The sequence below is a fragment of the Elizabethkingia bruuniana genome (assembly GCF_002024805.1).
Classification (GTDB): domain Bacteria; phylum Bacteroidota; class Bacteroidia; order Flavobacteriales; family Weeksellaceae; genus Elizabethkingia; species Elizabethkingia bruuniana.
This window is the reverse complement of sequence record NZ_CP014337.1, coordinates 173,014-403,699: the sequence shown is the minus strand read 5'-3', so window position 1 is coordinate 403,699 and position 230,686 is coordinate 173,014. Positions and strand designations below refer to the sequence as shown.

At 34.9% G+C, this 230,686-nt stretch carries 215 protein-coding genes and 3 tRNA genes (2 of these 218 running past the window's edge); 85 read left to right on the top strand and 133 right to left on the bottom strand.

The genetic code is table 11. The features are described from left to right. Both AYC65_RS01865 and AYC65_RS01860 read left to right on the top strand, forming a co-directional pair. On the top strand, positions 1 to 968 hold the 3' portion of the coding sequence (locus AYC65_RS01865) for a PepSY-associated TM helix domain-containing protein (protein ID WP_034871491.1). 241 nt of this gene lie to the left of the window's left edge; 968 of the gene's 1,209 nt are visible here — the last part of the coding sequence; its start codon lies off the left edge, out of view; the stop codon is at positions 966 to 968. 10 nt (positions 969 to 978) lie between these two features. After that, positions 979 to 3,105, top strand: coding sequence for a TonB-dependent receptor domain-containing protein (locus AYC65_RS01860; RefSeq protein WP_034871492.1), 2,127 nt, complete (start codon positions 979 to 981; stop codon positions 3,103 to 3,105). A 268-nt stretch (positions 3,106 to 3,373) separates the two neighbouring features. On the opposite strand, the gene AYC65_RS01855 is transcribed toward AYC65_RS01860, so the two are convergent. Together AYC65_RS01855 and AYC65_RS01850 are read right to left on the bottom strand one after the other, a co-directional pair. Further along, positions 3,374 to 4,576, bottom strand: coding sequence for a YncE family protein (locus AYC65_RS01855; RefSeq protein ID WP_034871493.1), 1,203 nt, complete (start codon positions 4,574 to 4,576; stop codon positions 3,374 to 3,376). 6 nt (positions 4,577 to 4,582) lie between these two features. Continuing rightward, on the bottom strand, positions 4,583 to 6,943 hold the full coding sequence (locus AYC65_RS01850) for a TonB-dependent receptor (protein ID WP_034871494.1): 2,361 nt from the start codon (positions 6,941 to 6,943) through the stop codon (positions 4,583 to 4,585). 371 nt (positions 6,944 to 7,314) lie between these two features. On the opposite strand from AYC65_RS01850, the gene AYC65_RS01845 reads away from it, so the two are divergent. From AYC65_RS01845 to AYC65_RS01820, 6 genes are all read left to right on the top strand, one after another. Next, positions 7,315 to 8,766 carry a S41 family peptidase gene (locus tag AYC65_RS01845; RefSeq protein ID WP_034871495.1) on the top strand — a complete coding sequence of 484 codons (1,452 nt, stop codon included), beginning with the start codon at positions 7,315 to 7,317 and terminating at the stop codon, positions 8,764 to 8,766. A 42-nt stretch (positions 8,767 to 8,808) separates the two neighbouring features. Next, on the top strand, positions 8,809 to 9,258 hold the full coding sequence (locus AYC65_RS01840; RefSeq protein WP_034871496.1) for a hypothetical protein: 450 nt from the start codon (positions 8,809 to 8,811) through the stop codon (positions 9,256 to 9,258). A 108-nt stretch (positions 9,259 to 9,366) separates the two neighbouring features. Beyond that, on the top strand, positions 9,367 to 9,804 hold the full coding sequence (locus AYC65_RS01835; protein ID WP_059333781.1) for a DUF5958 family protein: 438 nt from the start codon (positions 9,367 to 9,369) through the stop codon (positions 9,802 to 9,804). A 68-nt stretch (positions 9,805 to 9,872) separates the two neighbouring features. Next, the gene (locus tag AYC65_RS01830; protein WP_059333780.1) at positions 9,873 to 10,487 is read left to right on the top strand and encodes a hypothetical protein; all 615 of its coding nucleotides are present in this window, start codon (positions 9,873 to 9,875) and stop codon (positions 10,485 to 10,487) included. Between the two features lie 24 nt (positions 10,488 to 10,511). Continuing rightward, positions 10,512 to 10,802: a hypothetical protein gene (locus AYC65_RS01825; RefSeq protein ID WP_034871499.1), complete on the top strand. Its 291-nt coding sequence runs from the start codon at positions 10,512 to 10,514 to the stop codon at positions 10,800 to 10,802. 14 nt (positions 10,803 to 10,816) lie between these two features. Next, the gene (locus tag AYC65_RS01820; RefSeq protein WP_034871500.1) at positions 10,817 to 11,071 is read left to right on the top strand and encodes a hypothetical protein; all 255 of its coding nucleotides are present in this window, start codon (positions 10,817 to 10,819) and stop codon (positions 11,069 to 11,071) included. Between the two features lie 152 nt (positions 11,072 to 11,223). On the opposite strand, the gene AYC65_RS01815 is transcribed toward AYC65_RS01820, so the two are convergent. Further along, complete coding sequence (locus AYC65_RS01815; protein WP_034871501.1) at positions 11,224 to 12,135, bottom strand: NAD(P)/FAD-dependent oxidoreductase; 912 nt, start codon at positions 12,133 to 12,135, stop codon at positions 11,224 to 11,226. A 793-nt stretch (positions 12,136 to 12,928) separates the two neighbouring features. Here AYC65_RS01815 and AYC65_RS20875 point away from each other — a divergent pair. Continuing rightward, positions 12,929 to 13,207 carry a hypothetical protein gene (locus AYC65_RS20875; protein WP_131828176.1) on the top strand — a complete coding sequence of 93 codons (279 nt, stop codon included), beginning with the start codon at positions 12,929 to 12,931 and terminating at the stop codon, positions 13,205 to 13,207. 75 nt (positions 13,208 to 13,282) lie between these two features. Here AYC65_RS20875 and sph read toward each other — a convergent pair whose 3' ends face one another. The 4 genes from sph to AYC65_RS01790 all read right to left on the bottom strand — a co-directional run bounded on the left by sph (position 13,283) and on the right by AYC65_RS01790 (position 20,317). Continuing rightward, positions 13,283 to 14,869, bottom strand: coding sequence for a sphingomyelin phosphodiesterase (gene sph / locus AYC65_RS01805; protein WP_078674620.1), 1,587 nt, complete (start codon positions 14,867 to 14,869; stop codon positions 13,283 to 13,285). Between the two features lie 217 nt (positions 14,870 to 15,086). Then, a complete protein-coding gene (locus tag AYC65_RS01800; protein WP_034871503.1) occupies positions 15,087 to 16,268 on the bottom strand; it encodes a phosphatidylinositol-specific phospholipase C domain-containing protein in 1,182 nt (393 codons plus the stop codon). A gap of 20 nt (positions 16,269 to 16,288) precedes the next feature. Further along, a complete protein-coding gene (locus AYC65_RS01795) occupies positions 16,289 to 19,129 on the bottom strand; it encodes a TonB-dependent receptor (protein ID WP_034871504.1) in 2,841 nt (946 codons plus the stop codon). Positions 19,130 to 19,255: 126 nt separating this feature from the next. Next, a complete protein-coding gene (locus tag AYC65_RS01790) occupies positions 19,256 to 20,317 on the bottom strand; it encodes an AraC family transcriptional regulator (RefSeq protein WP_034871505.1) in 1,062 nt (353 codons plus the stop codon). A gap of 415 nt (positions 20,318 to 20,732) precedes the next feature. On the opposite strand from AYC65_RS01790, the gene AYC65_RS01785 reads away from it, so the two are divergent. From AYC65_RS01785 to AYC65_RS01685, 20 genes are all read left to right on the top strand, one after another. Then, positions 20,733 to 21,752 carry a DUF3450 domain-containing protein gene (locus AYC65_RS01785; protein WP_034871506.1) on the top strand — a complete coding sequence of 340 codons (1,020 nt, stop codon included), beginning with the start codon at positions 20,733 to 20,735 and terminating at the stop codon, positions 21,750 to 21,752. A 6-nt stretch (positions 21,753 to 21,758) separates the two neighbouring features. Further along, entirely contained in the window at positions 21,759 to 22,721 is a 963-nt protein-coding gene (locus tag AYC65_RS01780; RefSeq protein WP_034871507.1) for a hypothetical protein, read from the top strand. A gap of 4 nt (positions 22,722 to 22,725) precedes the next feature. Continuing rightward, the gene (locus AYC65_RS21005) at positions 22,726 to 24,078 is read left to right on the top strand and encodes a hypothetical protein (protein ID WP_234300218.1); all 1,353 of its coding nucleotides are present in this window, start codon (positions 22,726 to 22,728) and stop codon (positions 24,076 to 24,078) included. A 205-nt stretch (positions 24,079 to 24,283) separates the two neighbouring features. Continuing rightward, complete coding sequence (locus AYC65_RS01770; protein WP_034871508.1) at positions 24,284 to 27,604, top strand: hypothetical protein; 3,321 nt, start codon at positions 24,284 to 24,286, stop codon at positions 27,602 to 27,604. A 441-nt stretch (positions 27,605 to 28,045) separates the two neighbouring features. Continuing rightward, positions 28,046 to 31,498, top strand: coding sequence for a DUF6443 domain-containing protein (locus AYC65_RS01765; RefSeq protein ID WP_234300217.1), 3,453 nt, complete (start codon positions 28,046 to 28,048; stop codon positions 31,496 to 31,498). Beyond that, positions 31,495 to 32,061: an immunity 53 family protein gene (locus tag AYC65_RS01760; protein ID WP_052114689.1), complete on the top strand. Its 567-nt coding sequence runs from the start codon at positions 31,495 to 31,497 to the stop codon at positions 32,059 to 32,061. The genes AYC65_RS01765 and AYC65_RS01760 overlap by 4 nt, the downstream gene beginning before the upstream one ends. A gap of 151 nt (positions 32,062 to 32,212) precedes the next feature. Then, a complete protein-coding gene (locus AYC65_RS01755; protein WP_034869888.1) occupies positions 32,213 to 32,569 on the top strand; it encodes a hypothetical protein in 357 nt (118 codons plus the stop codon). A 281-nt stretch (positions 32,570 to 32,850) separates the two neighbouring features. Then, entirely contained in the window at positions 32,851 to 33,303 is a 453-nt protein-coding gene (locus AYC65_RS01750; RefSeq protein ID WP_131828193.1) for a hypothetical protein, read from the top strand. Positions 33,304 to 33,955: 652 nt separating this feature from the next. Continuing rightward, the gene (locus tag AYC65_RS01740) at positions 33,956 to 34,339 is read left to right on the top strand and encodes a hypothetical protein (RefSeq protein ID WP_034869886.1); all 384 of its coding nucleotides are present in this window, start codon (positions 33,956 to 33,958) and stop codon (positions 34,337 to 34,339) included. Between the two features lie 184 nt (positions 34,340 to 34,523). Then, entirely contained in the window at positions 34,524 to 35,066 is a 543-nt protein-coding gene (locus AYC65_RS01735) for a hypothetical protein (RefSeq protein WP_131828194.1), read from the top strand. Positions 35,067 to 35,304: 238 nt separating this feature from the next. After that, positions 35,305 to 35,781: a hypothetical protein gene (locus AYC65_RS01730; protein WP_131828803.1), complete on the top strand. Its 477-nt coding sequence runs from the start codon at positions 35,305 to 35,307 to the stop codon at positions 35,779 to 35,781. After that, a complete protein-coding gene (locus AYC65_RS01725; protein ID WP_034869880.1) occupies positions 35,781 to 36,392 on the top strand; it encodes a hypothetical protein in 612 nt (203 codons plus the stop codon). Before AYC65_RS01730 ends, AYC65_RS01725 begins: the two co-directional genes overlap by 1 nt. A gap of 237 nt (positions 36,393 to 36,629) precedes the next feature. Further along, positions 36,630 to 37,202, top strand: coding sequence for a hypothetical protein (locus tag AYC65_RS01720; RefSeq protein ID WP_059333907.1), 573 nt, complete (start codon positions 36,630 to 36,632; stop codon positions 37,200 to 37,202). Between the two features lie 137 nt (positions 37,203 to 37,339). Next, a complete protein-coding gene (locus AYC65_RS01715) occupies positions 37,340 to 37,789 on the top strand; it encodes a hypothetical protein (protein WP_131828196.1) in 450 nt (149 codons plus the stop codon). A gap of 284 nt (positions 37,790 to 38,073) precedes the next feature. Further along, complete coding sequence (locus tag AYC65_RS01710) at positions 38,074 to 38,517, top strand: hypothetical protein (protein WP_034869876.1); 444 nt, start codon at positions 38,074 to 38,076, stop codon at positions 38,515 to 38,517. 218 nt (positions 38,518 to 38,735) lie between these two features. Then, entirely contained in the window at positions 38,736 to 39,125 is a 390-nt protein-coding gene (locus AYC65_RS01705; RefSeq protein ID WP_034870996.1) for a hypothetical protein, read from the top strand. A 357-nt stretch (positions 39,126 to 39,482) separates the two neighbouring features. Then, complete coding sequence (locus tag AYC65_RS01700; protein WP_059333908.1) at positions 39,483 to 39,935, top strand: DUF2947 family protein; 453 nt, start codon at positions 39,483 to 39,485, stop codon at positions 39,933 to 39,935. A 154-nt stretch (positions 39,936 to 40,089) separates the two neighbouring features. After that, the gene (locus AYC65_RS01695) at positions 40,090 to 40,608 is read left to right on the top strand and encodes a hypothetical protein (protein WP_059333909.1); all 519 of its coding nucleotides are present in this window, start codon (positions 40,090 to 40,092) and stop codon (positions 40,606 to 40,608) included. 290 nt (positions 40,609 to 40,898) lie between these two features. Next, complete coding sequence (locus AYC65_RS01690) at positions 40,899 to 41,342, top strand: hypothetical protein (RefSeq protein ID WP_131828197.1); 444 nt, start codon at positions 40,899 to 40,901, stop codon at positions 41,340 to 41,342. Positions 41,343 to 41,560: 218 nt separating this feature from the next. After that, entirely contained in the window at positions 41,561 to 41,842 is a 282-nt protein-coding gene (locus AYC65_RS01685) for a hypothetical protein (RefSeq protein ID WP_034869340.1), read from the top strand. A 121-nt stretch (positions 41,843 to 41,963) separates the two neighbouring features. On the opposite strand, the gene AYC65_RS01680 is transcribed toward AYC65_RS01685, so the two are convergent. The 8 genes from AYC65_RS01680 to AYC65_RS01645 all read right to left on the bottom strand — a co-directional run bounded on the left by AYC65_RS01680 (position 41,964) and on the right by AYC65_RS01645 (position 48,666). Further along, complete coding sequence (locus AYC65_RS01680; protein ID WP_034869342.1) at positions 41,964 to 42,395, bottom strand: hypothetical protein; 432 nt, start codon at positions 42,393 to 42,395, stop codon at positions 41,964 to 41,966. Positions 42,396 to 42,510: 115 nt separating this feature from the next. Further along, positions 42,511 to 44,181: an FISUMP domain-containing protein gene (locus AYC65_RS01675; protein ID WP_034869344.1), complete on the bottom strand. Its 1,671-nt coding sequence runs from the start codon at positions 44,179 to 44,181 to the stop codon at positions 42,511 to 42,513. Positions 44,182 to 44,495: 314 nt separating this feature from the next. Further along, on the bottom strand, positions 44,496 to 45,212 hold the full coding sequence (locus AYC65_RS01670) for a hypothetical protein (RefSeq protein ID WP_034869347.1): 717 nt from the start codon (positions 45,210 to 45,212) through the stop codon (positions 44,496 to 44,498). Positions 45,213 to 45,378: 166 nt separating this feature from the next. After that, positions 45,379 to 46,140 (bottom strand): SDR family NAD(P)-dependent oxidoreductase, encoded by a 762-nt coding sequence (locus AYC65_RS01665; RefSeq protein ID WP_034869349.1) that lies wholly within the window; start codon positions 46,138 to 46,140, stop codon positions 45,379 to 45,381. A gap of 66 nt (positions 46,141 to 46,206) precedes the next feature. Next, positions 46,207 to 46,575, bottom strand: coding sequence for a helix-turn-helix domain-containing protein (locus AYC65_RS01660; protein ID WP_034869352.1), 369 nt, complete (start codon positions 46,573 to 46,575; stop codon positions 46,207 to 46,209). 134 nt (positions 46,576 to 46,709) lie between these two features. After that, positions 46,710 to 47,591, bottom strand: coding sequence for a cupin-like domain-containing protein (locus AYC65_RS01655; RefSeq protein ID WP_034869354.1), 882 nt, complete (start codon positions 47,589 to 47,591; stop codon positions 46,710 to 46,712). A gap of 184 nt (positions 47,592 to 47,775) precedes the next feature. After that, a tRNA-Phe gene (locus tag AYC65_RS01650) sits at positions 47,776 to 47,848 on the bottom strand. Positions 47,849 to 48,243: 395 nt separating this feature from the next. After that, the gene (locus tag AYC65_RS01645) at positions 48,244 to 48,666 is read right to left on the bottom strand and encodes a darcynin family protein (RefSeq protein ID WP_052114667.1); all 423 of its coding nucleotides are present in this window, start codon (positions 48,664 to 48,666) and stop codon (positions 48,244 to 48,246) included. Positions 48,667 to 48,758: 92 nt separating this feature from the next. Between AYC65_RS01645 and AYC65_RS21240 the strand changes: the two genes are divergently transcribed. Beyond that, positions 48,759 to 49,004 carry a helix-turn-helix domain-containing protein gene (locus AYC65_RS21240; protein WP_108721291.1) on the top strand — a complete coding sequence of 82 codons (246 nt, stop codon included), beginning with the start codon at positions 48,759 to 48,761 and terminating at the stop codon, positions 49,002 to 49,004. A 262-nt stretch (positions 49,005 to 49,266) separates the two neighbouring features. On the opposite strand, the gene AYC65_RS01640 is transcribed toward AYC65_RS21240, so the two are convergent. The 3 genes from AYC65_RS01640 to AYC65_RS01630 all read right to left on the bottom strand — a co-directional run bounded on the left by AYC65_RS01640 (position 49,267) and on the right by AYC65_RS01630 (position 52,539). Then, positions 49,267 to 49,339: transfer RNA gene (locus tag AYC65_RS01640), tRNA-Phe, on the bottom strand. 110 nt (positions 49,340 to 49,449) lie between these two features. Next, the gene (locus AYC65_RS01635; protein WP_034869357.1) at positions 49,450 to 51,294 is read right to left on the bottom strand and encodes a lysophospholipid acyltransferase family protein; all 1,845 of its coding nucleotides are present in this window, start codon (positions 51,292 to 51,294) and stop codon (positions 49,450 to 49,452) included. Positions 51,295 to 51,300: 6 nt separating this feature from the next. Further along, positions 51,301 to 52,539, bottom strand: a complete 1,239-nt coding sequence (locus AYC65_RS01630) for an aspartate kinase (protein ID WP_034869358.1) — start codon at positions 52,537 to 52,539, stop codon at positions 51,301 to 51,303. A gap of 151 nt (positions 52,540 to 52,690) precedes the next feature. Here AYC65_RS01630 and fbp point away from each other — a divergent pair, with 151 nt between their 5' ends. After that, on the top strand, positions 52,691 to 53,713 hold the full coding sequence (fbp, locus tag AYC65_RS01625; RefSeq protein ID WP_034869362.1) for a class 1 fructose-bisphosphatase: 1,023 nt from the start codon (positions 52,691 to 52,693) through the stop codon (positions 53,711 to 53,713). 85 nt (positions 53,714 to 53,798) lie between these two features. Beyond that, positions 53,799 to 54,803: an o-succinylbenzoate synthase gene (locus tag AYC65_RS01620; protein WP_034869364.1), complete on the top strand. Its 1,005-nt coding sequence runs from the start codon at positions 53,799 to 53,801 to the stop codon at positions 54,801 to 54,803. 48 nt (positions 54,804 to 54,851) lie between these two features. Here AYC65_RS01620 and AYC65_RS20905 read toward each other — a convergent pair whose 3' ends face one another. From AYC65_RS20905 to AYC65_RS01615, 4 genes are all read right to left on the bottom strand, one after another. Beyond that, entirely contained in the window at positions 54,852 to 55,001 is a 150-nt protein-coding gene (locus AYC65_RS20905; RefSeq protein ID WP_165689196.1) for a hypothetical protein, read from the bottom strand. 21 nt (positions 55,002 to 55,022) lie between these two features. Further along, complete coding sequence (locus AYC65_RS20655; RefSeq protein ID WP_155604361.1) at positions 55,023 to 55,187, bottom strand: hypothetical protein; 165 nt, start codon at positions 55,185 to 55,187, stop codon at positions 55,023 to 55,025. A gap of 10 nt (positions 55,188 to 55,197) precedes the next feature. After that, entirely contained in the window at positions 55,198 to 55,356 is a 159-nt protein-coding gene (locus AYC65_RS20650) for a hypothetical protein (RefSeq protein ID WP_155604362.1), read from the bottom strand. An 84-nt stretch (positions 55,357 to 55,440) separates the two neighbouring features. Next, the gene (locus AYC65_RS01615; RefSeq protein ID WP_034869367.1) at positions 55,441 to 57,582 is read right to left on the bottom strand and encodes an outer membrane beta-barrel family protein; all 2,142 of its coding nucleotides are present in this window, start codon (positions 57,580 to 57,582) and stop codon (positions 55,441 to 55,443) included. A gap of 309 nt (positions 57,583 to 57,891) precedes the next feature. On the opposite strand from AYC65_RS01615, the gene AYC65_RS01610 reads away from it, so the two are divergent. The 3 genes from AYC65_RS01610 to AYC65_RS01600 all read left to right on the top strand — a co-directional run bounded on the left by AYC65_RS01610 (position 57,892) and on the right by AYC65_RS01600 (position 61,473). Beyond that, complete coding sequence (locus AYC65_RS01610) at positions 57,892 to 59,562, top strand: glutamine--tRNA ligase/YqeY domain fusion protein (RefSeq protein WP_034869369.1); 1,671 nt, start codon at positions 57,892 to 57,894, stop codon at positions 59,560 to 59,562. Between the two features lie 143 nt (positions 59,563 to 59,705). Then, complete coding sequence (locus AYC65_RS01605) at positions 59,706 to 60,281, top strand: Crp/Fnr family transcriptional regulator (protein WP_034869372.1); 576 nt, start codon at positions 59,706 to 59,708, stop codon at positions 60,279 to 60,281. Positions 60,282 to 60,342: 61 nt separating this feature from the next. Beyond that, positions 60,343 to 61,473 (top strand): FAD-dependent monooxygenase, encoded by a 1,131-nt coding sequence (locus AYC65_RS01600; RefSeq protein WP_034869375.1) that lies wholly within the window; start codon positions 60,343 to 60,345, stop codon positions 61,471 to 61,473. Positions 61,474 to 61,555: 82 nt separating this feature from the next. On the opposite strand, the gene AYC65_RS01595 is transcribed toward AYC65_RS01600, so the two are convergent. From AYC65_RS01595 to AYC65_RS01585, 3 genes are all read right to left on the bottom strand, one after another. Continuing rightward, positions 61,556 to 62,533 (bottom strand): YpdA family putative bacillithiol disulfide reductase, encoded by a 978-nt coding sequence (locus tag AYC65_RS01595; RefSeq protein ID WP_034869377.1) that lies wholly within the window; start codon positions 62,531 to 62,533, stop codon positions 61,556 to 61,558. 201 nt (positions 62,534 to 62,734) lie between these two features. After that, positions 62,735 to 63,043, bottom strand: coding sequence for a chaperone modulator CbpM (locus tag AYC65_RS01590; protein WP_034869379.1), 309 nt, complete (start codon positions 63,041 to 63,043; stop codon positions 62,735 to 62,737). A gap of 3 nt (positions 63,044 to 63,046) precedes the next feature. Next, positions 63,047 to 63,967, bottom strand: a complete 921-nt coding sequence (locus AYC65_RS01585; RefSeq protein WP_034869382.1) for a DnaJ C-terminal domain-containing protein — start codon at positions 63,965 to 63,967, stop codon at positions 63,047 to 63,049. A 107-nt stretch (positions 63,968 to 64,074) separates the two neighbouring features. Here AYC65_RS01585 and AYC65_RS01580 point away from each other — a divergent pair, with 107 nt between their 5' ends. Continuing rightward, positions 64,075 to 65,319: a dicarboxylate/amino acid:cation symporter gene (locus tag AYC65_RS01580; protein WP_034869385.1), complete on the top strand. Its 1,245-nt coding sequence runs from the start codon at positions 64,075 to 64,077 to the stop codon at positions 65,317 to 65,319. Here the strand turns inward: AYC65_RS01580 and AYC65_RS01575 are convergent. Beyond that, entirely contained in the window at positions 65,306 to 65,830 is a 525-nt protein-coding gene (locus AYC65_RS01575; protein WP_034869388.1) for a GNAT family N-acetyltransferase, read from the bottom strand. The genes AYC65_RS01580 and AYC65_RS01575 overlap by 14 nt on opposite strands. Before the next feature lie 157 nt (positions 65,831 to 65,987). On the opposite strand from AYC65_RS01575, the gene AYC65_RS01570 reads away from it, so the two are divergent. Next, on the top strand, positions 65,988 to 67,532 hold the full coding sequence (locus AYC65_RS01570) for a M28 family peptidase (protein ID WP_174561925.1): 1,545 nt from the start codon (positions 65,988 to 65,990) through the stop codon (positions 67,530 to 67,532). 42 nt (positions 67,533 to 67,574) lie between these two features. Here AYC65_RS01570 and AYC65_RS01565 read toward each other — a convergent pair whose 3' ends face one another. The 3 genes from AYC65_RS01565 to AYC65_RS01555 form a co-directional block, all read right to left on the bottom strand. Then, complete coding sequence (locus tag AYC65_RS01565; RefSeq protein ID WP_034866129.1) at positions 67,575 to 67,952, bottom strand: DUF779 domain-containing protein; 378 nt, start codon at positions 67,950 to 67,952, stop codon at positions 67,575 to 67,577. A gap of 41 nt (positions 67,953 to 67,993) precedes the next feature. Then, positions 67,994 to 69,031, bottom strand: coding sequence for an alcohol dehydrogenase AdhP (gene adhP / locus AYC65_RS01560; protein ID WP_034866132.1), 1,038 nt, complete (start codon positions 69,029 to 69,031; stop codon positions 67,994 to 67,996). A 201-nt stretch (positions 69,032 to 69,232) separates the two neighbouring features. Then, the gene (locus AYC65_RS01555; protein ID WP_034866136.1) at positions 69,233 to 70,765 is read right to left on the bottom strand and encodes an aldehyde dehydrogenase family protein; all 1,533 of its coding nucleotides are present in this window, start codon (positions 70,763 to 70,765) and stop codon (positions 69,233 to 69,235) included. A gap of 186 nt (positions 70,766 to 70,951) precedes the next feature. On the opposite strand from AYC65_RS01555, the gene AYC65_RS01550 reads away from it, so the two are divergent. Beyond that, on the top strand, positions 70,952 to 71,875 hold the full coding sequence (locus AYC65_RS01550; RefSeq protein ID WP_034866138.1) for an AraC family transcriptional regulator: 924 nt from the start codon (positions 70,952 to 70,954) through the stop codon (positions 71,873 to 71,875). Positions 71,876 to 72,090: 215 nt separating this feature from the next. Here the strand turns inward: AYC65_RS01550 and AYC65_RS01545 are convergent, their stop codons facing one another. From AYC65_RS01545 to AYC65_RS01515, 7 genes are all read right to left on the bottom strand, one after another. After that, positions 72,091 to 72,387 (bottom strand): type II toxin-antitoxin system RelE/ParE family toxin, encoded by a 297-nt coding sequence (locus tag AYC65_RS01545; protein ID WP_034866141.1) that lies wholly within the window; start codon positions 72,385 to 72,387, stop codon positions 72,091 to 72,093. Then, entirely contained in the window at positions 72,369 to 72,593 is a 225-nt protein-coding gene (locus tag AYC65_RS01540) for a hypothetical protein (RefSeq protein ID WP_234300216.1), read from the bottom strand. The genes AYC65_RS01545 and AYC65_RS01540 overlap by 19 nt, the downstream gene beginning before the upstream one ends. Positions 72,594 to 72,660: 67 nt before the next feature. Next, entirely contained in the window at positions 72,661 to 73,863 is a 1,203-nt protein-coding gene (locus AYC65_RS01535; RefSeq protein WP_034866146.1) for an acyltransferase family protein, read from the bottom strand. A 112-nt stretch (positions 73,864 to 73,975) separates the two neighbouring features. Beyond that, a complete protein-coding gene (locus AYC65_RS01530; RefSeq protein ID WP_034866149.1) occupies positions 73,976 to 75,304 on the bottom strand; it encodes a hydroxymethylglutaryl-CoA synthase family protein in 1,329 nt (442 codons plus the stop codon). A gap of 115 nt (positions 75,305 to 75,419) precedes the next feature. After that, a complete protein-coding gene (locus tag AYC65_RS01525; protein ID WP_034866152.1) occupies positions 75,420 to 75,788 on the bottom strand; it encodes a DUF4377 domain-containing protein in 369 nt (122 codons plus the stop codon). 83 nt (positions 75,789 to 75,871) lie between these two features. Continuing rightward, positions 75,872 to 76,375 (bottom strand): 5-(carboxyamino)imidazole ribonucleotide mutase, encoded by a 504-nt coding sequence (gene purE, locus AYC65_RS01520; protein WP_034866155.1) that lies wholly within the window; start codon positions 76,373 to 76,375, stop codon positions 75,872 to 75,874. A 48-nt stretch (positions 76,376 to 76,423) separates the two neighbouring features. Next, on the bottom strand, positions 76,424 to 77,554 hold the full coding sequence (locus AYC65_RS01515; RefSeq protein ID WP_034866158.1) for a DUF6630 family protein: 1,131 nt from the start codon (positions 77,552 to 77,554) through the stop codon (positions 76,424 to 76,426). Between the two features lie 93 nt (positions 77,555 to 77,647). Between AYC65_RS01515 and AYC65_RS01510 the strand changes: the two genes are divergently transcribed. Next, complete coding sequence (locus tag AYC65_RS01510; protein ID WP_034866161.1) at positions 77,648 to 78,547, top strand: DMT family transporter; 900 nt, start codon at positions 77,648 to 77,650, stop codon at positions 78,545 to 78,547. A 158-nt stretch (positions 78,548 to 78,705) separates the two neighbouring features. Here the strand turns inward: AYC65_RS01510 and rluF are convergent, their stop codons facing one another. From rluF to gloA2, 5 genes are read right to left on the bottom strand one after another with little or no spacing between them, the layout of a single operon-like run. Further along, positions 78,706 to 79,428 carry a 23S rRNA pseudouridine(2604) synthase RluF gene (gene rluF, locus AYC65_RS01505; RefSeq protein WP_034866299.1) on the bottom strand — a complete coding sequence of 241 codons (723 nt, stop codon included), beginning with the start codon at positions 79,426 to 79,428 and terminating at the stop codon, positions 78,706 to 78,708. 16 nt (positions 79,429 to 79,444) lie between these two features. Then, positions 79,445 to 80,554: a 5-(carboxyamino)imidazole ribonucleotide synthase gene (locus tag AYC65_RS01500; protein WP_034866163.1), complete on the bottom strand. Its 1,110-nt coding sequence runs from the start codon at positions 80,552 to 80,554 to the stop codon at positions 79,445 to 79,447. Positions 80,555 to 80,611: 57 nt separating this feature from the next. Next, positions 80,612 to 81,079: a nuclear transport factor 2 family protein gene (locus tag AYC65_RS01495; protein ID WP_034866165.1), complete on the bottom strand. Its 468-nt coding sequence runs from the start codon at positions 81,077 to 81,079 to the stop codon at positions 80,612 to 80,614. Between the two features lie 4 nt (positions 81,080 to 81,083). Further along, on the bottom strand, positions 81,084 to 81,620 hold the full coding sequence (locus AYC65_RS01490) for a DUF1543 domain-containing protein (protein WP_034866168.1): 537 nt from the start codon (positions 81,618 to 81,620) through the stop codon (positions 81,084 to 81,086). A 46-nt stretch (positions 81,621 to 81,666) separates the two neighbouring features. Then, the gene (gene gloA2 / locus AYC65_RS01485) at positions 81,667 to 82,044 is read right to left on the bottom strand and encodes an SMU1112c/YaeR family gloxylase I-like metalloprotein (protein ID WP_034866170.1); all 378 of its coding nucleotides are present in this window, start codon (positions 82,042 to 82,044) and stop codon (positions 81,667 to 81,669) included. Positions 82,045 to 82,283: 239 nt separating this feature from the next. Between gloA2 and endOF1 the strand changes: the two genes are divergently transcribed. Beyond that, on the top strand, positions 82,284 to 83,303 hold the full coding sequence (gene endOF1 / locus AYC65_RS01480; RefSeq protein WP_034866176.1) for an endo-beta-N-acetylglucosaminidase F1: 1,020 nt from the start codon (positions 82,284 to 82,286) through the stop codon (positions 83,301 to 83,303). Between the two features lie 102 nt (positions 83,304 to 83,405). Here the strand turns inward: endOF1 and AYC65_RS01475 are convergent, their stop codons facing one another. The 9 genes from AYC65_RS01475 to AYC65_RS01435 all read right to left on the bottom strand — a co-directional run bounded on the left by AYC65_RS01475 (position 83,406) and on the right by AYC65_RS01435 (position 92,040). Further along, entirely contained in the window at positions 83,406 to 83,858 is a 453-nt protein-coding gene (locus tag AYC65_RS01475) for an ABC transporter (RefSeq protein ID WP_234300215.1), read from the bottom strand. Positions 83,859 to 83,958: 100 nt separating this feature from the next. After that, positions 83,959 to 84,456 carry a DUF2867 domain-containing protein gene (locus tag AYC65_RS01470; RefSeq protein ID WP_034866179.1) on the bottom strand — a complete coding sequence of 166 codons (498 nt, stop codon included), beginning with the start codon at positions 84,454 to 84,456 and terminating at the stop codon, positions 83,959 to 83,961. A gap of 1 nt (position 84,457) precedes the next feature. Further along, positions 84,458 to 85,330 (bottom strand): subclass B3 metallo-beta-lactamase GOB-7, encoded by an 873-nt coding sequence (locus tag AYC65_RS01465; RefSeq protein WP_034866180.1) that lies wholly within the window; start codon positions 85,328 to 85,330, stop codon positions 84,458 to 84,460. A gap of 11 nt (positions 85,331 to 85,341) precedes the next feature. Next, entirely contained in the window at positions 85,342 to 86,397 is a 1,056-nt protein-coding gene (locus AYC65_RS01460) for a diphosphomevalonate decarboxylase (protein ID WP_034866182.1), read from the bottom strand. Positions 86,398 to 86,409: 12 nt separating this feature from the next. Continuing rightward, positions 86,410 to 88,173, bottom strand: a complete 1,764-nt coding sequence (locus AYC65_RS01455) for an AMP-dependent synthetase/ligase (RefSeq protein WP_034866183.1) — start codon at positions 88,171 to 88,173, stop codon at positions 86,410 to 86,412. Positions 88,174 to 88,176: 3 nt separating this feature from the next. Further along, positions 88,177 to 89,187 (bottom strand): NAD-dependent epimerase/dehydratase family protein, encoded by a 1,011-nt coding sequence (locus tag AYC65_RS01450; protein ID WP_034866184.1) that lies wholly within the window; start codon positions 89,185 to 89,187, stop codon positions 88,177 to 88,179. A 1-nt stretch (position 89,188) separates the two neighbouring features. After that, positions 89,189 to 89,965 carry an alpha/beta fold hydrolase gene (locus AYC65_RS01445; protein WP_034866185.1) on the bottom strand — a complete coding sequence of 259 codons (777 nt, stop codon included), beginning with the start codon at positions 89,963 to 89,965 and terminating at the stop codon, positions 89,189 to 89,191. A gap of 64 nt (positions 89,966 to 90,029) precedes the next feature. Next, positions 90,030 to 90,749: a pyridoxine 5'-phosphate synthase gene (locus tag AYC65_RS01440; RefSeq protein ID WP_034866186.1), complete on the bottom strand. Its 720-nt coding sequence runs from the start codon at positions 90,747 to 90,749 to the stop codon at positions 90,030 to 90,032. A gap of 28 nt (positions 90,750 to 90,777) precedes the next feature. Further along, the gene (locus tag AYC65_RS01435; protein WP_034866188.1) at positions 90,778 to 92,040 is read right to left on the bottom strand and encodes a mechanosensitive ion channel family protein; all 1,263 of its coding nucleotides are present in this window, start codon (positions 92,038 to 92,040) and stop codon (positions 90,778 to 90,780) included. A gap of 93 nt (positions 92,041 to 92,133) precedes the next feature. On the opposite strand from AYC65_RS01435, the gene AYC65_RS01430 reads away from it, so the two are divergent. The 7 genes from AYC65_RS01430 (at position 92,134) to AYC65_RS20900 (ending at position 97,176) form a co-directional block, all read left to right on the top strand. After that, positions 92,134 to 92,619 carry a DUF456 domain-containing protein gene (locus AYC65_RS01430; protein ID WP_034866190.1) on the top strand — a complete coding sequence of 162 codons (486 nt, stop codon included), beginning with the start codon at positions 92,134 to 92,136 and terminating at the stop codon, positions 92,617 to 92,619. Positions 92,620 to 92,638: 19 nt separating this feature from the next. Continuing rightward, complete coding sequence (locus AYC65_RS01425) at positions 92,639 to 93,058, top strand: hypothetical protein (protein ID WP_034866191.1); 420 nt, start codon at positions 92,639 to 92,641, stop codon at positions 93,056 to 93,058. Between the two features lie 8 nt (positions 93,059 to 93,066). Beyond that, positions 93,067 to 93,603 carry a Crp/Fnr family transcriptional regulator gene (locus AYC65_RS01420; RefSeq protein ID WP_034866193.1) on the top strand — a complete coding sequence of 179 codons (537 nt, stop codon included), beginning with the start codon at positions 93,067 to 93,069 and terminating at the stop codon, positions 93,601 to 93,603. Positions 93,604 to 93,819: 216 nt separating this feature from the next. After that, positions 93,820 to 94,374, top strand: coding sequence for a DinB family protein (locus AYC65_RS01415; protein ID WP_034866195.1), 555 nt, complete (start codon positions 93,820 to 93,822; stop codon positions 94,372 to 94,374). Between the two features lie 92 nt (positions 94,375 to 94,466). Further along, positions 94,467 to 96,341 (top strand): heparinase II/III domain-containing protein, encoded by a 1,875-nt coding sequence (locus AYC65_RS01410; RefSeq protein ID WP_034866197.1) that lies wholly within the window; start codon positions 94,467 to 94,469, stop codon positions 96,339 to 96,341. Between the two features lie 117 nt (positions 96,342 to 96,458). Further along, positions 96,459 to 97,046 (top strand): zeta toxin family protein, encoded by a 588-nt coding sequence (locus tag AYC65_RS01405; RefSeq protein ID WP_034866200.1) that lies wholly within the window; start codon positions 96,459 to 96,461, stop codon positions 97,044 to 97,046. Beyond that, positions 97,030 to 97,176, top strand: coding sequence for a hypothetical protein (locus tag AYC65_RS20900; RefSeq protein WP_009089526.1), 147 nt, complete (start codon positions 97,030 to 97,032; stop codon positions 97,174 to 97,176). The genes AYC65_RS01405 and AYC65_RS20900 overlap by 17 nt, the downstream gene beginning before the upstream one ends. A 279-nt stretch (positions 97,177 to 97,455) precedes the next feature. Here AYC65_RS20900 and AYC65_RS01400 read toward each other — a convergent pair whose 3' ends face one another. The 3 genes from AYC65_RS01400 to AYC65_RS01390 are packed head-to-tail and all read right to left on the bottom strand — an operon-like array spanning position 97,456 to position 102,295. Further along, on the bottom strand, positions 97,456 to 98,100 hold the full coding sequence (locus AYC65_RS01400; RefSeq protein WP_034866201.1) for a uracil-DNA glycosylase: 645 nt from the start codon (positions 98,098 to 98,100) through the stop codon (positions 97,456 to 97,458). A 4-nt stretch (positions 98,101 to 98,104) separates the two neighbouring features. Further along, positions 98,105 to 100,189, bottom strand: a complete 2,085-nt coding sequence (locus tag AYC65_RS01395; protein ID WP_034866203.1) for a polysaccharide lyase family 8 super-sandwich domain-containing protein — start codon at positions 100,187 to 100,189, stop codon at positions 98,105 to 98,107. Positions 100,190 to 100,201: 12 nt separating this feature from the next. Further along, positions 100,202 to 102,295: a polysaccharide lyase family 8 super-sandwich domain-containing protein gene (locus AYC65_RS01390; RefSeq protein WP_034866205.1), complete on the bottom strand. Its 2,094-nt coding sequence runs from the start codon at positions 102,293 to 102,295 to the stop codon at positions 100,202 to 100,204. A gap of 71 nt (positions 102,296 to 102,366) precedes the next feature. Here AYC65_RS01390 and AYC65_RS01385 point away from each other — a divergent pair, with 71 nt between their 5' ends. The 4 genes from AYC65_RS01385 (at position 102,367) to AYC65_RS01375 (ending at position 106,785) form a co-directional block, all read left to right on the top strand. Continuing rightward, the gene (locus AYC65_RS01385) at positions 102,367 to 104,514 is read left to right on the top strand and encodes an endonuclease MutS2 (protein ID WP_034866207.1); all 2,148 of its coding nucleotides are present in this window, start codon (positions 102,367 to 102,369) and stop codon (positions 104,512 to 104,514) included. Positions 104,515 to 104,620: 106 nt separating this feature from the next. Beyond that, on the top strand, positions 104,621 to 105,256 hold the full coding sequence (locus AYC65_RS01380) for a hypothetical protein (protein WP_034866210.1): 636 nt from the start codon (positions 104,621 to 104,623) through the stop codon (positions 105,254 to 105,256). Between the two features lie 109 nt (positions 105,257 to 105,365). After that, on the top strand, positions 105,366 to 105,542 hold the full coding sequence (locus tag AYC65_RS20895) for a bacteriocin-like protein (RefSeq protein ID WP_165689197.1): 177 nt from the start codon (positions 105,366 to 105,368) through the stop codon (positions 105,540 to 105,542). 130 nt (positions 105,543 to 105,672) lie between these two features. Beyond that, the gene (locus AYC65_RS01375) at positions 105,673 to 106,785 is read left to right on the top strand and encodes a hypothetical protein (RefSeq protein ID WP_034866212.1); all 1,113 of its coding nucleotides are present in this window, start codon (positions 105,673 to 105,675) and stop codon (positions 106,783 to 106,785) included. A gap of 46 nt (positions 106,786 to 106,831) precedes the next feature. On the opposite strand, the gene AYC65_RS01370 is transcribed toward AYC65_RS01375, so the two are convergent. The 4 genes from AYC65_RS01370 to AYC65_RS01355 form a co-directional block, all read right to left on the bottom strand. Then, positions 106,832 to 107,644, bottom strand: a complete 813-nt coding sequence (locus AYC65_RS01370) for an alpha/beta hydrolase (RefSeq protein ID WP_034866214.1) — start codon at positions 107,642 to 107,644, stop codon at positions 106,832 to 106,834. A 73-nt stretch (positions 107,645 to 107,717) separates the two neighbouring features. Then, positions 107,718 to 108,290 (bottom strand): Crp/Fnr family transcriptional regulator, encoded by a 573-nt coding sequence (locus tag AYC65_RS01365; RefSeq protein ID WP_034866216.1) that lies wholly within the window; start codon positions 108,288 to 108,290, stop codon positions 107,718 to 107,720. A 17-nt stretch (positions 108,291 to 108,307) separates the two neighbouring features. Then, positions 108,308 to 108,898 (bottom strand): HD domain-containing protein, encoded by a 591-nt coding sequence (locus tag AYC65_RS01360; protein ID WP_034866219.1) that lies wholly within the window; start codon positions 108,896 to 108,898, stop codon positions 108,308 to 108,310. A gap of 71 nt (positions 108,899 to 108,969) precedes the next feature. After that, the gene (locus tag AYC65_RS01355; RefSeq protein ID WP_034866221.1) at positions 108,970 to 109,449 is read right to left on the bottom strand and encodes a hypothetical protein; all 480 of its coding nucleotides are present in this window, start codon (positions 109,447 to 109,449) and stop codon (positions 108,970 to 108,972) included. A 342-nt stretch (positions 109,450 to 109,791) separates the two neighbouring features. On the opposite strand from AYC65_RS01355, the gene AYC65_RS01350 reads away from it, so the two are divergent. The 5 genes from AYC65_RS01350 (at position 109,792) to AYC65_RS01330 (ending at position 114,116) form a co-directional block, all read left to right on the top strand. After that, positions 109,792 to 110,130, top strand: coding sequence for a PadR family transcriptional regulator (locus AYC65_RS01350; protein WP_021348241.1), 339 nt, complete (start codon positions 109,792 to 109,794; stop codon positions 110,128 to 110,130). Next, positions 110,123 to 111,778: a PspC domain-containing protein gene (locus tag AYC65_RS01345; RefSeq protein ID WP_034866223.1), complete on the top strand. Its 1,656-nt coding sequence runs from the start codon at positions 110,123 to 110,125 to the stop codon at positions 111,776 to 111,778. Before AYC65_RS01350 ends, AYC65_RS01345 begins: the two co-directional genes overlap by 8 nt. A 246-nt stretch (positions 111,779 to 112,024) precedes the next feature. Continuing rightward, positions 112,025 to 112,591, top strand: coding sequence for a 1-acyl-sn-glycerol-3-phosphate acyltransferase (locus AYC65_RS01340; protein WP_034866225.1), 567 nt, complete (start codon positions 112,025 to 112,027; stop codon positions 112,589 to 112,591). A 1-nt stretch (position 112,592) separates the two neighbouring features. Further along, positions 112,593 to 113,009, top strand: coding sequence for a PaaI family thioesterase (locus AYC65_RS01335; RefSeq protein ID WP_009089496.1), 417 nt, complete (start codon positions 112,593 to 112,595; stop codon positions 113,007 to 113,009). Between the two features lie 126 nt (positions 113,010 to 113,135). After that, entirely contained in the window at positions 113,136 to 114,116 is a 981-nt protein-coding gene (locus AYC65_RS01330) for a chorismate-binding protein (protein WP_034866227.1), read from the top strand. On the opposite strand, the gene AYC65_RS01325 is transcribed toward AYC65_RS01330, so the two are convergent. From AYC65_RS01325 to AYC65_RS01280, 10 genes are read right to left on the bottom strand one after another with little or no spacing between them, the layout of a single operon-like run. Continuing rightward, on the bottom strand, positions 114,096 to 114,293 hold the full coding sequence (locus AYC65_RS01325) for a hypothetical protein (RefSeq protein WP_034866229.1): 198 nt from the start codon (positions 114,291 to 114,293) through the stop codon (positions 114,096 to 114,098). The two genes, AYC65_RS01330 and AYC65_RS01325, sit on opposite strands and share 21 nt — an antisense overlap. Before the next feature lie 11 nt (positions 114,294 to 114,304). Further along, complete coding sequence (locus AYC65_RS01320) at positions 114,305 to 114,901, bottom strand: MarC family protein (protein WP_034866300.1); 597 nt, start codon at positions 114,899 to 114,901, stop codon at positions 114,305 to 114,307. 40 nt (positions 114,902 to 114,941) lie between these two features. Then, entirely contained in the window at positions 114,942 to 116,699 is a 1,758-nt protein-coding gene (locus AYC65_RS01315) for a BatD family protein (RefSeq protein ID WP_034866231.1), read from the bottom strand. Next, a complete protein-coding gene (locus AYC65_RS01310) occupies positions 116,699 to 117,427 on the bottom strand; it encodes a tetratricopeptide repeat protein (RefSeq protein ID WP_034866232.1) in 729 nt (242 codons plus the stop codon). The genes AYC65_RS01315 and AYC65_RS01310 overlap by 1 nt, the downstream gene beginning before the upstream one ends. Before the next feature lie 25 nt (positions 117,428 to 117,452). Beyond that, complete coding sequence (locus AYC65_RS01305; protein WP_034866234.1) at positions 117,453 to 118,460, bottom strand: VWA domain-containing protein; 1,008 nt, start codon at positions 118,458 to 118,460, stop codon at positions 117,453 to 117,455. Further along, positions 118,460 to 119,479: a VWA domain-containing protein gene (locus AYC65_RS01300; RefSeq protein ID WP_034866236.1), complete on the bottom strand. Its 1,020-nt coding sequence runs from the start codon at positions 119,477 to 119,479 to the stop codon at positions 118,460 to 118,462. The genes AYC65_RS01305 and AYC65_RS01300 overlap by 1 nt, the downstream gene beginning before the upstream one ends. After that, positions 119,472 to 120,371 carry a BatD family protein gene (locus AYC65_RS01295; protein WP_078674678.1) on the bottom strand — a complete coding sequence of 300 codons (900 nt, stop codon included), beginning with the start codon at positions 120,369 to 120,371 and terminating at the stop codon, positions 119,472 to 119,474. The genes AYC65_RS01300 and AYC65_RS01295 overlap by 8 nt, the downstream gene beginning before the upstream one ends. Before the next feature lie 5 nt (positions 120,372 to 120,376). Then, positions 120,377 to 121,240 carry a DUF58 domain-containing protein gene (locus AYC65_RS01290; RefSeq protein WP_034866237.1) on the bottom strand — a complete coding sequence of 288 codons (864 nt, stop codon included), beginning with the start codon at positions 121,238 to 121,240 and terminating at the stop codon, positions 120,377 to 120,379. Between the two features lie 2 nt (positions 121,241 to 121,242). Further along, the gene (dapB, locus tag AYC65_RS01285; protein ID WP_034866240.1) at positions 121,243 to 122,049 is read right to left on the bottom strand and encodes a 4-hydroxy-tetrahydrodipicolinate reductase; all 807 of its coding nucleotides are present in this window, start codon (positions 122,047 to 122,049) and stop codon (positions 121,243 to 121,245) included. A gap of 12 nt (positions 122,050 to 122,061) precedes the next feature. Next, positions 122,062 to 123,066: an AAA family ATPase gene (locus AYC65_RS01280; RefSeq protein ID WP_034866242.1), complete on the bottom strand. Its 1,005-nt coding sequence runs from the start codon at positions 123,064 to 123,066 to the stop codon at positions 122,062 to 122,064. A gap of 162 nt (positions 123,067 to 123,228) precedes the next feature. Here AYC65_RS01280 and AYC65_RS01275 point away from each other — a divergent pair, with 162 nt between their 5' ends. From AYC65_RS01275 to AYC65_RS01240, 8 genes are all read left to right on the top strand, one after another. After that, positions 123,229 to 123,699 carry a DinB family protein gene (locus tag AYC65_RS01275; RefSeq protein WP_021348233.1) on the top strand — a complete coding sequence of 157 codons (471 nt, stop codon included), beginning with the start codon at positions 123,229 to 123,231 and terminating at the stop codon, positions 123,697 to 123,699. A gap of 80 nt (positions 123,700 to 123,779) precedes the next feature. Continuing rightward, positions 123,780 to 124,538, top strand: coding sequence for a 23S rRNA (guanosine(2251)-2'-O)-methyltransferase RlmB (rlmB, locus tag AYC65_RS01270; protein WP_034866245.1), 759 nt, complete (start codon positions 123,780 to 123,782; stop codon positions 124,536 to 124,538). A 13-nt stretch (positions 124,539 to 124,551) separates the two neighbouring features. Further along, the gene (locus tag AYC65_RS01265; RefSeq protein ID WP_034866247.1) at positions 124,552 to 125,583 is read left to right on the top strand and encodes a DUF6263 family protein; all 1,032 of its coding nucleotides are present in this window, start codon (positions 124,552 to 124,554) and stop codon (positions 125,581 to 125,583) included. Between the two features lie 10 nt (positions 125,584 to 125,593). Further along, on the top strand, positions 125,594 to 125,824 hold the full coding sequence (locus tag AYC65_RS01260; RefSeq protein WP_034866250.1) for a hypothetical protein: 231 nt from the start codon (positions 125,594 to 125,596) through the stop codon (positions 125,822 to 125,824). A gap of 73 nt (positions 125,825 to 125,897) precedes the next feature. Then, the gene (locus AYC65_RS01255) at positions 125,898 to 128,429 is read left to right on the top strand and encodes a YfhO family protein (protein WP_034866251.1); all 2,532 of its coding nucleotides are present in this window, start codon (positions 125,898 to 125,900) and stop codon (positions 128,427 to 128,429) included. Between the two features lie 222 nt (positions 128,430 to 128,651). Further along, positions 128,652 to 129,944, top strand: a complete 1,293-nt coding sequence (locus AYC65_RS01250; RefSeq protein WP_034866252.1) for a glycosyltransferase family protein — start codon at positions 128,652 to 128,654, stop codon at positions 129,942 to 129,944. Positions 129,945 to 130,045: 101 nt separating this feature from the next. Further along, positions 130,046 to 130,570 carry a TetR/AcrR family transcriptional regulator gene (locus AYC65_RS01245; RefSeq protein WP_034866255.1) on the top strand — a complete coding sequence of 175 codons (525 nt, stop codon included), beginning with the start codon at positions 130,046 to 130,048 and terminating at the stop codon, positions 130,568 to 130,570. Positions 130,571 to 130,580: 10 nt separating this feature from the next. Then, positions 130,581 to 130,991, top strand: coding sequence for a nuclear transport factor 2 family protein (locus AYC65_RS01240; protein ID WP_034866257.1), 411 nt, complete (start codon positions 130,581 to 130,583; stop codon positions 130,989 to 130,991). A 119-nt stretch (positions 130,992 to 131,110) separates the two neighbouring features. On the opposite strand, the gene AYC65_RS01235 is transcribed toward AYC65_RS01240, so the two are convergent. Further along, entirely contained in the window at positions 131,111 to 132,175 is a 1,065-nt protein-coding gene (locus tag AYC65_RS01235; protein WP_034866261.1) for a peptide-N(4)-(N-acetyl-beta-D-glucosaminyl)asparagine amidase F, read from the bottom strand. 172 nt (positions 132,176 to 132,347) lie between these two features. Here AYC65_RS01235 and AYC65_RS01230 point away from each other — a divergent pair, with 172 nt between their 5' ends. Genes AYC65_RS01230 through AYC65_RS01220 form a run of 3 tightly spaced genes read left to right on the top strand, consistent with a single transcriptional unit; the run spans position 132,348 to position 134,845 of the window. Further along, a complete protein-coding gene (locus tag AYC65_RS01230; RefSeq protein WP_034866262.1) occupies positions 132,348 to 132,971 on the top strand; it encodes a hypothetical protein in 624 nt (207 codons plus the stop codon). Between the two features lie 57 nt (positions 132,972 to 133,028). Beyond that, positions 133,029 to 133,880, top strand: a complete 852-nt coding sequence (locus AYC65_RS01225; RefSeq protein ID WP_034866264.1) for a transketolase — start codon at positions 133,029 to 133,031, stop codon at positions 133,878 to 133,880. A gap of 17 nt (positions 133,881 to 133,897) precedes the next feature. Further along, complete coding sequence (locus tag AYC65_RS01220) at positions 133,898 to 134,845, top strand: transketolase family protein (protein ID WP_034866266.1); 948 nt, start codon at positions 133,898 to 133,900, stop codon at positions 134,843 to 134,845. A gap of 160 nt (positions 134,846 to 135,005) precedes the next feature. On the opposite strand, the gene AYC65_RS01215 is transcribed toward AYC65_RS01220, so the two are convergent. The 7 genes from AYC65_RS01215 to AYC65_RS01190 form a co-directional block, all read right to left on the bottom strand. Continuing rightward, a complete protein-coding gene (locus AYC65_RS01215) occupies positions 135,006 to 137,417 on the bottom strand; it encodes a glycoside hydrolase family 3 N-terminal domain-containing protein (protein ID WP_234300214.1) in 2,412 nt (803 codons plus the stop codon). Between the two features lie 61 nt (positions 137,418 to 137,478). Then, positions 137,479 to 137,991: a hypothetical protein gene (locus AYC65_RS01210; RefSeq protein ID WP_234300213.1), complete on the bottom strand. Its 513-nt coding sequence runs from the start codon at positions 137,989 to 137,991 to the stop codon at positions 137,479 to 137,481. A gap of 5 nt (positions 137,992 to 137,996) precedes the next feature. Further along, positions 137,997 to 138,383 carry a hypothetical protein gene (locus AYC65_RS01205; RefSeq protein WP_236628016.1) on the bottom strand — a complete coding sequence of 129 codons (387 nt, stop codon included), beginning with the start codon at positions 138,381 to 138,383 and terminating at the stop codon, positions 137,997 to 137,999. Positions 138,384 to 138,556: 173 nt separating this feature from the next. Continuing rightward, the gene (locus AYC65_RS20645; RefSeq protein WP_157757810.1) at positions 138,557 to 138,730 is read right to left on the bottom strand and encodes a hypothetical protein; all 174 of its coding nucleotides are present in this window, start codon (positions 138,728 to 138,730) and stop codon (positions 138,557 to 138,559) included. Between the two features lie 25 nt (positions 138,731 to 138,755). Then, on the bottom strand, positions 138,756 to 139,703 hold the full coding sequence (locus AYC65_RS01200) for a YiiG family protein (protein ID WP_034866272.1): 948 nt from the start codon (positions 139,701 to 139,703) through the stop codon (positions 138,756 to 138,758). Between the two features lie 3 nt (positions 139,704 to 139,706). Then, positions 139,707 to 140,168: a hypothetical protein gene (locus AYC65_RS01195; protein WP_034866274.1), complete on the bottom strand. Its 462-nt coding sequence runs from the start codon at positions 140,166 to 140,168 to the stop codon at positions 139,707 to 139,709. 37 nt (positions 140,169 to 140,205) lie between these two features. Further along, positions 140,206 to 140,526 carry a magnetosome magnetite crystal formation protein family gene (locus tag AYC65_RS01190; protein WP_078674679.1) on the bottom strand — a complete coding sequence of 107 codons (321 nt, stop codon included), beginning with the start codon at positions 140,524 to 140,526 and terminating at the stop codon, positions 140,206 to 140,208. Positions 140,527 to 140,843: 317 nt separating this feature from the next. On the opposite strand from AYC65_RS01190, the gene AYC65_RS01185 reads away from it, so the two are divergent. Next, entirely contained in the window at positions 140,844 to 142,676 is a 1,833-nt protein-coding gene (locus tag AYC65_RS01185) for a helix-turn-helix transcriptional regulator (RefSeq protein WP_034866278.1), read from the top strand. 208 nt (positions 142,677 to 142,884) lie between these two features. Here the strand turns inward: AYC65_RS01185 and AYC65_RS01180 are convergent, their stop codons facing one another. The 8 genes from AYC65_RS01180 to AYC65_RS01145 all read right to left on the bottom strand — a co-directional run bounded on the left by AYC65_RS01180 (position 142,885) and on the right by AYC65_RS01145 (position 154,742). Continuing rightward, the gene (locus AYC65_RS01180) at positions 142,885 to 144,600 is read right to left on the bottom strand and encodes an FISUMP domain-containing protein (RefSeq protein ID WP_034866280.1); all 1,716 of its coding nucleotides are present in this window, start codon (positions 144,598 to 144,600) and stop codon (positions 142,885 to 142,887) included. A 17-nt stretch (positions 144,601 to 144,617) separates the two neighbouring features. Next, positions 144,618 to 144,812, bottom strand: coding sequence for a hypothetical protein (locus AYC65_RS01175; RefSeq protein ID WP_034866283.1), 195 nt, complete (start codon positions 144,810 to 144,812; stop codon positions 144,618 to 144,620). Positions 144,813 to 145,778: 966 nt separating this feature from the next. Then, positions 145,779 to 147,242 (bottom strand): hypothetical protein, encoded by a 1,464-nt coding sequence (locus AYC65_RS01170; protein WP_034866285.1) that lies wholly within the window; start codon positions 147,240 to 147,242, stop codon positions 145,779 to 145,781. 64 nt (positions 147,243 to 147,306) lie between these two features. Further along, positions 147,307 to 147,504 carry a hypothetical protein gene (locus tag AYC65_RS01165; RefSeq protein WP_034866287.1) on the bottom strand — a complete coding sequence of 66 codons (198 nt, stop codon included), beginning with the start codon at positions 147,502 to 147,504 and terminating at the stop codon, positions 147,307 to 147,309. Positions 147,505 to 148,525: 1,021 nt separating this feature from the next. Continuing rightward, on the bottom strand, positions 148,526 to 148,870 hold the full coding sequence (locus AYC65_RS01160; RefSeq protein ID WP_034866289.1) for a hypothetical protein: 345 nt from the start codon (positions 148,868 to 148,870) through the stop codon (positions 148,526 to 148,528). A gap of 55 nt (positions 148,871 to 148,925) precedes the next feature. Then, positions 148,926 to 149,309, bottom strand: a complete 384-nt coding sequence (locus tag AYC65_RS01155; RefSeq protein WP_034866291.1) for a hypothetical protein — start codon at positions 149,307 to 149,309, stop codon at positions 148,926 to 148,928. A 69-nt stretch (positions 149,310 to 149,378) separates the two neighbouring features. Further along, positions 149,379 to 149,846: an Lrp/AsnC family transcriptional regulator gene (locus tag AYC65_RS01150; RefSeq protein WP_009089420.1), complete on the bottom strand. Its 468-nt coding sequence runs from the start codon at positions 149,844 to 149,846 to the stop codon at positions 149,379 to 149,381. 147 nt (positions 149,847 to 149,993) lie between these two features. Continuing rightward, positions 149,994 to 154,742 (bottom strand): translocation/assembly module TamB domain-containing protein, encoded by a 4,749-nt coding sequence (locus tag AYC65_RS01145; protein WP_034866292.1) that lies wholly within the window; start codon positions 154,740 to 154,742, stop codon positions 149,994 to 149,996. A gap of 2 nt (positions 154,743 to 154,744) precedes the next feature. On the opposite strand from AYC65_RS01145, the gene tsaD reads away from it, so the two are divergent. Genes tsaD through AYC65_RS01130 form a run of 3 tightly spaced genes read left to right on the top strand, consistent with a single transcriptional unit; the run spans position 154,745 to position 156,884 of the window. Next, on the top strand, positions 154,745 to 155,761 hold the full coding sequence (gene tsaD / locus AYC65_RS01140) for a tRNA (adenosine(37)-N6)-threonylcarbamoyltransferase complex transferase subunit TsaD (RefSeq protein ID WP_034866293.1): 1,017 nt from the start codon (positions 154,745 to 154,747) through the stop codon (positions 155,759 to 155,761). 38 nt (positions 155,762 to 155,799) lie between these two features. Continuing rightward, complete coding sequence (locus AYC65_RS01135; protein ID WP_034866294.1) at positions 155,800 to 156,159, top strand: four helix bundle protein; 360 nt, start codon at positions 155,800 to 155,802, stop codon at positions 156,157 to 156,159. A gap of 29 nt (positions 156,160 to 156,188) precedes the next feature. Next, a complete protein-coding gene (locus AYC65_RS01130; protein WP_034866295.1) occupies positions 156,189 to 156,884 on the top strand; it encodes an RsmE family RNA methyltransferase in 696 nt (231 codons plus the stop codon). A gap of 76 nt (positions 156,885 to 156,960) precedes the next feature. Here the strand turns inward: AYC65_RS01130 and AYC65_RS01125 are convergent, their stop codons facing one another. Together AYC65_RS01125 and AYC65_RS01120 are read right to left on the bottom strand one after the other, a co-directional pair. Beyond that, positions 156,961 to 157,644 (bottom strand): TrmH family RNA methyltransferase, encoded by a 684-nt coding sequence (locus tag AYC65_RS01125; RefSeq protein ID WP_034866296.1) that lies wholly within the window; start codon positions 157,642 to 157,644, stop codon positions 156,961 to 156,963. Positions 157,645 to 157,653: 9 nt separating this feature from the next. After that, positions 157,654 to 158,817 carry a hypothetical protein gene (locus tag AYC65_RS01120; RefSeq protein WP_234300212.1) on the bottom strand — a complete coding sequence of 388 codons (1,164 nt, stop codon included), beginning with the start codon at positions 158,815 to 158,817 and terminating at the stop codon, positions 157,654 to 157,656. Between the two features lie 91 nt (positions 158,818 to 158,908). Between AYC65_RS01120 and AYC65_RS01115 the strand changes: the two genes are divergently transcribed. Continuing rightward, positions 158,909 to 159,934, top strand: a complete 1,026-nt coding sequence (locus AYC65_RS01115; RefSeq protein WP_034866297.1) for an asparaginase — start codon at positions 158,909 to 158,911, stop codon at positions 159,932 to 159,934. A 43-nt stretch (positions 159,935 to 159,977) separates the two neighbouring features. Next, positions 159,978 to 160,065, top strand: a tRNA-Ser gene (locus tag AYC65_RS01110). Between the two features lie 518 nt (positions 160,066 to 160,583). Here AYC65_RS01110 and AYC65_RS01105 read toward each other — a convergent pair. Continuing rightward, positions 160,584 to 162,179 carry a hypothetical protein gene (locus AYC65_RS01105; RefSeq protein ID WP_034866298.1) on the bottom strand — a complete coding sequence of 532 codons (1,596 nt, stop codon included), beginning with the start codon at positions 162,177 to 162,179 and terminating at the stop codon, positions 160,584 to 160,586. A gap of 52 nt (positions 162,180 to 162,231) precedes the next feature. Next, positions 162,232 to 162,408: a hypothetical protein gene (locus tag AYC65_RS20890; RefSeq protein WP_165689198.1), complete on the bottom strand. Its 177-nt coding sequence runs from the start codon at positions 162,406 to 162,408 to the stop codon at positions 162,232 to 162,234. 369 nt (positions 162,409 to 162,777) lie between these two features. Here AYC65_RS20890 and AYC65_RS01100 point away from each other — a divergent pair, with 369 nt between their 5' ends. Further along, positions 162,778 to 164,373 carry a helix-turn-helix transcriptional regulator gene (locus tag AYC65_RS01100; protein ID WP_078674680.1) on the top strand — a complete coding sequence of 532 codons (1,596 nt, stop codon included), beginning with the start codon at positions 162,778 to 162,780 and terminating at the stop codon, positions 164,371 to 164,373. A 324-nt stretch (positions 164,374 to 164,697) separates the two neighbouring features. Here the strand turns inward: AYC65_RS01100 and AYC65_RS01095 are convergent, their stop codons facing one another. Together AYC65_RS01095 and AYC65_RS01090 are read right to left on the bottom strand one after the other, a co-directional pair. After that, complete coding sequence (locus tag AYC65_RS01095; RefSeq protein ID WP_034870974.1) at positions 164,698 to 166,440, bottom strand: FISUMP domain-containing protein; 1,743 nt, start codon at positions 166,438 to 166,440, stop codon at positions 164,698 to 164,700. 133 nt (positions 166,441 to 166,573) lie between these two features. Beyond that, positions 166,574 to 167,107 carry a TetR/AcrR family transcriptional regulator gene (locus tag AYC65_RS01090; protein ID WP_034870975.1) on the bottom strand — a complete coding sequence of 178 codons (534 nt, stop codon included), beginning with the start codon at positions 167,105 to 167,107 and terminating at the stop codon, positions 166,574 to 166,576. A gap of 435 nt (positions 167,108 to 167,542) precedes the next feature. Between AYC65_RS01090 and AYC65_RS01085 the strand changes: the two genes are divergently transcribed. From AYC65_RS01085 to AYC65_RS01070, 4 genes are all read left to right on the top strand, one after another. Next, on the top strand, positions 167,543 to 168,049 hold the full coding sequence (locus AYC65_RS01085; protein WP_034870976.1) for a tetratricopeptide repeat protein: 507 nt from the start codon (positions 167,543 to 167,545) through the stop codon (positions 168,047 to 168,049). 148 nt (positions 168,050 to 168,197) lie between these two features. Then, positions 168,198 to 170,054 (top strand): M61 family metallopeptidase, encoded by a 1,857-nt coding sequence (locus AYC65_RS01080; protein ID WP_034870977.1) that lies wholly within the window; start codon positions 168,198 to 168,200, stop codon positions 170,052 to 170,054. A 359-nt stretch (positions 170,055 to 170,413) separates the two neighbouring features. After that, positions 170,414 to 172,168, top strand: coding sequence for a sensor histidine kinase (locus AYC65_RS01075; RefSeq protein WP_234300211.1), 1,755 nt, complete (start codon positions 170,414 to 170,416; stop codon positions 172,166 to 172,168). Beyond that, complete coding sequence (locus AYC65_RS01070; protein WP_034870980.1) at positions 172,158 to 172,799, top strand: response regulator transcription factor; 642 nt, start codon at positions 172,158 to 172,160, stop codon at positions 172,797 to 172,799. The genes AYC65_RS01075 and AYC65_RS01070 overlap by 11 nt, the downstream gene beginning before the upstream one ends. A 995-nt stretch (positions 172,800 to 173,794) precedes the next feature. Here AYC65_RS01070 and AYC65_RS01065 read toward each other — a convergent pair. From AYC65_RS01065 to AYC65_RS00955, 23 genes are all read right to left on the bottom strand, one after another. Next, positions 173,795 to 173,989, bottom strand: a complete 195-nt coding sequence (locus AYC65_RS01065; protein ID WP_034870987.1) for a hypothetical protein — start codon at positions 173,987 to 173,989, stop codon at positions 173,795 to 173,797. Between the two features lie 208 nt (positions 173,990 to 174,197). Continuing rightward, on the bottom strand, positions 174,198 to 174,827 hold the full coding sequence (locus AYC65_RS01060) for a helix-turn-helix transcriptional regulator (RefSeq protein WP_234300210.1): 630 nt from the start codon (positions 174,825 to 174,827) through the stop codon (positions 174,198 to 174,200). Between the two features lie 716 nt (positions 174,828 to 175,543). Beyond that, positions 175,544 to 177,334 (bottom strand): hypothetical protein, encoded by a 1,791-nt coding sequence (locus AYC65_RS01055; RefSeq protein ID WP_034870981.1) that lies wholly within the window; start codon positions 177,332 to 177,334, stop codon positions 175,544 to 175,546. Between the two features lie 28 nt (positions 177,335 to 177,362). Beyond that, entirely contained in the window at positions 177,363 to 177,578 is a 216-nt protein-coding gene (locus AYC65_RS01050; RefSeq protein WP_052114768.1) for a hypothetical protein, read from the bottom strand. A 293-nt stretch (positions 177,579 to 177,871) separates the two neighbouring features. Then, positions 177,872 to 178,816 carry a helix-turn-helix transcriptional regulator gene (locus AYC65_RS01045; RefSeq protein WP_034870982.1) on the bottom strand — a complete coding sequence of 315 codons (945 nt, stop codon included), beginning with the start codon at positions 178,814 to 178,816 and terminating at the stop codon, positions 177,872 to 177,874. Positions 178,817 to 179,205: 389 nt separating this feature from the next. Further along, the gene (locus AYC65_RS01040) at positions 179,206 to 180,966 is read right to left on the bottom strand and encodes a hypothetical protein (RefSeq protein WP_034870983.1); all 1,761 of its coding nucleotides are present in this window, start codon (positions 180,964 to 180,966) and stop codon (positions 179,206 to 179,208) included. 25 nt (positions 180,967 to 180,991) lie between these two features. Continuing rightward, complete coding sequence (locus AYC65_RS01035; protein WP_034870984.1) at positions 180,992 to 181,294, bottom strand: hypothetical protein; 303 nt, start codon at positions 181,292 to 181,294, stop codon at positions 180,992 to 180,994. Between the two features lie 145 nt (positions 181,295 to 181,439). Beyond that, positions 181,440 to 182,384, bottom strand: a complete 945-nt coding sequence (locus AYC65_RS01030) for a helix-turn-helix transcriptional regulator (protein WP_034870985.1) — start codon at positions 182,382 to 182,384, stop codon at positions 181,440 to 181,442. 1,425 nt (positions 182,385 to 183,809) lie between these two features. Next, positions 183,810 to 185,321: a TSUP family transporter gene (locus tag AYC65_RS01025; protein WP_034868519.1), complete on the bottom strand. Its 1,512-nt coding sequence runs from the start codon at positions 185,319 to 185,321 to the stop codon at positions 183,810 to 183,812. A 1-nt stretch (position 185,322) separates the two neighbouring features. Next, positions 185,323 to 188,211 carry a TonB-dependent receptor gene (locus AYC65_RS01020; RefSeq protein WP_078674681.1) on the bottom strand — a complete coding sequence of 963 codons (2,889 nt, stop codon included), beginning with the start codon at positions 188,209 to 188,211 and terminating at the stop codon, positions 185,323 to 185,325. A 478-nt stretch (positions 188,212 to 188,689) separates the two neighbouring features. Beyond that, positions 188,690 to 190,381: an NADPH-dependent assimilatory sulfite reductase hemoprotein subunit gene (locus tag AYC65_RS01015; RefSeq protein ID WP_257788235.1), complete on the bottom strand. Its 1,692-nt coding sequence runs from the start codon at positions 190,379 to 190,381 to the stop codon at positions 188,690 to 188,692. Positions 190,382 to 190,570: 189 nt separating this feature from the next. After that, the gene (locus AYC65_RS01010; protein WP_034868525.1) at positions 190,571 to 192,277 is read right to left on the bottom strand and encodes a diflavin oxidoreductase; all 1,707 of its coding nucleotides are present in this window, start codon (positions 192,275 to 192,277) and stop codon (positions 190,571 to 190,573) included. Then, positions 192,267 to 193,112: a uroporphyrinogen-III C-methyltransferase gene (gene cobA, locus AYC65_RS01005; protein ID WP_034868528.1), complete on the bottom strand. Its 846-nt coding sequence runs from the start codon at positions 193,110 to 193,112 to the stop codon at positions 192,267 to 192,269. The genes AYC65_RS01010 and cobA overlap by 11 nt, the downstream gene beginning before the upstream one ends. Before the next feature lie 189 nt (positions 193,113 to 193,301). Beyond that, positions 193,302 to 194,213 (bottom strand): cysteine synthase A, encoded by a 912-nt coding sequence (cysK, locus tag AYC65_RS01000; protein WP_034868530.1) that lies wholly within the window; start codon positions 194,211 to 194,213, stop codon positions 193,302 to 193,304. Between the two features lie 45 nt (positions 194,214 to 194,258). After that, entirely contained in the window at positions 194,259 to 195,092 is an 834-nt protein-coding gene (epsC, locus tag AYC65_RS00995) for a serine O-acetyltransferase EpsC (RefSeq protein ID WP_034868531.1), read from the bottom strand. A 2-nt stretch (positions 195,093 to 195,094) separates the two neighbouring features. Then, the gene (locus tag AYC65_RS00990; RefSeq protein ID WP_034868533.1) at positions 195,095 to 196,387 is read right to left on the bottom strand and encodes a sulfate adenylyltransferase subunit 1; all 1,293 of its coding nucleotides are present in this window, start codon (positions 196,385 to 196,387) and stop codon (positions 195,095 to 195,097) included. Between the two features lie 75 nt (positions 196,388 to 196,462). Further along, entirely contained in the window at positions 196,463 to 197,374 is a 912-nt protein-coding gene (gene cysD / locus AYC65_RS00985; RefSeq protein ID WP_034868536.1) for a sulfate adenylyltransferase subunit CysD, read from the bottom strand. A 12-nt stretch (positions 197,375 to 197,386) separates the two neighbouring features. Next, complete coding sequence (locus AYC65_RS00980; protein WP_034868537.1) at positions 197,387 to 198,100, bottom strand: phosphoadenylyl-sulfate reductase; 714 nt, start codon at positions 198,098 to 198,100, stop codon at positions 197,387 to 197,389. 81 nt (positions 198,101 to 198,181) lie between these two features. Then, a complete protein-coding gene (locus tag AYC65_RS00975) occupies positions 198,182 to 198,598 on the bottom strand; it encodes an RrF2 family transcriptional regulator (RefSeq protein WP_078674682.1) in 417 nt (138 codons plus the stop codon). 12 nt (positions 198,599 to 198,610) lie between these two features. Then, positions 198,611 to 199,660 carry an NAD(P)/FAD-dependent oxidoreductase gene (locus AYC65_RS00970; RefSeq protein WP_034868539.1) on the bottom strand — a complete coding sequence of 350 codons (1,050 nt, stop codon included), beginning with the start codon at positions 199,658 to 199,660 and terminating at the stop codon, positions 198,611 to 198,613. A 54-nt stretch (positions 199,661 to 199,714) separates the two neighbouring features. Then, positions 199,715 to 201,565, bottom strand: a complete 1,851-nt coding sequence (gene glmS, locus AYC65_RS00965) for a glutamine--fructose-6-phosphate transaminase (isomerizing) (RefSeq protein WP_034868542.1) — start codon at positions 201,563 to 201,565, stop codon at positions 199,715 to 199,717. A gap of 12 nt (positions 201,566 to 201,577) precedes the next feature. Next, positions 201,578 to 203,101 carry a DUF4270 domain-containing protein gene (locus AYC65_RS00960; RefSeq protein ID WP_052114649.1) on the bottom strand — a complete coding sequence of 508 codons (1,524 nt, stop codon included), beginning with the start codon at positions 203,099 to 203,101 and terminating at the stop codon, positions 201,578 to 201,580. Between the two features lie 28 nt (positions 203,102 to 203,129). Then, positions 203,130 to 203,900, bottom strand: a complete 771-nt coding sequence (locus tag AYC65_RS00955) for a glycogen/starch synthase (RefSeq protein WP_009093112.1) — start codon at positions 203,898 to 203,900, stop codon at positions 203,130 to 203,132. Between the two features lie 111 nt (positions 203,901 to 204,011). On the opposite strand from AYC65_RS00955, the gene panC reads away from it, so the two are divergent. Both panC and AYC65_RS00945 read left to right on the top strand, forming a co-directional pair. Beyond that, complete coding sequence (panC, locus tag AYC65_RS00950) at positions 204,012 to 204,857, top strand: pantoate--beta-alanine ligase (protein ID WP_034868545.1); 846 nt, start codon at positions 204,012 to 204,014, stop codon at positions 204,855 to 204,857. Between the two features lie 2 nt (positions 204,858 to 204,859). Then, the gene (locus tag AYC65_RS00945; protein WP_034868548.1) at positions 204,860 to 205,300 is read left to right on the top strand and encodes a GNAT family N-acetyltransferase; all 441 of its coding nucleotides are present in this window, start codon (positions 204,860 to 204,862) and stop codon (positions 205,298 to 205,300) included. A gap of 95 nt (positions 205,301 to 205,395) precedes the next feature. Here AYC65_RS00945 and AYC65_RS00940 read toward each other — a convergent pair whose 3' ends face one another. The 4 genes from AYC65_RS00940 to speB all read right to left on the bottom strand — a co-directional run bounded on the left by AYC65_RS00940 (position 205,396) and on the right by speB (position 210,125). Next, positions 205,396 to 208,158: a TonB-dependent receptor gene (locus AYC65_RS00940; protein WP_034868549.1), complete on the bottom strand. Its 2,763-nt coding sequence runs from the start codon at positions 208,156 to 208,158 to the stop codon at positions 205,396 to 205,398. A 103-nt stretch (positions 208,159 to 208,261) separates the two neighbouring features. Beyond that, on the bottom strand, positions 208,262 to 208,681 hold the full coding sequence (locus tag AYC65_RS00935) for an SH3 domain-containing protein (protein ID WP_034868550.1): 420 nt from the start codon (positions 208,679 to 208,681) through the stop codon (positions 208,262 to 208,264). 6 nt (positions 208,682 to 208,687) lie between these two features. Next, complete coding sequence (locus AYC65_RS00930) at positions 208,688 to 209,167, bottom strand: BON domain-containing protein (RefSeq protein ID WP_034868552.1); 480 nt, start codon at positions 209,165 to 209,167, stop codon at positions 208,688 to 208,690. Positions 209,168 to 209,270: 103 nt separating this feature from the next. Next, positions 209,271 to 210,125: an agmatinase gene (gene speB, locus AYC65_RS00925; protein ID WP_034868554.1), complete on the bottom strand. Its 855-nt coding sequence runs from the start codon at positions 210,123 to 210,125 to the stop codon at positions 209,271 to 209,273. Positions 210,126 to 210,272: 147 nt separating this feature from the next. Here speB and AYC65_RS00920 point away from each other — a divergent pair, with 147 nt between their 5' ends. From AYC65_RS00920 to AYC65_RS00900, 5 genes are all read left to right on the top strand, one after another. Further along, entirely contained in the window at positions 210,273 to 210,548 is a 276-nt protein-coding gene (locus AYC65_RS00920; RefSeq protein WP_034868555.1) for a DUF2089 family protein, read from the top strand. A gap of 73 nt (positions 210,549 to 210,621) precedes the next feature. Further along, on the top strand, positions 210,622 to 211,020 hold the full coding sequence (locus tag AYC65_RS00915) for a PH domain-containing protein (RefSeq protein WP_034868557.1): 399 nt from the start codon (positions 210,622 to 210,624) through the stop codon (positions 211,018 to 211,020). 3 nt (positions 211,021 to 211,023) lie between these two features. After that, positions 211,024 to 211,602 (top strand): YIP1 family protein, encoded by a 579-nt coding sequence (locus tag AYC65_RS00910; protein ID WP_221407295.1) that lies wholly within the window; start codon positions 211,024 to 211,026, stop codon positions 211,600 to 211,602. Positions 211,603 to 211,608: 6 nt separating this feature from the next. Beyond that, positions 211,609 to 213,003 (top strand): alpha/beta hydrolase, encoded by a 1,395-nt coding sequence (locus AYC65_RS00905; RefSeq protein ID WP_034868558.1) that lies wholly within the window; start codon positions 211,609 to 211,611, stop codon positions 213,001 to 213,003. A 95-nt stretch (positions 213,004 to 213,098) separates the two neighbouring features. Further along, positions 213,099 to 213,761 carry an HAD family hydrolase gene (locus AYC65_RS00900; protein ID WP_034868561.1) on the top strand — a complete coding sequence of 221 codons (663 nt, stop codon included), beginning with the start codon at positions 213,099 to 213,101 and terminating at the stop codon, positions 213,759 to 213,761. A 31-nt stretch (positions 213,762 to 213,792) separates the two neighbouring features. Here the strand turns inward: AYC65_RS00900 and AYC65_RS00895 are convergent, their stop codons facing one another. From AYC65_RS00895 to AYC65_RS00815, 17 genes are all read right to left on the bottom strand, one after another. Further along, positions 213,793 to 215,184, bottom strand: coding sequence for a type III PLP-dependent enzyme domain-containing protein (locus tag AYC65_RS00895; protein WP_034866478.1), 1,392 nt, complete (start codon positions 215,182 to 215,184; stop codon positions 213,793 to 213,795). A gap of 186 nt (positions 215,185 to 215,370) precedes the next feature. Further along, entirely contained in the window at positions 215,371 to 215,982 is a 612-nt protein-coding gene (locus AYC65_RS00890) for a thiamine diphosphokinase (RefSeq protein ID WP_034866481.1), read from the bottom strand. 48 nt (positions 215,983 to 216,030) lie between these two features. Beyond that, on the bottom strand, positions 216,031 to 216,606 hold the full coding sequence (locus AYC65_RS00885; protein ID WP_034866483.1) for a cob(I)yrinic acid a,c-diamide adenosyltransferase: 576 nt from the start codon (positions 216,604 to 216,606) through the stop codon (positions 216,031 to 216,033). A 66-nt stretch (positions 216,607 to 216,672) separates the two neighbouring features. Then, the gene (locus AYC65_RS00880) at positions 216,673 to 218,397 is read right to left on the bottom strand and encodes an ABC transporter ATP-binding protein (protein WP_052114592.1); all 1,725 of its coding nucleotides are present in this window, start codon (positions 218,395 to 218,397) and stop codon (positions 216,673 to 216,675) included. A 111-nt stretch (positions 218,398 to 218,508) separates the two neighbouring features. After that, entirely contained in the window at positions 218,509 to 219,237 is a 729-nt protein-coding gene (lptB, locus tag AYC65_RS00875) for an LPS export ABC transporter ATP-binding protein (protein ID WP_009087046.1), read from the bottom strand. Between the two features lie 148 nt (positions 219,238 to 219,385). Beyond that, positions 219,386 to 220,252, bottom strand: a complete 867-nt coding sequence (gene rfbA, locus AYC65_RS00870; protein ID WP_034866487.1) for a glucose-1-phosphate thymidylyltransferase RfbA — start codon at positions 220,250 to 220,252, stop codon at positions 219,386 to 219,388. A 37-nt stretch (positions 220,253 to 220,289) separates the two neighbouring features. Continuing rightward, positions 220,290 to 221,369 (bottom strand): dTDP-glucose 4,6-dehydratase, encoded by a 1,080-nt coding sequence (gene rfbB / locus AYC65_RS00865; protein ID WP_034866496.1) that lies wholly within the window; start codon positions 221,367 to 221,369, stop codon positions 220,290 to 220,292. Positions 221,370 to 221,376: 7 nt separating this feature from the next. Next, positions 221,377 to 221,922 (bottom strand): dTDP-4-dehydrorhamnose 3,5-epimerase, encoded by a 546-nt coding sequence (gene rfbC / locus AYC65_RS00860; RefSeq protein WP_034866489.1) that lies wholly within the window; start codon positions 221,920 to 221,922, stop codon positions 221,377 to 221,379. 3 nt (positions 221,923 to 221,925) lie between these two features. Further along, positions 221,926 to 222,369 carry an adenylyltransferase/cytidyltransferase family protein gene (locus AYC65_RS00855; protein WP_024567683.1) on the bottom strand — a complete coding sequence of 148 codons (444 nt, stop codon included), beginning with the start codon at positions 222,367 to 222,369 and terminating at the stop codon, positions 221,926 to 221,928. Positions 222,370 to 222,774: 405 nt separating this feature from the next. Then, positions 222,775 to 223,365, bottom strand: coding sequence for a sugar transferase (locus AYC65_RS00850; RefSeq protein WP_034866491.1), 591 nt, complete (start codon positions 223,363 to 223,365; stop codon positions 222,775 to 222,777). Then, positions 223,365 to 224,582 carry a DegT/DnrJ/EryC1/StrS family aminotransferase gene (locus AYC65_RS00845; RefSeq protein ID WP_034866494.1) on the bottom strand — a complete coding sequence of 406 codons (1,218 nt, stop codon included), beginning with the start codon at positions 224,580 to 224,582 and terminating at the stop codon, positions 223,365 to 223,367. The genes AYC65_RS00850 and AYC65_RS00845 overlap by 1 nt, the downstream gene beginning before the upstream one ends. 2 nt (positions 224,583 to 224,584) lie before the next feature. Continuing rightward, positions 224,585 to 225,169 (bottom strand): GNAT family N-acetyltransferase, encoded by a 585-nt coding sequence (locus AYC65_RS00840; RefSeq protein WP_059333911.1) that lies wholly within the window; start codon positions 225,167 to 225,169, stop codon positions 224,585 to 224,587. A gap of 259 nt (positions 225,170 to 225,428) precedes the next feature. After that, positions 225,429 to 226,688, bottom strand: coding sequence for a glycosyltransferase family 4 protein (locus AYC65_RS00835; protein WP_034866495.1), 1,260 nt, complete (start codon positions 226,686 to 226,688; stop codon positions 225,429 to 225,431). A 174-nt stretch (positions 226,689 to 226,862) separates the two neighbouring features. Continuing rightward, positions 226,863 to 228,083 carry an O-antigen polymerase gene (locus AYC65_RS00830; RefSeq protein ID WP_059333912.1) on the bottom strand — a complete coding sequence of 407 codons (1,221 nt, stop codon included), beginning with the start codon at positions 228,081 to 228,083 and terminating at the stop codon, positions 226,863 to 226,865. Continuing rightward, on the bottom strand, positions 228,083 to 229,147 hold the full coding sequence (locus AYC65_RS00825; RefSeq protein ID WP_059333913.1) for a hypothetical protein: 1,065 nt from the start codon (positions 229,145 to 229,147) through the stop codon (positions 228,083 to 228,085). Before AYC65_RS00825 ends, AYC65_RS00830 begins: the two co-directional genes overlap by 1 nt. 5 nt (positions 229,148 to 229,152) lie before the next feature. Beyond that, the gene (locus AYC65_RS00820; RefSeq protein ID WP_059333914.1) at positions 229,153 to 229,887 is read right to left on the bottom strand and encodes a hypothetical protein; all 735 of its coding nucleotides are present in this window, start codon (positions 229,885 to 229,887) and stop codon (positions 229,153 to 229,155) included. Between the two features lie 12 nt (positions 229,888 to 229,899). Then, positions 229,900 to 230,686: the 3' portion of an O-fucosyltransferase family protein gene (locus AYC65_RS00815; protein ID WP_034870777.1), read on the bottom strand. The gene runs 5 nt beyond the window's last position; only the last 787 of its 792 coding nucleotides appear in the window; its start codon lies off the right edge, out of view — the gene reads right to left on this strand; its stop codon occupies positions 229,900 to 229,902.

The following is a 230,686-nucleotide window of genomic DNA, read 5'->3' as shown; positions in this document are numbered from 1 at the left end:
CTCAACTGAAAAACGAAATCGTAAAAGCAGAAGAGGTTACCATTCCTATAGATCCTGCCCGTTCCTACGAATTTGGTTTGATTAAAGGGAACCCCGATGGCTGGAACTACTTCAACAACATTCTTATTTATAAAAACGTTTATGTAAACCAATATACCGGCAAGGTACTGGCGGTATATGATATAAAGAAGAATCCTTTCTATTTTTGCATGGAATTACATCGTTCCTTGCTGTTGAGCAATAAAATCGGTGGTACTATTGTAGGTACTTCTACAATTATATTTGTGATAATGCTGATTACAGGGATTATCTTGTGGTGGCCGAAGAATAAAAAAATGCGCAAACAACGCCTTTGGTTCCGCTGGGAGAAAGTAAAAGGCTGGCGACGCAAGAACTACGACGTACACAACATTCTTGGTTTCTATGCGTCTTTTCTCGCTGTTATTGTAGCTATTACCGGTATTATGTATTCCTTCAGGGTTACCCAGATGTGGTTATATGTCTTACTGAATGGTTTTTCCTCGGCTACACCCGATTACAGTCAGTACAAAACAACTGCACCGGAATCTGTAGAGACAATAACGACTATAGACCGTATTATAGAGCAGGTCAAAACTCATTATCCAAAAGCCTACTCGTTTGGGCTCGACCTGGAAGATCACGCGGAAGCAGATCACAAACACGATAATCTGAGTGTCCGCATCAAGGAAAAAGAATTCACTTACGGAGAATCCTCTTTGATGATTTTTGATGAACATTCAGGAAAACTTCTGTTCAACCGTCCACACAAGGATAAGTTAATGGCTCAGAGAGCTACCGATGCTACTTATGATCTGCACGTCGGTGCTTTCTTCGGCTTTCCCGGAAAAATTCTGGCATTTATCATGAGTCTTTTCTGCGCCTCACTACCAATAACAGGATTTATAATCTGGTGGGGCCGGAGAAATAAAAAGAAACCAACAACCTAAATTCACTATTATGAAGAAGCACTATATATGGTTACCTTTAATGGCAAGCCTGAATGCCTATGGACAGACAGAAAGCCAAAACGATTCGCTGCAAACGGAGAAGACAGCAGAAATTAGCGGTGTCGTAGTTAAAGGTAGCAGCAAAGCAGTTTTTCAGCAGAAAGCTGATAAAATGATTTTTAATGTAGAAAACAGTGTATTATCCGACGGAACTACGGTATTGGAACTATTAGGAAAAACACCTGGTGTAGTAGTTTCGCAGGAAGGTGAACTCTCCTTAAGGGGCAAAAAAGGGGTAAGCGTAATGATAAATGGTAAACTCAGCTCTTTGTCAACAAAAGAACTTGCCAATCTGCTGCGCTCCACTAACTCCACACTGGTAAAGAATATAGAGATTATTGCCAACCCATCGTCCAAATATGATGCTGCCGGAAATGCAGGCATCATTAACATCGTCATGAAAAAAAGCTCGCTGGAGGGACTTAGTGGCAACTATTATCTGAACGGCGGCAGAGGCCGTAAAAACAGAATCAATACAGGGCTAAGTCTGAATTATACTCACAAAAAGCTATCCCTGCATGGGGATTACAGCTATACTTTCCGCGGGGAAGAAGAACGGAAGAATTTTAATCAGGTTTTTTTTGTTGAAAAAAATCCACAGACAGTTACCAGAAAAACGAACCAAAGTTCAGTAACCAACGAACCTTTAACCTCTAACAACTTTAAGTTCGGTATGGATTATGCTTTTAGCGATAAGACTACTATCGGCGCCTTATTTGATGCTAAAATAGGAAGGTATGAAGACTTTTCCAGAGGTGAAAACAGAATATTTCAGCCTGTGGACAATCTGTTTGCCCACATACTCTCTAATAATAAAAGCAAAGAAAACTGGTATGATTATACATACAACCTAAAAGGTACACACATCTTTAACGATAAAAATTACAAAGTAGATGTAGATTTGGAATACGAAACCTCGCGTTTTACTTCCCGGCAAAATCAGATTTCGGATGTACTGGTCAACCAGGGAACAGAGCCATTCAGCAATAGAATGGGGAATATCGCTTCACGACTAAAAGTTTTTAATGCCAAAGCAGACTTCAGTCTTCCATTCAGCGAAATGCACAATCTGGAAACCGGGCTGAAATCTACCATTAAATCTAACAATAATCCGTCTCAGTATTTTATACAACAGGGACAGGACTGGATAAATGATGATAAAGCAAGCAATGAATATGCTTATAAGGAACAAATCCATGCGCTTTATGCTGATTATAAATTAAGTTTGACGAAATGGACATTTCAGGCAGGACTAAGAATGGAAACAACCCATACAGATATCAACCAGAAGACATCGCAGGAACGCCGCAAGAGGGATTATACCAATCTTTTCCCTAGTGCATCGGTAAGATATCAGCTTAGTGATAAACACGAGTTTTATGCTTCTTATAGTAAAAGAATCAACAGGCCTAGCCATTTTGATCTGAATCCATTCCGGTTTTACGATGACCCTTTCAATTACTGGCAGGGAAATCCAAACCTGAACCCGGAGTTTACACATGCCACAGAGCTAGGTTATACCTGGGGTAAATACATTATAGCATCGGCCTACTTTAGTGTAACAAACGATGTAATGACGGAAGTGTATAACTACCAGCAAGACACAGGAATCCTGGTAAAAACCCAGGAAAACCTCAACAAATCTTATGTATATGGCACAAATATAACAGCTACAACAAAGCTTTATAACTGGTGGTCGCTTACCTCCATGCTGAATGTATTCAACAATGAGTATAAAGGCAATTATCAGAACACAACGATCAATAGTTCTCAGCTGGCTTTTACATTGAATGCACAAAACAGCTTTACAATTGTTAAAGGCTTAAAGGCTGAAGCTAATGCTCAGTATTTTTCGAAATCGAATATAGGCTTATATATCCGGGATGCTTATTTCGATCTGACACTGGGTGTCTCCAAGACACTTCTAAAGGATAAAGCAACGCTAAAACTGGCGGTAACGGATTTACTAAAGACCAACAATTACCGTGTAACAGGAGATAATTTCAGTTCTGTTATCCGGCAGAAATATAATCTGGACAGCCGTGTGATAACGCTATCCTTCAATTACAAGCTTTAAAATACCAAATCATAAAAAGCTATCTGACAGCTGTAAATGACCGGAAGAATTCTTTCGGTCATTTTTAATTCAATGATTAACCAAACCATACTTGTCACTCTGAGCTTAGCCAGTAATGGGCCTGATAACGAATTATCGAAGAGTTTACTGTTCTCGTAGAAATAAAAAACTGCTCTCAAAATTATTGAGAACAGTTTTTAAAAATGAGAGAAAATTCTAATTATATAGATTATATTCTATATCCGTTTTTATAAGCTTCTATATTCGATTAGTCATAGAACTTATCGAATCGGGCAAATCCGGAGATACGATCCGGAAGCTTCATACCTTTGGTAATCTTGTCTGTCTGCGGATCATAAATCCATACATAATTACCACCTTTGCTGGCATTTACAGCGATATACAACTTTTTATCCTGAACAAAAAATCCCTGTTCATAAGGTTCATCACCCGGTAATTCATCCAATACACGAATTAATTGTCTGGTCTCAATATCTACAATAGCATAGCGGCCATTGTAGCTATTACCCAATGCCGGATCACGGTAAAGAATTACTATTTTGTTATTACCAATATAATCTATTGCAGTTTCCAAAGATTTCCCACCAACAAGTTCCGTAAGATTAATCTCATAGCCTGCATCTGGTGCAGTTGCGCCTTTAAGTGCTCTTAGAAGAGAGATTTTGCCTGTTCCGGCTCCCGTACGCGGAAAACAGGTATAATAAAAAGCTTCATTATCTTTTGTAAATGAGGTTTTGAAATACGGAGATCCATTAGATACCCCAACACTACGGTTATCACTTACAGAATTCTTTACTTTAAAGGTTTTGTAGTCTATTACTGCAAGGTTATAATATTGTGGGGTTAACCATTTACCATCACGGAAGCTATACTGCAAATAGATTTGTCCATCTATATAGGTAACAGCACCCAGTGTAAAGAAATTGTATCCATTCGGGAATGGCTGAAATCCTTCAATTTCTCCCTGACGTATAATACTAAGATCGGATGCTCTAAAAATAGTGTAACGTATATGCTTGCCATCGCCTGTTTCACCAGTCAATAATAAAGTATCTGCATCGATCCAGGTATAACCGGAAATATCACTGATATAGGTATATGGAACTTCTTTTATAGTGGTAAGCCTGTCCTGAGTGAATTTAAACTTTTTAAATACTCCCTGATCTGTTTTGTAATTGTATATAAACCCATTCTTCACAATATAAGAGTAGGTTCCTTTAGAATTGATTTCGTCCCCCTCCTTGGTAATATCCATTTCGCCTTTTGTAACATCATTGGTAGCCGTCATATAATGCACGGTATTTGGCCAGCTTCCCAAAGCTGAAAGCAGGAAATATTTATAGTCTTTTTCAACACTTCCTGTACTTCCGGAACCGGGTTCGCGCTCACAACTGATAATGATTAAAGATGCAAGTATTAAAAATATGCTGTTTCTGAAATATTGTATCATGTTTATTTACTTAAGAAGGTATCTGAATTTTACATAGAAAGCACGTCCCTGTTTCTGGAGCTTAAAATTGTCATAGGCCATTGCATCACCAATGTTGGTAACATCGAATGCCAGGTTGTATCTCCCGTTTTTCATGGAATAGCTGATGCCTATATTATGAAGCGTTTGGCGCGGAATAACCGGAATATTGCGCGGATTACCATAGGACTGCCAGTTCTTGTAGAACCATTCAGTCATCTGTAATCCATAATAAAGCTCTACCCTGCTGTCTTTCTGTAACCAGTCGTCTTTGCCCAAACTTATATTTACATTACCAAATAACCATGGCTGGTTCGGCACGTCTTTTTTATAAGTTGCAGAGATTACCTCTTCATTGTTATTGGCAAACTTTGTATTATCATAAGCTTTGTTATAGCTAATATTCATCAATATATTCAGCAACCTTTTGTATTGGTAGCTTAGTTCACCTTCCAGTCCTTTAGTAAAAATATTAGAAAGGTTTTCGTATTTGAAGGTACTGTTAAAAAGGTTTGGAACGGTATAGATAAAATCTTTTGTATCGCGTATATATCCGGCACCTTCTACTCTGAAAGCATGTGCTCCCCACTGATGGCTGTAATACAGACCAACATTTACATTATTACTGGTCTCAGGTTTCAGATTCATATTGCTGGTTACAGCAACACCGTCTCCGAAAATCTCTTGCGGCTCTACCAGACGATAAGAACGTTCAAAAGATCCCTTTGCACCCAATCCCTTTACAATTTTTACAGTTGTCGCAAAACCATAACCCCAGCTGCTGAAATTGTCTTTCACAGGATTATCGGTTCTGGTAGCCGGATCAAAAACCATTTTCTGAAGTCCCACGCGGTAATATTTACCAAAGAAAACATTGGTCCAATGCTTGTTGAAGAAATCCTGCTGATAGGCCATAGAGAAAATCTGCTTTGTCATCTTAGCCGGAGGAACATCCTCTTTCTTTTCGTCGAGAGAATTAAATGTAGTATTCTTAATATAATCGAGAACGTAATTGAAAATAAGCTTATGATGATCTGCCAGCCTGTAAGTAGTGCCCAACTGTGAGTAAACACGGTCTTCATACTGCATCATGATACTTTTGCCTCCTTTCTCACTCGAAGCTGAAGGTTCGAATGTACCATCCCAACTGTATTTACGCATAAGAGTATCAGTAGCTTTCTGGACACTTTTGGAAAAACCTGCATAAACATTAAGATCTAACCGGTCGTTAAAAAGATTGGCTTTTTTATATTTCATAAAATAATTGTGAGCCTGCCCGTTCTGCTTAACACCACCATAAACAACTTCCTGATTGGATCCTGTCTGTACCTGTTTGTCGAAAACAGACTGTGACATTCCTACAAAAAAATAATCCGCCCATTTTTTATTTTCTACTCCGGCTTCTGCCATCCCAAAAACAGACTGATAACGGTCGTTAAAACGTTTTACATTTCTCAATTCATATTCGTTTCTTCCTGCATTCCATATCTTCATATCCTTCATGGTATAGTTGTTATCGGAATGGTTATAAAAACTATTGATACGCAGGATAATCCCGGTTTTATCATCTTTGATCTGTCCGTTCAGATTAATACGCTGTGTATTAAAAGATCCGACACTGATCCCGGCATCCAGATAGTTTTTACTGGCAGAAGGACTTATAATATTTACAGCTCCCCCCATAGCATCTGTACTAAGATGAACGGGAACCACACCTTTATAAATTTCTACTCTATCTGCCATATTCACAGGCAGCGTACTAAGATCTACACCTTTCCCCAACATTTCCAAAGGAACTCCGTCTATAAAGAATTTTACGGCTTTACCGGACATACCGTTAATAGAAAAATTGTAATCGGAACCTACTCCACCCTGCTGACGAACTTTAATTCCTGTTGTTCTGTTCAGTACCTGATTAAGATCTGCCGTAGTATTAGCTAGCTTGGCAATGTCTATAGCATTAACAGTGAAAGCACCGTCCTGCAGTGCTTTTACTTTTCCTTTACCATGTACTGTAACTTCTTTTACAACCGATTGATCGTCGGCCAGCTGTATCGTTACAGCAGAAGCTTCACTATTGAAATTAACTTTCTTTCTGGATTTTTTGTAACCATCCAGACTGAAGGCCAATGTAGCTTCTCCTTTCTTATAACTAATTCTGAAATTCCCATTTTGATCGGTTTGTGTTTTAATCTTTGTGTTTTCAACAAAAATGTTTACTCCGTTTAATCCTCGTTTTGTATGATCCTGTACAACTCCCTGAATCCAAAAACCTGAATCTTGTGCTCTGATAAGGGAAGTCGACACTACCATCATAAAAAAGATAAAAATACGCTGATATGACTTCATTATTTATAATTATTATAAATAACAAAATTAAACCTTAGTCCTCTATCCGTAAAGGAAACCGCTTATTTATTTTTATTTAATCTAATTAGTGTTAAAATTTATTAATGTGAAAAATTAAACAGACCTCATAACATACTGTAATACAGTATTAAATATTAAAACACCTGTTCATAATTTTTTGTTAATATGAAAAAAGTCATTCTAAAACCGCCTATAATTTTTATAGATTTGCCCCGATTCTCACGGGATTCTGATAAAAACACAGCTAAATTCTATTCTGTTATCACCCTGAAATATCCTTTTACGTGTCTTTGACGTCGGAAGGGCAATTTTATTTTTTTGAGATATAATATTAATACTAAATATAATTTATGACGAAGAAAGTACTTATTTTACCTATGTTGTTGATCAGTATAGTAGGTTTTTCGCAGTACTCTATATCGGAAATAAGCAAGGATGCTTATCTTAAAGATTTCGATATTGCAGTGGATATTATTAAAAAGCAGCACCCTAATCCTTACCGGTTTCACAGCAAGGAAGTATTGGATAAAAAGTTAGATTCTCTAAGAAAAGAAGTAGAGAAAAATCCTACTTATATCAATTTTCATCTGAATACACCAACGAAAGTACTGGGTGACGGACATAGCTCAATGGGCATGGAATCTAATTATATGGAGGATTATGTAAGCAAAACTTCCTTTTTTCCTTTGGCAACCTATGTTCAAAACGGCAATACGTATATCAACAGCAATAACAAATACGGTGTAGAAGCCGGAAGCCGCATACTGGAAGTCAATAATAAAAAAATCGGTGATATCTTCAAGCAGACATCAAAACAAGCAGATGGCAGCATAAGAGTTGAAGATCTGGATATGTCATCCACTATTTCCTATACTAATGCAAAGAGCTATCAGATAAAATATGAGACACCTTCCGGTGAACAGAAGACTATTGAGCTGAAAGGGATTAGCTATCCTGAATTCAACTACGAATCCAGGCATGCAATACTGCCTATCGATGTAACTTCCGGAAGTGGTATCTACGGCTATCAACTAAATCCGGATACTTATTATCTGGCCGTAAAGTCATTTTCGTTCAACGAAAGCTACTTCTACGAAAGGCTGAAGAAGTATTTTCAGGATATGAAAAACCTGAAGACTAAAAATCTGATACTTGACATTCGGGATAATTCCGGTGGTTCCATCAGTAATGTCCCTTTACTTTACTCTTTCCTTTCTAAAGATAAGCTGTTCAACAATTCCTATAAATACGGTACAAAAGTAGTGGACATCAATTACACGGATTATCTGATAGATCCACAGACGGATCGATATTTTTCTGATAGTGATATCCGTAATGAAAACAACTTTATGCACCAAAGATTTGACAAGTCCGATAAAGGTGACTACTATTTCGGGAATACGAGATTAGACGATACTTATATTAAAAGTTATCCGCGTGATGGTTTATTCTTTGATGGAAAAGTAATTTTAATGATTAATAACCGGACATTTTCTGCTGCAACTTATTTCGCCTCTCTCTTTAAAAGTGAGAAAAGAGGAAATATAGTAGGAAAAGAAACGGGATCTTGCAGTAACTTTACAACTGCAGCGTGGTTTCTTACTTATAAACTGCCTAATACAAAAAGTACACTTTCAATTCCGAGAACAGAGATTTTCTTTAACAGCAGCGAGGGTGATAATATTACCAAATGTACAGGCGTAATTCCCGATTACACATTGAAAACAGACTATTTCCTGAATGCCATGAAGGAGCAAAAAGATCCGGAACTGGAATATTCTAAAACTTTGCTTTCTAAATAATCGGAACTACAACTAAGAATACACAATAAAATATCACATTATATGAACACAGCTCTTTTATATATAAACACAAAATTCGCAAAACTATTTCTGCTATTATCATTAATTATACTTTCCTTAAGCAGCTGCGAAAACAGGGATACTCCGGTTTCTTTCAATCCGCCGGGATGGATAAAAGGTGAATGGAATGCCAATGGTACTATTAAATATAATTTTTCCGATCATGACTTTGTAGTGACGGCAGATGGTACCAGATTCAGCTATGGCTCACTGATTAACGGAAATAAATCTTTTATCAATGTTATTAAAAATACTTCATCCGAATATATTTTTGAGATTGTAAATTATGACATGACAGATGTATTTAATGTTCCCGGAATTAACAGAAATAGCTACAGGCAAAATGTGCCCACAAGAAGCCTTTATTTCGAATTTAAAAGAAAATCCGATAATATAATGACAGACCGTACTCATATCTTACGCAGATACTAACTGATAAGTAAACGGAATATATATTACAAAGCTGCCTTAAAAGGCAGCTTTTTTTGATTAAAAGATCTATATTTAAATCATATTTATGAGTCATACAAAACAGAAAAAATGATATTAGAATATGAAATACTATTTAACAAATATGGTCAGGGTATTATATTACCTGAGGTATTAGTCAGTAATTTTCTGGAGGCTAATAAAGATGAGCAAAAAGTTTTTTTTGACTATTTATTATTTCTTATTAGCCAATCAAAACCTCAACATCAGGATATTGAAGAAGCTATAGAAAGCAGCAGTCTGAGACCAACCTATACCCCTTGTGTTCTTTTAAAAAAAGGTATAGACCTCAATAATTTAACAAGAATATCTAAACTTCCTGATAATGAAAAACTAAAAAGTTTCAGATTACTTTTAGAGCTTTTCAAAATAGCATATAGAAGAAGATTTGAGTCCGAGAAAAACAATATAAATAAATGGTGGTACTGGGATTTATCTGATCCCTTAATAGAAAAGAAAGTTTATCAAATGTATTTTAAAACAGAATAGTACTTTTTTCTAATACAAATATATTCTTCCAAAAAATATATTACTAAACTAATAAAAAACAATTATCAATGGCGCTGTTAACAGATAGCAAAAAATTTAGCATGTACAAAAAAAGAGTATCTGAGCTATTTTTTCCTGAAAATAAAATTGAGGATAACATTTTCAGGGAAGATTTTAAATACTTTATGGCTTTTGACTTTGATTATATATATGAAGAAATATTTTTTGATGGAATAAAGCATTTTTTAAAAGATATCAATGAATCTGTGATATACTTTTATACCTTATCCCCTTCACAGGAAGAGTATTATTATAAACGATTCGGAAAGTACAGCACATTTGATATAAATACAAATCAGACATACGAAGATCTTTATGATAATCTTTATGAAGATCCAGGAGAAAATACTGGAAATTATGCGGGTGTTGTATCAAATGATGTTGTTTGGTTTTCTGATTCTAACGATTGGGCAATTGCCTGCTCCCGTGATTTAGAAATTGCTATTTGCGGTTTTACTACACTGAAAATGAAAAAACAATTTAAGGATTCTTTTAATAAAAATTCCGGCATATTTTCAACTATTGAGGAACATATAAATAACTTAAACGATATGCTGTCTTTTAATGATGGACAATGGGTATATTATAATCAAATAATACATAATCATATCGACAAACACTAAATAATAACTATTTCTTATTAAAAAATGGAAAATAAAAATTCAGCAGTAAATACACTGATAAAAAAATTGAGAAATGAAAATAACATCAATTATACTATTGTTGATTTTTGGGACGCAGATATTACTGCTATAGGACTTAAATTTGAGAACGTTTTATTTTACATTTCTACTTTTAATTATAATAACATTAATCAATACAATCTCATTTTGGAAGACTGTGATACAGGTGAAATAATCGAAACAGAAAAAATTGTTTCGTATGAAAATCTAATAAAAAAAATGAAGGACTATAATGATAAATCTGATGCTTATTAAAGAAACCAAAATTTATGAAAGATTATATCTGCAGAATCTGTGGTTTTAATAATTATCCTGATAAATATTGGGAGAATGATTTACCTTCTTATATAATTTGTCCATGCTGTGGTTGTGAAGCCGGAAATGAAGATTATACTATAGGATCAGCAAAGGAACATAGAGCAATCTGGTTTGAGAAAAAAGAGCTATGGTTTAATCTATCACTAAAGCCAAATAATTGGGATTTTTCTGAACAATTAAGAAACATACCAGAGAAGTACAAGTAATTTTGATTGATCAGAAAACATATTACAAAGCTGCCTTAAAAGGCAGCTTTTTTTTGATTTCTTATACATTAAAAGTGACAGATCTAAAACTATACTCTCCCTTTTGTTTCTTTTGTGATTCAATAAACTGAGTTGGTTCTTTTTTCAGTAAACTATGCAAATATCTCACTCACTAATTCCATATTTAACATCGCTCCGGCTAAATTGCCGGAACCAACAGCAAGAGCTACAGAGCGCATCATCGAAGTACTATCTCCACAGGCAAATACTCCGGGGATGTTTGTTTTTTGCATACTGTCGACCTGAATATATCCCTGTTCGGTTAATTCACATCCCAGTTGCTCAGCGATATCAGAATTCTGTATAAATGGTATAGCAGCATATACGGCTTTAAAGTTCATTTTTGCTCCGTCCTCAAAAACAATATTATCAACATGACCGTTCTGATGTTCAATTTCTGTAATCTTCTTCTCTATCACAGGGATGTTATGTCTTTCCAATTTCGCTCTTTGTTCCGTATCAAAATCTGCAAGGCCAGATGTTAATATTGTAAGGTCTTTCGTCAGGTTATTGATTAGAGAAGCCATGTGAACAGCCCTGTCACTGTTGGCTATAATTCCTGTTTTTTCATTACGGTATTCGTATCCGTGACAATAAGGACAATGGATTACAGAAATACCCCATGATTCGGAAAATCCTTTTATATCCGGTATTATATCTTTTATTCCTGCTGCTAGAATAAGCTTTCGGCTGCTGAACTCTTCTCCGGTATTAGTCGTTATGATAAATCCGGCATCTGTTTTTTTTCCTTTCACAACTTCGCCTTCATAAAACTGTACAGTCGGATATTGTTTTACCTGCTCTTTCGCCATCTGAGATATTTCCTGGGGAGTTTTACCATCATGCGTCAGAAAGTTATGTGAATGTGGTGTCTGGCGGTTGCAAGGCTTTCCGCCATCTATTATTAATACATTTCGCAGAGAGCGCCCCAGGCTCATCGCAGATGATAATCCTGCATAACTACCGCCGATGATAATAACGTCGAATACTATATCTGTTTTCATGCTTTTCTTTATTTAATTGTTTTGTTATTGCAAAAGTAATTAACATCATCATTAACGCAACTATGTATCATTAATGAAATATTAATTTCTATTATTGATAATATATATATTCATACTTGAATTATAAACTTAATCTAAGTTTAAATACAACTATTTATTACTCAACGTAAGTCTATTACATAGGACGACAATATTTTAAATAAAATTTTATAATACTTTCCACTAATCAAGTAAATTTACTACGACAATAAAAGACAAAAAAATAATACAAAGTTGTATTAGTAAAACAATTATGAAAGATTATATCTGTAAAGTTTATGGTTTCAATAATTATTCTTGTAGATTTTGGAAACATACTATGCCAGAATATATCATTTGTTCATGCTGTTGCTGTGAGGCGGGAAATGGAGATTATACTGTAGAATCTATAAAAGAATATAAAAAAAGTGGTTTAATGGATCATTAAAATCAAACACCTGGAATTTCCTTGAATAATTGGGGAATATTCCTGAAAATATAAGTAACTCCAACTAGACTACTCATTTTAATCACCAATAAAAAATAATAACCTCCAATGAAAATATCATTGTTAATGCAATACAGCAACAAAACCAGGATTATATTCTCATTTCTGTTACTGATATTAATAATTCAATGTAAAAGAAAAGAAATAACAACGAATACCTCAAAAATTAAAAAAATACAATATGTAGGCTTCCATACAGGAAGGAGGCTAGGAAAGGAAAATCAGCAAAAAGTCTTTGGTAAATGGAAATTTTCACATATCCATTTTATGAATGACACAAAGAATACAGAAAAGAGAATCAGCATCAATGAAAATATTGTTATTAATGAACTTGGCATTTTCAATGCTAAAGGCCAAAGTATAGCCTGGACACATATGACTATCGGAACATATAAATTTATAACTCTTGATTCTCTGAATACATCTTATTACGTACGCACATTTAATGATAAAAAGATGGTTATGCAAAATTCATTACTAAGAGCAGTGAATCATAAAATTACAAAAGAACGAGCTAGTGCTTACCTTGTATTTATAAGAGAATAAACTACCCTATAATAAAACCAGCAACCTCTGGAGATTGCTGGCTGATTTCTTATTTCTCACACTGTTTCGAGTGCCTTACCAGCTAACCGGATTAGTGTTATTGAACTTAATTTCAAATTGCTCTGAATTTCCCGCAGAAGTACCATTCAGGTAAAGCCAGTCTGTTCCACTTTTATTATATGCCTGAAGATAATAAGCATTTCCTGCTGATGTATAATCTCTGAAAGCCACAATATCGCCGTCTTCAATACTAGCTGAAGTATTTCCGTTTTTCTTTTTAATCAGTACCAGTTCCAGATTTTTAAGCGATTTCCCAAACTTTGGAAAATAGTAATAGGCACCGCCGTTCAGAAGTTCCCAATACCAGAAATTATTAATACGCTCACTGGTTTCTACGCGTACTTTTCCTGCCTTCAGATCAAAATAATTACCACCATCAGTATTCACCAGATTAAACCAGGTATTCTCATCCGGTACAGTTGCCGAAACCTTTAACCAATCATCTGTTTTTGATAAGTTTGTTGAGATATATTTACCGGTTTTCACAGACTTTAGCGATACCTTATCATACTTCCTGAACTTTAGGCTGCTTTTAGGAGTTACCTCATCCGAATAAATATTTCCTTCCACCGGATAGTGATCGGAATAATCTGTCCAGTAGTATTTGTCCTGAGTAAGATTGGTATAACTCATAAGATTAGAGCTTACAGGATCAAAAACAACATTTTGCCATACAGGCGGAAGTAAATGATCATTAGATACAAAAATATAATCGAGATATTCCTGCTTATTCGCCGGATATGGATAATGGTAAGCTGCCATAGTATTGGTCTTTGTATCCCAGGTAGATGGAAGTCCTTTATAAACTGGCGCAGAGACATTCAACAGGCTCAACATTTTCGGGTATTCAGATGTATCCTTGATAATATTAAAATCCCCACCATAGATTAACATCTCATCCTTTGGAATTTTTAGATTATCCACATAGGTTTTTATGGCTTTTAGCTGATTTTCCCGGATTTGTACTTCGCTTCCTTTACATCCCGGCTGTGTAGACTGCAGGTGGGTCGCAATAAAATGTACAGGCTTATTATCTTTCAGTATACGGACATATACAAAACCTTTCAGCGCCAATCCATCAGCGTCACATCCTTTAGGGAAGATATACTGATCCAAATATTCAATAGGGTATTTGCTGGCAATCATAACCCCTCCGTTTTCAAATCCGCCGGATATAATCTCGCGCCAGTCACCAAGCGTATTATTCCATCCTTGTTTAGTCTGTCCTAAAACCGGTGTAAGATAAGGGTAGCTGTTTGACAGCTTTTTACGCAGACTTGTACAGGCTGTATTGTCAAAACACTCCTGCAATAGCAGGACATCATAGTTTTTAATAAAGTCAGCATCACCGAGTTTTTCGGCTCTTGCATTCTGTGACCATTGAGTTGTAGAGGCGACTGCAATATCTCTTAATAAAAAGGTATTATAGCTGAGTACTTTAATCTGACTTCCTCCAAGTCGGGAAAATTCATTGAATTTCTGAGTGTTTTTAGCTTCAGCATCATGATCCCTGAGCAAAGTTTGTTCCTGTCTGCAGGAAACAAAAAACAGAACAGTTAGTAATAACAAAAACCAATAAGGTTTGCGATTGAGATAATTCATATTATAATATTAATTGTGATTGGTGTATAAGTTTTTTCAAAAAACTTTGCCGCAAAAATAATTAGAATACTGATCTGCAATAGTTTACCACTACATATTTAATTATTTCTTCATACAGGCTTAACATTAGCATAGCATTACCCAAAGTCACATAGATCCATATTATAAAACCAGCAGCTATATAAAGCTGCTGGTTTGGGAAATCTGAATCAATAATCTATCTGCATGAAGAATTAATCGGATTGTTAATATACCCTGCTCCTTTTGGCGGCTGTACAAAATAGGAGGTTCCATATGTATTTCCTGGATGGAAAAAATCGGTAGATATAACCTGTGCACCGCTGCTAAAAGCAGCTTTGGAACGTGTAAAATCATTCATTTTGGCTTCATAGGTTTCTATATCAGATCTTGTTCTTACCATAAAACCTTTTTTAACCATTTCCTGAATTTCTTTTTGTCTTACAATAGCATTATCCAGCAGTATGAAAGCCGCAAAATCATCATCCGGTTCACTATTCAGGAACATAATGCGATTCTGAAGAGTTCCGTTTATCAGGTATGGATTATTCTTAGACGAAAGTGTCCCTGCACTTCCGGGCAACAACATAAAAATAAACTTACCCTTGCTGTCACTTAGTTTTGGCCAGTTGTTGTGGGTTACAGCTTCTTTCAGGCTTGCATATTTACCCTGAACACTTGCAGGGGTAATAATCTTCTCTTTGCCCAGATACTGCAGGATTTCTTTATCCAGATCGTCATAGGCTTTCTTATCGAAAGGCAAAACCTTGGTACTGTTAGGAAAAATTGGGAATCCTGAATCCTTGGCTTCTACCATAATAAAAACAGGTGTATGCCCGGAATGAGCATCGGACCAGCTGCGCAGTGCTACAAGTGCATCTTTCAGGGTCGGATAATGTGATCTGAAGTCGATATCAGCCATATGCAAAACTTTGAATCCTGGCTGATCCAATCCTTTTGTATTATGAGGCGCCAAATTAGTAATGCCTTTTTCTTTTAATATCTGATAAGTAGCCGGAGTACTGAATCTGCCACCATCCGGATCATAGTATACATCAAGCTCCAAACCTCGCAGATTAGCATTCAGCTGCTCTGTAAAATCCGGATGGTTATAATTAAGTCCTTCTTTTATATTGAAATCATATGGATGGTATTCTTTGAACTTCGCTTTTTGTTCTTCAGACATACTGCTGCCAAACTTCTGCATCAGTCCACTAATAATTGGTGATGCCATATCCAATACTTTAGGATCTGCTGGTTGCGCATACGAATTATGCGTCCCGACAACCTGTATCTGATTAATCTTAAGGTTTTGGCATTTGTCCTGTGCCTGCATTAGCGCTGCCATACAAAATGCAGCGGTATATATATACTTTTTCATATAAATAAAATTGTTTCTGACTAAAAATTGAAATTGATCCCCATCTGTCCTCTGATTCCTGAGTAAGAGATGTTTTCAACACGGCTCTTTACTCCCATATAATAGCGGTTGGGTTCGTTGAAGATATTATTAAGCTCTACAAACAGGCGAATATTTTTATTAATGCTGTACGAGGCAGAAGCATCTACAGTAAAGTTTTTATCAAAATATTGGTAATGATCCGGGCCAGCTGCAGCTCTTACTTCGCTCACGTAGTTTCCTTTATAATTTCCCGCGAGGCGAAGCATGAATTTGCTGGTTTCGTAAAATAATATTGCATTGAATATATGCTTTGCCTGATTAGGAATAGTGGCTGTCACAGTGCCCGTCTGTTTTCCGTTTTCATATACAGGCATCTTCATTTTGGATGTGATATAGGTATAATTTCCTTCAAAGCCGAGGTTCTTTAAAAATCCGGGAAGGCCTTCAAAGCGTTTGGATATTCCTGCTTCAAATCCAAAAAGACTGGCTCCTTCCAGGTTTTTGGGAGAAGTAAATGTATATGGTCTCCCGCCGATATCCACAATAGACTGATCTTTGTAAATAAGATTGGTAATATCTTTATAAAAAACACCTGCTGTAACAAGATCCAGTTTGCCAAAGTAGTTTTCAAACATCAAATCAAAATTGTTTGAAAATGTAGGCTCCAGTTTGGTGTTTCCCTGATTGACTGTATTGGTGATATCATTAATAATAGTTCCCGGATTAAGATCATTGAAGTCCGGTCTTGCAAACGAACGGGTATAAGCTGCCCGGAGAATGCGATCTTTGCTAAGATTCCATTTTACATTGACCATCGGAAGGACTACATTATAAGTTTTACTATCTTTTATATCCTCCGCTTTATCTGCAACGACTTTCTTTCCCCAGAATGTAATATCATTATATTCATTTCTAATTCCTCCCAACAACTGAAAATTGTCAGTAATTTTCCAGGTTCCCATAATATAAGTGCCCCATACATTTTCTGTACCACGGTAAGAACTTGTCAAATTGGAGTTGCTGTCTTTTTTGCTCACCTGCATCAGCCCCAAGCGGTTTTGTGTTGCAGCATCGTACATACTATCGATTTGTCCATTGGTAATCTGATCGATAATAACGGCGTTATACGGATTTCCCAGAGGATTCATAAAACCTCCTTTGTATGGAAATCCTTCGCGCTCCAATTGATTCATATAAGTAACAGGGCTACCCGGAATTCCTAATGAAGATTTGGGCATCCATACCAATACACTGGCATCTACTACTTTTTCTTTATTTGCATATTTTGTTCCGAACTTTAATTCAAAATTATCCGATACCTTATACTTTACATCTGCCTGTCCTCTTAAATCTGTTTCACTGTTATGATTCTGACTAAGAATTACCTGATTTAACCTCAACTGATCTGCAGCAATTGGCTTTTGCTGATGTGGCAATGTATAATCACCTGTATCTCCAATGCCGTCCGGAGCATCCATTGCCATATATTTCCTGCCATCTGCAGATAGATTTCCGTACGTCATTGGCTGAATAAAATTAACAATAGGATATCCCCGCTCCGATTTCTCGAGATTCTTCGGCGAGTCGAACCTGAACTCTGAGCGTGCTTTTGATAACGACCAGGTAATTTCCATACGCTGACCAGCCTGATGACTCCCGCCTAATTCCATAGAATACAGATCCGTAAGGTAATCTGCATGTCTGGCCTGAAGTGTTACATTTTTATTATCAAAATTGAAATAAGTTTCCCGTACAGACTGCCCGTCTTTATACTGGCTATACAAGCCTCTTACATACAATTTATTCCGGCTGTTGATCTCATAGTCCATTCCCATATTAAAACCTAGTGTTCTTCTGTTGGCCAGATAATCCCGAAGTTGTAACTGATTAACAGAATAAGAAGCGGTTTTATCAGCAAGTCCGTAATTGAAGATATTCCGCATTTGGTCTATAGCAGTGGAGCGTTCCCAGATTACAGCAGAAGTAATAAATTTCAGTTTATTGGTAATCTTATTTCCATAGACCACAGAGGCATTATAAGTCGGGGATTTAGCCATATTAACATATCCACTGGCAGCACTTACTGCTAAAACTTCTTTATTAGGTGATGTTTTGGTAATAAAATCTACATGTCCTCCGATAGCATCACCATCAAGATCTGGCGTAAGTGCTTTGGACAAACGTACATTCTGAATTAGCTCCGATGGGAAAATATCCATTTGTATTCCACGATTAGCATTGTCACCACTGGCACTTGGCATTCTGTTTCCATTGAGTGTAGAAGCTGTCCATTGTATAGGTGTTCCTCTTACAGCAACAAAACGTCCCTCTCCCATATCCCGTTCAATAGATACACCCTGCATCCGTTGTACAGCATCTGCAGCATTACGGTCCGGCAATTTTCCAATAGCATCTGCAGAAAGAACTTCTGTGATTGTATTGGAGTTCTTTTTCATGGTAATAGCTCTGGCCTGAGAAGCTTTGTATACGCTTGTAACAACAACTCCTTGGATATTATTCTCTTTAACTTTTGTACCGCCTAACTTAATCAGTCCTAAACTTACCGGAGTGGTTCCCGAAATTGTAAAAGGAACGGAAAGATTGTCATAGCCTTTATATTCTATAATCAGTTTGTAAGATCCGTCCGGAATATTATTCAGAATAAAGGAACCATCTATATTAGAGGTTATACGCTCCTGCCTGTTTTCTATATATACCAAAGCATTGGGAAGGTTACCTTCATTATCTGTTACAGTTCCGCTGACGGAGGTCTGAGCAAAAGCAAAGGAACCTAAAAAGAAAAATGCAGCTTTCGTTATCAAAAGTCTTTTTCGTGTCATCTTCGTAAAATTTTGCACAAAGATGTCTGTCCCCAAAAAAGTTTTAGTTCATTAAAATTTTATACAACTAAAATTCAGAAACCTTAAAATAAACCTATTGAATATCAGCTAATTACAAATATTAAATTATTGTAAACTAGGCAGATACTCTGAAGGAAGGCAGTTAAATTCTCTCTTAAAATATTTGTAAAAAGTGGATTTAGATTTGAAACCACACTGAAAAGCAAGATCGGTAACATTGGCTGAAGGATCCTGTGTCAGGATCTGTTTAAAATGCATAATGCGGTTTCTGTTGGTATACTCATGAAAGTTAGAATTCAGATACTTATTAAAAGTTATACTAAGATCTGATTTACTAATTTCGAGATGATCTGCCAGCTGACTCAGCGTAAATTCTTCATCAAGATAAACGTTAGTTTCTTTATAAAAATACTCTATGGCTTTCTGTAATGAATCGAAATCTATTTTTGAAAGGTCTTTATACTGGTACGTCTCCTTAGACTCTAAAGATTGCTGAATAATTTCGCGTTCTTCTTTCAGCCTGAACTTGTACGTTAAAATATAAACGTACAATATCCACCCGAACTGAATAAGAAACATTAGGATATAAACCTTCTGATATTGTATTCTGTCGGATGAAGAATAAGAGATGGCATATAAAATGAGAATGCTGGCAAGGATATAGCACAAAAGATATCTGAAGTTGTTGGCTATAGCATGACTAACAGTTTTCCGATGTTTTATTAAAAGAAAAATAGACAAAGCAAGACATAGAATCCAGTAATAAGTATAGTAAATAAAATAGGCTTTGTAAGAGGCTATTGCAGCATCTGCCCACGAAAGACCGAGTAATTTTGCCGATACCACTACTGTATGGTGCACCACAACCAAAGACAAGGGCGGTATAAGATATTTCAGTTTGTCCCGCCAGCGGGCGTTAATAAGGTATGCTGTGGCATAAAGAAAAATCAGCCCTTTAAAAACGCGCAGGCTACCCGGAATTTCATACATCACCCATTCGTACCCGAACCTCTGAATAATAAAATATTCGTATCCCATATCCAGCACTACTACCAGAATATAGAGCAACAGCATATTGAGCAGAGATTTTCTGTTTTTTATTAAACACATTAATAATGCAAGCGTGATCAGTGCCTGAAGCATTACTACCATTATAATATATAACATGGCTGGCTAACGTTTGGTCAAAGTTATATATTTTCATTGTAGCTCTTTTTAACTGTTTATTAAATCTACAAGAAATAAATCTCGGGGACTATACAGCACCCAAAAACAGTAAAAAAACTATCATTCCATTAAAAAAATCCAAACTAAAATATAATGCGTCAAGTTTTGACGCCACGAGCCAGGATATTTGCCTTGTCGGTTATCTGATCATGGTTGATGGTTGATGGTTGATGGTTGATGGTTGATTGCTGGCAACAGACAACTGATAGCCAGTAGCACATCATCTTCCCTATTTAACCTTAAAACCTGTCAACCTTATAAACTTAAAGCCTATGAAACACTACATCACAAAACCACTGTAAGACACGATGAAAACAAATGAAACAATTATTAACCTTTTAAAAATTAAAATATTATGAAAAACACATTTTTATTACTCACACTATTTACTTCTATTGGGCTGTCTGCCCAAAGCTTAACCCAAACATCATTTATAAAAGATCCTGGATCAGTCAACAATTTTGGTAACGGATATACTTTTGCCTATGAATCGTCCGGCACTCCATTTAGCGGTGCATTAATAAGTTTCGGAGGTCTTTCAAATCGTTATGATGCACAAATCAATGCTGATTATGCACCTCATGGAGGTAATCGTATTTCTTTCAGAACAAGAAACGGTGACGCTGGTGTCTGGAATAACTGGCAGGAACTCGCCACGAAAGGCAGCAATGAATTTTCAGGAGATCAAAATATACTGGGAAATGTGGGGATTGGAACTTCTTCTCCACAAGCAAAGCTCAATATTTATGGAGGACATGGAGATACAACGTTACTATTGCACTCAGCCGGCAATGGTACTGATGCACCAGCTTATTTAAACTTATGGGCATCTGAACCTGGTCTTACCTTCAATGGTGTAGGGATTGGAAATAATATTAAACACTGGAATAGTGTTACTCCTTTTTCCAGATTCAATAATACAAGAGGTGCTTCTTATATAAGACTACTGGAGAATCAAATTTTATTTACCACTGTAGATGCTTCCGGTAAATCCGTACAAGCACTAAATATTGCAGCAGATGGCAATGTTGCTGTTACCAACAAACTCGAAGCCAAAGAAATTAAAGTGACCACTACTCCAACAGCAGATTTTGTTTTTGAAGATTCTTATCAACTCCCCGATCTAGCCAGCGTAGAAAAACACATTAAGGAAAAGAAGCACTTACCGGAGATTGCCTCGGCTGCTGAAATGCAAAAAGAGGGTGTAAACATTGGTGATTTCCAGATTAAGCTTTTACAAAAAATTGAAGAGCTGACACTTTATTCTATTGAGCAAAATAAACAAAACAAAGAATTATTCCACCTAGTAGAAAAGCAGCAAGAACAGATTAAAAATCTGGAAAAAAATATTCAACAATCAACCAACACAAAATAAAATATCATGAGAAAGCTAAGTATATTATTATTAACACTGCCAACATTATATTTTGCCCAATTAACAACACCTTTAGGGCAAATACAATCAACTACTAATCCGGAAACCAAAAATATAGGGATTGGAACATCAACTCCAGAATCAATATTAGATATTCGTGCTAATGAAAACATTCCTATTATAAGAGGGAACGGAGGCTATATTCCTACGGGATTACGTTTCATTGATGATGCCTACACACAACCCGGACAGGTAAAGGAATGGGCAATATGGAAGGGAAACACTTTCACAAAAGGCCTTAGCTTCCATCGTTATGATGCTGTAAACCGTTGTGGCGGGGGCATCTGTGATGTTGTATTACAACTCAATGATAATGGAAATGTAGGAATTGGAAATGCCAGCCCAAGAGCCAAGCTAGACATTGGTAATGGTGCAGAAGGAATCATTATGGACTATTGGGGGCCTGCTAACGGGGTAAGCATTACGACTGCCAATACTCTATGGGCAAGATCATATGGATTTATTACTCAAAGCTTACAAAAAAGAGTCGCAGGATTTGGAGCAGTTGGAGATGGTGGAGATATTAACAGATTATACATTGGAAATAATTATGATGATTATATAGTACAGTTTGATTTAGCTAACAAGACAGCTGAATTCACAAACAATGTATCTGTTACCAACAAGCTCGAAGCCAAAGAAATCAAGGTTACTACTACTCCAACAGCCGATTTTGTTTTTGAAGATTCGTATCAGCTCCCCGATCTGGAAAATGTAGAAAAGCATATTAAAGAAAAGAAACACCTGCCGGAGATTGCCTCAGCTGCTGAAATGCAAAAAGAAGGGGTAAACATTGGAAATTTCCAAATCAAGCTTCTGCAGAAAATCGAAGAGTTAACACTTTACTCCATTGAGCAGAATAAGAGAATCCTGCAACTCGAAAATGAAATAAAATCCCTAAAAAAATAAAACTATGAAAACACTTAAATACCTCATTGTTCTATGTATACTCATTCTTTCTTCAGAACTTATAAAAGCTCAGAATTACAACCCTATTATCAATTACAGTTTTAATGATACTCCGGTGCATGGGGTAAAAATAAAAACCAATATCCCGTTTATTAACCAACAGGGAATGCCTACCATTATTATTGAAGGTTATAATTATTTTGATGGAAAACCTATTGGGCTAATATTCAACTGGTACATATACGAAAATGAATTTATTAACAATAGTATTTCTTCTTTTGGTGCCTATACTCCGGAAGTAAAACTTTCCAATGAGAATGGTAAAGTTGTCATCTTCATCAATGAAAAAAAATATTTCAATCGATTTACGGTAAGAGGTTTTGCCCATGGTTTGAGTGAAGATATATCATGGTTTTCCAACTGGAGTATTGCTGACGAGCCTCTTTCAGGTACTAAAACGGTTACTATTCCATATAAAAATACTGTAGGCGAATTAAACTTTCCCGCAGGTATCATTACCAATAATGGTAATGTAGGGATTGGAACAACTACTCCTGAAAATACAGAAAGCTGGAATAAAGTACTAGAAGTAAAAGGAACAGCTAATTCTAAGCTAATTACCACTACCTCTGATATTACAACCGGAATGTGGTCTCATAATACTGACATCTTTTTTGCTCCTGCCGGAGGTTTAGCCGGAACCCACACCAATCATCCTTATAGTTTGATTACCAACAAAACATCTAGAATGACTATTGCTGCCGATGGTAATATCGGGATTGGAACAACTACTCCTTCAGAAAAACTTGAAGTTAATGGTTCTGTATATTCAAATACTGATAATTCTTATATCGGAGCAGATGCCCAGGGAGAATCAAGATTAGGTCTTGTTAAAAAGGGAGGATTGGGCCCTGTCATTTCTTCAGGCTCTAACCATCCAATTATTTTAGGTTCATGGAACACTCCTGATATAAGGAACAATATTTCAAGTGGCAATTTTAAAGAGCATTTAAGAATTAATACTAATGGAAATGCTTCTCTTCAAGGCAAACTCGAAGCCAAAGAAATTAAGGTTACCACTACTCCAACAGCAGATTTTGTTTTTGAAGATTCGTATCAGCTCCCCGACTTAGCCAACGTAGAAAAACATATTAAAGAAAAGAAACACCTACCGGAAATTGCCTCAGCTGCTGAAATGCAAAAAGAAGGAGTAAACATTGGGGATTTCCAGATTAAACTTTTACAAAAAATCGAGGAGCTGACACTTTATTCTATTGAGCAGAATAAACAGAACAAAGAACAACAGGAAAGAATCCAAAAACTTGAAGAGCAGGTTAAAGCCTTACTCCACAAATAAACTTCTCAATGCTACAGTAAAAAAAACGGAAAGTCTTTTTTAATGCGTCAAGTTCTGTCGCCACGCGTGTGGATCTTTGTTGGAGAAAGGAAAACACTAAAAATAAAATATTATGAAACCACTAAAAAATCTCACAAGCAGATCGCCTTAGAAAGGCGTTGCTAAATCTCAAATTAAAAATTAAAACAAAAAAATATTGAATACAATGAAAACCTATTTCACATTATTTTCTTTTGCGTGTGCCACTATACTAAGCGCACAAAAAAAGGAATTAATCTCATTCCCTACCAGCGCAGAAGCATACAGTCTTTCAAAAGTTGAAAAAATGCCAATGGATTATTTTAGGGGAAAAGCAAACATAAATATTCCCATATACACTATAACTGTTGATGGTGTTTCAATCCCCATTAGCTTATCTTATAATACAGGTGGAATAAAACTAAATGAAGTCTCCAGTATAGTAGGATTAGGCTGGTCGTTGAATATTCCCGGAAACATACAACATGAAATAAAAGGAGCAAGTGATTTCTCGGCTAATCCTCTTTCCAAAAATATTAATGATTATGACAAATATCGTGGAGTTACCCGTACAACGTGGATTGATCAGGAAACCCATAAAAAAGTAGAAGATCTCGAAGCAATTATGAATGGCATCTATGATACAAAGCCCGATATCTTCAATTATAGTTTACCAACCATCTCCGGTGCATTTATTTTACAAAATAATAATGTAGGTTCATCTATCATAAAATATGATGGGCTAAAGGGATTTACTATTCCTAATGAAGATATATCCATCGTCAGAAGCCAGGATAAATTTAATTTTAAAGATCCTCAGGGAGCTGAATACTGGATGTCTACCAAGAATCTGGTCGAAAGCTTTTATGATTATAAAACAACACTGGATCCAACATTATACAATATCGATAGCCTTAAGATTAATAACAAGCTAGTAAAGTTTAGTTATAATAAGCTTAACATATATAAGGAACAAAACTTTGTAGAAATTGCCCATCATAAACTTACAACAGATCCTCCCGGATCTTATTACAATCTACCTCCACTTCTTAAATATGAAAAAAAATTATCCTATACTGTATCCAGAGAAAATCTAATTAATAAAATAGTATTTGATAATGGTGAGATCAATTTTTTCTATTCTGACGACCCTGGTATGGCTCTTTCAGATGGCACTGTATACAGAAAAGATTTGGAAGGAGGTAAAGGGCTTGCCTTAAGAAAGATACAGGTGAAAAATAAATCCGGCGTTATCATAAAAGACATAGCCCTGAATCAAAACTATTTTGAAACTAAAAACACGAACAAAACACATGAAGATTATAGATTGAAATTAGTGAGTATTCATGATAATCTACAAAACAATGAATACAAGTTTACCTATGATGAGGAATTTAGCTTTCCAAGGAGAAATTCTAATACAGATGATTATTGGGGATATATTAACAATTTATACGATGGGTCGACAGGATTACCTGAAAAATATACCGGCGGAAGTAACACTCCCCCTTCTTCTAGTATTGATGGAATTCCAAGAAGAAGCAGAGAACCAAATATTAAATATACCAAAATTGGAAGTCTAAAATCTATACAGTACCCAACAGGTGCAAAGAAAAATTTTTATTATGAACAACCATATCGCTATACTAAGCTTGATAGTGAAAGAAATATTGCATACTATAGTAAAGAAAGAATAGAGGTCGCAAGAATTGACGGAGGTCTTACTCCTGCAACTTTGCACAAAGATTTTGTACTAGACAATGATTTTTATGATAAAATATATGCAATTAATAAAGAAGCTAGGATTAAAGACACAGTAATGGCTATTTTTAATAACTCCTGTGAAAACGAATCTTTACCAGATGGACAGGTAGCACCTATAGAACAAACACGATGTCTTGGCTCTATTAGTTTTGGCAATAATAACCTTTCCGGATCTAAATCTCAGGTAGTAATATGGCCAAACAATGCAAATTCCGGATCTCTATCAATATGGAAGGGAGGTGATTGTAATTGTAATGCTTCTTTTTATCTAGATTATGAATACCCAGTGTATGTCCAAGGTCCGGAAGGCTATACCATTCGTTACTCTGGCTTACGAATTTCTAAAATAGAAGATATTGATCAAAATAATGTATCCAATGTTTATACCTATTTATATGGAAAATATGACGGAAGTAATAACTTCAATCCAATCACAACACTAAATCAACCTGTTAATTTCTCAACATTTACAAGAAGACATATTCAAGGTGTTCCTATAGGCAGCTATGATGTTCCGCCTGGTTTCATCGAACAATATTTGACTATTCAAAGTTCAAGCCAAAACAGTAATACCTACGGAAGCTCAGATGTTGCAACATATCCTTATGTTATAGAAAAAAGTGAAAAAGGCAGTGTCTTAATGGAATTTAGTGAGGGAGACCTTCCACAGCTAGGCTATAACAGATGGAAGGCAGGAAGATTAAAAAAAGAAACTTATCTAAATGCTGCAAATGAAGTTATTAAAACAGTAGATTATGTTGAAAAATTAAGTCCAATTAAAAATAGTCTTTCCGGTTATACTGTTAATTCTAATATACCATATATGGCTGCTTTTTATACCAATTTTGATGTTTTGCCAATTGAGCAAGCATATGATACTGACTTACAAATAGACGCTATAGAGTCAGCCAAAATAGAAAACATTAAAACTATAACGAAGGAATTTTTAGATGGTAAGGTTATAGAAACAGTTGTTACCAATAATTATTCTGACACTAATATTAACAATCCGATAAACATCCAAAACACAATAACCAAAATTTCTGATGGCTCGTCCTCCGAAACCACTTACCAATATGCCCACGAAAAAGGCAACCAGTATCTTATTGATAAAAATATGATTGGGATTCCACTTCAGACAAGCGTTACTCAGAAACAAAATGATAATGATCCGGGAAAAACAATTTCCAAATCAGAGATTTTGTACCCAACCAGTCAGGCTGATGCCAATGCTAAAACAGCAGGATTAGCATTACCTGTTTCGGTATTAGGTTTTGATCTCCAAAATCCGGAGGATGCCGCTAAAGCTCAAACTGAGTTAACTTATGATCTGTATGACAATAAAGGAAATATTGTTCAGTACTCGGTAAAAGGAAAACCTGTAACCGTTATCTGGGGTTATGGTCAAACACAACCTATTGCGAAAATAGAAGGTGCTGCCTACAACCAGGTTTCTGCTTATGTACAAGCTATTATTGCTGCATCGGATGCAGATAACACACAGGGAACTGACCAGTCGGAACAGGCTTTAATCGGGGCATTGGATGCCTTAAGGAATAATTCTGCACTTACAGGTTATCAGATTACCACTTATACTTATAATCCACTGATTGGAGTAACAAGTATTACCCCGCCTTCAGGAATACGTGAAATCTATAAGTATGATTCAGCTAACAGATTAGAATCCGTAAAAGATGTGAATGGAAATCTGTTGAAAGAATACCAATACCGATATAAGAATTAAGTACGAAATCGGAAATTAGAAGTACGAGGTACAAAATATTGAAATTAAGAGAGAAAAAAGCAGGTTGGTGCTTTCATCACCTGCCCTCTCTTTAATTAGAAATTAGAGGTTAGAAGTTAGCCTTTATAGCCTTACAATTGAACCTTTGGTAGTTCATATTACTACCCTTTCAAAAAAACACAAAAAAGCTAAAACTCTTTTTTAATACGTCAAGTTTTGGCGTCACCAATCAGGACATTTGCTTCAACAAAAGAAGTTAGAGGTTATCTGAATAGGTTGATGGTTGATGGTTGATGGTTGATGGTTGATGGTTGATGGTTGATAACTGATAACTGATAACCGACAAATCATATAACTTAAATCCTTACAACTAAATCGCTGAAAAATAAAAACACAAAAAATCGCAAAAAGTAATTATTAATCTTTAAAATCCAAATCGTTATGTTTAAGTTCAAACATTTTTATACCATGGGAATTCTCATGGCAGGGACACTCTCATCCCATGCCCAGATTATTCTCACCAATCCGGTAACAGAACAAAACAAGTCTGTTACCGATCCTTACAGCATCAGGCTCCTGCCAGGATTCAATGCCGCCTCACCTGCCGTCAACAGCTTCAGGGCTTCTCTGGGAGCTTCGTCTAATCCTAACCCTACGCCTAATAATTATGCTCCTAATCCGACAGCTTCAATATCGGTGAATGAGAATTACATCTACTCGCGTACTTACCTGGCACCACGCTCTTCCTCAGATCCTGCTGCCCCTCAGCAGCAGAGTATCTCCTATTTCGACGGACTCGGCAGACCCAAACAGGAGCTTTCTATTAAGTCTACACCCAATGGTCAGGATTTAGTATCCGATATTCCGTATGACAGCTTCGGCCGTCAGGTACAGTCATGGCTTCCGGTTCCAATGAACTCTCTAAACGGAAATATCCAGTCCGGAGTTCAGACCGCTGCTTCTGGTTATTACAAGAAAGCTGACGGATCTGCAGATCCATTGGCTTATGGAGAAAAAACACTTGAAAACTCGCCTCTGGACAGAGTTCTCGCTCAGGCTGCTCCGGGTTCTGACTGGGATGGTAAAAAAGTTCAATATCAATATCAAGCCAATGCTGATGGTGAGGTCTATCGTTATACCACCAGTACTTCCTGGAGTAATAATGCAACAGTTTCTGTTCTGGGTTTAAGTGGTACCTATGGAGCCAATAGTTTGTACAAAAATGTCATTACCGATGAAGATGGAAATTCAACAATAGAATTTAAAAACGGACAGGGACAAACGGTTCTGGTACGTAAAAAAAATGGTTCAGAAAATCTGGATACTTACTATGTGTATAATGAGTACAATCAGCTTGCTTTTGTTATTCCACCTCTCGCTATTGACAAAGGCGTTGATGCTACACTCCTTAATGAACTGGCTTATCAGTACCGTTATGACGGCCAAAACAGACTGGTGGAAAAGAAGCTTCCGGGAAAAGACTGGGAGTATATGGTTTATGATAAGCAGGACAGACTGGTATTAACTCAGGATGGAAAACTCCGCCAGCAGAATAAATGGCTCTTCACCAAGTATGATAAATTCGGAAGAGTGGCTTATACAGGATTACTGGACAGTGAGCCGGGAAGAGATGCTCAACAAAGCAATATGGTTAATTTTGGTATTAATAACGAAGAAAGAAGTGCTTCCGGTTTTGTACAAAACGGGACTACCATTTATTATAGCAGTTCCGCCTACCCTGTTGGTAACTTTACTTTGTTAACCGTTAATTATTATGATGAGTATCCACCGGGAAGTCCGGCAGTGTTTAATGGTGCTTCGGTTCTGGGTTCTAATCCTGTGAACGGAAGAAGTACCAAAGGATTACCTGTAGCTTCTATGGTCAAGAATATTGAGGATAATGGATGGACAAAATCTTATATCTGGTATGATGATAAAGCAAGGCCTGTAGCCACAGAATCTCAGAATCATCTTGGCGGTTATACCAGAACAAGTTCGGTATTAGCTTTCTCCGGAGTACCCACCAGTACTACAACCTATCATAAAAGGGATGCTTCATCCGGGGAAATGGTCATGAAAGAAGATTTTTCTTACGACCATCAGAACCGTCTGGTAAAGCATACCCATCAGGTAAATGGTGGCCCGGTGGAAGTTTTAACAGAGAATATCTACAATGAACTTGGACAATTAGAATCCCAAAATATTGGAAATGGTATTCAGTCGATAAAAAACGAATACAATATTCGTGGTGCTTTAACCAAAATGAATGATCCAAAGAATTTGCTAAATAAGCTTTTCGGATTTGAACTGAAGTATATTAATCCAGCAGGAACTTCTAAAAAATACAATGGCAATATTGCCGAAACTGACTGGGCTACACAAAGTGACGGAACATTAAGACGTTATAGCTATCAATATGATGGAGTAAACCGATTAAAAGAAGGCAGTTATTGGGATAATGCCGGAGCTGTCAGTGGTTCTTATGCGGAGAAGTTGAGTTATGACTTGAACGGAAATATCACCGGATTGCAAAGAACAGGTCAGGGTGCCGGATTAATAGATCAGCTGAATTATACCTACGATCAATCTGGAAACAGTAATAAACTGATTAGAGTGAATGATGCTTCTGGAAATGCAGCAGGTTATCCGGTAGGTGGAAATACAATTGCTTATGACATTAACGGCAATATGGTGAATCATCTGGATAAAGGGATCTCGAATATTGCTTACAATTATCTGAACCTACCAAGCAGTATTACAGCTTCCATAGGGAATACAGATTATATATACCGCGCAGATGGTTCTAAAGTCAGAAAGGTATTTGGAGGTAAAACAACGGATTACTTAGATGGATTCCAGTATGAAAATGGTGTATTACAATTTATACCGACTTCAGAAGGTTATTATGATCTTACCAAAAATAAGTATATTTACAATTATACAGATCACCTTGGAAATGTAAGGTTAAGCTACACCAAAGGTGCTTCTGGAGGAGCAGAGATCATTGAAGAAAACAATTATTACCCGTTTGGATTAAAACATCAGGGATACAATTCAAACTCTTTAGCTAATAGTGCTTATCAGTATAAATATCAAGGACAAGAATTGCAGGAGAATGGATGGTATAGTTTTAAGTGGAGAAACTATATACCAGAGCTAGGTAGATTCTTTAATATCGATCAACTTGGCGAGAAATATGAATATCAATCTCCATATAACTTCTCCGAAAACCAAGTTACCGCTTTTGTAGAACTTGAGGGACTTGAAAAAGGACTACCTTGGTATCTTAATGAAAATAAATATGGAGGAAAACCCGTTTTAACATTAGGAGCACACAATATTAAACTACCATATGCTCAAAGAGACAAATATAGTGGGAATATTATAGACAAAACAGGAACGTTTCTAAGTAATACTCTGGGCTCCATATATAATGGTGTCGCATCTACATGGAATGATGCCATGGAAGGGAAAGATGGTACTTCCGCAGTGTTTGAAGGAGATCGAGAAATGGAATCCACAGTACGACATGTTGCCAGAGGAAATGTTAATATAGAAGAAGTTGAAGGACTAGCAGCTGCAGCAATTATCCATAAAACAGTAAGGAGCTCAAACAAACTTAAACCAAATAAAGAAGCTGTCGGAGATCATTCATCGTTTGATAGAGATGTTAATGGAAATATTTATAAGTATGAAACATATGAAAAAACAAATAAAGGTTATTTTAATCCTACTAAGAGATTTGATGGAGGAAAAAAAGATGGATCTCCAGGCGCAGCACATGTAGATAGAAAGACTAAAAAGTCCGTTACAACACCTCATGTGCAAACTAAAGAGGAAACAAGAAAGCCAACCCCCGAAGAGCTACCTAAAAATGCAAGATTTATAAGATGAAAAATATAAGAATAATACAAGAATGGTTCAAACTCCAGTGTAATGGTGACTGGGAAAGTGAATATGGGATAAATATTCATACTATTAATAACCCGGGTTGGAACATAAATATAGATTTATTTGACACTGTTCTCAGTGGATTCACAATTGATGAAAATATAGATAATGGACCTGATGATTGGTTTTTCATTCAATGTAATGGAGAAGTTTTCTCAGGAGCAGGGGATCCTAATAAATTAAATACAATCTTAGATAAATTTATTGAATTCGCAATGAATAATATTAGTAAATCAAATTGTTTGTATACTGCGTATGCAAGAGTCAATAAGTTTTCCAATTTAAAGGTTTTCACGCCTATAGAATTAAAAATGATTGATTTATGTAATTTTGAAATTATATCTATTCCAAATATTGATTCTAAAGATTTAAAAGTAATAGATATTGATGATTTTGAAAAAATAGATTTTAATAAATTAGATATAGATATTGATTTCAGTATAGGAGATAAAGTAAAATGTGAACTAATTCATTTTTATGATAATCCTAGTTTAGTTATATTATAAATTTCCTGTCGCCAGTGCGGACCTCAGGCTCATTACTAGCATGAAATACTTAATAAGCTGCCTTTTAGCAGCTTGTTTTTTAATATAGTATATTTACATTGATACGAGCGAGATGCTCACACCAGCAGGTAAATAATCAAGATTAAATAAAATGGACACATGGTATAATTTTTTAAAAGAAAGTGTTGGTCAGCAAGAGTTACACAATTTTACAGACATATTTTATTTGGGAAGTTGTCCTTACTCTACATGTTGTCAATTTACCAACCTTTCAAATAATTTAAATATTTATGACTTATTAAAAGATTGTGTAGTTGATAACGCCAAAGATAGTTTAGAATTCTTTCTATTTGTAAATAAGATAAATTCTATAAAAAAAGTTATCATTATTTATAATCCTTTTGAATTATTTGACTCGTCTTATGTTTATAAGGTAATAGATTTTTTAGACAATAAAAAAATTCAACATTTACCAAACTATAAAAAGATATTTTCCAGATGTGTATAATGAAAATAAAACAATCTGCAAAAGTATCTATTAACCCTGAACTATAGCTCGTGACTAACAAAATACATAACAAAGCAGCCTTTTCTGGCAGCTTGTTTTATAATATGTTTACATTGATAATAGTAACACAAGCTTAAAGTTACCATTTTAGTTCAACAGATTGGATAATGCATTGGATATTGAAGTTATCACAAATGATACAAGCGAGATGCTCGCACCAGCGGGGGAATTTATGAATGTGCTTCTTAATAAAAATAGCCCAGAAGCAAAAAAACATTGGAATGATGCAAGAAAAAACGCAACAACTATCGGACACTACAATAATCAATAAAATGATCATATCTCAAATAAAGGATTTTAAAGTAAAGAACATATATTTCTATGATGATAAAAATGAAATATATAATTTGAAATTACTAGTTGAGTTTATTGAAAATAAATATCTTTATTTTGATTCAGCTAGTTTTAACGTAACTGATAATGCAGATATTTTAAATCAATATAATTGGAAAAAAATTGAAATTCCAGAAGAAAACACTAATATAATAAGCATTAAAGAAGATGAATTAACTTCATATTTCATACTGTTTTCTAATAATGATATTTTATATATTTTTCAAAGACTAATAAGCTCTAATAAATGGGAGCAAAACTTTGAAATTGTAAAAAAAATATCTGAAGACTATAAAGAGGTTGAGAACTACATGAATAAAGATTGGATTGATGTTTTATAATATTAAATCCTCCCGCTAGCGCGAGCCTCTGGCTCGTGACAAATACAAAAATAGTTATCAAGCTGCCTTTTCAGGCAGCTTTGTTTTTTAATATATTTACATTGATACGAGCGAAACGCTCGCACCAGCGGGGAGATATAATTATAATTGACTACAATGGAAAAAGAGATAAAAATAAATAATATTGCATATATTTCCTTAGCAATATTTATGATAAACTTTCTAATTTATCTATTAATAGATAAATTAGAAGTAATAAGCACCTACAGTGGATTAGCTAAGAATATTTATATTTTTATTTCATTTCCACTAAATATAATAGGCACAATTATATTTTTATATTTTTCAATTAAATTCTTAACAAATTATAAAAGAAATTATTGGAATCTTATACTGTGTATTCCTTTGCTAATATTTTTATTTTATTCCTTTGCTTTGATTTAATAATATGATTATTTTGTAAATTTCCCCGCTAGCGCGAGCCTCTAGCTCGTGACTAACAAAATACTTATCAAGCCGCCTTTTCATGCAGCTTGTTTTTTAAATATAGTATATTTACATTGATACGAGCGAAACGCGCGCACCAGCAGATATTATTATTCTCGAGCCTGGAACTATAACTTTTGAAATAATAAGATAAAAATAATTAGAAATGAAAACATTACAAACTAATTGGATAAATATATTAGGAGTATTTGTAGTATTATTTTTATATACTTTTTTAAATTCTTGGATAAATTATCCTGCAACTTTTATTCAAGCTTTATTTGGGGCATTTGTGTTAGTTTGCCTTTACGGCATAATGTTTTGGGTAGGTTTTATAATAATGTTAATAATATTAGATTCTGCATTGATTATTCCTAATCCAAAAAACTTAAAAATAAAATTACTTATTGAATGGATTGTAATAAGTTCCCCTTTTGTTTATTGGGCAATAAAATATCCCGAACAAAGAACATTATATGTAATTGCAATAATTACTTTTTTGATTACACAGCTATTAAGAGATAAATTAATAAACAAAGACCCCCGCTAGTGCGAGCCTCCGGCTCGTGACTAAAAAAATACTTATCAAACATAGTATATTTATATTGATACGAGCGAGACGCGCGCACCAGCGGGAGAATAAGGCTTACAAAAAAGAATGGAAGAGAAATTAATGCTGGGGGTGAAAGAAAAATCGGACCAATTAAATCGTTAAACCTTAAAACTTTAGGATATTGAAAGCATTAATTTATTTTGGAACTATATTGCTCTTATTTAGCTGTGCTGCTAGATCAGCAATTATGAACACAGGAATTTTTGAAAGCAATAATATGAATAAACTTATTAACGAAGCTACTCTTGAGTTGTATGAAAGCAAAAATATTGATAGTTCTTTTTATATTCTTCAAAATAGAGATAGCTTAATAATTTTAGTGGCATCTCCTATAAATATCAATAAAGCTTTATTATATATTGAAAAAACAGGATGTATAAAATTTGCTCAAAAGAATTTTATAGTTTCAAAGCCATATCAGGCAAAGTATAATATACTTAAAACAAGAATAGACATTAAGCCATGTGATATCTTAACGGTGCCCTATAATGATAACTTCGAAGCTATGGCAATTAAAGGAATTATTTACAAAATAACTCCTTCAAAAACAGATTATAATTTTTCAAAATCATTTAAAGGGGATGTATCATTTTTATTTAAGAATAAAGAAAAATACAATTATAAAATAATTAGAGACAATTCAACGGAGCCTGGGTATAAATAAATAGCCCGATAGTGCGAATTTATAACAGTACTTTTTTATTATAATTACATGAAATTAAAAAACATAAAATTTCAACAAAATATAAAGTTACTATTTTAGTTCAGCCAGAAATTATCCAGATTTAGATAGTGCATTGGATATTGAAGTTATCTTTATGGGATAGAATGAAGGCACGGATTACAAATCTGCGACATCGGGAGTTTCAAAATTAACACCTGGAATATTAGGAAAAACAGGCATGAATATAAATAACTTTGAACGATTGGGAAAAGATAACATGTTTGGGGGAAAAGTATCATATGGATTAAGTAAAAATATACTTGATAGTAAAACTCCTGTTTTAATTGAACAATCCGAAGACTTTATGCATAAACAAGGTTATGAAAGTGCAGAAAGAGTCAAAATTAAGGAAAGTGCTATTGAAAGTAGTGGGCCCATGGGAGAAGAAAGAATTTCATTAAAAGACTTTTCAATTGAGCAAATTGGCAAAAGTCAATATACATACGTCAAAAAAGAAGAATTAAATAAAAAAGATATAACTTATTCAGACAAATGGAGTTCAGTTAGAAATATAACTTATACATTGACAAAACCTAAAGGTCAGTCAAATAATGATACAGCTGAATTAAAAAATCTTAGAACTAGTGACAAATTAAAAACAGGAGCTGCAATTATAAAAGATATTGTTGACTTTTTAAGTAATATTTTAAAGTAATGAAATTAAACAGTTTTATACAATTATTTATATTTATTATTACAATTTCATGCGTTAAAAATGATTTTAATAGCAAAAACACTGAAATTCTAAAACAACATAAAGAAAATTTTCTTACTAGTTTAACTTCTCATTTTCCTAATAAAATAGGAAACAATGTAATTATTGCTTATAATGAAGATATTAAAAACAATAATATTCATCTATATTTATTAGAAAATAACGTTAAGATAGGAGTTATAGATTCTTTAAAAAAGAATTTTACAAAAAATCGTGTTAAACCAAAAAAGGTTAATAGAAATGAAATTTACATAATTAATAAAAATGAGAAAGTCATAGATGGATTTAGTGAATTTACTAATAACATTATTACTATAAATAAAGAGTCTAAATATCCTATACCAAATTTTTTAGATCTTAATAATAAGATACTATATGACCTTTCTTATGATTATTACATAATAGATTACAATAATGATATTCAAAAATTTAAAAATCTTGATTTAAAGAAAGATACATATATGCCACTAAATAAACAAAATGGTATGTCTAAAGGGATTGCAATAAGTGAATTGCATAAAACTATTATCTTTTGGATAGCATTATGGTAGAAGTAATTCATCCCCAATAGCACGAGCCTCCGGCTCTGAACTAATCAAAAATATCTTAATAAGCTGCCTTATCAGGCAGCTTGTTTTTTAAATATAGTATATTTACATTGATACGAGCGAAACGCTCGCACCAGAGGAGGGGGGAAATCCAACGAAATTCCTTTAAGGAAATATTATGGTGGCAAAATTGATGAGAAAAGATTAAACAAACCTCCTAATAATATAAATCCTTAGATTATGAAAAATTTAACCTTCCTTTTTTTATTGATACTTAATCTTCTTTCCTGTAATAAGGAAAACTCTTATTTATTATACAATTATAAAAGTTTATCAAAAAATATTGATATCAATAATGGAAAATTACAAACTATACAAGTTCGAGAATATGTTTTTTTAAAAACTGATACTGCAAATATTATAGGATATTTAAGTATTGAGGAACTCGATAAAATATTCGAAAAATTTTATAAAAATAAAATTAATAAAAATGATTTTTTATTCAAATTTTTAAATTTAAGAGATGAAATGCCTATTAATTATTTCAAAAAATTAGATTTAAATAAATCATTAATTAAATTGGATAAAATCATTTTAGAATCTTATAGACAAAAGGGCGTTAATTATTTAGTGAATAATTTTACATATAAATCTAAATCTCATTCCTTAATATTTAAAAACAATGACCTTAACTTAGTCCAAAAGAGAACTATTATATATCTTTTTTATACCAACCATTATGATCTATATCAAGATGATTATTTTGCACAATCATGGTTTATAAAGAAAAAAGATTTTAAACTATATTGGTAATTAATGATAACACGAGCCTCTGGCTCATGATTAACCTAAAACACCTAATAAACAGCCTGAGTATATTTGCTATAATGCATACTATGTGCAAAAATTAATAAGAGATCTAAATGAACCATATCAGAAAAACAAAATAGATGATTAATTTTTTAAAAAAATATATAGTAATAATGTTAGCTATCTTTTTAGCGTGCATATTTTCATATGATTATTTATTTAAACAAGAATATAAAATAAATTATAAGGAAAAAGGGCAATATGCTATTGGAACAGTCGAAAGTATTAAAGGATATGGAAAAGGTAGTGGTTATAATTATATATATACTTTTAATGTTAATGGTAAAAAATATGAATCTGTATGCGGAATAGGAAATTTACCCTATAATATAGCTCAAAAAAAAATTAATAATCAGTTTTTAGTGCTATACTTAAATAATAATATTCATAATAATAGATTATATATTAACCTTCCTATTAATAATATAAAAGAGTCTGAACTAAAACAGAAAATTGATAACAATTCACAAAGCAAATCTATCTTAGATTCCATTCCTGCTTCTGGCTTTTTTTGGCAAAATTATTTTTAATAATAAAAAATAATATATCCCTTCTAGCATGGGTCCTGACTCGTGATTAACACAAACAAGCTGCCTTTTCAGGCAGCTTGTTTTATTAAACATAGTATATTTACATTGATACGAACGAAGCATAAAGTTACTATTTTAGTTCAGCCAGAAATTATCCAGATTTAGATAGTGCATTGGATATTGAAGTTATCTTTATGGGATAGAATGAAGGCACGGATTACAAATCCGCGACATCGGGAAAAACACCATTATCGGATAACAATCAATAATATTTTAAAAGAAAAATGAGAATTATAGCATTATTAATAACTTTATTCACACTATATTCATGCAAAAAGAATTATAGTGTTGATTTAATTAACAAAAAGAATAATAAAAATATATTAAGGGTCTCTTTAAAAGACAGCGATAAAATAACTGTTAAGGATTTGTCAGGAAATATTGAATTTTATTTTATCAAGAAACAGGGAGAATTTTATGTATCTGATTCTAAATTTCCCATAAATAATGATAGTGCCTTATGGATGTCTAATATTAGAAATTATCATATTTCAAAAGGAAATAATAGAAAAGGAAGTGATTTTACTATAAAAAAAACAAATAACTCCTATATCTCCTCGTTCATATATTGGGATGAATATACTCGCAATAATATAGAATATTATTACAAGAATAATTATGAGATCACAAAAATTGTAATAAACTCTGACATTTATAGTGTTGAGTGATGAAAACCAAGATACATCTGATGATAAGAAGCAAGATCCCTCGCTAGCGCGAGCCTAAGGCTCGCGACTAACAAAATACTTATCAAGCTGCCTTTTCAGGCAGCTTTGTTTTTTAATATATTTACATTGATACGAGCGAGACGCTCGCACCAGCAGACATTACTATTCCCGAGCCAGGAACTATAACTTTTGAAATGAAAATATAAAAATAATTAGAAATGAAAATATTAAAAACGAGTTGGATAAATATTGTTGGTATTTTCACAGTATTATTTTTGTACACCACTATATATGGGTTAATAGACTCAAATATTTCGAGAAATGTCTTTCAGGCAATGGTAGCATCTTTAATAGGTATTTGTTTTTACGGTATAATGTTTTGGATAGCCTTTATATTAGTACTTATTATTTTAGATTTAATTATAATCCTACCTAATCAAAATAATCTTATCTTAAAACTTTTATTAGAATGGATTTTAATAAGTGCACCTTTTATATATTGGGCTATTACATATGAAAGGCAACGAAATATATTTATACTTGCTATAATAGCTTTTTTAATAACACAATTATTTAGAGAAAGGCTTATAAAAAAGCTCAAAAAATAATTAATTCTAAGATAGACCAAAGCCCACACAATCGCAATTGGCGTTTTGTTTATTCCCCACTAGCGCAAATCTTTTGCTCGTGACTAACCTAAAATACTTATCAAGCTGCCTTTTCAGGCAGCTTGCTTTATTATACATAGTATATTTATATTGATAATCATAATAGAAGCTTAGAGTTACTATTTTAGTTCAGCCAGAAATTATCCAGATTTAGATAGTGCATTGGATATTGAAGTTATCTTTATAACATAGAATGAAGTCACGGATTACAAATCCGCGACATTGGTTAAACAACATATAAAATGGAAGGATGGAAAATCTTCAGGCCATATTTTTTATAACAAACCAAATTAAAAGATGAGTAATACTATTATTAAGAAAACTTTTTATAGTGAGTATTTTGATGAGAAAATCGAAAATATTTATCTACTAGATGAAGATAAAGCTTCAAAATTATGGAGTGATAAAATTGATAAAAGTTCAAATAACTTTTATCAAATAAATGATGATAATCCAATAATTTATAATTCAAAAAACATAGGAGACTGGAGGAATTATTATGACTCTAATAATATTTTAGGTTTGCAAAAATTTTTGAAATCGATATTAAATTGGGAAAAAGAGGAGCTAGTATTCTTCTGTATAAATAAGAATACTATTATAACAACACTTTATCATGTCTTTTTAGAAAATATTTTTAATTTTTTAGAATTATATGACGATTGTCCAATATTAATCTCCCATGAAAAATTAGAATGTATTTACTTTACACCTTTAGGTAATACTTTTTATTCATCTTATAAAATTTGATATATCCAAACTAGTAGCTCCCCCGTTAGCACGAGCCTCTAGCTTACAACTAATAAAATATCTAATAAGCTGCCTTTTCAGGCAGCTTGTATTATAATATAGTATATTTACATTGATGTGAGAAACAGAAAGGAAAACTATATATGGTAGAATTATGAATAATAAAAAATATATTTATGTGTTACTTTTACCATTATATTTATCCTGTAACCCTTTATACAAAAAGTACCAAACTATAGATATAGAGGCACTTAAAAGTAACTTATACAATGAGCAACATAAAATTATAAAGGATATTCTTTCCAAAGAAAGTAAGTCCTCTATTTTAATAATAAGATGGAAAAAAAATATGTTAGTCAAAGATGCCCCTTTATATTATTCTGCATTATTATATACTTCTTTAGATGGGAAAATAAAACTATTGAGTAATGATAAAAAAAATAAAGAAAAAGAAATACTTATTACAAAAGATTCTTCGAATGAATACTTTAGAGAATTTTCATATATATTAAACAATTACCTACAGGGAAAAGATGAACATTTATTATCCCTTCGAGATTCTTTTAGTAGCTCTGAAATGAATAGTCCATACTATATCTATGATTTTGTAAAGCACAAAAAGATTAAAATAAACTCATTTATTTTTGATAAAGAGGGTAAAATAATACAGTAGATGTACCATGCAGTTATTTCCTCTCATTAGTGTGAACCACAACTAACTCTTCGATTAATAATATACTTAACAAGCTGCCTTTTCAGGCAGCTTGTTTTTTAAATATAGTATATTTACATTGATACGAACGAAGCATAAAGTTACTATTTTAGTTCAGCCAGAAATTATTCAGATTTAAATAGTGTATTAGATATTGAAGTTATCTTTATGGGATAGAATGAAGGCACGGATTACAAATCCGCGACATCGGGAAGAACACCAATATGGTAATAATAATCAATAATATAAAAATGAGAATTATAGCATTATTAATAATTTTATTCACATTATATTCATGCAAAAAGAATTATAGTGTTGATTTAATTAACAAAAAGAATAATAAAAATATATTAAGGGTCTCTTTAAAAGACAGCAATAAAATAACTGTTAAGGATTTGTCAGGAAATATTGAATTTTATTTTATCAAGAAACAGGGAGAATTTTATGTATCTGATTCTAAATTTTCCATAAATAATGATAGTGCCTTATGGATGTCTAATATTAGAAATTATCGTATTTCAAAAGGAAATAATAGAAAAGGAAGTGATTTTACTATAAAAAAAACAAATAACTCTTATATCTCCTCATTCATATATTGGGATGAATATACTCGCAATAATATAGAATATTATTACAATAATAATTATGAGATCACAAAAATTGTAATAAACTCTGACATTTATAGTGTTGAGTGATGAAAACCAAGATACATCTGATGATAAGAAGCAAGATCCCTCGCTAGCGCGAGCCTTAGGCTCGCGACTAACAAAATACTTATCAAGCTGCCTTTTCAGGCAGCTTATTTTTATTAAAAGACTATATTTACGAAGTACGGGCAGAACTCTAATACCAAAGAATATCCTGCAAATAAAGCAATGGATGAATCTTTTAAAAATTAAAATATATTTTTAAAATGAATAATAATATAGATAACTGGTTAAATGGCTTAAATGAATTTCAGGAAGGATTAACTCTTATATCATTTGGGGTAATTATTTTAATTATTTCAAAATTTATACATAAAGACCTTAATAATGAAGGATACAAGCCTTTCAAACCATTTAGAAGAAAAAACAAATCTCAATCTGAAGATAATTTTTTTATTATTATGTACATGCGTTCCTTTTGGGGAATATACATAGGGCTTTTTATTATATTATTTGGAATATATAAGAGTCTCCGATATTTCTTTTAAGTAAAATTTCCTGCTAGCACGAGCCTCTGGATCGTGATTAATAAAATACCTAACAAGCCTTTATAGTTACAATAATGTAAATGAGATATATAACAATAGGAGAAATATAGAAGTATCCTATCTATTTCTCTAAAAGAAAGTCGTAATTGACTCTGTAACCAACTATTTTAATACTATCATTTTCTTTCTCCATACTAAAAACCTCCTGCATTTTTGTACTGTCTCTTTTCACATCATAAGTCAAAACATACTCAGCTTTCGAATTAGTTCCTTCTACAACCAAAGTTTCCCATTTAGATAAATTATAGTCTGATACCTTTCCATATTCATCCATTTTTTTAAACAATTTGTTAAACTTATTTTTGTCAGTCACCTGAAAAAATTTCCCACTAAAAAACTTTGAGGCTTTTTGTAAATCTCCATTCTGAAGTGTATAATAAAGTTTACTCACTACTTTTTCAGCTTCTTCTTTATCTTCTGCTCTGTTTCTATAAGTTCTATTAAAACTGCAGCCCACTAACAAAAATGGAATAAGTAAAAGATATTTTTTCATGTATAAAGTATATATTTAATAGTATTATTTTCTGTAAATATATAAATTTCAATTACTCCATTAAAAAAATTATCTCGTAAGTAAAATCGACGATAAAATTTATAATACTCCAATTCTACCTATCCAGTGGAAAAGTCGCTATACAACGTACTGATACAGCTTCTGATCTTGTAGCCCATGGATAATTATTATTAATGGGATGCATATCATAAAGTGCCCATTGTACTGCCTGAGTAGCATTACTAAAATTAGGCGTAGCACTCCAGAATCCACCTCTTTCCCCTCTGGAGAGCAAGGTCCCGTCTGATGCACTTCGATAACCACTAAAAGGAACCGTCATCTTAATGCTTGGATCAAAAACACTGGTGAGTACTTTAGCTGCAGAATAATTCGTTGCCGAATTCTGAACCGTACCTGCTGTTGACTTACTTGTACCCTTATCCAGAGCATTGATTTCTCTGTTAGTTGGCAAACGCCATCCGTCCGGACACGGATCGTTAGCTGTTTTTACAGCGACTAAGAAACTCCCTGAATTCCAGGCATCATTAGGAGCACTGCTAATATCCCATTTCGAAATTGAATTCGCAGGTGTTGTCGCATTTGCTACTGCAGTTTTCTTACCAAACTGATAATAGTCCCCGTTTATCTGCTGGGCAGGTACATCCGGATCCGCTATCAGATCGGCACCAAGATTATGACGCATCCATATCATTCCGCTTAAACGTACTGCCTGATATCCCCTGTAAGAAAGATATTTATCATTCGGCTGTAGAGAAATTTTAAGATTATATCTTACACCTGGTGTTATATTCAGATCGTTTAGTGTAATATTCTGAAGACTTACAGGAGTATCGTTCTGATGTGTCATAAGAATCGTCTGAATTGCAAAAACACCGTTGGTGACCTTGTTAGTGTTGATATACACAGGATCAGCCTTTACACTTTTTGAATTAAGTACTGGAAAATTAACAATTCCTCCATCTGCAGCCTGCTGCTCGGGTACTATACTACCGTTGTTCATTAGCATTTTTGCTTTATTATGATGCGGAGATATGCTGACTCCTTGAAGATTAGTAATATTATACCATTGTGTTGGTGTTGCATCCAGATAAACGGTAATCTGACTAAATTGATGAGAAAAAACGACGTCCAGATAATTGGTATTGTTTCCTGTGATCTCCATTGTTTTGGAAAAATACATCAGATCACTGCTTCCCGGTATCTCTTCTACAGAAGCCGAAGCTAGTGTTTTATTGGCCTGATCCGGATATGTAACAGAAGGTAATACCGATTTTGAACCAATTGAATAGACTACAAATGTATAAGTATAGCCTCCATTTAGTCCTGTAATCGGAGACGCATTCCGCTCTTCCCCGCTTACATAATCTTTTTCGGTTATATACAGGCCATTTCCATCGTATACAACAACTTTGTACTTAATGCCATAACCCAGGTTATTCGGTTCCTTTAAAGGAGGTGTAGCAGCTTTCAGGGAAGCCTGAGAATTATTGAGGGGTTGAGAATTATCCAGAGACAGAACAGCAACCAATTTATAGTCCTCATTTAGTGCTAAGACCTGCTGTTGCTCTTTTGTATTGTTTATTTTCAGATTATTCGCTGTGGCCTGTGGACCTAAAGTTCCTTCCTGGATAAAGCCGCTGCCTAAAAGATTAATTCTGACACTGGTTTCTCCTGTATTTACTGCATCGCTCGAACTTCTGCATGAGAGAACAGAGAACAATACACAACCAGTTATTACAGATTTCACAAGTAGTTTTTCAATCATTTAATTTGTATTTTATTTTTAATCATCTTCTGAAATACAAGTTATATGATCTATTTTTTGTAGTATACTTCTTCTTTGAAGCAGATAGCTTCTCATCCGCAATTATGTATCTTTTGTAGGTGTAAAAAGAAAAATGTTTTAGTAAAAAAAAAACAGGACTCAACCTTATCATTTTCTCAGCTAAAACATATAGATTCCATCATTTCAGATCACTTCGTACTTGTATATTCTCTACAAAAATACAATTTCTGATTATTTATGGCATTTTTATGGTGTTGTATGAATGAAATATAATGATCCTGATACTTCAGAGTTTACCCTACAAACTCCATCGTATACAATACTTGTATTGCAAAGAACAATAAAGTAAAAAACCAGACGATATATGGGTGATACCGGAAGTTTTCTTTAAGAATATGATGCAGCGCTCTGACTAACTTAATCACTCCAAGCCCTCCAATCGCTATAGTTACTAAGCAAATAACAAGAAATAAGCATTCCTTTATTCCTACGCTAGCGGCTAGATTGAGGTGTTGTATATATTCATCTACATTTGCGGTCTGTCCCAGAAACATCATTGAGAAAGTAAATAAAAAGGCTGGCGTTGAAGTATAAACAGTGGTATATATAAAAGAGAATAAAAGTGTCCGGAATGTGGTGGTATTAACTTTCTCCCTTTTGTACCAAAGCAGAACAACACTAAAGAGAACAGCTGTAAAATTATTGATCAGAAAAATAAACAGTGCCTTCTCCACCATACTTACTCCTTTAATTCTGGAAACAAAATTTTGTTCGCCACCATAATCCATTAACAATATAGAAACGATAACAGATGTATAAACCGATAATTTTATCGGAGACAGGTAATCCTTGAAACGTTCTGTCTCTTCCTTTTCCATTTCGTGCACTGAAAGATCATAACATCGGGCAGACTTCTGAAACAATTTAAAAATAGTTACCGGAACCAGTAATATTTCAATAATAATCTGTAAACAAAGTTTTTCGAAGCTGTCAATTAGTTTTTCAAACATTTACACTAAATATTAATAAATTTATTATGCAATTTAATTAAATTTATGAAAGACATATAAATAATTTTTTAAGAGTTATAATTTCATATCTATATAAAAAGAATAAACAGCTATCATATTGATGATAGCTGTTTATTTATTCTAAGATTTTTACTTTCAAATTCTTTTACAGATGCATTCCTCCTGAGACTTCGATTCTTTGTCCATTGATCCAGCGTGCGTCTTCTGTACATAAAAATGCTATAACACCACCAATATCATCCGGAACTCCGGCTCTTCCCAAAGCTGTAAGTCCTGCAACAACCTCATTAACTTTCTCATTATCGCGAACAGTTCCGCCATTAAAATCTGTTCCCACAGCACCCGGAGCAACGATATTCACTCTTATTTGTCTTTGCCCGAGTTCCAGAGCCCAAATTCTGGTAACTACTTCCATAGCACCTTTCACGCTTGCATACATAGATGTATTTGGGTGAGAGAAACGTGCAAGCCCTGATGAGATATTGATAATACTTCCTCCATCATTCAGGTATGGCAAAAGTTTTTGTGTAAGAAAATAAACACCCTTAAAATGAATATTTACCATTGTATCAAACTCATCTTCTGTAGCATCTACAAATGCAGTATGCCCTCCTGTTCCGGCATTATTTATCAGGAAATCAAATTTAGCAAGACCATATTCATTTTGAAGATATGTGCTTAGTTCCGTCACAAAAGCCCCAAACTCTTTTGTATTTCCTGTATCAATTTTTAATGCCTTCGCTTTTCTTCCAAGTTTTTGTATTTCTTCAACAACTTCATTAGCCTTCTCTTCATTATGGATATAAGTGATAATTACATCAATACCTTTTTGTGCAATTTTTATAGCAGCATTGCGCCCTAAGCCTCTGCTTCCGCCTGTTATTAAAGCTATTTTACTCTGTGACATCTTTCTATTTTTTTAAATTAATAAAACAAAATTACCGAAGTATCTACTTCTTGATATGGTGAACGTTTAAGTATTTTCCTGTCGAAACGTGGAACGGTATACCGATGGTAGCATTCCGGTGTGTTTTTTAAAATACTTTGTAAAATTTGTAGGCTCATAGGTAAGTTTGAATGCAATTTCAGCAATTGACAAATCAGTTGTTGCCAACAACTCTTTTATAAGGTCTATGGTTTTTTCATTGCATATATCACAAGGTGATTTTCCGGTAGTTTCTTTAACCGTATTACTTAAATGCGTTGCGTTGATGTGTATTTTGTCTGCTATTTTATGAATATCCAGATATTCATCAGTGACACCGCTTATTAATTCATTCAGATTATTTTGAATAAGCTGATTGAATTGGGCAACTATTTCTTCCGGCCGGCTAGTTTTCATATATTGTCTTTTCGTGTATCTAATTTCGATAAAATTAACTTAATGAAGAATATAAAAAACAGAAATAAGATGATTACACTAAATAAACAGACCGAAAGAAATTCTCCCGGTCTGTTTATTTATTATTCTTTTATCTATTTTGGCAGCCCTTTTCTCAGTGCCTCATTAGCTCTTTTAATTGCTTTCTTTTCTTTCCAGTCCATATACCTCTTTTTGTAACGGGACTTCATAAAGTTATCAAATTTACGCTGCACAGTAAGATTCCACAGAGAGTGTGCTTTTATAGCCCAGCTCTTGTCCCATGCACGAAGCGAAATAGAGAAAGATCCATCCAGATATTTCATCCAGTGCCACCATCCGGTTGGCATAAACAAGGTATCACCATGCTCCAGGAAACATTCTATTCCCTCAATCCCATCTAATGCCGGGAATTTTTCGAAATCGGGATTTTCTATATCATAATCCTCCAATGCATAAGTTGCATACGGAATTTGATACAGGCGGTCTTTCCATTTGTATTCAAAAAGCATCACATGCTTTCTTCCGTTAAAATGCGTATGGAAAATATGTGGCATATCGATATCATAATGCAGGAAAGTTACCGATCCTTTACCCCCGAAGAACATACTCGGGTATTTATCCAGAAAACCTCCCATAAGATCTTTAGGAGAGATATAATCGTTTAGTAATTTCGGAGCAAATTTTATAGGATCAAAAAAGAAGATTCTAAGATCCGTTGGCTCACGCTGAATAAGATCTATATAATCACCAAACTTCATTTCTGCAGCAGAGGCATTAATCGGAGCAGAAGGATCTGCTTTAGAGCTATCATATAAAGGAACTGTTACATCCCCTACTACTTCTTTTACATAATCCATGGTCCACTTTTGATATGCGGGCCATTTTTTAGCCATATTTTTTATAACCACAGGCTTACGCGGTTTCAGGTATTTTTCACGAAAATCTTCCTGAGAAATGTCGTCTACAACATCAATCGGCTTGAGGATTATTCCCATTTTAATTTAATTTAAGCGCTAAGGTATTAATTTTTAAGATATAAAAGTGAAATAAAAGCAATTTATTTAGAACCATTTTAAATAATAAATATATTACCAATCTTCTTCTCTTTCTATCTGCTTTGGGGGATTATTCCCCAACATACTCATAAAACAAAAAAACCACCTAATCAGGTGGTTTTTGTGGTTTCTCCAGGAATCGAACCAGGGACACATGGATTTTCAATCCATTGCTCTACCAACTGAGCTAAGAAACCATTACTATAAAACGTATAATTTCGTTTTTAAAGTGGTGCAAAAATACAGATATAATCTGTATTGTGCAAGCTTTTATTATAATTTAGTTACTTTTAATTAAATTATATCTATTTTGACAATGCTTTTAATCTTAATATTTATCTGCAAGCTAAAATGTTAGAAGGACATAACCGGAAGTTTATTTTCTTAACATGGGTATAAATCATTCTACTAATAATGTCATTATTGAAAACTAGCTTGATAAAAGCTCTTGCAGAAAAACAAAAAACCTTACTTTTTTTGGAAGTAAGGATAATATAAACATAATTAACAATTTTATTTATCTACCCAATTTTAGATCAAGTAGAGAAATTATTACTTATAATTTGCAATGATTCCCAAGAAGGTTCATTTACTAGTTGAAGCTTTTAAATTTTTCATTAAAACTCTCAAATAAATTTTCTTGCCCTATAATAATATCTTTAATATCAAAATAAGGAGCTCCATAAATTTTAGTATCACGTAACAACTCGATTATCAATTCATATTCATCCAAATGCGTTGTATTGATTATCATAAAATCTGATACAGATGAATGAAAATATTCACTGTCATACAAATTTATTTTTGTATTTTCTCCTACTTTACTGAAGATAGGTATTACTTCCTTTTCAAAAAAAGCACTTCGTTCTGCTCTGTTTAAAGAAAGCCATTTTGCCGTAGCATTCATTAACAACATAATAGTGTAGTTCTTTTGTTCTTTCATATTACTTTGCTTGGTTTGTGCATTGGCAGATATAGACAATGCGGTTAATAAAATTAATGCGATTTTTTTCATTTTTATTGTCTTTTAAAAAGCATCACAAAATTGATAAGAGAAAAAAACAATTTCATTTACATTTGTAAAGAGATTATCAATTTCTTTTTTTAATAGTTAATGAATCTAATCAGTACTTTAGTGATTATTTCAAAAGAAATACGTTTAAAAAATTTCAGGATTACGTACTACATACCAAATTGCGGATAGCTCGATCAAGAGCAAAATTCACCAATGCATCTTTCCAGGAGGCTGCTTCTAAACTTGGTTTTACAGATAGTAGCCACCTCAACAAAATGATAAAAAAATACAGGGAAAACAATGTGAGAAATAAGAAAGGAAATGTAAGATTACAATAATTAAATCTTTTGATATAAAGAATTTCAGCGCTACTCCCAATTTAAAAGATTTATTTCGATTTCAAGGATTTTCGATTATTGGCCAGCCTTGCTTATAAAACTTTTGAAGAGATTTGGTAACCTACAGAGTTTAAATATATAGATCACCCAAAAGGTCTCTTTTAATTTGTGAGAAAATAGCTTATTTTGTATACTATTTAAAATAAAAATCCCTCAAATAATATCATTTGAGGGATTTTGTTAGAAATCATCTAATTTCTTGTGGTTTCTCCAGGAATCGAACCAGGGACACATGGATTTTCAATCCATTGCTCTACCAACTGAGCTAAGAAACCATTCACTTCAAAACCCCGATTATCCCGTTGTTTTTTAGTGATGCAAAAGTACATACATTATACATACCATGCAAATTTTTTTATTACTTTTTTTGAAGAGATTTATGACATTACTGATTATCAGTACATTTTTTTTCTCCCAAATTTTTATAATATTCACTCATTTCCTCTAAAACAGGCTTAATAGTGCTTTCCGGAAGATCACTGATTCGGATATACATTAGCCCATCAATAGCATCATTGAAGTTAGGATCTACATTGAAAGATATAACCTTCGCATTCTGCTTGATGTATTTCTTGATTAATACAGGCATACGCATTTCAGGCTCGAAATCGTCCATAAGTTTATCGAACTTGTTCAGGTCATTATCCAGACCCTCAAAAAACATTAGCTTATCACGCTCTTTAAGTCTAACTTTATATTCGTTTTTAGGATGAATATATTGTGCTACTACAGAGTCATAATAATGAGAACGCATAAATTCTATCATCAGTGTTTTACTGAAGTCAGAGAATTTATTACTGATACTAACACCTCCCATCAGGAATTTATGCTCCGGATTTCTAAGACACACATGGACAATACCTCTCCATAATAAGAAAAGCGGCAAAGGTTTTTGTTGGTAATCCTTCATTACATATGCCCTACCCATTTCAATTACCTTACGGAAGAAAGGCTGTAATTCCTGATCAAAATCGAAAAGTGAGCTGGTGTAGAATCCGTTAATACCATACTTCTTCATTACCTCAACTCCTAATGCCATACGGTAAGCACCTGCAAGCTTTTCTTCGCCTTTATCCCAAAGGAATAAATGATGGTAATGTTTATCGTATTCATCCAAATCGAATGGCATATTTGTCCCCTCTCCTACATCACGGAAAGTAAGCTCCCTTTGTCTGCCGATTTCCCTCATTACAAAAGGAATCTCATCAGCATTGGCAAAGTAGATTTCATAATCGCCGTTCGCAAAAAGTAATTTTCCGTCGATATTTCTCAGATGTTTAATCTCATCTACCAGATGTTCTTTGCTGGTTTCAGAGATAATATTATGAACAACATGTTCGTCCTGGTTCAACTGAAATTTACTACTCAGATTAGGTATTTTAAGATAATCCGTTACACGCTTTCTTTTATCAAAATAAGATTTCATCATGTAAACCTTATTCTTCAGAAACTCACCTAATTCCTCAGGTGTTTCATATTCTTTTAATATTTTAGGTAAAATAGGCTTCCCTATTCTTATTTTAATTGGCTTTTCGCGCTTGTTCATCATCTCCGAAGGCAGCATTACAGTCTGCAAATCAGGATGAATTTTCGCCATATTATAGAACATACGGCTGTTTTTAGCATGGAAGTACATTGGGATTACCGGCACATTCATTCGCTGAATCAGTTTAAGGATTGGAGATTCCCAGTCCTTATCCAGAATTTCATTATACCTGTTGTTTCTGTTGGAAACTTCTCCTGCAGGAAATACTCCAAAACAGCCACCTTCTTCCAGGTGTTTCATAGCAGCGCGCATTCCGTTCAGGCTGCTGAAAGCTTCTTTACGACCTTCAAAAGGATTAACAGGAATTACAAAAGGGCTCATTGGCTGGATTTTAGACAGCAAAAAGTTCCCCATAATTTTGAAATCCGGTCTTATTTCAGAAATAATTTTAGTCATCAGTATTCCATCCAGTGCTCCCAGCGGATGGTTAGACACCAGTATAAAAGGCCCTGTTTTTGGTACTTTGGCCAAATCTTCAGCAAACACCAGATATTTTACGTTCAGTTCATTCAGATAAGATTCAAAAAAATCTTTTCCTTCCTTGTCTTTTAATTTATCGTATAGTTTATTCAGTTTATTGATTTGGACAATATTCATCATAGTGGATGCCACCGGTTTCTTCAGAAATCCGATTTTATCCAGTCCGACGGCCTTAATAAGGTCTTCCCTGCTTACTAAGCTCATTCTTTTTTATTTCGTTACCATTTGCAATGTATTGGCAGCAAGCTGCTCCATTAATACATTTTTGTCTTTGTAAAATTTCTCAGCATCATTCATATTTGCATTTCTTATTGTAAAGAGAGCAACATCTGTTATTAATGATGTGTCGAATTTTTCGTTTAATGTTACATTCAGTTTCTCACTATTCTTAAATTTATCTTCCAGACATAAAGCCAGAGAGATTGCAGTATTCTGTATTAAAGATACTTTAATTTTGAATTTAGCCAGCTCTGCAAAAATATAACTCATGTGATCCTCCGCTATAAAGGAGAAGTCACGTGTCGCAATAGTCATTAGAGTCTGGTTTTCTTTCAGAATATAACTTTCCTTTCTCGGATAGTTTTCATCTCCGGAAACTTTTGTTCCGGGTTTATCATCTTCTACAAATGATTTTACGAAGAAAGGAATAGATTTTTGTTTTAGTGGCTGCAGGGTTTTCGGGTGAATAACCGAAGCCCCGTAATAAGCCATTTCTATTGCCTCTTCATATGAAATATTATCCAGCAGCTCCACATCTTCAAATTTACGTGGATCTCCTGTCATTACACCAGGTACATCTTTCCAGATCGTCATTTGTTCAGCATTCAGACAATAGGCAAAAATAGCTGCTGAATAATCGGAACCTTCACGGCCCAATGTTACTGTAAAATTATTATCATCGGAACCAATGAAACCTTGTGTAACAAAAGATTCATTGGAATTTAATTTCTTGAAATTTTCTTCTGTAAGCTTCCAGTCTACATTACCTTCTCTGTAGCTTGCATCAGTTTTGATATAATCCCTTGCGTCTAACCATGTATTGGTTAGTTTTTCCTGTACCAGATATTCTGATAATATCTTAGAAGAGATCATCTCCCCACAGCTTACTACCTGATCATAAACAAAGCTATAATTGGGTGATTTATTTCTTCTGAGGAAAGATTCTATATCATAGAAAAACTCTTCAATCTCCTCATAAATTTTATGATCTTCCTTAAAAAGTCCCTTCGCTATATCAATATGGTTCTGTTTTATCTTCGCAGTTTCCGCTTTATAATCTTCCTTTGCAAAATAGTTTTCCACAACAACTTCTAATGCATTTGTTGTCTTCCCCATTGCTGAAACAATAAGCATACATTGCTCAAAACCTTGGTTTTTCAATACTCTGGCAACATTCATTACACCCTCGGCATCCTTAACCGAAGCACCTCCAAATTTGAAAACTTTCATTGACTCTCAGGTATTAATAAATTATTGAATATTTTTCTGTTTATTTTTTGCTGTAAAATTTGTCAAAAGTATTAAAAATCAATCAAAAATAAAAAAAATGTATATGTGCTATATTTTTCCGAAATTTGGAAAAATCTAAACCCAATATATAATGTCTGAACAATCATTTCGTACACTTGGAGAGTTTATTATTGAAAAACAGGAGGATTTCAGATACTCGACAGGTGAATTGTCCCGTTTGTTAAGTGCCATAAGACTGGCCTCTAAAATGGTAAACCGTGAAGTAAATAAAGCCGGAATTGCCAATATTATAGGACATGCCGGGAATACAAATGTACAAGGCGAAGATCAGCAAAAACTGGATGTACTGGCAAATGATATTTTCATCAATGCTTTGTCACAACGTGAAGTTGTTTGTGGTATTGCATCCGAAGAAAATGACGATTTCATAGAGATCAAAGCCAGTGAAAATGCACATATGAGTAAATATGTGGTACTTATCGATCCTTTAGATGGTTCTTCCAATATAGATGTTAACGTTTCTGTCGGAACTATTTTCTCTATATACAGAAGAGTAACGGAGCCTGGCACTCCTGTACAGCCAAAAGATTTCTTGCAAAAAGGAGTTAATCAGATTGCGGCAGGTTATGTTATCTACGGTTCTTCCACTATGATTGTTTATACAACCGGAAACGGAGTTAACGGATTTACATTGGATCCTTCATTAGGAACTTATTATCTGTCTCATCCTAATATCAAATTCCCGACAAAAGGAAAAATCTATTCCATCAACGAAGGAAACTATGTCAAATTCCCCCAGGGTGTAAAAGATTATCTTAAATATTGTCAGAAAGAAGAAGAAGACCGTCCATATACTTCCCGTTATATAGGTTCGCTTGTAGCTGATTTCCACAGAAACATGCTGAAAGGTGGTATTTATATTTACCCTTCAACATCACAGTCTCCACAAGGAAAACTACGTCTGCTTTACGAATGTAATCCAATGGCATTTTTAGCAGAGCAGGCTGGCGGAAAAGCTTCTGACGGATTCAAAAGAATTATGGAAATAGAACCTACCGAGCTTCATCAGCGTGTACCATTTTTCTGCGGTAGTGCAGCTATGGTAACAAAAGCTGAAGAGTTTATGAAAAATGCTATTGAGGCAACCATCTAGAAAGTAATTTTTTCTACTAAAACATATAACCTCAGCTTTATCAGAATTAACTGAGCAAAGCTGAGGTTTTTATTAAACCATCATCATGCAGGCAGAATATCAGCGTCATAATCTTATTTTCAAACGTCCGGGCGGAACTTCCAGAGGCGTATTAACCGAAAAAGAAACTTACTTTTTACATATTTCTGATGGAGAAAAGAAAGGGACTGGAGAATGTGGTATTTTTCGTGGGCTGAGTTATGATGATGTTCCGGATTATGAAGAAAAGCTGCAGTGGCTATGTAATAACATTAACAGTGAACCCAGCTTTCTACAGGAACAATTATTGCACTACCCTTCTATATGGTTCGGTTACGAACAAGCGATGCTGAATCTGAAACATGGTGGTCATATTTATTTTCCGGGAGAATTTACGGAAAGGAAAAAGAGTATTACTATCAATGGATTGATATGGATGGGCAATGTGGATTTCATGAAAGAGCAGATTGCTTTAAAGCTTCAGGAAAAATTCCATTGCATCAAATTAAAGATTGGTGTTAACTGGGATGAAGAAAAAAAAGTATTGGAAGAACTTCGTAAAACATTCCCTAAAAATCAGCTGGAACTTCGTGTAGATGCCAATGGTGCCTTCTCTACTACAAAAGCCAGAATTGTACTGGAAGAATTAGCTGTGTTGGTCATACATTCTATTGAGCAGCCTATAAAAGCTGGTAATCCACAAGAAATGGCTTTACTTTGTGCAAATACCCCTACTCCAATAGCCTTAGATGAAGAACTTATCGGAATTACGGAATTGGAAAAAAAGCAAAAACTTTTGGAAACTATAAAGCCTCAATATATTATTCTGAAGCCTTCATTGGTTGGTGGAATATCTGGTTCCGATGAATGGATAGCTTTAGCAGAACAGCAAAATATTGACTGGTGGATAACCTCAGCATTGGAGAGCAACATCGGACTCAATGCTATTGCACAGTATACCTACACAAAAAAGAATCCGATGCCACAAGGTTTGGGCACCGGAGCTTTATTTACGAATAATACACCATCCAGCCTGAAACTAGAGGGTGACCAGCTGTGGTTTGCAGACTGATCTTATTCTAAGAATTGATTTAATAACTATATGTCTTCAGAGATAATACTAATTATCTTTGCACATCCAATAATGTATGTCTCTATAACACATCCCATCACTGCAGTATCCCCATCCCGGAGAGCAGTTTCCGTCTGGTGATGGTCTGGGATTACCTCCTTTTAATGCTTTTAATGAGCTTCTTTCTAACTTTTTCATAATAATTAAGATTTTGGGTAATTATTCAGGAAAGCATTCTACATCAACAAGTACACAATGTGAATACTTAGGTGGAATATTAAAATATTCGCTACATGAAACGTGCTGATATTTTTTTGGAAATTCATCACAAACATTCCCGCCACCTTTTACTGTTTTTAAATGTGATCTTTGAAGTTTTTTCATGACAAATTATTTAATATTCGCATACTACGCATTGACAAACACCATTGCTGTCTGTTATACCTTCCACTGTTTTATTCAGATACGGATCGTAATAAACACATGCCATTCCTCCTAAAGGCGGGCCGCCACCATTGACTTTTTTCAAGTCTTTCTTAAGTAATTTTTTCATAATATTTTGATTTATTTAGTGTTAGTTAAATTACATATTTAAATCACATATAGGAGATTTTTAACTTTTATTTAACTCATATATTTAGTTAGCTCTGCTTTTCTCATCGAATTTCACATTGCGGCTAGCTCCTTTTACTTTATTATTTCCAAACGTATAACTCACACTAAGATTAAGCCCTCTGTAATCATAATAATTTCTATACTTCATAACCGAATCTGTAAAAATCGATTCGCCTTTGCTGAAGGCTTTTTTGAAAACATCATCTACCGAAGCATTGATCTGCAACTTTTTATCCATTAAAAATAGTTTGGCTCCTAAGCTCAGAAAAGAATAGCCATCCGATCTGAAGTTTCCTGAGCTTCCCGGAAGTTGTTGCGTAAAATTGGCAAACAAAGCTATAGTCTTTTGCGTGTTCAGAGTAAAAGTATTATTGATATTGTAATACATGTTGAATGCTTTTTGTCCTACCACTTCCGGAATAATTCCGTTACTTTTGGAATAGTACAGATTAGCACTTGCGCTTAGTTCCCAGAATTTAAATAAAATATCATTATACCCCAGATTCATTCCATAGTTTGTCTGATCGAACATATTAGCATAATCAATAATCTTAATCCCATCATTAAAAGTTACTAACTGTGAATAAGAATCTTTAATTTGCTGATAATATAGTGTGGCTGTAAATTTATTTTTATAAGAATATCCCAATTCTATATTATCATTATAAGAAGGTCTCAGGTAAGGATTTCCCTTCGCAAAAGAATATGGATTAATATACCATCTGTAAGGATTGATAGCCCTGAAGAAAGGTCTGTTGATCCTTCTGGAATAATTAGCTGTAAAAGTATTTTCATCATCTGCTTTATAAGCCACATATGCTGTAGGAAAAAATCTGCCGTAATTATATTTGTTCCTTTCCCCTGAAGCAGGATTAAAACCATCGATTACAGAATATTCATAACGTATACCTGCTTTTGCAGACCATTGTTCATCTATTTTCTTATCAATACTAAAATAACCGGCATAATTTTGCTCTTTGTATTCAAAAAGATTCTTTCCGTCCGGCATTAAAACAGAGCTACCATTCACTATTCTGAAATACTCCAAATCCGATGTATTCTGAAAATAAGCCATTTTAGCCCCGGTTTCTATATTGGCAAATTTATAAGGCAAGGTAAAGTCTAGCTGTCCGGACCATATACTATAATTGATTTTACTATAGCTTCTGTAATCTTGTGTATTGTTGATATTATGATTAATAGTCCTGAAACCAATATTATTCACCGGAATATTAGAAAAATAATTCCCCCCTACCGACATTTTTTTCCCAAGAGTATCCAGTTTCAGATCATAATAAACATTCAGGGTATGGGTAGGAATTTTCTGCCGGTGTTCAGCATAAGTCGTCAGAAGCGAATCCTGCTTATTTCCGGTAAAATATTCCGAACTATTGTTGATGTCCATATTCATATGTCCGGAACCAAAGTCGTACACTACTCCGGCATTAGACTTTTCTGATATTTTATAATCAAGGCTATAATTCAATCCAAGACCATTAGGCATGTCTACTCTTCTGTCAAGGCTTTTCAATCCCTTATTTGCAATAATCTCATTTTGCTCTGTAGAATTCTTTTTGGTATCATAATGCCTTAGCTTTAATGAGCTGCTGACCTTACCGGACTGATAATTCAAGCTCATGTTATTTACAAACCCATCCCGTGATTTTCTTATATATGCCGTAGTCAGATTTCCACTCCAGCCCAGATTCGAATTTTTCTTCAGGACGATATTAATAATACCACTATTTCCTTGGGCATCATATTTAGCCGGAGGCGTTGTTATCACTTCTATTTTGGCAATATTCTCGGATCTTACAGACTTCAAATAATTCAGGAGTTCAGAGCCGGACATCTGTACAATTCTGTCATTAATCATTACTGATACATTACTTTTACCAACAATAGATATACCACTGGTTTCATCTACTTTTACAAGTGGGGTATTTCTTAGAGCTTCTACTCCATCCATTCCTTGTGAAGCAATTGAGTTTTCCACATTGAATACCATACGGTCTATCTTCCTTTCTACAAGCTTCTTTTTACCGTTAAGATTTACGGTTTGTATTTCTTTCTCGGAATTTTTGCCCGATGTATTCTGTGCGTGTACTATTGAACATAATGTGCTCAGAATCACAACTGCCCAAATGCCTGATCTATTTTTCATATTGAATTAGTTTTACTTGTAATTTTTTATAACTAAAAATTTAGTAATACAAATATATTCTAAAATTTCTTCTAAAACTAAAATATTAGTGATAAAAATTTTTCAGCTCTATTTTCTTGCTTATACACTATCCTAAGGAGTACCAAAAAACAAACAATACATAAACCACTAATTAACAGCTTGTTATAAAATAAGACACAGGAAATAAGTGTTCGGTATTAGACACGCTTTGTTCAGAATCGGACACTTTATAAAGATTCGGAAGAACCGATTAAAATGGTTAAATTTGCACTCTTAGAATATATCTCAATGGAAGAAGAAAAAAAATCTCTCAATTTTATTGAGCAAATTATAGAGGAAGATTTGGCAAACGGTCTTGAAAAAGATAAAATCCGTTTCCGTTTCCCACCAGAACCGAATGGTTATTTACACATTGGCCACACAAAGGCTATTTGTATCAACTTTGGTTTGGGTGAAAAATATAATGCTCCGGTTAACCTGCGTTTTGATGACACAAATCCTGAAAAGGAAGAGCAGGAATTTGTAGATTCTATTAAGAAGGATGTAGAGTGGCTTGGCTTTAAGTGGGACAAGGAACTTTATGCGTCCGACTATTTCCAACAGCTATATGACTGGGCTGTACAAATGATTAAAGAAGGAAAAGCTTATGTAGACGAGCAACCTTCTGAGGTAATCACTGAACAACGTAAAAATCCTGCTGAACCAGGAGTGGAATCACCATATAGAAACAGACCTGTAGAAGAGTCTCTGGATTTATTTGAAAAAATGAAAAACGGAGAATTCGAAAGCGGATCAATGTCACTTCGTGCTAAAATCGATATGATTTCGCCAAATATGAACATGCGTGACCCTGTTATGTATCGTATTCTGAATAAACCACACCATAGAACAGGAACTACATGGAAAATTTATCCGATGTACGACTGGGCACATGGTGAATCCGATTATCTGGAGCAGGTATCACACTCACTTTGTTCATTGGAATTCGAAAATCACAGACCATTATACAACTGGTATCTTGAACAGGTAAGAGATGAAAATAAAGTAGCACCAAAGCAAAGAGAATTTGCCAGAATGAATGTTACTTATATGATTACTTCTAAAAGAAAGCTACAAAAGCTTATCGCAGAAAATGTAGTCACTGGTTGGGACGACCCAAGAATGCCTACTGTTTCTGGATTGAGAAGAAAAGGTTATACCGCAGAAGCTATCCGTAACTTTATCGAACGTATTGGTGTTGCAAAACGTGAAAACCTTATCGATATTCAGTTACTGGAATTCTTCGTACGTGAAGACCTGAACAAAAAGGCTAAAAGAGTAATGGCTGTTGTAGATCCCGTAAAACTGATCATTGAAAACTATCCGGAAGGACAGGAAGAATGGGTGGAGACTGAAAATAATCCGGAGGATGAAAATGCAGGAACCAGACAAATTCCTTTCTCCAGAGAAATATATATTGAAAGAGAAGATTTTAAAGAAGAAGCTAATAATAAATTCTTCCGTCTGAAACTAGGTGGAGAGGTTCGTCTAAAGTCTGCTTACATTATTAAAGCGGAACGTGTAGAGAAGGATGATAATGGTGAAATCACTACAATCTATGCGACTTACGACGATAAGAGTAAATCTGGTAGTGGTACTGAAGAAAGCCTGAGAAAAGTAAAAGGTACATTACATTGGGTATCTGCTCCTCATGCTATTCCTGTAGAAGCTCGTATGTACGAACGCTTGTTTACTGTAGAGCAGCCAGATGCAGAAAAGGATGCAGATTTCTTACAATACATTAACCCTGAGTCATTAAATACAGCTCATGGTTTTGCTGAACCAAGCTTGAAAGATGTAGAAATCGGAGAACCTTTACAGTTCCAGAGAATTGGTTATTTCACTAAGGATCGTGATTCTTCAGATGAAAAACTTGTTTTCAACAGAACAGTAACTTTAAAAGATTCTTACAAACCATAAGAACCAGAATAAAGAATAATAAAAAAGGCTACCCATGGGGGTAGCTTTTTTACATTAGAAAAAGAATTATCTGTTTTTCTGTCTTATCTTCGTCAATAAATACTGATTAATCCTTTCTTTTAGTCAATTAACAGGAAAACTATATGAACGAAAAATTGCAGGTACTGGCAGCAAAACTCAATTTATCTACCGAGCGTTTGCAGGAATTAATGCAGAATTCTTCAATTGTTAAATACAAAAAAGGAAGCTTCTTAATGCAGAATGGTGAACTCTCTCATCAGCTGGGATTCATTATTAAAGGAGCTCTGAGGACCTTTACCATCAATCAGGAGGGTGAAGATATTAGTTTCTTATTACAAGTAGATGGTGATTTTTTTGGTGACTATGAGTGTTTTCTTAGTGGAGCGAAATCAAACTGGCAATTACAGACAACAACGAGAACAGAAATTGTTCTGATAGAAAAACAGCATTTACATTTTCTTATGGAAAGAGATTCTTTTTGGATTGGTTTCTATAAGCAAATTGCGGATATATGCTTTCTGGAAGCTAAACGCAGAATTGAGGAGCTTTTATTCTACACGTACGAACAACGCTACCTGAATTTACTTACCAACAGACCTAAAGTTATTGAAAAAATACCTCAAAAATATATAGCCAGCTATCTTGGTGTGACAACACAATCTTTGTCCCGGATAAAAAGCCGTATTTTGTTAACATAAGTGAACGTTTTTGCTATCTATAGCAGCGAAATTTGCTGTATTAATTTAATACAAAATTATTATGGATATCGCTATTATAGGAGCAGGGATAGGTGGATTAACAACCGCTTTAGCCCTAAAAAGAAGAAATATACCGTTTAAAGTTTATGAAGCTGCTGAAGAATTAAAACCTGTTGGAACAGGAATTATTCTGGGCATTAATGCCATGCAGGTATACCATCAGTTACAGATAGAAAATAAGATATTGGCTGCCGGAAAGAAAGTAGACAGTATTAATGTAACCGATTTTAAATTATCTCCAATCACTGAAACACCATTACTGCCTTTTGAACAAAAATTCGGTCACAAAAGTATTGCCATACACCGTGCTGAATTGCATCACATCCTGACAGACGAAGTAGGCAAAGAAAATATAGTTTTAAACAGCAGACTTTCGAACGCTGTAAAAGTTGAGAATAAACACTATGAGCTAAGCTTTGAAAATGGAAATAAAGCAAATCATACTTTTATAATCGGAGCCGATGGCATTAATTCGAAAATCAGAAAAATATTTTTTCCGGATACACAGCTTAGAGCCGCACATCAGATTTGTTTTCGCGGTGTTACCCATTTTAATTTACCACCGATATATAAGAATGAGCTAATAGAGGGATGGGGGCAAGGAAAAAGATTTGGCTTTGTCGAAATTTCAGAGGCTAATGTCTATTGGTATTTTCTGATTAATCAGAAGCTTTATCAAAAGCAGAATGACTTAAGGGCCTACCTTCTGGATGCGCCGGAATTTATAAGAGAAATGATTCTAAATACACCAAAAGAGAAATGGTTTACCGCAAATTTACAGGACCTGAAACCCATTACGGAATGGCAGAAAGACGGGGTGATATTACTGGGTGATGCCGCCCATGCTACTACGCCGAATATGGGACAAGGTGCCTGCCAGGCAATAGAAGACGCTTATGTTTTATTCAGATTACTGGAAAGCTACAATCCGGAGCAGGCTTTTGAAAGCTACCCTTCTATAAGAAGAGAAAAAGCCCATTATGTTGTGAATACCAGCTGGAAAATCGGAAAGATCTCGCAATTAGAAAATAAGCTCCTGATGGGGATAAGAAATCTAATGCTGCGCAAAACACCTAAATCCACACAGGCTAAAAATTTCGAACGTTTATTTACCTTAAATCAGGTCAATTAAAATAACGAAAAAAGACTGATCGGGGCTTCCGGTCAGTCTTTTATTTTATCCTTTATCCACAGAAGAATTAAGTTTTTATTTTTCAGGCAACACCCAATTTTTTAGCAACAATAGCATTCATTATAATCTGGGCGTGAATTCTGGAGTTTTCTATAAACCACAAATGGGTATTTTTCCCGCCACAAACTACACCTGCCAGATAAAGCCCGGGTATATTGGTTTCCATTGTATGGTCATTATGATGCGGAACCAGACTTTCGCCTTCTAATAAAACACCTGCTTTACCAAGAAATTCAAAATCCGGCAAATAACCGGTTAAAGCCAATACAAAATCATTTTCAATTTCGCGAACATTACCATCTTCATCTCTGAAGATTATACTTCCCTCTTTAACTTCAGTTAACTCAGCATTAAAATATGCTTTGATACTGCCTTCAGCAATTCGGTTTTCAATATCGGGACGTACCCAGTATTTTACTCTCCTTCCGATTTCCGGGCCTCTGACAATCATAGTAACATCCCCACCCTTACGGTAAATTTCTAATGCAGCATCAACAGAAGAATTACTGGCTCCTACTACGACAACTTTTTGTTTTGTATAGGGATAAGGCTCAGAATAATAGTGTTTCACTTTAGACAGTTCCTCCCCTTTCACATGGATTCGGTTAGGTATATCATAAAAGCCGGTTGCCAGAATAACGTTGCTTGCAATATATTCAGATTTAGAAGAAGTGACTTTAAATAATGTACCTTCTTTCACTACATCCGTTACTTTTTCATAAAGACGGATATTAATATTTCTTTGTCTTGTAATTCCCTGATAGTATTCCAAAGCTTCCTGTCTTCCAGGTTTGGGAGCTGTTGTAATAAACGGAACTCCGTCTATTTCCAGTCTGTCTGCCGACGAAAAGAAACGCATATACAATGGATAGTGATAAAGGCTGTTGGCTATTGTGCCTTTTTCCAGAATAACATAGGAAAGTTTCTTTTTCTCTGCTTCCAATGCACAAGCCAATCCTATAGGCCCGCCACCAATAATTACAAGGTCATAAATATTCATAAAGCAAAATTAAGGTAAAGCCCTGTTTACCTTACAGTGATTCTTATTAATTTTATCTGTTAGTACATTAATACAACGTGAATTTAGATTTAGTTTACAATCCTTGTCAAGGTTAATAATGAATGCTGAATTAACCTTGACAAGGGTTTCACGAAATATCAGTTAATGTAAAACTCTAAAAAAATATTTCAGAAGGTATATTTACAATTCAATATCCTCCCATACAATTCCTCTGAAATGGAATTGTTCAATCATTTTCTTTCTTTCCTGCTGCATTGCTTCTATTTTCTGAAGCAGATTGCTGATAATCTCTATCCCCGGTAGATTAACATCCAAATCATAATGCCAGTTGGTAAAGCGTTCCAAAGCAGGAAGATCGCCATATGAAAGATATTTAACCTCATTTTCTATCTGGAGATGCAGTAAACCTGAATCTTCTAAAGACTCTAAAAATGACATTTCTATATTGTAAAGCTTAATCAGTTCTTCGCGTGAAATTCTCTCTTCCATAACTTAGGATTTTTGCATTTCTTTTAGTAATTCTTTTTGTTTGTCTGTAAGATTCTTTGGCAGCTGTACATTAAAAGTAACATACAAATCTCCGGACTGTCCTTCCTTTTTATACACAGGGAATCCCTTTCCTTTCAGCCTTACTGTTGAAGCATTGGCCGTTTCCGGTTTTACTTTCAGTTTTACACTTCCGTTTAAGGTTTTCACCTCAACATCTCCCCCTAGTAAAGCAGTATACATGTCTATGTTTACAGTTGTCTTCAAATCATCTCCTGAACGTTTAAGATGGGCGTCTTCAGGAATAATAAATGTGATATACAAATCCCCGTTTGGTCCGCCATTATGTCCTTCTACGCCATAGCCTTTCAACTTTATCTGTTGTCCGTCGTATACACCTGCCGGAATTGTAATTCTTACTTTTTTATTATTTACATCCAGTGTACGCTGATGTGTTTCTGCTGCTTCATGTAAAGAAAGCTGCAGCTCTGCATGCAGATCCTGGCCTTTAAATTTACCAGAGCTTCTTCCTCTGGAAGAAGAGCTAAATCCACTGCCACCGCCACCAAACATAGATTGGAAAAAGTCAGAGAAATCTTCGCCTTCACCAAAGTCAGCACCCGAAAAACCTCCTGACGAATAGCTTCGTTGCGAATTTTGCTGTTGTTGCCTGGCTTTTTCATACTTCTCATATTCCTCACCATTTTTCCAGTGCTCACCATACTTATCATATTTTGCACGTTTCTCAGGATCACTCAGCACTTCATTAGCTTCATTCAGTTCCTGAAATTTATGATGTGCCTCCTTATCATCCGGATTAAGATCCGGATGCATTTTTCGGGCAAGTTTCCGATAAGCTTTTTTTATGTCATCCTGGGTCGCATTTTTATTGACTCCCAGAGTTTTATAATAATCAATAAATGCCATAGAACATATGTTTTCTCAAATTTAATGAATATGAAAGAAAAGTATGGCCAATTATTTGTTAAAAAACAATCCTATTAATTTGTATTTTTACTTTTATAATTTTTCGGATGACAACAACTCAACACTCTTTCTGGCAGAGTTATTCCAATATTATTCTCCTTCTGATAGGTATTACTGTTGGCAGCATAATCGGTATTTTTTTTCCAAATGTTGTAAACTATCTTAAACCTGTCGGAGATATTTTTCTTAACCTTCTTTTCGTTACCGTTATTCCTTTGGTATTCTTTGCCATTGTAACTTCTGTATCGGCTATTGAACAAAAAGGGAAACTGGGTAAGATACTTTTTGCCATGATGTTTACCTTTCTGTGTTTTGTCATTATTGCTGCTATTTTCAGTATCGGAGCTGTATATCTTTTTCCTACTGCGAGACCTTCAACCGATGCAGCCGTAACAATTGCGGAAAACATTACCAGTACAGAAACCTGGAGTGACAGGATTGTACGTTTCTTTACTGTTGGAGAATTTTACATGTTGCTTTCCCGGCAGAATATGCTGGCTATGTTGATATTTTCTTTCCTTTTGGGGATTGCTATCCGTAAATCGGCACCTGAAAAAACAGATACTTTCCGCAAGTTTATGGCAGGCGGAAACGAAGTAATGAAAGAATTATTAATACTGATCATGAAAGCTGCACCTATAGGGCTTGGTGCTTATATCGCATACCAAGTCGGTACATTAGGGCCTCAGCTTTTCGGATTCTATGCAAAACCTTTGGGTGTTTATTATGGAGCAGGAATCGTTTACTTCTTTGTATTTTTCAGTTTATATGCTTTTGTAGCTAACGGAACCAAGGGCATTAAGCTTTTCTGGAAGAATAATATTGTGCCTTCATTTACAGCCATCAGTACCTGCAGCAGTCTGGCAACTATGCCAGCCAATCTGGATGCTGCCAGAAAAATTGGAATCCCCGATTCGGTTGCTAATGTTGTCATTCCTATCGGAACAACCATTCATAAAAACGGATCATCTATTTCTTCTATTGTAAAAATATATGTTGCTTTTCTCTTATTGGGATGGGACTTTTTCGATTTCAACAACCTGATTATAGCCTTGGGGATCACAGTCTTTGTAAGCGTTGTTGCCGGAGGTATTCCCAACGGAGGCTACATTGGCGAAATGCTGATGATATCCGCTTATAACCTTCCACAAGAAGCTATTCCGGCAGTGATAATTATTGGTACATTGGTAGACCCATTAGCTACAATACTTAACTCAACCGGAGATACTGTAGCAGCAATGGTCGTTACACGACTGGTAGGAGAAAAATTTAATCCACCTATTGAAGAGTAGTATTTCTTTTAAGCTCAAAAATAAGATTATCCAGATTATCCTCGTCAGTACGTTCAGGATTCAGTATAAAATTATGTTTTAACAATAAGTTTTTAGAAGCCTCATTGTATCGGCTTGTAAAAGCTTCAATGTTATTAAGACCAAGTGTTGAAAAACCATATTCAATTACTGCAACCAAGGCTTCTGACATAATTCCTTTACCATGGTAATGGGGCTTTAAATCATAACCTACCTCTGCTGTCTTACGATCTGCGGATATTTTCCACAGGCATATTCCTCCGATTAACTCAGGGTTTTCTTTTTTACGGATAGCCCAGTTTATTGCGCTTTTATTTTCATATCGATCTCTGATCAACCGGATAAAATCATAGGCCTGCTGAATATTCTGATCGGGCTCTCTTTTGATATAGCGTATTACTTCTTCATTAGACCGAAGAAATAAAACGCTTTCTGCATCTGTGTCTTCAAGCTGATTAAGCAATAACCTGTTGGTAACTAATATTGGAAACATAAACCACTACTATTTTTATCTATTTTATAAAGTTTAAACAAAAATAACTATAATTTATCAACCATATCAAAAATAATCTTAAAACAAAAGACCATAAACTTGGTAAAACTTTTATTATTCGTTAATTTAGACTCCGAAATATATAAATGAAAAGAGTATGAATATGTACAAAAAAATTACGCTTTCTGCGTTAGCTATTTCGGCGCAATTCTGGTCGGCCCAGCAAACTTCACAGGAAAAATTAAATCCTGTAGTTCAAAACATTGTAAATGAAGCTAATAATAATTCTCAGTTAGAAAATTTGGCTTTTGAGTTATTAGATGTTATTGGCCCACGTTTGGTAGGTTCGCCTGCAATGAAGCAAGCTAACGACTGGGCTGTAGAAAAATATAAAGGCTGGGGAATCGATGCGCAAAACCAACAGTTTGGTGAATGGGCTTCTTGGCAAAGAGGAATTACACAGGTAGAAATGACTTCACCGCGTGTAAAAAGTCTGGAATCGATGCAGCTGGCATGGTCTCCTGCTACCAAAAAAGCAATAGATGCTGAGGTGGTAATACTTCCTAAAGTGAATAATCCTTCTGAATTTACAGAATGGTTAAAAGGAATTAAGGGCAAATTTGTATTGATGGCACAATATCAAAGATCCGGCCGCCCTGACTATCAACTAAAAGAATTTGCTACTCCGGAATTGTACGAGAAGTTTAAAGCACAAAGAGATAAAGATGCTGAAGATTTCAGGACTTTAATTAAAAATACAGGTTATGATAACAATACTCTTCCTGAAGCATTAGAAAAAGCGGGTGCAGCTGGTATTGCTATTTCTAACTGGACTGGTATTATGGGAGCTAACAGAATTTTTGGAGCTAAAACCAAAAACATCCCGATGATAGATATTGCTGTTGAAGATTACGGAATGCTTTATCGTCTGGCTTTGAATGGCAAAAAACCGACAATAAAAGTAAATGCTCAATCTAAAAATCTGGGAACAGCTAAGTCTTTTAATACCATTGCAAGAATTGAAGGAAAAGAAAAACCAAACGAATATGTAATCCTTTCTGCTCACTTCGATTCGTGGGACGGAGCACAGGGAGCTACAGACAACGGAACAGGTACTATTACCATGATGGAAGCTGCAAGAATCCTAAAAAAATACTACCCTAACAACAAAAGAACTATTATTATAGGACATTGGGGAAGCGAAGAACAAGGACTAAACGGTTCCAGAGCATTTGTAATGGATAATCCTGAAATTATCAAAAATACACAGGCAGCATTTAATCAGGATAACGGAACAGGCCGTGTTGTTAATATTCAGGGACAAGGTTTTGTAGATTCTTATGATTACCTTACCCGCTGGATGACAGCTCTTCCTAAAAATGTGGGTAAACATATCGAAACGTCGTTTCCGGGAATGCCTGGCGGCGGTGGATCTGACCATGCATCTTTTGTAGCAGCTGGTGTACCGGGGATTTCATTAAGTTCTCTTAACTGGGGTTACTTTGGCTATACATGGCATACCAACAGGGATACTTATGACAAAATTATGTTTGATGAAGTAAAGAACAACGTAATTGCAGCTGCAGTTATGGCTTATATGGCTTCGGAAGAACCCGAACTGGTAAGCAGACAGAAACGTACTATGCCTGCAGGACAAAGCTGGCCTGAGGTAAAGGAACCTAAACGTAAAGGAACCAACTAATACTATAAAAAAAGTGAACCAAATGGTTCACTTTTTTTATATCTAAGCATCATTTCTTTTTACGGGTTCCAGATTTTCCAGTTCTTCAGGAGTAAATAACCTGTAATGTATTTTAAAGGTTTTCCCCAATGGTGTTTCCAGAGAAAATCCTCCAGGGCCATAGCCGTCCAGAACATCTAGCGTAAAATGTGAATACTGCCAATATTCAAATAAATCTCTGTCTACCCAGAATTCATATTCTTTAATATGACCGAGCAGAACATCATTCATCCGCGGAAAAAAACCTCCTTTTTCAAAACACTGAGGCTGAGTTCCTTCACAGCATCCGCCAGCCTGATAAAACATTAACGGCCCATATTTTTCTTCTAACTCATTTACTACAGACAATGCTTTATCTGTTATATCCAGCCTGGAAATCATAACCTATTTTTACATCATTAAAAAAATTAAATACTTATCTGTTAGTTTTGACTTCCTGCAATGTCCAGGACTATTCTTCCGTCGATCTGGCCTTTTTTCATTTTATCAAAAACATCATTAATATCTTCCAATTTTGCTGAAGTCACTGTAGCTTTTACCAAGCCTTCATTGGCAAAATCCAATGCCTCCTGCAAATCTTTTCTTGTCCCTACAATAGAGCCTCTTACTGTAATCCTCTTTAGTACCGTTTCAAAAATAGGAAGCTCAAATGATCCTGGAGGAAGCCCGTTCAGGGCAATAGTTCCTTTTCTTCTAAGCACATCGATTCCTTGTTTAAAGGCGATCGGGGAAACAGCTGTTATCAAAGCGCCATGCATTCCACCCACTTCTTTATGCAAGTAGGTACCCGGATCGGTCGTTTTTGCATTTACAGTAATATCTGCACCTAGTTTTTTTGCCAGCTCCAGCTTATCATCTGCAACATCTATAGCTGCGACATGCATTCCCATTGCTTTTGCATATTGTACAGCAACGTGGCCTAATCCGCCAATTCCGGAAATAGCAACCCATTCACCAGGTTTGGTTTCTGTTTCTTTTAATCCTTTATAGACGGTAACTCCGGCACACAAAATTGGCGCAATCTCTAGAAAATTGACATTAGATTTCAGATGTCCCACGTATCGGGAATCTGCAATTACATATTCAGCAAATCCTCCATCTACACTATATCCTCCATTCTGTTGGGTTTCACAAAGTGTTTCCCAACCTGTTATACAATAATCACAGCATCCACAAGCACTATATAACCAAGGAACTCCGACAGCATCACCTTCTTTTACCATAGCATCCGGACCACAAGCAACAACAATACCTACACCTTCATGACCCGGAATCAACGGCATTTTTGGTTTAGCCGGCCAGTCTCCGTCTACAGCATGTAAGTCGGTATGGCAGACACCACACGCCATTACTTTTACCAATACTTCATAACGGCCAGGTTCTCTCACCGGTACTTCCTGAATCTTTAATGGTTCTCCATAACCCTGGACAACCGCTGCTTTCATTGTTTTTGGAATCATATTTACTTTTATTTTAGTTTGAATTCTATATAAAATTCAAAAATTCATAGTCAACACAAGGACACAAAACATTCATTTGCATAATGCTGTTTTTAATGCACCAAGTTTCTTACACCATACTCGGATTATATAACGGATAATAAACAACTAAACCTTTCAGAATATTTATATCTTCCAGGTTTAGTTGCTCAAACACACTATTTAAAAAAAGCCTAATTTGTTCTTATTATAAGAGATCAGCATATTTTTGGTCTGGCGGTAATGGTCAAGCATCATTTTATGATTTTCTCTTCCGATTCCAGATTGTTTATATCCTCCAAACGGTGCTCCTGCAGGATAAGAATGATACTGATTCACCCATACTCTTCCAGCTTCAACTGCTCTCGGAATACGGTATAATTGGTGTGCATCCCGTGTCCACACACCTGCACCCAGTCCATAGATGGTATCGTTTGCAATAGCAATTGCTTCTTCTTCATCTTTAAAAGTCGTAACGGCCAGTACTGGTCCAAAGATTTCTTCCTGGAAAATTCTCATCTTATTATTTCCTCTGAATAGTGTTGGCTGGATATAGAATCCATCTTCCAGACCTTCACCTACATTATTCACGTCTCCTCCTGTTAATACTTCTGCTCCTTCTTCTTTTCCGAGGTTTATATAAGACAATATTTTATCTTTCTGAATCTGAGAGGCCTGTGCCCCCATCATTACAGTCGGATCCAACGGATTTCCAACTTTAATTTTGTTCACACGGTCTATGACTCTTTCAATAAATGCATCATAAATATCTTCCTGAACCAGTAATCTGGATGGACAGGTACAGATTTCACCTTGGTTAAGAGCAAATAAAACGGCTCCTTCAATAGCTTTATCCAGGAACTCGTCATCTGCATCCATTACCGAATTAAAGAATATATTTGGCGATTTACCTCCTAATTCCAGTGTTACAGGAATAATGTTTTCTGTAGCATACTGCATTACCATACGACCTGTTGCTGTAGATCCTGTAAATGCTGCTTTAGATACTTTAGGATTGGTAACCAATACACGCCCAAGCTCTGCCCCAAAGCCATTAACAATATTAACAACACCATCAGGAATAAGATCTCCGATTAGTTCCATTAAAACCATAATAGATACGGGTGTACTTTCTGCAGGTTTCAGAACCACACAGTTCCCTGCAGCTAATGCCGGCGCTAATTTCCACACAGCCATAAGAATCGGAAAGTTCCATGGAATAATCTGAGCGATAACCCCTAAAGGTTCATTTACAATTAGTGAAACGGTATCTTTATCCAGTTCATTATGTGAACCTTCTTCTGCTCTGATAACGCTTGCAAAATATCTGAAATGATCAATTGCCAACGGAATATCCGCAGCCAGTGTCTCCCGAACAGCTTTTCCATTATCTACGGTTTCCACAGCAGCAATATAATCCAGATTTTGTTCTATACGATCTGCAATTTTGTTCAGCATAATACTGCGCTCTGTAGCAGATGTATTTTTCCACGATTTAAAAGCTTCATAAGCTGTATCAACTGCCAGCGCAGTATCTTCTTTAGTAGAGTGTGCTACTTTAGTAAAAACTTTTCCATCTATTGGTGAAACCACATCGAAATAACCACCTAATACCGGGGCTGTAAATTTACCACCGATATAATTATCATATTTTGCCTTGAACTCAGGTCTTTTTAGTGCTTTATCTTCTGCAAGCACAGCTTCTGTAGTACTCATAATTATTTTTTTAAAATCTCCTTCAACCGAAGTTATCTACTCTATGACCAAACACATAGCATAATATTCCATTTTTATAGCACAATAATCTTTACCTGTTAATTTTATCATTTCATTAACAATACTTTATGGATCTGTTTGATTTTTATTTAATACTTTTATAAATCACAGTTAAAAAAAGGAGTCATGGAAAATGCAAAGTCTTTGGTAAATACACTTGCACTTTTAAAAGAAAATCAGCTTTCTAATTTTATAGAGAACAAGACGACCTTTGGTATGCAAAATTGTGAGTTCAGCATTTATGAAACCCACAGAAGTGCTTCTAATGTGAAGCTGAACTTTGAAAACCTCACTTTTACCGGAATGCTTCAGGGAAAAAAACGAATGAAGCTGGACGGGAAAACGGATTATTTCGAATATCTTCCGGGGGAAAGCGTTTTGGTAGCCCCTGGTGAAACTATGATTATTGATTTTCCGGAAGCTGATAAGACTCCATCGCAGTGTATTACCCTAAGCTTTAATCCTGACTTTGTGGAAAATTCTCTGAATGAACTTAACTTCCGGTCGCCAAAAGTAGATGAGGCTTCTAACTGGAATATTTCTATGGATGAATTCTACCTTTTTAATACTCCTGCTTTGGCACTTACCACTAATAATATTATTCGTATAGCTATGGATGACAACCCTCAGAAGGATGTTATGGCAGACTTTGCGTTGAAAGAATTATTAATCCGGCTAATGCAGACACAAGGCCGAAACCTTGTTGAGAAATGCCTTATAAAAAGCAAGTCCCACATTGGATTTGCTATTGAGTTTATCAAAAAGAATCTGCACCAAAAACTTACAATAGATCAGATTGCAAATGTTGCCTATGTAAGCAAATCTAATTTCTTTAAAATGTTTAAAGAAGAGTTGGGAATTTCACCTAACAGATTTATTCTGGCAGAACGTATAAAAAAAGCAAAAGAACTTCTGGCCAGACATGAAAGCATAAAAGAAGTTGCTTTCCAGACTGGTTTTGCGGACACCAATTACTTTACCCGGATTTTTAGGCAGCATGAGGGAATCACTCCTAAAATATTTCAGGATTCTATAGAATTAAAATTCTAGGATTTTAATTTACAGGATTGTTTTGCCAAGTTATTGGTTTAGTGTATTTATTAGCCTGTTTAATTTTAATTCAAAAAAACATTAAGCTTTGATAGTTCTCGTTAGGCTCACTATAGATTGAACTCGGCCTGACATCTCTAAAATAAAAATCTTTTTGGAGAACAATGTTATTCTGAGCCAAGCCTGTAATGAGCTTGACGAATTATCGAAGAGTATCAAACTTGTAATGAGTTTTCATCTCTTCTTCCATCCCAGAGGGTTAAAACTTTCAAATAGTTTTCATCAAATTCATAGAAAAGCAGATAGTCACGAATAATCTTTACCCGAACATTTTCCAAATTAGTTTTGCGTCCTATACCAGGATTTTCAGCAACCTGCTTTATAGTGCTTATTATAAGTTTGTTTAGTTTAATACTAAACTTTTTGGATTTATTTCTTTCAATCCAGTATTCAAGAATAGCTTTTCGTTCAAGATTTGCTTTTTGCGTCCAGATTATTTTCCTTGCAGCCATTCATCAATATCCTTATTTGCTTGCTCATCTGTTAAATAATCATCCTGAGCTGCTTCAATAATTCTTTTATTTTGTGCATCACTTAACTGAAAAATACCCTGATCTAATTCAAAGTCTAATATCTTTTGAATTTCTTCAACTATACGTGCCTCCTTGAGCCTGGTTATTTTATTTATTATGTCAATTTTTAGTTCTGCTGTATTCATTTCCATCAATTTACTTCAAATTTACAAATTTTAATTTCCTGATTACATTATTATTCGAGCGCAATATTTACACTTTAATATAGATCTTCTTTTTATCCAGCCAGTAGGCCAATAGCCAACAGAATCCAAGAAAAATAAGTGCATATAGAAAAGACCCAAGCTCTGGTGAATAGGATATCGGCTCACATACATGCTTATGAAACCACCCCAATGGCGAAAAATATTTTATTTTCCCTTTATCATCCATTCCATTTTCAAGTCTGATGAGACTGAATAATCTAGGTACTACTCCACTGATAACATATATAAATAAGGGGTTCTTACCAAATACATCAAAGAATTTCATTAATTTATTTCTTATCTCAAGAATTTCAATAAACCATATTAACACTCCCAGAACTGTTATAGCCAACCCTGTAGTCAGCAAGGTATAGGAACTACTCCATATCTTCTTATTGTATGGAAAGTCTAATTGCCATACATAAGAAATAAATAATGCTATAATCCCCAGGACAAAAAGCCCAGACAACATAGAGTAGATACTATTTTCTTTCAGAGATTTCCCAAACCATTGAATATTGCCTTTCTTCTGAATATAATTGCCTATCAGATAACCGAATAAAACCTGTGGAATTGCAGGAATAGTACTAAATAAACCTTCAGGATCAAAAGGAACTCCTTCTCCTTTGTATTCATGTGCTATTCCCAATATGCTATGATCTATTGATACACCGATAAAACCTTCTATACTATATGGATCTGCTCCGCCCAACAATGAGGTGAGTAAACAGTAAATAACCAGCAATGCACCACTAATCCATAAAACCATTTTCTCTTTGAAGTAATAGGCAATAACCGATGCAAAAAAGTAAGCAATGGCAATTCTTTGCAGTACTCCCATAATACGAACTCCACTTCCATCAGAGCTTTCCCAGCTTATAAAGCTTAAACTATCATGATTCCATTTAAAAAAAGGGCACCAGTTAAGAAACAATCCTATACCAAAGATTAATAATGTTCTTTTAATCACCTTTTTCCAAAAAACGGAGCTATTCTGCTGTTGAAATTTAGGTATCACAAAAGTCATAGCGTTTCCTACTGCAAAAAGAAAAAATGGAAAAACCAGATCCGTAGGGGTACAGCCATGCCATTTAGCATGTTCTAAAGGTGGGTATATCGCAGACCAGGTTCCTGGATTATTTACTAAAATCATTAGTGCTACCGTGGCACCACGAAATACATCTAAGGAGTAATAACGGGCTGATTTCATTCAGAAGTAATAAAGTTTAACTATAATATTTCTATATTCTAACAAATATAGCTAAATACTTTACAGAATAGACAAATAAGAAACCGCAGATAAACTGCGGTTTCTTTAGCTATTATTTATATTTATAATATCGAGCTCCTTTCAGAACCGGATTTTCAGCTTCTGTATAATCCAGTTTAAATCCTTTTTTATCAGCTGCAACAGAGTCTTCAGTCTGTTTGCGGTGAAGCTTTTCGTAAGTAGCAAAATCAATGGATTGACGTTCCTTCAGATTTTCGAAGAGATTCCATTTTTCAACAACACTTTTCCAGTTAGCGCCTATTGTAGCTTCGAAAACTTTTGACTTAGAACCGCTCCCGTAAGCAAAGAAGCCTATTTTCTTTCCGCTAAGATCTTCACCTTCATTAGCAGATACCTGCAGTGCAGACAGTAATGCCATAAATACTGAAGCTGTATACATGTTACCGATTTCTGAGGATGCACGTTGAGAAGTTTCTATTTTTTCATTTACCAGAGCCTTATAAGCATCACTTCCGGCAACAGCTTTCAGGTCTTCATTTGTAGCGTGAGGCAGGTTGTTTTCGATAGCGAAAATTTCACTAAAAATTCTTTTACCATGGAATGCGTAAGGTAAGTGAAATATCAGAAATCTCCAGTCTGCAAATGCATTTCCGGAAACGCCTTTCTCTTCTTTAAAGTGCTGGTAAGCTTCACGGATTCTGTCTTTAAAACATTCGTTTGAATATTGTCCGTCGAAAACAGGTTCATCGGAGAATACTTCAATTTTATCAGGAAAACTTTCCGGAGCATTATTCAGATCTGTTTTATTATAGTGTCTTCTTGGCTTGAAGAAATCAAAAACACTTTCCATTCCTACTCCCCAATGATTCTCTATTTCCAACAAATCTGGTTTGGAAGATACTAATAAAGCTACAGCTCCGCCTCCTTGTGTATATTCTCCACCTGAAGCTAATTCATATTTTGCATAGTCTGATGCTATAACAACTGCTTTCTTATCAGGATTTACTCTTACAAAATCAATAGCGTTTTGCAAAGCATCTACTCCACCAATACAAGCAAAGGTCATATCTAAAGTATCGCAGTTTTTGAAACTACGGCTTCCATATTCGTCTTCTAAAGCCTGTTCTACCATTTGTACAGCAAGGGTTGCTGTAGGCTTTGCGGCATCCAGAGCACTTTCTGTTCCCAGATATACTCTGCTGATTTCTTTCGGATTGATATTGTAATCATTGATCAACCTCAACAAAGCTTCTGCGGCAAATGTCGCAGCATCTTCATGTACATCCGGAAAAGCCATTTTGTGGAGGCCTAGTCCTTTCTCAAGTTTTAATGGATCAATTCCTCTATTCTCTGCTAACTCTTTAATTTCCAAATACAAATGCGGCACATAATAAGAAGCCGCCTCAACTCCAACTTTCATAAATATTAGTTTTTGTAAAAAACCCTACGAAGTTAGGGAGTTGAATTTAAAAAGAAAAAAATATGGCGTACTATTTTATCACAGTACGCCATAATTATTGATGTTGTTTTTCTGTTTATTGAGGTAAATCCTCTGATATTTTCTGTTTTTTCGAAACTACTTTCTCCAGAATATATCTTATAGAAGAAGCATCCGCAGGTGGATTAGCTACTTTTTCTTTTTTTACTTTCAATACATATTCGTATCCAGGTTCATAAGTAAAACCTTCAACCGACTGATACATATAACTCCAGGTTTTAGCCTCTCCTTCTTTTACCAAATAGCATTTTTGCTTTCCTACACCAGTACAGTCAACTTGTTTTGAAGCCACTACAAATATTTCAGCATCATTTCCTTTAGCTGTCTTTTGTACATTACACTGCTGAAGTGCAAAAAGTCCTAATCCGGCAACAAATAGTTTACTAACTGTAAGTATTTTTTTCATAGAATTTATATTTGCGGCCTTAAAGACAAGAACCGTGCTAAAATTCTAATTTGAGCTATTTTTTTTGAAAAAAAATAAAAACATTACTGATCGTAGTGGTTAGGATGCTGTGCTTTAATGACATCCACAGTTCCTAAAACTTTATCTTTTAATGCGTCTTGATATTGCTGTAATTTTTCTGCAACCTGTTCATCTGCACTTCCTATTATTTTAGCAGCCAGGATACCTGCATTCAAGGCACCGTTCAATGCTACTGTTGCCACCGGAATACCACCTGGCATTTGCAGAATAGAAAGAACAGAGTCCCATCCGTCTATAGAATTACTGGATAAAATTGGAACTCCTATTACCGGAAGGGTCGTACAGCTTGCCACCATTCCGGGAAGGTGTGCCGCACCTCCTGCTCCGGCAACAATTACTTTCAGACCTCTCTGTTTTGCTGACTTAGCATACTCGAACATACGCTCCGGTGTTCTGTGTGCAGAAACAACCGTGAGTTCATACGGAATACCTAAATCATTAAGGAAATTGGCTGCCTGTTCCATAATTGGTAAGTCGCTTTGACTTCCCATAATAATTCCGATCATGTTTACTTTTTTTTAGATGGTCAAAGATAATGAAATTGAAAGGAAAGCCTATCGTAATTGCTCTATTCCTAAAGCCATTTTAGCAGAAAGATTAAGCAGAGGTACGACATTTTCTTTTTTCACCAAAAAGAAGCCATAGGAATCTCCAAGAGTATTCATATTCATCAACTCAAGGTCCCTTTCCGCTAAAGCTTTCTGTATATAAGGAAAAAGATCGTGGCTGTATGTTTCTTCAGGATAATTGAAATTCCATCTTTCATCCAAAAATGACTCGATAATTCCTTCAATATCCTCCGGATCAAATTTCCAGTCGCTGTACCAATAATTATCTTCATGAATAATCTCAAACCTTAATGGGAAATAACCATCATCATAATACTCCCAATCTTCATCTTTTTCCTCCAGTTCTGCAATCAGTTCATCTTTATCTCTATAATTCTGCTCATACAGATATCGAGCCTTTTCTTCTAAATCTTCAATCTCCCAGTAATTTGCTAAACCCAGAACGTCTTTAAAGTCCTGCAATGTAATTTCTCTGGAAACTCTGACGTTCGGGTATTTATCTGTAATGCCTTTGTTAATCTCTACTCCAGTTTCCAGAGACATAGCTGCCAATACTTTTTCAAGCTCAGCTACAGCTGGTTTTATTTCAGAATCCGGATTATTAAGATCAACAATATCAATTGAATCGAGTAATCCTGCAATACTATAATCCATACCTCTCTTGTAAAAAATACGATAAGCATTTATTTCCTCTCCATCGCCTACGATTACGAAAAGCACATAGAATTTGTGGAGTGCACTTTTAAAATAGCTTTGTTCTTCTTCAGAAGGATCTGTTCGGAAATTGAACTGCATAAGATTATATTGTCCGTCATTTTTCAACCATTCTTCTGTATCTATAAGACCAATCTCTGCTTTTTCATGGACTTTATTCAGTAGCTCATAAAAGTTAGAAAATCCATTATTCTTCAACACATTCAGATCAGTCTCACTATTCTTATAAGAGTTTGGGATTTCATACCAGATCATTTCTGCGACTTTATGCTGCCCTTCCACCAGTGTTTCTACATAACTATTCTCTTCCTGCAGATATATAAAAAGTTTATAAAAACTTTCGAAGTCAAAGTTGTATTTACTATGTTCTATTTTTTTCTTTTTTCTAAAAGGATTCCACATATTAAATTATCTTTTTGAGCACTTGTATTTCCTTACTACAGGCTAAAATATAAAAACTAATAATATCTTTGCAATACTTTATTCCAATCCATTTTGAGAGACTATAAATTACTATTTGCTATTCTGACGGTGGCCATCGTCTGGGGAACTACTTTTTTGGGGATACGTGTTGCAGTGGAAAGTATTCCCGGATGGTTTGTCGCAGGCATACGCCAGCTTCTGGCTGCAATTATAATGGGTACAATTCTTATATTCCGTAAAGAACTGAAATGGATTGGCTGGAAAAATTTAAGATATCAGATTATTTTTTCTACTCTTATGCTTATAGGTGCGAATGGACTAACTACAGTTGCGGAAGAGAACGTAACAAGTAGTCTTGCATCTCTGATTAGTGCCTGTGCCCCTATCCTGGTTTTTCTGGGAAGTTTGGCTGTAGGATTGCAGAAATTTAGCTTTCGGGCAATGACAGGAATCCTGATTTGTTTTTTTGGGATTATCTTCATTTTCTGGGACGGATTAAAAGATCTGGCTAATCCAAGCTACAGAAATGGTATTCTTCTCATGTTCTGTGCTATTTCAGGATGGGCATCAGGAACGATCTTTACTAAAAAAATGAATATACAAAGCGGCAATATCTCATTGAACTTATTTTATCAATTCGCTTTTGCAGGAATTGTACAGATTATATTAGCCTTTATATTTTCGGACAATTACAATTTTGGAAACTGGACACTAAAAAGTATATCGGCTATGATCTATCTTGCGGTTTTTGGGTCTGTGACTGCTTTTTTCGCTTTTCACTATGCACTCACCAAAATCACGCCGATACAGGTTTCCATATTAGCTTATATCAATACCATTATTGCTATATTCTTAGGCTGGTTACTTTTGGACGAAGAAATTTCTGTGAAGTTTATTATAGCAGCATGCCTCATTATCTGCGGTGTGTTTATTACGAACTATAAACCAAAATCTGAACGCAGGCTAACATAATATATCAACACCAAGACACAAACTATATTTAAATTTGGTTTTAAGGCACAAATTGCCTCGCACATTGATATAATATCTAGTGTCTTTGTGTTTGTAAATATTTTTAATACGTTTTGTATGAGAATAATAAAAAAAGAGCACTAAAGTGCTCTTTTATTTTAATCTATTGTTTTGTGAGAATCCTCCAGCAGGTTATTCAGATCTTTTAATTCCTGAGCGCTTAAATCCCGCCATTTACCAATTGGTAAATCCAGTCTGATATTTATAATACGGATACGTTTCAGCTTTTTCACTTCGTAACCCAGAAATTCACACATTCTCCGGATCTGACGGTTCAGTCCCTGTGTAAGAACAATTCTGAATGTAAAATTATCAATCTGCTCTACTTCACATTTTTTAGTAACAGTATCCAAAATAGGCACTCCGTTTCTCATTTTATCCAAAAACTTCAGCGTTATCGGCTGGTTTACTCTTACCAGGTATTCTTTACCATGATTATTCCGGGAACGGAGGATCTTATTTACAATATCACCATCCGATGTCAGCAAAATTAATCCTTCACTTGGCTTGTCCAGTCGTCCAATTGGGAAAATACGTTTAGGATGTTTAATATAATCAATGATGTTGTTCTTTTCTCGCTTGGTATCGGTTGTACAAACAATACCTACAGGCTTATTGAAAGCTATATAAACATGTTCTTCATCTGTTTTACGGATAGAAACTCCATCCACAAAGATTTCATCTTCATCCGAAACTTTAGTCCCCATTTCCGGAAGCTTTCCGTTTATCGTAATTCTGCCTTCTTCCAATAACTTGTCTGCTGCTCTTCTGGAACAGTAGCCTACTTCTGAAAGGTATTTGTTGATACGTGTTTTTTCCAAGTTTTTATATTCTGTATTATTCTGCAATTACCTGCACCATTTCTTTTATCTTCACCAGCTTCTCCATTAATTCTTCACGGGAATCAGCCAGTACATTAATATGCCCCATTTTTCTGCCCGGTTTGGTTTCTGTCTTACCGTATAAGTGAATGTATGTTTTTGGTAGTTTTAGTACTTCATCTAATCCTGCATATACTACTTTTCCGGAGAAACCATCAGCCCCAACAAGATTAAGCATTCCGCTAAAAGTAACGGCATCTGTGTCGGCTAATGGTAAGTTTTTCACTACACGATACATTTGCTCGAACTGTGAATTGGCGTTACCCTCCTGACTCTGATGCCCAGAATTATGCAATCTAGGTGCAGTTTCGTTCACCCATACTTTACCATCTTTATCCAAAAATAATTCGATAGCAAATAATCCCGGAGAATTAATTGCTACCAAGAACTTATCTGTAATTGCTGAAATCTGGTTTTGTATATCCTCAGTCAGCGTTGTCGGACAAATATTGAAATCTAACAGATTAAGTCTAGGATCTGCAACCATTTCAGTTACCGGGAAGGTTTTGGTTTCACCATTTTCATTTCTGGCTACTATCACCGCTAATTCCTTATCTATATCTACAAGGCTTTCCAGTACAGACGGAGCATCCCATAGCTTCTGAAGATCTTCTTCAGTACGGATTACCTGTACTCCTTTACCGTCATATCCACCAGTATTCATTTTTTGTACAAAGGGTAAAGGGAAGCTTATTTCTGATTTATTTTGTACCGTCTGAAAATCCGGACTAGGGATATTATTTTTTTTGTAAAATTCTTTCTGAAGAATTTTCTGTTGAATAATTTTAATAATTCTGGAATTAGGAACTACTTTTATACCTTGATTCTCCAATGTTTCAAGAGCATCTGCATTTACGTGTTCAATTTCAATGGTTACAACATCTTTATCTTTTCCAAAATCCAGTACTGTCTGATAATCGTTGAAACTTCCTTGTGTAAAGTAGGAGATATTATGGCATGGAGCATCGGCTGCCGGATCTAGTGTATAAAATTCGTCATCGTATTTCAGAGCACTTTGGATCAACATTCTTCCAAGCTGTCCGCCTCCTAAAATTCCTATTTTCATTATTTACTTTATTAGATTTACTTTTATATTAAGTCTTCAATGCGAAGATTGATATTTCTATTTTACAGATTCAGTTTTACCATCCTGAATGCAGCCATCTTTTCTTCGGGTATCTATAATATACTGTATTTTCCAGTCTCCATTTTCTTTAATCATCTGAAAACTGTTTACACCACAATGCGAGAATTTCCCTTGAAAATAGAACTGATAAGGAGTCCATACAGACGCCAAATTTCCATCAATATGAATGGCCGAAAAAGTGATTCTTTCTTCCAGTGTATTTTTTACAGCTTTTGCTATCGTTCTGGCAAATGCAGGAATATCTTCCGTTTTTACCTCTCCGTTTTTCATTATAGTCTGTAAAATTGCCTGCTTGGTAAAACTTGATTTAATACCTGTCGAGTCGGAATTCTTCATCGCTGTAAAGAGCTTATTAACTCCGGCTTTCACAGCTTCGGTTTCTGAAATCTGAGAGAAAAATAAATTAAAACTTAGTCCCAGTATAAGTATGAAGCTGCTGCGCATAATATTATTTAAGTTTAAAATAGCCTAGATGCATTTCATTTTCCTGAACCTCAGCATTACTCTTTTCGAGAACAATAGTATATTTCTCTTTCATTTTCTTTGGAAGAATATCGCTGACATTAAAGATATCGTCGATATCCACACCATGCTTATCATCGATGTGGCTTACCGCTCCTTCAAATCCCATTTGCTGATAAAACTCTGTCTGCTTTACTCTTTTTACAATTTCACCCATTGAGGTTCCTACCATCAGATGCTGTTCGTGAAATTCTTCAAAGAAACCAGGCTTATAACCTCCCAGATTGATAAAATATAATTGGTCTTCAGATTTTTGTGTTCCTCTTTCTACAATTTTCACTTCATAACCATCTGCAAATTTTACTTCCTGATGACAGTCAATATGAATTTTGGCTTCTTTCCAGAATTCTTTCATATCCGGAATAAGCTCATCCAGCGTCTCTGCAATTCCAAAAAATACGTCGTGTTGTTCGATATTTCTTCCTTCAGGAGTAGCACCAAGGATTACATAGAATAATTTCATAGCTCTTTCTTTGCAAAAATAGTGAAATATTATGCTTCCCTGAAAATCAGATCTTATAAAATTCCAGCGGCAGCTGATCCGGATCTTGGGTGAAAAAGAATTCTTTATCGGTGAATTCGTCAATACGGACGTCTTCGCATACCAATCCTTTTTTTATTAATTCTTCTCTTTTGGAATTTACATTCTCTACAGCGAAAGCCAAATGTCTTAATCCACAAGCTTCTGGTCTGGACGGACGTTTAGGCGGGTCCGGAAAGGAAAATAATTCGATAACATAATGATCTCCTATTGCAAGATCCAACTTATAGGATTGTCTTTCCTCTCTATAAACTTCACGGATAATATTGAGTCCTAAAATATCTGTATAAAACTTTTTGGAAACCTGATAGTCCGAACAAATAATGGCAATATGATGAATGTACATTTTAAAATTTTTATGATTAATTCTGTTTATTTACGGGAACCACACCCTACACAGGTACTACAAATTCAACAAATATTTACTTTAGTTTAAAAATTAACACTGATTCAGATTTAATATTACGATTAATTTATAATTTTACATAAAACACTCTTAAATCCATATTAAAATTCCCAAACAGGGGAATAAATATTATGACACCCGTCAAAATATAAAACCAAATTAACATAAAATATATCACTATGAAAAAATTTATTAACCAATTTTCAGCCAGTCTGAAGAATAACATCTTAGTATTCCTGGCTTTTCCTTTTGTGTGGACTTCATGTGCACGAGATAATCCACTCTCTTCTGAAAATAGTAATATTTCACCAAATGCTGCAGCAAGAGCAGCGGTAACTGGTACAACAAAAGCGAATATTAAATTATTCAGTTTTACAGAAGTAAATGACACCAATCCTCTTAACAATCTGAATTTCACACTAAAGAACAGTGGAAAACCATTGGTGGATATGGTTGTTTTGTTTTCTGCTAATATCAATTACGATGCTGCTAATGATAAGGTGTTTGTAAGTAATAATCCCAATGTACAACACCTGCTAACCAATCGTGCTAAATACCTGAAACCTTTACAGGACAAGGGTATAAAAGTGATACTAAGTATATTAGGAAACCATGACAGATCAGGCATTGCAAATCTTTCAACAGCACGGGCAAAAGCATTTGCCCAGGAACTTAAGAATACATGCGATCTGTATAATCTGGATGGTGTATTTTTTGATGATGAATATTCTGCCTATCAAACTCCGCCGCCTTCTGGCTTTGTAACGCCATCCAATAATGCTGCTGCGCGTCTGGCTTACGAAACTAAGCAAGCCATGCCAAATAAACTGGTAACGGTCTATGTATACAGCAGGACGTCTTCTTTCCCTACTGCTGTTGATGGTGTAAATGCTGGCAGCTATGTAGACTATGCCATTCATGATTATGGTGGCAGCTATGATTTAGCTACAAATTATCCGGGGCTTGCAAAATCAGGTATGGTCATGTCTTCTCAGGAATTTAACCAGGGCAGATACGCTACAGCCCAGGCACTGAGAAATATTGTTACAAAAGGTTATGGAGGTCATATGATATTTGCAATGGATCCTAACCGCAGTAATTTCACTTCTGGTCAGCTTCCTGCACTTAAGCTTATTGCAAAAGAATTATACGGAGATGAACTGGTATATTCCAATACACCTTATTCTAAGGACTGGTAAAAGTTCTAACGGTAGTTTATAATAAAACAAACCTGCCTGAAAACTATGGGATGTTTTTTGGTTTCATCCTGTAAGCTTTCAGGCAGGTTCTATTGCAAAATATTATTTTAGTGGCAAAAGGACTCTTCTTGTTTTGTATTTCTTAGCAAAAGAGCGGACGATTAATGCCAACTTATAGCTATTTGTATTAAGACGCTTAAAGTCCTCTGTAATTCTTTTATTATTTTTCTTGACAATAACTAACTGTACATCTCCGCCATATAACCCGGTAGTTTCAATTCTTTTGATATCATTCCAGACAATTAATTCTCTACCGAAGATTTTTACACCTTTATCACTCAATGTCAATTCAGGAAATATATAGCCAAGAACTAACTTTATAAGGGCTCCAATAACAAAAATAGCAGCCATAAAAAGCCTTATACTTAATACATATTTCTGGTTGTTCTTCTCCATCATTATTATAGCAGGAACAACAATTACAGCCAGAATCAAAATAAACCATATTTGAATATTCGTTTTTCTGAATATAGCTTTTTCCGGAATCTGATTCATTGAACCAAATCTAAATTTACGTAAGAGCCTCCTTTCCGTTATAGCTTCTTTCCATCCTTTTTTATCTGGTAGCGGAGAATAGTTATAGATGTTATTAAAATCAGGCAAAGCTTGCTGCCATAGAATTCAACATGGATCTTACTACCAATCTGTGAAAAGGTTTAACGAAGAAAAAATACAGTCTGCCAAAAAAGTTATGGTAATGTACTCCTGTAGAAATATAAATTTTGTTTTCTGGTTGAGCATAGAGCAAGGATACTTTAAAGTCCAGATGTTTATCATCTTCTCCTAGAATAATTTCTTTTTCTTTTTTATCCAGGACTTTAAACAATCCGAATCTTTCACCTACAGCGAAATCTGATTGCTCTGCCTGCTGCATAATTTTACTTTTCTTATCAGACCCTTTTAATCCGAATATTGCAACCAGTTTATTACGCAGTGTAAAAAGTTTTTTAATCCAAGGAATGTTGCTCGTAAAGAAAGCTTTTCCTAAATCTTCCGGGCGGATATTTTTTTCAGTTTTCACTTCCTGAAAATAAACATCGGTATAATCAAATTTCTGCTTAATTAATGCTGAGAAGGAAGGTATTGTTTTCATACTATTTATCCTTTGAATCTTCTTTAATCTTTTCAAAATAATTATTTTCCAAACGCTCGAGCCTTTTAAAATAATTCTCTTTATCCATAAACAACTGTGGATTGTAAGAGTCACCTTCTTTGCGTTTGGTATGCAAATCGAACTGACTTGCATGCGAGGCAACCCAGATATCAAAATCCAGATTCTTCATCGCTTTGAAAGTATATGCGTAATCGGACTGAATACCTGGATATGCTGTAACTTCAGAAAATTTCTTATCAACAATAATGGAAGGCATATTAGCTATTAAAATCTTGTATTTCCTGTTTTCATCTTTTGTTTCAAAAATAAAACTGCAGGAACCTTTTGTATGTCCCGGATGGTGAAGCAAAGTCAGGGTTGTATTTCCCAATGTTATTTTATCCTGATCCTTCAATGTTTTGTCTGGGGTAACAGGTTTAAATGTCACACCATATTTACCTAATTCATAATCAGATTTTCCGCCTGTTCTCAGGACATCAGCATCTGCTTTATCGGCATAAAATTTCGCACCGGTTTCCGTTTTAAAATCCTGTAACGCGCCTGTATGGTCATAATGAGCCTGAGTAAGCAGCAAGATCTTAATGTCTTTATAATTAAACCCCAGCTTTTGAATATTTCCTTTTATTATTGGAAATGATTCTGCCGTTCCTGTATTAATGAGAATATTGCCTTTGTCTGTCACAATAAGGTAGGACGCCAAATCATAGGTTCCTACGTAATATAAATTACCTGCAATTCTGAATGGTTCATAAGTCTGGTTCCATTCTTTTGGCATATTCTCAGGTTCTTTTACGACCTGAGCATTCAAGCTCAAACAAACTAACAGAAAAAATAGTGTAACAAAATTTCTCATAACAATACGTTTTAGAAGCGCATTTCATCTTTTACCACTCCCCCTTTTTGAGTGAAAGGTAAAAGCTCCTGCTGAATAAATATTTTTATTTTATCACTTTCAATATCATTCGGGAACAACAGGTGGACATTAGCCCCTGCATCCAGTGTAAAGAATAGAGGTAACCCGGTAATTCTGCGGAAATCCCATATTTTGTTAATCACTTCAAGGGTTCCGGTTTTCATTAGAATAAAAGCAGGATCACTCATCATCATCATTGCATGCAGTGTAAGTGCTTCGTGTTCCGTAAGCTTTATAAAACCTTCCAGGTCTCCTGTTTTCAGTATATTTTTAAGCTTAGCAAAATTTTCATGTGCCTCCTGAAAACGCCTTTCTGCATATGGGTTTGTTTTCATCAGACCATGTCCTACTGTAGAAGAAACACTTTTCTCACCTTCATGGATCAATAGTACCCAGTCGTTGAAATTTTTGAATACCGGATGAATTTCATCATTTGGATATTGTATAGCATACAAATCTGAACTTCCTTCTGCTTCTTTTGTATTACCCCATACCACTAATCCGTTGTACAGACTACGGCAAGCGCTTCCGCTTCCCAGCCTTGCCAGGAGTGAAGCTTTTTTCAATAATTCTTCTTCACTTGTATTTCCTGAAAAAACTGCATCCAGTTGCATCAGGCATTTTGCAATAGCGCCAAATCCTGAAGCTGAACTTGCAATACCGGAACTGTGTGGAAAAGTATTTTCGGTTCTGATTACATATTTACCTTTCAGAATCCATGGTAAATACTGTTCAATATTTTTAAAGTATTTTTCAATTTTCTCAGCAAACTTTTGCTCTTCATTTCCGGCCAGAAATGTTTGTACAGAAAAGTCTTCTCCTGCTAAAAATTCCATTGTCGTATTTGTTCTGCAATGGTTCAGTGTATAACTAATACTAGGATTGGCGGGAATCTGATTTTCATATTTCCCCCAATACTTAATCAGGGCAATATTAGAAGGACAGCTTTCTGCAACCGTCTGGCTGCTGATATTAAAATTTATATTTCCTAAAAATTTTTTTTCCATAATTACTACATTTTAACTGTACATCTGTTCAATAAGGTCTTTGTATTTCTCGGAAACGACCTTTCTTTTAATCTTTAGTGTTGGTGTAATCTCACCACTTCCGATTTCAAATTCAGCAGGCATCAGAACAAATTTCTTCACTTTTTCAAACGATGCCAAAGAAGTCTGAAATTCTTCTATTTTAGTTTTGTACAGTTTATTTACTGCTTCATTTTTCACGATTTCATTCCAACTTGTAAAAGGAATATTCATTTTACTCAGTTCTCCTTTCAGGAATTCAAAATTGGGCACAATTAAAGCAGAAACAAACTGTCTTCCTTCTGCCACAACCATTACCTGTTGGATGTAATTGTTATTGGACAATATATTTTCCACTTGCTGAGGTGCTATATATTTTCCGTTTGATGTTTTTAATAAATCCTTTATTCTTTCTGTAATTGTCAGGTTACCCTGATCATCAATATTTCCGGCATCACCAGTTTTGAACCAGCCATCTTCCGTAAAGACAGCTTTTGTTTCTTCAGGTTTGTTGAAGTAGCCTTTCATAATACCGCTTCCTCTGGCCTGTATTTCATTTTCGGCTCCGATTCTTATCTCTACTCCCGGTAATATTTTACCACAGCTTCCATACTTGTATTTTGTAAAAGGGAAAAGCGAGAGTGTAGCTGTAGTCTCTGTAAGACCATAACCTACGGTAAGGTGAAGTCCTATAGCATCAAAAAATTCTGTAACTTCAGGCGAAATTGAAGCTCCGCCACAAGGTGTAAACCATAGTCTTCCGCCTAATTTTTCTTTCATTTTACTAAATACCAGAAGGTCTGCTAATCCGTGCTTAGCTTTTAATCCAAAAGGAATTTCTTTTTCAGTCTTCTTTAGTTCTGCATATTGTTTACCTATTCCCAATGACCAGTTAAAGATTTTTTTCTTGGTCGGAGAACTTTTCTCTACTACATCATGGATACCGGCATATACTTTCTGGAAAAACCTTGGAACAGTACACATCATCGTAGGCTTTACCTCGATTAGTGCATGTGCAATATTTTTAGGATCTTCCAGAAAATAAACTTTTGCACCACCGTATAAACTCAGAAGCGACCAGCTTCTTTCAAAAACGTGCGTCAGTGGAAGAAAGGCTAATGAAAGTTCCTCTTCAAAGTTTTTAAATTTAAAAAATTCAAAATGGGCATCGAACTCCTTACGGAAATTTCCGTGTGTAATCATTACACCTTTTGGTATTCCTGTTGTTCCGGAAGTATATATCAATGTTGCTGTATCATCATCTTCCTTTGGACAGAATTCAAAAGTTGAAGGCTGATTTGCAATAAATTCGCGAAGAAAAACTGTATTTTCCTTTTTTCCTATTACTTTATTCTTAGCAACAACAATGGTTTTCAAATATTCATTGCGTTGTAATAACTCATAACAAGTATTATACTGCTCCTGATTACCTGCCAGAATTATTTTGGATTGTGAGTCGTTGATAATATATTCGGCCTGCTCTGCATTATTCGTAGAGTAAATAGGAACGGTAATAGCACCTAAGGATAAAATAGCCAGATCAAAAGTTATCCATTCAGCGGAATTTTCTGAATAAATAGCTACTCTGTCATTTTCCTGAATCCCGGCTGCTTTAAGTGCATTAGCTGTTTTAGCGATCATTTCGCTAAATTTTTTCCAGCTAAGTTCTTTCCACTGGTTTTCTTTTTTAAAACCAACAGCAGCTTTCAGCGCATGCTTTTCCAGGTTTCGGGTTATAATTGATTGTGCTAAATTCATTCGTTAAGACTTCAGTTTTTTGTCTTTAATATAATTGTTCAGGTGAAAGTCTATACTTTCGTCAAGCGGGATAAACTGATAACCCAGCTGATCTTTTATCTTTTTATTAGATATTTTATTATGTGCCGTTATAGCCTCTATATTGGCTTTGTTAAGCATTTTAAGAGGAGGAATAAGGAACCCTAATTTTCCGAAAATCCTGGAAAAATGTAACAAGCCATCCGGAATAATCTTAGGAACAGAAAGTCCTAATTTGCTGCGTACTTTCTCGGAAAAGCTTTTATAAGTTCGGGTTTCGCTTATCGTAATAAAACGTTCTCCAAAAATATTCTTTTCCATAAGGGCTATGGATATATCGGCTACATCTCTTGCATCTACATAAGCAGAACTACCGGAAAATGTATAAGGTGTTACTTCAAAAGAATTGAACAACTTACCGCTACTAGCCTCCCAATTTCCTGTTCCCAAAATAATCCCCGGAAGTACAATTACAGTATTAAGTCCTTCTGCAGAAGCACGCCAAACCTCCATTTCTGAAAAATGTTTGGATTTGGCATACGCTGAATGCTCTAAGGCATGCTTAAAATCGGAATCTTCGTCCAATTCTCCACTTTCGTTAAATCCGTCTAAAACAGCTATAGAACTTATAAAGCAGAATTTATTTACCGAAGATCCTTCACAGGCATAAAGCAAATTTTTGGTACCATCAATATTGGTATGGTACAATTCTTTTCTGAATTTAGGATTAAAGCTTACTCTTGCGGCACAGTGATATACTTCTGTAACACCTTCCAATGCATGTTGCAAGGAATCCGCATCATCAAAATCAGCATCTACCCACTGTATTTTATTAAAATACTCTTCCGCTTTATCTGTATAGGCATGCCAGGAATGTTTCACATCGTTGATATTACTCGACGGACGTTTTGTAGCCTTTACATTGAAACCCTTTTCTAAAAGTTTCAGTGCAATGACTCTTCCTAATATTCCTGTTGCTCCGGTAACTAAAACCATCTTATTGTGTTAAAAATTCTTTGACAGCTGCGTTAAAATCTTTTGGATTTTCCGCCTGCACCCAATGTCCGGCATTTGCAATTTTCTTAACCTCAGAGTTCGGGAATTGCTGTCTGATCAGAAGCCCGTCTTGTGGTAATATATAATTGGAATTTGCTCCTGCTAAAAACAAAACAGGTCCGTTATAAACTCCGTATTTTACTGCATTTGTCACAAAAGTAGTGTACTTATCTGTAAGTACCGGAAGATTAAATCTCCAGCTTAATTTCTTATCTTCTGTCCAATATAAGTTTTTCAGAAGGAACTGTATAACGCCGATTTCCGGAATATACTTTTTCAGTTCTTCTTCTACTTCCTGTCTGCTGGTTACCTGATTCAAATCTACAGTATTCAGAGCTTTAAAAATTCCCTGATGATGTGGCGGGTATGCTTTTGGTGCCATATCGGCTACGATAAGTTTTTCTACTTTCTCAGGATTGGTAATAGCATACTGCATTACCACTTTTCCACCAAGAGAATGACCTAACAAATAAACTTTCTCCAGTCTGTAATGATCCATGTAAGCCTGAATATCGTTTACCATTGCATCTATGGTCATCTCTTCGGAATGGAAGCTTTTCCCGTGATTACGAAGATCAATAAGGTGTACCTGCATTAATTCGCCAAATTCACGCCCGAAAGATCCCCAGTTGTCCAGCATTCCAAATAAACCATGAAACACCAATAATGGTGTTCCGGTTTTATCTTGTCCGTATATTTTTGAATGTAAAATTTCCACTTCTTTAATTTTAAATAATAAAATTTAAATTCTCAACATTATTCTAACCTTCAGTATTCAAAACCTACCACTGTACTAAGCGCTTCAGGTAAGACTGAATTGTATTTTCCAGTCCCAAATATAAGGCTTCAGAAATTAGTGCATGCCCAATAGAAACTTCCAGTAAATTAGGAATCTTGTCTGCAAAATACTTCAGATTATCAAGGCTAAGATCGTGCCCGGCATTGATGCCTAAACCAAATTCCGTTGCTTTTAATGCCGTTTCATAGTAAGGCTTTATAGCAGCTTCTTTATCTTTAGGATAGTTTGTAGCATAAGCTTCGGTATACAACTCTATTCTGTCTGTTCCTGTTTTAGCAGCATATTCTACCATTGCAGGATCCGGATCTAAGAAGATAGAAGTTCTGATACCAGCATTTTTAAATTCAGCAATAATATCTGTTAGTTTATCCAGATAGGTTTTACAATCCCAACCAGCATTAGAAGTTATAGCATTATCAGCATCCGGCACTAATGTTACCTGCTCGGGTTTTACATCCAGTACCATATCAATAAATGAACGGTGTGGGTTTCCTTCTATATTAAATTCTGTGGTTACCAGAGGTTTCAGATCATAAACATCTTTTCTGGTAATATGTCTTTCATCCGGTCTCGGATGTATTGTTATTCCCTGCGCTCCAAATTTTTGTGCATCAATAGCTATTTGTGTTACACTCGGTACATCTCCCCCTCTTGCGTTTCGTAATGTTGCTATTTTATTAATATTGACACTTAATTTAGTCATGTTTTTTATTATTGTATAATTTACTTTATTAAACTTTGTTTACCTGTATTACTTCCAGTCCAAAATCTTGTGTTGCTACAAGCAGATGGTCAAAAATATCGGACTGTACTCTTTCATAATCCTCCAGATTGGAATAGATGGTAAAACAATAAATTTCCAGAGGCATTCCCTGTGGTGTAATTTCCAGTTGTCGAACCAGTATAATCTCTTTTTGTTCGATATTGGGATTGTTACGCAAATAGTTTTCAGCATATTTCCGGAAAACACCAATATTGGTTAACTGCTGACCATTCAGCATATTATCTGCATTGTGAAGGTCCAGTTTCTCGGAATCAATTTCATTCTTTTTGGTAATAATGTAATCCGATATCAGATTTACCTTTTCTAACTTTTCATAATCCTCTTTGGTTAAAAATCTGAAGGATTTGATATTGAAAATCATGGAACGCTTTATCCTCCTTAGATTACCTTCTGTCATTACCTGATAGTTTCTGATTTCTGTAGACATCAGATCATAGGTAGGAATTGTGGATACTGTTTTATCGAAGTTTACAATTTTTGTGGTTAGCAGGCTAATATCAGTAATATTTCCTTCTATATTATACTTTGGAATACCAATCCAGTCGCCTACTTTCAAATTCTTGGATGTAGCCACATGAATCCCGGTAACAAATCCCAAAATGGTGTCCCGGAAAACCAATACCATTACAGCAGTTATGGCTCCTAAACTTCCCAGAATAGTACCACTATTGATTTTAAAAACAATTTTAATGGCAATAAAAAACAGAATCACACCACCAAATATTTTCAGCGTCTGGGATACTGCTTTGAAAGCAATAAGCTTATAATTTTCTTTAATCAGAATGTAGTAAATCTCCACAGATTTATACAAACGAAGCCCGGCACTGCCTATTACAATTAACTGTCCAATCTGAACAATTACATCCAGTATAGATTTAGTAGCCGGATGCATATTCTTATAGAAAATAGAATCCAGCGCAAAACTGCATAAACCCAATGCAATAACATGTGCCATAGCACGGGGAAACTTCGACTGATAGAGTGCTTCTACAAACGGATACTTATCTTTCTTTATAATCTTATAGAGAAAGTTGAAGAAAAGTCTTATCCCCAGGTCTACAATAAAGTAAAATGCAAGAAGAACTAAAATCTTACTGGTGACCTGAAATATCCACGCAACACTTCCATCAAAGTACTTTGCAAAGAATACATTAATGTCATAACTGATTTGCTGTAGAAAATCTCTTGTTTCCTGTAAATCATTATTCATGTAGCGGGATGTAAATTTCGTTTAATACACAAAATTAACAATTTATTCTTCACTTTCTTTAAATTCCTTACATTTAAACCAGATATTTACAATATGGAAGAGGGGCTTGTAACGCTTGTTTGCATTATTTTACTGATCGTAGGAATATTGGGTACATTCCTTCCGGTATTACCCGGACTTATTGTTAGTTATGCCGGACTTCTGATTTATAAATTCGGCACCAATTCCGATATGTCTATGGGATATATCTGGATTTTCGGGATACTAACCCTTCTATCTGCTATACTGAATTATGTCATTCCTGCTAAAACCAACAAAAAATATGGCGGTACCCGCTGGGGAAGCATTGGTTCATTTATTGGCACTATATTGGGTATGTTTTTTATCCCGGTAATATTCGGATTTTTAATAGGAATGTTAATCGGTGTTTTTGTTGGTGAATTACTCCACGATCGCAAAGATCATAAAAAAGCATGGAACTCTACTAAAGGAGCTTTAATCGGTTTTCTTTACGGAACCGGATTTAATTTTGTAGTAGGCTGTGCTATGCTTATTGTAGTGCTCATCGATTTATTTTAAACAAACCAAATTACATTATATGAAAGCTTATCTTTTCACCGCTTTATTAGGACTAAGTGCTTTGTCATCCTGTAAAGCAACATCTAATACCAATTATACAGAAGGACCCGTTATCACTCTGAAAATGGGTGAGGAAAAATCTCTGCAAAAGGAGAAATTAAAAATAAAATTTGTGGACGTTCCGGAAGATTCCCGCTGCCCTATGAATGCCAGATGTGTATGGATTGGTAATGCCAGAATAAAGCTGAAAGTCAATAATCAGACTCTTATACTGGACACTCAGGATATGCCAGACAGAAAATACGCGAAAACTCAGATTTTGGGTGGATATCAGTACACACTGGAAAGCATTCAGCCAGATAGAGTAACCAATATTGAACTTAAAAAGAGTGATTATAGCATTGGCGTAAGAGTCGAAAAAGTTTCTAAAACAAACTAACAACATAAATGTCATCCCGACCAGATATTAATAGCCTTCTCAAAGATGAAAATCTGTTTGAGAAGGCTATTATTTTAAACAGAAATGAGTACCTGAAAGAGGCAGGAAGTACTGACACCAATATATACTTCATACAAGAAGGCAGTGTAAGAATCTTTATCTCTGACAATACCGAAGAACGCAACATTCGTTTTGGTTATTCGGGAAATATTATCGTTTCCCTTGATTCTTTCTTAAGCAATAAATCTTCACCACTCTATATTCAGGCTCTAAAAAAAACTAAAATTCTTGTTGCTTCCAAAGGCTCTTTTATGCAATTAATGAATAAAGATCCGCAACACCTTCAACTATGGAATAGTATTCTGGAAGATTTGAATCTACAGCAGTTTGAAAGAGAAATAGATCTTCTTACCCAATCACCCCGCGAGCGTTATCATCGCCTATTAAAAAGAAGCCCACAGGTTTTCCAACAAATTCCGAATAAGCATATTGCCAATTATTTACGCATGACCCCAGAGACGCTCTCCCGCATTAAAAAATCTTGATCTCAATCAAGGGTTTAAAAGAACCAATTGCTGAATTTTGCTAAAAGTATCAAAGCCCAGATAAGACCATTCTTTTCTATATACTGCCGTTAGGTCAATTAGTACAATGGTACAATTAATATAGAAAATTAATCTTTTTATGCCTTAAAAACAGTCCGTGTAATATGCATTATTTTGTGGCTTTATGTTAATCTAAAATTATTTAAAAAATAAGAAATGAAAATTCAGTTTGATCAGTTTTACAATGAATTAACCACATTAGTACAATCGCATATCAAGATTACAGAAGAGCTGAAATCAAAAGCAGAAACGAAGCTAAATCAGAAAGCTTCTGCCGACAGCTGGAGTGCATTGGAATGTATTGAACACCTGAATCGTTATGGTAACTTCTATTTACCGGAAATTGAAAATAGAATAAAAAACTCTTCCTATACTCCTGAAGACACATTCAAAAGCGGAATATTAGGCAACTATTTTACTAATTTTATAAAGCCTAAGGAGAAGCTTAATAAAATGAAGTCTCCTAAAAATATGAATCCACTGGATAGTAAGCTGGATAGCTTTACTCTGGATACTTTTCTTAAGCAACTTCATCAAACATTAGCCTTGTTGGAACAATCAAAAGCAGTAAGCTTAAACAAAACCAAGGTTTCTATCAGTATATCCAAACACTTAAAATTAAAACTGGGTGACACTTTTCGTTTTTTTATTTACCACAACGAAAGACATCTTCAGCAAGCGATAAAAGCTACCGGCAGTATGATAGTATAAATACTTATCAATGAAAACGTTTTCGCTATAGTTTTCGTTAAAAATGAGTATCAATTTTCTTTTTAATTATTTTTACTTTAAACTAATTAATCATGAAATATATTACTTCTATTGTATTTACATTGTTAATGTCTTTTAGCTGTGTAAATGCACAACAAAGCTTTGACGCAATTGCTTCTGTTTCTCATCCACGGCTATTTATGCAAAAGAATGAAGAAAAAACATTAATCAGTGCTATTACTCACAATTCCGATTTAAAAACAGTAGATCTTGCCCTGAAAAAATCCGGAAATTCAATAATAAACCTTCCCCTTCTGGAGCATAAAAAAATAGGAAAAAGACTATTACATATTTCCAGAGAAGCATTGAGAAGGGTTTTTGTTCTTTCTTATTTATACCGTACAACTAAAGAGCAAAAGTATTTTGATGCTGCTGAAAAAGAATTGTTACAATTGTCATCGTTTACAGATTGGAATCCTACTCATTTTCTGGATGTAGCAGAAATGACACTCGCTGTATCTATAGGCTACGACTGGCTGTATGATAAATTGTCGGACACCTCGCGTGAGAAAATCAGAACTGCTATTATAGAAAAAGGATTAAAACCTTCTCTGGACAAAAAATACAACAGTTGGTTAAAAGTACAAAACAATTGGAATCAGGTCTGCAATGCCGGAGTTTCTTTAGGTGCTATGGCTGTATATGAAAATGATCCGGCAATAGCTTCTCAAATTATTTCACGTGCGATAGAATCTATCAAAGTTCCTATGAAAAGATATGAGCCTAGCGGAACTTATCCCGAAGGTTATTCTTATTGGGCTTATGGAACGACATATAATGTTGTATTTCTGGATGCGTTGAAAAAATTAACCAACAACGATTTTGGCTTAGGACATGCTCCTGGCTTTACGGCTACAGCAGAATACTTCCAGCATTTAATGGGTACATCCGGACTATCTTTTAATTATTCCGATAGCATGTCGTCTCCGGAAATGAGTTCCGCAACTTTCTGGTTCGCTAGAAATCTTAATAATCCGTCACTGGTATGGAACGATCTTCAATATATAAGAAATCCTGATAAAGCTAAACAACTTTCTTCTGATCGTTTTCTTCCTCTTATTCCTATATGGGGAAAAGATATACAAAAACTATCACCTCAGCGTCCGGAAAAATTATTCTGGGCCGGAGAAGGGGATAATCCTGTAGCTATGATGCGTAGCAGCTGGACAAGTCCTAAGGCACTATTTCTGGGATACAAACTAGGATCTCCCAGTGTTGAACATGGACATATGGATGTAGGTTCTTTTGTTTTTGATTCTGATGGCGTAAGATGGGCTATGGATTTTGGACAACAAGAGTATGAATCTCTTGAATCTAAAAACATTGATCTCTGGAGTTATGGACAGAATGCACAACGGTGGACAGTCTTTCGCTACAACAGTCTGTCTCATAATATGCTTACGTTTGACAACGATCAACAATATTCAAAGGGAAAAGCCACATTTCTAAAAAAATCAGATAATAAAAATTTCAGCTTCGCAACCTCAGATCTTTCCGATCTGTACAAAAACAAAGTCCCTAAGGTTGTCCGGGGTGTTGCACTCAAAGATCAGGCCTATGCACTTGTTCAGGATGAAGTTCAGACAGGAAGCGCACCTACAATAGTACGCTGGAGAATGCTGACTCCTGCCAATGCTGAAATTCTTTCTCCAACTGAAATTTTATTAAAAAAAGACAATAAGAAATTACTCTTAAAGATCAATTCTGCCACTCCTGTTACGCTTAAAACATGGAGTACCGCACCAACAAATTCTTACGACGCTCCTAATCCGGGAACTGTGCTTGTAGGATTTGAAACCGAATTGCCCGCTAATACTAAAAGTACTTTTGCCGTACAACTCATTCCAAGAGGTAAAATGAAAAAACGCTTCGAAACGAAAGTACAACCATTAGAAGAGTGGAAATAAAAACATCGTTATAAGTAAAGATCATTAAGTTATATAAAAAAGAATTCATACCTTCTAAAACCAAAGTCTTTCTTAAAATGTATTACAGTAATACATTTTTGTACTAATTTTGTATTAATGAATGAAAAAAATCTTTACATTATTGCTGGTTGTAATGGAGCTGGAAAAACAACGGCCTCTTTTACAATTTTACCTGAAATATTAGATTGTAAAGAGTTTGTAAATGCTGATGAAATTGCAAAAGGACTTTCACCTTTTCAACCAGAAAAAGTAGCTTTTGAGGCTGGAAGGATAATGCTTAACAGAATTGATGAATTATTTAAAAATCAGGAAACTTTTGCATTTGAAACAACCTTGGCAACGAAGACTTACAAACAAAAAATTAAATATGCAAAAGAAAACAATTATAATACGACCTTGCTTTTCTTTTGGCTTGAAAGTTCAGAGCTAGCAAAGGAACGTGTAAGGATAAGAGTTAATGAAGGTGGACATAATATACCTAACGATGTCATTGAAAGAAGATATCTGAATGGCATTAAGAATTTGTTTAACATTTATTTAGAAATTGTTGATCAAATTTTAATTTTTGACAACTCAGAAGGAAAGCATATTCTAATTGCTGAGAAATCTTATGGTGAAGACATTATTATTTATGATTTAGAAAAGTTTAATAATTTAAAAACTTATTATGACAAAAGAAGCTAAAAACGAAAGAAAAACTAAAATATTACAGGGACTTGAAAAAGCATATGAAAGGATGCTTAAATTCAAAAAAGAAAAGAACAGTGAGATTGTGGTTATTCGTGAAAACAAAATCGTAAGAATAAAACCATAACTTTTAGAGCAAGTTTAAATTCTAGTTCAAAATATTAGGCTTCGATAGTTCGTCAAGCTCAATATAAACCAAACTCAGCCTGACGCCTCTAAAATGAAAATATTTTGGATAAGTGATGTTACTCTGAGCTTGTCGAAGAGTATTAACTATAAAATATAAACAAGCTCTTATTCTAAGCAAACGGTGTAAATATCTTGACAAAAATATGCAGTAAAAAACCTCATAGATTTCTAAGATCTATGAGGTTTGTTTATATTAAGTTCAGAAAATTACTAATTACTATCCCCAAACAATAGGTTTCTTTCCTTTTGTTTCCAGATATTCATTGATTTTAGAAAAAGGCTTGCTTCCGTAAAAACCTCTGTATACTGAAAAAGGCGAAGGGTGTGCCGATGCCAGAATATGATGTTTTGAAGTATCTATCAGCGCTGTTTTTTTCTGTGCAAAAGCTCCCCAGAGTACAAAAACCACATTTTCTTTTTTCTCAGAAATCTGACGGATTACATAGTCTGTGAATTTCTCCCATCCCAAATCTTTATGCGAATTGGGCTGATGCGCCTGTACGGTAAGCGTTGCATTGAGCAGTAAAACACCTTGTTGTCCCCAGTCATCCAGCTCCTTTTTGGTTCTGGTAATACTAAGATCATCTTTCAGCTCCGTAAATATATTTTTTAGAGAAGGTGGTGCTGTTACACTTTCGGATACAGAAAAACACAAACCATTTGCCTGACCATCGTTATGATAAGGATCCTGCCCTATAATTACCACTTCTACATCATCAAACGGAGTAAGCTCCAACGCCCGGAAGATCTGATTCTTCGGCGGAAAGCATTTTTGTGTTTTATATTGTTCGTTAACCTTTTTCCATAAGGTTTCAAAGTATTCAGAACTTTTAATAGGAGCTAAAACCTCAGACCACGTCATTTTCTTATTTATTTTTATAGTGTACCGAAGAGCCGGCAAAAGCTCTGTCGGTAGGCAGATTAATATGAATATTCTCTTTTCCGATCCCCAAATTTACTTCTTTTTCTTTTCTTGAAGGGTCGGAAACGAAAACTTCAGGGCTTTGTGCTTCCAAATTTTCGATTAGGAATGTACAAGCACGGTCAGCCTTAATCACCTGCCCCATCACATCAATCTCTGCAGATCTGAAGAAAACTAACATTAGCTTTTTAGATGATTTCTGATACACAGCATGTACATCTTTCTGGTTCCATATGGTAAAATCAGCAGCCATTTTCTTTGCTCTGTTCACATTACGGATGCCGGGTACAATAAAATACTGATAACTGCCATTATTCACTTTTTTGCCATGATTAATCCATAATTTGAATACAGCTGATTTCTTTTCTTCTGTACTCCCCAGTTCTGTCAGTTCTTTCCAGGTTCCTTTCTGTATCTGAGAAGAAATAGTCAGATTAGTTTTCTCCGGAAATATATAAGCTGTATTCCGATGTAAAAGGATCTGCTGATCATTACTATTTACCAACTGTCCTCCTTTTACTTCGTACTTATCAACAGAGTTCCGGTATATAACTTTATCTTTAAAGAAATTCTGTTCTACCGTTGTTAGCACCTCATCATCTTTATCCGTGGAAATCTGACTACCTACGCAAACAACTTCTCTTCCAAACATAAACCACGATTTCTGGGCTTTTACTTCAAACTGATCTTGCAAAAATGCAGACACTCCGGTTTTACCATCACTTACCCCGCCTGCAAATACAGATTTTCCGGGTGTTAAATATTTAGTATCTGGTAAAGGGAAGTTTTCCAGTGTAGTCGTTCCCGGGATTTTTTTCCAGTCCCATACCGGATAGATATTATAGTATTCTGTACCATCCTGCAATAATGCATAAGAACCAATAGAGCGGTTTCCACCCTTTTTGTTTTCACCATTCAGGTCCGTTTCTGCTTGCTGTGTATATTTGGATGACATTCTTACAGAAAACTGATAAACAGGATTCTGATAAAAGGTAAAATCGGTATTCCAATAGTGCTTTTGAAGTTCTGCAATATGGAAATTTGGTTTTTTCTTTTGGTTAATTCTCTCAATCGCATCCTGATAAACACCTGTATTCATCTTATCCATTAAGATTAGCTTCTCAAAATAAGGAGCCAGCCATTTCATATCTGTAAAATCTTCACGGGCAATCTGTCGCCCAAATGATGTCCAGTTGGTATAACGTCCTCTGATTTGCGGAATCAATGTTCTCGTAATAAAGTTGGTGAAAGTTCTCAGTTGTTCACCTTTCATTGCAAATTTGGTATCAGCCACCATAGCACCAATGTAAGTTTCCACCTTAAGGTATTCTGTTCCGTAGCCAAAAAGATGCAGCATAATTTCGTGTTGGGCATACGAATTATCAAACTGCACTCCTTCTTTTACCGTTGCTTTATTTATAGAAAAAATATTTTCCAATCCTTTTCGAATTTCTTCCTCATTCTTATTCAACAAACCACTATAAAAAATATGAGTATCAAAATCGGCAAGGTTAACACCAGTAACGCCATTCGTACGCTTATAATCCATTTGTTTTACCAAGCTGCTGAAAAGTTCACCAGGCAATTGTTTTCCATTATTTCGTTCCAGCATAATCAATATTACACCAATAGTTCTCGGAGCCTCTATCTCGTTCCACCACCAGTTAATATTCTTCATTTTGGCTTTATTCCAGAATAACAATCCATTTTGAATAGCTTCAAAAACTTTTTCATTATTTCTCAACGAACTCCAGGGAGCTGTATATGCAATGGTCATCTCCTTTACTCTTTTCAGGTGCTGAAATGCCGTCCAGATAGCACGTGTAGGATTTTTATAGTCTACATCCTGCCATTGTTGATCCGCCTGTAATGTCTGCTCCCATTTCTGTGCATCCCGGATAATCTCGGTTCGGTTAATATCATTAGACCAGTTCCATTCCGCAATTCTTTGTTTTATTACCTCTATCTCGTCAGCTTTACAAAATCCCACAAAAACAAAGCAGCATAGTATTAGTAAGAGTTTTTTCATGTTGAATTATAATTATGTATTAGTTTTTTTATAGTGAACGGATGAACCTGCATAATCTAAAGTAACAGGAAGCTGAATATTAATTTTTTCTGTTCCTAATTCTATATTTACTTCTTTTGCTTTCCGGGAAGGATCTGCTACATATAACTCCGGATTTTCGGATCCCGGATTTTCGATTAGTATAATACATGCCCGATCTGCTTTTATCTTTATTCCTTCAATCTCCGTTTCCGAAGGTCGGAAGAAAACCAACATCAGCTTATTAGCAGATTTACTATACACAGCCTGTACATTTGTCTGATTAAGTATTACAAAATTATCCGCCAGTTTTCTGGCTTTTGCAGGTTTGTGTATCCCGGGCATAATAAGGTATTGATAAGCTGCTTTATCAGCTTTCTCTCCATGATTGATCCACACTTTAAATACTGCATTTTTCTGTTCTTCATTACTTCCTACATCGTTAATGTCTTTCCAGCGCCCATTCTGAACCTGTGTACTGACATTCAGATTTGTCTTTTGTGGAAAAAGATAAGCTGTATTATTATGAATAAGTACCTGCTCTCCAACATTATTTATAAGCTGTCCGGCTGCAACTTTTTTAGTTTCTTCATTATTCTGATAAACCAGTTGATCTTTGAAAAAACTTTGCTCCACAGTTGTGAAGACCTTCCCTTCTCTTTCAGCTGAAATATTATTGCCCAGACAAATAACTGCACCTTCAAACATAAACCATGATTTTTCAGCTCTCACACCAAACTGATTTTGCATAAATGCAGATGCACCTATCTTACCGTTACTTACCCCACCTGCAAAACCAGAAACTCCGGGAGTAAGGCAATAGGTATCAGGAATCGGTAACTGATCTAAAGTAGTTGTTCCCGGAATTTTTTTCCAGTCCCATATAGAATATATGTTGAAATATTCTGTCCCATCCTGTAATATTGAATAAGAGCCTATAGAACGGTAACCGCCAAGTTTGTTTTCTCCATTTAGATTGGTCTCTGCCTGTTCTGTAAATTTAGAAGACATCCGAATTGAGAACTGATATTTTTTGTCCTGATAAAACGAAAAATCGGTATTCCAATAATGTTTCTGAAGTTCTGCAATATGGTAATTCGGTTTCTTCTTGCCCTCAAGACGTAATATAGTATCTTTATAAATCTGAATATTGGCTTTATCTATCAGAATAAGGCTTTCCAGATAAGGAACCAGCCATTCCAGATCAGTAAAGTTTTCCCGTGAGATCTGTCTGCCAAAGGATGTTGAATTAGTATAGCGACCACGAATCTGCGGAATTAAAGTTTTAGTGATAAAATCTGTGAATACTCGTAAGTGTTCGCCTTTCATGGCAAACTTTGTATCGGCTACCATGGCACCGATATAGGTTTCTACTTTCAGATATTCGGTTCCATAACCAAAGATGTGCAGCATGATATCGTGCTGTGCGTAGGAATTATCGAATTGAATTCCTTCCTTTACCGTTGGTTTACTGATAGAGAATATATTATTCAGTCCGCTTTGGATTTGGGATTCATCATTATTGATTAATCCACTGTAGAAAATATGCGTATCATAATCCGCCATATTTACTCCTGTATCGCCTTTATAGCGTTTATATTCCATTTGCTTTACCAGATTTGCAAATAGCTCACCGGAAAGCCTATTTTGGTTATCCTTCTCACTAAGCATAATAAGGATAACGCCCAATACTCTGGGTGCTTCTATTTCGTTCCACCACCAATTTTTATTTTTAGGCTTACTCCTGTTCCAGTAGACAAGAGCATTTTCAATGGCTTTGAAAACTTCCGGATTATTCTTCAGACTGCTCCACGGTGCAGTATAAGCAACCGTCATGTCATGAATTCGCTTCAGATGGTCTATGCCCTTCCACACACTTGGAGATGGATCTGCATAATCTACATCTTTCCATTGCTGATTATCTTGTAGTGTTTGCTGCCATTTTTGTGCATTTCGTACTGTTGCAGCTTTATCCACTCTTTTCTCCCAGTGCCATTCGGCAATCCGGTGTTTAATAAGATCTATTTCATTGGCCTTACTTATGCTGATGAATACAACACAGGCTATGAAAAAAAATAATTTTCTCATATTGAGGTTTTCGGTTAATTAGTTTGAAGCAAGTTAGTGAAATTTCTTTTATCATTGATTATCTTTGCATTGTGCAAGTAACAAAAGACAATTTATCGGAATTAGAATTTCCGCAACTCTTAGAACAAATCGTTCCTTTTGCATTTTCTCCGAAAATAGCAGAACAGATTACCCATATACTACCTATGCCTTTGGATGAGGCCAGAATAAGTCTTACCAAGGTATCGGAATATGCATCGTCATACGAGAATGACAATGCTATCCCTTTCAATGAATATGAGGATATAGAAGCCGAGCTAAAGGTAATGGCTATAGAAAACTATCGCCTGGATGCAGCATCTTTCATGAAGATAAAGAATATCTCAATGATGGTAGGAAAACTGGTGGTTTACTTTAAAAAGTTCAATGAATATTACCCTGTACTTTTTAGTGAGTCTCAGGAAATTGAACTGACTAAAGAAATTATTGAGAAGATTAATAATGTATTTAACCGCTATGGTGAAGTAAAGTCTGATGCTTCTCCGGATCTGGAAATTATACGTAAGGAAATCAGTCATGCAAGAAAAGCCATTCAGGAAAATTTCAACCGGGCATTAACAATGTACGGACAATCGGACCTTTTGGATGATATTCGTGAAACTATTATAGACGATCAAAGAGTATTAGCTGTAAAGTCAGGATTTAAGAAAAGAATACCAGGCAGAACACTTGGGGTATCCAAAACAGGTTCTATTACCTATATACAGCCGGAAAGTGTTGTAAAACATCAGTTCCGCCTTCGTGAGAATGAAGAAGAAGAGAAAAAAGAAATAGACAGAATTCTGCGCCAGCTTACTGCAGAGATCGCTATATTCCAACCTTTGCTGGAGGAATATCAGGCTTATATTTTTGATACTGATCTTACACAGGCTAAAGCCAGATTCGCACATAAAGTGAATGGCATACTTCCTGAAATCAATGAGAAGAAGAGGCTAAAACTTATCAATGCTTACCATCCGTTGCTATGGATGAGAAATCAGGAAGAGCAAAAGCCTATCTACTCGCAAACGCTGGAGCTTTCCGAGAGAAACAGAATTATCTGTATCTCCGGACCCAATGCAGGAGGAAAGTCTATTACATTGAAAACTGTAGGATTACTACAATTAATGATTCAGAGTGGAATTCTGGTACCCGTACATCCTAAATCGGAGATGTTCTTCTTCGACAAAATACGTACGGATATTGGAGATAATCAGTCTATCGAAAATCACTTGTCTACCTATTCTTCGCGTTTGAAGAAAATGGCAGGTATTATCCGTGAGGCAGATGATAATACATTATTGTTAATTGATGAATTTGGAACAGGATCCGATCCTGAACTTGGTGGTGCTTTGGCAGAAGCTTTTCTGGAATTCTTCTATGACAAGAATAGCTTTGCCATTATTACGACCCACTACACCAACATCAAGCTGGTTGTGGAACAACTTCCAAATGCTATCAATGCGGCTATGCTCTTTGATGAAGAGACTCTGGAGCCTATGTACAAACTAGAAATTGGCCAGGCCGGAAGTTCATTTACATTCGAAGTTGCCGAGAAAAATAAAATACCAAGATTTATTATTAAAAATGCCCAGAAAAAGGTAGAACATGATATTGTAAATCTTGATAAAACGATTGTAAAGCTGCAGCAAGAGAAATATGAGGTTGAAAAACTGAAATCTGATCTTACCGAAAGAAAAGAATCTGTAGAAGACAAACGCGATAATCTGCAAAAACTAAATGAACAGCTGCAGCAAAAGCTCTTCAACTTTCAGAAGCTATATGAAGAGGAGCACCGTAAGCTACAGTTTGGAAATCGTGTAGAATCTTTCATCGACGGCTATGTAAACGGGAAGTCCCGAAAAGACATTGTAAAGGATTTTGTAAAAATTCTGGAACAGGAAAAATACCGCCGTAAGGAAACTGACAAAACTACTAATGACAGATTAAAAGTAGTAAAGCGGAAAATTACCCAACAGCTGAAAAAGGATGATGTGAAGGAAAAGATCGCTGAAACCAATGAAAAGCTGGAAGAGAAAAAACAAAAAGAACGTGCTCTGTGGCTAAAAGAAGGTCAGCGTGTACGGATCTCCGGAAGTACAAGTGTTGGTACGATCGAAAAAATCTCTAAAAATAAAGTGATTGTAAATTACGGAACATTTAAGACAACCATAAATGCAGACGAGTTAGAGAGAATCTAATTCGGATTTCCGAAATCACATATAACTTATATCAACCCCTTAGCAGCTCTGTTAAGGGATTTTTTATTATTTGATCTAAATCCCTATTTTTACCAAAATACCAATTATGAAACCATTAAAAGTCATTTCAGATTTATTACCGATTCCCAGCTATAGTGTAATTATTATATGTTTCTTCTTTCCGTTTTTTCTTGTAAAGTGTGGCAGCACAACACTAATATCTGTTAAAGGGACCGATTTGGTAACAGGTATTTCTAAAGAAAAAATGAACAATCAAATGAAAGAAACACTGAAGAAAGATTCTCCTTTCGGTTCTTTCGGAAATAATAACTCTTCTGATGAAAATGGATACACCCCAATGGATAAATCGGATAATTCCAAAGGCAATATTCCGCCAAACCCATTTATTATTATTCCATTAGTGTCTGCAATATTAGGGATCATTCTGCATGCTATTCGAAGTATAAGGCAAAAATATATTTATCATATTGTGCTTTCCGCAATAGCATTACTATGTTTATCCGTCTTTTATTGGACATTCCAATCTCAAATGAATGGATTGGGAGATTATAAAGTTGGCTTTGGAAGCGATTTATCTATTACGCTAGGTTTTGGAGGCGCATTTTATATATGCTCCCTTCTTTTTGCTATATTGTTATTATTCCATTGCATATTTGCTTATTTCCTGCGTAATAATCCGGAGGCAATATATGGACCTAAAAAGCCGGACACAACACTATAATCGGGCATATTTGAGTTGTATTCTCATTTGAAAAAAAATATTTAACTTGCTATTGTACAATCATGTACTAAACTTTTATAATATTTTTTTTAACCAAAATCACTGAAAAATGAAAACATTAAAAGCAAACGCTTTAAAGCTTAAAAACCAAAAAGCATTGTCCAGAGAACAAATGAAAAGTATTAACGGTAGTGCTGGTAACTGGTGTACCTATGAATGCTGCCCGGAAATACCTAAGCCTCTTTGCCCGGGATACAAATGCCCTGCGGTAATCTGCCCACAGTAGAAGTAATAACAGTAATATTAAAAAACAGAAAGCCCTTTTACGGGCTTTTTTATTTGTTAATTTTTCTTTGTTCAGTAACTTTTCAAAAAATATAAAAATTCTGCCTAATTTTCAGCCTTGAAAATAATTTATGAAACACCATTCCACAATACTTACAAAATACTTTCTGTTACTTTTCATACTGATCACCTGTGTCCGTATTTACGGAAATATGGCAAAACCTTATTCCGACGGAACTACAAGCTCGCCTATATTCGGAAGTAAAGATTGTAAAGTACTGAGTGAAAAAATGGATTTAACTGTAGTCTCTTCAGATAAATCTGATGACTATTTTGAATTTTACAGAGTAAAGTACAAGGTATCTTACCAGATATATTCCGAAAAAGAAGCCAAACTTCCTTTACTCTTTATTGCGCAAAACATGGCTTCCGAAAGCACGGTATCTGTCAACAGTAAAAAGATAAATACTCCGAAAATCACTAACCAGAACATTTCTCAGTTTTCATTTATTCACAAAAATCAGAATAGTGAAGATTCATATGATATTAGTTTTGAGAAGAATTCTCCAAAACATGTTAATCTGAATGAACTTATCTATTTTGAGACCGACCTTCAAAAAGGGGAAAACAATATTGTTGTAGAATACGAAGGCATTCCGGAATACAATATATATGGGCTATTAAGAGAATTCAAAATCTCCTATGCCCTATACCCTTCCAATTACTGGAAATCCTTTGGGCCAATAGAAATTAATTTACACATTCCTTCTGGCCTGGAAGTAAATGACACCAATATTAGCAAGCTCCAGGAAGGACAAAACGGAAATTACAAAATACAGATTAATGATATAACACAGGAGCAGCTGGAAATTACATTTTCGAAGAAGGTTTCTGTGTTTGGCAAGATCTTACTTTTTCTACAGCCTATTGGTATTATGACAATTGGGTTCCTGATTATGGTCTATTTTCATATTAAATGGATACTCAACCGCAGAAGAAAACAACCCAAAAAGTTTAATTATACTGTGCTTTTAGGTTCTTTAATTATTGCTATCCTTACATCCCTTGTTTTCATATTCTCTTTCGACTTTATCCAATGGGTAGTCGACGAACAAGGCATGAAGCAAGGTTATGTTCTCCTTGCTGTATTCGTTATTTTTCCATGTATCTTAATTTTCTACTCTCTCTTTGCATGGATTATCGATTTCTGGTATAAAATAAAAGTCAATCAACAGGCTAACTAAAAAACTGTCAGAATCATTGATGTGTAATCCTGACAGTCTTTGTTTTTTACTGATGACTAAAATAGTTTTCAAACAATGATAATTGGTTAGATAAAGCACGACTCCAGTATTCAGTGTTGTGCTCTCCTAAGGATTCTATGTAAAGATGTTCAATTTTTTTGCCGAGCAATTCTTGATGAAAACTTTGATTTTTACTGATAAAAAAATCATTTATTCCACAGTCCAGAATATAATATTGTCCTGTGTTCAGCATTTTATCAGTATTATCCGACAAAATATATTCTGAACCTAAAGAAGATAGCGGACCCAAAACTTTATCCACCTGATAATTGTTGTAACCTTCATTGAACGTCCGGAAATCCAAAGCTCCACAAGAACTGCCTACAATCCCGAATGTTTCCGGAAAAGAAGTTCCGATATACAGAGATCCAAAGCCACCCATACTCCATCCTAGAATTCCTCTGGATGTTTTTTCAGCTTTTGTAGGATAGTGTCCATCGATATACTGTACCAATTCTGAACCTATAAAAGTTTTGTATTGTGATTTCTGATCCACCGGACTATCCACATACCAGCTATTGTAATTACCATCAGGCAAAATATAGATGGTATTAAAGGCTTTTGCCTTAGCCTGTAAATCCGGAATATCCTGCGTCAAAGTTCTTTCCGGATTCCCGCTATAACCATGCAGAATATACACCGTTTTGTATTGTTGGTGAGGTTTAATATCCGGAGTTACAATAATCGTACTGATCTCTTTCTTCATCTTTGCACTAAAGATCTTTTCACGAATAACTTTTTGTGCAAAAAGTGGATGTGAGAATACCAATAAAAGGGTGAGATTAAATAATGTCTTCATAATTTTTATTATTAATTGATGAGACAAAATTGAGATGTAAAAAAGCGAAAAGCATCTACATATGTAAATGCTTTTAATCTTTTATTTCTTTTCTTATGCGACTTAGCTGGGTTGGTGTCACTCCCAAATAAGATGCAATATGATGCTGTTTCAGCCTGTTGTACAAATCTGGTTCTTTCAATAGTTTCAAATAACGCTGCTTTGCTGTTTCATGCTTTAAGGAAATCTCCAGCGGTTCTTTATTTACAACCCAATTTTTCTCCAGATAGCGGATATGAAACATTGCCAGATCATGATGTCTAGTAAGCAAATCCCGGTATTCTTTCGCCGGATATTTTATAACGGTACAATCTTCAAGTGCTACAATACTAAAATCTCCGGGCTCATTTTTAATAATAGAAACTGTGGCTGCAGGAAAGCTTTTTTCTGCAAAAAACAACTTGTAAACCTGCTCTCCGTCTTCATCTATCATATAATAACCTACCAGACCGGATTTTATAAAATAATAATATCTGGCTGTTTCACCAGACTTTTGCAGCAATTCATTCTTTTTAAAATAATCCTCTTTACATATTTCCAAAAGAGCATCAGTTGCTTCTGCTGACAAAGGGTAGTAAAGATTAATCTGTTCTATAAAGTCCTGCATGTCCGCTAAATTAAAGATTAGCTTACCAACATTCCCTCATCAATACTTTTCTGTAACAGGATGTCGAAAGCTTCTCCCATTTCATCTGAAGCACGCTTAATTACATTTTCCAGCATATTGCGCACCTGAATTTCTGTAATTCCGGCTTCTGTCCAACTTTTCCCGCTGGTATTAGAATTAAGAATAAAAGGCATAATTCTGTCTATAGCACAAGCAAATATGGCATCAGGAGTTTCTTCGCCTTCAAATTCTATCCACAGATCGTAAAACTCAGATTGCAAAGGTTCATCTAAAATTCCGAAAATCTGTTTTGCCGCAATTTTCTCACGTTCAAACTTACCTTTCATCATTTCTTCATCAAAAAGAAAAGTATCTCCGGCATTTATCTCTACAAGATCGTGAATAGAAAGCATACGGATGACTCTAAGTAAATCAACCTGCTCTTTATTTTTAGCATATGGATAAAGGATCTGTGCCAGTATTACGATTTGCCAGCTGTGTTCTGCTGTATTTTCTCTGCGGGAATCATCTGCATTGTAGTTTCTGCGCTGCACATTTTTCAGTGCATCTACAGCCAGTATAAACTGGATTTCTTTCTCTAATTTCATCTATCAAAGGTACTAAACTTATTTAGTACCTTTAGATGATTACCTGTTAAATTACAGGAATATTTGTAGTGTTAACCCGCTGCAAATACAGAAGCAAAGATTCGGGTAACTTTATTGTTTTTCAGTTTGAAAATAAGGATTCTTTCACCTTTGTCTTTCTGGTATACTGTAAAAGTATTGCCAGTAGTATCTGTTGATTCTTTAGCATAGGCTTTCTTTAGTTCTGCCAGTGTACTCCCGATTCCAATCGGATTTTTACCTTTACTCTTAGGATCAGTTGTTGCAACAGAATAAACTAAAATCTTCTCCGGACTGTAGAAGTCCTTCACAAAGATGAGATTGTACTTTGTTCCATTAATAGTTACCGGGGTAAAGTTTTCTGGTTCATCTGTAAAGTTTTCTACTACTTTTGGTTTAATATCCTGCTTGAATTTAGCATTTAGTTCTGTTAAAGGCATATTCACCTTTATTCCGTTAATTTCGTTTGTTGTGATTTGTGCAAAAGCTGCCCCTCCTATTAGCAAAGAAGCCAAATAAAACATTTTTTTCATAATTTTTTTTATCAAATTTAATATTATTTTAAACTTAAACGTATTATTACTACAATTTCATATAGTAAAGTCAATCAAATTTCACATTTATTTTTAACCAAGCTTCATTATTTAGCATCACTTTTCATTAAAAATTGCTTTATCTAAAATAACCCCAAAAATACAGTTAAAATTTTTATATCTGATTTACAGGAACTTACACTTAGTATTGAAATTATTTTACTACTTTGTATTGCATAATACCATTTAGTTTATATATCTTTGTAATGTAAAATCGGAATAAGCTTAAAATCAGCTGAGAGTTTATTCTGAAAATTAATTTAAAATCAAACCATTACACAGATGAATACAGAGAATACCAAAGCGCAAATGCGAAAAGGCATCTTAGAGTTCTGTATTTTAAGTCTTATCAATAAAAAAGAAATGTATGTATCAGATCTTATTGATGAGCTGAAAAAAGGAAAACTAGATGTTGTGGAAGGCACACTTTACCCGTTGCTAACCCGCCTGAAAAACGGAGAATTTCTCTCCTACCGTTGGGAAGAGTCTACAAGCGGCCCCCCACGAAAATATTATGAAATAACTGAGAAAGGAAAATTATTCCTGAACGAATTACAAAACACCTGGACGGAACTAACAGATTCTGTTAACCAAATAACAAAAAGCCAAGACAATGAATAAAACACTATCAATAGGACTTGCAGGTTTCTCTTTCACAATTGAGGAACATGCCTATATAAAGCTTAATGATTACCTTGCTGCCCTTCGTCGTTCTATGGAACCGGAAGAAGCTAATGAGGTAATGCAGGATATAGAAATGCGTATTGTAGAGATCTTCAAAAGCAGACTTGGTAAACGCGAAGTGGTTAACGATGAAGACGTAGAGGCAATAATTGCCCTTATCGGTACGCCAGAGCAGATCGACGAGCAAGAGCAGGAGTATACTTCCAAAGAAAAGAGCGGAAGCTCCAGAGCCAGCGGAAGTGGCTTCAGCAGAGACAAACAGCTATTCCGTGATCCTGAAACAAAAATGATCGGAGGTGTATCCGGAGGATTAGCCGGCTACCTTGGAGTAGACATTGTATGGATTCGTTTGGCTTTTGTACTATTACTTTTCGCAAAAGGTTTCGGAGCTCTTATTTATATTATCTTATGGATAGTAGTTCCTAAAGCAAAAACTGCAGGTGATTTCTTAAAAATGAGAGGTAAGCCTCTTAATTTTGACAACCTGAAGGAACAGAGCAACAAAGTTGTACAGTTTGCAACAGATTCTTCTGAAAAAGTAAATCAGTTTTACCAAAGCAATAAAGGACAGGCAAACGATGTAGGAAATGCTTTTCTAAAGGCTCTTTCTATAATCTTTGGATTATTTACTTCAGCAATTGCAGTATCATTTTTCTTAGGAAGTATTGCAGTATTATTCGGAGGGTTATCTTTTGGAGAAGGGGCTATAGATATTCCTGAAAACATCAACTTTTATTTTAACGATGGTGTAACAGGTAGTGCAATTATCTTCTTCGGATTCCTGAGCATGTTCATCCCTGCTATTATATTTACATTGATTTCACTGAAATTATTCAGCCCGAATCTGAAGATAAAATATATGGGATACCTTATCGGGACACTTGTATTGTGCTGGATTGTACTTATCGGATTTATTGGCTATTCCGCATCTAAAACTAATTTCAGATTCAACGGACACAATGAAGAAACAGAGAACATCTCGATCAATACTAAGTCTGACAGTATAATACTGGATAACAAAAAGGTTATTATTCCGGAGAACTTCAAATCATACATCAGCGATATCTATTCTGATAAGAAAACAATCTTCGAAAAAACTTATCCATACATACATGTTGAAAGAAAAGATGTTGCAGCACCATATCTGATTGTAGAAAAATCTGCAAACGGTTATAACAAACCATTGCAAATGAAGCTTCCGGTAGAAGTTATCGATAACAAAATATTGTTGCCAAATTACTTCTCTTATAACTATGATAACAGATTCCGTCACTACAGAATAGAATACAAACTTGTAGTACCGAAAAAAATGAAAGTAGTAACTGCACCGGGTGCTGACGTTAGCCTAAACGAAAAGGATAATGATGATGATGACAGCTTCAATGGCAACATCTCTATCAGTACCACTGGCAATGAAGATGCTCCGGACAGTATTATAGTAAACGGCAAAAAAGTAGCTGTTGACGATATTAAAATCGGAAAATCTGACGACGACAACAAAATTAAAATAGACAAAGATTCTATTAAAGAAGTGAACGTAAGCATTAGCAACGGCAAAAAAGAGGTTAAAATAAAAACCAGATAATCTAAATTATTGTAAAAAAATTAACACCACTTTTTGGGTAATTTTCAAAAAAAATTCTAAATTTGTGGTGTTAGTTTTAAAGAAATTTAACACCAAAACCCACAGTCATGATCCAGTTTGTTTTCGAAATAGTCCTTAAAATTATGGACTTTGTTTCAACCTTATTTTAAAAGTATAAGCATAATCTTTATATTTGTAAAACGATTGCAGCTATTGCAATCGTTTTAATTATTTATTCAAACCGGAATGAAAAAACTTATTGGTAGTACTCTTCTTAAATTACTTGGATGGAAAGTTCAGTTAGATGGTGATCTTAAAAATCTGGACCGTTGTATTCTGGTAGAAGCACCACATACCTCCAACTGGGATTATCTGTTGGGAATTATGGTATACTGGAAATATGGCAAACGTCTGAAAGTAATCATTAAAGACTCTCATACCAAAGCTTTCTACGGAGGTATTATTAAATCTATCGGAGCTATCGGTATAGACCGATCTCAGAAGAATGACCTTATTAATGTTATAGCAAGAGAATTTGAGAAAGAAGACTTCAGTCTTGTAATTACTCCGGAAGGCTCCCGTTCTTATGCAAAAAAGTGGAAACTTGGTTTTTACCACATGGCATTGCAGGCTAAAGTACCAATTGTACTGGCATCAGGAGACTACAAATACAAAACGATTAAAATAGGCCATATGATCTCTTATGAAGATCTCACTACAAGAACTTTTGAGAGTGTTATGGATGAAATTGAAAACTACTTCAAGGATATAAATGCCAAATATCCTGAAAACTACAACCCTAAGATCTACTAAGATGACCAAGGAAGAGCAGCTACAAGCATTAAACGACTGGAACAGAAATACATTATTACAGACACTGGATATAAAATTTACAGATGTTGGTGATGATTTTCTTGTAGCAACAATGCCTGTAACACCTGTTGTACATCAGCCATTAGGTATGCTGCATGGCGGAGCCAGTGCTGCATTGGCGGAGAGTTTAGGTTCGTGTCTGTCCAATATTGTACTGGACAGATCTGTAAATGCAGCTGTAGGAACTAACCTTAACTGTAATCACCTTAAATCTAAAAAAGAAGGAATGGTTACCGGAACTGCAAGACTTATCCGCAAAGGAAGAACACAGCACTTTACCGAAATAGAAATAAGAGACGAGAAAGGTGACCTTATCTGCCATTCTACGATGACCAATGTGGTAATTAATGTCAGGTGATGGTACAATAATAAGATAACAAACGCACATGCTTATTCCGGATTTGTTCTGCAATAAGTATGTCGTTTATTTTATTCTATTTTACTGATTATACCTTTACATTCTTTACTAACTTAAAATATAAAAGTGATACTTTTTAAATTTCCTTTTAAAGAGGTTTTTTATACTCTTAACAGCTATACTCCTCTTAAAAATACAATCAAATTTCATTCTTTTGACAATCTGAAGGAGATCACATTCGATGGTTCCTTTCAGCCAATTACTGAACAAGAAATTCTCAATCTGAATATTACCAGTCAAAACATTCAGCAGGAATACCATGGTACACCCGAAACCAAAGATGAATATCTAGCCCGGATAGAAAATGTAATCAGGATTATTAAAGAAAATCAGTTACCTAAAGTCGTAATATCCCGACAAAAATGGGTTGATACTCCGGAGCATGAAACAATAGATCTGGGTAAAACTTTCCTGAAATTATGCAAGGATTACCCAAATGCTTTTATACACCTTTTTGTAGACAAAAATGAGGCATGGATAGGTGCTACACCTGAAGTACTGGGACAATACAATAAAATTACGGAAGACTTTGAAACGATGAGCCTCGCAGGAACTCTTCCTGTGTCCGAGGACTGGTCTGAAAAAGAAATAGAGGAACAGAAACCTGTAAGCATTTATATACAATCTGTACTTAGCCGATATTCTCAACAAGTAGAAATCAGCCCTGTATATGATCACATATCGGGCAATATAAAACACCTGCGCAACGATTTTAAAGCAGTAGTCAGCAGACGGGATATTTCTACTCTTATAAAAGAGTTACATCCTACTCCTGCGGTATGTGGTGTTCCTAAAGATTTATGTTCTGAGATTATCAAAAATACTGAAAAGTATAACAGGGCATTTTATGCCGGCTATATACAGGCAGAACAAGATAATGAAACAACCTGCTATGTTAACCTTCGGTGTGCACAACTTTTCCGCAACGGTATTTTACTTTATGCCGGTGGTGGAATTACAGCTCTGAGTGAGCCTGAAAAGGAATGGAAGGAAACCGAGATGAAAGCTGACGCTGTATTGCAGCGACTAACCTTTCTTGGTGCTTAAGCGGCTCCAGAAGTCCATGATAAAAACAACAATTATTCCTACAATTGCAGCAGCGATTGAAAACCAGAACTTATCATTTTCTTCGTTAAATGCACCCAGATTCCACTGAACTGCATAAAAATTGATACCAATAAAAACAATAAACAATACTAAAAACACCTTATAAAACGTCTTCATAAAATAAAAATTTAAAAGTTGATATAGCTCTTGATCAACTGTGCAAAGTTAGCTGTAAATAATTTAATAGAGATAGCTAAAAGAATAATTCCGAATATTTTTTGCAAAACCTGTAAAGATGCATCTCCAAGCTTCTGCTCCATCCAGTTTGCAGACCTCAGTACCACATAGATAAGAATAATATTAAGGATAATTCCCAGGATAATATTAATATCGTGAAATCCCGATCTAAGTGAAAGAATTGTCGTTAGAGAACCTGCACCGGCAATTAAAGGAAAGGCAATCGGAACAATAGAAGCCGAATTCACTTTTCCGGGTTTATTGATCTCAATTCCAAGAATCATTTCCACGGCGATAATGAAAATCACAAAAGCTCCGGCTATTGCAAATGAATTCACATCTACTCCAATCAGTTTAAGTATTTTATCACCTATAAATAAGAAGGAGATCATAATACATCCGGCTACGATGGATGCTTTCTCCGCTTCAATCTTTCCAAACTTTTGTTTCAGACCTACAATAACGGGAATTGAGCCAATAATATCTATTACGGCAAACAAAACCATAAAGGAGGTCATTATCTCTTTAATTGAAATATCTTCGAGCATACAGAAAATTAATGGTACAAAATTATAAAAATAAAATCGTTTATTTTTCAATTTTCGAATAAGCGGAGTAGATCTGCTGTAACAAATCATTCATAGAATCTTCTTCCTTAAATGGGGAAAACTTCATCAGCTCAACGCGGCTTTGTACATCTTTGAATGTCTCCATATCGATTCTTCCGAAGGTATCTTCAATATAATCCAATACCGTCATGTTGTGATGGATATCAATGTCGTGCTCCAAATCAGCATTCATTTCTGCATAAGCGCTAAAGAAACCAGAGTAATCTTTTTGCTTAATCAGTGTATCCAGATATTGAAGGTGTGCAGGAATATCTACAGACATTTCTTCGCGAATCTGTTTTTCAGAATCTTCAACATTAGTTACTGGCTTAAAGTGTGGAGAATAATTTTTCCCGGTTGGAGAAGCCGTTTTGTTGGAGCTGTATATTTTATAGAAGAAATAAAGGAAGAATGCTACAAATGCTAATGCTACAAATAATAACCATACAGGAATATTTTCTGAGCTTTTCGGCACGAAACTATGATCAGCATCTACCTGAGCAATAACTGGTAATTTTACTTTCTGGTTGAGCACACTTGCAGTATTTTCCATAACTTTTTCCACAGTCGATCTGTCAGATGCCATTTGTTCTGGTGTCTGCACAAATAATGGTATTGTAGACAAAGCTACTTGTTTATATTTCTTTTCTTCCGGATCAAAGTAAGAGAAGCCTTCTAAAGCAATCGGAAGATTTCCCTGCTTTTTAGGTACTATAATATAGTTGGCTGTAAGCTCTCCTTTAAATCCTTTGCTACCCGAAGGCTTAACATTGTAATTTATTTTTGGTTTAAACACGCTGTAATATTCAGAATTAGCAAATTTCGGCAAATGTACATCTTTCAGATTTCCTACACCAGTAAGCTTTACTTCAACGCTAACAGGTTTGTTTATTTCAAGATCTCCCGGTGTTTTCACAGCTACCTTTGCATCGTATTTACCAACAGCATTCTGGAAATCTGCAGGTGCATTTTCCGGCAGTGGTTTTACATTAAGGCTTACACTGTTCGCCTTAATCTTTGTTGTACTACCGCCCTGTACTACTTTAGCATTGGCAGGAGGAATAATAGTTCTGCCCGCTTCTTCCGGAAACAAAAGATAAACAGCCATTCTCATGGAATATTCTTCTTCATGATCATTCACTTCACCATTGCTGTCCCCTACTCTGTAGTAACGGACACCTTGCGCAGGTGGAAGCTGAACATCTTCAACATTATCCAGACTGTTCATATTTCTGCTATACGCAGTTACCACAGCCATAGTAGCCTGGTTTACATAGACATCATTATCACTGACGTTTGTCTTGATATATACTTCGTTATTATTGCGGACAGGAGGCCTGTTTTCTACGTATTTTTCGTTCTTAACAAAAATATCTTTTGCGTCACTTTTATACATTACATTATCCACCCTGGCCAAGGCACTACCTATTTTCAGTGCACCAGGCACTTTAGGTTTTACAACAACCAAAGCAGAGAACCTCGTTAGAGATACACCCTTATCATCCAGAAAATATTCTGTATTGGTAGCAGGAAGTGATACATCGTACTTTTTAGGGTCAAAATAAGGCAACTTCATCCGGACATCAAGAGAAGATTTGGAAGTTGCAATAAATACAATAGGAATTTCCTGACCAATTTTATAGCTAGGTTTCTCATCCATAACCACGTCAACCTCAACCTGTGCATGAATCTGCAGGCCAGTTAACAGAAATAATATGTAAAGAAACACCCGGTTCATTACCAGTCTTTTTCGTTGCTTATAGGGCTACTGTTTGCTTTTTGATTAAGTATTCTTTTCGATGTATTTTTTTCTTTATCTCCCATCTGACGAAGAATTTCTTTTTCTACGTCTTTTGGCAGTTTATTTTTTCCTTCATTTTTATTCTGATCCTGCCCGTCACCCTGACCTTTATTCTTTTGGTCATTGCCGCCTTGCTTATCTTTTTTATCGCCCTGATTATTATCTTGTTGACCTTGATTACCTTGTTGGTTTTTATTATTCTGGTCATTTCCACCACCTCCATTCTTCTGCTTTTTCTCTTTATCTTTCAGCATCGCAATTTCATAGTTTTTGCGGAGTGAAGAATCTGCAGGGGACAATTTCAGAGCTTCCTTATAATATTTTGCAGCCTCTTCATGATTATTTTGCTGCATCATAGCATTTCCCTGATTATACAGAGAAGCCATTTTATCATTCGTATTTTTACTTAACTCCGCAGCCTTTTTATATTCAGCATGAGCCTCTTTGTACATCTTTTGTTTGTACAATGAATTTCCCAGATTATAATGGGCCGTAAAGTCTTGTGGATTCTTTTTTATGGCGTCTAAATATTTAGCCGAAGCATCATCGTACTTCTTATTCTCAAAATTCCTATTTCCTTTATAAACTAAAGCATTATAGTCCTGAGCATAAAAAATCCCTGTTGCAAATACGAATAATATGAATAAAGTGCTTTTTTTCAACATTTTAATACGCTACAAAATTAGCCTTTTATATGTTAAAATCTCTTTTTGGATTTGTTAAATATATTATAAAAAACAGAATAAACGAAATCCCCAAAAACCACTGATAATAATGGATTGAAGACTGGGAATTGGTTGTAACTTCAGTGTCACTTTTCAGTTTATCCAGAGCACTAATTAGTTGTGCTGCTGCATTATCGTTGTTTCCGTCTATATAGGTTCCTCCTGTTCCGTTGGACATCTGTACCAAAGCCTGAGTTTCCCGTTTTGAAATTACAGGTTCACCATAAGGTGTATTTTTATAGCCCATTAGCTGTCCATACATATAGTCCGGGACCGGAGCTCCCTGTTCTGTTCCTATTCCGACAGCTGTAATCTTAATATTCTGATTCTTGGCCAAAGCAGCAGCTTCCTTATCATGTCCTTCATTATCTTCACCATCACTAATCAATACTACATTTCTACCATTCTTTCCTGTATTTTTATACATTTTCGCTGCTTCACGCATAGCTACCAGAAAATCTGTTCCCTGCTGCCCGATAATACTGGTTTCTATTGAACTTATATAGGTTTCTACAGCAGAATAATCAGTGGTTAGCGGCATAATAGACACAGCATTTCCTGCAAAAACTACAATACCAACTCTCTCGTCTTTCATTTTCTTCAGCGTCTCCAGAACAATCTTTTTCTCACGGCCCAATCTGCTGTCCGGTTGGACATCTTCTGCATTCATCGAGTTTGACACATCCATAAGCAGGACTACATTCGCAATCTTATGACTTACCTTCATTTCCTCCTTACCTCCTAATAAATCTGCAAAAGCAAGAATTAAAAAGGTAAAAGCAAGAATATAAAGAGGAATGAAAACATATTTATACTTGCTTTTAGAAGCAAATAAAATGGTATGAAAGCTAGAATCTGCAAACAGTTTTCTGCGTTTTTCGCGCCAGCGTATAAAATTAGCAATCAGCAGCCACATTAGTGGTACCAATAGTAACAGAAACAGATAATTATAATTTTCAAAAGTCCAGTCCATTACGTCAAAATTTTATACATTATCCATCTCCATAAAGCATCCAAAAGCAATACGATAAGCGCTATCCACAGAAAATATCTGAAATACTCTTTATAATCGTACATCTTAGCCACTTTGATATCCGATTTCTCCAGCTGATTAATCTCTTCATAAATCTGCTGAAGACTTTCATTAGAAGTTGCCCGGAAATATTTACCTCCAGTAACTGAAGCTATATTTTGTAATGCCAGCTCATCAATTTCTACTTTCTGCTCTGTATAAATAAGATCACCGAAAAAAGGATCAATCCCCGTAGGTGTCAGAGCATACCCATTTGTTCCGATTCCGATTGTGTAAACCTTAATATGATTATTAGCCGCCAATTCTGCTGCAATAGCAGGCTCAAGACTATTTTTGATAGTCTGTACACCATCTGTCATCAGAATAATAATCTTACTTTTAGCTTTACTGTCTTTAAGGTGATTAACTGCAACCGCCAATCCTTCTCCTATCGCAGTACCCGCCGATAATTCATTTGGATTGAGGGTTGCAATTTCTTGCTTAACAGCTTCGTGATCTGTTGTAAGCGGCACCTTCAAAAACCCTTCTCCGGCATAAGCCACTAACCCTATTCGATCTCCAGGCCTGTCACCTATAAATTTCTGTGCTATTTTGGATAAAGCACGCAACCTGTCCGGCTCCAAGTCTTTAGACAACATACTAAAAGAGACGTCTACCGACAGCATAATATCTATTCCTTTTCCGTCATTCTGATCTTGTGCTACAGTAAAAGTTCTTGGACGGGCCAGAGCCAATATAATACATGAAAGAATGACATACTTGGTACACTTCAGTATAAAAAATAAGAAACCAATCCCAGAGGGACGGGACATCCCTTCGGTAGTCGGAACTTTAATTCCTTCATTCTTTCCTCTGACAAGATCCCTTATCAGCAGCGGAATAAATAAGAGAAATAAAAGTAAAAGCCATGGGCTTTCAAACTCGAAGTTTAAACCCAAAGGAGCAAAAAGATCAGACATGTTTTCTCAGATTTTCAAATTCTATGTCTTTATAAGACCTCTTCACAAATTCTTTAATATTATTGAAATCGGCTTCCATTTCTGTGTGCGAAGGAATAACCTTTGCAAATTTAGCTAAATCTCCACGTTCAAAGACTTCAGCAAGAATATTTTCATTGGCTTCTGATATTTTGTTCTGTCCTTTCATGTAATCCAACAGATCATCAGTCAGCAATTCCTTTGCCGGAAAGCCATATTGGCCGGACAGGAAGTTTCTTGTAATATCAATAAGCTCTATATAGAAGCTACGGAAGTCATTGTTTTCAATATACTTTTTACTCCTTAGCTTTTCCAGTTCCTGGAGCGTGAAATTGGTCTTTACAGTTGGTGAAGATTTCTTGGCTCTTCCCCATTTAACAAGCATCCAGATCAGAACAATAATAGCAATAACCACTAATGCAATCCATATATAGAATTTATACAGACTCCAGTAATCCTGCCAGCCCAGTTCAACGTCTTTATTGTTCATAATATCGTTAATCTGTTCACCTTTTTTGGCAGTGTTTATAACTTCTACTTCGTAAGGTATTGTCGTCAATACTTTATCTCCGGCTTTAATTTCGATTGGTGGAATCTTAAACTTCCCTTCTTCGAAAACCTGGAATTTTATGGTTCTGGTATAGAGATTAGGGGTACGCTGAATACTATCACTAAGGATTTCAAAATGAAAAGGCAATATCTCATTTTTCGGAGCTGCCTGAACATCTAGTCCCGTAACATTGCTAACATTAATCTTAAATTCTCCCTGCTCTCCCAAAACCAGGGTATTGTCGGACAATTGCGAGGAGAGTGTTTGTCCGAAACCTAAAAGGCTAATTGCTATAAAACAGAATAAAAAAATTCTTTTCATCATCAATTTTATCGTGTCTGAAAATAATTATACAATGGCTTGGTATAATTCTGCCCTGTATTGAGTTTCAAGAATACCGAAGCACTTTTATCAAATGCTTCTTCTGTATTTTTAATTTTTTGTTTTTGTTGCTCTGCGAACTGATACCGCCATCTTGCACTGGATGTATTCACCCATTTTTTTTCTCCGGTCTCAACATCATTTAGTAAAGCATATCCAATATCCGGAATCTGCATATCTTTTTCATCATATACCCCAAAACCCAGAAGCTGATGTTTATTCCCTACAACCCGAAGGCTCTTTACATCAAACTTATCGTTGAAATCTGAAAGAAGAAAAACATAACTCTTTTTCTTAAAAGCTTTCATCAGATAGCTCAGCGCACCGTCCAGATTGGTTGCTGACGGAATATAATCGGCATTCAGAATACTGCTGATAATGGCTAATACATGTGGTCTTCCCTTTTTAGGAGGAATAACTTTATATACTTTATCTGCAAACAGAATAAGCCCTACTTTATCATTATTAGTTACCGCAGAAAACCCCAGTGTAGCACAAATTTCGGCCACATATTCTCTTTTCAGAGAGGCATGAGTACCATAATTCATAGAAGCTGAAATATCAACCATCAGCATTACAGTCAGCTCTCTTTCCTCCTCCATTACTTTTACATAAGGCTCCCGGAAACGTGCTGTTTTGTTCCAGTCAATTCTTCGGATATCATCTCCGAACTGGTATTGTCTGACTTCAGAAAAAGTCATCCCCTGCCCTTTGAAAGCGCTGTGATATTGCCCCATGAGCATAGCATCCGTACTTCTCTTAGTCCGGATTTCTATCTGCTTTACTTTTTTTACAATATCTTTTATATCCATTATTATGCTTCATCCAAAACACTATCCAGACCTCTTCTGAAACCTTTAAAAGTGTTTATCTTTTTAATCGCCAGAATTGCTCCTTGTACATAAGGTTCAGCTCCCATACCGGAATCATGGCGAATCGTTAAGCGTTCATCATTTAATCCAAATATAGATTCTACAGAAATCATATAATTAGGAAGTCTTACTGAATGAACTCTGACTCCGTTTATTTTCTCACCCCTTGTCTTGGCATAACCAATTACATCTTCATCTTTTACAATATCAGTAGAGTTTTGTACTTCCGATACTTTCTTTGCCAATTCCAAAGTCGTTCCGCTTGGAGCGTCCGGCTTTGAGTGGCTGGCATAATCTATAATTTCGAAATTAGGAATATACTTTGCTGCCATTACCGAAAACTTCTGCAACAACACAGCTGTGATTGCAAAATTCCCGACTGCTAACACCGATACTCCGTACTGATTTGCCAATATTTCGATTTCCGCATAGTCACTATCCGACAATCCGGATGTTCCTACAATAACATCTTTTCCGGCTTTTATAGCCTGTACAATATTGTGCTTGGCAATTGTTGGTTTTGTAAACTCAAAAAGAACATCAAAAGAAGGCCCTTCTAAAGCTTCTTCAACATCTTTAAATACCGGAATTTCGGAAGTTGTAATATCAAGAATATCCGCAAGGTTACTCCCTGCATTACTTCTGGATATTCCTGAAACCAGAGTAATATCCGGTTCCTTCAATACTCCTTTACTAAGTGCCGAACCTGCCCAACCTGTTGCTCCGGCAATACATATCTTTACACTCATTTTACAAAATAATTAGGGAGCCTGTACTTTAGACAAAACAGCATCAATAATTTTCTCAGCCGTCATTTCTTCAGCTTCAGCCTCAAAACTTAATCCTATTCTGTGGCGTAATACATCTTTCGATATTTCTTTCACATCTTCCGGAATAACAAATGCACGCCCTCTGATAAATGCTAATGCTCTGGAAGCAATTGCAAGGTTGATAGATGCCCTTGGTGATGCTCCGAAAGTAATGTAGTTTTTAAGATCTGATAATCCATATTGTTCCGGATAACGAGTTGCAAAAACCATATCCAGGATGTATTTTTCTATCTTCTCGTCCAAATAGATTTTGTTGATAAGTTCTTTAGCTTCAACAATCTGTTCTAATGATATAATAGGATTAACCTGCGGAATATCTGATGTAGAAACCATACGCATTACTTTGCGCTCATCTTCGAATGTAGGATAATCTATACTACACTTCATCATAAAACGGTCGGATTGCGCTTCTGGCAACAGATAGGTACCTTCCTGATCAATTGGGTTTTGGGTAGCCAATACCAAAAACGGTTTTGGCAGCTTCATCGTTGTATCTCCTATCGTCACCTGCTTTTCCTGCATTACTTCCAATAATGCAGACTGTACTTTTGCCGGTGCACGGTTAATCTCATCAGCCAGTACAAAATTTGCAAATACAGGTCCTTTTTTAATTGAAAAGTCGTTGTCTTTTACATTATAAATCATAGTCCCTACTACATCAGCAGGTAATAAGTCCGGTGTAAACTGAATTCTGGAGTACTTTCCCTGCACAGCATCGGCCAATGTTTTTATTGCCAATGTCTTCGCCAGCCCCGGAACTCCTTCCAACAGAACGTGTCCGTTTCCTAAAAGTCCTATAAGGAGTCTATCGATCATATATTCCTGACCTATAATAACTTTGTTGACTTCTGACTTCAAAAGAGAGAAAAAATAATTCTTCTCTTTCACCTTTTCCATTAAAATTTTAATATCCTCTGCTTGATTATATTCTGACATAGACTTAAATTCAATTTTAGTGGGTAAATTTCTGCAAAAACATTGCAAAAACCACCATAATTAAACGTTATTTATCGTTAAAGTTTGTTAAAGTTAAGCGTTTAAAATTAGGCAATTTGCACGATTTAGATTACTTTTGGAGCAAATTAATCTGAATAAATAGTGAATAACCTTTTCAAAGCACATCGTGTTATTAGAAGAAACCTTGCCGATGTCCTTCAGAAAACCAGTCACCAGGATTTGATGATGATTCCCGATGGCTTTAATAACAATATCTATTGGAATATTGCACATTGTGTGGCAACACAACAGTTATTAATATACTACCTGAGCGGAAATCCTTTCAGAATAGATAAATACTGGATTGAAACCTATAAAAAGGGGACTTTGCCGAATCTGGATGTATCGCAGGAAGAAATAGAAGATCTTAATTTTCTGCTTTCTGAAACTTCAAGAATTATGGCAAATGACTATGACGAAAATTTCTTTCTGGATTACACACATTACTCCACGAGCTTGGGAATGGACCTTAAAAATATTGAGGATGCAGTACTCTTCAATAACATACATGAAGGCCAACACCTTGGATATATAATGGCACAGAAAAGAGCTATTATAGGAGAAATGTATTAACATAAAAATACCATAAAAAACGGTTAATTTTGAAAATAGGTCTCCTCTTTGCAGGAGAATAATATTTAAAAGAATATTGAATGCAAGAAAATAAAGATAAAAAAGACGATTTCATATTTGGGTTAAGACCTGTAATAGAAGCCATAGAAGCAGGTAAAACTGTAGACAAAGTATTTGTACAAAATGGATTACAGGGACCTATCGTTGCTGACCTAAAAAAACTTTTAGCTGAGCATAATCTACGTGCTAATTATGTTCCTGTGGAAAAACTAAACCGGTTTACACGGAAAAACCACCAGGGAGTTGTTGCATTTATATCAGATATTCCGTTTTACAAAATAGAAGATGTTTTGCCACAGCTTTTTGAAGAAGGCAAGACTCCTTTCATTCTGATACTGGATCGTCTAACCGATGTAAGAAACTTTGGTGCAATAAGCCGTACTGCAGAATGTGTAGGTGTAGATGCTATCATTATTCCGGAAAAAGGAGCTGCTCCTATTAATTCGGATGCTATTAAAACTTCAGCCGGGGCTCTTTATAATGTAAAAATATGCAAAGAGAAGAATCTTGCTCATTCCGTAGACTTCCTTCAGCAGTCGGGTATCAAAGTTTTTGCAGCTACAGAGAAAGCTCAGAAGCTTATTTACGAAGAAAATTTCACAGAACCTGTATGCATTGTTATGGGGAATGAAGAAACAGGAATCTCCAAAGAAGTCCTTCATCATGCTGATGAAAAAATAAAACTACCTATTGAAGGAAAAACACAATCTCTTAATGTATCTGTCGCATGTGGTGCTATTCTATATGAAGCCGTAAGACAGAGAATTATCAATCACTAAAAACTACAAAGAAATGAAGAAAGTATTAGCTTTTGCAGCAATAAGTTTATCACTGATTGCATGTAAAAAGGAAGGAAAAACGACTGAAACTAAAACCGAGGGTAATAAAACAGAAACGACAACCACAGAAACTTCACCAGAAGCAAAAGCAGAAGTAAAACCTGCTATTTCTGATTCTGCCGGCGTTTATACTCTTAAATATAAACTAGAGAAAGGAAAAGCTTATCCTTTTGTTTTGTCACAAAAAGATGTTCAGAGCATGACAATGGGTGACAAAACTCAATCTAACACCAATGAGACTACGGATGATATGACTTTCACAGTGACAAACTTCGACAAAGGAGTTTATGATGTGGACGTACATTTCATCTCTAAAAAGCAAACAGGATCAGTTCAGGGACAGACACTTAGCGTTGATACAAACGGAGCTGAGCCTAAAAATGAAAATCTGAAAATCTTCTGGAAAGTTAATAAAGCTTTGATGGGGAACACTCTGAAAATGAAAATGAGTGAAACCGGAAAAATTATTTCTTTCGAAGGATTCGAGCCTATTTATGCTAAAGTGAATACAGCAGTAAACAGTGCTGTAAAAGATGCTAATCAGCGTAAAGCACTGAATGAAGGATTTAAGCAAGGATTTAATCAGGAAGCTTTGAAAGCACAATTTAAAACCAACATCAACCTTTTCCCTGAAAAAGGATTAAAAGTTGGTCAGAGCTTTACTGAAAGTAATAATCTAAGCCCGGACGGAAAACTAAAAAGCTCTACAACTTTTACTTTAGCAAAAGTAGAAAATGGTGTAGCTGAAATTACTGTACAAGGCGGAATTCCTAAAAAGACGGATAAACAGTCTCAAAACGGTGTTACTCAAACAATCAGTCTTCAGGGAATACAAAACGGATCTTTGAAGCTTGATACACAAACCGGATGGATGAAATCATCTGCTCTTACAATGACCTCTACCCAATCGCAAACTTTAAGCGACGGAAAACAAACGCAATCTGCAACGCAGAAAAATGTTTCAACAACTAAAATAAACCCTTAAGCAAAAAGCAATGTTCAAATATTTGTTTGAATTCATTCTAATTGTAATCATCATTTTCTTTGTATGGAATATCCTGAAAAGAATATTTTTTCAGCCATTTTATCAGGGGATGACCGGACAACAAACGTCCGAAAAACAAAAAAAACAAGAAGACCAGTCTCAGCAAAAGAACAAACAAAATCTTAACTGGGATGCAGAAACTGTAGAATACGAAGAAATTAAAGATGAAACACGTAAATAATTCATAACAGATAAATTATGAGTGTTCTATTAAACAAAGAATCAGTGGCAAAGCCATAAACAAAAATATACGAATGAAAATAAGCAACAGGAATAGTATTTTTATTGGTATCAGCCTCGTGTTATTTATACTGATGGCTGTATTCTATGCCAATCCTATTTTAACAGGTAAAGAGCTTATCCAGCCTGATATTGTTCACTACAGGGGTGGTGCACAGGAAATGCTGGAATACCGTGCTAAAACAGGCAACGAAACTTACTGGAGCGATGCAATGTTTGGAGGTATGCCTACCTATCAGACAGGTGCAAAGTTCAGTGGAGACATCGTAAAAAAATTAGATGATCTACTGATGTTTCTTCCAAAACCTGCCAATTATCTGTTTCTGCTTTTTTCAGGCTTTTTCTTTTTGGGAATGGTTGCTCTACGCAACTGGAAGTATGCTCTTCTGGGTGCTACTTTCTTTGGACTTTCTACTTATTTCTGTATTATTATAGCTGCAGGGCATAATGGTAAGGTACATACAATTGCCTACTTTGCACCCTTAGTAGCCTCTATTCTTCTGGTCTATATCCGAAGAAATTATTTCTGGGGATTTGTAGCCACTACCTTGTTTATGGCTTTACAAATCATGGCCAATCACCCGCAGATGACCTATTATCTTTTTATTGGTCTGGGGTTCTTTTTCCTTTCGGAACTCCTTCGTGCTATTCTGAAGACTAAAGACTATAAACATTTCTTTATTTCCACAGCTGTTGTGGGTATTGCAATGGTATTAGGATTAGGGATGAATAGCCAGAGAATGCTTTCCAACGCTGAATACGTTAAAGAAACTGTCCGTGGGAAGCAAATTCTGAAATCTTCCGGTGGGCAGAAAGATATACAGGGTATGGACAAAGAAAGCATTACCATGTGGAGCTACGGAGTCACTGAAACGCTAAACCTGTTTATCCCAAGATTGATGGGTGGTGCTAGTCAGGAAGAAGGAAGTGATAAAATGACCGAAAAACTTCAGCAACTTGTACAGGAAAATGCAACCTCTCAGGAAGAAGTTAATAATATGATGAAGGGTCTTACCGGAAGTCTTACTTATTGGGGAGATCAGCCAGGAACTTCAGGACCTGCATATCAGGGTGCCATAGTGGTATTTTTGGCTATACTAGGTTTTTTCTTTGCATGGCCTAAATACAGATGGTGGATTCTTGGAGCATCAGTGCTTACCATTATGTTGGCATGGGGAAGCAATTTTATGCCATTAACAGATTTCTTTATAGACTATGTACCGGTATATAATAAATTCAGAGCTCCTTCTTCAATTCTGGTTGTGGTGGAATTACTCTTCCCTTTTATTGCTATTATCGGACTATACCGTTTCTTTACAGATGAAAAGCTAACAGCTGAATATAAACAGAAAGTTCTTACCTACACTACGGGAAGTGTTGTCGGAATCACATTAATTTTAATTCTTTTCGGTAAAACCATTCTTGGTTTCCATACAGATTTAGAGGGACAGTATTTACCGTCTTATCTTCTTGATTATTTAGTTGGTGAAAGATATTCCATGTTCCGTACCGATGCTATAAAAGCAATATTATATGTATTGATTACAGCTGGAGCAATGTTCATGGTAATGAAACAAAAACTGAATCAGAATATCGCATTAATTATTATTGGTGTGGTAAGTTTATTTGACCTTTGGACAGTAAACAAGCGCTACCTGAACAATGATAATTTTGCGGATAAAATGTTTGCAAGAAATCCATTTATTACTGAAGCTTCTGAAAGCTATCTGGCAAAATCCAATGGTAATTCTTATATCGAAGGACTTTTACAACAGGCTCCTGTTAATCAGGCTCTGGAAAGTATTGCCAAAGCAGATAAAAGTCATTACAGAGTTTTCAATACCCTATTAGGACCATTCAATGAAACCAATACTTCATACTTCGTAAGTTCTGTAGGTGGCTATAGTGCTGCAAAACTTAGACGTTACGACGACCTTATCAACAAGTACTTCAATGGTGGCGGAGACCCGAATATTCTGAATATGCTTAATACCAAATACGTATTAGTAGCAGATAAAACAGGAATACAACCAAAGGAAAACCCATTTGCAAACGGACCTGCATGGTTTGTAAGCGAAGTAAAAATAGCGGGTACTCCAAACGAAGAAATTGATCTTATTTCCAAAGTTGATAATAAAAAGGTGGCTGTTATCGGAAAAGAAGATGAGAAGTATCTTAACGGAAAAACTCTTCAGGCTGATCCTGCTGCAAAGATTGCAGTTAAAACATACCAGCCAAACGAGATCGTATACCAAACCTCATCTGCAACGCCTCAGTTAGCCGTAATGTCTGAGATCTATTATCCACATGGATGGAAATTCTATATCGACGGAAAGGAAACTGACTATATAAAAGCCGATTATCTTTTACGTGCAGTTCATGTTCCTGCCGGAAAACATGAGATCAGAATGGCTTTTGAACCGGAAGTTATTCAGAAAGGAAAAACGATCTCACTAGCCTCAGCAGGTTTATTCATCTTATTAGCTGCATTAGGTTTTGTTTTTATGAACCGCAAAAAACAACAAGCTACCAAAAGTGAAAAATAAACCACTATAGGTATATTTAAATTTTAATAAACCACATAGATACATAGTCAGGTTATTGAATAAATGAAAGTTTACATAGAAAATGAATTTTACACATTAGCTATGTCTATATTAGTGTTGTAGACACCTTCATTTACATTATAAAAACTATGTTTCTATGTGGTTAATAAATTCAGGCTCTGAGTATATACTTTTTATTTTGCCACTTATGCGGTTAAAATTATGAAGCAGAAAAAAATTCTTATCATTACTTATTACTGGCCTCCTGCAGGGGGACCTGGTGTACAGCGTTGGCTGAAGTTTGCCAAATATCTTCCGGAAAATAACTGGGAGCCTATTATTTATACACCGGAGAATCCCTCTTATCCTTTACTGGATGAAAGTCTGGTAAAAGATGTTCCAAAGAATATTCAGATTATACAGAACAAAATCTGGGAGCCTTATCAGTTTGCTGAAAAGCTAAACAAGAAGAATAAAAAATTTAAAGCCGGTCAATTCGATGTAGGAAAAAACCAGTCGTGGAAATCTAAGCTTTCTATTTTTGTTCGTGGTAATTTCTTTATTCCGGATGCCCGAAAATTTTGGGTTAACCCATCAATTTCTTTTCTGAAAAAATACCTTGAAGCTAATCCGGTAGATGTTATTGTAACGACAGGACCTCCTCATAGTCTTCACTTGATAGGAAAAGGTCTAAAAAAATACTTTCCGGATATTAAATGGATTGCAGACTTTCGCGATCCCTGGACGGAGATTTCATATTACAAACATCTGAAGCTGACTTCATGGGCAGATCAGAAGCACCGAAAGCTGGAAAAAGAAGTTTTTCAGACTGCTGATGTTACTCTGGCAACCAGTTATGGTGATGCTGAAAATTTTAGAAAAGCGGGTGCTAACTCTGCTTGTATTACTAATGGATTTGACAAAGAAGAGTTCAATAAAAAATCCGTTAAAAACTCAAAGTTCACACTTTCTTATATTGGTGTTTTGGAACAGCTGAGAAATCCTGAAAATCTATGGAAGGTTTTATCCGGTATTGTTCAGGAAGATTCTGATTTTGCCCAGAACTTTGAACTTCGATTTGTAGGGCGTGTGGATGATATTATATTAGAAAACTTACAGAATTCACCGTTAAAAGAAAACCTGAACTTAGTTGGGTATATTCCGCATGAACAATCGGTAAAGGAAATGGAAAATGCAGATATGCTGTTGATTACCAATTTCCCGAAACAAGAATCGGCCGGAATTATTCCGGGGAAAATATTTGAATACCTGGCTACACAAAACCCTATTCTTTCTGTAGGGCCGGAAAAGGCAGATGTCGAAAAAATCCTGAATGAGACTAAAGCAGGTGATCACTTTACCTACCAGGATCATGAAGCTATAAAATCGTTTGTTCTCCAAAATTATAATAACTGGAAGAATAATACTGTTAACCAGAATTCTGAAAACCTAATGCAGTTTTCAAGAAAGAATCTTACAACAAATCTGGCCAACCTTCTGAACTCAATAGTTTAATACAATTACCTAAAATTTCAGATAAAAAGTTTCAAAACAAAATAGACAGACTTGTCTGTTCATTTTATTTAAACTACATTTGTTCTACAAAATGATAAGATATGAATTCACCTCGAGAACGAATTCTGGACACAGCAACAATATTATTTCACCAGCAGGGATATAACAGTACGGGAATTAATCAGATCATCAGCGAAGCGAAGGTTGCAAAGGCAAGTTTTTATCAGCACTTTAAATCTAAGGATGATCTCTGTGCTGCATTTTTAAATTACCGCCACGACTATTGGTTTAGTGAGCTACAAAAGTTTGTTTCAAAATCTTCGGAACCCAAACAAAAGATTTTGTCAACATTCGACTTTTTAATAGCAATGAATGAAAAGGAGAACTTCAGAGGATGCAGCTTTCTCAATCTATTGTCGGAGATTCCCACAGACAAAACAGTTATTCTACAAATAATCCAGAAGCATAAACAGGACCTCCGGGATTTTTTCAGAGCTCAGCTTGAGGATAAAATAAAAGCAGACCACATCTACCTCTTGTTTGAAAGTTCTATTATAGAAAGTCAGCTATTTCGTTCCAATGAACTGATCATAACATCACAAAATATAATTGACACCCTTATCTAAAATATACACAATGGAAAAGAAACTACCTGTACCGCCATTCACATTGGAAACAGCTAAACAAAAAATACAAATGGCAGAAGATGCATGGAATTCACAAGATCCTGAAAAAGTGTCATTAGCTTATACCGCTGATAGTGAGTGGAGAAACAGACATTTGTTTATAAACGGCCGAAAAGAGATTGTACAGTTCCTTACTCAGAAATGGGAAAATGAACTGGATTATAAATTGAAAAAAGAATATTGGGCACATACAGAAAACCGGATCGCTGTAAGATTTGAATACGAATTTCGAAATAAGGAAGGGAAATGGTTTCGTGCCTATGGAAATGAGAATTGGGAATTTGATGAAAACGGACTGATGAAGAAAAGATATGCAAGCATAAACGATGTGGAAATTTCGGCTGAGGAAAGATATCTCTAACTTCTTACTAAAAACATACACCCCGCAGATTTTCATCTGCGGGGTGTTTTTCAAATACCCGAAAAGTAATTGATTCCTTGCCAAGGCGGTTTTATCTATAAATGAATATATGCTGTTTTTTAGTTTGTAACTACCGGAGCACTAATAGGTGTATTACTTTTTGCAATCACAAAACTGGAAATTGCATAAAAAGCATCTCCATTGGTTCCGTTGTTTGTCCAACTCTGGAACTTATATTCATAACTAAAAGTACTACCCGTTAAAGAGTTATTCAACACATCTATACGTGTTGGCACTGCCATTCCCGGACACCACCCTGCTCTGTCAGGAGCCCAATTTCCCGGACTCTGATTATTAATAGGGTTTGCTGAACATCCTAAAGCACCCAGCTGGTGTTGGAAAGTATTCGCATTATTTATTGCTATAGTATGTGTTCTGAAGCACCATTCTGCACAGCCCCTGCTTCCCGCATCATATGGCTTGGCATGTCCCCATCCGGAAATAGTAGTTCTAAGATAAGCTTTTTCCGTGTTTGTTGGTAACTGAATATTCTTTTTTAATCCCAGTGTATGTGCTTTACCATAAGGAACACCATCAATGGATGATTTGTTATATTGGATTACAGGTACTACTGCCGAATATTTATAATCCGGTGTACCATATACAATATCAAAGTCTACACTGTATTCTCTTCCTTTGGCCAACCAAGTCTCCGTATAAATTTTAAGTTCTGTATTTCCGGACAGTAAAGATTTGAAATCGGTAACATCAATTTCCAGTCCACGAGGTAATTTTTCCGTACCCACCCAATATGGAGTAATAAAGCGTCCTATTTCATACCATTCTCCTGTTGTTTTATTTTTTACATAAACATTGGCATAACGATCCCATTCATCACAGGTTTTATTAGGACATTCATTTTTGATGAACATCTTAATCGTTTTTACAGTTGTTACATCGGCCGGAAATGTAAAGGTTCCTTCTGCACTTTGGGACAATCCGTCACCAAAGGCATTTTTTACTTTGTCGAATGTTTTAATATTTACGGTATTATCTGCCGGAGCATTTACCGCATTCAGAGCTAAGCGATCTTCTGTTACAGGTGTTGCACTGTCTACACCTTTACACGAAACGATACCTGCCATCAAGTAAGCAGATATACTAAAAATTAGTAGTTTTCTCATAATTTATTGCGATTTGTTATACGAATATATTGTATTTATTTAAGAAATCGTTTTAAAAGTCAAATTAAACCCTGATTTATTAACAAAGATTCATTTTTAATCAAATTATAAAACCTTTACAATACTCAGTACAGATCTTCTATTTTTATTACTTTTAGTTAAATATATATGGATGAAAAATTACCTGATTGTTTTTGTACTACTAAGTTCTTTTGTTTTTGCACAAAAAGCACCGCAGGACTTATCTGATTTCCAAAAGATTTTCGACCAGCAACTCAAAACCTGGAAAGCCTCTATTCCGGGGTTTTCTGTTCAAAATTTCAAAGCACATAATAATTTCGGATTTGATAATATTTCTCAGGAAGATCAGCCTGTAAGAGAATTTACCACATTCGTAAAAGACTATAAGGACCTGCTGATTTTCTCTCCGGATAAAAAACATTTTATTGATTTGTATAGTTCTTCTGTCTATTACGATGAAAAGAAAAAGAAATATATAGCAGCATACGACATAGACTCGCAGGTAGACCTTGGTGATATGCAAAATCACAACAGCTCCCGGATCTACTTTATGGGATCTTCTGCATGGGTAGAGGACGCTACATGGATAGACAATGATCGTTTTATTCTCGCAGGTATACATTCGGATGAGCAGTCACAACGTATTCCTTATATTATAATAGGAAGTATAAAGGACAAATCTCTTCAGGCTTATCATTGTACAGGTAAGGCTTGTATACAGACTATAGGATATAAAGCTGCAAATATTGGAAAAATAAAAATCGAAGACGACTAATCTCATTCCTCAAAAACCATATAATTTCCTTATTTTTGCTCGGAAATAAATTTAATTATGACTAAGAGTATTGATGAATTAAGCAACATCGCTACACAAATCCGCCGAGATATTGTACGTATGGTTCATGCTGTAAACAGTGGCCACCCTGGAGGTTCTTTAGGTTGTACTGAATATTTTACTGCATTATACGGTAAAGTGATGAACTACAAGTTACCATTTACTATGGAAGGAAAAGGAGAAGATCTTTTCTTTTTGTCCAACGGACATATTTCTCCTGTATATTATAGTACACTAGCAAGATTCGACTTCTTCCCTGTTGAAGAGCTGAATACTTTCAGAAAATTAAATTCAAGATTACAGGGTCACCCTACAACTCATGAAGGTTTACCTGGTATCAGAATCGCTTCCGGTTCATTAGGACAGGGACTTTCTGTTGCTATCGGTGCTGCACAGGGTAAGAAATTAGATGGTGATACAGCTCTTGTATATACATTACACGGAGATGGTGAACTTCAGGAAGGACAGGTATGGGAAGCTTTCATGTATGCTGCTGCTAAGAAGGTAGATAATATTATTGCTACAATAGATTATAACGGAAGACAAATTGATGGTGATACAGATGATGTATTAAGCCTTGGTAATCTTCACGCTAAGTTAGAAGCTTTCGGATGGGAAGTTCTGGAAGAGAAAAACGGTAACAACCTAGAGTCAGTAATCGGAATTCTGGGCAGAGCAAAAGAAGAAACAGGAAAAGGAAAGCCTGTAGTTATTCTTTTGCATACAGAGATGGGTTACGGAGTAGACTACATGATGGGATCGCATGCATGGCATGGAAAAGCTCCTAATGATGAGCAACTAGCCAAAGCTTTGGATCAGTTACAATTAGACGAGGTAGCAGACTATTAATTCTTCAAAACAAAAAAATGAAATTCACGTATACAGAAAAAAAAGATACACGTTCAGGCTTTGGAGCAGGGCTTGCTGAACTTGCAGATAAAAACCCAAATGTAGTTGCTTTATGCGCTGACCTTATCGGCTCTCTGAAGATGGAAAAATTCATCGAGAAAGCTCCGGAAAGATTCTTCCAGATAGGTATCGCCGAGGCTAACATGATGGGTATTGCAGCTGGTTTAACAATTAACGGGAAAATTCCTTTTACCGGAACTTTCGCTAACTTCTCTACATCCAGAGTTTATGATCAAATCCGTCAGTCTATTGCTTACTCCGGAAAAAATGTAAAAATCTGTGCTTCACATGCTGGTCTTACATTAGGAGAAGATGGTGCTACTCACCAGGTTTTAGAAGACATCGGGATGATGAAAATGTTACCAGGCATGGTAGTAATCAACCCATGTGACTACAACCAGACAAAGGCTGCAACTATTGCTATTGCTGATTATGAAGGTCCTGTATACCTTCGTTTCGGTAGACCAACTGTTCCGGTATTTATTCCTGAAGATATGCCTTTCGAAATTGGTAAAGGAATTCTCCTACAAGAAGGTAAAGATGTAACTATTGTAGCTACAGGTCACCTTGTTTGGGAATCTCTTGTTGCTGCTGACGAGTTAGAGAAAGAAGGTATTTCTTGTGAAGTTATCAACATTCACACGATTAAACCTCTGGACGATGAAATCATTCTGAAGTCAGTAGAAAAAACCGGTAAAATTGTTACTGCTGAGGAGCACAACTACCTTGGAGGTTTAGGAGAATCTGTTGCAGGTATGCTTGCAAGAAAAAGACCTACTCCACAAGAGTTTGTTGCTGTAAACGATAGCTTTGGAGAATCTGCAACTCCTGCAGAACTTATGAAGAAGTACAAGATAGATGCTGATGCTGTAAAAGAAGCTGTAAAAAGAATCTTGAACAGATAATCAAAATCTTATAAATACTAAAAGGCCGGAAAATATCCGGCCTTTTTTTATTAGCTGTGGAAATACTTATTCAGCCTTTTCAGGGTGAGTATAACATCAAGCATTAACCTTGATAAAGTTTTTGTTGCCAGTCAGCTTACTTTCCTGTTTATAGTACAGATTAATCTTCAACTTCAAATATTTCTTTAAATCTAATATTCTCCGAAGAGTTCCCTATACTTACACGAAATTCTCCTGGTTCTACAACCCACTCCATCTTATCATTAAGCAGCTGCATATGTTCTTTGTTGAGGGTAAATTGTACTTCTTTTGTTTCCCCGGGCTCCAGAGTTACTCTCTCAAATCCTCTAAGATCCATTTCGTAGGTTGTAACTGAAGACACAAGATCTGAAAGATATAATTGTACAACTTCATCCCCTTTTACTTTGCCAGTATTGGTTACTTTTAGTTTCACATGCAATTCATCTCCTGCTTTTATTTTTTTTGAAGACAGAGAAAAGTCGGTAAACTCAAAATTGGTATAGCTAAGACCATAGCCAAACGGATATAAAAATCCCGTAACCCTACTGCTGCCGGAGCCATTTGGTCCGGTTCCGGGCTGTCCTGCCTGTGCTGCAGGCTTCGTTGGAAAGTTCATTTCTAGCTGACCGATTGATTTAGGAAATGATATCGGAAGTTTACCTCCCGGATTATTATCGCCAAAGAGCGTCTCTGCTACAATCTTTCCACTTTGCGGTCCCAGAAACCATGTTTCCAAAATAGCAGGCAGGTATTTGTTTTCCCAGTTTATAGTGAGAGGTCTTCCGTTTACCAGAACCAATACAACAGGCTTTCCTGTTTTATACAATTGCTGCAGGAAATAAGTTTGCTTTCCCGGAAGATTCAGGCTGCTTCGCGATCTGCTTTCCCCTACTTCCCTTTCACTTTCTCCCATTACGGCAATAATAACATCTGAATTTTCAGCCATACTGATTGCTTTGGAAATTTCAGACAATTCTTTTTCTGAGGGTTCTACAGGGATAATTTCTGTTTCCGGCCATCCTTCATCAATAACGTCTACGCCTTTAGTATACGAAGTATTGATATGATGAAATGAAGCATAATCCTCAATCCCCTTCCGAATTGTTGTCACTGGATTATTGGATGGTCCGTAGCGGCTCGTGGTATAGTTCACTGCATCTGCCAGTGGACCTGTAATCAGAATATTCTTTAATTTCCCTGTATCAAGAGGTAAAGTTTGCTTTTCATTCTTTAATAAAACTACAGAACGACGGTTAACATCTACAGAAAGAGCTTCGTCCTCTTTAGTATGTACCTTACGATCGGCTTCTTTAGCAAAGCTCCGGACAGGCTCATCAAATAACCCCAACCTGAATTTTGTTTTCAGTACACTCCTCACTCTTTCATTCAGTACTTCTTCTTTTATCTTTCCAGATTTCAGAGCATCCATCAATGCTGTAAGATATTCCTTGGGCTGGGTGAAATTAGTACGGACATCTAGTCCCGCTTCTAAAGCTTTCTGAATACCTTCTTCATAATCTTTTGCTACATGATGCTTACTATGTACAAATTCCAGTGCATCGCTGTCTGATACTACATAACCATCGAATCCATATTCTTTGCGCAGCAGATCTGTTAAAAAATATTTGCTGCTAATTACAGGCACACCATCATAATCGTTATAACTTGCCATCACTCCCAACGGATGTTCCTTACGAATGACTTCTTTAAACGGATAGAGATACATTGTGTGCATTTCTCTGGGCGCTACATGTGGATCTGTTCTGGCAAGGCCATCTCTTCCGCCTTTGGGTACAGAATAAACAGCATAATGTTTCAGCGTTGAGGCTACTCCATTTTGTTGGATTCCCTTTACCATACGCTTTCCATATTCACCTATCATAAACGGATCTTCTCCATAAGTCTCCACAACCCTGCCCCAGCGTGGATCTCTTGAAACATCTAATATAGGAGCATACACATTTGTATATCCCAGATAATAGGCCTCTTTCCCTATAGTATTTCCGATTTTGTCTACCAGGTTTTTATCCCATGTACTCCCGATATTAATAGGTGCAGGAAATGGTGTTGCCCTGTCATGGGTAAGACCGTGTATACCTTCATTGGTAAAGTCAATAGGAATTCCGAGCCTCGTTTCTTCTATAAACCATTTCTGGATATTATTGAGTGCCTCGGTATGGTTACTGTAGGGATAAGAATATTTTGTAACAGCGCTTTTGTGATAAGGAAGGCTGTTTAGCATTTCATCGATATTAGCAAGCCCATGCACCCAGATTTCATTTTTCCATTGAGGTGTTGGCTGCTCATCTTTTAAGATTCTTCCGTATCCGTAGAGGGTTACCGTCTGGTTGGCTTTTTCCTGCAGGGTCATTTGGGAAAGCAGGTCTTCAACCCTTTTATCTATAGGAGCTTTTCTGTCTTCAAAGACATCCTTCTTCCCGTTTTTGTTAAAGTCTATCCAGTCTTTATGATAAACTTTTAGTTTTTGTGCTAAGCCTAAAAAGGACACTGCCAGCAAAGGTAGTGTCAATGTGCTTTTATTGATCTTCATGTTATTAGTTTTCACAAAGTTATACAAGTTTCCATAAAAAAATGATTTTACTTTCGTAAAATCATTTTTCATTTTCAACTGTTATTCCCACCAGTTTCAGTATAGGAAAGAGTATATTTTTTAAGTATTCGTCTTCTATTTTTTGCGAGGATTTTGAATTGGAAAAGTAATTACTTACTCTGTAATTCTTTATAAATTGCTTTTTCTTCTTCCCGATTGCATAACAATAACCTCCACTTTCATCTTTTACAAAATAAGTCATCTCATCGAAATTCATAATCTTCCTGTTGATAATATTTTTTCGGTAAATACTCTTTTCAGATTTATAAAAAATGTATTTTACAGGAATTCTGAATATTAAGTCGAAGACAAAATAGGCCATATAAAGTACCCATACTATAAGAGCTATTAAAAAATTATCCCGCGACATATAATCCATACAAAGGTAGATAACAGGTGCAGCAACAATTCCAAGCACCAGCCACCATACTAAAGTGCGAAGAAAGTTGTAATTGGGCATAAAGCTAATTTCAATGCCATTTTCCCTAAACTGATATCTATCGAATACATTCATTGTACTTACGCCTTACTTTTCATAATATCTTCTGTCTCATTTAGCAATCGCTGAATAGCTCTTCTAGTTACAGCCTGGCCAACAGTGAGTACTTTCTCTTTCCCATCCACCTTGAAACAAGCAGCCAATATGAGGTTGATTGTAATAAGTCCCATATATTTGACATGAATCACTTCGAAGGTTATAAAATCTGCAATAGGATAAGTTTTCTCAGGAATAAAGATTCCATGTTTTCCGGTAACCGTTAATTGGTCCATATCGATTATAAACTTTTTGGTGAAAAAATTGATAATGATAAAAACTGCAACAGCTGCAATAGCAAGCCCTAGTATTGCTAAAACATTATAAGACATTCCTGCTATTATAAAGAAAAGAAGAGCCACTATAAACATCAATACGGGTTGGTTTTTGAAAATATACCGATTACCTTTTTTTTTATAGAATTTATACATGATATTTTTATCTGTCTTTTTATAGATTATTAACCCTGGAACTATAGGAACTAATGCCGTAATTATTGGTAGTAAGTCTCCATAAGTAAATATAGAATTTATACATGATATTTTTATCTGTTTTTTTTATAGATTATTAACCCTGGAACTATAAGAACTAATGCCGTAATCATTGGTAGTAAGTCTCCATAAGTAAAAATCCATTTTGTTTCTTCAGAAGGGCCAATTTTCACCACGACAGTGATACAGAAGCCTATAATGATAAGTATAATGCCTAATATTTTCATCTTTTATTTATTATATGTGATTGATTTAATCCACAAAATAATTATACCGGCCGAGTACATTTTTAGCTTCTCTTTCCAGATCGTCCAGGTCACTCATCAACTGCTCATTATTTTCATTCATGCTGCGTTGTACAATTCGCATTTGCCCCAAAAATGTGTTTACAGCATTGTTAAATGAATTATAGCTTGCTTCTTTATTCTTTTCTGCAGACGGGATTTTATTTTCAAGATTTCGGTTGTACAATTTCTCTAATTGTTGGTATTGTTGTGCAAAAAGCTTTTTATAAGCAGCCTCGTCTTTAATATCATAAGAGTCATCGATAATCTTCTGCGTAAGATCTAATATCTCTTTGGATTGGGTAATTTGCTGCTTAAGCGGATGATTTTTTAGCATTTCTACTTCTGCCTTGTCAGCTTTATCCTCTAGTTTTGTGAATAACTGACTGGCAGCGTTTCGGTTCTCTTCAATAATTTTGTCGGCCTTAGCTTTAATCTCAGTAATTTTTTTCCCTTTATCATCCTTCCAGTCTTCAGCATTTTTATAGGCCGATAGCTCTTCCTGCAGTGTTTTTAGATCTTTAAATGTACTGATCATTTTATCCGCTAACTTCTGGTATTCGCCTCCTAATACTTTTGGTGCTTTTATTTCTTCAAGAGCAATAAATGTAGAGATAGGTGTAGATACGGGAGTGAAACGCATAGCATTGGGATTCGCCAAAGCATTTTTAACAAAATCATCCATACTGGTTAAACCTTCTTCAAAGCTTTTTATATAGTCTGCCTGTGCTTTATCTATTTTTACTATTTTATTATTGAAAACAATAATATCCTGACTCTCGTTTCCGGAATCAACACTAAACGGATTTATCTTGGTGGTTTTGTTCTGCTGTGATAGCTTCTCTTTTATCTTGTCACAGGATGTAGCAGTACATGTGAGTACAAGAATACCTGCTGCAATTATTATTTTTTTCATTTCTTATTGTGTGTTTTTATCGTTTATCAATTCTTCTAACTCATTATACACTTCCTGCATTCTTTTTTTGCCAAAAGATTGTGACATTGCAGGGCGTTTTATCTTAGGTACATCTTTAAAGTTAGCATACAAATAGCTGCCTATCGGAATGAAACCCATTAACATAAAACTCTGTAGTTCAAATCCTTCAAAATATTTTAAATCATACTGGTTATGCCTGAAACCATGTTTCACAGTAATTATTTTTGTATGAGAATCTACATAAACCCGGGGTCCCCGAAAAGTGAGTATGGCAAGTAGTAATGACAATATAAATATTACAATACCTGTTTTGAAGTAGCTGGTGTTAATTATCAGAACAAGACCAATGAGTACCCATGCCAGTACTATTATATGCTGAAGCGAAGGATACTGTTTCACCAGATATCCGGTACCATCATTTTTCAAATGCTTATAGACCGACATACTTGTATAGTTATTTTAAATGCTGAATTTTTTTTGCCTAGCCTACAAATGCAAATTTGTCTTCAAACATTTTCCCAATTAGCGGTAATGGCTTTTCAGCTTCATTTGCTGCGTTGATAATTCCAATAATCATCAATGCAAGATTTATAAGACCTATATAACCTAAGACATAGAGCCCTGTAATACTCATTATAATTTGAAGTACTATACCCAATAATATTCCGAAAATAAAAAGTCCAAACGACTGGCGAAGGTGGTATTTTAGTAAACTGTTGGCGTTATCTTTTCCTATAACAAAAGATATAATCCATCCGATAATAGTGACGTACGAAATGACTGATAAGGTTTTGTTGTCCATAATAAAATTGATTAAAGGTTAATAAAATATGTTGTTTTGTGTTTTACAGATTGACTATCACAAAATTGTACAATCGGAATAGTAAAATCAATTCTTCGGCTACTACAGAACAGCTACCATAAAAAAGCATACGACTACAGAATGACTACAACTTTTGTAATGAACTGAATGACAACAAATTGAAAAACACATTTAGTTGTGATATAATTGGGTAGGCTGTGGATTTTTGTTACTTTTATTAAAATTATAACCAAACCGAAGACCTCTATAAAAAATAATACAGAATCTGAACACATTTTTAATAAAGCATTTGTTTAATGAAAGGGAAATTTTATCTGATAATATTATTCTGTATTCTTTTGTTCCATTCTGTAAAAGCAAAAAATATCTATACAGACAGCCTGATTAACCGATTAAAAACGGAACAGTTACCTGCTGCTGAAAAGCTAAAAGTTTATGAGCTTGTTATTGAGAAATACAGAAGCGAACAGCAATATGATAAAGCATCCGATTATAACAAGCAATACCTAAAACTTGCCAGAACATCGGATAATCTTTTGGCAATAACAAAAGCCCATGTTTTCCAAGGGATTATAATGTGTAATCTGGAGAAATATGATCAGGTACAGCCTTATATAGATTCTGCCTCTACAAGTGCCTCCAAAACCAATAATAAAATAGCACAAGCATATGCCAGTTTTTTACCTGCCTATTATACACACTCGCTCTACGAGTATAAAAAATCAGTAACATACATTCTGAAAAGCCTTTCCTTACTTGAAAAAACAGAAGGTGACCCAATGCTTGAATTCAGGCTATATTATTTGTTGTATGGTACCTATACCACCTGGAATGATTTGAAAAACAGCTTTAAATATGCCCGAAAAAGTATAGAACAGGCTGAAAAATCCGGTAATAAAAATCAGCTGAGTAATGCTTATACTGCATTGGCAACTGCATATACCTATCAGTACGAAAAAACGAATAGCCGGGAGGATCTGAAAGCCATCATGAATAACTCCGAAAAAGCGGCTGCTTTGTATAAAGAGTTTCCGGGACAAGTATCCGATTACGCATATGCTATCGCCCGAAATAATACGGCCAGTTATCTGCTGAAATACTTTCCTGAACTAACGGATGATCTTCGCAAACAAATAGAGTATAATATTGGTGAGGCTCTAAATGCTTCGATACATACAACTAAACCACAATCTATACAGGCTGGAGGGTTTGGTATGCTCGCTAATCTTGCAACACGGGATAACGATCTGGATAAAGCAGAGAAATATCTTCTGCAGGCGGAAACAATCTTGCTAACGCAGTCACCGGTCTATTATTATATCATGATACAGATTGTAAATGATTTGGCAGAATTATATGAAAAGAAAGGAAATTTGGTAAAAGCACTAGAATATCAGAAAAAGGTAACAAAATATAGTGTAGAGCAGTTTAATGAAGATGAAGCTGCCAACGTGAAAAGGCTGGAAGCACAATATCAGTCCGACAAGAAGGAACAAGAAGTAAAATCCCTGGAAAAGCAAAAGCTATTATATATTATACTGGGGTGTATTGGTCTAACCGGTGCTTTCTTTATGTTCCGATCCTATCATTTCCGGCTCAAATATTCTCTGGTAAGAGAAAAACAGCTGAATACAGAAAAAAATGAAGCCGAAATACAGGTAAAACTGGAAAAAGAAGAGCAAGCGAGGCTAAAAGCTGAACAAGAATTGCTGACCTTACAGCAACAAAAATTACAAACCGAAGTACTGGCCAATCATCTGCATCTACAGCATAAAAATGAAGTCCTTCAGCAATTACAAACACGGTTGTCGGATAGCGATATCAATATTAATCAGGTCGTAAAAGAGGTTAGCCGTGTAGACAAGGATTTTGAAAAAGCTAAATTCAGAATTCAGGAGCTGTATCCTGATTTCTTCAGAAATATAAGCGAAAAGGCACTGCAAAAACTTACAGCACTGGATTTAAAATATTGTTCTTATATCTATCTGGGAATGGATACAAAACAAATAGCTCATCTGCTACATGTAGAACCAAAGAGTGTAAGAATGGCAAAATACCGTTTGAAAAAGAAGTTTGGTCTGGATGAGGATACAGATTTGGATACTTTCTTTCGGAGTATTGTCTCTTAATAAATAACGTGAAAAAACAGGCTTAATTTTAATATAAACAGCAAATTTGTGTTTACAAACTTTTTCTCATTCATTTCAGAAGATATAACTGAATTTTAAGAGAATGCTGTTACCCTGGAAGCTTGAAGTATAGATGAATAAAAACCCCGGAATATTTTCTCCGGGGTTTTTATTATAGGTAATTATTTAAAACCTGATAAGGTTGGATTTAATTTATTCTGATGCAACGAATGTTTTCTCCAAAATATGGGGCGCCAGCTCCTGAAGTAAAATCTACAGAGGCTTTATAAAGCTGCATGTTTTTGTAGTTTACTAAAGTTGGAGCAGAAGATGTCCAGTAGATTCCAATGTTTCCACGGGAGATACCTGCAGCAGTATTTAATGTTCCGTCAGTGTTTATACGGTAACCTGCGGCGGGGAAGCTTAGAATTACATTTTTGTCTCTTTTACTGGTAAATACTTTAACCGAGGCGTAGTTTGTTGTTGAACCATTGTCCCAGCTAGTATCATTTGTATTGGTTTGAACTGTTGAGCTTACCAAATCTTGGAATTCTGTTGTTGTAGGTACTCTGAAGTTAGCTGGGCATGGATCGTTGGTAATGACTTTTACGGGGGCTGTTTCCGTTCCGGAATTCCATGCATTGGCGGCAGGAACTATAGAGGTGTTCCATGGAATTATTGGTCCTGGTTCTGCGTTGCCTAAAGCAGCCGGAGTAATAACTCCCCATTGGTAATAGTTGCCAAAAAGGCCTGTGTTTGAAGGTGCTGTTAAATCCGGGTTAGGATTTGTGAGTGGGTCTACGCCGAGGTTGTAACGCATCCATACTTTTCCATTAATCCTGGCTACTTTAAATGTTGTGCCTGGAAGGCTGGTTGTATCATCAAAGAAGGAGTCCTGAGGAATTAATTTTATAGTCATATTGTATCTGGCGCCTGGTTGTATGATAAGGTTGTTGAAAGCAACATTCGTACCGGTTAATGGACCTATAGTAAGCGAAGCAATGTTGAAAGTACCATCGTTTGTATTGTTTGCATTGTTTATAATGACAGCAGATGTTGCGGTGACGTTATTAGAATTAGGGTTTGCAGGAAACGGGACGGCTATTGTTGTGGCGGTACCGGATGAGGTAACTGTGCCAGAATTCAAAGCTATTGTTGCCGTAGGGAATACTTTACCTAAAGTGGCGCCTGTAATATTAGTAATGTTATAGCCGTTAGTAAGTGATGCATCTACATTAACTGTAATGGTGCTAAAGCTGTGTTTCAGTATTACATTTAAATAATTTTGTACTCCTGTATTACCATCTGGAGTCATTGTGGTTTTGTAGTACATGATGTCTTGTGTAGATGTAGCTGAGATAGTTGCTGTGCTCAAATTGGATCCGACAAGATTATCTGCTGGAGCTACATTGGTATTGTAAGAATAGGCAATAAAGGTATAACTCTCTCCTCCATTTAGTTTCATAGGAACTCCCGAGTCTGGTGTGACGGCTCCGGTGGCGCTTACACTGTACATGTAGGAAGAATCATACTGTCCTGAAGCATTATATACAACTATGCGAAATTTAATAGCTCTCTGAATAGGTGTAGTAGCGGCAACAGGATTTATACCTGCTTGTGCAATACTCTTAAGGGAAGAAGTATCAGGTTTTAGCTCAGCAACGAGATCGAATCCTCCTCCGAAAGGAACTGTTTGTCTCTGCATCTGATTATTGTTAGATGTAAGTGATTGGCTGGTTGAAGCCTGAACGTTTTTATTAACCACGTCTTCATAATCGTCCTGTGCCAAATTTACATTAATAGCTACCTGATCAGTATTTAATGTTTTGCTATCTGTATCAGAGCTCCGGCAGGAAACCGAAAACCAAAGTAAGAAAGCAGGCAGGCTAATGCTTAAAGCATTAGAAAGTTTAATTTTTCTCATTTTTTTGTTTTTAAGGTTTACCAAGGGACGTCGTTAGTTTCATCTGTTCCGTCTGTCCAGTCTTCTTGGACCTGGTTGGAAACGTTTACGGGAAGAATGGTTGCTGACGCGGCGGCAATTCCGCATTCCATTTCTATCTCTATCACATGTAATAATGGCGGAATATAGTTGGCTTTATAAACCTGAGTTGCACTTTTTCCTTTCTCTTTCATAATTCTTTGTATTTAACATAGGTCTTCCGAAGCCTTATTAACAAGGCTTTAAATCTTATAAAAAGTTCAAAATGTGAAACGGTATACCAGAAAAAACCTGAACTTAATATCTGAAAATATCGAATGATCTTTCAGACAATATAGATTTAATAGTCTTTAATTTTATCGACTACAAAATCATTTATGTTTGTCAGAAACAAAGGTAAGAAGCTTATGGATGCTGAAAAATGACAGAAATCTGTCATTTTTCAGCATCCATATTTGTTAAATAAGTTTTTGTATTTAAACATATATCCGATTTGATATTATTTAACGTGGAAGACAATAGATAGTATACCATTTTTAGAAGGTTCTATCTTTCGATAAAAGTGATGTTCCGGCGAAAGATCGCAAAGACTTTTTACCTGTTATGCTATTTTTAAGTTCGCTAAGCGTTAGCGGCTTAGCAAAGACTAAAATATATCCTTAACTTAATTATCTTACTGCAATGATAGAAATGCTTTTTCATAAGGTGATATTTTTGTGCCCTAAAAACAGGAGTATATTAACACCAGAACTTTTGTATCTAAACCAGACTTCTCGATACGCTTCACTTTGTTTCGCACTCGAAGTGACGAAATTTGTTTTTCTCGAAATAGGTAACTTCAGTTCGAGTGGAATTATCCTTCGTTCTACTCCGAATAATTCTGTGTCGAGAACCTTTTAAACCATTAAGAGATTTAGATGATTTATTAAGCTTACTCTTATCCGTAACGTGAGATCTTTGTGTCTTTTATGGTTAAACCTTCATATTTCTTAAGGTATGAATTGCTTTACAATAGTTTACAAACAAAGACGATTTCCTGTATCATAGAATTTCGACAAAACTTAAAAAAACAGGTGGACAGAGAATGAACTGCCCACCCGAAAACACAATGGTTTTTACAAACAAATAAGGATTTTATAAATTTTTAAATTTCTAATAAATTAAGGGGCACATCCAACTTCTCGTTTCCCTATTGCACTACCATTCATTGCGGTAGTTCCCACTCCCATTACTTGAGAAACATAAGCCTTATTATTTCCTGATTGATTCCACGGGACAGTGTTAAAGCTATTTCCGTTGTGCAATACCAAAGGATATAAGCGTCCATAACTGGCTTTACTCCCATACATTGTTACTCTTCCGTTCTTATCAACAACGACCCTTACCACAGGAGCGGAAGCATTTCCAGCTATAAACCAGATCCTTTCTATACCATCACTCTGATACTTAGACCCGTCTGCAAAAGAAACATTCTGCCTGCTGTCAGCTGGAAACCTAATTTCATCTTTGGCGATCTTTATGCCGTTTATAGTAATATTAAAGGAGTCGTCTAATCTGTAAATATCGAAGATCACACCTAAATTTGTTGGTTCTAACCTTACCTCCTGATCGCGTCCACCATATATATCAAAACCCTTGGTATATGCATTCGCTTTGCAAGGTCTAAATCTAAGGTTCAGGTTGTATCTTTCTCCGGGCGTGATCTTTAAATTCCTTACCATAAAGTTCTCTTTAGGTATTCCATCAACAATGAGTGTCCCGAAATTGAGTTCCGCAGTATTTGTAGTATTAGAAATAAGAGTAGTAGTACTGGTTGCAACTTCGGTGTTCAGTGGCTGAAAATCATTGACCGGAGTTCTGGATCCGGGTAAATTGTAAGTAAGACTACCGTTGGTCAAATTCATGTTTGCAGAGGCACTTACCGGTCCTATAGTCGCTTCATCCACCAATGAGATATTCCCTACCTGTCTTGCATCCAGCTTAGTAGTGATCTGGCTGTATTTATGCTTCAGCACAACCTCCAGATAATTGGTATCGTTTCCGGAAACCGTCATGTTCTTTTTGAAGTACATAAGATCACCACTGACATTGGTTAACTTATCTGTCGCCAGAGTTCTGGGTGTATTGCTTACAACTGGTACGGTAGAAGTACTATTTACCGAGTAGGCAACAAAGGTATAATTCTGATCACCGTTGAGCTGAAAGCCGGGATCACTTTGTCCGTAAGTAAAAGTTTTTTCATCCACAAAATCACCATTACTGTCATATACGGCTACTTTGTATTGGACATTTCTACCAAGCTCTGTTATGGAAGTGGCTGCCATAGGATTTACAGAAGCCTGTGCCTTCACCACAGAACGTTCCGGCGAGAGGGTGGCTGTAACAAAATCGGTTTCATCAAAAGGAATGACAAACTTTTGTATTCCATTATCTGATGTTGCTCCTTTTTCTGCAGATGCTTTCTTTTCCAAAGTGTCGGATTCTGATTCTGTACCTACCACATTGATAATGACGTTAGCCGATCCACCATTGTTATTATTTGCTATACTATCATCCGTACCCCGGCATGAGACTATCCATAAGCAGAAAATCAGAAGTAAGGTGCTGTATTTTTTTAGCTGCATTTTGTTTGTTGTTTTTGTTTATAATGATTTTTTTTATGAAACAATGAAACTTATAATTGCCTGTTTATAACCATTCAACAGGGCGATCATCATCTAGCCCGGTTTCCCATTCTTCCTTTACTTTTCCACCTAAATCCGGTGAAACAGTTTGTGCTGATCCGGCGGCTATTCCACATTCCATTTCTATCTCTATCACATGTAATAAAGGCGGAATGTAGTTGGCTTTATAAACCGGAGTTGTACTTTCTTCTTCCTCTTTCATAATTCATTGTATTTAACATAGGTCTTCCGAAGCCTTGTTAGCAAGGCTTTAAACCTTATAAAAAGTTCAAAAATGTGAAATGGTATACCAGAAAAAACCTGAACTTAACATCTGAAAATATCGAATGATCTTTCAGACAATATAGATTTAATAGTCTTTAATATTTCGACTACAAGATCATTTGTGTTTGTTAGAAACAAAGGTAAGAAGCTTATTTATGCTAAAAAATGACAGAAATCTGTCATTTTTCAGCATCCATATTTGTTAAATAAGTTTTTGTATTTAAACATATATCCGATTTGATATTATTTAACGTGGAAGACAATAGATATTATACCATTTTTAGAAGGTTCTATCTTTCGATAAAAATGATGCACCAAAGAAAGATCACAAACCTTTCCTTTTTGCCATAAAAAAAGGGTAATGTGATTAAAAATAGTTGGCGTTTTTTAGAAAAATAATTTGTGATATTTCGACATTGGTTGAAAGAGGAAGTGAGCAATGCTGAAATGCAACTTATCAACAATCAATTATTGAAGCTGCTTTATGGCTAAGAAAACTTTTCAGTTTTTTAATTTTTATAGAACAGATATCATTGTAAAAAAAGTCTTTCCCTTGCTTTTGGTAAGAAACCACTATTTACTTTCCTATTTTCTACAGGACATTGTATCCAAACTTCGACAATACATCAACAACATTTTTTTGAATTTTCGGCCATAAAAAAAGTTTATTGAAACAAATTTCAATAAACTTTATGTATCATCAGTAATAACAAGCATTACAAAGATTTTTGCCACCTATTTGACTATTAAACTCCAAAAAGCTGTTGGGATTCTATAATAAATAGTGGGGCTTGTGTCGTATACTTTATGAATTATCAATGCACAACACTACCATATTGCCTGCGTAAAAAGAAGATTCTGATCCTGATACTTTCTTTTCAGTGATCTTAGGCAATACGGATCCGGATAAAATACTGTAAGCAGCTGATAAGATAATTGCAACAAAAGATTACAGCCTCTTAATTAATCGCTTTCTTAAAATAATAGTAATATTCGTATCCACCGTCAAAATTCCGGGTAAACGAGGTTGTCAGTTCCCAGCCATTTTCACCCATAATATCCAGAGCTTGTGAAGGATTGGTTGTTTTGGAAATGTCTGTTCTTATATTATCACTAACATATTTACCATTTACCCATGTTTTATCTTTATAATAATGCTGAAAAACAACCTCTGCATAAGCATATTTTTGTCCGGCAACTATTTTAATGTTTTTATTAAAAGACGGATCTGGTTTAAGTGCATCATTTTTTGCAAAAAAAAGCAAACTGCTAAAAACCGTAACAAATACAAAAAACTTTCTCATAGCAAATATTCTGGGGGTTAAAATGATTGAAAATGTTAATAAGTTATTTGAAAAACTATTTAAAAGACCTCCACTTCGGAATAAATACCAACAGACCTACTCCAATAAAAAAGAACATCATGAATACATCTGTATACAGGAATGTCATCAGATAATTCAGGTGAATGATAAAGTGGATCATAATAAGCACAGGAAACAAATAGACTGCAATTTTTCTGAAGTAATAAATCCCTACTAATGACAAAATAGCCAGCGCATCCAGACTAAACAGCAACGTAATATACCATTGTGGTATCTGCATTTGTTCTTTCATCCCTACTGTCATGTAGTCTACATTGAGATTATTAATCAATAATAACAATAAAACTCCCAATATTAAATAAAAAGGGGTTCCGCGTTTTGGCTCATGCTCGTTTTCGAAATAGTCCTGTTCTTCCATATAAAATAATAATAAAAAAGCTTTTGAAAATTCAAAAGCTTTTGTACTGTAAATTTATTAAATAAAGTTTTAAATAATTGCCTGAATAAGACGATTTTTATCACTTAAGTATTCTTCCATAGAAATCATACTTTCTGTACGCATAACATCTGCAATATCATCGATTTGATAAATAATGCGCTTAGCGTCATCTGTGTTTTTAGCTCTTATTTTAATAAAAATGTTATATTTTCCGGAAATAACACTCGCCTCTACTACATTAGGGATTTTTGCTAATTCCTTTAACACCTCCTGCGTTCTGTTAGACTTTGTAAGCAGGATACCGATAAACGCAGTAAAGTGGTAATCCAATTTCCCATAGTCTATATTCAGAGAAGATCCCAGGATAATTCCTGCATCTTCCATCTTCTTAACTCTTACGTGAATAGTCCCCGCAGAAACATCCATTAATTTTGCAATTTCTGTAAAAGGCATTCTCGTATTTGCAACTAAATAGCCAAGAATCTTGTTGTCTATTTCGTCCAATTGATAGTTCATAATTTTTATTTTAATTTAAAAAAAAATATTATTCTTTATTTATAATGCAAATTTAAGAAAATATACTTTAAACAAAAAACTTTAACGATTTTTAATATAAATGCACTATAAAAAATCAATTACGATAAAAACAACAAAATAGATGCGTTACTTTCTTATAGAATCCTGAACGGCTTTGGTGTCAGTTTTATTCTTCTTCTTCTCTTTATTTTTCTTTTTTCCAAATAGTTCACTGAACTTATTAAAACTTCTGGTATAAGCTACACCGGCTCCATAACTCTGATTATCACTGGCATTAGATCCTACTACAAGTCCAATATTGGCTGGTTTGGAATAAGCATGAAGAACGAGACTTCCGTCATTTCCCTTGGAAACATCGTATTCTATAGAGCCTTCACCTGAAAGATAATTGTTCTGTACATCGGCAGTACGGGTGATCGGAATACCAATACCTGTTTTAATTTTCACACGCGGAGAAAGGGTAAGATTAACGCTTGTATTGGCACGGTCTCCTGTATTGGATGCCTGATCTCCTTTAATATAATCCATATCGATCTGGAAATCGTTACTAATGGCATTAAATACTGATGCCAGATTCTTGAACAGCATACTGTAGCCTGTAGATACCGCTGCATTCCCTATCGTAACTCCATCTAACGAGGAGGTTACATTGAAGCTGTTCATAATAAGTACCGAACCGATCTGTTTAATCTTCTCGTCTTCTGTATTCAGTTTAGAAGCCAAAGCTTCACGAATCTGACTGGAAGCATCCGGTAATATAATATCCATTGCAATAGCACCTTGTCGGTTCAGCTCCTGCATTTTGTTTTTAATCTTAATCTGCAATTCAACATTCGTAGGCTGAAGCTTTCCTACAGTAAGGTATTCTCCAAGATTGGTAACAACTCTGTAGTAATTTGCCACAATATTGAGATCCGGGTTCATTACATTTCCGTCCCACGAGATACTACTTCCCTTCTGGATCTGGAATGTTCTTTCCAAGATCGCTTTGGAAACAAAGGTACCGTTATCCACAGCATAAACTCCGTTCATCGACATCATTCCGGTACGGTTCATATTAAACCTAAGGTTATTGGCCATACCTCTGACGCTGATATTTCCAACATTATCCCCTACCAATACATTTACAGTGGAATTTTTATCCACATCCAGGATTAGACCAATATTCATATTGGCTCCTGAATTTACTTTTTGTTCTATCGAAACCTCTCCTGTCTTTTCGTCTACTTTAAGGAACCTCAGCATTTTAAATTCTTCAACTGAAGAAGCAGTACTGGTATTCAGTGTAAATTCGCTACCGCCAAGAACGGCAGCCTTGGCATCTATATTTAATTTTGAAGATAAACCTGAGATGTTGATAATCCCTTTTGCAGTAACTCTTCCCCAGAAAGTGTCAAAATCTTTTTGAGAAGTATTCAACAATAATAAATCGTCTGCTTGTATAATAAGGTTGATTCCTAATGATGAAAGGTTTTCAAAATTAATGGCTCCTGCTATAGTCCCGGAAGAATTAGATCTTCCATCATTTACTTTAAGTCCGTCCAGTACAACCAGGCCTTTGGAAACCGGAATTACCGCATCTGCAAAATTGTAATCTACACCTGTAAAGACAAATTTGAATCCAAGTCCGGTCATTGAAATATCTCCGGAATAATCAACATTACTCAGCGGACCCGATATTTTCACTTCACCGTTAGCTTTACCCCTCAGGTTAGAAAAAAGACTCTTTACAAATTCTCCGGCAAATGCGATATTAAAATCTTTTAACGATGTTGTAAGGTCTAATGTTGGGGAAGGCGTGTTGTTATTAATTGTTCCGTGAAGCGCCAGATTATTATCCCCCAATACTCCGGAATCCGATGCAATATGTGCATCTATATCATAAACATTTACAGCACTGCTGTTTTTAGCATTTAATACAAGATTACCTACATCCTGCCCACTCATTTTAATAGCCTCAACTTTAATATCAACAATAGGCTGAAGATCATTTTTATTCATTTTGATCTTTGCGGACCCATTGGCAATACCACGGATATCCATACTATTTTCTCCCGGCAGGAAAGCCAGAACTTTAGCTAACTGCAGGTTATCTAGTTTTATTTCGGTATCAAAATCTTTTCCGCCTTTAAACATTCCGTTAATCAGAATACTGCTTTCTTCTGAAAATAACCTAAGGTTGCTCACCAGAAAATCTCCTTGCTTCTTTCGGTAAACAATAGAATGGTTGAGCTCTGCGGACGTGTCCACACTCCAGGTATCTTTATTCAGTTTTACGGATGTTGGCTCAAAGCGTACAGCAATATCTCCGTTGGGATCGGTTACCTGATTCAGGTTGACTACATATTCTTTAAGTTTTCCGGATGCATCCTGTGATTCGTTTCCGACTTTAAATTTAGAAGCAATATGGAGAATTTTATCATCTTCATTAGTTCCTTTCAGCACAATATCCCTTACAATATTCTTGTTGTATTTTATTTTCTGGATATTTGCCAGAATCTGCTCCTGAGGGAGTGCGGTATTAATTTTCAGATGAATACTGTCTACAACAGCACTATCTGTAACAACAGCTTTTTCTTCTATTTTATACTGAGGATTAAGTCTTGCCAATGCTCTGTCGGCTTCCTTAATTTCTTCTTTCTTGGTCATTACATATTTCAGACTTGGTACATCCGCATCCAAATTCAGATCATTGGTATCACCTATATAAGCTCCTTTAACATGAGCTCCGGAAGGTATATATACGTCTGGTAAGAAATAGCTGATAAGCTTTTGCTGCACATCGAACTCCAGATCAAAATTCTGTCCTTTGTATATTTTTTTCGGCAGATAACCTACCAATACATTCCCAAGACCACTTTGTGCCATACCGGCCAAATCTCCGAGATTAAAACGTCCTACAATTTTACCTTTTGCAGCGCCTGGTGCATCTACATCAATAATTCTGTTTCCGTTATCGAAAAAGGCTTTGACATTGGCATTTGGTATTTCAAATTTCTGATCGGAGGAAGTAAATTTCAGATTTTCCAGACTGGCATCCAGATTAAGGTCATTAATATCCGTCATCGAAATTTTACCGTCGAAAATGCCACTTACGCTGGCATTAGCATTGGCATTATTACCAAAATAATTAAGGTTAAGGTATTCTATTTCGCTTTTTACATCCGCCTGTATTCTTTTGGTGCTAAAGTCGATTAGCCCTTTTACATTACCTTTAATCTGGTCATCGTTAATAATGATAAGCCCATCATATTTCCGCTGAGCAAGATTACCATCTAAAGAAAGATTGTGTACATCTTTCCCCATAATCTGAATACGCTGTATATCGGATTTTGTTTGTAACGAAAGTGTATTAACATCAAATCCCTGTCCGTTTACATTTATATTTCCTGTAATAAGTCCTACATCTTTATTTTTCGTAAATGCCGTTACATTAAGATCTTTTACAGAAATATCACCCACATACTTTGGATCTTTTGAACTATAATCCGAGAGAGTTACACTTTTGATTTCAGCCTGTCCTATTCCTGTGACCAGATTACCACTGGCAATTACCCGATGCGGATCTACGTCTGCTTTACCATTGAATTTTATATTCTGGAAAACATCTGCAAAATTGCCCATTTTACCAGAAATAAACTTCGGCAGCATAGCGCGAAGATCCGGATATGTAAAATCGGCAGACATCTGATCTGTGGTAATATGATACTTCCCTTTAAGGAGATCTTTCACCTGCATTTTGGAAGTCTGAACCTTTACATCTTTGCTGCGAACTAAAAAATCCTTCAGCGTAAATTTGTTCAGAGGACCATCCATTTTACCAGAAATGTTAATCGGTATATAGTTATCCCATCTGTCTACAAAATAGCTTATATCATAACCACTTACCTGACTGCCTAACTTCAGCTTCATATTCCAGAAAACTTTGTTGGTAAAATCTGCAAAGTGGGTTTTCTTATCCAGATTCAGAACAAGATCTCCCATTAGTAATGAATGATCAGTATTTAAAGTAAGATCTTTAAATGTTAGTTTTTCTTTGGTCAAAGAGAAATCCGTAGAGAAAGTTTCCACAAGGTGCTTCTTCCCCCAACGAACTGTCTGAAAGGTCATGTTATTGATCCGTGCACTTACATCAGGACCTTTAACTTTTAATAAAGGAGCTGTAAGATTAAAATGATCTGCTGTTAGCCATTTTGCTTCTTCTCCGGTATGATTCTGATTGACAATAGAAATTTTACTATCCAGAATCTGTACTCTGGAACGCAGCTGGAACATCGGCTTATTAGGATTTCTGGGCTTTCCGTCGTCGAATTTGCTGATAAAGCGGTTAAAGTTGTCTATAGAATCGCCTTTATAAGTAATGACTTTTACATCAGCATTTTTTAAGATCATAGACTTAAAAGCCAGAGTGTTGGTAGAACCAATATCCAGTAAAGAAAACCAATCGGAACTCGCCCGGTATTCTTTTGCTTTTATAAAAGGAAAACCTCTATGATCTTTTATTTCCAATCCTTCGATGGTAACATCTCCGAAGATATTAAGGTTTACACTTTTTTTAGAAATTTCGATTCCGAAATCTTTATTGAGGGAGCCTAAAGCTTTGGTAGCTGCCCAGTCTTTCGTGACCGGTAAACTTACAACAATAAAAAACAGGCCGACAATACCCAATCCTATATAAAAAAGGTACAATAATAGTTTGGCCCACCAGCTGTAATGTGATGCATCTTCTATTGCCTGTTTTGCAACGTCCTCGGCAAAATGTTCTGCATCATCTACCGCTTTAGAAACCGTATCTATGGTTTTATCTACAGCTTTTCCGATCTGCTTTTCAATCGGTTTTTCGTTATTGTCCTTATTATTCTCTAAATTTGCCATCTATGAGCAAGTCTGTTATTTTAGGTATTGAGTCTTCTTGTGATGACACTTCTGCTGCCATCATACAGGGGAATAGCATTTTGTCCAACATCGCAGCCAACCAGAAAATTCATCTGGAATATGGTGGCGTTGTCCCAGAACTGGCATCCCGCGCGCATCAGCAAAATATTATCCCTGTTGTTCACCAAGCACTCAACCAAGCAAATATACAACAAAATGAAATTTGTGCCATAGGTTTTACCCGGGGACCTGGTCTTTTGGGGTCACTTCTTGTGGGAACCTCCTTTGCTAAATCGTTGGCGATGTCTCTGGATGTCCCGTTGATAGAAGTAAATCATCTTCAGGCACATATCCTTGCACATTTCATTGAAGATGCTAATCCTAATCCACCAAAATTTCCATTCATTTGCCTTACTGTAAGCGGTGGACATACACTGATTGTACTGGTAAAAGATTATTTCGATATGGAAATTCTTGGCAGAACAATAGATGATGCTGCCGGAGAGGCTTTTGACAAAATAGGTAAGATTATGGATCTGGATTATCCTGCCGGACCTATTATAGACAAGCTATCCAAAGAAGGAGATGAAAATGCATTTCAGTTTAACAAGCCCAGATTAGAGGGATATGATTATTCTTTCAGCGGAATAAAAACATCAGTGTTGTATTTCCTTCAGAAGGAAATAAAAAAGAATCCGGATTTCGTTAAAGAAAACCTGAATGACCTTTGTGCTTCTGTTCAGAAAAACATCATCGATATCCTTCTGAAAAAACTGGAAAAAGCAGCTGATGATTACGGTGTAAAAGAAATTGCTATTGCAGGCGGTGTATCTGCTAACTCAAAACTGAGAAGTGCTTTAAAAGAGCTTTCCGAGAAAAAAGGATGGAATTATTACATTCCGAAATTTGAATATACTACCGACAACGCTGCAATGATTGCAATGGTTGCCAAACTGAAATACGAGAAAGGAGAATTCACTGATCTTAGAGCTACAGCTACGGCTAAATATGACCTTTAATGTTTTTTTGTATTTCTGAATTTTTGTTATTTTGAAAAATGCATACGTATTACTTTGAAAAACTTTTGGTCTGGCAAAATTCGAAAGATTTTGTTCTAAAAGTATATTCTGTTACCAATACATTTCCTGAAAATGAAAAGTTTGGAATTATTTCTCAAATTCGAAGAGCAAGCACGAGTATACCTGCAAACATAGCAGAGGGTTTTTCCAGAAATTCAGATAAAGAAAAAGCTAAATTCATCAATATCGCTTATGGTTCGGCTATTGAAGTTTTGAATTTCCTTATCATCAGTAAAGATCTTTTATTTCTCTCCGAGAAAGATTATATCGAACTTAGAAAGCAAATAGAACACATTACAAATCAGTTACAGGCTCTCAATAAGACTATTTCAAAATAACAAAAAACGAAAAAACAGATAAGCCCAGCATGAAACTTTTTTACGGAAATATTACTGAAAACACTGTTCAGATCAATGAAGACGACCAACAACATATTGCAAAGGTTTTGCGTATGCGGGAAGGTGAAGAGATTTCGGTTACCAATGGAGAAGGTGCTTTAGCACATGGTAAACTTTACTTTGAAGGAAAAAAAGCGATGATTGAAGTTACTGACGTACAATTAGAAACATCTGATTTTCCGCATCATCTGCATATAGCCATTGCTCCGACTAAAAATATTGACCGTACAGAATTTTTTATTGAGAAAGCTACAGAAATGGGTGTAACAGAGATAAGCTTTTTACTTACTGAAAAAACGGAACGTAAAAATCTGAATATTGATAAAATCAGAAAACAAGTTATCGCAGCTTCGAAACAAAGTTTACGTTTCTATTTCCCACAAGTGAATGACCTGATTAAAATATCAGATTTCCTACAAAAGGTAAATACTGAAAAAACCTATGTTGCACACTGTCATTCGGAATTAGAGCGACAGGATATTACCCGTCTGCAAATACAAAAAGATATCTGCTTTCTTATAGGCCCTGAAGGAGACTTCAGCCTGAAAGAAATCCAGGTGCTTAAAGAAAAACAAATCAAGGCTGTAAGTCTGGGACCTCAGCGTCTTCGCACAGAAACCGCCGGTGTATTTGTAGCAGCCTGGGGATATGAAAAAATGTTTTAGCCTTATATTTATAACATATAGAAAATGGTCAGAAATGCATTCTGACCATTTTTTTATATTCTAGCTTTATTTAATCTTAGAAAGCAGCTTCTATATTGTGTTTTTTCAGATAATGATTCAACACTTCATCGCCGGATCGGGCACTATTAACAGCCCAACGAATCTTCATTGCCAGTTTTTTTTCATCAGATAGTTTGTAATCAATATCTGACTTCAGAAGTTTTTGTTTTAACTCATACATACAAATAGCCGCGGCTACAGAAACATTAAAACTCTGGGTAAAACCATACATCGGAATAATCAGGGTTTCGTCTGCAAAATCCAATACTTCCTGAGAAACTCCTTCCATCTCGGTACCAAATATTAATGCTACTGGTTCTTTCAGCTCATATTCCGGTAAAGAAACTGCATTTTTTTCCGGAGAAACAGCCAATATTTTATAACCCTTGTCTCTAATCTGCTGCAGTGAAGACATTGTTTTAGGCATTTTTTCTACCTGCATCCATGTATCCGCTCCACGGGCAACTCTGGTATTGGGATTAAATACATTTTCTTCTTCCAACGCTGCAATCTTATGAAATCCACAGGCTTCTACCGAACGAATAATTGCTGCTGCATTGCGAAACTGATATATATTCTCCAGCACAGGCAATACAAAATCGGAGCTTTCTTCTGCATATTTTTCAATTTTAGAAAGTCTTTCTTCGGTAAGAAATCCCTTCATATATTCATAAACATCTTGATATCGCGGATCATTCATGCCCCAAAATTACTTATTTTCATCGATAAAGCGGCGCTCTTCTTCTGAAAGTAAAACAGGTGCTGATTTTACTTCTCCACTTTGTATATTCTTCCAAAGTTTTTTTCCAAAATCTATTTTATTAGTCAGCCCCTTATTGTCTGATTTATAAAACTGACTGAATGTAATTTCACGATTAAAAGTTCCTGTATGTTTTTGATCATCATAAAGCATATAATATTCACCTGAAGTATGAGCAAAAGATGGTAAATATTTATCATTGAGCTTATAAAAATCGAAGATTACTTCTCCGTTGGTTGTCATATAGCGATACTCCTCATCAGCTTCATTAATCGTTTTAAAAGGTTTTACATCACCCTGATCATAATTCATCTCAAGATGTGTAATCACTTTATCTGCTTTATGGTAAACAAAAAAACCAGTGTTGGTAACTTTATATTTTGGTGAAAACAATTTGAATGAGATTGTAATTAAATCACCATCCTCATCAATAGTTTTCCCTTCTATTTTAGCATCTTTCAGACGCACGAATTTATCCAGTTTATATAAGGTATAATCGAAAAACATATCACCAATAAAATCCTTTGAGCCGTCCAGACTGGAACCATTAAATGCGGTATTATTCTCTATAGATTTATAATATTTGATTTTGTGCAAATCCGCCTGTATAAAAGAATCAAAATCCTTCCGGCGTACATATATCGGATGATACATATTATCCAATGTCCACAAATCCATATCAGCTACCAGCAACATGCTTATTTCCTCGTTTCTGGTATTTTTTTGTTTATATATAACATTATAAAGAGATGGTTTGGTATAATAAAGCTTTCCATACTTTTTATACACCGATTTAATAAGACTGACTAAGTTATTATAATTTCGGATCTGCACTTCTTTTATATTCTTTACACGTGGTTTTAGTTTAACCAGTGTGGCGAAACTTTTCAATATAACTTTATCATAATTCCCTGCATATACTTCTATATTCACAGCGTTTTCAGGCAACGGAACTTTTCCGTCATCATTTGTATAGAAAACTTCATTGTTTATCAATATCCTGGCGTGTATTATTGGCTTCCCATCTATAGCATCCTGAACAAGCATTGTTTTGGAGCTTTGAGAATAAAATAAACCAAAGGATAACATAAAAAGAAAATAATAAATTTTCATAGGCGCATTTACAATGTTTTATAGAATAAAATAAATCATTTTTCAGATTCAAAACTCTTATTTAACGATAATTTAATGTAATTTTGAACACATGAAGCGCAAAGTACTCATTATTTACACCGGAGGTACCATTGGTATGGAGAAAGACTACGAAAGCGGAAGCCTTAAAGCTTTCGATTTCTCAACAATTGCTAACCGTATTCCGGAGATTAATCTCCTGGACTGCGATGTTACATTAAGTCAGTTTTCTACTCCATTGGATTCTTCTGATGTAGGTCCTGAACACTGGACTGCCATAGCCAAAATTATCAAGGAAAATTACGAAGATTATTCGGGATTTTTGATACTTCATGGCACTGATACAATGGCTTATACAGCTTCCGCCCTTAGCTTCATGCTAAAAGGATTACGCAAGCCCGTTATTCTTACAGGTTCCCAGCTTCCCATTGGTGATCTGAGAACAGATGCTAAAGAAAATCTGCTGACCAGCTTATATTATGCCAGCTTCTATGATGGTGATGAGGCTGTGATTCAGGAAGTCGCTCTATACTTTGAATACAAACTATTACGAGGCAACCGCTGTATAAAAGCCAGTGCCGAGAATTTTGACGCTTTCAAAACACCTAACTACCCTATTTTAGGGCAATCTGGCGTAAATCTGGAAGCCGACCGTAATATCTTATACAGAGCTCCTAAGGATGAAACCTTCGATATTGATCTGCATATTTCCAAAAAGGTATTCCTGATATGGATATTCCCGGGAATGAATCTAAATGAACTGGAAAGTTTTATTAAAGCCTCCGAAATAAAAGTATTGATCCTTCGCGTATTTGGATCCGGAACATTTTTTTCAGATAAAAATATCGAAAATATTCTACTTAATATAAGAGCAAACGAAACGGAAATCGTGATTATTTCTCAATGTATTTCCGGTGAAATTTCTGTTGGAAAATATGACAACAGCAACATTTTCAAACGCATTGGTGCTATCAGCGGCGGAGACCTTACTGCTGAAAGCGCACTTACCAAAGCCATGCATCTTATCGAAAACCCACACTATAAGGAAAGCTTCAGTACATTGTTCCAAAAAAATTTAAGAGGAGAAATGTCAAATTAATTTGTAAAAACCAAACATAAGTTATATTTTTGCAACCGCAATTAGAGAGGTGGCCGAGTGGTCGAAGGCGCACGCCTGGAAAGTGTGTATACTCCAAAAGGGTATCGAGGGTTCGAATCCCTTCCTCTCTGCAAAACATAAAAACCTGCTAGTAATAGCAGGTTTTTGTTTTTATATCAATCTCTTTCCCACATTGAATTTTCTAATTTACCTACTATATAACAGTACAAAAATGGTTTTATATCAAAATAACTTATACTTTATATAACCACCACTTATTAAGGTAACATCTAGGCATCGATCCAATTTGTGCTGATGATAGTAAATTATGTATAATAGCAATATTTCTGTAATTAATATAGAATGATGAAAACCGTTTCTTACAATATTTTACTATTAGATACTCTACCTATATAACCCCCGGCTCTATATTTAGAGCAAAAATCTATTATGGATTATAGTCAAAATTACTATAATGAAAAAAATTATGTTGACTCTATCGTAAGAAAGCAAAAAAAAACAAGTATCCTTTTGGACACCTGTTCTTTCAACTGTTAACTAACAAAAATAGGATGATGATAAATAAATACCGGATATTAACAGTTTTCTTCTTCTTTATGGAAAGTAATAAGTGATTGCATTTATATTATTAAGGGCAAGCTAGTATTTTCTTGCCTACTCCTAAACCTCTCATTACAGTAGCCCCTGTTACCAACATTGTTGCCACTACAGTATTGGAACCTGTAGTTTTCCACGTAACAGTATTGAAAAAGGTTCCACCATACAATTCAAGAGGCTCCAGATTGGATGTCAAACTTCTTCTCCCCATCATAGATACCGAACCATCAGGTCCGATTGTAATTCTGATAATTGGGGTTGTATTTGTTGAATTTCCCAATGCATAAATTTGGGGCACTCCGTTTTCTCCCCATCGCGATCCATCTGATTTAAATCTGATATTTCTTGGATAACCTACTACTTGGTCTTGAAACTGAATTTCCTGAGTAGCAAGATCAACACCATTAATTGTCATGTTAAAAGAGTTATCCAGCTCATAAACATCAAATACAAAACCAGCATCTGCAGCTGGTGCATTGAATGGTCTTGTCAGTCTTGTTTCTGACCCTAATCCTGAGTCAGACATACTAAAAGGCCATGTTGGCGTTGCATCCGTTGTACATGCAAACTTCAGCTTAAGATTATATTTCACTCCTGGTGTAACAACTAAGTTACTAACAGAAAAATTCCCTTTGGTCTTAGATCCTACGGTAATGGTTCCGCTTGCATTATTTGGGAAGGTCAATGTTGACATATTCGCAGCTGTTCCTCCTGGATTAGCCAACAATGTAGGATTACTTGTCCAGATTGCACTCGCTGGTGTTGGAGCAGTAAAACTAACTGCTTTCGTAGTTGTTGCAGCTCCAAAAGTAACGGTTCCGTCGGACAACTTTATACTATTAACAGCTCCTCCACGATGCTTGTCAAAAGTTATCCCACTACCTATAGAGGAAATTGGAGTTCCCGGTGCTACTGCTGAAGCATCTATAGTTGTTGTAATCTGGCTGAACTTGTGTGTCAGCACAACATTCAATACATTATCTCCTTTGGACACCCTTACATTATTGGTACGGAAATACATCAAATCATTATCTCCTGAAATACTTGGCAGAGTTGCAGTTGAAATGCTTCCTGTAACATCTCCCGGAGCCGTAGAATTATTATACGACAGCACCACAAAATCATATTTGTTAGTTGCTTCAGTATCTCCATCCAGCATCATATCACCAGTATCTGCTGTAGAAACTCCATTAGCATCTATAGTATAAACATTAGTAGCTACTTTGACACCTGTACTTGTCCTGTATGCAATAACACGATATTTTACATTAGGGCCTTTCAATGGATTCCTAATAACATCTGCTATAGGATTAACGGATGCTTGCGGAGCAATTACTGATGAAGTAATAGGTGTAAGCGTAGCAATAACAGGTTGCTCACCTGCCATAAATGTACTTACCTGCTCTTTTACAACAGAAGATACACCTGTATTTTTAACAGATGCCTGTGTAGAGATAGTTTCCGTTTCATATTCACTTCCGAGCAAGTTCATCTTTATAAGAGCAGAACCATTCGTAATTAAATTTTCACCGGAATTATCTACAGCATTATCAGAGCTTCTGCACGATGTTATCAAAAGTGAGCCTGACAAAATAAAAGCCGCAATTGTTATTTTTAAGTTTTTCATTGTTTGTGAGGTAATAGATTTATTTCATATTTGTTTGTTTATTTCAATCTGACTACCATTCTATTGTACGGTTATCATCCGGATCCGTTGTCCATTCTTCCTGTACTTGATTGTCTGAATTTGACGGTAGTACTTTAGCTGAACCAGCAGCGATTCCATTCTCCATCTCTATTAGAAACATGTCAATTTTTGGAGGTATATATTCCTCTTTTTTTAAATTATTCATCATTTAAATACTTATTTAATTATTGTTTGTTTATTTATTTATTAGTAAGTGGAGATAGCTGCTGTAAAACGGGAAAAATTTATTTACTTTTCACTGTTACGCAATGCAACAATAGAAGGAATTGATTATTACATGCAAGCATTATATTTAATAAATAAATAATAATTGAAGGTTATTTTAAATAAAAAAAACAATAATATTTAAATATTATTGTTTTTTGTTTTACAATTAAATACAATTGAAAATCAAACACTTAAATAAATCAATATGTCAATATTGATTTAAATTAATATGTTATTATTAATATGTTATTAATTCGAAATTATAATTAATAAATGAGTCATACTATCTTCGCTAAAATTTTATTCTAATATGAAAGGAACTTTACTTTTTTGTTCACTACTATGTTGGTTTATATGTAAATCTCAAACTATTGGATTATCAGAAATTGAAGTTGAAAAGAGGTTTAATCAAATTGCTTTAAAAAACTTAGAAAATGAGAACTTTAAAGAAGTTAATACACTTTATCAATATTCAGTTAGTAAAAATTATAAGACAGGAATATTAAAAGGTTTAATCGCTATACAACAGTATTATCTTGGAAAAGGAGACTATACAAAGGCTCTTAATTATGGAGAGAAAGCTAAAGAAAATGCATTAAAACTTGATGATAACAATGCATTAAGTAATATATATATGTATGACGGGACAACATTTGCAATGTTAGACATGCATAAGAAGTCTAAAACAGCCCTTAATATTGCTGTTCAATATGCTGAGAAAATAGACAACATGATTGACAAAAATATACAATTAAGCAGGATATATACAACTTTTGCTGGATTATCAGAAGGAGAAGATTTAAATGATTCTATTGTTTATTATTCAAAAAAAAGTTTAGAATTTATCGAAAGTATACCTAAGCATAAACTCAACAAATTGCAAGAAAGCAATTATTACAATATGCTTATTAGTCAATATCTAAATATGGGTTCTATTTATACCCATTTTATAAAACCTCCTAATTTTGAAAAAGCTGAGTTTTATTATTCAAAAGCTTTGAGTTTATCAACGACCCAACCGGAATATTTTAAAGAAAATGCATTGTTTGCATATTTTACCATCGGGCATTTTTATTTTCAAAAAAAAGAATATCAAAAAAGCATAATGTATTTTGAAAAGACATTAGTAGAGGAAAAAATGAATACAGACTTGGATCGGAGATTAGCAACATATGATAACCTGAAAAATATATATGATTCTATTAAAGATGTTTCTAAACAAAATAAATACTTAAAATTATACAGCAATCTTAATGACAGTCTATTAAGAATTAAAAATAAATCAATAATCACTCATTCGGATAAACAAAATTATTACCTACAATCAGAAGTAAGTAATCTTAGAAAAGATATATTATGGTTTTGTTTAGCTGCAATCATAATTGTATTTTCAATTGGAGCTTATTTCTATAAGAGAAACAGGACACTTAGAATAAAGTATGATATACTCATTAACAAACTGGAGAATCATGAGATTACTGGTACTAAACGTATAAATGGAGATTCAAACGAAGCTTATGTAAATAGTAATATTCCATTACATAAAGAGGATAATATTATAAAGAAAATAGAAGCTTTTGAAAATTCAGAGAAATTCTTAAGAAAAAATATAACACTCCCTTATATATCACATCTTTTAAATATTAATCCCAGGTATTTATCTATTACTATAAATAAGATTAAAAACAAAAATTTTAATGATTATATAAATGAACTTAGAATTAAATATATAATAGACAAACTATATAATAATCCCTTATATAGGGAATATAAAATAAGCTATCTTGCGGAAGAATGTGGTTATTCTTCACATCAGGTATTTATAACAGCTTTCCGAAAAGAGACAGGAATGACTCCTTCCTATTTCATTAAACAATTATCTATAAAACAAAGGATTAAAGATTAACATTTGCCATAACGCTCCTCATATCAAGAATTATGAGAAAATTAAAAGAAAAAAACTAGGATTACTTTTAACAGTTTTTCTTTGATTATACTTCTAAATTACAATGCAAGCCAAACCATGTATTAAATTTTGTGTTAGCCTCAATCTGATCGGAATATATTCCCACAGCATATATCTTTCAGTTTAATTCCTTTCTTTAAACTTACTAATACTATAAACATTGCTATACTCTGATTCCAGTTCATGTGGTAATCCTCTTTACCTGCTATAAAAATAACTGATATCCCCCTGCAATTTTGAAATTGCAGGGGGTATTTTTAACATTTAGTTAGGCACATCAGCAATACATCGTAAAGAGTGCTGATTAAAAGATTTATCACTTATACTTGTTACAATAGCACTGGTTGCCGGAAGTGGATTTTCGGCAGAAATCTTTATAACCTGAACATCGCCACTCTCCGTACTTGTCCAGTAGTTCCCTACATACCCCCGATAATCCACATGACCTGCAGCATGAAATATTCCGGCAATTGGAAGCGTTATCAGTACATTGGCATTTTTTTTACTCCTTAAAACCTTTCCTGCACCAAAGGAACCACCAAAGTCTACAGGAGCAGTATCCCACTTCCCTATATTTTCAGATGTTGTATATTCTAACAGCTTAAGCCACTCATTTGTTGTCGGAACTCTGTAGCCTGCAGGACAAGGATCATAAGTTTGGTTTTTTACAGGGGCATAATTTGTTCCGCTATTCCATGCTCCGGCAGGACCGCTTTTTTGTGTATTATTTGTTGCACTATAAGGATCTTTCAGCCCCCAAAAATAGTACCCTCCATATAATGCTGCAACCTGCGGATTCTGGTCTGGGTTATTAGCTGTCAGATCCATATTGGTAACTCCCATATTATAGCGCATCCATATCTGACCATTGATTCGTGCTGCAGCTACTCCCATATAAGTAAGATAAGTATCTACAGGCACCAAGCTAATATTCAGTTTATATTTAACTCCCGGTGTTACTTTCAAATTTTCTATTTTGATGTTTTTATTAACAATACTTGCTCCCTGAGAAGGTGAAGTACCTATTCCCAAACGGACAGATGGAATATTAAAAACAGTAGTATTATTCGTATCATTATTCACAACATTAATATTACTAACAGAATTTGGGTAAAGATCAATATTATTCCCCGTAGGCAGGCTAAACAGGATCGGTGTACTTCCTAAACTACTTCTGCTAATAACTCCATCCGCTAACTGAACACTTGCCTTGTTATAATGTGGAGCAATATTGGCGTCTATGGTATGAATCTTATATCCGGTCTGAGAAACATCCAATGTCGTTGTAATCTGGCTAAACATATGTTTTAGTACAATATCCAGATAATTATTAGTTCCTCCCTGTAATGTTATAGGTGAGGATTTAAAATACATTAAATCTGTAGTACCTGCCATATCACTTAATACAGCACCTGCCAGTGTATTTTTATTAACAACGGAAGGAAGAGAAGCTATACTTGTTGTATTTACACAATAAGATACAAAAGTATAAGTCTGTCCTCCATCCAGCATAAGAGCAGGTGTAATCGCTGTATTACTTTCCTTTCCACGGATATAATCGCGTTCAGCGACATAATTACCGTTATTATCATATACCAAAAGTTTATAACAGATATCATTAGGCAATAAACCTGGTTCTGTTGCTGCCATAAGATTGTTAACATTACTTGCCGTAGCCTGTAATTCTGAAGTTGTTTTTTGTGGAATAAGATCTGCAACAACAATGAAGTCATTACCCATCTTTATTTCCTGATGCTGATTGAATTTCTGGTATTGTAAACTTCCTCCTGTCGAGGCCTGCATACCTAATTCGGCAATACCTTCATAGTTACTGCCTTTAAAATTTATTTTCACCTCAGCTGTTCCGGTAACATGTTCTGTTTCTGCATTCCGGCATGATACCACGGAAAAAACAAGACTCACTCCGACTGACAAAACCATAGCTTTTACCAGATGAGACAAGAGATAATCATTACATTTTTTTTTCGGGAATAGTTCTTCTTTCATAGTTTATTATTTATAGGTTATAATTATTATCTTTTAAAGCCATTCTTTATTTCGGGAATGACAACAGTTCTTCTATCTGTACTAAATAATACAGACAATTTGCAAATGTGATGTGGTTGTAGATTTAGGCTAATTAATCTTTCAGCAGGCCGTTTACTATAATTTTAGATTTTATGGTTAACTCATTATTTCCATAAAGTCTACCCATAACTATTGAGCTTTCGAAAAGCATGTAAATATGTGCTGATAAAATCTCATCAGGGATTTCTCTTATGAAAAAATTTCTTAATTCGTTTTTGTGCTGGCGGATTGTTTCGTGAATCTGGATTTTATCATCAGGAATTTCAGAAGATATATTTAGAAAACTACAGCCTCTGAAATTCTCTTTCTCATTCATATATATAAGGAAATCGAATGACATGAGTATTTTTTCTTTCCGGCCGGAGGCCTTCGAAATAAATCTTTCCCATTGTGAAGACCAGTATTCATATCTTTTATTCAGAAATTCCAGACATAGGTCGTCTTTAGATCTGAAATGATCATAAAAACTAGCTTTGGAAACTCCTGAATCTGCAATAATCTGATTTATACCCGTGTTATTATAACCTTGCGTATGAAACAAGATACTGGCTGTATTTAATATTCTTTCACGTGGAGAATTGCCCATGGTAATATCGCAAAAATAACAAAAAAACAAACAGACAAGTCTGTTTGTTCTATTCTTTGCATAAAATAATGCATTATTAATTATTAAATAACAATAAACACACTATTTAACGGCATTTTTGACAACAAAAAAATATTTTATTTCTGCTCTCGATATAAAAACGAATTGATTTCTATACTTTTTCAAAAGAAGCGACAGGTTATTTTCATTCCATAATGTTGCTTATTATTCCATTTTTATGTTCGAGATAAAATCAAATTTCACATAAAAAACACAACTCTTGCCCTTTAAGTCAATCTTAAGTTTTCATAAAAAACTGGTTTATACTGTTAATATTTAGACAAAAAGATTAATGTTTCAAAAAGTTTTCCGGCACACGGAACCATAATTGCTGCACTTTAATCACAATAAATATTAATTACTAAAACCAGAAAAATGAACAAGAACAAAATGAAAAGTGTAAAGCAAGTAGTAATCGGAATGTTATTATTAGGATCTGTAAATGTAGCTTATGCACAAACAACAGACAGCACCAAACAATCACAACCCACTGACCAGGCAAAACAACAAGACAACAATGCTTTGGTAAAAGAGGCAATAGCTTACCAGGATAAACAAGACTGGAACAATGCTCTTGCAACCTGGAAAAAAGTTAGCGCATCTATCCCAGATTGGGCACCAGCTTATTATGGACAGGGTTATGTTTATCAGTCAATGAAAGACAAAGCAAATGCACAAGCTTCTTTTGAGAAATTTATCGCTACGGTAAAACCTGAAGAAATTGAGGCTAACAAACAAAATCTGGCTTATGCTCATATGTATGTTGCTTTCGCCTTATATGAAACGAATAAAGAAGATGCGAAAAAGCATATTGCAAAAGCTTTAGAATATGATCCTAACAATGAAGATGCGAAAAAACTAAGTAAAAGTATCAATCAATAGGAAGAGCGTTATAAACACATTTGATAAAAGTTTTCAAAATCCTCAGCTTAAAAAGCTGGGGATTTTTTGTTTAATACCCACAGTTTTTTTATCCCATTTGTAACAAATAATTATAACCGAACAACTTATTAGGTAAAATTCAATATCAATGAATAAAATTACAACCCTGATAGGAGCTTTAGCCGTTACTATGGTCAGTGCTCAGTCGATTAAAACGAACATCGACCTTGTTAATATAAAAGATGATAAAGTAGCGGTGACCATGGAGTTTCCGAAAATGAAATCGTCTGATGTGAAATTTCATTTTCCTAAAACAGTTCCCGGAACTTATTCTGTAGACGATTACGGAAGATTTATAGAGGGCATCAAATTTTACGATAATAAAGGAAGAGAATTACCTTACACAAAGGTTGATGACAATACTTATACCCTGAAAAACGCACGCGACCTGACTAAAGTTACTTATCTGGTTAATGACAGCTTCGACGAGGAAACGGATAAATCGAAACATAAGCCCGTATTCTCTCCTACAGGTACAGATATTGAACAAGACAAAGTATATTTAGTCAATACCCATGGCTTTGTAGGATATATCGATAAAATGCAGGATGTACCTTATAGATTGGTCATACAAAAACCAGCAGATTTCTATGGTACAACAGCTTTGGTAGATCAGGACAAATCTGACAATACTGATACTTATGTTCTGGCTAACTATGCTAAATTAACAGACTCCCCGTTAATGTATACAAAACCTAATTATACAACTTTTAATGCAGGCGGTATGGATTTGGTTCTGGGTGTATACTCTCCTACCGGAAAATACAAAGCCGCAGATTTCAAAGATAATCTGGAGAAAATGGTTGTTGCTCAGAAGAAATTCTTAGGCGATATGAATACCAACAAGAAATATGCTATAATGCTATATCTGACAGGTGGAGAAGGTCCAAAAGTAAGAGGCTACGGAGCATTGGAGCACCATGAATCTACGAGCGTAGTTCTTCCGGAAGCAATGTCTAAAGAAGAGATTGACGGGGCCATTACAGATGTTGTTTCCCACGAATTTTTTCATACTGTAAATCCTTTAAAAACACATTCCGAAGAAATACACTACTTTGATTATGCAGATCCAAAAATGTCTCAGCATTTATGGATGTATGAAGGAGGTACCGAATATTTCGCTAATTTATTCCAGATACAGGAAGGCCTTATTGACAAGAATGATTTCTTAGCCAGAATAGGACAAAAAATTTCAGGTTCCAAAAGATATAAAGATACCCTGCCATTTACTGTAATGAGTAAGAATGTTCTGCAGGATGAATACAAAGACCAGTATGCAAATGTTTACGAGAAAGGAGCCTTACTGGCAATGTGTCTGGATATAGAATTAAGAGAGCTATCGAAAGGTGAAATGGGTTACCGTGACATGATCAGAAAACTATCTCAGCGATTTGGAGAAAACAAACCATTCAAAGACGATAAGTTAATTGACGAGCTGGTTATTGTTACAGGCTATCCACAGATAAAAGATTTCTACAATAAATATATTGCCGGAAGCGAACCGACTCCATACGAGAAATACCTAAATAAGGTAGGAATAGAAACAGTAAAGACAGAAAAGCCTTTTTTCTGGCTGACTAAAAACCCAAATCGAACTACAACTTATAACCAAAAAGACAATACATTTACTTTTACTCCTAATGCTGAAATATCAACTTTCGGGAAAAATATTGGCTTTAAAACCTCAGATGAATTTGTAAGTGTAGATGGGAAAACTATTGATCCGGCAAAAATGAGTGACATTATTAACTATATGTCCAGCATTAAAGAAGGTGCAGATGTTACTATTACAGTTTTAAGAAAAAACGGAGATAAAAAAGAAAAAATTGACCTTAAAGGAAAAGCTATTATTGATAAACTTGTAAGTGAAAAATTACAGTACAAGGCCAATCCTACTTCTGCTGAGCAAAAATTACAGAATCAGTGGTTAACAGGAAAAAAGTAATATTTAATCAGATATAATTCAGATCTGTAAAACAGAGAAAGCCTTGTTCATAGAATAAGGCTTTTTTGTTTCATATATCATAGTATTTTTAGCTCTGTAATTATATTGAGTAGCATTTCTTAGTACAAATTCCCGTAAATTTAGAGTCATATATTGTAAACCCTGCATTTTATCAGACATTTACTATTACAGAAAAACAGAAATTACATTAACTTTGTCCATTGAATGATATGCACCAATTACGATATTTCCGGGAAAAATATTATATTGTTTAAAAACAAATTCTAAACGGATTTAAGTAATCAGGCAATTAATTTAGTTGATAAACAGATATGAAATATAAATTCTTAAATTTTAAATTGAGGAAAATTGTTCATTACTCATTAATACTATGTATCTTACTGGTACAGGTCATTATAGCAGTATTCTTTTACAACGAATTCACCAATGAAAAGAAGCTAAAGTTTATCGAAAGCCAGCTAAAAGACAGCAAAGCACTGGGAGGCCTTACTGAAAATTCAAGAAAGAATTTTACAGAAGCACAGAACTATCTTCAGAAATACATGGTCAGTCAGGACGACAAAGACCTAAAGCTCTATTTTGAATCTCTAAAGAAACTTAAAGGCAATTTTGATAAAATAGGTGAATACGAAAGTTTAAGCCCCGGTCTAAAAAGCAGTCTTGCCCAGCAAAAAAAGGACACCCCAAAGCTAATAGACTTGAAAGTATTAATGGATTCTGTATACCAATCTTCTCTAAAGCATCCTGCAAGAATTGAGGATCAATATTATGAACCAGAAAAGTATAAAAGCAATTTTGACAATCTGGATGTACAAACCCAGACCCATACTACAACAACGACTACTGATACAATTAAAAAGAAAGGCTTTTTCGGGCGTCTTAAAGATGCAATAACCGGAAAAGTAGATGTTCAGAAGGAGAAAGAAAAAGAAAGTACTATTGTTACTGTGACAAATAACAGTAAGGACAAGAGTAAACATAAAACAATTGACATTTCTAATGTAAAAACTGAAATGAATAATGCCATAAAATCTATAAACAAGCATTATTCGGATCAGATTAAAAAAGTACAATTATCTGCTGCCAAAAGCCAGCGGGACAATCTTCGGTTTTATAGCAACTTCAATAAATTGCTCGTATACAGCAACGGGCTGATTGATGTTTATGAAAATGCTATTAAAGGATTCAAATCTGAATTAGAAAAAGAGTACAACGAGCAAAGCTCCAGGAATAGTAAAACCAGAACTTATCTGGTACTAGGATTAATGGTACTCATGTTTATTGTATCCATTCTGATTATGTATTTTACAAGAATCGCATTTATATACGAAATGAAGCTTAATGAGGCCAATGAGTTAAACAAAAAGAACCTCGGCTTCAAAAATAGAATATTGGGTATGCTGAGTCACGAACTAAGGTCGCCGCTAAAAATAATCAATATTTTCATTGATAAAATTACCCGAACGACCAAGGATGAAACTATAAAAGGTTACCTTAACTCGATAAAATTCACCAATAGTTCTCTGCTTATACAATCCAATCAGATTTTAGAGTATACAAAAAATCAGGATGCTGGTCAGAAATTAGTCAATACAACCTTTAATCTTAAAGATGAAATTAATGCTATTGCAACAGCTATCGCTCCTTATATAGAAACCAGAAACAACAAATTTGTTGTAAATGACCAAATACCTGCAGATATTGTTGTACATTCAGATAATATAAAGATCAATCAGTTATTGATGAATATTCTGGGTAACGCTAATAAGTTTACAGAAAACGGACAGATTAAGCTAGATCTGGCTACCGAAATGGCAGGCAATGATAAAATTGTTCTGACAACGGTAATTAGTGATACAGGCTCCGGAATCTCGGAAACCGATTTGAAAAAGATTTTTGAACCTTATTATCAGGGGATGGTATCCGATGAAATTGATAATCTTGGAGCCGGGCTAGGTTTGAATCTATGTAAGGAAATTGTAGAATTATTTAACGGTGATATTTCTGTTGCAAGTGAACTCCGTAAAGGAACACAGGTAACATTCAGAATAAATTTAAATATTGACAGTAACAGAACTACAAATGGAAAATAAAGAGATTGTATTTCTTTTAGCAGATGATCATAGTATTGTAAGACATGGTATTGAAATTGTAATTCATGAGTGTGTTCCAAATGCTATCGTATATCATACCTCTGCTTTACATCAGGTAGAAGAGCTGGTAAAGTCAAAAGGTGTGGAAATCTTAGTAATCGACGCTCATTTTCCGGATGGAAACAGCCTGCATATAATACCTCAACTAAAAGATGAAAATCCTGACCTTAGAGTTCTTATTTTTTCTGGTCTTGAGGAAAATCTGCATGCCATTAAGTTTATACATGCAGGAGCTAACGGATACCTTAGTAAACTAAGCGAAGAAGAAGAAGTTGAACAAGCTATCAGAAGTATTGTCCAGAAAGGTGAGTACCTCTCCGAAACTGTTCGAAATCTATTGGTACAGTATGCCAATAACCCTGGATCAGTAAACCCTCTTAGCAATCTGACTAAGAGAGAATTACAAATTGCAGAGATGTATGCAGAAGGACATGGTAATCTGGAAATTGCCAATCAGCTGGATATAAAGCAGAATACAGTAAGTACGATCAAGAAAAATATTTTTGATAAGCTGAAAATAGAAAACCTTGTCGAACTTATAGACCTTATAAAAACCCATCATAAAATATAGGGTTCTAAAAACTTTTCATCCATTCCTACCGAACATCGATATATATCTATACGCTTATCGATATATATCGATGCCTTTTATTAGGCATCTTTCTTCCTGATGTCGTTACTTTGTAAAAGCAAAATTTACCAAATGAAACACAAAATTAAAAATGCGGTAGGAGGCTTTTTAATTTCCGGTAAATATTTTATGACTATGCAAATACTAAACTAAACTATAGTTATAAAAAGCACAAATGATGAAATTTATTACAGAAGTGTCCATATGACCATCAGCCAGTTCTCTCGAAACAACTGATTTATAAAAACACAAACACAATATATAAACAGAGAGATTGGTATTTTGAGATCATTAATTAAGAAGAAGGAGATTTCTACAAAAAATTGAGACTGTCTTTTAGGCAGTCTTTTTTTATCTATATTCAGCAAGTAATCGATATATATCTATGTCTTTATCGATATATATCGACGCCTTTTATGAGGTATCTGTCTCCAGGATGTTGTTACTTTGTAGAAGCAAAATTTACCAAATGAAACACAAAATTAAAAATGCGGTAGGAGGCTTTTTAATTTCCGGTAAATATTTTATGACTATGCATATACTAAACTAAACTATAGTTATAAAAAGCACAAATGATGAAATTTATTACAGAAATGTCCATATGACCTTCGACCGATTTTCTCGAAACAACTGATTTATAAAACACAAACACAATATATAAACAGAGAGATTGGTCTTTTGAGGTTATTTATTAAGAAGAAGGAGATTTCTACAAAAAAATGAGACTGTCTTTATAGATAGTCTCTTTTTTTATTTCAATAATAACCTTTTAACTATAATGCACTAAAAAACAGATGCCCCGAAGGTCATCTGTTTCTGCAAATTCAATTTGCTGACTAATGAATAATATTTCTGAAGTGTGTTTTTGTATATTATTCTAAAAACCAATGTCATTACTGGTTTTATTTTTCATCTTTTGTGATTTTAGGATTGTATTACCATTCTATAGTACGATTGTCATCTGCTCCGGTATCCCATTCTTCTTTTACAGATCCTGAGGAATCAGGAGGAATTACTTTTGCAGATCCGGCAGCTATGCCATACTCCAACTCTACTGACTCTACAATCAATACAGGTTCTTTGTAGCTTTCTTTGCAAAAGTCACATTCAGTTTTTTTACTTTTTTTCATCATTTGTGTTTCTGTTTATATGTAATTCAGGCTCATCATTTTGCGTAAACAAAAGTCAAAATATCTGCTGGATTAAGCCTTATATTGTACTACCCTTTGGATCATACTTTATCATTTACTTTCTATTTCCACCTATCCCTCACCTATTACCTTTAATTATATATTACTGATAAACAATAAATAACAGACAGTTTCAAGACAAAATATTTTAACCCAACTGATCAAAGAAAAAATAAAGATCAGCCTCGCTTGGAATATTAAGTCTCTTTCGGATTTTATTTTTCCTTTTCTGTACAGAGGTATGTAATACCCCGGTAATATTTGCAATCTCTTTTGAAGAAAAATTGAGTTTTAGCATGGCACAAAACATAAGTTCTGAACGCTTCAGGTCCGGATTAATATTTTGTAAATCAGATACAAAATTCGGATACAAAGCAGTGAATTTGGTAAAAAACACAGTATCGTTCTTTTTTGCTAATGCTATTACCTCATCAAAGCTTTTATCATGAATTTTTGTTTTCAGTATTTTAGCCTCATTCTCCAAAATTTTTCTTTTAGATTCTGATATGCTAACCCTCTTATATACAAATAATCCCAATCCCAAAGCAGAGGCCAAAATCATACTTGTATACATTAAAATATTATCTCTCCTATCTGCTTTCAGCTCCGCAATATCAGCAGTTAATAAGTATATAGCATTATTATACTTAACCTCATTTTTATATGATGATAACATATCAGGATTATGGCATAATCCAGACTTTAAAGCAGAATTACAAGAAAAGGGTAAATGTACTAACCATAATATGATCAGGTGTGTTTCAATATTTATCTTCATATGATCAGAATAAAGACTATAACATCTAAATACTTACATACTTAAAAGGAAGGTGTCAGAAGACAGATTCAGTACACAGAAAAAAGCATAGACCAGCAGGTGTATATTATTTACACATTTACAAAATACAGTTATAACACATGCCTATTCTCGTCATTCTTTTAATCATTATGAATAAGCTGTTTAACTTCAGTTTTCCGCCTGTTGTGAATAAAAATCATTCAGCAATCATATCTGTTTCTGTATGGAAAACTCTCTGTAACACCCTGCCTGTTTAAAGTAATATTGAAGCAGTACTAATAATGGTTTGTATTTGTAACTTACACGTTACCGGATATGACTCCTTGTTTATTTGTTTATTTTTCTTCATCATTATATGTTTGTTTATTATTTGTTGTTCAAAATAAGGATAGAATTTTATCTAAGCAAAAATCATGATATCTGTTGGAATAACATCTATATCTACACCCCCTTTATATATTACTTTTTCCTGTAATTTACGAAAACAATATACCCTTTATCTATTACTTTTTATACAACTAACTGAACAACAATATCAAGAACGCCTTTATTAGATTTGATACAAAAACGGGTAGTAAAAATTTTACTACCCGCTAAAACACTGTTAACAAACAAAATGATGTTGTCTTATACATCCGGTTGCACCGGAAAATGGCTAACAGATTTTACAAACAAATGATGATAATTTTCTTTAATTAGGGATTCTTTACACAACGAATAGGGACCCTGTCATCTGCGGACCAGTTTGCTTCATCCGAAGGTTGTCCCCTTCTGGTAACAAAAGTCTTGTTTCCTCCACTGGAATCTCCATTCACAATAGACGGAACCATTGCTCTTACATTCGCATCTGCTCCTGTAAGATAAGGCATAGCATCACTTGCCATATATTGTGCATTACTAGCTGTCCATACTGCATTGTCTCCATTTTGGTAACCAGCAGCAGCCTGCGCTGTGGTAAAGTTTCCGAAATAACGCCCCGCAGCATAGAATCTTAAACGCACAGACGTACCCCCCATTTCATTAGTCCCATCAAAATACACGTATGGAAAATTATTTCCGGTAATATTTCCGTTTGGCTGGGCCGTTCCCCCTGCAAAAGTTGTTGCTGACAAGCCATCATTAGCTCCGCTTGTATCCCCTCCATTATGCACTTTAAATACTCCAAGGTTAGCAAAATCACTAACTGTGGGCATTCTCCATTTTCCTCCGGCAACAAGTTTGCATGGGTCTTGGATTGGAAGCGTTATCTGATTTATAGGCGCTGTATTAGCATCTGTCCAACCATTTATAATCTTTTTAGGTACTAAAGGTGTTTCCGTAGATCCAAAATTCCAATAATCTGTATCTCTGTAATTAGAACCTGTTTCCTGTGGATAATATCTGTTATAATATATTTTATTCACCCAATCATAGGCCAGATTCCCTCTAGCCCAGATTAATCCACCAATTGAAATACCTGTTGCCTGAAAACTTAGGTTCACCTTATAGCTTACACCTTTCTGAAAAGTTCCTACGGGTACATTAATAGCAGGCACATCTGTTCTTGCCGGAGAACCATTTGTAGAAACCGACGTAATATTAATTACATGGGCATTTCCTGCCGAAGATACTAACACAGAAGAGCTCGTAACTGCCTGAGCATTTAGTGTAGGAAAAGTAAAAGATTTGTTATAGGAAGTCGCAGTTCCGGAAGTTGTTGTGCCATTTGCCGCAAGATTTACAGAGCCAGTTCCTGCAATGTTGGCTGCGATTGCAGTGACTCTCCCCATTTCTGCTGTTGCATCTACACTTAGACTTACCCTGCTGTTAACATGCTTAAAGGTGATGTTAATATAATTTTGCTGGCCATAGATAATATTAACCAAGCCGCTATTGTAATAAAGATAATCTGAGGTATTGTCAACGGCTATAGTATTGGTTACATCACTAATAGTAGTTGCTGCCGCATTGAATGTTGGAGCCGTAGTAGTATTATAAGAAATTGCAACAAATGTGTAGTTCTTTCCGGCATTTAGTATCATCTGATTAGCTGTATTACTTTGGTTACTGCTATCATATACTTTTTCCTGAGCTGTTATACGATTTCCATTTTCATCAAATACCATTACCAGATACTTAACATTGGCTGCAATAGGATTAGTGCTTGGTGTTTGAGGTGTCGTTGTCCATGCCGAAGGATTAACAGAGGCCTGAGCCTGAGCATTCGTTTTTACTGAAGAAATCTCCGGGGTAATTGTTGCAACTATATTGTAATCTTTATTATAAGGGATTTCTGTTACATAAGCTGTCGGAATTCCTTCAGTTCTGCTTGCAGCAGCTTGTTTTAAAGGAGCATCCATAGCTTCTGTAATTCCGAGTAAGTTTATTTTTACTGTAGTCTGACCTTCACCTTCAACGTTATCTGTTGTACTTCGACAAGACAGGACACTAAAAGAGATTATAAACAACAGTAAAACTGTTATATGCATAAATATTTTTGATTTCATAAACTTTGTTTTTAGATACGTTCATGTATTACCAATAGATTGGCTGATCTGGTGTAACATCTGCATTATCCCAAGTTTCATTAACAGGGGTATTTGTACTGGCAGGAAGAGCTGTACCCGAATTGGCAGCTATCCCGTTTTCCATTTCTACATAAAGTACTTTGACTTCAGGAGAGATATAGTATTTCCTTTTTTCCTGGATCTCTTCTGACAAATTATTGTCATTTTTTTTCTCTTTTTGCATTTTTTATTTATAAGTATTTGTGTTGACTGGAAAAACAATTACCATATCTCCTCGCTATTCTGTTAAACCATAACATCTGCAATTCATGATAATGTATTGAGGCAAAATTCAATAAAAAACGTATCCAAAACAATGAACCTGAGGCAATCACAATCCCACTTAAAACAAATAAACAATTGATATACAGTTATTTAAAATAATATGCAGATAGCTATTAGGTAGCTTATAGAGTATGTATTGCGTATCAATCAGATAAAATAAAATGGATATTTACAGCTGGTAGACCTCATAAATTAGAAGTTTTCAATCCATAAATACAGATCTGTATCGGAAGGAATGTTGAAAGATTTTCTCAGACGATTTTTTCTTCCCTGGACTGTACGAACTGCTAAATGATTATACTCGGCTATATCTTTCGTTGTAAAACCTAGCTTTAATAAAGCACAAAGCTTAAATTCTTCATTGGTCATATTAGGATTTACTTCTAAAAGATTATCATAAAATAAAGGGAAAAACTGTCTGAATACAGGAATAAATGTAACCCCGTTATTCATAGCCAGTTTTACAACATCTTCTATATTTACCTGAAAGACACCATTTAGCTTCTTTTTTAATTCTGATATAATCTTCTCACTCTTCAGAGTTTGCCTATATAACCGGACAAGCTTATAATGCTTATTGGAAATAAAATACCCGATTAAAGCCAGTAAAACAAAAACCTGTATGAAAGTTGTAATACGGACATTTTTAATAAAATAAATATTCCCTTGGCTACTACCTTTAAAAAACTGAAAATTGTATACATGGCTAATTAAAAAAAAAATAAAAATGCTGCTGTAAATAATTACTATTGGAATAATATCTTTTTTTTTGTTCAACACCAACAGACTACCAGTAAGTATCGGAAAATAATAGAATACCAGTCCGTTATCAAATCCATCCTTAGACGAATAATAAAAAACCAGAAGGGTAATAACTAAACAGGTGGAAAATATAACACATGAATTAAACCTTAACCTTTTAAATAAAAAGGAAAAAAGTAAAAGACAGCCTATTGTAAACAAAATATAGAAATTAGTTACAAGATCAAATGTCAGATCTCTTATAGAATCTGTAATAAAAAAAAGGGCAATGAAAAATGTAAACCGATTAATCGTCTTATTTTGTATAACTTCCAGTTTGTTCATTTCATCTGTAATGTGTCTATTTGAAATGTAACTCCAATACTTTTTTAACATAATCAATTATTTTAATATATATATTAATATTAAAATATCAACATACATACTAGTACATTAATATTTTATTATTTTCAATTATGTATCGTTAAATAAAAAAAGGAAAAGGAAATAAATCTGTTTTTCTAACATGCAAGAGTAAGCACATTTGTAGGATTAGCTAAAATAACAGATACCTTACAGATACTTTTCAGGTATACTTTACAGATACTCAACAGCATTTTAAATGCTTATAGTAAAGTATTTATAAAAATAGAAAAAACGGATAGTAAAAATTTTACTACCCGCTAAAACACTGTTAACAAACAAAATGATGTTGTCTTATACATCCGGTTGTACCGGAAAATGGCTAACAGATTTTACAAACAAATGATGATAATTTTCTTTAATTAGGGATTCTTTACACAACGAATAGGGACCCTGTCATCTGCGGACCAGTTTGCTCCATCCAAAGGTTGTCCTCTTCTGGTAACAAAAGTCTTGTTTCCTCCACTGGAATCTCCATTCACAATAGACTGAACCATTGCTCTTACATTCGCATCTGCTCCTGTAAGATAAGGCATAGCATCGCTTGCCATATATTGTGCATTACTAGCTGTCCATACTGCATTGTCTCCATTTTGGTAACCAGCAGCAGCCTGCGCTGTGGTAAAGTTTCCGAAATAACGCCCCGCAGCATAGAATCTTAAACGCACAGACGTACCCCCCATTTCATTAGTCCCATCAAAATACACGTATGGAAAATTATTTCCGGTAATATTTCCGTTTGGTTGGGCCGTTCCCCCTGCAAAAGTTGTTGCTGACAAGCCATCATTAGCTCCGCTTGTATCCCCTCCATTATGCACTTTAAATACTCCAAGGTTAGCAAAATCACTAACTGTGGGCATTCTCCATTTTCCTCCGGCAACAAGTTTGCATGGGTCTTGGATTGGAAGCGTTATCTGATTTATAGGCGCTGTATTAGCATCTGTCCAACCATTTATGATTTTTTTAGGTACCAATCGTGTTTCCGTAGATCCAAAATTCCAATAGTCAGTATTCCTGTAATTAGAACCTGTTTCCTGTGGATAATATCTGTTATAATATATTTTATTTACCCAATCATAGGCCAGATTCCCTCTAGCCCAGATTAATCCACCAATTGAAATACCTGTTGCCTGAAAACTTAGGTTCACCTTATAGCTTACACCTTTCTGAAAAGTTCCCACGGGTACATTAATAGCAGGCACATCTGTTCTTGCCGGAGAACCATTTGTAGAAACCGACGTAATATTAATTACATGGGCATTTCCTGCCGAAGATACTAACACAGAAGAGCTCGTAACTGCCTGAGTATTTAGCACAGGAAAAGTAAAAGATTTGTTATAGGAAGTCGCAGTTCCGGAAGTTGTTGTGCCATTTGCCGCAAGATTTACAGAGCCAGTTCCTGCAATGTTGGCTGCGATTGCAGTGATTCTCCCCATTTCTGCTGTTGCATCTACACTTAGTATCACCCTGCTGTTAATATGCTTAAAAGTGATATTAATATAATTCTGCTGACCGAATATAATATTCAGAGGGCCACTATTGAAATACAGATAATCCAATGAGCTCACCACTGACACTGTATTGGTAACATCACTAAGGTTAGTTACTGCTGTATTGAATGTCGGTGCTGTAGCCGTATTGTACGAAATGGCTACAAAAGTATAATCCTTTCCCGCATTCAGAATCATCTGGTTTGCTGTATCACTCTGATTACTGCTGTCATATATCTTTTCCTGAGCAGTTATACGGTTTCCGTTTTCGTCAAATACCATTACCAGATACTTTACATTTGGACCAATAGGATTTGTAGTTGGCGGTTGTGGTGTAATAGTCAGAGCGGAAGGATTAGCGGATGTCCGGGTATTTATTTTTGCAGCCGGTATTTCAGGCGTAATCGTTGCCACCAGATTAAAATCTTTATTATATGGTATTTCCATAGCATAAACTTCCGAAACCATTCTGCTTCTGCTTACTGAAGTATCTGATGCCTGTATTATTCCGGCTAAGTTTATCTTCACCACTGCCTGCCCCTCCTCCTCTGTATTGCCTGTAGTACCCCGGCACGATAATATGGCAAGAAGCATAAAAACTGACATTATGTATCTGCGTATATTAGTTTTCATAAATCTAAGTCAGATAAAACCATTATTACCAGTAGATTGGCTGATCCGGGTTAATATCAGCATTATTCCATGTCTCATTAACCGGTGCATTTGCTTTTATCGGAAGTGCAAAACCTGAATTGGCAGCAATTCCGTTTTCCATCTCTACCAGAATAACATCTATCGTTGGTGGAATATATTCTCGGAGTGGCTTTTTTTCGGTATTTATATCTGCAATAATGTTTTGAGCAATCTCTCCGTTATTTTCTGTATTGGTATGTTTAATTACCGGTGGCAGATATTCCTGCAGATAAAGGTTGCCCGCTTTTCTTTTATGTTGTGTACTCATGATTTGATGGTTTGAAAATTCTTTACAATAGTAAACACATCATAAGAAAAGTCAGTAATAAAGAGCTACTATACAAATACATCAGGTATTACAACATGAGTACAACAGCAATTACAACATACCTACACTTCTTTAAAAGAACAGATTAAAAACTATCTATCCATAAATATAAATCCGTTTCCGAAGGAATATTAAATGATTTACGGAGCCTGTTCTTTTTGGTCTGAACAGTACGAACAGTAAAATGGCAGTATTCGGCAATATCCTTCGTCCTGAACCCTAACTTCAGCAATGCACAAAATTTGAATTCATCGCCAGTTATATGACTATTTACAGATGCCAGATTATCATAGAAATCAGGAAATGCTTTCTTGAATAAAGGAATAAAGGAAACATCATTTTCCATCGCTGATTTTACAACATCATTTACATTAATTTTCACATCCTCATTTAATTTCTTATTCAGCTCCGATATTATAAACTCACTCCTCAGTACCTGCTGGTACAATCCGGCGAGCTGATTGTGCTTCAGCACAATAAAATATCCTGCCAATGCAAGAAGAATAAATGCCTGAATAAAAGTAATAATCCTTACACTATTTTCAAGGTCTTCGTGAACCAGCAACTCACTGGTAATAAGATGAAAATCGAAGACATGACTGATGCAGAATAGAATAAAAATAATAGCATAGTATACAACAATTAAACTGACACCTGCTTTACCATTTAACAATAACAAAACAATGGCCAGCAAGGAAAAATAATAAAAAGTAATCCCGTTATCAAATCCGTCTTTGGAAGAATAATAAAAGACGAGCAAACCGATAAATAAAAAAATAGTGAAAATAACATATGGATTAAAACGGGCTTTGTGAAAGAAAAAAGAAGACAAAAGCATACATCCCAAGCCAAACAAAATATAAGAATTGGTAATTAATCCAAGCATCATGTCTCTTACAGCATCTATAATAAAAAAAATACCTTTGATAAATATAACCTGGTTAATGATTCTGGCCTGTATAACCTCCAGTTTATTCATTTCTTTGGTTACATGCATATTTGCTATATAGTTCCAATATTTCTTTAGCATAATCTTCTTTTTAATTCATTTACTATCTATTATTTTTTTCCATATTTAGTTTTCTTATGTATAAAATTTTTATGCAAAAATACTTCTGCTATTCAGCCGCTCGGTTTATACTTTTAAAATAAAAACCAAGCATATAGAATTGAGAAACAAAAGTTTTACAACACATACAAGACATTATTATAATTTACAATTAAAAACAATTAATAGTAAAAATTAATAATAAAAATATTATTTTAAATAAAAATTTTTAAATAACAAAAGTAAAAAATAATTTATAATTTCATTAAAAAAAGTTTTAATACACTTAAATAAAAAGCATTGACTGACAAATAATCAAAATTTAAAAAAAGGGAGATTTTTATTCAAATCTTCCGTAAACAAACATTATTATGAAACAAAAAATGATGAAATTTAAAGCACATACATAATATTAGAAGTCCATTCTCAGAAAAATAAAAAACTGTATATTCAGATTGAAAGTTTAAAAGTATAGGCTAATAATTAACAAAGATTTAGTCTATTTTCATTTCCTTACGTTTTCATTACAAACACTATATAAAGAGGTAACTAATATCAATAATTAGAATCTCTTCTGTAAATCATAATAATATGTATATAAAAAAAGCCGGAAGAAATTTCCGGCTCAACTTAACAATACACATATTAACTTTATTCCAAATGAACTTTGGAAAGTATGACAACTACTAAAATTCACACCTTATAGGCTTTGAAAACCTATAAGGTTTAAAAGTTCTTAATACAAAATTATTGTTCACTTCATTTCAAATAATACAATTAGAAAAACTAAAAATATTTCGACCATTTAGGCATTAAGAAAAATTAGCAGACCTCAAAAACTCAATACTCTAAATCCCTTAATGGTTTAAATAAGTTCCATTAACTATAGGGGTTAAGAAATATAAAGGTTGTAATCATTGCTAAGCGCCAGTGGCTTCGCGTTCCTTAAAAAGCAGCATCAACAGGAAAGAAAACTTTATGTTCTTTGCGTTTGCGATAAATACTAAATAAACACAAAGCCTCAAATTGCTGTGCAATATAATAGAGTTGACAATTTTAAACATATAGGTATTAAGGAAATTTAGCAAACTGTAAAACTTAATACTCTAAATCTCTTAATGGTCTAAAATAAATTTCTAACCTATTAAACACGAAGGCACTGATAATATTTATATTCTACTATGTTTTTAAGGCACATATTGACTCTAAAACACAAGAAAACCGATTATATTTCGACTATTTTTTCTTTCAGAAAAGCTCAATATAACATCAGTTTTATTCTAATGAATATTTAATAAGCTAAATTTCTTAATGGTTAGAATAAGCTCTAAACTTTATAGGTTTTTATAACAACAGCACTATAACTGGTAAAATAACTTTATATTCTCAGTCATTGCGTTTATTTCATCAGAATAAAGCTTTTACAATTGTAGTAAGACTCATCACTATAACAACTGTTCCTACTACAATAAACATCTTTTTAGTCGGCAGTTTAGCGGTAAGCATTGCAGAAAATGGTGCCGTAAAAATACCTCCTAATAAAAGTCCCAATACAATATTCCAGTGATGGATACCAATTGTAAATATGAAAGTAATAGCACTGGTTACAGTAAGCAAAAACTTGGCAACAGTAGAACTACCCACAGCATAACGGGGTGTTCTTCCATCTTTCATTAGCGTTCCGGTTACCAAAGGTCCCCAGCCTCCACCTGCAAAGGAATCTATAAAACCTCCTGCTAATCCCAGTATTCTAAGGTTGGTTTTCCTTTTAGTTTTTACTGCTGCCCCCTTTTTCTTAAAAGCATTTTTCAGAATATTAGCACCCAGGTATAGGGTATAACAGGCAATGATAGGTTTTACAATGTGTGCATAATGCTCTCCAAAATGAGATAAGGTAAAAGCACCGATTATAGCACCTACAATAGCTACAGGAACCAATACCCACACCATTTTTTTATTTACATTTCCCAGTTTATAGTGACTGATACTACCCGCTGCTGTTGTAAAAGATTCTGCAGAGTGAATACTGGCACTCACTACCGGAGGTGGTACATTCAATAAAAGCAATACTGTTGTACATATCACTCCATAGCCCATCCCCATGGATCCGGCCACAATTTCTGCCAGAAACCCAACAAACAACATCCAGTAAAATATATGTCCGTCCTGATTAAGAAAAACCTGAATATCTCCCCATAGATTAAACTGATAAACTATAATCCCAAGTATTCCAATAAGAAGCATTACTCCTATTACTCCCAAGTAAATATTAGCTCTTCGCTGTACAATTTTTGTAATACGGGTTAGGTTTTCTATTTCCAGGTTTTGCTTATCCTTACTATCTTGTTTAGATAAATATTCTGTAGTCAGTCTGTTTAGTTCCTGTACTTTGTATTCAAAATCACCTTTCAACTGCTGTCTTATATTCTGCATATTATCCAACACCTCATCTACTTCATCAGGAATAGTTTCTGTCAGAATTTCACGTAGTCTTTTAGCTATTGTCGGAGATTTCCCATTGGTAGAAATAGCTATTTTCAGCTCGCCTTTACGTACAATCGATCCCAAATAAAAGTCACATAATTCGGGTTTATCTGCGATATTAACAAGTACCCCTTTTACGTGTGCGTCATTACGAATTTGTTCCGCCACAACAAGATCATTAACTGCTGCAATAACAAGGTCTGCAGTATCAAAATCGGCATATGTATAAGCCCTTTGCTCCAGAATAAGATTTTTATATTCTTCTTGCAGAGCCCTTACCTCCGGAATAATTTCTTTGGCTACCAACTTAACAGAAGTCTGTGGAGCATTGGTCAATACAGAATCCAGTTTTTCCAACGCTACTCTTCCGCCACCTATGATCAGTAACGACAAGGTTTCAAGCTTTACAAATATGGGATATAAAGAGTTACTCATTTTATTTAAATTTTAAATCATAGGTATACGCAAGGTAATACAATCCTCCAATTTCAGGGCCTGCAGCATATTGAAAATAACGACGGTTCAGCAAATTAGTTGCTCCGATTTTCAGACTGGAACTTATTTCCGGTAATTTCCATGTTACCTGAGCATCTATTGTGTAGAAAGCCGAAATTTCTCCTGAAGCCAACGGGCTTTCCCACAAAAATTTATTCTGCCATCTTGCAACTACTGTAAACCCTACATTTTTAACAATCTCACGGTTTCCAAAGCTTACATTGGTCGACCATTTTGGTGTATTGAAAGCTGTAATAAACAAGTCGGAGTTATTATTGGAAGAAGCTAAATCGTTATAAGAAACATTAGCATTTATATTATAGTTCTTCAGGAAATTATAACGAATTCCCAATGAAGTTCCATAACTTTTATATGTTGTATTACTATTGGTATACACTCTGTATCTGTCTTGTTTACTACGATTCAGCATATCAAGTACGGCATTATTGCTTCCTACATTTCCGCTTTTAGGTACAGCAACTTCTACTTGTCCCAGAAAGCCATCATATATGTTATAATAGAAATCCCAATCTATTGCTAACCTATTATTGAATAACAACGATTTATAACCTAACTCGAAAGAGTTAATTCGCTCTGGTTGAAGTTTCTGCAAATTAGCCACTAACAGAAGATTTTTATTATCCAATGCAGCCTGATTCTGACTTTTTCCGGCATCTGTATCGGCATTAACCGCAGACGTAAATCTATCAATAGATGATAATGTATACGAATTATCCAGATATCCAAGACCTTCATTAACCATTGGCAAACCACCTACTCTTCTTACATTTCCGTTGTTTACAAAAGACAATGCTTCAAACAGAGATGGAAAGCGGAATCCGTTCTGAAAAGAAACTCTGAAATTATGCTGGTTTACAGGAGAATAAACAACACTAACTCGCGGATTGAACTTGGTTTTGAATTCAGGATTTCGATCCACACGCAATGCTACATTCAGCTTTAATTTTTCATCCCAGAAGAGTTTTGTGATCTGAGCAAATGCTCCATATTTCTGATAAGTTACATCTTTACCAAAACTTCCGTCCGGTAGTGGAACATTTCTCTGATCCACAGGCCTGCTAAAGTCCACAAAGTTATTACCATCAGGTGTTATGCTATATAAACGGTAATCTACACCAACAAGAAGATTAAATATTTTTACAAAACGGCTAAAGTCATAAGTAGCCTCACCCTGATAAAAATGAGATTTTTGTTCCAGTTTGGCACCTCCTGTCAACGGAGCACCTGCTACACCTCCATTAGCAGAATCCCAGTTGTTGATTCCGATAATTGTGCTTTTCAGTTGTTCAAAGGCACTGGTACCCGGCACAACTCTGTTTTTATCCGCTTCTCTACGGGCCAATGCAAAAGCATCATTCAGATTTACACCTGTATTCAGACTATTCTGTAAAGCTGACTGAAAGGCATTTTTCCAGTTATTATTAGACAGGTTGGTAAGATCCAGATTATCTGCAAGGGGTTTCAGGTTATAAGAATCTCCAGTATTTTCTATAGAAACATAGGCTCTTACCGTAAGCTCTTTTCCTGTAAGCTCTATTTTATGGTTTTGTACTGTCGCATTTTGCAAACGGATTTTATTACCACGCTGAAAAGTTCCGTCCAGCAGACCATAGCGATAAACATAGGAAGCGCGCCAATTATCACCAAAACGATAATACAATCCGGCATCGAATTTTATATTCTTTACTTCCGGACTCACCAGATCCTTTTCATAATATCCGGTTCTGGACACATTAAAAGTTGTAGGCTTTCCATTGTAATCTACTTTTACAGCAACACGGTTATTTCTTTCATCGCCATATTTATTCCAGAGATCTTCTGCCGGGTTATTGTTGTTCAGTTCCGGAAACTTAGGATTCGCAGTAATTAATGAATTTGGATTCTGATCAGTGCGATTATCTGAAATCCAGTCGACACCGCTAAAATAGGATGCATTAACCTTTATAGCTAAGTTTTTATTAATGGCTTTGGCAAACCTGATGGCGCTTTCTCCTAATGATGATATTTTATGATTGACATTATCTACATGATTCAGTCCACCCCGGAAATAAAAACTAAGTCCCTGAGATGTAAACGGATCTTTGGTCTGTAAACTGGCAAGTCCGTTAATAGCATTCATTCCGTATAAAGCCGATGCCGCTCCGGGAGTAACTTCCATAGACTGAATATCGAGTTCAGTAGGCCCAATAGCATTTCCTAAAGGAACACCTAAAGTTGCAGACTGAACGTCTACCCCGTCTACCAATTGCATAAATCTGAAGTTGTTAGGCGAATTAAATCCTCTGGAATTAGGTACTTTTAAAGTAAGACTGGATGTTAGCAGCTGCAGTCCTTTTACATTTTCCAAGGTTTCGTAAAAAGAAGCAGCGGGACTTTCCCGAATGGTACGAATATCAATTTTTTCAATAGCAATAGGTGACTTCAGTACTTTTTCCGGAACACGGGAAGCTGAGATAACAACCTCATTGATTATCGTATTTTGTGGATTTAGTTCCACTGTTATTTTATTGGATAATGAAAGAATTTCAACAGTCTGACTTGTAAATCCTTCTTTTTTAATAATAATCCTGAAAGGTATCTTTACTCTGGTTCTCAGACTGAAATTTCCATCCTGATCCGTTGACGCTATATCCTGGGTATTTTCAACCTGAATATGCGCCCCTGTTACGCCCTTATGATTGTCGGTATCTTTAATAATACCACTTAATTCTATTAATTGTTGCTGAGCCTGAAAAAAGTTAAAAAATAAAAATGTAAATAATATAAGATGTATTCTTTTCAGAAAACGCCTCTCTATAGTTGGTTTCATTATAATCGTTATTTGGTTTATGGTGTATGTTTATGGTTTAGTGATGGATGTGAATAGTTCAACAAAATTTATTTGTCAATAGGTGAATTATAGTGAATGAGTGAATATTAGTGAATAGGTCAATTGACGTATTCGCTTATTGACATATTCACTATTCATCCATTCACTTATCCACACCCTTACCTGTTGATATTAATAGCATTATCGTACAGTGTTATTTGATTAACCACATAGAATAGTTTTTATAACGTATATAAAGACTAACTTTAGGATACATAGCTGATATGTGAAAATTTATTTTCTATCCGAAACTCTATTGTAGAGTTTGCTTCTATGTATCTATGTGGTTTAAAAATTATAGTTTATAATACTGTAACTCTTCGCAGCTTTTTAACAACACATACACATTCGTATACCCAAAAGATGATGGTAATGTTTCTGAGATTTTTTCTGTCGGTAAAGAATATCTATCATATTTTTATTTTGTGATTTGTAAATAGCGGTATGAAAAATCACCAAAGGTTTCTTCAGCTTCTTTTTTCTGTATATAGATTCCGAAGAGTTCATCCAGAGTTTTCAGGATTTCGTCTTCACCAATATTGTCTTTATATTTTATATTAAGCCTTGTTCCTAAACGGTCTCCACCAATATGCAGATTGTATTTCCCATAGGCTGTTCCCACAAAACCAATCTCTGCATTTGGAGATCTTCCGCATCCATTCGGGCAACCCGTCATTCTAATGGTGATATCTTCTTCAAAGAGTCCATATTTTTCCAGTAAAGGTTCTATTTTTGTCACCAGTGTTGGTAAATAGCGCTGACCTTCTGCTAATGCTAAAGAGCATGTATTAAAAGCTACACAGGCTACTGAATTTTTTCGCAATGCGCTGGCTTTTTCTGTATAATCAGAGATTCCGTATTCTTTAAGAATTTTATCTATCTCTGCTTTATCTTCTTCCAGAACGTCGGATACAATAAGATTCTGATTACAGGTAAAACGGAAGTTGGCTTTTCTGGTTTCTGCAATTTTCAACAATCCAGATTTTAATGGATATTGCTCTCCTTGTTTGTCAGGTTCATCCAGTATTCTTCCATGTTCTACAAATACGGTATAAAACCATTTTCCTTCATGATTTTGTATCCAGCCGTAACGGTCTTTTCTCTGCTCAAACTTATATTCTCTCGCCGGCTCAAAACTAAAACCACATCTTTTCTCTACTTCAGCTCGATAACCTTCTATTCCCAGTTTATCTATTGTGTATTTCAGTCTGGACAATTTACGGTCGCTTCTGTTCCCAAAATCACGTTGTACAGTAATGATCTCATATACCGCTTTCAGTACCTTTTCTTCTGTATCTACAAATCCCAGAACTGAAGCCAATCTTGCATAAGTAGCCTCATTTCCGTGTGTAGCTCCTAATCCGCCACCGGCAGCAATATTGTAACCTACAATCTGATCGTTTTCAATAATAGCAATCAGTGCAATATCGTTGATAAATACATCTACATCGTTATTAGGCGGAACTGCAATCCCAATTTTCAGTTTACGGGGTAAATATCTGTCCTGATATAATGGATCTTCTTCAGCTTTGCGGTCTACTACCAATTCATCGTCAATCCAGATATCATAATAGGCTTTTGTTTTAGGCAGGCACAACTCACTAATCTTACCAGCCAGTTCATATGCTTCGTTATGCAATGGTGATTCAGAAGGATTAGAAGTACAGGTTACATTACGATTAACATCCCCACAAGCTGCAATAGAATCCAAATGCTGAAGGTTGAATGACTGAATAGTCGGCTTTATATGAGACTTCAGAATACCATGAAGCTGAATTGTCTGTCTGGTTGTTACTTTAATTGTTCCGGTTGAGTGATTCCTTGCAATTTCATTTAACCCAATCCATTGCTCAGAAGTAAGGAAACCTCCCGGAAGACGTAAACGGATCATAAAGGAATACAGCCATTCTAATTTTTTTGACACACGTTCTTCTCGGCGATCACGATCGTCCTGCTGGTACATACCGTGGAATTTTATCAGATTCTGGTCATCCTCACGGATAGCACCAGTAAAATTATCCAGAAGACTTTCTTTCAAAGTCCCTCTAAGTCCGTTACTGCTGGTTTTTATTTTTTCTACTGGTGAAAGATTATCTTTAGCACTCATGATTGTTGTTTTATTTTTAGCTATAGGACTTCATCCTATCTTATATTAATAGGTCTCGAAGAGACTTATCCTAAATTATTTAATATTTTATACCATTAAGAAATTTAGAATATTGAGATTCTCAACCCACTTTATTTTCTTAATTTCTGTAAGATCTATAAAACGGTTTAACGATTTTACAATCAAACTGTTTTAGTATACATCTTTAGCATATCTGCCACTTAGTTCCAGTTCTTCTAAATAGTTTTTTGCCTCCTCTTCGTTTCTTTTTCCTTCATGCTGAATAATACCGAGTAGTGTTTCTTCCACATCCTTACTCATAGGCTCTTTTGCCCCGCATACATATACTGATGCTCCTCCCTCCAACCACTGAAATACTTCCGAAGATTTTTGTTGCAGTCTGTGCTGTACGTATACTTTTTCTGTAGTATCTCTGGAAAATGCAAGATCCAGATTCGTTAAAGCTCCTGTTTTCAGGAAATCCTGAAATTCTGACTGATAAAGGAAATCTGATACAAAACTCCGGTCTCCGAAGAAAAGCCAGTTTCTTCCTTCTGCTCCCGTAGCATCACGCTCCCAAAGGAATGAGCGGAATGGTGCGATTCCTGTTCCGGGGCCTATCATTATAACATCTTTTGCCGTTTCCGGAAGTTTAAAATGTTTAGCCTCCTGTATATAGAACTCGACATCTCCGTCTTCTTCAAATTCACTGAGAAAGCCACTACACAAGCCATTTTGTTTTTTATCATTGATTAAAAACTCTGATTTGGCTACTGTAATATGAATTTCAGAATCTCCATGAGCCTCCGGCGACGATGAAACTGAATACAAACGTGGAGCCTGAACGGTCAGTGCTTTTATAACGTCTTCGAATTCCTCTGCGTTTTTTACCGGATAAATTCTAAGCAAATCCAAAAGACTTAAACGGGTTTCCGGTATATCATGTCCGGTAATTTGTGCATATTGTGCAACTGTTGTCTTTAGCAGATAGCTGATGTTAAGATGCTGATGAAGAAGCTCTTCTGCACTGGCATTGACTCTGGCTGTCTGAATTTGTTTTTCAGGATCTATACCTGTTAAGCCGATAATCTCTTTTACCACAGATTTTGGATTATAAGGTATAACTCCTAATGCATCTCCCGGACGGTAGGCAATTGGCTCTTCCGTTTCAATCTCAATGTGATATGTCTCTTTATCAGAAGTAATATCGTTCAGGTTAATAATAGCGGATACTTTTCCCTGATACTTTTTTCTGCCGGAGGATGCCTTTGGTGCAACCGTTGCCTGTGAAGGGCTTACAGCCTTATTTTGTACAACCTCAAAAATATGATCGAGCCATTTGTGGGCATCTTCTTCATAATCTATATCACATCTTTTTAGCGGAATAATACGTTCTGCGCCGAGAACTTCGAAACGTATATCCAGATCTTCACCTGTTTTACAGAATTGTGGATAAGTACTGTCACCTAATGCTAAAACTCCGAACTTAATATTGGAAAGATTCAGTTCGTTTTCATGAATATAATCGTAGAATTTCTTCGCCAGGATTGGTGGCTCTCCTTCTCCCTGAGTACTTATTACAACAAATAAATATTCTTCCTTGGCCAGGTCTTTAGGCTTGTACTGAGACAAATCACCCAACTTTACCTGAATGCCTTTTTTCTTAGCAACTCCGGCTAGCTCTGTTGCAAGTTTCTTACTATTACCTGTTTCTGTACCATATACCAGTGCTATTTTCTTTACAGCTGTTGTATGTGTCGTTTGCTGTGGAGGTAAGTCTGTCACAGCGGCAGACGTTCCGGCCAAACCTGCCAGATAACCGCTTGCCCAGATAGCTTCATCTCTGGAAAAGCCACTGGATATTTCTTTCAGTACTTTTAGTTTAGTTTCAGACAGCATATTCAAAAAGTTTTTGAGTTTTTGGAAGCAGACTTCCATTGGTTATTGATTTGAAATACAATCCTTCCCCGTCTGTATTTTGCAGCCAGGAGAATTCTTCATGCAGATTTACTATTTTGCCGATAACCACCAATGAAGGTGATGCAAATAGTTTATGCCCCAACTTTTGGGCAAAATCTTCAAATGAAGAAGTATATACCTTCTGAAAAGGTGTTGTCGCCTGTTCTATTACGGCGATTTTCTTTTCCGAAGAGACACCATATTCTTTAAATTTATCCACCAGATTGGTAAGGTTTCCTACAGACATATAAAACACCAGCGTATCATTGGTTTCTGCTATTTCTTTCCAGTAATCCTCATTCAGTATTTCGGATTTATAATATGTAAGAAATCTAACTGATGTTGCATATCCTCTCGCTGTCAAGGGCATTCCGGCATAAGCAGCAGCTCCAAGAGCGGCAGTTACTCCCGGAATAATTTCATATGCGATCTTATTCTCTTTCAGTACCTGTAATTCATCCAGGATATTGGAAAATATGGACACATCCCCACCCTTTAGTCTTGCAACCGTTTTATTCTGAAGTGCATATTCTACCATCAGTTCATTAATAGAAGACTGTGGTGTGGATGCTTTTTTACTGCATTCTTTACCTACATAAACAATCTCTGTTTCTTTTCCCACATAGTTATCCACAATCTCGGGACTAACCAGTCTGTCACATAAGATTACATCTGCTTCTGTAATGGCGCGAATAGCTTTTACTGTGATCAGATCAGGATCGCCAGGCCCTGCACCGATAAGATATACCTTTGGTGTTTTATTAGTTGTTTTCATTTAAAATCTGGTGTATGTTTCTTCTATTGCTGTATTCTCAATTTACTATAGAGTCTTCGACAGGCTCAGACTGACAACGTTACAACCTAAGATTGAATATTAAAACTGTCATGCTGAGCTGAGTTTATAGTGAGCCTGATGAACTATCGAAGCATTAGCAATAATTATTTTCTTTTTAAAATAAATGCTTTAGAACAATCCTTCTATGGAAAGATATCTTTCTCCCGTGTCGTAGTTAATCGTTAATATTTTAGAACCTGCCGGCACTTCGGAAAGTTTTTTTGCAACAGCAGCTAATGCTGCTCCTGTAGAAATCCCGACGAAAAGACCTTCTTTTTTTGCGGCTTCGATAGCAAAAGCAAAAGCTTCATCTTTGCCAATCTGAGTAATACCATCTAAAATAGAAGTATCCAGAATAGACGGAACAAAACCTGCTCCTAAGCCCTGTAACGGATGTGGCCCCGGTGCACCGCCGCTTAATACTGGTGATAATTCCGGTTCTACAGCGATTACTTTTACATTAGGATATTTTTGTTTTACTACTTGTGCAATTCCTGTGATATGTCCACCAGTTCCTACTCCAGTAATAATATAATCTAGTCCGTCCGGAAAATCCTGCAAAATTTCCTGTGCTGTGGTTTCAGTATGAACTTTCACATTTGCAGGATTATCAAACTGTCTCGGAATCCACGAATTTGGCGTTACTTCTGCTAGTTCACTGGCTTTTTCGATAGCACCTTTCATCCCTTTTTCTCTTGGTGTCAATACGAATTCTGCTCCATAAGCCTCCATAATCTTTCTTCTTTCCACACTCATACTCTCGGGCATGACCAGAATAAGTTTATATCCCTTCACAGCTGCTACCAGAGAAAGTCCGATTCCGGTATTACCACTTGTAGGTTCTATAATTATACTATCTTTATTCAGTAATCCTTTAGCCTCTGCATCTTCAATCATCGAAAGAGCAATTCTGTCTTTAATACTTCCGCCCGGATTACTCTTCTCCAGCTTTATCCAAACCTCACTATCTGAATTAAAAAGTTTATTAATTTTTACGACTGGTGTATTTCCTATAGTTTCTAATATATTCTGAAATTTCATAATGTTTTTCTTTAGTTGTTTACTGTATATATGGTTATTAGTACTTTAAATGACAAAGGTTAATGACTCCGGAAGAGGATTATTGTCTTTTATCCTGATTTCGCTTTTGTTATAGACCAGAGAATTTGAAGGAACATTCTGGGTAATCCATACATTACCTCCTATAATACTGTCCCGGCCAATGGTTGTCTCTCCACCCAGAATAGTAGCACCAGAATAAATAATAACGTTGTCCTCGATATTAGGATGTCTTTTCTGATTGGCTTTATCTTTGGAAACATTTAATGCGCCTAATGTTACCCCTTGATAGATCTTCACATTATTGCCAATTACCGATGTTTCTCCAATCACAATACCTGTTCCGTGATCTATGAAAAAGTGTTCTCCTATAACCGCTCCGGGATGAATATCGATTCCGGTCTTGCTATGCCCGTATTCCGAAAGAATGCGGGGAAGAGTTCTTATTTTCTGTTTCCACAGCTGGTGGGAAATCCTATAAACATAAGTGGCGAAAAATCCGGGATATGCCAGCAGAATTTCTTCCAGTGATTCTGTTGCAGGATCAAATTCTAAAATGGATTTAGCATCCAGTATCAGGCGATCATATATTTCCGGCAATGCATCAAACAGCACTTCCACTTGTCGTTCTGCAAAAAGTTTGTCATCGGTCGTATTTTTAATTAATTCAAAAAGTTTGTTCTGTAATTCATCAAAATTATTTCTCAGCGTCTCCTCCATATTGATATGCTGAGGAAGAAAAAGCAACTGGTATAATTCCTCCACAAAAGCTTCAGCTTTATTCTTATCGAAGAAACCATATGATGCATTTTTTTTTCTCTGAAAAATCTGCTCAATAAAAGAATCGGACACTTTACTCATATTTACTGAATTATACAGGCTGCAACTGTCGAGTTAGAGGTTTCGTCTACCAGAATTGCAGAACCTGTTGCTTTATTTTTTCTGAAACTATCGAAAACCAGAGGCTGTGCTGTTTTTAGTGTTACTTTTACAATTTCATTCAGCTTTATATCACCATCTGCTTTTTCGTGTTCCAGTGTATTTACATTTACTTTATATTCCACATCTTTCACCAAAGCTTTTATCTGTCTGCTATGGTGTTGCAATATGTATTTATTACCCGGCTGTAATGCTTTTTGATCCAGCCAGCATAGTAATACTTCTACTTCTTTTTCTACTTGTGGCAATTGCTCTGCTGCTACAAAAAAGTCTCCTCTGCTTACATCTATATCATCTTCAATATGCAATACCACCGACTGCCCTTCAAAGGCTTCTTCAACTTCGGATCCGTTAATTTCAATTCTGTCTATTTTCGTAGAAATTTCTGCAGGCAGAATAGAAATGTGATCTCCCTTGCGAAAATCCCCACTTAGAATTTTCCCGGCATAACCACGATAATCATGTAATTCATCAAACTGCCTCTCTTCTTGTTCATTATTTTCATAGGAATCGGCGAAATATTTCATATTTTGAGGACGAATTACATACTGCACCTGAAAGCGACTGTTAATATCTGTATCGGTATTTACTTGTACTTCTTCCAGGTATTCTAAAAGAGAAACACCATTATACCAATCTGTATCAGCAGATCTGGTTACTATATTATCTCCTCTTAATGCTGATATCGGAAAATAGGTAACATGAGTCAGTCCAAGATTTTCTGCAATTTTTGCATAATCAGCTTTTATATTTTCATAGACTTCCTGTGAATAATCTACTAAATCCATTTTGTTGATCGCTACAGCAACCTTTTTCAGGTTAAGTAATGATGCTATAATAGAATGCCTTCTGGTTTGTTCTATAACTCCCTGGCGGGCATCGATAAGGATGACCATCAGATCCGAGTTGGATGCACCGGTGATCATATTTCGGGTATACTGTACATGCCCGGGAGCATCAGCTATAATAAACTTTCTTCTGGCTGTTGAAAAATATCTGTAGGCTACGTCTATTGTAATTCCTTGCTCTCTTTCTGCACGCAGTCCGTCAGTAAGAAGCGCAAGATCTACTCCGTCATCATTTTTGTTCTTAGAATGCTTTTCCAAAACCTCCAGCTGATCCTGTAAAATGCTTTTACTATCGTAAAGCAGTCTGCCGATAAGGGTACTTTTACCATCATCTACACTTCCTGCTGTTATAAATCTTAATATGTCCATGTCTTCTCAGTTGTAATTGATAAATGATTGTCGATGATAGATAAATCAATTATTACTTATCGATCATCAATTATATTAAAAGTATCCTCCTTTTTTACGGTCTTCCATTGCAGCTTCAGTCACCCGGTCATCGATTCGTGTTTCTCCTCTTTCCGAAATACGGGTTGCTATAATTTCATCTATTACTTCATCTATTGTTTCAGCATTCGATTCTACAGCAGCTGTACAGGTCATATCTCCTACAGTACGGTAACGTACTCTTTTTGTAGTTATCAGATCATCGGAATCAAGAGAAGCATGTTCAGAATTAGCAATCCATTGTCCGTTCAGATCTACTACTTCTCTGTCATGAGAGAAATAAATAGATGGTAATTCTATTTTCTCTTTTCGGATATAATTCCATACATCTAATTCAGTCCAGTTACTAATCGGGAAAACTCTAACATTCTCTCCTTTATGAATCTTACCATTGAAAATATTCCACAATTCCGGACGCTGAAGTTTCGGATCCCATTGTCCGAATTCATCACGTACTGAAAAGATTCTCTCTTTTGCTCGTGCTTTTTCTTCATCCCTTCTAGCACCACCAATACAGGCATCGAATTCAAATTCTTCAATTGTATCAAGCAGCGTGAAAGTCTGCAGCCAGTTTCTGCTCGGAAACTTACCTTTTGGTTCTGTAAGATTTTTTTTCTTTATTGTATCTTCCACCTTACGTACCACAAGGCCTACACCTAATTCTTTTACCAAAGCATCTCTGAAGTCCAATGCCTCCGGGAAATTGTGTCCGGTATCTACATGAACAAAGGTGAAAGGAATTTTACCAGGTCTAAAAGCTTTAAAAGCCAGATGTGCCAATGTGATACTATCCTTTCCTCCACTAAAAAGCAATGCAGGACGTTCAAACTGTCCGGCTACTTCACGTAGAATATAAATAGATTCGGATTCTAACTGTTCTAAATAATTGGCTTGTTCTATTGTTGACATTTGTTTTCTTTTTTATTGGTGAATATGCAGACCACACTCCTTTTTATTAGCATCCTCCCACCACCAGCGGCCGGCTCTGAAATCTTCTCCTTCCTGAATAGCTCTGGTACACGGTGCACATCCGATACTTACAAAACCTTTTTCATGAAGATAATTATACGGTAGTCTGTTTTCTTTTACATAGTCCTTTACTTCCTGCGTCGTCCAGTGTAGCAATGGATGGTATTTTATAATCTGATTATCTGCGTCCCACTCCAATGGGGACATACTGTGTCTGTTAGCAGAATGCTCCGCTCTTAATCCGGTAACCCAAACTTTATAACCCTGCAATGCTTTTTTCAAAGGCTGAACTTTACGGATATTACAACAGGTCTTTCTGTTTTCAACTGAACGATAAAATGAATCGGGTCCATTTTCAGTTACAAATTTCCCTAAGACTTCTGCGTCCGGATAAAATGCTTTGATATCTTTTTTGAAAAAAGCTTTTGTTGCCGACCATGTTTCGTAAGTCTGCTCAAAAAGCCTTCCTGTATCCAGTGTAAAAATATCCACATCCAAGTCTTTTACCAGATATGTTACAACCTGATCTTCATAACTAAAACTGGTAGAAAAGATTACCTCTTTCGGAAATCTGTCTACCAGTAACTGCAAAATCTCTGTATTGGAAAGGGTTTCCGATATCCCTTCCAGTAATTCATTCAGTTGTATTTTCAGACTATTTTCCATTTCAGATTCAAAATTTATTTTGCAAATATATATTAATTCTATTAAATCTACCAAATTAGTAGTATTTAGATTTAAAAAAAATTACTTCCTATTCATAAAGGCTGTTAGTGTAGCCTCCATCATACTTTTACGCGTCTTCTCACGAACGTTGATTAATTCATGTCTTAGGTAGCATGCTTCCTCGTCAACACAATCGTCGCAAGCTTCGTAATAGTTAAGGTAAATACAGGGCGTTAAAGAAATTGGCCCTTCGAAAATACGGTACAAATCCGCTAAAGAAACTTCATCGGGAGATTTAAGTAAATAATAACCTCCACCTATTCCTTGCTTGCTGTTTACAAGCTTGGCTCTTTTTAGTTCCAGCAAAATTTGTTCTAGAAATTTTTTGGGAATGTTCTCCTCTTGTGCAATAATGGCCGTCGACAAGAATCCATTTTTATAGTTTCTCGCCAGCCTCACCATCGCTTTTAAAGCGTATTTACACCGTTTGGACATCATAATCTGTGCAATTTAAGACAATTTCTCGGTTTGAGAAAATCTTTTTACATTTACCTCTTCATGAAATTCAGTTCCATGTTCTATAAAATCGAATAATTGCTTAGAAAAATAGCTGCCATTTAATACGCCTCTTGCTCCTAATCCATTAAAAATATAAAGATTATCATGTGTTTCGTGACGTCCGATTATAGGTCTTCTGTCTGCTACAGTCGCACGGAAAGCAGTAGATATTTCGTCTATTTTATAGCCATATTTATACACTTCTTCAAGTCCTTTTTTCAGTTCCTCAACAGCTTTTTCTTCAATCTCGTGGGTTTCGGAATCTCTGTCATAGGTTCCACCATAATAATATTCGTCTCCGGAAAATCTGAACAGAAAATGTTTCTTCTTGATCACAAAAGCTTCTGTATCTTTTTCCAGTCGAAGGCTAAAACGATGCCCTTTGTTGGGCTTAACAGGTATTTCACTGAAGTAGGGATTATCTTTTATTCCTATCCCTTCTGCAAAGATGATTTTATCAAAAGTAAAGTCATTATAAGAATTCTGATCAGTATTTAATTTATCATAATTAAACCTTTCTTTTATTAGCGCGTTTTTCTCCTCTAAAAAATTAAAAAAATCTGTGAAGAAATTACGAACATCCAGACGACAGGAGTTTTTTACCCTTCCTATACCAAAAGGATTCTCAACACTGGATAGTTGCTGTATGTTTGAATCCAAATAGTCTTCAAATTTTTCCTGTGAAGCTTTTTTAAGCCATAGCTTATGCTCGCCTTCATCGTGGAATATACGAACTACATTTTCCTGGATTAAATAGTTTTTATGCAGGTATTCTTCAATCTCATCAAAGATAACCGGTAAATAGTCCATTTGTGCTTCATCATTCCATATTTTGTTATACCTCTTCAGTACAACAGGATTACATACTCCTGCCGAGATATGTGACGCTGCTCTATTTCCTTCAGAAAATAATTTAAAAGTTTTACCGCCTTTCAATAGCTGATGTGCAAAAAACATGGCGGCATATCCGTCCCCTACGATGATGTAATCTAACTTTTCCATACAAAAAAACCTGAGCAAAGATACTCAGGTTTTCGATTATACTCAATATGATATTTATTCTACTGTAACAGATTTTGCCAGGTTTCTTGGCTGATCTACGTTTGCACCTCTGTAAACTGCAATGTAGTAAGATAATAACTGTAATGGAATAGCGGAAACTATCGGAGAGAAACACTCAGAAGTTTCAGGGAATTCAATTACATAATCTGCCATGTTAGCAACCTGAGTATCGCCTTTGTTTACAATAGCGATAACTTTTCCTTTTCTTGCCTTAATCTCCTGAACGTTACTTACAATTTTATCATAATGTCCCAGTTTAGGAGCAATAATGGCTACCGGCATATTTTCGTCGATTAGTGCAATCGGACCGTGCTTCATTTCGGCTGCAGGATAACCCTCAGCATGGATATAAGAAATTTCTTTCAATTTTAGAGCACCTTCAAGAGCACCAGGGAAGTTATAACCTCTACCTAAATACAGGAAGTTGGTAGATTCAACAAAATCTTTTGCCATTTTCTTCACAGTATCGTGTGAAGACTCCAATACTTCTTCTACCTTCTTAGGAAGGGCATCTAATTCATACAGATATTTCATGAATTCTGTATTGTTAAGATTACCGTTGTGCTTACCTAATTTCAGAGCAATAAGAGAAAGGATCGTTAACTGTGCCGTAAATGCTTTTGTAGAAGCTACTCCGATTTCCGGACCTGCGTGTGTATAAGAACCTGCATCTGTAATACGAGCAATTGAAGAGTCGATTACATTACAAATTCCATATACAAATGCTCCTTTTTCTTTTGCCAATTTAATAGCTGCCATTGTATCTGCTGTCTCACCAGACTGAGAAATTGCAATAACAACATCTTTAGGTCCTATGATTGGATTTCTGTAACGGAATTCCGAAGCATATTCTACTTCAACAGGTATTCTTGCAAACTCTTCGATAAGATATTCACCGATAAGGCCTGCATGCCAAGAAGTACCACAAGCAATAATAACAATTCTTTTTGCTTTTTTAATTCTGTCCAGATTGTCCCAGATACCAGCCATTTTGATAATACCTTCATCTAAAAGTATTCTTCCTCGCATTGTATCATGAATAGATTTAGGCTGTTCGAAAATTTCTTTTAACATGAAATGATCGTATCCTCCTTTTTCAATCTGCTCAAGGCTCAACTTCAGTTCCTGAATCTGAGCATCTACTTTTGTATTATCGTTGATTACGCGGATATCTACTCCTCCTTCTAAAGAGATAAGAGCCATATGTCCGTCTTCCAGATAAATCGCTTCTTTTGTAAACTCAACGAATGGAGAAGCATCAGAAGCAATGAAATATTCGTTATCCCCTAAACCAATTGCTAAAGGAGAGCTTAATCTTCCTACAACAAATTGTCCCGGGTGATCTTCATGTAAAACAGCTACCGCATAAGCTCCATAAACTTCACTTAGTGCTGTTCTTACTGCTTCAGGAAAGTCTTTACCGGATTCATCCATAAAATACTGAATGAAGTTAGCCAGTACTTCAGTATCGGTTTCAGAATGAAATACGAAACCTTTCTGAGTAAGCATTGTTTTAATGGTATCATAGTTTTCAATAATACCATTGTGGATTAATGCAATTTTACCATTATTGGAAAGATGCGGGTGTGAGTTTCTGTCGCTAGGTACACCGTGAGTTGCCCAACGAGTGTGCCCCATTCCGATATGTGCAGTGTTTTTTAATCCTTCTGCAATTTCTTCAAGATCAGAAACCTTACCTTTTGTTTTCTTTAATTCAAGTTTATTTTGTGCACTTTCTAAAACGATCCCTGCACTATCATAACCACGGTACTCTAATCTCTTAAGACCGTTAACTACAATATCATAGGCGTCTCTAAAGCCTGTATATCCTACTATTCCGCACATTTGTTTGTGTTTTTATTTTTTAGTGTAAATAACCTTCAGCTGAGCTTTTTGTGTTGTATTTGCAGGATCAGTTCCAACTAATACAACTCTGTTTGGTGTATAAGCTCTTGAGGTATAGTTCCATCCTAAAAGTGCTCCTGTTTGTGAATTTGTTGTAAAGTCACCAACATTAATCACAATAGGTTTATTTTCAGCATCTTTCTCTACGATATTTTTTACCGTCTGGGTAATCGTAATATCATAATAAGCAGGGTTCTTATCCAGATCAGTCGCTTTTACTCGGATATAGCCAGCTCCACCCAATGCAGCTTGGTCATCCATAAACTGTTTCATATCCTTCTGGAGTACTGTAAAAGTAGAAGGTTTTGCAAAAACACTTTTCCATGTATTAGCATCTGAATACAATCTGATTTTAGCAGTCAATATTCCGGCTTTGTTTTGCGTATATATATTTTTCAATGCCTGGATAGTTGATGCAGGAATTACAAATTCAGCACCATTACCACCAGCTCCCTGAAGATATAATTTGGTATCACCCGTTGTTTTGTTAACATTCCCCATTGCTGTTGTGTAAGCTGATGGTCTTGTAAATGTAAACTGACTGAAATGGGTATTTGAAGAGCCTAAATCGAATGTATAAGTATTAGCTTGCCTTGTAGTTGTATTATCTTTTGTAACATCATTGGAATAATACATTGTAACAGACATTGTATTCGGATTAAGGTTGAATAAGAATCCATCATTCTCGTCAACTGAAAGTCTTAATCCACGGAAATATCTGATAAAAGATGCAGCATCACTTAAAACATTTTGCCCTTGTTTAGCTATAATTTTATTCTGGAAGAAATTTTTATCCAAAGAAACTCTGATTCCAGGATCTCTACTAAGTAGTTCCGAGTTATCTCCTACTTTGGTAATTTTCACACCACTCACATTACCATTAATTACTTTAGAACCTAAAGGAGTTACTTCGGTAACAGTCTTATTAGAAAAAACTGTTGTGGCATTGTCATAAAGGAAATCTCCAACTTCAGCTACTCTTACTGTAAATTTCACAGGATTTCCACCTATTTTAGATCTTCCATATTTTGTCAACGGATAAGTATTAACTGTTTTTGTAGAATCCTGATCTGTTGAAACTTTGTTAATTGTAGTAGTTGTTGTTGTAACAGAATCTGTTACATAGCTTGGAAGAATTTGCAATACTACAGAGTCCACTTTTGGATTAGTTCCGAAATCTGTACCATAAGCAGAAGGACGCAATTGTGTAACATAGGCAGCCTTGTGCATCCCGAATACAGGTTCATCAAATGCTCCTAAAATAGCATTAGTCAAATTTTTGGAATCACTACGTATAGAATCTTTATTATCTATATTATATGCGATAACATCATAACTTAATTCCTGTCCGTTTGCGGCATTACCATCTAAGAACTGGCTTCCCAGGTTATCAGCATCAGCTTCACAAGAAGTCAGCGTAAACAGACCTATAGTCGCAACAAAACAAACGTTAGCGATTATCTTTATTTTCTTCATTATTTATATCAAAAATTGGCTACTTGGTTTAGTACACTTGGTTAATAGCGTCGGCACTTACAAAATCCTTTTTGTCGGATGTAGTACCAGTATACATAGATTCCAGATCATCTTCCAAAGATTCATCTCCTTTCAGTACAATATCTACTAACTGAAGACTTTCTCCGACAAATTTTCTGAAGCTTGGTTTATCTAACGCAGTAAGTCCTTCGATATTGTCAAATTTTAGTTTTTCTTCAATATTATTTTCAAAGGCTGCATCTTTCTCATTGTAGATGGAAACAACAAGCTTAGTATCTTTAAAATAGTCATCGTTCTTATAGAACGTTTTAAGGTATAACGGAATGAATGAAGCCATCCAGCCATTCAGGTGGATAACATCCGGTACCCAGTTTAGTTTTTTAATTGTTTCGATAACTCCTCTTGCGAAGAAAATTGCGCGCTCGTCATTATCTGAAAAAGCGACTCCTTCATCATCGAAATAAAGTTGTTTTCTCTTGAAATATTCCTCGTTATCGATAAAGTACACCTGCATTCTTTCGTTTGGTAAAGAGGCAACTTTAATTAACAAAGGCTGGTCAAGGTCGTTGATGATGATGTTCATCCCTGATAGACGAATCACTTCGTGAAGCTGAAATTTACGCTCGCTGATCATTCCAAATCTTGGCATGAAAACACGAACATCATTTCCGTCATTGTACATTCTCAAGGCCATCTTATTCACCATCGTAGCCATGTTACTGTCTTCTTGGTACGGAAATAGCTCGGAAGTGACGTATAGAATTTTCTGGTTCGGCATAATAATCTTTCTCTAGTAGTAATTAAGATGGTTAATTTTACAAAAATACAACTTTTTCCAGTAATACATTTTAATTAACATTTTTTAATAATTTTGCTCAAATTTCAGAATATGGAAATTCTCCGCAATCGCCAGAGTCTCAGCGATTATATTGCAGCAGTAAAAAAAGAAGGTAAAAAGATTGGTTTTGCCCCAACAATGGGAGCTTTACACGATGGACACATGTCCTTATACAAAGAAGCACGAAAGGATAATGACATCGTAATTTCGTCTGTGTTTGTAAACCCTACACAGTTTAATAATCCTGATGATCTGAAGAAATATCCCCGTACTGAAGAAAATGACATTGCAATGCTTGAAAAAGCAGGTGTAGATGCTGTTTATATTCCAACTATTGAAGATATATACCCTGCAAAAGCAGAAAGCAAACATTATGATTTTGGTGGTATTGAAAATGAAATGGAGGGAAAATTCCGTCCGGGTCATTTTGATGGTGTAGGAACTGTAGTTTCGGAATTATTCCGTCAGGTACAACCTGATAATGCTTATTTTGGAGAAAAAGATTATCAGCAGCTGGCTATTATTAAAAAGCTTGTTGAGATAGAAAAATTTCCGATTAATATCCATGGCGTGCCTATTTACAGAGCAGAAAATGGTTTGGCTTTAAGCTCCAGAAACGCTCGTTTATCTGAAGACGAAAGAAACGAAGGAGCTACACTTATTTACAAAACTTTAGTAAAGGTTAATGAATGGTTCCGGGTAATAAGCATTCCGGAAATAAAAAAACGGGTTGAAGAAATTTTTGAACAATCGGACTACGAATTAGAATATTTTCTGATTGCAGATGAAGAAACACTCAAGGAAACTGACTTTTTCTATAAGGATAAGAGCTATAGAGCATTTATTGTTGTATTTGTAGGTGAAGTGAGGTTAATTGATAATATGCATCTGGATTAACCATGGAAATAAGACTTGCAACACTTCATGATTTGGAATCTCTAACGATTATTTTTGAAAAATACAGAGATTTTTACAAAAAAACAGCAGATTATGAAACAGCGAAATCTTTTCTTGAAGAAAGAATTTCCCGGAATGAATCAGTGATTTACATTGCTGAAGTTGATCAAAAGGTTGTAGGCTTTACCCTATTGTACCCATTGTTTTCTTCCACAAGAATGAAAAAACTATGGATACTGAATGATCTTTATGTAGAAGAAGAATATCGCCAAAAGGGTATTTCTGTAGCATTGATAGATAAGGCAAAAGAGCTATGCAGAGAAACCGGAGCTTGCCAGCTCTCTCTGGAAACGTCGAAAACAAATAGGGTTGGAAACAATTTATATCCTAAAACCGATTTTCAATTAGATACAGAATCTAATTTTTATTATTGGGCACCATAGTCTAACTATAGATTTATTGTCTCTTTCAAGACTTATAAAAACATAAAAAATGGTCAGAAAAAATCTGACCATTTTTTTATTTTCTTTCTTTAGTTTTAACCTTTCTTGCTACCAAATTTGTTAAACTTATAACTAAGTGTAAACATTACATATCTTTTCAGAATAAGGTCTTCACGATCCTCAATATAAGTATCTGTAATTACTCTTTTCACACTCTGGTTCTGATTTAGTACATCATAAACCATTACCTTGGCAGTCATTTGCTTTTTAAGGAAAGTATAACCCAAACTGGCATTCCAGAAATAGAAATCTTTTTTGAAGCCCGGAGCAATATTAGTATTAGTCGTATATGTAAAATTATTCTCTATTGTAAAATCCTGATTCTTTCCGAAATAATTGATAGACTGCAGGCTGAAAACATTGCTTGTGGTGTGCGATTGATCCAATACATAGTTTTTGTAATCTGTCTGGTTATAGCTTAGGGAATAAGATGGTTTTATCGTCATCTTGTCTTTAATTTCATATGTCAAATTAATTCCCGGAGTTACTGAGTAAGCTGCACTTGTATATCTGTCTCCGTCAACAAAACCATTGGTAAATCTATGATTAACACTTATACGTGGGCCAAAGGTTAGTTTATTATCTTTCCATTTATAGGTCTTGGTATATCCTGATCCGAAATAAACACTTTTGTTTCCGCTCACATTTATATAAGTAATTTCCTGTCCACCTGTCTCTTTATTAAAATGACGGTTATTGGTAACATCATTATCCTGATAATTGAAATTAACATTGAAGTATAGATTTGTATTTTTCAGCTGATTGTATTTGCTATAATACATATTTCCATAAAACCTCCAGGTATTCTTCAGATCCGGATTTCCTTTGTAAGAAATTAATGGATTGGATCTATCTTCATAAGGAGTCAGCTGCATTGCTGAAGGAATATCATAGCTACTTCTTACATACATTGACATGTTTTTTCCGTTCTTATTCCCCCAAATATTAAAATTAAACTCTGGAAGAACAAAATTTTTATTCAGCTGATAATCCTGTCCGTTGTAGCGGGCATTAACATCCATTTGCGAGATATTAAGATTTGTAGATGCCCAGATATTAAGATTTTTCTTATTCATTTCATAGCCAATCCCGGGAACAAGAGAATTATTTTGTTGACGCATATTATTAGATAAATCAACATTAAATTTCGAGTAATCTCCTGTCACAGAATTAAAATCATTTACATCTCTGCTATTGCGATTATAAGATGTACTATAGCCCATGCTTAAAGATACTTTTGCTGAATCCGATACAGGTTCTGCATAATCAGCAGAAATATCATAACGGTTGTTAAGATTTTTACTATATAATCTCTGATTTCTGATATCATTTTTATCAGGATCCTGATTAAAGAGTGTTTCGGATTTAATCAGATTATCATTCACTAACTCTCCGGCACTTCCTGACATGCTAAAGCCAACCCTTCTTCCCTTTTCATTTAATTTTCTGGAAAAATAAATTCGTGATTGTCCGGAATTGTTTCTGGAATCATTTTTATTATAGGAATTATTCTCATTTAACAATGTACCATCCCTGAAGGTAGAAGATGCGCCCGTACTAATATTTGTTCCGTTATTGGTAAGGAATGAGTTGGATAAATAGAAATTGGTATTCTTATCCAGTTTTATTCTGAAGCTGTTTTCCAAACTATACTGACTGCTATCATTTTCACCAGAATTCTGAGATTTGGTTCTCAGTGCATAATCTGTTAATAGTGTGGTTCTATCTGATACCGATCGGGTTTCTCTATTATTTTTAGAATATAACAGACTTAAACTATTAAGGCTTGCATCTTTACCTAGTTCATCAGAATAGTTAACTCCAACCATTGTAGAGCGTAAAACACCACCGCCGTTGTCTCCCGAAGAAACCATGATCCGGTTCCCCTCCTGAACATAACTATTTCCCTGGATCAGATTGGCATTTCTCCCATACCCCATACTTTCGTATACCTCATCACTTTTAAAGCCGGAAACGTTAATATTATTAGAGGAGGCTAAAAGGCTTATTTTAGTATTATTCTTAAAATAACTGAGTATAGCACTACCTTCATAACGTTTATCTGATCCATAGCCTGCGTAGATTCTTGCCATAAACCCTTTATTCTTTTTCTCGTCTATGGTAAGGTTTACACTCATATTATTAGACTTCCCTTTCTCTCCTTTTACCCTTTCTTCTTCTGTCTTACTAGTCGTTACCTGAATTTTCTTGATTAAATCTGCAGGCAGATTTTTAAGTGCAATTTTACCATCCTTATCAAAGAAAGGCTTTCCGTTTACCAGTATCTGATCCACTTCTTTACCATTAGCTGTAATTTTACCATCGTTACTAATTTCAAATCCGGGTAAAGATTTAATCAATTCCTCTACCTTTCCGTCTGGTTTTACTTTGAAAGAAGCAGCATTAAATTCCAGTGTATCTTTTTTTACTTTTACTGGCGGAGCACCTTTAATTTCTACTCCGGCAATATTTTTGGAAACCTCCGTAATCAATTTTATTACATCAAGTTTTTGTGAGCTTTCAAGTTTGTCATAGATTTTACTATACTCTTTTTGTTGCTCGGCATTTACCTTAAACAATACAGGTTCCTGTATTTTATCAAACTTCAGACTGAAGTTTCCTTCTTTCCCGGAATTGGTATAGTTAATAATTGATGAATCTTTCTGTTTTAGTAAATAGACGGTAGCATCTTCAATTGGCTTGCCGCTTTGGTCTACTATTTTACCTGTAAGATTTAGTGATTGTCCGTAGTGTGAAATCCCCATAAGCAGGATAAAGAGTAGAAATAATTTTCTCATATTCAGGTGTTAATTAGTTTGCGAGGCGAAAATAGAATAAAAAAAAACTAACTCCCAAGCACGGGAGTTAGTTTTAATACTTTTTAACTATTTTTATAGTGATTTACGCTTGTAAATATCTTGAATAAGCATAACCTTGTTCACCATCCTTAGTTCTTACCAACCACCATTCGCCGTTGGTTTGCTCTACTAAAGTTACTAATTCTCCTTTAGCTGCTTTACCTACGATATTGCCTTCAGTACTTGGCGTTTCACGAATGTTAAGGTTAGTAGACTCAGTATTTACCGTAAGGTTTGTACCTGCAGGAAGACCTGATACCTGTACATCTACATTGATATCTGAAGCTGTAAAATTAGGATCTATTACTCCTAAAGCATTCCAAACAGCATCTTTAGCTGCAGAATTGGAAGCACTACCAGATACATAAAGGATTCCGTCCTGTTCTTGTACTTGTAAGTTGCCGATACCTGCACCTTGTGCAGCTGTAATTACACTTGCGTATTTATCTTGAAGTTCGCTCATCTTTTGTTATTTTACGATATAGTTATAGTTTACTTTACCCACTTTTAATGCATCGATAGACTGCTTGATTTTTTTAGCATCTTCTTTGGTTACATCACCACTAACGGTAAGTTCACCATTTACTACTTCAGCTTTTACTTTTGGGAAGTCTTTTATAGCATCTTTTACTTTCTGAAGATTTTCAGGAGCAGAAGCAACTTTTGTTTCTACTTGTACAGGTGCCTCGACTGTAGACATATCCATTACGTCTTTTATACCTTCGATAGCTTTAAGAGATGCAAGCATTTGATCTTTAGCTGCTGCATCTTTAAAAGTTCCTGACAGGTGAGCTACACCGTCTTTCACTTCTACTTTAGCCTGAGGATCTGCTGCAACTACAGCTGTAGCTTTAGTCTGCAAATCAGCATCGTTATTTTTCTTTTTACAAGATACTGCTACAGTAGACACTAGAATAGCCAATGCAGCTGTTGTCAAAATTTTTTTCATGTGTTGGATTAATTTAATAGTTTATAATAAAAAACCTTGTGAACGTAAATTTATTAAATAAAATTATGCTCACAAGGTTTTATTCTGTTAAAAAAAATTAAAATTACTTTTTAGCCGTAAAATAATAGGCTAACATTTTGTAATATAATTTTGCAGATAAGAAAGCTGTTGGCTTCGCCATTGGGCTATCCATAAGCTCTACGATATCGAAAGCTACAACATTGCACTTTTCGAAAACTTTTTTCAATAACTCTAATGTCGGATACCATGCCAGACCTCCTGGTTCTGGTGTACCTGTAGACGGAGCAATAGACGGATCAAAGGCGTCTAAGTCTATTGTAATATATACATTACCAGAAACTTTTGCTAAAACATCGTCTATCCAATTTGGATTAGTTGCAATTTCATGAGCCCAGAAGCACTGTCCTTTTGGTACATATTCCATTTCTTCAACATCCATGGAGCGAATACCTACCTGTACCAGATTGTGTTTTTGACTCGCTTCGAAAACTGCACAAGCATGATTCGAAGTGGATCCATGAAAATCTGGTCTTAAATCTGTATGAGCATCCAGCTGAAGAACGGTAAGGTTATCATACTTCTCTCCTACTGCACGGATAGAGCCAATAGATACAGAGTGCTCTCCTCCGAAAAGCGTAAACAATTTATCTTCATTACCCAACAATTCTTTGGTTTTCTGATAAACAGCCTCAGTCATTGCTTCCGGTGTTGAGTTCTCAGAAATTTCTCCTGCCATGTAAACACCATTCAGGTAAGGCTCAGTTCCCGTTTCAATATCATAAAGCTCCATATTTTCTGAAGCATCAAGAAAGAGCTCGGGACCTTTATCAGCTCCTTTCCCCCATGTTGAAGTTCCATCATAAGGAACAGTTACCAACATTACTTTTGAATTTTCCAGTGTTGCATTCTCTTCAGGGATTCCTGCGTATGTTCTCATATTTTTATTAAAATTGAAATATTATTCCGCAAAGATAATTAGAAATAGAACCTGAAAAAAAAATTGACAATTACATTTTGATAGTTTAAAATTATTTTTAATTTTGTTAAAAGTAATTTTAACTTTATTAAAATAAAAAGAAATAAAATGAAACTCCCTGTTGTATGTCCGAGCTGTGAATCGACCCTGATTGTAAGTCAAATGAAGTGTACTAATTGTGACACTACTGTAAATGGCAATTATGAACTTCCATTATATCTTCAGCTTGGTCGCGAAGAACAACAGTTCATCCTGGATTTTTTTCTTTCCAGCGGAAGTATAAAAGAGATGAGCAAGCAGGCTAATCTGTCTTATCCTACCATGCGTAATAGAATGGACGATCTTATTGAAAAGATCAGCAAGCTAAAAAAGACTCTACCCTAATTTTGTCATAATCTATAAACCAGAACACTATCAAATTCGCTGCTCAATCAGCCAAAAAACAAAATATTAATCTATGAAAAATATCCCTGTAAAAATTGGTTGGGAAACTATTATACTTATAACTGTCCCCTTACTTTTTCCGCTTTATTTCGTTTTTACTGACAAGGATTATATTCCTCTTACGATTCTGGTACCTGCAATAATATTTGTATCCATCCTGATTATGGGAATAAGCTACCGGATTATTGGAAACGAACTTATCATCCGTAACAGCATTTTTGGAAGTACCCGAATACCGATTTCGGATATTAAAAGCGTTAAAAAGACTAAAAACCCTATTTCATCTCCCGCTCCTTCAATATTCGGAAGAATTGAAATCATTTATAAAAACGGCAGCATTATTATTTCACCAAAGGATTTCGATCTGTTCAAAAATGAATTACTAAAAATAAATCCCAATATCACTTTTTAAACTATGAACTGGAAAACACTATTTAACCCATTTGAAAAGTATTCTGAATATAAACTTTTACTATTTGGAATCCTTTTTTTCATTCTAACACCATTTGTTTCTTACTATACCCAGAATAGAATGACAAGTTTTATGCGCTTCGACAGCCCTGAAGAAGCTCTAACATTAACAAGTTCATTATTATATTGCTCAGTAAGTATTGCCAGTATTATTTTAATACTTTATTTAATTGCATTGATTTTCAACAGGAGATCTCGTTTTTTGGATATTACCAATACGATTTTGGTTTCTAATGCCATAAATATTCCCATTCTCCTACTAACCCATCTTATAGATGTGAATAAAGCTTTCTCTTCTGATGGAATAAATGAGAATTTCTATCAATACATCATAAACCTACTATTTATAATTGTAATTACAGCTATTGTTATCTCCTTGGTAATTTATTCTATTGTTTTATTCTTCAATGGCTTCAAAACAGCAACCAACATAAAAAAGTTACCACAAATTATACTTTTCGTCTTTATATTCTTTGTTTCCTTGATGATCTGCCAAATATTTATACCACAACTCAAATTTTAAAATGATATGAAAACTAAACTATCTATTATGTTACTATTGTTTTGCCAAATAGTCTTTTCTCAATATTTAGAGAAAACCGCAAGTGATTTTGTTAACAACCTTTTTACTAAAAAATACGCTGAAAGCATAAAACTTGAAGATGATGAAGTAAAAGACAAAATGACGGAATCTGTTCTTGAAATGGTAAACGGACAACTCAGCGGTATGTTCGGAGATTATAAAAAAGTAATTTCTACAGAAAAAACTGTAGAAGATGGTATTCCAATGATATTAGTATATACCGAATTTTCTAAACAGAATGTAAATTTCAAAGTTCCTTTTTCAAAAAACAACAAAGTTCTGGGAATATTTAAAGGCCCAGATAAAAAAGAAACTTCAAAAGTTAATCGTCCGCAAACACCAAAGCCTCCCTATAGCTATAATACAGAAGAAGTAACGATTACAAACCCAATAGATAAGAATCTTTTAGCGGGAACTCTTACTACACCTCAGAACTATAACAAAAATATTCCGATATATGTACTTATAACCGGATCTGGGCAACAGGACAGGGATAGTGAATTTTACGATCATAAACCTTTTGCTGTCATTGCCAATTATTTGGGAAATAACAATATTGCAACTTTAAGAATGGATGATCGGGGAGTAGGACAATCTAGCCCTGGGAAAAGTACTGATACAACAGAAAATTATGCCACAGATATTATGGCAGCGGTTAATTTTCTTGTACAAAAAGGATTTTCTAATATTGGTTTAATAGGCCATAGTGAAGGCGGAGCAATTGCTCCAATGGTTGTAGCCAAAAATAAAAACATTAAGAACATTATACTTCTTGCAGGTCCCGGTCTACCAGGAAATGAATTATTAACATTACAAAATAAGCGTATCGATGAAGTATATGGAGCTACTCCCGAGCAAATAGAAGATGATATTAAGGTGAAAAGTTTTTTCTTCAAATTTGTAAGGGAATATAAAGGCCATAATTTTTCCAAAGATGCACATGAAGAATTAAAAAAGTTTTTTGCTCGAAATACAACTAAAATCCCGGCGAAAGCACAAGTACAACTATCTGAAATTCTAATTAATTCTATGGTTCCATGGATGATTTCATTTCTGAAATCAACTCCCGAGCAATACCTTATACAAGTAAAAATCCCTGTACTTGCTCTGAATGGAGGCTTGGATCTTCAGATAACCCCAGAAGAGAATTTAAAGGCTATAAAAAATGCACTAACAAAAGCTGGAAATAAAGATTTTGAAGTTTTAGAGATTCCCGGGCTTAATCATCTTTTTCAGACAGCTAAAACCGGGAGCCCAAAAGAATATGAAGAAATAGAAGAAACCTTCTCTCCAAAAGCTTTAGAGATTATGAAAAACTGGATACAGAAACATCAAAAGTAAGTTTATAATTTAGGCCGCTTTAGTACTTTAATGATCTCTTAAATAATATATAGAGTCTCATTTACAGAAAGTCTTAACTTTGCAAAAAAACTTTTATGCCTTTAAAAGCGGTACTTTTTGATATGGATGGTGTTATTGTAGATACTGAACCATTACATCGAAAAGCTTATTTCAAAATGTTTGATGAATTCGGAATTAATGTGAGTGAAGAGCTTTTTACTTCCTTTACCGGAAAAACGACACTGAGTGTTTGCCAGGAACTTATCACTCTTTTCAATCTGAATCACACGCCACAAGAGCTGACTGATAAAAAAAGGATAAACTTTAAGTATCTTTTTGATAATGATCCTGATTTTGATCTTATTCCCGGAGTCAGAAATCTTATTGAAAATTATCATCAGAATGGTGTAAAAATGGTACTAGCCTCTTCGGCCAGTATGAACACAATTAAATGGGTATTCGAAAGATTTGATCTGGAAAAATATTTTGCAGGAAAAATTAGTGGTGCTGATCTGAAGCAATCTAAACCTCATCCGGAAATTTTCGAACTGGCAGCCGGAATGTCAGGTGAAGAAAAAAATAATTGCATTGTTATAGAAGATTCTACTAACGGAATACAAGCAGCCTATTCTGCTGATATTTTTTGTGTGGCTTATAAAAGTATACATTCAGAAAATCAAAAGTATGACAAAGCTCAAAAGATTATCTCTGATTACAATGAGATTCACTATGAAACATCCACAGAATGGTTTAAATAAAAAAAGCTGCCAATTGGCAGCTTTTTTTATTTTAGTATCCTAATAGTCGTAAAACGTCATCAGGTGTTTGTTCCTCACGGAAAACTGAATAAGTATAATTTCCGTTCTCGTCTTTATCAATCAGCACATGTTTAGGCTGCGGCATCAGACAGTGGTGAACTCCACCATACCCACTAATCGTTTCCTGATATGCTCCTGTATTAAAAAAACCAATATATAGAGGCTTTGTATCTGTAAATACAGGCAGGTAAATAGCATTGGTATGCTGTTCCGAATTATAATAATCGTCGGAGTCACAAGTAAGTCCTCCCAGGAAAACTCTCTCGTAAGTATCGTCCCAACGGTTAAGTGGCAACATAATAAAGTGTCTGGAGATCGCCCATGTATCTGGCAATGTAGTCATAAATGAACTATCGATCATATTCCATTTCTCTCTGTCGTTCTGACGCTTCTGGCTAATGATCTGGTAAAGATTACCTCCACTTTCACCAACAGTAAATGACCCGAACTCTGTATAGATATTTGGTTCTTCTACTCCTTCCTCTTCACAGAATTTTTTAATCTGCAATACGATTTCGTTTACCATGTATTCGTAATCGTAATCGAAATTTAAAGAAGTTTTAATTGGAAAACCGCCTCCGATATTCAGAGAGTCAACTTCCGGTGCAATTTTTTTCAGACGTGCATACACACGAAGACACTTGAACAATTCATTCCAGTAATAAGAGGTATCTTTAATACCCGTATTAATGAAGAAATGTAGCATCTTCAGTCTAGCATTAGGGTGTTCCGCAATTTTCTGACTGTAATACGGGATAATATCTTTATACCCGATGCCTAAACGCGAAGTATAGAATTCGAATTTTGGTTCTTCCTCGGAAGCAATACGAATTCCAATATTGAAAGTAGTATCAATACTTTCAGTTAGTTTGTCCAATTCACGGTAATTATCCAGAATCGGAGTAATATTTTCAAATCCTGAGTTAATCAGATCTGCAATTTTCACCAGATAATCATCTGTCTTAAATCCGTTACAGATTACTTCTACATTTTCCTTTACTTTTCCTTTTTCATAAAGTCTTTTAACGATGTCTATATCGTAAGCTGAGGAAGTTTCAATGCTGATATCATTTTTTAGTGCTTCTTCTAATACGAAGGCAAAATGACTGGATTTCGTACAATAACAGTAACGGTACTTGTTTTTATATTCGTGGGTTTCTATGGCTTCTGCAAACCATTTTTTTGCCCGCTGAATATTTTCAGAGATTTTAGGAAGATAATTAAACTTCAAAGGTGTCCCGAATTTTTCAACTAATTCCATTAAAGGAATTCCGTGAAATTTAAGTTGGTGATTGTCCACCTGAAACTCTTCTTGCGGGAAATACAAGGTCTGATCTATAAGTTCAGAATACTTTATTTTCATTCTTTACAATGGGGGTTTAAATAACATAAAATAAAATCGATTTTTCGAGCGACAAAATTGCTAAAAATTAATGGATTTTGAAAGCAGTTTTTTTGAATAGGGAGTTAAAGATGTAGAAGTATGAAAAAAATAAAAAAGAGAAGATGCAAATTCTTCTCTTTTAATCGGTATTTATTTTGTAATGTATTATTTACCAATAAATAGCAATATTGCTCCATCACTGTAAGAACAAGTAAAAGTATCTTCCACAGCAAAGTTACGGGTTCCTATTCTGCCTGTCATATTTAATTCTTCACCAAAGAGAGGCCAGTTAAGCCCTTTTGTTATTACATTCTCCGCAACAGGATATGGTACCAGTGAAATTATTTTCCCTAATACATTCTGAGCTTCGAATTCATTCGGAATAAAGAAATATTTTGAATATTCGTCGTAAAAAGTAATCTCCATTTTATTCCTAAATAAGTATGCTACCGTAAGATTTCCCAAATAATGATCCTGCTCACCACCACTTCCGCCATAAACATCAACTTCATAAAAACCTTTTTCAAGGATTATTTCTAAAGCTTTGTGAAAATCTGTTTTATTCTGGTCGGGCGTGTGGATTAGTTTTTCAGAAACTATTTTTTCGTTCTCTTCATACGAATCGAAATCACCTGAAATAAAATCTAACAGATCTAAAGGAAAATTCTTTTCTCTTAAATAATGAAATGCACCATCGGTACATGCAATAAGATCATAATCTTTGATTTCCGGAGTATTTTTAGGAGGATCTCCATTTATGAAGAGTAATGCTTTCATTTACAAACAAAAATTAGCTTATTTTTAATTATACTTTTTCAGATCTGATTATCTTGCGTTAGGATTCCAGTATTCTTCTTGTTCATTATCCAACATGGAAACATAGCGCGCCAAAACAAATAAATAATCGGATAGTCGGTTAAGATATTTAATAAGTTCCGGACGCACTTCTTCAGTTTCATTCAAAAATACCATTCCGCGTTCTGCCCGTCTGCAAATTGTTCTGGCAGCATGAAGAAATGTCGCAGCTTTTCCACCACCAGGCAAAATAAAAAACTGTAAAGGTTCCAGACTTTCATCCATCTTATCCATCCATACTTCAAGCTTGTTGATATCTTCTTCTTTTATTGTTACAGGTAGGCGAGACTTTCCGTTTGCCAGATATACTTTATCTATCGGTGTTGCAGCCTCAGATCCTAATGTAAAAAGATCATATTGTATTTCTGCGAGTTGTTTCAGGCAGTCACTATCATCGATATGGCTTTTAGCTATTCCAATAAAAGCATTTAATTCGTCAATGGTACCATAAGCATCTACCCTTGCACTGGCTTTGGAAACACGAGTACCTCCATATAGAGATGTTTCTCCTTTATCTCCTGTTTTGGTATATATTTTAAAAGTCATATTGGTTTTTATTTTATTAATAATAATTATCCTGAAAAAACAAATTTACAAATTCACCTCAACAATTTACTCTTTATAAGTCTTTACTAAGCGATCAAGGTTAAGGCTTCTTGCAGAAGCATCGAATATTTCTTTGTAAACACCTTCTTGTTCATAGAGTTGCTCATGGGTACCACTTTCAACAACGCGGCCTTTTTTCATTACATAAATGTTATCTGAATCCAGAATCTGTGATAATGAATGGGAAATAATAACCACTGTCCTGTTTTCTTTTATAGCGTCCAGACTATTTTTAATCTGTTCTGTTGCAATTGCATCTAAACTTGCAGTTGGCTCATCCAGAAAAATAATAGGTGGATTTTTCAGGAATAATCTTGCTATCGCAATCCTTTGTTGCTGTCCTCCGCTTAGTTGTGTAGCATCGTGCTGATAGCCTTCCGGCAGATCCAGAATCTGATCATGGAGATAAGCTTTCTTGGCAGCCTCTTCTATTTGTTCAAAAGAAGCATTCATATCACCATATCGAATATTGTCTTCTATTGTTCCTTTAAAAATATGGTTCTTTTGTAAAACCAATCCAATATGACTTCTTAGAAACTCATTTTCGTAGTCATTCAAATTCTTTCCGTCTAAAAGTATTTCTCCTTTATTGGGTAAATAAAATTTACACAAAAGATTGATTACAGTACTCTTTCCAGCTCCGCTTAGCCCGACTAAAGCAGTTGTTTTACCAGCTTCAATCTTCATATTAATATCATATAAAGCACGGGTTCCGTTTGGATAAGCAAAGTCTACATTCTGTAAATCAAATGTACCTTTTATCTTTACACCTTCTATACTACCATTAGGTTCCGTTTCATCATCAGCATTTAAGATTTCAAAATAACCTTCTGCATAAATAAGAGCATCATTCATCTCGTCATAAATACGATGAAGCTGGCGGATAGGTGCTGATACGTTATTAAAAAGCATAATATGCAGCATAATCGCACCTATTGTCATTTTCTGATCCAGAACAAGGTAAACTGTCAAAAGAATAATAAGTACAACTCCTATCTGCTCTAAAAAGGTTTTGAGTCCATCATAGAAAAAATTGGTGCGGCGTGTGTACATCTGACTGTCCATAAGCTGCATCTGGAGATCAAACTGTTTCTTACCTTCAAATTTCTCCCGGACAAAGCTTTTAATAACCATAATGGAATTAATCAGATTGAGCAAGCCGTTAGTTTTCTGCTCGCGCTGAGTACGCAGTTGTCTTCGGACGCCTTGTAATTTTTTAGCTTGTAAAACACTTACATAGAAGTAAATGGGTATAATAACAGTTGACACTAAACCTACATACACATTTTGCATGTACATGATGATTAATGCTATAATAGCATTGGAAAATAGAGGCAGAATATCGATAAAGAAATTCTGGACTAAACGTGTTAAACTCTCAATTCCTCGATCAATACGAATTTGCAGCTTCCCGCTTTCATGGTTTTCGTCGTTATAATAAGCTATTCTATACGTCAAAATCTTATCAATAGCAGCCTGAGCAAGATCGCTACTAACATTTATTCGAATCTTTTCTCCATAAAATTTTTGTCCAAACTGAATAAAGATATTGGCAAGTTCTTTTCCTAAAAGAATTACGCTAATGACAACTAAAACATGAATTCCTTCCTGCATCGGATGCGCAAGGTGCGTTAATTTGGAAACCTCATCTACAGTATACTTAAGTACAACGGGGTTCACCTGAGCTGCTAAAGCACCCAGAAAGGTAAGAATTAACGTCCCATAGATCATTAGCCTATAAGGCTTGATAAATGGACGTAATTGTTGATAAATATGAATAAGATTGAGTGTCCTTGTGAATTTTTTTGCCATAAAATCTTCTAAGCCACTCGAAGATACGGATTAAAACTTTTCGAATCTAAAGTTTTCTCCAAGATATGCCTGGCGTACTTCAGGGTCATTTGCGAGATCTTCCGGAATACCCTCTTTTAGAATTTTTCCCTCAAACATAATATAAGTTTTATGCGTGATGGCAAGAGTTTGCTGTACGTTGTGGTCTGTAATCAGAATACCAATATTTTTATCCACCAAAGAACGTACAATCTTCTGAATATCTTCTACTGCAATGGGGTCTACCCCTGCAAACGGCTCATCTAATAGAATGAAGCTTGGATTTGTTGCTAAACACCGTGCAATTTCAGTTCTACGTCGTTCTCCACCTGATAATAAATCACCCCGGTTTTTACGAACATGCTCCAAAGAAAATTCTTCAATTAATTCATTACATTTCTTTTTCTGCTCTTGCTTAGAAAGTTTCGTAAGCTGCAATACTCCCATAATATTATCTTCAACAGATAGTTTTCGGAAAATTGAAGCTTCCTGAGCCAAATAACCGATTCCTTTCTGAGCTCTGCGGTACATAGCATCTGATGTAATTTCATGGTCGTCCAGCCATATTTTTCCGGAAGTAGGCTTTACCAAACCTACAATCATGTAGAAAGATGTTGTTTTACCTGCACCATTTGGACCTAACAATCCGACAATCTCTCCTTGTCGAACTTCCACAGACACTCCCTTTACTACTTTTTTGGGACCATATTCTTTAATCAGATTTTCTCCGCGTAGAATCATTTGCAATAATTAATTGGACAAAGATAGAGAAAATTGTGATGTTGTCTCTTTGTGAATTTCAGTAATCCTGATTTTATCTTCACTATATAGGTTTTCTATAAAAAGAAGGGCATAAAAAAAGCAGACTAAAAAGTCTGCTGTATATTTTCTACTTGTCTTTTATCAAATTCTTTAGATAAGCTCCGTAACCACTCTTACCGTATTTTTGTGCGGTCTCCAAAAGTTTTTCTTCATCAATAAATCCATTGATGAACGCTATTTCTTCTATGCATCCTATTTTAAAACCTTGGCGCTTTTCAATAACGCTTACAAACTCTGAAGCTTCTTGTAAAGAGTCAAATGTTCCAGTGTCCAACCAGGCAGTTCCTCTATCCAATACACCTACTTCTAGTTTACCTTGTTGTAAATAAACGTTATTAACATCTGTGATTTCTAGTTCACCACGTGGAGAAGGTTTTATATTCTTGGCTATTTCTACAACATTATTATCATAGAAATACAAACCTGGTACTGCATAATTAGACTTAGGTTTCAAAGGCTTTTCTTCTATTGATAAAGCTTTAAAATTATCATCAAATTCAACAACACCATAACGTTCCGGGTCTGCCACATGATATGCAAATACAACTCCTCCGTTTGGATCAGTTTTATGCTTTAGCATTCTCCCCATTCCATTTCCGTAGAAAATGTTATCACCTAAAACTAAAGCTGCAGCATCATTTCCAATAAACTGCTCTCCCAAAACAAATGCCTGTGCTAGTCCATCGGGGCTTGGTTGTATTACATATTCTATATTACATCCTATTTGTGATCCATCTCCCAAAAGCTTTATAAACCCTGCCTGATCATGCGGTGTCGTTATGATTAGTATATCTTTAATACCCGCTAAAAGCAAAGTAGATAAAGGATAATAAATCATAGGCTTATCATAAACCGGCATAAGCTGTTTACTTACGGCTATCGTTAATGGATATAATCTTGTCCCGGATCCTCCGGCGAGAATAATTCCTTTCATCTAATTTTAAGTTTGTAGATTCGTTTATCCTTTAAAACTATGAATATTGATTTTCATAATATTTCTGATAATCCCCAGAAGTTACATTTTCTAACCACTCTTTATTATCCAGATACCAGTCAATTGTTTTGGATAATCCTTCCTCAAAAGTAACTGAAGGTTTCCATCCTAAATCCTGATTAAGTTTTGTTGCATCAATTGCATAACGCTTGTCATGCCCTGGGCGATCTTTAACAAATGTGATAAGCTTTTCAGAATAACCTTCTGGCTTGCCTAATTTAGCATCTAATTGCTTTATTAATTCTTTTACTAGATCAATATTCTGCCACTCGTTAAAACCACCAATATTATAGGTTTCTCCAGTTTTAGCTTCATTAAATATTTGATGAATTGCTCTGGCATGATCTATTACATATAGCCAATCTCTTGTATATTTTCCATCCCCGTAAATTGGCAATGGTTTTTCGTTTAAAATATTAGAAATACATAATGGAATCAACTTTTCAGGGAAGTGGTTTGGACCATAATTATTAGAACAGTTAGAAACTATAAATGGCATTCCATAAGTATTACCATAGGCCCTTACCAAATGATCTGATGCTGCTTTTGAAGCGGAATAAGGAGATTGAGGATCATAAGCTGTTGTTTCTAAAAAGAAACCTGTTTCACCTAAACTTCCATATACTTCATCTGTAGAAACGTGATAGAAAAGATTTGTCCTTGATTCATTAGGAAATCTACCATGTGTATGTTCTGGATTAAGTGTCCAGAATTCACGGCATAAATTAAGCAAATTTGCTGTTCCAATAACATTTGTATTGATAAATGCATTTGGATCTGTAATACTTCTATCTACATGACTCTCTGCCGCCAAATGTACTACAGCATCTGGATTATATTTTTCAAAAACCTTTCTTAACTCTTCAGATTTTGTAATATCTGCTTTTTCAAAAACATAATTAGGTAGGCTTTCAATATCTTTCAAATTTTCCAGATTTCCCGCATAAGTTAATGCATCCAGATTGATAATTGTAACCTCAGGATTTTTTATTACAAATTCTCTTACAACATGGGATCCGATAAAACCGGCACCTCCTGTAATAATAATATTCTTCATAGTATGTTTAATAGTTTTTATCTTTAAAAGCTGGAGCATTCTGATCCTTTTCTGATAAAATCATATCTGCTTCTGAAATTTTCCAGTCAATATTAAGATCAGAATCATTGAACTTAACACTCCCTTCAGATTCTTTGTTATAGAAGTTATCACATTTGTAAGAGAAAATTGCAGTTTCACTTAGTACTACAAAACCATGAGCAAAACCTCTAGGCACATAAAACTGGATTTTATTCTCAGCTGTAAGCTCTATTCCATACCATTGTCCAAACGTTAAAGAATCTTTTCTCAAATCTACAGCGATATCCCATACTTTTCCTTCTAAACAGGAAACTAATTTTGCTTGTGCATGGTCTCCTTTTTGTAAATGCAATCCTCTTAAAACTCCATATGAAGATTTTGAAATATTATCCTGAACAAAATGTCCATTCAAACCCGTTAATTTTTCAAATTTTCCTTCATTGTATTTTTCATAAAAATATCCCCTTTCATCCTCAAAGATAGACGGTTCAATAATATAACAATCTTTAAGTGGTGTTTCTATTAATTTCATAGATTATTTATTAGCCTCTTGCTTTTTAAGTTCTTGCTCATAAACGGCCTTTTTCAAAGCTGTACTTGAAAAACGATGATCTCTTTTATTATAATATATTTCAATACCTTTTTGTTCACAATACTCTTTTCCTGTAAAGTTTGTATCACGATAATCGTCTCCAATAATACGCACATCTATAACAAAGGACTTTAAGATATCTAATAAATCTTCTTCTGTATTATATGGAATAATTTCATCCACTGAACGACATGCTTTTAGCTGAATATAACGCTCAACAATACTTTGCGTAGGTTTATTTTTATTTGGCCTATCAAGAGTCGGATCTAGCTGCAAACCAACAATAAGATAATCACATACAGTTTTTGCCTCTTCGAGCATCTTGATGTGTCCCGCATGTAATAAATCAAAAGCAGAAAAGGTAATTCCTATTTTTTGTGTTTTCATTTTTATCTATTATTTTGTAAAATGTAATAAGCAAAAGTACATATTAAAATATGAAAAGCAAATTAGATTTTATTCTATTACCTCTCGATATAATTGCTTTATTTATTTTCAATAATTACGGTTTCCCGTAATTGTAATTCAAAAAATTGATATACTTTTGAATTAACATCAAATCACAATTTATAAAGCTTCTCTTTGAATGAAATATCAAGAGAAGCTTTTTTAATTTTTATTCAACTAACTTATAGTACATAATATATATTTACTCAAATTCATATAATGCCATTGCAAAATATATTATGTTTTAATTTAGCTTTTCAAATAAATCCAATAGAAAAATAAAAAACTGCTTAGTATGACAAAGCAGTTTTTATAAAGATATTGAAAAACTCTAAATATCAGCTTTTATTTACACATTATTGCAATAAAAGTTTCAAAAATAATTTTAACATCTTTAAAAATATTATTATCTTTTATATAAGCTAAATTGATATTTAATTTCTCTGGCATAATAACCTCAATATAAGTTTTCTCAGGATTACTACTTTGTGCTAAAATCTCGCTTTCATTTCTGTATTTTATAGATGCATAATCTGTTATTCCTGGTCGAACTGACAGCACTTCTTTCTGAGTTTCATTATACAAAACTGTATATTTTTCCACTTCAGGCCTTGGCCCAACAAACGACATCTCCCCTATAAGTACATTAAACAATTGAGGCAGTTCATCAAACTTATATTTTCTAAGGTAATAGCCTACATTTGTAACTCTGGGATCACGATCACCAATTGTTATAGCTCCTTTTGCAAATGATCCGGGATGCATTGTACGAAATTTCATAACACCAAAAGGGTTACCATCTTTACCAATCCTTTTTTGTTTATATATAACACCTCCTTTACTATCGATTGTAATTACAATTGATACAATAATATAAATAGGGATTAGTATAATAATACCCGCCAGTGAAAAAATAATATCAAAGAATCTTTTCATTAAATAATGGTTTTATATGATTCTTCTATTGTTTTACAGATATAATCAATATTCTCATTACTTAATTGTGGATATATTGGTAATGAAATTTCTCTACTATAATTATCATATGCTACTGGGTAATTTCTAATATCATATCCAAGATCTTTAAATAAAGTTAGCATTGGCATTGGTATAAAATGTACATTAACTGAAACTCCAGCCAAGGCTATTAATTCCATTATTTGGTCACGTTGTTCTTCAGAAATGTTTTTTATACGTAGTGCATAAAGATGATAACATGATATTCGTTTTTCATCTTCTAAAATTGGAAGCTGAGCCCAATCTTTCGACGAAAAAAAGTCTTGATAGCGCATAGCTACACGTTTTCTTTCTTCTAATAGCTTTGTTGTATATTTTCTTATTTGAGCTAAGCCTATTGCAGCACAAACATCTGGCATATTTACCTTCAATCCTTGAAATACAATATCATATTTCCAGCTATTGCCTCCCCCTTGCGACTTTGTAAATGCGTCCTTAGTTTGGCCATTCAATGTCCACAATCGCATTATTGCATACTCATCGTCATTATTAAATGATTGTGGCAAATTAATACAAATTGCACCACCTTCTGAAGTTGTAATATTCTTAACAGCGTGAAAAGAAAAAATGGTAATATCTGCCCATGTTCCAGTTTGTTTATGTTCGTATTTAGCACCGACTGAATGTGCTGCATCAGAAAGGACTAAAATTCTTCCTAATTTTTTTTGATTTTCAGATGAGGCATTAAATAATGCAATATATTTTTCATCTTTCACAATGTTATTTATAGCATCATAATCACATGGCAAACCAGCAATATCAACAGGCATTATTACTTTTGTTTTAGCAGTAATGGCCTTTTTAATTTCATCAGGATCAACTGTAAAATCATCTTTTACATCTACCATTACAGGTGTTGCCCCGCAATGTAGTACAGCTAATGCCGTAGCACTATAAGTATAAGCTGGGATGATAACTTCATCACCTTCTTTAATACCAAACCATTTCAAAATTAGAATAGCTCCAGAAGTCCATGAGTTTACTGCTAAAGCACGGGGAGCATGTGTTAATTTACTAACTTCTTCTTCTAAAGCTTTTACTTTGGGCCCTGTAGTAATCCACCCTGATTCTAGAGTATCTACAACTTCATTTATAACATCTTGATCCACAAAAGGTGGGGAAAAAGGAATTTTCATAATTAAATATTTTTGATAAATCGATACATTTTTCTTTTTTGATAGCTCTCAAAAACTTCAAGAACTTCATACTCACAATCCTTATAGAATTTTACAGCCTTATCATTATCTTCATAATCAGTTGTCAATGATAGCTTTAAAGTTCCCTTATTTTTAAGTGCTACTTCTTTCTCAAAAGAATCAAGTAATATTTTACCATAACCTTTTTTATTCAAAACAGTTGCTATACTTAATAACTCTGAATACTCCAATATTGCATCTTCTGATTTCTTTGTATTACTAAAAATTCTCTTAAGTGCTTTAGGATTGGTAAATATGATTTGAATTCCTGAAAAAATAAATCCAAAAAAATTATTTTTAAAAAGCTTTTTAAAGAAATTTTGATTGTTTATACTTCCGGCAGCAAAACCTTTAATATTACCTTCATCCAACAAAACAATTAATATTCCTGGTTCTTTAAGAAAAGCTTTATAAAATGTCTTTAAAAATTTCTTACCCAAAGTCGTGAGAAAGAAATTAGAAAATCTATTATAGTGTATCTCAACAATCATATCCAGATCTGATAACTTTGCCAATCTAATCTCCATTTACTTCACAATTTAGAATTATATTTTCAAGAATGTTTAATTGAAAACTTATTATAAGCATTGTATATGGTTTATTTTATGCATAGGTCTATAATATATCATAAGTGAAAAATATTTACTGAACAATTTTCTAAAACAATTATTAGTTTTAACAAACCAAATTTATACATAAATAATCAATAAAAATGCTGTTTCAACTCTATAGTTATTTAACTTAAATCAATACTGTTATTCTTAACTCATTAAGAGTAACAGATAATTAATTTGTATTGTGGAATGACTTCATTACTTGATCAATGAATGGATCTATTTTTTTTATTTGGAGATTTTTATCGAAAATTGAGCCTATTTTATATGAATTTTCAGCATATTCTTTTCTTTTAAATTCATCATCGTATAATTTAATAATTGTATTAAATAGAGAATCTGTATTACCTGGGATGTAATTTAGCCCCACTCTTTCCTTTTCAACAATGCTTCCAACCTCTCCTTTTAATGAATTAATAACTGGTAATCCAGCTGCTGTATAATCATAAAATTTATCCGGCATTTCAACATTTGATATCTCAGTATAAATGGACAAACCAACATCACTTTTACTATACAAAAATGAAAGACTTTCAGGTTTTAACTTTCCTAAGTATAATACAGTCTCCGAACCATTTTTAGCTGAAAATTCCTGAACTTCTTTTTTCAAAGGTCCATCACCAGCTATTAAAAACTTAATAGAATTATTTTTATTATTTATAACTTTCTTTGCTACATCCAAAAGATTCAAAATATCATAAGAAGGCCCCAATGTTCCTGCAAATGTGTACCACAATTCTCCTTCTTTTTTTAGTGGGAGTTTTTTTAATAATTCAGGATCGGGATTAGCATTATCCCTAAACTCTGAAACATCAATACCATTATATATAACTATATTTGGTTTATTTTTAAGGCTTGGTACGATTTTCATGGGAATATCCATATAAGGTTGTGCAAGAGATATAAATCCATCCAGATCAGAATAAACTTTTTTCCTATTTCTAAACACAGGATAAAAGCACATATTAAAAAATTTTCTCATTTTTTTTGGAAATGAATTGATGATAAGCTCAGGCCATAAATCCATTTGATCATAAATCACAGGAACAGATAGCTTTCTTGCAAGTTTATACCCGGCATAACCAAAACTAAGTGGAGATTCACTATACAATATCAAATCTGGTTTCTCATCAAAATGATAATTATAAACTTTATATGAAAAAATTATATCTCTGAAAAATCTTCCAAAGGATATATTTTTATCATACCCTGGCGTTGGAACAAGTCTTATCTTAAAATTATCATTAATAAAAATATCTTTCCATCCTGCAGATCGTTGTTTCTTAAAATGGTGTGAGAATGAAGATGTGTACCAAATAACATTATGTCCCAATGAGGATAAATAATTTCCAATAATTGTGAACCTATATTCTCTCCATTTCTCCTCTGGAATAGGAATTGGGCCATATGGATTGATGAGTATAATATTCATTATTTTATTAATTTTAAAATTAGTTTTATGTAAATTCAATACTTTAAATCAAAATATATGATACTTTTTTTGTATCCGTTGAATGTTTATATTTCAAGAGAAAAGTAGATTTTTATAATTCAAAATATTTCTATATAACTTTTCTCTCTTTTATAATAGTAAATAAGGATAAGCTCAAAATTTCTGTTTTCTCAAATATTTTTCAGGGAATTTTATTTTAAAAACAAAGAATGCTGCTATACAAAACCAGGAACCTACCATAAAATAAAAGATATCAACGAAGAAAGAATAAAATGAGAATAGAAAAAATATAGAATATAAGAAAACACCATTGATATTACGCATTGTATTTATAGCTCCCATAATTATTCCGATAATGAAATAATAAAACAAAGATCCTATTAATCCAAGAGAAAATATAGAATCTGCCAAAGAAGAAAAAACATTAAACGGTTGAGGAACATAAACAATATAAGAATCCATTTCCCATTGAAACTTTATTCCAAAGAGTCCTCCTATATTTCTCACCAGGTTATGTTGTGAAAGGTTTATATTAAATAAACTATATCCATTTTCTTTTAAAATCTGGCAAAACGCAGGAACAGAATTAGTAAAATAAGAGACAAACATACTTGATGTATTATCTGAAATTGACTCATTTGTGTGTTGAGTTCTTGAATAGGTAATAAACGTAATAAATGCGAATACAAATACTGCCATAATTATGGCTATCATTTTGATTCGTTTATCAAAAACAAGTCTTTTTGTTTTAATTAAATAGATAATTGCTCCCATTAATGTCCCAATCATCAAAACTATACCACCTTTTCCCCCTGATGAAAGAGAATAAACAACAAATAATATAACAATAAAAAAAAACAAGGCTGGCTTTTTTTTGTAAACTAATGTATATACGGGAGCAATTGCCGCCAAAGGATATAAAAAATTGGTTAGAAGAACAGTTGCAGGACTCACTTCAATTTCTTTTAATAATAAATTTGATCTCAAAGTCGCTACCTGATTCAACACTATAGCATCAATCAGATTTACAGATTTCGAAAACATATATAATCCTAGCAACGATAATCCTAGAAATAAATAAAACAGTGTTGTAATGCTTAATTTAATCTGAAGCGGGAAGCGCTTGAACACGACTTCTTTTTTATCAAAAATTAACACTCCAAATCCCAATATAAATAAATGAGCAAAGATGATAATGATACCTTCTTCACTGATATAATCTACAGCAGGTCTATTAAATAAAATCAATGCAAAGAGTACAATTAGCCAAGTGAAAATAAATGTATTTAATAGAAAATTATTTTTCCCTATTTTTCTTATAATAAAAAGAAAAATAAGTAAAAATAAGCTCATTAATATTATAAAAGTAATCATTAAGCTGACAATTTTTGTTTATAATAAAAAGTTAATAATAAAAAGCTTGGGACAATTGTAAAAATAGTCATAAAAAATACAAATAGATGATTATTTTCTTCAATATTATTTTTAAAAAAGAACAAACTTAGAACATATAATCCCACAAAAACAGGCCCTATCATTGAAATCCAAAAATATATCCCACTCATAAGTTTACTCCTCACTACTAGGCTACTCAGATTTACGCCAAATGAATATAAACCTATCATTATAATAAAAACCACCCAATTATTAATAAAAACCCCTAATATTGAAAGTATTAAAATGCTAATTAATGCCATAATTATTGCACCTTTCCTTTTCAACTCTCCTGAGAACATTAGACTTAATTGTTTATAAGAGAATAGTAAAGTAATGCCCCCGTTAATATATTTGTTAATAAGTACATAATCATTATAGTGTTTAGTGCCAATTGCTCTTTGAATTAAAAAATCGAAAAAGGGAAATAATATATATGGGCTATGTAATAATATGGAATTAAGAATATCTATACCCCCATCACTATAATTGAACACTACCAGTCTTTTTTTTACAGAACTATAAACATAATATAATATTATCAATAAGCCTATAATAATTAAAACAAATACAATTGTATTGACAAACAAAGTAGTAGGCAATAATACTGAATTAATAATAGAAAATAAAAGATAGTTAAACATCTTTTTCCTTACTAACATTATATATAGTATCGCAGAACTTAAAAAAGAAACAAGAAGAATTAATGTGGTTGTGCAAATATCAATATTTGCAAAATAATATCCTACTAATGGAATTAATATAACTACAGTTAAAGGCAAGAGAATTTTCCTTCCCTTAATTGCATTTCTATTTTTTATGTAGGTGAAGCCTATTAAGATTAGTGAAAAGTATGAAGAGATACCTTGATATATTGGCAATCTATTTGTGACATTTTCAAAATGAGAAAATTTTACTATATAAGAAAAGACAATTATTCCAAGAAAAGGGGGAACAAATGTCATTAACCTAAGTAAAAGTTGATTTTCAAGATTGATTTTCATAAACCTTATTTGAAACTATAGGCCATAAGCCCTAATTTGGAACAGATGTTTCGAAGAAATACATATTGATTTCTAATACTTTTACCAGTTGTTCCTGAAGTCCCTGAAAAATGAGGATAGGCAACTCTTATTCCTTTTTTAGTTTTTTTAATTAATTGTCTATATAATACAGATTCCATATATCCAGAAGTCTTTTTATTATGAAACTGTATTGATTTTTCAATATTTTCTTTATAAAAATCTAAAGAAACTTTATAAAAAATACTCATAACGAAAGGTTTAATATTTCTTATTGGTGAAGGGTAATAAAAGAAGAAGATATTAGGATGCTGATCTATAATATGAAAAATATTTTCTAAATTATCAAAAAAATATCTGGGTGTAAGCTTTACAAAACCTCCAGCTTTTTTTACTAATTCAGAATGTTCTACCATATAGTTAGTAATTTGCATTTCACCATGACCTTTTCCAAATTCTGAGACTAAACCTTTATCCTGCTGAAATAGTATTTGTTCAATAATAACTCCTTTTGATCGAAAACTCTCTATTTCATTATCTGATAAAATTGGATTATTTGATCCATCAACAATAACAATTTCCTTAAAGATATTCTTATTGATTATGGCATATAAAGCCTCACGAGATTCTTTTAGTCTTATATTACTGTCCGTAAGCGCGCTTTCAAAATCAGTAAAAGATCTTGTAACACTAGGTAAAAAAAGTGGGTATTCGCTATTCAAAATACAAGGTTATTAAATTAAAATGCAGTGACCTTTTACATACATTCCAAGATCATCTTCTAGAAATTGTGGTGCAACAACTATAGAGTCATTATCTAAAGTATGTGCTGCCCACCACGAAAATGTACTTGGCGCACAATATAATTTTTCAGAAGAAACCATAGTTCTAAAATCTTCTATAGCGTTAGCAGAATTTAAAATCTGTATGCCCTCAATTTCAGAAAAAAATATTTTTGCATCTTCATAACTATCAGTTACAATATAGATTTTACCAGATTCATTTTTAAGCATTTCTCTTATACTTTCATAATACTTTCCGTGCATTGCGGCCCACCCCGAATCTCCCTTCCTATAGTGTACAACAATTTTATATTGGGTGTCTAATTGATATTTATTTTTTATTACAGAACCTAGACTTTGTAAATCATCCCTATGGTTATTTAAAAAAGATTTCTCTTGAAAGTATCCAAAAATATTGGTTGATAATTTCGTATTATCTAAATTCTTTTTATTGATATAAAAAGTTGAAAATTTAAAAAAAATACCTGAAAATTTACTAATAAATCCTATTAAAACTGCAAAAAAAGCATAACTATTACTAACCTTTTTGATTTGTGAATCTGTTATTAAATCAACATATAATTTTTGATGTATACTCCATTTAATAGTCTTTGTAATGAAGTTACGCTCAGTTAAGGTGGTTATATAAGAAATATCTGTATTACCTTTTTTCTTTATAATATTATATGCGAGAATTTGAAATAAAACATTTCCAAATCCTCCCATAAGCCATATTTTT

Excerpts from the sequence above, each read along its gene's own strand:
- AYC65_RS01750 (WP_131828193.1), top strand. The coding sequence starts at position 32,851 with ATGATGCAAGAAAAAACGCAACAACTATCGGACACTACAATAATCAAT.
- AYC65_RS01035 (WP_034870984.1), bottom strand. The coding sequence starts at position 181,294 with ATGAGTACACAACATAAAAGAAAAGCGGGCAACCTTTATCTGCAGGAA.
- AYC65_RS01365 (WP_034866216.1), bottom strand. The coding sequence starts at position 108,290 with ATGCAGGACTTTATAGAACAGATTAATCTTTACTACCCTTTGTCAGCA.
- AYC65_RS01265 (WP_034866247.1), top strand. The coding sequence starts at position 124,552 with ATGAAGAAAGTATTAGCTTTTGCAGCAATAAGTTTATCACTGATTGCA.
- AYC65_RS01220 (WP_034866266.1), top strand. The coding sequence starts at position 133,898 with ATGAAATTCACGTATACAGAAAAAAAAGATACACGTTCAGGCTTTGGA.
- AYC65_RS01025 (WP_034868519.1), bottom strand. The coding sequence starts at position 185,321 with ATGAGTAACTCTTTATATCCCATATTTGTAAAGCTTGAAACCTTGTCG.
- AYC65_RS20890 (WP_165689198.1), bottom strand. The coding sequence starts at position 162,408 with ATGATGAATAATTTAAAAAAAGAGGAATATATACCTCCAAAAATTGAC.
- AYC65_RS01500 (WP_034866163.1), bottom strand. The coding sequence starts at position 80,554 with ATGAAAATAGGAATTTTAGGAGGCGGACAGCTTGGAAGAATGTTGATC.
- AYC65_RS00945 (WP_034868548.1), top strand. The coding sequence starts at position 204,860 with ATGGAAATAAGACTTGCAACACTTCATGATTTGGAATCTCTAACGATT.
- AYC65_RS01555 (WP_034866136.1), bottom strand. The coding sequence starts at position 70,765 with ATGAGTACTACAGAAGCTGTGCTTGCAGAAGATAAAGCACTAAAAAGA.
- AYC65_RS01575 (WP_034869388.1), bottom strand. The coding sequence starts at position 65,830 with ATGTTTCCAATATTAGTTACCAACAGGTTATTGCTTAATCAGCTTGAA.
- sph (WP_078674620.1), bottom strand. The coding sequence starts at position 14,869 with ATGAATTATCTCAATCGCAAACCTTATTGGTTTTTGTTATTACTAACT.
- AYC65_RS01105 (WP_034866298.1), bottom strand. The coding sequence starts at position 162,179 with ATGAAAAACTTAAAAATAACAATTGCGGCTTTTATTTTGTCAGGCTCA.
- AYC65_RS01755 (WP_034869888.1), top strand. The coding sequence starts at position 32,213 with ATGGACACATGGTATAATTTTTTAAAAGAAAGTGTTGGTCAGCAAGAG.
- AYC65_RS01790 (WP_034871505.1), bottom strand. The coding sequence starts at position 20,317 with ATGTTATATATTATAATGGTAGTAATGCTTCAGGCACTGATCACGCTT.
- AYC65_RS01195 (WP_034866274.1), bottom strand. The coding sequence starts at position 140,168 with ATGTCGGTCTATAAGCATTTGAAAAATGATGGTACCGGATATCTGGTG.
- AYC65_RS01530 (WP_034866149.1), bottom strand. The coding sequence starts at position 75,304 with ATGAAAGTTGGAGTTGAGGCGGCTTCTTATTATGTGCCGCATTTGTAT.
- AYC65_RS01205 (WP_236628016.1), bottom strand. The coding sequence starts at position 138,383 with ATGTTTATAGTGGCTCTTCTTTTCTTTATAATAGCAGGAATGTCTTAT.
- AYC65_RS20895 (WP_165689197.1), top strand. The coding sequence starts at position 105,366 with ATGAAAACATTAAAAGCAAACGCTTTAAAGCTTAAAAACCAAAAAGCA.
- AYC65_RS01795 (WP_034871504.1), bottom strand. The coding sequence starts at position 19,129 with ATGACACGAAAAAGACTTTTGATAACGAAAGCTGCATTTTTCTTTTTA.
- AYC65_RS01235 (WP_034866261.1), bottom strand. The coding sequence starts at position 132,175 with ATGAGAAAACTACTAATTTTTAGTATATCTGCTTACTTGATGGCAGGT.
- AYC65_RS01675 (WP_034869344.1), bottom strand. The coding sequence starts at position 44,181 with ATGATTGAAAAACTACTTGTGAAATCTGTAATAACTGGTTGTGTATTG.
- AYC65_RS01605 (WP_034869372.1), top strand. The coding sequence starts at position 59,706 with ATGAACGAAAAATTGCAGGTACTGGCAGCAAAACTCAATTTATCTACC.
- AYC65_RS01660 (WP_034869352.1), bottom strand. The coding sequence starts at position 46,575 with ATGAAAACTAGCCGGCCGGAAGAAATAGTTGCCCAATTCAATCAGCTT.
- AYC65_RS01550 (WP_034866138.1), top strand. The coding sequence starts at position 70,952 with ATGGAAAATGCAAAGTCTTTGGTAAATACACTTGCACTTTTAAAAGAA.
- AYC65_RS00970 (WP_034868539.1), bottom strand. The coding sequence starts at position 199,660 with ATGGAAAAGTTAGATTACATCATCGTAGGGGACGGATATGCCGCCATG.
- AYC65_RS01230 (WP_034866262.1), top strand. The coding sequence starts at position 132,348 with ATGAAAAATTACCTGATTGTTTTTGTACTACTAAGTTCTTTTGTTTTT.
- AYC65_RS01840 (WP_034871496.1), top strand. The coding sequence starts at position 8,809 with ATGAACACAGCTCTTTTATATATAAACACAAAATTCGCAAAACTATTT.
- AYC65_RS00930 (WP_034868552.1), bottom strand. The coding sequence starts at position 209,167 with ATGAAAAAAATTTTGACAACAGCTGCATTGGCTATTCTAGTGTCTACT.
- AYC65_RS01165 (WP_034866287.1), bottom strand. The coding sequence starts at position 147,504 with ATGAAAGAGGAAGAAGAAAGTACAACTCCGGTTTATAAAGCCAACTAC.
- AYC65_RS00880 (WP_052114592.1), bottom strand. The coding sequence starts at position 218,397 with ATGATCTATGGGACGTTAATTCTTACCTTTCTGGGTGCTTTAGCAGCT.
- AYC65_RS01785 (WP_034871506.1), top strand. The coding sequence starts at position 20,733 with ATGAAAAACACATTTTTATTACTCACACTATTTACTTCTATTGGGCTG.
- AYC65_RS01050 (WP_052114768.1), bottom strand. The coding sequence starts at position 177,578 with ATGCAAAAAGAGAAAAAAAATGACAATAATTTGTCAGAAGAGATCCAG.
- glmS (WP_034868542.1), bottom strand. The coding sequence starts at position 201,565 with ATGTGCGGAATAGTAGGATATACAGGCTTTAGAGACGCCTATGATATT.
- AYC65_RS01210 (WP_234300213.1), bottom strand. The coding sequence starts at position 137,991 with ATGAATGTATTCGATAGATATCAGTTTAGGGAAAATGGCATTGAAATT.
- purE (WP_034866155.1), bottom strand. The coding sequence starts at position 76,375 with ATGATCGGAATTATTATGGGAAGTCAAAGCGACTTACCAATTATGGAA.
- AYC65_RS01135 (WP_034866294.1), top strand. The coding sequence starts at position 155,800 with ATGCATACGTATTACTTTGAAAAACTTTTGGTCTGGCAAAATTCGAAA.
- AYC65_RS01685 (WP_034869340.1), top strand. The coding sequence starts at position 41,561 with ATGAATAATAATATAGATAACTGGTTAAATGGCTTAAATGAATTTCAG.
- AYC65_RS01225 (WP_034866264.1), top strand. The coding sequence starts at position 133,029 with ATGACTAAGAGTATTGATGAATTAAGCAACATCGCTACACAAATCCGC.
- AYC65_RS00855 (WP_024567683.1), bottom strand. The coding sequence starts at position 222,369 with ATGAAAACACAAAAAATAGGAATTACCTTTTCTGCTTTTGATTTATTA.
- AYC65_RS01125 (WP_034866296.1), bottom strand. The coding sequence starts at position 157,644 with ATGAATGATCCGCGATATCAAGATGTTTATGAATATATGAAGGGATTT.
- AYC65_RS00845 (WP_034866494.1), bottom strand. The coding sequence starts at position 224,582 with ATGAAAATTCCTTTTTCCCCACCTTTTGTGGATCAAGATGTTATAAAT.
- AYC65_RS01260 (WP_034866250.1), top strand. The coding sequence starts at position 125,594 with ATGTTCAAATATTTGTTTGAATTCATTCTAATTGTAATCATCATTTTC.
- speB (WP_034868554.1), bottom strand. The coding sequence starts at position 210,125 with ATGAGAACATACGCAGGAATCCCTGAAGAGAATGCAACACTGGAAAAT.
- AYC65_RS01380 (WP_034866210.1), top strand. The coding sequence starts at position 104,621 with ATGAAACCATTAAAAGTCATTTCAGATTTATTACCGATTCCCAGCTAT.
- AYC65_RS01250 (WP_034866252.1), top strand. The coding sequence starts at position 128,652 with ATGAAGCAGAAAAAAATTCTTATCATTACTTATTACTGGCCTCCTGCA.
- AYC65_RS01780 (WP_034871507.1), top strand. The coding sequence starts at position 21,759 with ATGAGAAAGCTAAGTATATTATTATTAACACTGCCAACATTATATTTT.
- cysK (WP_034868530.1), bottom strand. The coding sequence starts at position 194,213 with ATGAAATTTCAGAATATATTAGAAACTATAGGAAATACACCAGTCGTA.
- AYC65_RS01335 (WP_009089496.1), top strand. The coding sequence starts at position 112,593 with ATGACCAAGGAAGAGCAGCTACAAGCATTAAACGACTGGAACAGAAAT.
- AYC65_RS01355 (WP_034866221.1), bottom strand. The coding sequence starts at position 109,449 with ATGAAAAAAATGTTTTATTTGGCTTCTTTGCTAATAGGAGGGGCAGCT.
- AYC65_RS00905 (WP_034868558.1), top strand. The coding sequence starts at position 211,609 with ATGAAAACTAAACTATCTATTATGTTACTATTGTTTTGCCAAATAGTC.
- AYC65_RS20655 (WP_155604361.1), bottom strand. The coding sequence starts at position 55,187 with ATGAAAAAACTTCAAAGATCACATTTAAAAACAGTAAAAGGTGGCGGG.
- AYC65_RS01200 (WP_034866272.1), bottom strand. The coding sequence starts at position 139,703 with ATGAAAAAAATAATAATTGCAGCAGGTATTCTTGTACTCACATGTACT.
- AYC65_RS01635 (WP_034869357.1), bottom strand. The coding sequence starts at position 51,294 with ATGAGCTTAGTAAGCAGGGAAGACCTTATTAAGGCCGTCGGACTGGAT.
- AYC65_RS01300 (WP_034866236.1), bottom strand. The coding sequence starts at position 119,479 with ATGTCTGATCTTTTTGCTCCTTTGGGTTTAAACTTCGAGTTTGAAAGC.
- AYC65_RS01845 (WP_034871495.1), top strand. The coding sequence starts at position 7,315 with ATGACGAAGAAAGTACTTATTTTACCTATGTTGTTGATCAGTATAGTA.
- AYC65_RS01470 (WP_034866179.1), bottom strand. The coding sequence starts at position 84,456 with ATGAAAACAATACCTTCCTTCTCAGCATTAATTAAGCAGAAATTTGAT.
- AYC65_RS01630 (WP_034869358.1), bottom strand. The coding sequence starts at position 52,539 with ATGAAAGTTTTCAAATTTGGAGGTGCTTCGGTTAAGGATGCCGAGGGT.
- AYC65_RS00975 (WP_078674682.1), bottom strand. The coding sequence starts at position 198,598 with ATGATGTCCAAACGGTGTAAATACGCTTTAAAAGCGATGGTGAGGCTG.
- AYC65_RS01475 (WP_234300215.1), bottom strand. The coding sequence starts at position 83,858 with ATGAATCAGATTCCGGAAAAAGCTATATTCAGAAAAACGAATATTCAA.
- AYC65_RS01665 (WP_034869349.1), bottom strand. The coding sequence starts at position 46,140 with ATGTCACAGAGTAAAATAGCTTTAATAACAGGCGGAAGCAGAGGCTTA.
- AYC65_RS20645 (WP_157757810.1), bottom strand. The coding sequence starts at position 138,730 with ATGAAAATATTAGGCATTATACTTATCATTATAGGCTTCTGTATCACT.
- AYC65_RS01010 (WP_034868525.1), bottom strand. The coding sequence starts at position 192,277 with ATGCTGTCTGAAACTAAACTAAAAGTACTGAAAGAAATATCCAGTGGC.
- AYC65_RS01280 (WP_034866242.1), bottom strand. The coding sequence starts at position 123,066 with ATGTCAGAATATAATCAAGCAGAGGATATTAAAATTTTAATGGAAAAG.
- AYC65_RS01315 (WP_034866231.1), bottom strand. The coding sequence starts at position 116,699 with ATGAACCGGGTGTTTCTTTACATATTATTTCTGTTAACTGGCCTGCAG.
- AYC65_RS01045 (WP_034870982.1), bottom strand. The coding sequence starts at position 178,816 with ATGTTAAAAAAGTATTGGAGTTACATTTCAAATAGACACATTACAGAT.
- AYC65_RS01065 (WP_034870987.1), bottom strand. The coding sequence starts at position 173,989 with ATGAAAAAAAGTAAAAAAACTGAATGTGACTTTTGCAAAGAAAGCTAC.
- AYC65_RS00825 (WP_059333913.1), bottom strand. The coding sequence starts at position 229,147 with ATGAAAATCAATCTTGAAAATCAACTTTTACTTAGGTTAATGACATTT.
- AYC65_RS01565 (WP_034866129.1), bottom strand. The coding sequence starts at position 67,952 with ATGATTTCCAGGCTGGATATAACAGATAAAGCATTGTCTGTAGTAAAT.
- cysD (WP_034868536.1), bottom strand. The coding sequence starts at position 197,374 with ATGTCAACAATAGAACAAGCCAATTATTTAGAACAGTTAGAATCCGAA.
- AYC65_RS01375 (WP_034866212.1), top strand. The coding sequence starts at position 105,673 with ATGAAACACCATTCCACAATACTTACAAAATACTTTCTGTTACTTTTC.
- AYC65_RS01765 (WP_234300217.1), top strand. The coding sequence starts at position 28,046 with ATGTTTAAGTTCAAACATTTTTATACCATGGGAATTCTCATGGCAGGG.
- AYC65_RS01690 (WP_131828197.1), top strand. The coding sequence starts at position 40,899 with ATGAGAATTATAGCATTATTAATAATTTTATTCACATTATATTCATGC.
- AYC65_RS01800 (WP_034871503.1), bottom strand. The coding sequence starts at position 16,268 with ATGAAAAAGTATATATATACCGCTGCATTTTGTATGGCAGCGCTAATG.
- AYC65_RS00960 (WP_052114649.1), bottom strand. The coding sequence starts at position 203,101 with ATGAAGAAAATAAAGATAATCGCTAACGTTTGTTTTGTTGCGACTATA.
- AYC65_RS00920 (WP_034868555.1), top strand. The coding sequence starts at position 210,273 with ATGAAACTCCCTGTTGTATGTCCGAGCTGTGAATCGACCCTGATTGTA.
- AYC65_RS01710 (WP_034869876.1), top strand. The coding sequence starts at position 38,074 with ATGAGAATTATAGCATTATTAATAACTTTATTCACACTATATTCATGC.
- AYC65_RS00895 (WP_034866478.1), bottom strand. The coding sequence starts at position 215,184 with ATGAAAATAAAGTATTCTGAACTTATAGATCAGACCTTGTATTTCCCG.
- AYC65_RS01185 (WP_034866278.1), top strand. The coding sequence starts at position 140,844 with ATGAAAGGGAAATTTTATCTGATAATATTATTCTGTATTCTTTTGTTC.
- AYC65_RS01020 (WP_078674681.1), bottom strand. The coding sequence starts at position 188,211 with ATGAAACCAACTATAGAGAGGCGTTTTCTGAAAAGAATACATCTTATA.
- AYC65_RS01190 (WP_078674679.1), bottom strand. The coding sequence starts at position 140,526 with ATGGACAACAAAACCTTATCAGTCATTTCGTACGTCACTATTATCGGA.
- adhP (WP_034866132.1), bottom strand. The coding sequence starts at position 69,031 with ATGATTCCAAAAACAATGAAAGCAGCGGTTGTCCAGGGTTATGGAGAA.
- AYC65_RS01120 (WP_234300212.1), bottom strand. The coding sequence starts at position 158,817 with ATGAAAATTTATTATTTTCTTTTTATGTTATCCTTTGGTTTATTTTAT.
- AYC65_RS01820 (WP_034871500.1), top strand. The coding sequence starts at position 10,817 with ATGAAAGATTATATCTGCAGAATCTGTGGTTTTAATAATTATCCTGAT.
- AYC65_RS00910 (WP_221407295.1), top strand. The coding sequence starts at position 211,024 with ATGAACTGGAAAACACTATTTAACCCATTTGAAAAGTATTCTGAATAT.
- AYC65_RS01215 (WP_234300214.1), bottom strand. The coding sequence starts at position 137,417 with ATGAAGATCAATAAAAGCACATTGACACTACCTTTGCTGGCAGTGTCC.
- panC (WP_034868545.1), top strand. The coding sequence starts at position 204,012 with ATGGAAATTCTCCGCAATCGCCAGAGTCTCAGCGATTATATTGCAGCA.
- AYC65_RS20875 (WP_131828176.1), top strand. The coding sequence starts at position 12,929 with ATGAATGACACAAAGAATACAGAAAAGAGAATCAGCATCAATGAAAAT.
- AYC65_RS01590 (WP_034869379.1), bottom strand. The coding sequence starts at position 63,043 with ATGGAAGAGAGAATTTCACGCGAAGAACTGATTAAGCTTTACAATATA.
- AYC65_RS01290 (WP_034866237.1), bottom strand. The coding sequence starts at position 121,240 with ATGGATATAAAAGATATTGTAAAAAAAGTAAAGCAGATAGAAATCCGG.
- AYC65_RS00830 (WP_059333912.1), bottom strand. The coding sequence starts at position 228,083 with ATGATTACTTTTATAATATTAATGAGCTTATTTTTACTTATTTTTCTT.
- AYC65_RS01340 (WP_034866225.1), top strand. The coding sequence starts at position 112,025 with ATGAAAAAACTTATTGGTAGTACTCTTCTTAAATTACTTGGATGGAAA.
- AYC65_RS01175 (WP_034866283.1), bottom strand. The coding sequence starts at position 144,812 with ATGAAAGAGAAAGGAAAAAGTGCAACTCAGGTTTATAAAGCCAACTAT.
- AYC65_RS01345 (WP_034866223.1), top strand. The coding sequence starts at position 110,123 with ATGAATAAAACACTATCAATAGGACTTGCAGGTTTCTCTTTCACAATT.
- AYC65_RS01730 (WP_131828803.1), top strand. The coding sequence starts at position 35,305 with ATGAATATAAATAACTTTGAACGATTGGGAAAAGATAACATGTTTGGG.
- AYC65_RS21005 (WP_234300218.1), top strand. The coding sequence starts at position 22,726 with ATGAAAACACTTAAATACCTCATTGTTCTATGTATACTCATTCTTTCT.
- AYC65_RS01305 (WP_034866234.1), bottom strand. The coding sequence starts at position 118,460 with ATGGACTGGACTTTTGAAAATTATAATTATCTGTTTCTGTTACTATTG.
- AYC65_RS01495 (WP_034866165.1), bottom strand. The coding sequence starts at position 81,079 with ATGCGCAGCAGCTTCATACTTATACTGGGACTAAGTTTTAATTTATTT.
- AYC65_RS01725 (WP_034869880.1), top strand. The coding sequence starts at position 35,781 with ATGAAATTAAACAGTTTTATACAATTATTTATATTTATTATTACAATT.
- AYC65_RS00835 (WP_034866495.1), bottom strand. The coding sequence starts at position 226,688 with ATGAATATTATACTCATCAATCCATATGGCCCAATTCCTATTCCAGAG.
- AYC65_RS01535 (WP_034866146.1), bottom strand. The coding sequence starts at position 73,863 with ATGAAATCAGCCCGTTATTACTCCTTAGATGTATTTCGTGGTGCCACG.
- AYC65_RS01860 (WP_034871492.1), top strand. The coding sequence starts at position 979 with ATGAAGAAGCACTATATATGGTTACCTTTAATGGCAAGCCTGAATGCC.
- AYC65_RS01545 (WP_034866141.1), bottom strand. The coding sequence starts at position 72,387 with ATGGCTGCAAGGAAAATAATCTGGACGCAAAAAGCAAATCTTGAACGA.
- AYC65_RS00940 (WP_034868549.1), bottom strand. The coding sequence starts at position 208,158 with ATGAGAAAATTATTTCTACTCTTTATCCTGCTTATGGGGATTTCACAC.
- AYC65_RS20905 (WP_165689196.1), bottom strand. The coding sequence starts at position 55,001 with ATGAAAAAGTTAGAAAGAAGCTCATTAAAAGCATTAAAAGGAGGTAAT.
- AYC65_RS01670 (WP_034869347.1), bottom strand. The coding sequence starts at position 45,212 with ATGTTTGAAAAACTAATTGACAGCTTCGAAAAACTTTGTTTACAGATT.
- AYC65_RS01615 (WP_034869367.1), bottom strand. The coding sequence starts at position 57,582 with ATGAAAAATAGATCAGGCATTTGGGCAGTTGTGATTCTGAGCACATTA.
- AYC65_RS01460 (WP_034866182.1), bottom strand. The coding sequence starts at position 86,397 with ATGGAAAAAAAATTTTTAGGAAATATAAATTTTAATATCAGCAGCCAG.
- AYC65_RS01030 (WP_034870985.1), bottom strand. The coding sequence starts at position 182,384 with ATGCTAAAGAAATATTGGAACTATATAGCAAATATGCATGTAACCAAA.
- AYC65_RS00900 (WP_034868561.1), top strand. The coding sequence starts at position 213,099 with ATGCCTTTAAAAGCGGTACTTTTTGATATGGATGGTGTTATTGTAGAT.
- AYC65_RS01740 (WP_034869886.1), top strand. The coding sequence starts at position 33,956 with ATGAAAACATTACAAACTAATTGGATAAATATATTAGGAGTATTTGTA.
- AYC65_RS01850 (WP_034871494.1), bottom strand. The coding sequence starts at position 6,943 with ATGAAGTCATATCAGCGTATTTTTATCTTTTTTATGATGGTAGTGTCG.
- endOF1 (WP_034866176.1), top strand. The coding sequence starts at position 82,284 with ATGAAAAAATTTATTAACCAATTTTCAGCCAGTCTGAAGAATAACATC.
- AYC65_RS01585 (WP_034869382.1), bottom strand. The coding sequence starts at position 63,967 with ATGGCATTTATTGATTATTATAAAACTCTGGGAGTCAATAAAAATGCG.
- AYC65_RS01815 (WP_034871501.1), bottom strand. The coding sequence starts at position 12,135 with ATGAAAACAGATATAGTATTCGACGTTATTATCATCGGCGGTAGTTAT.
- lptB (WP_009087046.1), bottom strand. The coding sequence starts at position 219,237 with ATGATTCTACGCGGAGAAAATCTGATTAAAGAATATGGTCCCAAAAAA.
- AYC65_RS01130 (WP_034866295.1), top strand. The coding sequence starts at position 156,189 with ATGAAACTTTTTTACGGAAATATTACTGAAAACACTGTTCAGATCAAT.
- AYC65_RS00990 (WP_034868533.1), bottom strand. The coding sequence starts at position 196,387 with ATGGACATATTAAGATTTATAACAGCAGGAAGTGTAGATGATGGTAAA.
- AYC65_RS01350 (WP_021348241.1), top strand. The coding sequence starts at position 109,792 with ATGAATACAGAGAATACCAAAGCGCAAATGCGAAAAGGCATCTTAGAG.
- AYC65_RS01405 (WP_034866200.1), top strand. The coding sequence starts at position 96,459 with ATGAATGAAAAAAATCTTTACATTATTGCTGGTTGTAATGGAGCTGGA.
- AYC65_RS01655 (WP_034869354.1), bottom strand. The coding sequence starts at position 47,591 with ATGGGAATAATCCTCAAGCCGATTGATGTTGTAGACGACATTTCTCAG.
- AYC65_RS01610 (WP_034869369.1), top strand. The coding sequence starts at position 57,892 with ATGGAAGAAGAAAAAAAATCTCTCAATTTTATTGAGCAAATTATAGAG.
- AYC65_RS01695 (WP_059333909.1), top strand. The coding sequence starts at position 40,090 with ATGAATAATAAAAAATATATTTATGTGTTACTTTTACCATTATATTTA.
- AYC65_RS01515 (WP_034866158.1), bottom strand. The coding sequence starts at position 77,554 with ATGTGGAATCCTTTTAGAAAAAAGAAAAAAATAGAACATAGTAAATAC.
- rfbA (WP_034866487.1), bottom strand. The coding sequence starts at position 220,252 with ATGAAAGGAATTATTCTCGCCGGAGGATCCGGGACAAGATTATATCCA.
- AYC65_RS00935 (WP_034868550.1), bottom strand. The coding sequence starts at position 208,681 with ATGAGCGAACTTCAAGATAAATACGCAAGTGTAATTACAGCTGCACAA.
- rlmB (WP_034866245.1), top strand. The coding sequence starts at position 123,780 with ATGCAAGAAAATAAAGATAAAAAAGACGATTTCATATTTGGGTTAAGA.
- AYC65_RS01400 (WP_034866201.1), bottom strand. The coding sequence starts at position 98,100 with ATGACGTGGTCTGAGGTTTTAGCTCCTATTAAAAGTTCTGAATACTTT.
- AYC65_RS00915 (WP_034868557.1), top strand. The coding sequence starts at position 210,622 with ATGAAAAATATCCCTGTAAAAATTGGTTGGGAAACTATTATACTTATA.
- AYC65_RS01395 (WP_034866203.1), bottom strand. The coding sequence starts at position 100,189 with ATGAAAAAACTCTTACTAATACTATGCTGCTTTGTTTTTGTGGGATTT.
- fbp (WP_034869362.1), top strand. The coding sequence starts at position 52,691 with ATGTCTGAACAATCATTTCGTACACTTGGAGAGTTTATTATTGAAAAA.
- AYC65_RS01830 (WP_059333780.1), top strand. The coding sequence starts at position 9,873 with ATGGCGCTGTTAACAGATAGCAAAAAATTTAGCATGTACAAAAAAAGA.
- AYC65_RS01155 (WP_034866291.1), bottom strand. The coding sequence starts at position 149,309 with ATGGAAGAACAGGACTATTTCGAAAACGAGCATGAGCCAAAACGCGGA.
- AYC65_RS01145 (WP_034866292.1), bottom strand. The coding sequence starts at position 154,742 with ATGGCAAATTTAGAGAATAATAAGGACAATAACGAAAAACCGATTGAA.
- AYC65_RS00955 (WP_009093112.1), bottom strand. The coding sequence starts at position 203,900 with ATGCCGAACCAGAAAATTCTATACGTCACTTCCGAGCTATTTCCGTAC.
- AYC65_RS01085 (WP_034870976.1), top strand. The coding sequence starts at position 167,543 with ATGAACAAGAACAAAATGAAAAGTGTAAAGCAAGTAGTAATCGGAATG.
- AYC65_RS01525 (WP_034866152.1), bottom strand. The coding sequence starts at position 75,788 with ATGAAAAAAATACTTACAGTTAGTAAACTATTTGTTGCCGGATTAGGA.
- AYC65_RS00850 (WP_034866491.1), bottom strand. The coding sequence starts at position 223,365 with ATGAAAAGATTCTTTGATATTATTTTTTCACTGGCGGGTATTATTATA.
- tsaD (WP_034866293.1), top strand. The coding sequence starts at position 154,745 with ATGAGCAAGTCTGTTATTTTAGGTATTGAGTCTTCTTGTGATGACACT.
- AYC65_RS01370 (WP_034866214.1), bottom strand. The coding sequence starts at position 107,644 with ATGAAGACATTATTTAATCTCACCCTTTTATTGGTATTCTCACATCCA.
- AYC65_RS01240 (WP_034866257.1), top strand. The coding sequence starts at position 130,581 with ATGGAAAAGAAACTACCTGTACCGCCATTCACATTGGAAACAGCTAAA.
- AYC65_RS01705 (WP_034870996.1), top strand. The coding sequence starts at position 38,736 with ATGAAAATATTAAAAACGAGTTGGATAAATATTGTTGGTATTTTCACA.
- AYC65_RS01080 (WP_034870977.1), top strand. The coding sequence starts at position 168,198 with ATGAATAAAATTACAACCCTGATAGGAGCTTTAGCCGTTACTATGGTC.
- AYC65_RS01645 (WP_052114667.1), bottom strand. The coding sequence starts at position 48,666 with ATGAAAAAAATCGCATTAATTTTATTAACCGCATTGTCTATATCTGCC.
- rfbC (WP_034866489.1), bottom strand. The coding sequence starts at position 221,922 with ATGAAATTAATAGAAACACCACTTAAAGATTGTTATATTATTGAACCG.
- AYC65_RS01570 (WP_174561925.1), top strand. The coding sequence starts at position 65,988 with ATGAATATGTACAAAAAAATTACGCTTTCTGCGTTAGCTATTTCGGCG.
- AYC65_RS01090 (WP_034870975.1), bottom strand. The coding sequence starts at position 167,107 with ATGGGCAATTCTCCACGTGAAAGAATATTAAATACAGCCAGTATCTTG.
- AYC65_RS01115 (WP_034866297.1), top strand. The coding sequence starts at position 158,909 with ATGAAGCGCAAAGTACTCATTATTTACACCGGAGGTACCATTGGTATG.
- AYC65_RS20900 (WP_009089526.1), top strand. The coding sequence starts at position 97,030 with ATGACAAAAGAAGCTAAAAACGAAAGAAAAACTAAAATATTACAGGGA.
- AYC65_RS01595 (WP_034869377.1), bottom strand. The coding sequence starts at position 62,533 with ATGAATATTTATGACCTTGTAATTATTGGTGGCGGGCCTATAGGATTG.
- AYC65_RS01430 (WP_034866190.1), top strand. The coding sequence starts at position 92,134 with ATGGAAGAGGGGCTTGTAACGCTTGTTTGCATTATTTTACTGATCGTA.
- AYC65_RS01100 (WP_078674680.1), top strand. The coding sequence starts at position 162,778 with ATGAAAGGAACTTTACTTTTTTGTTCACTACTATGTTGGTTTATATGT.
- AYC65_RS01040 (WP_034870983.1), bottom strand. The coding sequence starts at position 180,966 with ATGAAAACTAATATACGCAGATACATAATGTCAGTTTTTATGCTTCTT.
- AYC65_RS01825 (WP_034871499.1), top strand. The coding sequence starts at position 10,512 with ATGGAAAATAAAAATTCAGCAGTAAATACACTGATAAAAAAATTGAGA.
- AYC65_RS01320 (WP_034866300.1), bottom strand. The coding sequence starts at position 114,901 with ATGCTCGAAGATATTTCAATTAAAGAGATAATGACCTCCTTTATGGTT.
- AYC65_RS01060 (WP_234300210.1), bottom strand. The coding sequence starts at position 174,827 with ATGAAGATAAATATTGAAACACACCTGATCATATTATGGTTAGTACAT.
- dapB (WP_034866240.1), bottom strand. The coding sequence starts at position 122,049 with ATGAGTGTAAAGATATGTATTGCCGGAGCAACAGGTTGGGCAGGTTCG.
- AYC65_RS01390 (WP_034866205.1), bottom strand. The coding sequence starts at position 102,295 with ATGAGAAAATTATTTTTTTTCATAGCCTGTGTTGTATTCATCAGCATA.
- AYC65_RS01160 (WP_034866289.1), bottom strand. The coding sequence starts at position 148,870 with ATGAGAAAGTTTTTTGTATTTGTTACGGTTTTTAGCAGTTTGCTTTTT.
- AYC65_RS01455 (WP_034866183.1), bottom strand. The coding sequence starts at position 88,173 with ATGAATTTAGCACAATCAATTATAACCCGAAACCTGGAAAAGCATGCG.
- AYC65_RS01835 (WP_059333781.1), top strand. The coding sequence starts at position 9,367 with ATGATATTAGAATATGAAATACTATTTAACAAATATGGTCAGGGTATT.
- AYC65_RS01620 (WP_034869364.1), top strand. The coding sequence starts at position 53,799 with ATGCAGGCAGAATATCAGCGTCATAATCTTATTTTCAAACGTCCGGGC.
- AYC65_RS20650 (WP_155604362.1), bottom strand. The coding sequence starts at position 55,356 with ATGAAAAAATTACTTAAGAAAGACTTGAAAAAAGTCAATGGTGGCGGC.
- gloA2 (WP_034866170.1), bottom strand. The coding sequence starts at position 82,044 with ATGTACATTCATCATATTGCCATTATTTGTTCGGACTATCAGGTTTCC.
- AYC65_RS01435 (WP_034866188.1), bottom strand. The coding sequence starts at position 92,040 with ATGAATAATGATTTACAGGAAACAAGAGATTTTCTACAGCAAATCAGT.
- AYC65_RS01070 (WP_034870980.1), top strand. The coding sequence starts at position 172,158 with ATGGAAAATAAAGAGATTGTATTTCTTTTAGCAGATGATCATAGTATT.
- AYC65_RS01490 (WP_034866168.1), bottom strand. The coding sequence starts at position 81,620 with ATGAAATTATTCTATGTAATCCTTGGTGCTACTCCTGAAGGAAGAAAT.
- AYC65_RS01680 (WP_034869342.1), bottom strand. The coding sequence starts at position 42,395 with ATGAAAAAATATCTTTTACTTATTCCATTTTTGTTAGTGGGCTGCAGT.
- AYC65_RS00980 (WP_034868537.1), bottom strand. The coding sequence starts at position 198,100 with ATGGAAAATAGTCTGAAAATACAACTGAATGAATTACTGGAAGGGATA.
- AYC65_RS01410 (WP_034866197.1), top strand. The coding sequence starts at position 94,467 with ATGAAATATATTACTTCTATTGTATTTACATTGTTAATGTCTTTTAGC.
- AYC65_RS01360 (WP_034866219.1), bottom strand. The coding sequence starts at position 108,898 with ATGAAATTAGAGAAAGAAATCCAGTTTATACTGGCTGTAGATGCACTG.
- AYC65_RS00840 (WP_059333911.1), bottom strand. The coding sequence starts at position 225,169 with ATGGAGATTAGATTGGCAAAGTTATCAGATCTGGATATGATTGTTGAG.
- AYC65_RS01465 (WP_034866180.1), bottom strand. The coding sequence starts at position 85,330 with ATGAGAAATTTTGTTACACTATTTTTTCTGTTAGTTTGTTTGAGCTTG.
- epsC (WP_034868531.1), bottom strand. The coding sequence starts at position 195,092 with ATGAGTAAAGTGTCCGATTCTTTTATTGAGCAGATTTTTCAGAGAAAA.
- AYC65_RS01770 (WP_034871508.1), top strand. The coding sequence starts at position 24,284 with ATGAAAACCTATTTCACATTATTTTCTTTTGCGTGTGCCACTATACTA.
- AYC65_RS01310 (WP_034866232.1), bottom strand. The coding sequence starts at position 117,427 with ATGTTGAAAAAAAGCACTTTATTCATATTATTCGTATTTGCAACAGGG.
- AYC65_RS01600 (WP_034869375.1), top strand. The coding sequence starts at position 60,343 with ATGGATATCGCTATTATAGGAGCAGGGATAGGTGGATTAACAACCGCT.
- AYC65_RS01180 (WP_034866280.1), bottom strand. The coding sequence starts at position 144,600 with ATGAGAAAAATTAAACTTTCTAATGCTTTAAGCATTAGCCTGCCTGCT.
- AYC65_RS01245 (WP_034866255.1), top strand. The coding sequence starts at position 130,046 with ATGAATTCACCTCGAGAACGAATTCTGGACACAGCAACAATATTATTT.
- cobA (WP_034868528.1), bottom strand. The coding sequence starts at position 193,112 with ATGAAAACAACTAATAAAACACCAAAGGTATATCTTATCGGTGCAGGG.
- AYC65_RS00890 (WP_034866481.1), bottom strand. The coding sequence starts at position 215,982 with ATGAAAGCATTACTCTTCATAAATGGAGATCCTCCTAAAAATACTCCG.
- AYC65_RS01255 (WP_034866251.1), top strand. The coding sequence starts at position 125,898 with ATGAAAATAAGCAACAGGAATAGTATTTTTATTGGTATCAGCCTCGTG.
- AYC65_RS01580 (WP_034869385.1), top strand. The coding sequence starts at position 64,075 with ATGACAACAACTCAACACTCTTTCTGGCAGAGTTATTCCAATATTATT.
- AYC65_RS01055 (WP_034870981.1), bottom strand. The coding sequence starts at position 177,334 with ATGAAATCAAAAATATTTATGCATATAACAGTTTTACTGTTGTTTATA.
- AYC65_RS01440 (WP_034866186.1), bottom strand. The coding sequence starts at position 90,749 with ATGACTAAATTAAGTGTCAATATTAATAAAATAGCAACATTACGAAAC.
- AYC65_RS01855 (WP_034871493.1), bottom strand. The coding sequence starts at position 4,576 with ATGATACAATATTTCAGAAACAGCATATTTTTAATACTTGCATCTTTA.
- rfbB (WP_034866496.1), bottom strand. The coding sequence starts at position 221,369 with ATGAAGAATATTATTATTACAGGAGGTGCCGGTTTTATCGGATCCCAT.
- AYC65_RS01295 (WP_078674678.1), bottom strand. The coding sequence starts at position 120,371 with ATGATGAAAAGAATTTTTTTATTCTGTTTTATAGCAATTAGCCTTTTA.
- AYC65_RS00885 (WP_034866483.1), bottom strand. The coding sequence starts at position 216,606 with ATGACTTTTAAAATATATACCAAAACAGGAGATAAAGGAGAAACATCT.
- AYC65_RS01325 (WP_034866229.1), bottom strand. The coding sequence starts at position 114,293 with ATGAAGACGTTTTATAAGGTGTTTTTAGTATTGTTTATTGTTTTTATT.
- AYC65_RS01095 (WP_034870974.1), bottom strand. The coding sequence starts at position 166,440 with ATGAAAGAAGAACTATTCCCGAAAAAAAAATGTAATGATTATCTCTTG.
- AYC65_RS01760 (WP_052114689.1), top strand. The coding sequence starts at position 31,495 with ATGAAAAATATAAGAATAATACAAGAATGGTTCAAACTCCAGTGTAAT.
- AYC65_RS01420 (WP_034866193.1), top strand. The coding sequence starts at position 93,067 with ATGTCATCCCGACCAGATATTAATAGCCTTCTCAAAGATGAAAATCTG.
- AYC65_RS01450 (WP_034866184.1), bottom strand. The coding sequence starts at position 89,187 with ATGGTTTTAGTTACCGGAGCAACAGGAATATTAGGAAGAGTCATTGCA.
- AYC65_RS01540 (WP_234300216.1), bottom strand. The coding sequence starts at position 72,593 with ATGAATACAGCAGAACTAAAAATTGACATAATAAATAAAATAACCAGG.
- AYC65_RS01700 (WP_059333908.1), top strand. The coding sequence starts at position 39,483 with ATGAGTAATACTATTATTAAGAAAACTTTTTATAGTGAGTATTTTGAT.
- AYC65_RS01415 (WP_034866195.1), top strand. The coding sequence starts at position 93,820 with ATGAAAATTCAGTTTGATCAGTTTTACAATGAATTAACCACATTAGTA.
- AYC65_RS01150 (WP_009089420.1), bottom strand. The coding sequence starts at position 149,846 with ATGAACTATCAATTGGACGAAATAGACAACAAGATTCTTGGCTATTTA.
- AYC65_RS01425 (WP_034866191.1), top strand. The coding sequence starts at position 92,639 with ATGAAAGCTTATCTTTTCACCGCTTTATTAGGACTAAGTGCTTTGTCA.
- AYC65_RS01715 (WP_131828196.1), top strand. The coding sequence starts at position 37,340 with ATGATTAATTTTTTAAAAAAATATATAGTAATAATGTTAGCTATCTTT.
- AYC65_RS01720 (WP_059333907.1), top strand. The coding sequence starts at position 36,630 with ATGAAAAATTTAACCTTCCTTTTTTTATTGATACTTAATCTTCTTTCC.
- AYC65_RS01170 (WP_034866285.1), bottom strand. The coding sequence starts at position 147,242 with ATGCAGCTAAAAAAATACAGCACCTTACTTCTGATTTTCTGCTTATGG.